We start from the raw sequence: 230,686 nt of genomic DNA, 5'->3' as shown, positions 1-230,686 counted from the left end.
TCAGGGACATTGATCGAATAGGTACCGTCGGCACCTGTTGTGGTGCCCTGGGTGGTCCCTTTCACAAGGATATTCGTGCCGGGAATGCCTGCACCTGCATTATCTTTTACAGTCCCCTTGATTTCCTTGGCCAGGTTCACAGCTGCCGCAGGCTGGGTCATCTGGCTGGTAGCCTTTTCCTGCTTGGTGCTGATCACGATGTTATTCTCAACCTGAGTATAACCCAGTCCGGTACCGTTCAAAATGGTTTCAAGCACCTCTTTTACCGGCTTTTTCTCGGCATGGATAGAAATCTTCCGTTTCTTATCGATGCGTTCGATGCTGGTGATAAACTTGAAATCACTCTTTTTCTCGATCGCAATAAAGGCACTTTGAAGTGTCACATCTTTCAGATCGAGCGAAATTTTTACTTCTTCGATGCCCTGAATGGATCGTGAGGCAGAAGCAAAGAGCGGTTGTACGAACATCAAACATGCCATCATCAAGGCCAAGCCTTGCCTGAGCGCTGTTCCTGTGTTCAGGTGGGTGTCTGGTAACTTTTTTCGCATACTGTTTTGAGTAGGTTGAGGTTAAATGGATTTGAGGGATTCAATTATTATTTCAACTTCATAATAATTCATAGTCAAAACACCTTACCCGCAGCGCGCGGCATACGGCTGCAAGGATTCTGTCAGGGATGCTCGAAAGTAGGATGGAACGGGGCGCCTAATGGCATGTGCCTCCTGTGATGGTAACAACGTCTCTGCCGATCACATAATCAAAAGAATTGGACATACTCAGCAATTTTAGCACATCATTCAATGATGCATTGGAATTGAAACTGGCCATTACCCGGCATTTGCCAATGTTGCTTTTAAATACAATCTTTTTCCCGAAGCGCTCCTGCAATGCCTGCATCACTTCGTCGTAAGTATTGTCCCTGAAAACAAGCTGGCCAAGGTGCCATGGTGCAATGTTTGCGACGCTAACGATATTAATATACGTTTCGTCTTTTTTTGTATTAATCACGAGTTCCTGCTCGGGGGTCAGTTGCGTAATCCGGACCGGTTCGCCTTCCTCGATTTCCTTGCTAACCTCTACTTTCCCGGTCGCAACCGACACCGACGCAGTCTCGTCCCCATTATAGGCCTTTACATCAAACGACGTCCCCAAAACACGGGTCGAAATCTTTTCACTCTTCACAATAAATGGTTTCTCGGGATTGGGTACCACTTCGAAAAACGCTTCTCCCTGCAGATAAACCTGCCTTTCGTCCCCGTCAAATGTTTTTGGGTATTCGAGTTTACTGTTTTTGTTGAGCCAAACCTGCGTCCCGTCGGACAGCTCGACGCTTACGATCTCTTTTGAGCCGCTTGTTTTGGTTTCCATGGCAACGCGGGTAGTATTATGCCCTTCATGCTGCCGGTTCACCCATAAATAACCCAGCCCCGTTGCCAGCAAAATCCCCGCGGCGGCCATCCACGAGCTGATCTTGAAATACCGTGGCCGCTCCCCGACTTCTTCTTCGAACAGGCTTTCCTGCTCCGCCATCTTCGCGTGCAGCTTCGAAAGTCCGCTGTCCAGGTTGAATGCCGGATCGCTTTCCGGTTCCTTTTCCTGCTTCCATGCCGCTTCTATCTGCCGGAATCGCAGCAGGTTATCGTATTCTTCAAGCCACCATTCCATAGCCAGTTTTTCTTCCGGGCTGCATTCGCCAGCCAGATACTTGGCGATAAGGGGCCATGGTGTGTGATCGGACATCAAATTCAGAGCTTTCTAACGTTAGGACAAAGAAAAAATGGGCATACCCCCATCCTTCCAGAATTTTTTTTAAATCTGATAAGTTTTTTGCAGAAGTTTTAGCTGCTTAATGGCCTTGCCCATTTGGTTTTCTACTGTTTTGGCGGAAAGGGAGAGGATTTCGGCGATTTCGTTGTAGGTGAAGCCCTCGAAGCGGTTGAGCTGGAAGATCGCCTTTCTTTTTTGCGGGAGATAATTAATGAGGTCGGTAATGCGTGTTTCGAGCTCGTGGTACATCAGTTCGTCGTCCGGGCCGGGCGTTTCTTCGATGATATCGTCGCTGAGCTCTTCCATAATGTGTTTTTCCTGCTTCATGTAATTGATGCAGGTATGCCGGGTGGCGGTAAAGAGATAGGAGCGGACGTTCTTTTCGACGGTCAGGCTATCACGTTTTTCCCAGATCCTGAAAAAGACATCGGCTACGATTTCTTCTGCGAGATCCTTGCGGTTGTTGAGGTAAGTGGCAAAACGGCATAACGAGTAATAGTACTTCCGGAAGAGGCAATCCAGCGCGCGGTTATCTCCTTGCTTGATCAGGGAAATAAGAAGCAAATCATCCTGGCCGTTCATCATAAACTGTGGCTAAATTGGGTATCAGGTAATTCCAAAACTTTATTCAATGACCTATCGGGGCGTCCGGAGTGATCGGCTATTATTACCTTATTTAGAATCTGTACAAATCAATTTTTGTGCCAGACATCAAAATAGTAATATTTTCTTTGGTGTATTTTAAATAATAACGAAGAATAGCATTAGGATTTCTAAAATTAAAAAAGTTGATAGAAAATAAGCGCCAATCGCTGAAAAATTTATTCAATATTGTTTTTTCAGCCACTGGCGCCCATTTTTGAAAGACGCGATATCGAAGAGGAAACTAGTTGAGGAACAGTTGCTTCACGCACACAGGTGTAGGCGCGCTGATCTCTTTCCCGGTATAAGTCAATTGGCCCGTGGCGGCGTCGCGCTTGAAGAACACGGCATTGTCATTGTCGCGGTTGGTCACGATCGCGAATTCGCCTTTCGCGTCGATGAGGAAATTACGCGGGTGCTTGCCATGCGTATCCGCGTGGCCGGCGACTGTCAGCTTGCCGGTTTTGGCATCCACGGCATAAATAGCGAGGCTTTCGTGGCCGCGGTTGGATGCATATAGGAACTTGCCGTCGGGTGAGAAATGGATATCGGCAGCGTAGCTTTTACCCGTAAAATCCGAAGGTAGCATGGTTACACGCTCAAACGGCACCAATGCGCCGCTCCCTTTCACGATCTTGAAAGAATTCACCACAGAGGCAAGTTCGCAGGCGGAATAGCCAAAGTTGCCGTTCGGGTGGATCGCAAAGTGGCGCGGGCCGTCTCCGGCTTTCACCTCCGCGTAAGGAACGGCGCCCGGGGTGAGTTTACCAGTCTTTGGATCAACGGCATACACCATGATCTTGTCGATGCCGAGGTCCGACGCATAAATATATTTGCCGTCCGCTGAAGGAATAATGGAGTGCATATGCGGCTTTTGATCGGGGCGGCCTTTGTCCTGAATGGTGTCGGCCAATGCGCCGATGCTGCCGTCCTGGTTCAGTTTGTACACGGCCAGGTCACCACTTCCATAGTTGGATAAATAAATGAAACGGCCCTTTGGATCAACACTGACGTGGCAGGGGCCGCGTCCTTGCGCGGGCTGGGTGTTCAACGCGGTAAGTTTGCCGGAAGTCTGGTCGATAGCGTAGGCCGAAACGGTGCTGTTACCCTCGTTGGCCGCATAAAGATATTTTTTGTTGGGGTGGAATTCGAGGAATGACGGACTGGTTTTGCTCGTCAGTACCTGCAATTCCTTGAAAGAGTAATTGCTGCGGTCGAATTCATACACATAAATGCCCTCGCCTTTCTGCGTATAGGTACCGAGGTACAGTATTTCCTTTTGGGGTTTCTGCGCAAAAGCTGTCATAGCCGACAATAAAAGGATGAATGAAAGAATGGTTCGTTTCATGATAAGTCTTTGAGAATTGTAACAGGTTGTTATTCAAATATTAACGTGCCGAATTTTTGAAATTCGTGGAAGCTGCCGCCGGTTTTCTGCCACGAATAATAGGCAGTTTCGCCATCATAGTCAATGCGGTAGAAGTTGCCGCGCCATTTTTCGCCCGGCTTGGGCGCTGTGTTGGCGATCGGGTTCATTAATGCGAACGGGATGAAGAATTCGGCTTTCCAGCCTTCCACGGCCGCCATGCTTTTCTTTTGTCCACCCTGTGCGCTGGTTTCGTGCTGCACGCGGTTGCGCTCGTTGTAATGCCAGGGTTTCCAGCCTTGTGCGCGGCCTTTGATGTTAGGGACGAGGATCGCGAGCTCGTAGTTCAGTGGGGAAACTTCATATTCCAGGTAAATAGGCACCGAGGTGTCGGGCCAGAGAAACACTTCCACCACATCCTCTTTGAATAATGCGCCGAAATCTTCCATAATGGTCGAGGTCAACTTCTGATCGGTGCAGTCGAAGAGGAAATACATGCCCTTGTCGGAGTAGAGGATTTTGACACGGGTGGGAAACTGCTTGCCGGGCGCAGGCTGATTGGGGCCTTTCTGGACGGTGAGGTTAAACCACTGCGCGGCGGACCAGTTAGAGGCGGTCCCTTCGCCATTTACTTTGAAGTCTGTCGTTTTCTTAACCGTCAGGGAAGAGTCGGGAACGGTGCTTGCAGCGTGTCCCCGGTACATGAGGCCGCACGCGAGCAGTCCCATGAGAACAATTTTTTTCAACATTCAATAAAAAGGGTTAGGATTGGGAAAACTGGTTCAGGTATGGTCAAGTGTGTTCATTTGCAGTCAGATGGGCCGACACTTATCCGGCGATGCAGGCATTCCGGCGCAGCAGGCGACGATTTTTTTTCTTGCTGGCAATTTCAAGAGGTTTTTACATTTTACCAAATCATTATTTTTGTAGTGTCAATTATTGATGAAATCTTTCGACAGGAAAGAAGATAGGGTAGCGGAATATTTTAATAATTTAGGTCGTACGTTTAAAAATTGAAACCATTTAACAGAACACTGTCATGATACGCGAAAGTGGAGAACTGGCCTTTGCTGACACCAGCGAGGCGATTTTAGAACCAGCTGTTTTCCCTGACTACCAAGGGAGCACAAAAAATACCCGTGTGGTAGCGCAAGATCCTTACGGAGATGATGACGACGAAGATGAGGACTTTGATGAGGATATCGACGATGAAAAAGTTATCGACGAGTATGATGAAGATATAGACGATCGCGAAGTAGTTATCGAGGACGGAGACGAGCTCCTCAGAAGACTGGACGACTTCGATGACGACGACGACGATTTCTGATAATCGTTTGAGAATTAAGACCTGCCCCTGGATCATTTCCAGGGGCTTTTTTATGCATGGGTTATGAGTATTGAAATGAAGGTTGTGCCTTATTCACCTAAATTGTTTAATTCCTCACCTTTTCTAAATCCATGCGTTCAACCGAATCCAATGTTACCCAAAGCATTACACAGGTAATCGCTGCTTCTTCATTAGGTACTTTAATTGAGTGGTATGACTTCTACATTTTCGGGAGCCTCGCGGTTATCATCGGCCAGCAGCTTTTTCCGAGCGACGCCGGAGCCTCGGCACTGATCAACACACTGGCGATCTTCGCCGCAGGATTTATTGTACGCCCCTTTGGCGCATTAGTGTTTGGTCGTCTGGGCGACTTAATTGGACGTAAATATACCTTCTTGCTGACGCTCGTACTCATGGGTGGTTCCACGTTCCTCATCGGCCTTATTCCTTCCTATTCGAGCATTGGCTATGCGGCACCTATTCTGGTGCTGATCCTCCGCCTTGTGCAGGGGCTCGCGCTCGGGGGTGAGTACGGGGGCGCGGCCACCTACGTAGCCGAGCACGCGCCCGTGGGCAGACGCGGCTTTTTTACGAGCTGGATCCAGACAACCGCGACATTGGGATTATTCCTTTCCCTGGGCGTGATTGTGCTCACGAAAAACATCCTGGGCGCTAAAAACTTCGCCGACTGGGGCTGGCGCATTCCCTTCCTGGTATCGATCCTGCTCGTGGTCGTGTCGATTTATATCCGGATGAAGATGCATGAGTCGCCTGTTTTCTCGAAACTCAAAGCCGAAGGAAAGGTCTCCGCTAACCCTTTGAAAGAAAGTTTTCAGAAGAAGGCAAATTTCAAGATGGTGCTGGTAGCATTGTTTGGCGCAACCATGGGACAGGGAGTTGTTTGGTATACCGGCCAATTTTATGCCCAGTCTTTTCTTGAAAATACCTGTAAGCTTGACTTCAACGAATCGCGGTACATCCTGCTCTGGGCCATCGTTTTCGCGACGCCGTTTTTTGTGATTTTCGGTTCATGGAGCGATAAGGTAGGGCGCAAATGGATCATGCTGACAGGGATGCTGCTTGGCGTGATTTGCTACCGCCCCATTTACCAATACTTCCTCGATACTACGAAGGTGAAGGAAATGCAGAAAACCATGCTCCTGAGCGAATCGGAGCCGGTTGTGGAGCGCGGACTGGTGCCGGGCAAAGCCGATTCACTCATTACGACCACCGTTACCAAAACGCTGACAAACGGCATGACTTTCAAAGAATCGAAAGTTGAAATTATCACGGAAGATGTGCTGGCGGAGGTCCCTGCTGTGCAAACGGTGATCAAGGATGTGACATTGTCGCAGAGCTCCTATATCATGGTCATCTTACTGGTGTTCTTCCAGGTGGTGCTTGTAACGATGGTTTACGGCCCCATTGCCGCATTTCTTGTGGAGCTCTTCCCGACGCAGATCCGGTACACGTCGATGTCGTTGCCTTACCACATCGGGAATGGTGTTTTTGGCGGATTGGTACCTTTTATCGCTACATTGATCGCCTCGTTCCAGGGATCCACGCCACTTTCCGGACTTTGGTACCCCATCGGTATCGCTGCATTGTCATTTATCATCGGGGCCGTTTACATCGACAACCGGCGCGGCGACAATGTAATGGATTGAGTATTTCGGAAACAGCATTTGACATTTAAATAATCAATAGAAAATGAGTGGTTTAAAGAAAATATTGGGTCTTCTCTGGATCGTATTGGGTCCGGTTATCATCATATTCCTTTTCATGCAGGCAGCCGACAAAATCGCTGCGGCAACCGAAGGCATTGCCCGCACGAACACGACACTGCAATGGGCGATCATTATCCTGATTTTCATTCCCATCTGCACCGGTCTGGTGATCTTCGGCTACTACGCCTGGAAGGGCGAGTACGATCATTTGCCGGAGAGTTCGGAGGAGTTGTGATTTTGAATGAGCCTATGAGGAATTTTGAATGATTGAATGACTGAATAATTTGTTTTGTTAGGTAAGTATAGATAATGCCTATATTGGAGGCCGGGTTTTGGCTACGTCCACTTTAAAATATTCACTCATTCAATCATTCAATCATTCAATCATTCATCATTCAGTCCTTCATCATGCAAACTGACATCTTCATTCTCTCCGCTTCCCGCACGCCAATTGGCAGTTTTGGTGGAACCCTTTCTTCGATTCATGCCGCAAAACTTGGTGCTACCGCGATTCAGGGCGCATTAGCGAAATCGGGTGTTGAGCCGGCTTCGGTTGATGAGGTGCTGATGGGCAATGTGGTTTCCGCTAATCTTGGCCAGGCGCCTGCGCGGCAGGCTGCTATTTACGCCGGGTTGCCCGTGTCGGTGATCTGCACGACTGTCAATAAGGTTTGTGCTTCCGGTATGAAAGCGACGGCGCTCGGCGCGCAGGCCATTCAGCTGGGTGATGCAGGCATTATAGTGGCCGGCGGAATGGAGAATATGTCCCAAATCCCTTATTATTTACCCAAAGGTCGGAATGGCTATGGTTATGGACATGGCGAGGTTATCGACGGGCTCCTGAAAGACGGGCTTACCGATGTATACGACCAGATGGGAATGGGGGTATGCGGGGATAAAACTGCTTTGAAATACAACATTTCACGGGAAGCGCAGGATGCGTTCGCGATCCGGTCCTACCAACGTTCGGCCGAGGCGACGGCCAATGGGTCATTTACTGGTGAGATCGTGCCGGTTGAAATCGTATCTGTTAAAGGCGAGGCAACGATCGTAAGTGAGGACGAAGAATACAAACGCGTCAAATTCGACAAGATCCCTACGCTAAAACCGGTGTTTTCCAAAGACGGGACTGTAACTGCCGCCAATGCTTCGACCATCAACGACGGCGGAGCGGCATTGGTACTGGCAGGCAGCGCTGCGGTGAATGCACAAAACCTCAAACCCATTGCCCGTATTGTCGCCTATGCCGACGCGGAGCAGGAGCCGGCCTGGTTCACGACCACTCCTGTATTGGCAACTGAAAAGGTCTTGAAAAAAGCGGGTTTGAAAATTTCGGATATCGACTACTTTGAAGTGAACGAGGCATTTGCCGTAGTGGCATTGGCCTACATCCAGGCGCTTGACCTCGATATAGAAAAGGTGAATGTCTTCGGAGGAGCAGTATCGCTTGGGCACCCGCTGGGAGCGTCCGGCGCGCGCATTATTACGACATTGCTTTCTGTTTTGGAAAAAAACAAGGGCAAATACGGACTAGCTGCCATTTGTAACGGTGGCGGTGGGGCTTCTGCTATGATCGTCGAAAGATTGTAACGATCAGCGGATCAGTACTTTGAGGCGATTGTAGAACCCGGTGCTTTTGAAAGTGAAGGTTTTGTGCAGAATGTAGTTGCTGATAAAGCTGAAACCCATCCCGATCACGTAGCAAACCATTTCGGTCACATTCACTTCTTTTTTAGCGAAAGAGAACTTCACTTTGTAAACCTCCATGCCGAGGTAGTCGACGAGGAACTTCGATGATCCGATGGTGAATGCCCAGGTAATGAAAAGTGAAACCATCGATACCATCAGGAATTTTACCATCTCGCGGCGTGTCTGGTTGCTGCGGCGTGCGTCGAATGCAAATAGTTTGGTGAGCGTGAAACCCCAGAAAAAACCGATGATGTAGGAAGGAACAATGGAATCGCTCCAAGAGATATTAAACCAGTCCTGAATGAGACTGCTGGAAACTAACTGGATCAATGCACCGGTACCCGCGACAAGAAAATAGGCAATGATATCTTTGGGATTGAAGATCTTGTTCTGCTTGATTTGGGTCACTGGTGTGTTAGTTTGTTTGGAACTGCGAACCTGAATGAGGCCCCAATATTAGAAAGAAAATGATCTGGAAACAAAACAGGGCCGTCGATTTTGAGTAAATGGGTGAGCAGGGGTTATGTGCCCATTTTATGCAGACGGTGGCGCCAGCCTTGAATTTATTCCCAAATTCTTTTACTTTGATCCCCGTCTCAGCGTCGGTCCGAGACATAACTTCTAACAGGATTATCAGTGAAAAAACTTTACATATGGTCTGTAATGGCAGTATTTGCCGCACTGGCCTTTTCCTGCTCAGCCGCATTGCAGCGCCGCTACGACCAGCGCCACGGCATTTCGTCTTCTTCATCCACATCTTCGACCGACCGTTCTTCGCGCGCCCCGGACGCTGGCAGGAATGCCGAAACCTCCGACGCGAATTACCGCAAGGATTATGATCGGGTAGCCGACAATGGCAGTAGCACAGGGGCTACCGCATCGCCGGCGGGTGGCAATGCGGATTACAACCAGCGGCTGCTCAATCAGTACGCCGACATGGACAAACTGGCGGAGGTGGTTTTGTATGAATTGGATAACCTCGAGAACAGGTACAACAACCTGCTTAACGAGTATAAAAATGCAAAATCGTCGTCACGGCAGGTAATGGCCATGGAGCTCGACAAGATCAGCGACGACCGGCTAATGCTTTACAAAGCTTACACCAGCATTTATCGCAACGGCAAATCCGACTGGGCGAATGTAAAACGGGACGTCGACAACACGCTTCGCGAGTACCGGAAGAAAAACTGATTACCAGCCAGCCCCTTTTGTATTGGTTTTGATGCGGCAAACGTAACCGTCGACGGTCATATACAGGGTAGAACCGTCGTTGCCCCAGGCACAATTGGAGGTTAGTTCGCCCATTTCGATGCGGCCGAGCAGCTTCCCGGCAGGACTGATAATGAGCATTCCGCCGGGGCCTGACGACCACAGATTGCCGTCTTTATCAATTTTGAGGCCGTCGGGCAGGCCGGCCATGCCGCGCTTACCCATGGGCGTAGCGTCGTAAATGAGTTTTCCCTTACCCGCATTACCGTTTGCATCGAGCGGATAGGCCATCCAGATCGACTTTTCGGGATCGGATTGCGCCACGTACAAGGTCTTGCCATCCGGGGAGAATGCCAGGCCGTTCGGGCGGCTGAGGTCGCTGACTTGCATCGTTACCTGGCCATCCTTATGAATGCGGTACACGCCGAACTGCGGTATTTCCCGGGTCGGGTCTTCGTGTTTCTTCATCAGGCCATAAGGCGGATCGGTGAAGTAGTAATCGCCGTTGCTATGCTGTACGATATCATTAGGGCTGTTGAAACGCTTGCCATCAAACTTGTCGGCTAATGTAATTTTCCCGCCGACATTCAATGGCATCGCGGAAATGCGGCGATCGCCGTGCTCGCAGGAAACGAGACGCCCTTTGTTGTCAATGATAAGGCCGTTACTGCCCGGCTCATCGCTGTAAATGCCCCGGCCGGTGTAACCCGAAGGTTCCAGAAATACCGAAAGCCCTTCTTTTTCGTCCCATTTATATACCTTATTCTTCGGTACATCCGAAAACAGCAGGTAACCGCCTTCTTTTACCCACACCGGCCCTTCCGACCAGTCGAATCCTGATGCCAGCACTTCAATTTTAGCGTCTTTGGATAGCAATTTTTCGAATGCAGGATCTTCATAGACAATCTTGCCCATGGTAGGGTAGGATTTTTGCGCCATAACAGTACAGGTCAGAAGGACGATCAGACAGGTGGAAATAATACCGGATTTCATAGGGAATGCGTTAGCAGTACCGACATCGATTTAGCATTAAAGAACCGGTATGGGGCTTACCTACTGCTCTGCGACGCGTTGTACGTTGCGCTCGGGCGCGAGTATGACGCTCGAATGCGGCGATAACCGGTTTGCAGTCAACCTGGTGATGTGCGATGGATCAGTGGAGAAAAGCACTTCGGTCAATAGCGATTTGTCTTCCGGTATTTGAAATGCTATTTCCGAATCTCCAAGATTATGCAGGATCATGAGCGGGCGGGTGGCGTGCGGGAGAAAATAGCCCAACAGCCGGTCATCGCCCAGTTGCACGGGTTGGATATGCGGGGCCAGGATCTGGTGCAGCGCCGGTTCGTTTTTACGCAGGGATATGAGGCTTCTATAATGATTGAAAACAGAAGCGGGATCGCCTGTCTGTTGCGAAAGAGGCGCCACTGTTTTCGGAGTGGTGAATTCCGGCGCGATCCAATTGGTCACTTGCGGATCGTCTGGATCGGTAGTCCAGAGGAAAGGCTCACGGATATGCGGATCGGGTTTCTGGCCTAGCATTCCTATTTCTTCGCCATAATATAGGTACGGTTGTCCCGGCAGCGTGAGCAAAATGCTGGCCGCGAGTTTGATCTTTTCAATATTTCCCTCAACAACGCTTCCGATCCGCTCCTGGTCGTGATTGGTGAGCATGATTGCGTTTACGAACAGCGGATTGAATTGTCGAAACAATTGGAAACTGGCCTGTAACTTGTCGATAATCTGCTCGTCCCGCCCAGCGACCAGCATACGCTGGAGCGCAAAGCTGAGATCGAAATGAAAAGTAGCATTCAGACTGCGGAAATAGGGGGCTACTTCCTCGGTATCGGCCCATACTTCGCCTACGGTAAATGCGCTTGGCTTGGCCTCCCCGACGATTTTGGAAAAAAAATCCCAAAAAGTAACGCTCTCCGCATTGTCCCAGGCAGGATAAATGTGGCGCGCGGCATCGAGGCGGAACCCGTCGACACCGACATCATTCAGCCAGAAGCGGACAATTTTGGCGATTTCTTCCCGCAATGCCTCCGAATGGAAGTTGAGATCAGGCATGCCTTTGTAAAACAGGCCATAATACTTTTCGTCGTCGCCGGGGTTTTCATGCCACGGGTATACGATCTGAGAATCATCCGAAGTTTCCCGTTCGGAAATACCCAGGTGGTCAATCTGCTCTTCGGTCATCCACCAGTAAAACTGCCGGTAGGGATTCTCCTTGCTTTTGCGCGCCTCCCTGAACCACGGATGTAGGGTGCTGGTGTGGTTGATGATCAGATCGAGGTAAATGGCAATGCCGCGCTCATGTGCGCCGGTGAGCAGGCGCCTGAAATCGTCCATCGTTCCATATTCGGGCTCGATGGCGTAATAATCGGTCACGTCGTATTTATGATAGCTCGGTGAAGGATGGATCGGTGTCAGCCAGATTGCCTCAATGCCCAGGTCGGCCAGGTAATCGAGTTTGGCGATAATGCCATTCAGGTCGCCGATACCGTCGCCATTAGAGTCGCAGAAAGAACGGACGAATATCTCATAACAAACTTTCGGGATACTGGCTGACTTGTCTGCGAACATAGCGGGGCATTATTGAAAATGCGGTTTCAACAACCGGTAAACAACCTGGACGGGAAGGCCCATGATCGTGTAGAACGACCCTTCGATTTTCTCTATCCCGACCATCCCGATCCATTCCTGAATACCGTAAGAGCCAGCCTTATCGAAGGGCTTGTACTGCTCAATATAGTGGTTGATTTCCCAATCTTCCAAGTCGCGGAAGTAAACTTCTGCCACATCGGACGTGGTTTCGATGGTATCGTCCGATAGCAAACTCACCGCCGTAACGACCTTATGGCTTCTGCCTGAGAGGATTTTGATCATTCGGAATGCTTCGGCGGCATCCGTGGGCTTGCCTAAAATGTGATGGTCGGCAATGACCACTGTATCTGCTGTCAATACCATTGAATCCGGGCGGATGCCACGGAACTGCTCGGCTTTTTCCCGTGAAATATAGCCGGCGACCTCTTCGGCGGGAAGGTCGGGGGGGTAACTTTCATCGGTTGGAAGCACTTCGACCGTGAATGCGAAGCCCGCGTCGTGGAGTAATTGTTTTCTTCTGGGTGAGTTGGAGGCGAGGATCAGCGATTTTTTTAAGTCGATCATGTCAGGTGGTTGTCACTGGGAGTCAGGTGGGGTCAGGTTTTGATAAGTATGGTCAGGTAGTATTAACTATTGTATGGATTTTTTGTATTGATAATCAGGCTGTTATATCTATTTTTTAAAAATCTGTAAAATATTTTTCCCATGACTGAACTATTCTCGCACTAATAGATGTTTCTACATTAAATGTACATACATCATTTGTTGCATTTAACGCGATTAGTTATGTCTATTGAAACTGATATTAAGCAGAAAAAATTTCGGAGCCCCTTCCAAAAGTTGGCATTAAACTTGATGTATACCACCAAGTGGCTCGAATATAAGCAGCTTGAATCTTTCAAAGAATACGACATTACACCGCAGCAATACAATGTGCTAAGGATTCTGAGGGGACAGCAGGGCAACCCGATCAAGGTGAGCGACATTACCGAGCGCATGCTCGACAAGAGTTCCAACACATCCAGGCTCGTTGACAAGCTGTTGGCGAAGAACCTGGCCAAGCGGACGTCCTGTGAAAGCGACCGCCGCGCTGTGGATGTGGTAATTACCGAAGAAGGACTCGAATTGCTGAAAGTGCTCGATCCGTTTATCGAAGATTGGGAAAACCGGTTCAATATTATTTCCGAAGAAGAGGCCGAGCAGATCAGTGCATTGCTCGACAAGCTGCGGGAAAACGAAAATCAAGCTTAAACACAATTAACACAAATCAATAAATCAATTTAATTTTTAATCAAAACTACAATGAAATCAGTTAAATTTTTTGTCGCATCTCTTGCAGTAGCATTGTTTGTATCTTCTTCTGTTTCAGCAGACAATGGTAAAAAAGCTACTAACCTGAAAGTGAATCCTGCTAAAAGCGAGCTGACCTGGTTGGGTAAAAAAGTTACCGGCGAGCACACAGGTAAAATTACCTTGAAAGAAGGAACGATCGTTTTGGATGGCGCTAAACTGACCGGCGGTAAATTCGTTGCCGACCTGAACAGCATCACTTGTACTGACCTTACCGACAAAGAATACAATGGCAAACTGATCGGTCACTTGAAATCAGATGATTTCTTTGGCGTTGAAAAATACCCAACTGCCACTTTCGTAGTGACAAAAGCTACTCCAAAAGCAACCGGCGTTTACGATGTGACTGGTGACCTTACTATCAAAGGCATTACCAAACCTGTTACTTTCCCTGTAACTGTGAAAACTACTGCTGCTGGTGCAGAAGCTACTGGTAAACTGGTTGTTGACCGTTCGAAATACGACATCAAATACAACTCGAAGTCATTCTTCGATAACCTGGGCGACAAAATGATCCACGACGATTTCTCTATCGACGTGAAACTGGTTGCTGCAAAATAATTACCCGCAGGCGGTTGCCTGGTATCAGCCGTCTGCATTTGTATGACCTGAATGTTAAAAGAACCTGTCTTTTTAGGCAGGTTTTTTTTGGTTATGGGTTGAAATCGCGGTATTTCGGGAAATCGTCCATGAAGTGGATCTGCCCGTTCACGGCCTGGAAGCAATAATGCGCCATGCCATTGGTAACTGCCAGGTATTGAGGTTGCAAGGTGAAATTATACCGGCTGATCTGCGCGAATGTGGCGTCGGTTACACCTACGAACGGCGCTTTACATTCCACCAGCAGGAACGGCAATGCATTGTTGGAAAGCACCATAATATCCGTGCGTTTGGAAAGCGTATTGTATTGTAAGCCAGTCTCTACCGCGAACAATGATTTGGGATAACCATAATGCGTAATAAGCAAATGAATGAAATGCTGGCGTACCCATTCCTCCGGTGTGAGGGTAACGAATTTCCTGCGGATAATGTCGAAAATATGCGGTTTCCCGTTAACCTGCTTAACTTTGTAAGCAAACCCGGGAAGGTTCAATGATTCCATAAACGAAGATAATGAACCCCGGGTTGCCTCGCCAACAAACCTGCTGAATTCATGACCACCAAAGAACAGATCGTCGAAAACTGGCTGCCGCGTTACACGGGCACGCCTGTGGAGGAGTTTGGAAACTACATTCTCCTGACCAACTTCGGAAACTATGTCACCATGTTCGCCGAGAAGTTCGGGGTGGAAGTACGGGGCCAGGGCCGCGCCATGCAAACCGCGACCGCGAAGGACATTACGATCATTAATTTCGGGATGGGTAGCCCCATGGCGGCAACTGTAATGGACTTGCTGTCTGCTATTAACCCAAAAGCTGTCCTGTTTTTAGGTAAATGCGGCGGGTTGAAGAAAACGCAGGTCGGAGATCTGATCCTCCCGATTGCCGCTATCCGCGGCGAAGGTACCAGCGACGACTATATGCCGCCGGAGATTCCCGCGTTACCGTCATTCCGCTTGCAAAGTACTGTTTCGGCCGCGATCAAAAAGCATAAACTCGACTACTGGACCGGCACCGTTTACACCACCAACCGCCGTATCTGGGAACACGACGCTAGTTTCAAGGAATACTTGCAGGCCGTCCGCGCGATGGCGATCGACATGGAAACCGCAACCATATTCATTGTGGGCTTCGCCAACTCCATTCCGCACGGTGCATTGCTGCTTGTTTCGGATAACCCGCTAGTGCCCGAAGGTGTGAAAACCGAGGAAAGCGATAAAAAGGTGACGGCGAGTTACGTAAAACAACATCTGGATATCGGTATCGAAGCATTGACGGAACTCGCACGTTCGGGCGAGTCCGTGAAGCATTTACGTTTCGAGAACTGACAACTGTCATCATCGCGGCGGGAACCTGTTGACGCCCGTTGGAGGTTTAATCTCCGGCGGCCCGCAGTTTTCCGCCGGTTATTTTTATGGAACATCAGACCTTATACGAGCGCATTGGCGGCGACGCCGCACTCCGGCAACTCACCGATAAATTTTACGACCAGGTTTTCGAGCATGAGCTCATCTCCCGGCTTTTCAAAACTGACAAAGACCTCATTAAAGAAAAACAGCGTCTCTTTTTGACTCAATTTCTGGGCGGTCCGCAGCTTTACTCGGAGGTTTATGGCCACCCGATGATGCGTGCCCGTCATATGCCCCACACCATTACCGAAGACGATGCCGTCGCCTGGCTGCAATGCATGGCCAGCGCTGTGGAGTCGCTCTCTTTACCCGAAGAGCTAAAAAACGAACTATTTGACCGCTTTCCGCGGACAGCGTTTTTTATGGTGAATACTTAGGAAAAGTCTATTCTACAATACGTTACCATTTTGATATTCTGACGTCTAAATGGTGTTCCGTTCCGCGGAACATTGTATTTTAGTAAACAGAATATCCATGAGGGTTTTCGTGAAAGGCACGCTACGAGAGTTTTGGGAGAAATATCCTGATTCAGAGGAACATCTTATGAATTGGTATGAGGTTGCAATGAGGGCTGACTGGCGATCGCCAGCGGAGGTAAAGCAAGTTTATTGTCATGCAAGCGTATTGAAGGATAGTCGCATGGTGTTTAATATTAAGGGTAACACTTATCGATTGGTTGTCAAATTCAACTTTGAAAAGCAACGCATTTTTATCCGGTTTATCGGAAGGCACCAAGAATATGATAAAATCGACGCAAATCTTATTTAACTATGTTGAAAGTCATTAAAACGAAAAAGGAGTTTGATGAGGCGTTGGAAAGATTTAACGACGTCTTTAATGCACCCATTGGTACACCGGAAAGTGATGAAGCAGACCTACTTGCTGATCTTATCGAAGCCTACGACAACGAACATTACCCGATAGAGATTCCCGAGAGAGTTGAGGCGGCTAAGATCGGGGCTGAAAAAGGCTGATTCATCGCCCCGCGTCATGCCAACCAAGAATTCCCTACCTTTGCGGCATGAATTTCAAAGAGCAATTGACACCATACCCTGTTCTGGAAAAAGTTGCCGGCGCCGCGAAGGAGCTGGGTGTGGAAGCATATATAATCGGTGGGTTCGTCAGGGACCTGATACTCAAACGGAGTAGCAAGGATATCGACATTGTTTCCATCGGCAGCGGTATTGCGCTGGCCGAAATGGTGGCTGGTAGGCTCGGGCCGGATGTTTTTGTAAGTGTTTTTAAAAACTTTGGCACTGCTCAGATCCGCCAGGGCGATCTGGAAATAGAATTTGTAGGTGCCCGGAAAGAATCCTACCGCTCCGAATCCCGTAAGCCGGCAGTCGAAGACGGCACACTGGCCGACGACCAGAACCGCCGCGATTTTACCATCAATGCGATGGGGATCAGCCTCAATGCCGGTACATTCGGCGAGTTGATCGACCCGTTCGAGGGGATGAGTGACCTTCGTAAAAAGATTATCCGTACCCCGCTCGATCCCGAGATCACATTTTCGGACGATCCTTTGCGCATGATGCGCGCGATCCGCTTTGCCAGCCAGCTCAACTTCGATATCGAGCCCGATACGTTCGATGCGATCGTCAAAATGAAAGACCGCATCAACATTGTATCGATGGAACGGATTTCTGATGAACTAAACAAGATCATTCTTTCCAAAACTCCTTCCTACGGTTTCAAACTCCTCTACCACGCCGGGCTACTGGCCATTATTTTTCCTGAATTGGTGGAGTTGCAGGGTGTGGAGCATATTGAAGGTAAGGGACATAAGGATAATTTTTATCATACGCTGCAGGTACTCGACAATGTCTGCCAGGTCTCCGACGACCTCTGGTTGCGCTGGGCAGCTATTCTGCACGATATTGCGAAGCCGGCTACCAAAAGATTTGACAAACGCAATGGCTGGTCGTTTCACAACCATGAAGAGGTAGGCGCCCGGATGGTACCGGTGATTTTCCGCCGCATGAAACTGCCGCTGAATGAAAAAATGCGTTTCGTGAAGAAGCTGGTCAGGCTGCATTTACGTCCTATCGTGCTTTCCAAAGAGGAGATTACCGATTCCGCCATGCGCCGCCTGCTTGTGGAAGCGGGAGAGGACATCGAGGCGCTGATGAACCTGTGCCGCGCGGATATTACTTCCAAAAATCCGGAAAAGGTGAGGCGTTTCATCAGCAATTTCGACCTGGTAGAACAAAAGCTCAAAGACCTGGAAGAACGCGACAAGCTTCGCAATTTCCAGCCCGTGATTACGGGTGAAATGATCATGGAGGCGTTCGGGTTGAAGCCTGCGCGTGAGGTGGGGATTATCAAAGAAGCGGTGCGCGAGGCAATCCTGGAAGGGATTGTACCTAATGAGTATGAACCTGCTTTCGCATTCATGATTGCGGAGGGCGAAAAAATGGGCCTCTCCCGCGTGTAAGGCACATTTTTTATACCAACCGCACCAATGCCAATGCATATTTGATATTTTTGCGAACTTTTAATCTCCTCATAGACACATTTCATGGAAAACGCTCAGTTTAAACGTTTTTTCGGCTCTTTGCTCACCATTTTAGGCATCGCGGTATTGCTGTTTGCATGCGTAGCGTTTTTGTCAGACAAACCCGTACTTGGCCTCACAGTCTCCAAATGGGAGTCGATTGTGCCGTTTTTGGTGGGAACGGTATTTCTCTTAACCGGTGTAAACCTGGTGAAAGGTTGAGCACCCCCGGGCTAAGCGCCCCTGGCTAGGCGCCCCCGGCTAAGCGCCCCTGGCTAGGCGCCCCCGGCTAGGCGTCCCTTACGAGTGCTGCACCAACCATGCATTCCAGGCATTGCTTTGGCGTGCAATAGTTGTTAAACCATTCGATCAATGCCTGCGAATCCGCCGCGGTTTTTACGCGCATACCCAGCGACGCCCACTCGCGGGTGATCCGGTTGTCTTCCGCGGGCATTTGCGAAAGCCAGTAAATAGCCTTGTCGAGTAGTTCCGGTTGCTGCCTATGCTTCGAATAGGCAACCAGGAGCGGCACCGCAGCATTGACGATCAGCAAATGGGCGGCGTCGGTACCCAGCACAGGAACCTGAGCCCTCGCTTTTTTTTCCAACATGTAATGCTCCTGCCAGTAGGCGGATTGCTCGACCCGGAATAGCTCCCGTATTTCATCGAAATGCTCCGAAACAATAAACCGGTTCAGAAGGCCACCGGTATTGCACAGTAACTTTGCGAACTGCGCCAGCCGGACGGTTGGGAATCCGGCGGGACGTAACCGTGCGTATTTCCACTCGTGTGCGTGCATTGTTTCATCCTGTAACTTGTATTTGGCGCTGAGAAAGCGGAATTCCTGTTGCAGCTGGCGCACGTATATTTCCTCCGAATTTTCAGAAATTAGCCCGGAGCACCCAAACAGCAGCGCTTCAACCTGAATGAGGCGGTCGGTATGCTTGCGAATGATTTTCCAGGGAACAACTTCGGTAAGTCGCTGAAACGGCGCATCATTCAATTTGAATCCGAAATGCCTGCCGAGCCACTGATAGGCTGTTTGTTCCCAGTCCTGCTGATTTGCTTCCAGCAGGCGCTGAATTTCCAGGGCTTTACGTTCCAGCCTTTCGAGCAATACCCTGTCCAGCATGGCATACTTGCGGATTTGTTCCACATCTCCAAACTGGCGATTGCAGGGAACAGTGTCTTTTTCATCCAGCAGGCAGCGGTACCTTTCGATAACGGAAGCTTTCACCAGGCCGTTTAGCGATAATGTCGGCACGGCTGTCCCGTCGCGCCGCATGGCCGGATGATCATTTTCCCAGACTACATGAAGGATCACGCAGTCGTAAGCACCGTTCTGTTCGTGTTCGTGGAGACGCCAGTCCGATGCTTTGACGTGTATTTCGATACTCCCAACCCAGAGTACGCCGTTGATGACGACACGGGCCTCAGAAAAATCAGGCCCTGCGTCGGTATTTCTTTGACCGGGTCGGATAATGGAGAGCGGCAAATGCTCGTCGGTTGCCAGCCCTTTCTTTTCGAAATACTGGAAGCGCCAGATAAAACTCAGTAAATCTTCATTCATACACACAGCGTATTTAAAAATTTGGCGATTAAGGCGCATATTTCTTTGCCTAAACCTGATTAGTTTCTGTTCTTTGTACGCTGTTTTTGTTACTTGGTTTCTGTTTGTAGAAGTAAAAAAGTTTTATGCTCCGCCGTCTGCAATTTATTGCGCTCAAAATCTTCCTTGCTTTTCTCGTGCTTTCAGTGGTTTGGGTGATTATTCTGAGGTTTTTGCCCATTTGGGTAACGCCTTACATGATCTCCCGGAAGATAGATGCTTTCAGAGCCGACGAGGATACGGAGATTTATCACGACTGGGAGCCGTATGAAAACATTTCCAAAGAAGTAGCCCTGGCCGTAGTGGCTTCCGAAGACCAGAATTTCCCTAACCACTGGGGCTTCGATTTCGATCAGATATATAATGCCATGACCGAGGACCGCAAACGTGCCCGCGGTGCCAGCACCATTTCCCAGCAAGTAGCAAAGAACGTATTCCTCTGGCACGGCCGGAGTTTTGTACGGAAGGGCCTTGAGGCCTATTTCACTGTGCTGATTGAAGTGCTGTGGAGTAAGGAACGTATTCTGGAAGTATATTTGAATGTGGCTGAAATGGGGAAAATGACTTTCGGTGTCGAAGCAGCTTCGCTACGCTACTATAACAAGTCAGCCAAACGGCTCACACGTTACGAAGCAGCGCGCATCGCGGCGGTGTTACCCAATCCGATCCGTTTTTCAATCCAAAATCCGTCTGCGTATGTGAACAAGCGTACCAACCAGATTGTCCGCCAGATGCGGTACCTGGGCGGACAGAAGTATCTGGCAGATCTTTAAATCACTATGGTTGAGCGCTCATGGCCGCTCGGCCTCTCTTGAGGAACGTGGCGAACTTTGCGGACGGCTCGATGGCGTAGCCGATGGCCGTGGTGTTTCCTGCCGGCTTGGTGTTGGTGTGGGCCGTGTAGCGGGTGTTTGCCGTGTCGGACGTTCAATGTTGGGTCGGGTGACCTCCGGCCGTGGTGACGGAGCAGGGCGGGTCACTTCCGGGCGCGGCGACGGCGTTGGGCGTGTTACCTCGGGGCGTGGCGTTGGGGTAGGCCTGGAGACATCAGGGGTACCTGGACGCGTCGGCCGCTCGATGTCCGGCCTTGTTACGCCCGGATTCGGCCGCGATGTACCAGGGCGTGTAACTTCGGGGCGGCCTGTACCTGGTCTGCCTGTACCTGGGCGGCCGCTATTGCCACTTCCCGGCCTTTCAACAGAAGGACGTGTAGTACCGCCGTTTCCTGGCCTGGTAGTGCCTGGGCGACCTGTCGATGGTCGGGTAATCACCGGGCGACCGGTTTTATCGAAGTTGGGAATCCTTTCCCGTGTTGTAGGTGCTTTGGGATATCTTTTTACAAACAACGCTGAACCCTGCCGGGCCGACGACGGCCGTGAGTAGGTAGCACGGTAATCACCTCGTGTGTAACGCGTATGCACGATCACCGAACGCGAACGGAAGTTGCCCCCGTAATAATGCGTATGCCAGGCAGGGTTCCGGTAGCTGGGCCAGCGTCGGAAATGCCCGTTGTAATAATAATGCCAATGGTAATGATAGCCATAGTAATAGTGCCAGTAACGAGGTCGCCACGGACGCCAGTAGGAGGGATAATAATGCCATCGCCATGGTGATCGCCAGATTACATACCTGGGTACAAAAATGAATTGAATGACCGGCCATGTCGATACATAAGTGACATTTGGCTGTGCTACTGCCTGCTGAACCTCCCGGTTTCCGGTGTAGCCGGGGTTAGGCGTTTCACTGACTGTCCCTGATTGGGAATTGGGTTCAATAATGTAATCCTTACCATACAAATCCTCATCGCCGACAAGCTGTATCCATACTTCGCCGTTGTCTTTCTTCTCGACATAAAACGCCGCCACATCCTGGTCCTCCGTTTCACTGACGGCAACTTTCAGACTGATCGTATGAAGATTGCCTTCAACCTGATCTTCCACACGGATATAATCGATCTGATCGTCACCGTTCAGGTCAAGGTTGTTGATCTCCGAATCTTCCTCATTGAGCTTTCGCTCAAAACCTTCCAGCGTTTCCGATTCCTGAAAAAGTTTTAAAACCGCATAGAGATTGAGATTATCACCCGGAAGATCGAGCTTTTCTTCTTCGGCCTGGGCGAAGGCCTGGTTACCTGTCCAAAGCATCCATGCGCTTAGGACGATCAGAACGAGATTTTTCATAGTGATGTTGGTTTTTGTCCGCCTTGTTTTATGGGTTCCGGGAGTGCATCAGATTTACTTCAACACCTTTACGGAGCGTATTGTGTATTTCGGCCACCTGGTCGGTGTGGAGGATCAGTCCGTTTTGAATGCTTGCCGAGATCTGCATTTGTTCGGGATTTAAATTTGAGACCAAACTAACAAAACTTGAATAGAAGCTATCCCTTTGATGTAAAGAGAATACTCATTTTCGGGGGACTACCGGTGCGCTTTTGGCAAGCCCTTTATTCTTTTCGTTCAAAAAACGGTAATTCCGGTGGTGTGCCAAAGCGCGGTCCAGCCGTTCGAACAGTTCTCTGTCTTTCAATGCAAACCAGTTGATTTTCAATAAATAAAGACTAACATACGATTTTGGATTCCCCGCAATAAAACTGTCTGTGGCATCCCACAACTTCTCACGCTCCCGTGCCTGCTCGCCAACCCAGTACCGTGCACTATCGGGCAGATTGTGTTTTTTCGCGCGGGCTTCGGCTAAAATGTATGCATTCAGGCGCTGGTCGGAAGGGTTTTGAACGAGCCTTTGGTACGCCTGCCATTCTTCGTTGCTTTTGGAATGACTAACTGCCGATTTGGCCAAATCGGCGGTATCGAGTCGTATTTCCGTTCCAGGGTCGAAGAAGAAGGTCAATGCACCTTTTTTCTGTGAGACCTGGAACTGATACAAGTCCGGCAATAAGTCCGGATCCATGGTCAGGTGCGTCGTATCAAATCCAAGCCTGATCGAATGTACCACGGCGGCAAAGCCTTTTTCGCGCGTCAGCAAAAGCGCCTTCCTGTCATTCCACGCTTTTGGAGCGACGATTTTGATTTTGACGTTTTGCGTCGACACGAACGCGAGGCTGGCTAATGCGCAAATGATCAGGCGGTTTGTAAGACTTATCACTGGATAGGTACTTGGGAAAGATGCCCTACAATTTAGTATTTATATTTGCACTACATGCACTATGATCAATATGAAATAACACGTGGCGATAATGCGCTGACTTTCGAGTTCGTAAGCCAGGGTATAAAAGGTGATATCGAAAAGCTTGTAGTATATTCCAGAATTGAGTTGTCACGTATGTTTAATCTTGGGTTCGGTGATAAAATTGGTTTGACGGGCGACTTTGACGACCAAGCGGTGACGAACAATGGTGATAGTTTGAAAGTTATGGCAACGGTGGCGGCTACACTTTATCTCTTCACGGATAGTTTTCCTGATGCAAGCGTATTTGTAAAAGGAAGTACTGAGTCCCGAACGAGGCTTTACAGAATAGCAATTACCAACAATCTGGACCTGATAAGCACTGATTTTGAGATTTATGGCTTAAAGAATTACGTTTGGGAAGCGTTTACAATTGGAATTGATTATGAAGCGTTTCTTGTTATTAGGAAAAACCGGAAGAAAAATGAAAAAAGAAGCTGATAGAGGTTTCAGACCCAGAATTGTGAAGGTCGACAAATCCCTGGATAAATATTCAGAAATGAATCTGTTCAAGAAGAAAGTGGACGAGGCTAACAGGATTTTGAGGATCGCTGGCCTTCCAAAATTTGACAAAGAATAACGGCAGCCAGCCATCGTTGACCGGAGTATTCTTCCAATCACCAAAAGCCGGCTGCCGAAGCTGAAAGCCGAAGTGTATTTATTTAATCTCCACCTTTACCAACACCGGCTGGTGATCCGACGGGTATCGCTGTTCTTTGGAGTCTGTCAGCACGCCGTATTTCAATACATCCACATTCTTGCTCACGAAAATGTAATCGATGCGCGTCTTCATTTCAGCGTCGAATTTGAAGCTGTTGAATGTGCCTTCCGGACCGTAAGGAGCTTGTTTGGTCACATCATGGGTGTCATTGAGCACGCCTGCGATGGTTTTGATCTGCTCGGTGTCCGGTGACGAATTGAAATCGCCGGTGAGGATTGCGGTGTTGTTTCCTGCGATTTCCTTGATCTTTTTCACCATCAAATGGCCCGATTGCCGGCGCGCTTCAACGCCCTGGTGATCGAAATGAACATTGAAGAAGTAGAATTTCTTTTTGGTATTCACATCTTCAAATTGTGCCCATGAGCAAATACGGTTACAGCATTTGGCATCCCAGCCAAGGCCCGGTTTGTCGGGTGTTTCGCTCAGCCAGAAATCACCTGATTTGAGCAGTTTGAAGCGGTCTTTTTTGTAGAAAATGGCCGAGTGCTCGCCACCCTCCTTGCCGTCGTCGCGGCCTTTGCCATAGTAGGCAAATTCCGGCAATTCGGCCACGTCTTTCAACTGGCCTACCAATGCTTCCTGCACGCCGAAAATGTCGAATTCATGGAAACGGATAAGGCCTTTCACATTTTCCTTGCGGTTGGGCCAGGCATTGACACCGTCGTTGGGGGTGTTGTAGCGGAGGTTGTACGAACCTACATTCATAGTTGCGGTTTTCTGCGCATACGACGCGCTGGCGAGCGAGACGAATGCCAGTAGGTAAAGGGCAATTTTTTTCATTGGGTATAGAGATGATTGATTAACTATAAAACAAAAGACCCCGAAGGGTCTCCTGTTGTCAAGCCAAAAATAGGCGATTAATGTTAACTCATGATGAAAATTCGGTTTTGCACCACGGTTACCAGCCCGGCGTTTGTTTGTAGGCGCCGTTGCTGCGCGAAATTTCATCCGGATTCATCGGCCATGCCATGTGCTTGCCCGGGTCGAAGCTGCGAGCCGGCCAGATCACCTGGATTTTGTAAGGGGATGCAGGATCGGTTTTGTTGTCGTGGATGCGGCCGTGGAGCGGCATATTGATTTTGTCATAATCGCCCCAGCGTTTCAGGTCGGCGAGGCGGTCGGTCCACTCGCAGGCGAGCTCTACGCGGCGCTCGTGTTTGAGGTCTGCCAAAGTCGGGGTGGCAATCGGCGCGAGGCCTACGCGGGCGCGGATCTCGTTCAACGGTGCCGCTGCCTCCGCATTTTTACCTTGCTTGATCAACGCTTCTGCTTTAAAGAGCAAAATCTCCGCATAGCGCATCAGGGGTAGGTTAAGACGCGTCGATGGGCCATCGCCGTTCTGGTTAATCATTGTGTTGCTGCCCGCGTTTTCGTTGCTGCCGTAGCTGTAAGGCTCCATGTATTTGCGGATCTGGAAACCCGAAAGGCTGTTGGTCGAGAAGTAGGAGCGCTCTTTGCCGAAATAGGTGAATTTATCTCCGAATTTCAGGATCGTCACTTCGCGGCGCGGGTCTTTGGCCTCATATTCCTCGTAAAGCTCTTCGGTAGGCTGGAAATAACCCCAGCCATTAAAAATACCCCAACCTTTGTTCTCCAATGCTACACCCGGGAAGATAGAACCACCCTGAACACCCGAGTTCACCGACCAGATGTATTCGCTCGTCCAGTTGTTCTCGATGGTAAATACAGCCTGGTAGTTGGCTGCCGCGCTCCCTTTGCCGGTAATGAGCGCCCGGGCACCTTCGTTTTTGATCTTATCGGCCAGATCGGGGATCAGCGTCCATTTGGAAGCATCGTATTGTGCCCAGTAAGCGTAGGTTTTTACCATGTAACCCCAGGCGGCAGCTTTGTGCGCACGTCCCTGATCGCCCGCACCGTAGGTCTGGAACAATGGGAGCAGGTCGGCCGCTTTTTGTAAATCGCTGATGATCTGCGCATAGTTGTCGGTTACCGAAGGGAGCTGAGGAGGAATGCGCTTGCCGAATTCCGCATTTTCAGGTCCGTCGAAAGGCACGCCGAGGTTCTTGTGTCCCCAGGAATAAGCCAGCCAGAAATGCGCGAACCCGCGGATGAAATAAGCCTCGCCTAATGCACGGTTTTTCACGGCATCGGAAACCCCGGTGGCCGTCGGAATGCCCTGGATCACCTGATTGGCCTTGTTCAGCATCCAGTACACATCGTTCCAGCAGTTGGCAATGGAGCCTTCGCGACCGGTAATGTTGAAGTTTTTGATGTTATCGCTTTCCGCACGCACGCGGCCGGTCACGATGTCGTCAGAGGCATTCTGCATCCAGAACAGGTTTCGGCCCCAGGTATTTTCGTAGCCCATCGGCGCATACATCGCGGCCACGGCCTTGTTCAGGTCTTCGTCGCTTTTCCAGAAGAATGCGGTAGTCGGGGAACCGTTGGGTTTGGTATCCACCCAACTTTCGGTACATGCGGATGCACTCACGGCCATGACAATGGCAAGACCCGCATTTTTAATGATATGTTTCATGAGTCAAAGTCTTTGTTTGGTCGAATCTCTTGCGATTAAAATTTCAGCTTCACACCGGCCGAGTACACCCGCGCAACGGGATATTGACCGCCGTCGAGACCTGGTGCAGTATAGCGGCCATCGATGAGCTGACTGCCGATCTCGGGGTCCATCCCCGAATATTTGGTGAATGTGAGCAGGTTATCGCCGCTCAGGTACACGCGCAGGCTAGGCTTGCCGGGCTTGCTTTTGAATGTATAGCCGATGATCAGGTTTTTCAGGCGCAGGTAGTTACCATTTTCAAGGTACCAGTCGGAGTTGGTCGAGAAGTTCTTGTTCGGATCGTTCGCCCGGATCTTCGGAATATCGGAACCTGTGTTGGTTTCCGACCATGCGTCCAGAATTTTATCCCAACGGTTGTAGCCTTGCTCAGCACCGTTCAATGTCGATTGCTTGAATGCGTTGAACAATTTCACGCCACCCACACCCTGGAAGAAAATGCTGAAATCAAAGTTTTTCCAGTTGGCATTACCAGTAATCCCATAAGTGATTTTCGGGAATGCGTTGCCCATGTACACACGGTCGGAGTCGTCGATCTTGCCGTCGCCGTTTTCGTCTACGAATTTCAGGTCACCCGCTTTTGCATTAGGCTGGATGCGATCGCCTTTCGGGCCTACGTAAGCGGCTGCGGCTTCGTCGGATTGGAAAATGCCCGCGTTTTTAATCAGCCAGTAAGAGTAATAAGGCTGTCCGACGGTAGAACGGAACGGTACCAGAATGCTTCTCCATGCGTCGCCATGCGTCCATACCGAGTTCGGGTTTTCATCGATGTAGTCGACGCGGTTTTTGAGTGTAGCAAAGTTACCACCGACCTCGTAGCTGAATTCGCCGACCTGGTCGCGCCAGTTGGCGGCAAATTCAAAACCGGTATTTCTAATCTTACCCTGATTGATGAAAGGTGCGCCGTAACCGTTTGTGTTAGTCCATTCGGTATCCTGCTGCTTGATCAGGTCGTAGGTTAGTTTGTTAAAATAGTCTGCGGTAATGGTCAGTTTTTCTTTCAACAAACTTATATCCAAACCGAAATCCGTTTGTTGTGAAGTCTCCCACGACAATTCAGGATTGAATCTTGCATTGACATACAAGCCATTGCTGATAGGCGCTCCGTTACCAACCTGGTAAGTGTTGTTAGGTGTGAGGTTAGGATACCCGTAGTACCTGCCGATGGAGCCAATGTTGCCGATGCGGCCCCAGCTCGCGCGGAGTTTCAGCAAATCGAGGCCTTTCACATTGAAGAATGGCTCGGAGCTGAGTTTCCAGGCACCTGTGAAGCCCGGGTAACCTTTGGCACGGTAACCTTCCGCAAGGCGTCCGGCGATATCGTAGCGATAGCTGGCAGTCACGAAGTAGCGATCGGCCCAGCTGTATGACAAACGTCCTACATACGATGCATTACGGTCTTTCCATTCGTCGTCGTTGGGTCGGTTCTGGTCAAAAATCGATGCGTTGACGAAGAATTGTGCCCAATCGGCTTCATTTTCGAAGCCTCTTGCCGCAATGCTGAAACTGCGGTTGCCGTTTTCCTGCGCGGTCATGGAAGCCATCGCTCCTACATTGTGGCGACCGAACACACGTGAGTAATTGGCTGTATTCTCCCAAATCCAGTGATAACCGCGGTTGGTAGAATAGGAGAGGGTGTTCTGGTTGTTGGGTTTACCCGGTTCTGTTCTTTTAGGTTCAAAATTTTTCCAGAGCGAGCTGTTCTGACGATAGCTGAAACGGGTAAGGAAGCTCAGGCCCGGAATAATATCGGAATAGCCGAGTTCTGTAACCGACTGCATATCGTTGCTCTTATTGTAAGGTCTGTTGCGAAGCAATGTACCTGCGGGGCTGATCGCATCACCGTGGATACCGAGGTATTGTGAGTCGCGCGGGCCTACACCACCGAATGTACCGTCTTCATAATAAGGTACGGCAGAGCGCGGCATGTAAATGGCCGAAAGCACGGTTCCGCTATAACCGCTGGTTGTTTCAGTACCACGGTTATCATTGTTATTGTAAAAAAGCTCCTGGCGGAGTTTGATCTTATCGGTGAACTTGTACATTGCATTGAAACGGACCGACAAATTCTGTGCGTAGGTGTTGATCAGTGTACCTTCGTCACGTTCGTAGCGGCCTTGCAAAAGGGTCGAAAACTTGTCGGTACCGGCATTGAAACTGATATTATGGCGCTGGATAAGCCCGGTGCGGAAGATCTCGTCGATCCAGTCGGTGCGGGTTACTTGTGCGTACGGGTTTTTGGTGGCGTCCCAGCCATCGAGCGGCGAGAGGCCGGCATTGGTATAAGCGAGGTTGGAGACTTTGGCTTCATCGGCCGCAGTAAGTGATTGCGGCAGTTTCCAGGCTTGTTTCATCCCCATAAAACCAGTGTATTCGATGCTGGGTTTTCCCTGCGCAGCCTGGCGTGTGGTGATGAGGATAACCCCCGCCGAACCGGAAAATGCACCGTAAATCGCCGCCGAAGCCGCATCTTTCAAAACGGTAATGGATTCGATGTCGGCCGGGTTGTAAGGTGCATTAGGTACACCATCGACTACGTACAGCACGCTTTCGCCTCCGCGCGAACCCGTTCCGCGAATGGTGATATTGGGCGTCTGGTTGGGGTGGCCACCGTTGCTGATCGCCGTTACACCAGCCACTTTACCCTGGATCATGCTACCCACATTGAGCACCGGCCGGTTTTTGATCTGTTCCATATCGGGTACCGTAGCAACCGAAGCCGACAAATCGGCTTTTTTAACCGTTCCGTAGCCGATTACCACCACTTCCTGCAACGACTTCGTATCCGAAAGCAGTGTTACATCCAGCTCCGACTGGTTTCCCACATTAACCTCCTGTGCGAGGTAGCCCACAAAGCTGAAAATAAGCTGGGCATCGCCGTTGGGGACTTCTATTTCAAATGTCCCGTTCACCTCGGTGGATGTACCGCGCTGGGTACCTTTCACCACGACGCTTACACCCGGTAGCGGCTCTTTCGTATCGGAAGCGATGACTTTCCCGCGGACAATCCGATCGACCGGGGCATCGTCTCCGGATATTTCGAGCAAACTCGTGTCGTTCGAGCCCGTGGTTTTGGTGGGCTTGCGGTTCAGGATAATGTAATCCCTGGAAACCGAATAGCGGATGTTGAGCGGCGAGAGCAGCTGGTCGAGGACGACCGACAGCCGTTGATTCTCGGCCGAAACGCTCACTTTCTGGTTGCGCACGAGTGAGGGCACATAGGAGAACCGTACGCCCGTCGATTTTTCCAGGTTGGTGAGCACCTGGCGCAGGTCCTGGCGCTCGGCTTTCAGGGTTACATTGCGTTGCAACAGCTCCTGCGCAAGCCCGTTACTGGCGAGCGACAGACTGCTGAACAGCAGGGTCAGTATGAATGGTATGCATGCAATTTTCATCACAGTCACCAGGTACGTTAGTGGTCGACTACTTTTTTTCATAAATTCGAATGGTTTTGATGAATTCTGGACAAAGCCCTCCCGTGCTCCGATTTTGGCGGAACTGTCCTTTTGTTGAAATGAACCGGGAGAATCAGGCCGGTAATGCTGCAATCATTGCCGGCTTTTTAGTGAATCTGGGTCAAAGTTTTGCCATAAGGTAGAAGGGTTGTTTTGGTTGAAAGGAAATTGGTTATTCGCAGCCCTGCCCCGTGATAACGACCTGTCCGTCGGTTACCTGGTAGCTCGCTTCGATCGTAGAGCAGATTATTCCTAACTTGTCAAAGAATGGCTCGTCGCGCAGCGCCACGCGCAGGTAGCAGTTTTCGAGCCTTGTGGAGTCGTATAAAATCGGTATCCCGTATGTTTCCTGCAATAATTTGAATGCCTCCCCAACCGGTTGATTATCAAATGTAAAATCCGGTTTTACGACCGGGCGCGCGATGGCCACCGGGTTTTCGGTAATGCTGCGTGCGAGGAGCGGTTGTTCGGGCGTAAATACCACCTGCTGATTGGGCGTGAGGAACATTTCCATACCCGGCTTATCCCCGTTCAGGTCTTTCGCGTGCATCACCGCCACTTTTCCCGTACGAACAATTACCTCCACACGTTCCGAAGAAGATTTGATGGTGAAGCTCGTTCCTACTACCCGCGTGACGAGGTCATTGGCATACACAAAAAACGGGTTAGCCTTGTCTTTTTTGACTTCGAAAAAGGCTTCTCCCGAGAGAAACACCTCTCTTTTATGGTTCTGGACAAAAACAGGTGCGTAACTGACGGCCGCATTGGGCATGAGCCGTATTTCACTACCATCCGGCAAGCTTACCTTCATCGGTGCTTTGCCTTTGTTGGTAATTTCTTTCAGCGGAACAGGGGAGGCCGAAACGTAACGTTTATACGTATAATGGCTCTTCGGGAATATCTTGTCACCGGAAACCAGCCAACCCAATCCCACGAGAACGAGCACCGCGGCGGCGGCATACCACCAGCGTAGCCGGACGACATTGGTTTTCCGGGAAGCCATCGTCTGTACGATCGAGTCGTTCAGGATCCGGTTCACTTCATGATCCAGCTCCTCATGCGTAAGGTCGCTCGGTTGTTTTTCCCAGGTAAGGATCAACTCGGCAGCCTGGTCCATCAGCGGCGCTTTTTCAGGATATTCCGAGCGGAGCTTGGCCCAGAAAAAATCGTTGCGCGGCTGGCCGTTTTTTACCCACCCCCTGAAATCGTCGTCAGTCAGAAAGTCTTCCAGGTTGTAGTGGTAAAATGGATGCATCGGCTTATTGGGAATGTGTTCTAAAAGTATAATCCGCCACGACCGTCAGGATCATGGAAGAATCATGAAAAATTTTAAAAATTTTTAGATCAATACCCCCGGACGAGGAAAAGCAGGAGGAGGCCGGCGAGCAAAAGCCATTTTTCACGGAACATTTTCAGGCTCTCGTACAGGAGGTTAGCCGTAGCCGGACGTGATATATTCAAGATTTCGGCAATGCGCTCGTTGGAAAGATCCTGGTAGAACTTCAAATGGATGATTTCCTGCTGCCGGGGTGTGAGCGACTGGATAATGTGCTGGATGCGTGAATGCTTCTCCGCTGCGAACTCGGTCAGGATAAGCTCGCTCTCGATGGAGTTGGCGGTTTCGTGAAAATCTTCCGGGGTGTGTTCCAACGCCATGAAAATTTCCGGACGGGCTTCGAGCCGGTTACTGTTCCTGAAAATGCGGTTGCGGAGGCTGGTAAGCAGGTAGGGCTTGATCTGGTCGGTCTTGCCGAGAGATTCCCTGCGTTCCCATAAGTAGAGGAAAAGATCGTGGACGAGGTCTTTCAGCACATCGCGGTCGCTTACGAAACGCCTTCCGTAATCGAACAACGGCCGGTAGTAATTGCGCAGGAGTTGTTCAAAGGCAAGCGGGTCGCCTTCCCTGAACTTCTGCCAAAGTACCGAATCCTGTTCCACGAAAAATGGGTTACGTTAAGAGCAAATGTACCATTTTTCTTTGTTGGCAAAAATCCGGTGCGCGCGGCGGCGATTATTTAATGTTGGGGTAATATTTTAAGTAACCGATCGACTAAAAAAATCAGGGCAGCAAACCGGTCGATCTGCTGCCCTGGGATGCATTACTTGTTTTTCTTCGGGACCAGAAACTTACCCACGAGTTCGCCGTCATCGCGGATCATTTTCAGGTCCAGTTGCTTACGCGTTGCGTGGAGTTTGATGAGCGTCCGTTTGCCTTCAAGCGGTCCGCCACCGATCACGATCGGCCAGTTATGGTCGGCGTCGGGCTCGTGCGTCATGTACCTGTGCGTGTGCCCGGAGATTTGCAGGTCGATTTTGGCCTTGTTCAAAACCGGTCCGAACAGCGCACGGCAATGCATGGTACCATGCCAGTCGCCCGAGTGGTAAGGCGAAATGTGGATCAATAGCACGCGGAAATCCGCCTTTTTGAATTCCGGCGATTCGATTTCCTTTTCCAGCCATTTCTTTTGCACCTCCCGGTAGCGGTCAAATGCCGACAAACCCCCGTACTCGACGCTGTCGTCGGTTTTGTCCTCGCCTGAATCCAGTACGATGAAATGTACCGGGCCTCGGGTGAACGAGAAATAGTACTTGTTGTCGGGATAGGCATAGTACTCGGGAATGTGCCGTGAGAAGCTGCCCCGGCATTCGTGGTTGCCCTGGGTGAGCAGGAACGGAAACTCGGTCGCAAAAATATCGACCGACGGTTTGATCAGGTGATCGACCATTTGTTGCTCCTCGGTAACCCAGTCGAAGCAATCGCCGTTGAAAACCACGAAATCGTAGTCTTTGGTATTGCCGGTGTAACCATGGCGGTACAGCAGTTGCGGGATGATCTGCGGGCGGTCGTGGATGTCGTTGAATACCACCATTTTGAACTCGTCCTCATTTTGCGCCCAGGTTTTGAATCCGTACAGCGGGCTGGCGATCGTTTCTCCAAATTCCACCTTCGAACCTTTGTAGCCCAGTACTTCAGTCGACACGATCTTGTACTTGTGCTCGGTTCCGGGCGTGAGGTTGGTTAATGTAATTTTATTAATGCGGTTGTTCGCCTCGATGAGCCCGTTGTTGTAGCCGAATTCGCGCTTGCTGGTGTAAGTACCCGCGCCGTACTCGACCCAACTGAAACAGTTCTTATGGGTGATCCACATGATTGTGACCTCGTTCGTACCCATATTCTGTAAATAGGGACCGGCCACGAAATGGTTCTTTTCTTCAAGCGAGGGTGTCGGGGAATCGTCGGCTGCGGCTTGCGAACCGGCAGCCGACGCTGCGGCCATCGGCAACAAGCTCAGCGCCCCGATGTGAGACATTTTTTCAAGAAACGACCTTCTGTCTGAAAGCATAAAGTTAAGGGTTAGGAACAGTCGATAATGGTTTACTCCCAGTTAGGGTTTTGCGTCAGGTTGGTGTTCAACAGGCGCTCCTGCTTGGGGATCGGGTAAAGGTAATCACGGTTTTCAATGAATTTCTTGGTGATATGACCGTTGATCACGATGTTACCGCCCTTGGCTCCGTTTTCCAATGACACGTCACTGCCCAGTTTCAGCAACTGCGCACCTTTGATGTCTGGCTTAGTACCCTCATAGATCACAACATCGATACTGCCGTTTTTATCGAGGTCATATTGGCCCGGGCCAGGGAAATACATCCCTTTGTATTGTTTGGTCAGAATCTGGCCTTCTTTCCAGCGGATAATGTCGTCCCAGCGGAAGAAATTCTCCATCACCAGCTCGACGCGGCGCTCGCGACGGATTTCGAGGATCACTCCCAGGTTTTTACCGGTGATTTGCGTGTATTGGGCGGCTTGGTAAGGGTCAGGGTTTGCATTGGCCTGTTCCAGATTGATGTTAGGCATGCCTACACGGTCGCGGGTGAGCTTGGTCGAAATATCGAGGTCGGCCTGGGTCAAGGTTCCTTTTTCGGCCTTCGCTTCTGCGTAGTTCAGCAAAACCTCGGCATAACGGAAGATCGGCATGTCGGTAATGTCTTTCGAAAAGGTATCCCACTTCGGTGCCGACACGAATTTGATCAGCTGGTAACCCGTGACAGTAGCCCCGAATTCCGGCACGAGCTGGGCATTTTCGCCGATGCGGGTATAGCCTGGGGTGCGGATCGTCTGTGCGAGGCGCGGGTCGCGGTTCTGAACTTCATCATAAAACTGCATGGTTTCGTACCCCTTCTTATCGGTGAAACGCGTGCCGTCGGCCATGAGGTAACTATTGACCAGTTTCTTTTCCAGGCCCGGACGACCGTATGAAGCGGTCATCGTGTAGTAGTTCAAGTTGTGGTAAACCTGCAACTCGTCGCTGAAATCGCGGGCGAGGATCACTTCGTCGGGGATTGCATTGTCGGACGAGAACAGCTTCATGTACGCAGTAGCCGGTGTGGCTTTGTAAATGGAATAACCGCTGTTTTTCATCAGGTCTTCCGAAGCGGAAATACAGGCGTCGAGGAATTTGTCGGCATTAGGCAGGTTAAATTCCGGGTGGTATTTGCGGAAAGTACCCTCATACAATCCGATGCGCGATTTCAATGCTAACGCGGTGTATTTGGTTATGGTAGTCACCTGGCGGCTGGCGTCGAGGTTGGCGATGGCGTAATCGATATCGGCCATGACCGAATCCATCACGAGCGTGCGCGGATCGCGGGCTTTGGTAAGCAACTCCTGATCTTCGAGCTCAATGGTCGTCGAGTACCAGGGCACGTCACCAAAACGTTTGACCATCCCGAAATAGAAATAGGCACGGAAGAAGCGGGCCAGACCATTGTATTTGGCGACGGCTTTCTTGTCGGGGCATTTGCCGGAATTTGCGAGAAAATAGTTGATATTCCGCAAATTCCCCCAGCTCCATCCGCCGCCGCTGGTAGGTACCACGCGGGTTCCCTGCAATTCGTCGCGCAAGCTGGTTTTGATGATGTTGTCTACGTCCTCATTGTACACATCCTCCGCGCTTGGTAATGCATTATAAAATGAGTTGGTGTAAAGCAAAAGGTCGTTTTCGGTATTGAAGAAAGTCTCCGGCGAGATCGCGTCCTGCGGGAGCTGATCCAGGTCACAAGCCACCAGGCCAAGTGAAATGGCGATAATGCTAAGTATTTTTTTCATCGGTATGGATGCCTTTTAGAATGTGAGGTTAAGACCGGCTGAAATGGTTTTCGACAATGGGTAGGTACGTCCATTGGTTCCGTCGCCGTCAAACTGCTCGGGGTCGATGTATTTCGAGCGGAGCGGGGTGTAGGTCAGCAGGTTTTCGCCACTGATGTAAATCCGGGCCCTGGGAATGCGGACCAGTTTGCTGATGCGTTCCGGTACCGTGTAGCCTATCACCACGTTTTTCAGGCGCAGGTAACCTACGTTCTGGATGTAGCGGTCGTTGGCAGAGTTCAGGTCGCCGCCGCCGTTCAGTGCGGTGTAGCCTCTCAGCACCGGGAAATAGGCATTCGGATTTTCCGGCGTCCAGATATCGTTTCCAAAGTCTTTCGGAATGAATGAATAATAAGGACGTGAATACGGGCCCCAGAATTTATCCGCGTTGGCACCGGGATACCAGTTCCTGCGAAGAATGCCCTGCGCCAATGCCGAAATATCGAAGCCATTCCAGGAAGCGCCGAGGTTGATACCGTATCGGAAGCGGACGCGGTTATTACCGATGATCTTCAAATCGCCGTGGTCGGCCAATGTATTCGCGCCGTTGTCGATTTTTCCGTCGCCATTCAGGTCGACGAATTTCAAATCGCCCGCGCGTAGCTTGCTCCAATCGCCCGGCGCGCTCAGGCGCTGCTTGTTCACGATGGTCTGATCAACTTTGTAGGCCTGCGCTTCTTCATCGCTCTTAAACATCCCGTCGATCGAATAGCCCCACATTTCGCCGATCGTCTGGCCTACGTACGGGCTCGAAAGTACTTTGTTCGGGTTGTCGTATTTGGTGATTTTGGATTTGGAATCTGAAACAATGAAGGACACGTTGTAACTAAGCGGCTTACCTGCCACTTTAAACATATCTGTCCAGGCGATCGAAAGTTCAAAACCTTTGGTTTGCAGGTCTCCCGCATTCTGGGTAGGGACCGTTGCCCCATATACCGAGGGAAGGACCTGCCCCGGAATCAGCATGTCGGTGGTTTTACGGATGTAGCCGTCGAATGAAAGATTCAGACGGTTTTTCAGCAATGTAGCGTCGAGACCGATGTTCGAAGTCGTGGCCGATTCCCAGGTCAACCCTGCCGAAATAGGCGAGGGGCTGCTCACATATTGCAGCTTCTGGCCGTTGGTGATCCAGGTCGACTGCGCCGTAGGCATCATCGGAACGTAAGGATAGAAGCTGGCCGAGCTCGGGTTGTTGTTGAAGTTCGGAGGCAGCTGGTTACCCAATGTACCATATGAAGCACGGATTTTAAGGTTGTTCACCACATTCCGTGCCGGTTCAAAGAAGTTCTCCTCACTCAAACGCCAGCCTGCCGACACCGAAGGGAAAAAACCATAACGCTTGCCTTCGCCGAAACGCGAGGTACCATCATAGCGGCCATTCACTTCAAGCAGATATTTGCCCTGGTAGTCGTAGTTTGCCCGGAAGAATGCGCCGAACAATTCATACTGGTAAGCGCCGCCACCCGAAAGTTGCTCGCCCGTTCCCAGATTCAGATCGTTAAGGCTTTCCGAAAGCAGGTTCTTCCGGGAGCCGGCCAAAACCTGGTGTTTTCGCGATTCGTAGTTGATACCTGCCGTCGCACTGAAAAAATGCTTGCCGAAAGTGTGGTTGTAGGAAGAGAATACGTTCACCACATTCTGCGGATCGAACCACAGGGTTTTCTTGAACTGGTCGGTATTGTAGTTCGGAACCGTTGTCAGAATACCCGGCTGGATCGAGTACGTTGCTACCGCCGAACGGTACCAGTCGTCGGCGATGTAGAACGAGTAGGAATGGTTCGCAGTGACGTTCCAGTTTTTGGCCAGGTCCATCTGAATTGTGTTGATAGTCGTCAGCTCGTGTACTTTCTGCTCCCCACCCGCTACGCCTTTCAAAAGGTTGGCAAACAAACCATCGCCAATGGAGTAGTTGTTTTTCAACGTGTTATAGGTAGGCGTGCCGTCCGGGTTACGCGGGGCGTAAATAGGCAACGCGTGCACGGTGATTGCCACGAAGTTGGCATTGGCACCGCCTTCCAGACCCGGGTATTTGTATTTGGAATCAAAATACTGGGTGTTGTTGCTCACTTTCAGCCAGGGGGTGAGCTGCGCGTTGATTTTGCTGCGCAATGTGTAGGAGGTAAACTTATCCGTGTTGATGCGCATGATACCGTCCTTTTCAAATACGGAGCCTGACAGGAAGTAGTCGATTTTGTCGGTGCCGCCCGAGAGGTTCAGGTTATGCTGGCGCGACGGCTGGCTCATGTTGAAAATCGTATTCCACCAGTCGTAGTTACCATAGTAATTATAAATGTCCTTTCCGTTTACATTTTTCACCACTACCCATGGACGTGCCGAATTTTCGGTCTTGTCGTAACGGCGGGCTTCGATTTCTTTATAATCTTCTTCCGAATAGCGGGTATAGCTGTTACCGGTTGCGCGAATGAAAGCTTCGTCATTGATTTTTACATAATCATAACCGTTGGTCATGAAATCGGTATTGATCGTCGGTTTCGACCAGCCGAAGTTGTTGCTGTATGAAACGGTGGTCTTGCCGTTTTTGGCAGTTTTGGTTGTAACCAAAATCACCCCGAAAGCACCGCGCGCGCCGTAAATGGCCGAGGCCGCAGCGTCTTTCAATACGGATACCGACTCCACGTCGCCGGGGTTAATGCGGTTGATATCACCCGGGATACCGTCGATAAGCACAAGCGGGGAGCCGCCGTTCACGGAAGTTTCCCCGCGGACGTTGAGCGAACCGCCTTTACCCGGCTGACCCGTGCTGAAAGTGATGTTCAGGTTGGGTACCATCCCTTGCAGGATCTGCGACATGTTGTTCAAAGGCCGGTTTTCGAGGTCTTTGGATTGTACCTGCGACACCGCGCCAGTCAGGTTTACGCGTTTCTGCGTACCGTAACCCACCACCACAAGCTCCGACAATGCCTTGTTGTCAGCCTGTAAAGTCAGGTTGATTTCGGTGCGGTTACCCACCACGATTTCCTGGGAAACATAGCCCACGAAGCTGAAAACCAATGCTGATTCCACATTCGGCACGGTGATTTCAAACTTTCCATTTCCGTCGGTGGTGGTACCTTGTGAGGTTCCCTTCACAACGATGCTTACGCCCGGTAGCGTACCCTGCCCGTCGGAGGAGCTGACCGTCCCGCGCACCTGGATTTCGGTAGGCAGTACATATTGATGCAGTTTTTCTTCCAATTCGGGGATCACCGATTCCTCCCGGCTCACGCGCGTCTTCGCAAGCACGATCTGGTTGTTGATCACCTTGTAATTGATCCCGCGAGGTGCCAGCAACTGGTCCAGGATCCTGGAAAGCTTCTGGTTTTTGACCTCGATGGTTACGTTTTCCTTCACTGAAACCCGGCTGCTGTATACAAAGCGGGTGTTGGCACGGGCCTGGATCTCATTCAGGGCCTGTTTTAGCGAAACATTGCGGAGTGTGAGCGTCATGTCCTTGCTCAGCACAGACTGGGCCGCAGTTTCCTTCGCATAGCTGCCGGCTGCGAGCGAGACGGCAAGAATCCATTGAAGCAGTCCAATGCGCATAATTTTTCGCCAGTCTACCGGCTTGTTACGTACTGTTTTTTGCATAATTTTGATTGTCTGATGGTTAGGCACTATTGGATAAAACATCCTTTTGAAACGGTGGTACGAAGAAAAAGGATGGCATTTCGGGCCGGGTAGTGGTGGTACACTTCCGGCCCTTTTTACGGTGGTACGGATGGGTTCATAGGTAAATGGGTGGTATTAAGGATTAGTCGCATGGTTCGCCGTTTATAGTGATGTTATTATCTGAAATGGTGTACGTTACTTCGAGCGAAGTGCACAGGATTTCAAGAATGTTGGAGAAAGTCTGCGACTCGAAATTGGCTGTCAGGCCGCACCGGGCCAGTCCCGGGTTCGCGAGTGCGATCGATACATTGAAGCGCTTTTCAAGCTGTTCGATTACCTTGTTCAATGGGGTTTCCTCGAATACAATGGTCAGTGGCTCGTAGATTTCCTTTTTCGCCTGTACGGGCAGGGTTTTTGAAATAAGCCGTTTGGAGTCCAGTTCGAACAATGCCTGCTGTTGTGGTTTGAGGATCACTTCCTGCTTGTCGAATGATTCGCCTTGCGCGGTTACCTGCACACTGCCCGTCACGACATCCACCTGGAATTTTTTCTGGTTTTTGACCGCCTTCACGTTGAAGCTCGTTCCGAGTACGCGAATGACCATATCGCCGCTTTTAATATTGAATGGGTGGGTTTTGTCTTTTTTTACGTCAAAAAAGCCTTCTCCCGAGAATATGACGAAGCGTTTGTCGTTGGCAAATCCTGTCCGGTATTCGATGACGGATTTGGGGTGCATCGTCACGACGCTGCCATCGGGGAGTTCGTGCCGGACGATTTGGTTACCCTTATTCTCGAATGTCGTCACGGGGAGCACGGTTGTATCTCTTACGCCTTTTACCGTAACCTCGGGGAGCTGGACGGTGCGCAGGTTGACGGCCAGGTAAACACCCAGTACAATCGCAATGGAGGCCGCGATGCCTGTCACGAGGCGCCATGGAACCGCGCGCCACAGAGAGGTTTGTGCAGGCTCGTCTTCTCCGATATTCAGTTCCCGCCGGATATTTCCGAAAGTCTCGTGCCGTATTTCGTCCTGTTCCGCGTCGGGCAAATGGTCGAGATAGCGCGGCTCGCCTTGCAGCGACGCATACCAGGCTTCTACGATTTCTTTTTCTGCATCGGAGCACGCACCGGACAGGTATTTTTCGAGTAATGCGGGCGGAATACCGTTTGGCTTCATGAGATCAGGGATGTTGTCATCCCGGAAGTCGCGCGCCAAAAGGGCAACCCTTAGTAGTTTTGGAAATTTTTTTAAAAAGAAGAAAAAAGGATCAGCGCACAGATCATATGCTCCTTCAAATGTTCTTTCAGAATGCGCAATGCCTTGGTAATGTGCTGCTCAACGGTTTTTTCAGAAATGTTAAGCTGTTCGCCGATCTGCTTGTTGGAAAAACCCTGGCGGCTGAGCGTGAAAACTTCGTGGCATTTGGGGGAAAGTAAATGCAGGCCTTCCTCGTAGCGGTTTTGCAGGTCGGAGGCAAGGGTAGGCTGGTCGGCGAACTCGGATACGTCGCTTCGGTGGATTTCCCATTGGCCGTAATGGTGCTGGCGGGTATATTCCTTCCGGTAAAAAGATATGATCAGGCGTTTGGCAATGGTAAACAGGAATGACCGGCCGCATTGCACCTGGTTTTGCCGGCGTTGCTGCCATAAGCTCACAAAAAGCTCCTGGACGATTTCCTGCGCGGTGAACCGGTCGTTGACCTTTGAGTAAGCGTAGTTGAACAAAGTTTTGAAGTAGCGGTCGTACAATTCCGCGAAGGCCAGCTCATCGTCCTGCTCACTGATCAGCGCAAGGATATTTTCATCGGAACAGGTTGCGTAAAAGTTGTTCATCATGAAGATAGCCTTTTAATAATCTGATTATTTTCGCTGAGAAGCGGTACAAAATTCGTACTTAAATTTGTGACTTAACTCTTTAAACAGATTAAGTATTCTCGTACTTTTTTTTACTTTCTTAACATAAACTTAACATTTTCCGGGTTGCCCCGTGAAATTATTTTGTAACTAGTAGTTGAGTTAGTGCCTTGAATGACAATACTTCTACGACGCCGCATTAGATGAATAACTATCCCCAGGCCTCCCGCATTCTTGTGGCCATCGACTGTATTATTTTTGGATTTGACGGAAAGGATATCAAGCTGCTCCTGATCAAAAGAAACTTTGAGCCTGAAAAAGGCAAATGGTCGCTGATGGGTGGTTTTTTGAATGCGGACGAAGACCTGGCCGACGGGGCGGTGCGCATTCTATACAATCTTACCGGTCTCAAGAACATTTACGTAGAGCAGCTTGAAACTTTCGGGAAAGCCGACCGCGACCCGGGTGAGCGTACGGTTTCCGTTGTATTTTTTGCCTTGATCAAGATTGACGACCATGATTCGGAGGCGGTAAAAAGCCACAATGCCTCCTGGATCACCCTGGATGCCCGTCCGAAACTGATATTCGACCACGAAAAAATGGTAACGAGGGCTATTGAGCACCTTAAATACAATGCGGCCCTGCACCCGATCGGCTTTGAACTGTTGCCCGAGCGTTTCACGATCCCGCAATTGCAGAAGCTTTACGAGGCCATCTATAATATTCCCATCGATCGCCGGAATTTCAGCCGCAAGCTGCTCTCTACCGGCCTGCTTATCGACACCGGCCAGAAGAACAATAATAGTGCTACGAAAAAAGCTACCCTTTACAAGCTGGACGCCGAGCGGTACAAGACGAAATTCCACTCATTCTGGAATTTTATGCCGGATTCGATGAAGAGCAATTAAGCGCGCGCTTGCGCGCTGGTGCAAATTCTCTTGATTTGTACATAATATTAGCAGGCCTCTGGCCGGTCGGTATGGCAACTTCTTTCTTGCGGTATTGACCGGCCGGAGGCCTGCGAATGGTAGGCACGAAGGTGGTTCTTCGCGCCTGACCTCTCAAATCGCGTAGCGATGTAATATTGGTAGGAAGTTGATGCAAGCATTTGACGGCGAGGTGGCGACAATATGTTGCTACCAATATTACATGCCTGGCGGCATTTATACTGAATCCGCTGGTGCAAATCTCTTGATTGATGCACATCATTTGCAGGCCTCTGGCCGGTTGGTACGGCAACTTCTTTCTTGCGGTATTGACCGGCCCGAGGCCTGCGAATAGTAGACACGAAGGCAGACCTTCGCGCCAGCTCGCTTCGCTCGCCTAAAATTTAAATTGTGTCAACATTACACTAAAAACAAATTTATTTATATTTGTTAGGTGATAAGTTAAAATAAATGCGTCAAATTGGTCTGAGAACATCCTAAACCGACATTTATGAAAGAGAATTACGTCATTGGTATCGATTTCGGTACCGACTCTGTGAGGGCATTGGTGGTGAATGCGGACACGGGTGAGCAGGTGGGAACCGCCGTGCAGGAGTATCCCCGGTGGAAGCAAGGCAAGTATTGCGATGCGGGCGTTTCGCAGTTCCGGCAGCATCCGCTCGATTATCTCGAAAGTCTGGAAAATGCTGTTCGCAGTGCGCTGGACCAGGCTCCGGCTGCCGTAAGGCAAAATGTGCGGGGAATCTCAGTGGACACGACTGGCTCCACACCGGTGGCGGTAGACAGGGCCGGCACGCCATTGGCGTTGCTACCCGAGTTTGCCGAGAACCCCAATGGCATGTTTATTCTCTGGAAAGATCACACAGCCAATGCGGAAGCCGAGGAGATCAACCGGCTGGCGCATAGTTATGATATTGATTTTACCAAATATGTAGGAGGGATTTATTCTTCCGAATGGTTTTGGGCTAAAATCCTGCGCACGTTGCGCGTAGACGAGGCTGTACGCGAAAGCGCATTCTCGTGGGTGGAGCATTGCGACTGGATTTCGGCCGAACTGACCGGCATTACCGACCCGCTCCTTTTGAAACGCTCCCGTTGCGCTGCCGGCCACAAGGCACTCTGGCACCAGGATTTCGACGGCCTTCCCTCCAATGCATTCTTCCGTGAGCTCGACCCGTTGCTGGATGGCCTCCGCGACCGGCTTTTCGCCGATACCGCTACTTCCGACCAGCCTATGGGTACCATCTCAAAAGCTTGGGCCACGAAACTGGACATTCCCGCGGATGTGGTTATAGGCGTGGGTGCATTCGACGCGCATATGGGCGCGGTAGGCGCGCTCATCGAGCCGTATTCATTGTGCAAGGTAATCGGTACTTCCACCTGCGATATGCTCGTGGCCCCGAATGATGAGGTGGGGCATTTGCTCATTAAAGGCATTTGCGGACAGGTGGATGGCTCCATTGTGCCTGGCATGCTGGGTATGGAGGCGGGGCAATCGGCTTTCGGGGATATTTATGCATGGTTTTCCAAACTGATCACCGAGCCGGTGAAGGCATTGCTGGGTGAAGAAGAAGCTGCACAGCTTTCGAAGAAACTGATCCCGCATTTAGCAGAGCAAGCAGCCAAACTTCCGGTAACGGAAAAGGACATTATCGCCATCGACTGGCTGAACGGTAGGCGCACACCCGATGCGAAACACACGCTCAAAGGCGGTCTGTTGGGCCTGAACCTGGCCAGCGACAATGCACGTATTTTCAAAGCGCTTGTGGAAGCTACTGCATATGGCTCCAAAGCCATTGTCGAACGCTTCCGAAGTGAAGGCGTGCCTATTCATCAGGTGATTGCGATTGGCGGAGTGGCGAAAAAATCGGCCTTCGTGATGCAAACCCTGGCTGATGTGCTCAATATGCCTATTAAAGTAGCGACTTCCGAACAGGCCTGCGCATTGGGCGCGGCGATGTTTGCGTCGGTGGCGGCCGGCGTGCATGACCATTTGCAGGAGGCGCAGGAGGCGATGAGTTCGGGCTTCGATGCCGTTTACCAGCCGCGGGAGGCACAGTCGGCGGTGTATCAGCAGCTGTATCAGAAGTACCTGCAAGCCGGAGCTTATATTGAAAATGAATTTTTACAAAAAGGATATTTACAACTCACCTGATGCTTGATTTAAAACAGTTTGAAATCTGGTTTATCACCGGAAGTCAGCATTTGTACGGCGAGGAAACACTCCGCCAGGTCGATGAGCATTCACAGATCATTGCCCGTTACCTCGACCAAGCCCCTCAAGTACCCGTGCGGGTGGTTTTCAAGCCAGTCGTCAAATCGCCGGAAGAAATCTACCACATTATTCAGGAAGCCAACAACGCGGCGAATTGCATTGGTATCGTAGCCTGGATGCATACTTTTTCTCCCGCCAAAATGTGGATCCGCGGGTTGCAGATCCTGCAAAAGCCATTACTGCATTTGCACACCCAATATAACCGGGATATCCCCTGGGCCGAGATTGATATGGATTTCATGAACCTGAACCAGTCGGCCCACGGCGACCGGGAATTCGGGTTTATGATGACGCGTATGCGGCTCAATCGCAAGGTGATCGTCGGGCATTGGCAGCAGGAGCACGTGGTGGAAGGTTTGGCACAATGGGCGAGGGTAGCGGCCGGTCGACACGATCTGAAAGGGGCAAAATTCGTTCGTTTCGGGGATAATATGCGCGGAGTGGCGGTGACGGATGGCGATAAAGTGGCTGCGGAAATGACTTTCGGGTTTTCCGTCAATACCTATGCCGTCGGTGACCTGGTAGCGGTGATCAACCAGGTGTCGGATGCCGAAATTACTGCATTGACCGGCGAATATGCCGATGTATACCAACTGGCACCAGGCCTGGAAAATGGCGGGCAGCGCCACCAGGCATTGCGAGACGCTGCGAAGATTGAGCTGGGTTTGAAATACTTCCTCAGAGACGGCAATTTCAAAGGTTATACCAATACTTTCGAAGACCTGCATGGCATGAAACAGCTGCCGGGCATCGGCTCGCAGCGTATGATGGCGGCAGGCTACGGTTACGCGGGTGAAGGCGACTGGAAGACGTCCGCGATGGTACGTGCATTGAAAGTAATGGCCAGCGGCCTGCCGGGCGGTAACTCGTTTATGGAGGATTATACTTATCATTTTAATCCATCCAATAACCTGGTACTCGGCTCACACATGCTGGAAATCTGCCCGAGCATTGCCCAAGGAAAGCCGTCGGTGGAAGTGCATGCATTGGGAATAGGAGGCAAGGAGGATCCTGTTCGGCTGGTGTTCAATGCGCCGGCGGGGCCTGCTTTGAATGTCTCACTCGTCGATATGGGTAACCGTTTCCGCCTGCTTGTGAACGAGGTGGAGGCTGTCGAAGCGACGGAACAACTACCGAAATTACCGGTCGCGCGCGTGCTTTGGAAACCGCAGCCGGATATGCAGACGGGTTGTGCGGCCTGGATTTATGCCGGTGGAGCGCATCACACCGCTTTCAGTCAAAATCTTACAACCGAGCATATCGAAACATTCGCCGAAATGGTGGGTGTGGAGCTGGTTGTGATTGATAAAAATACCACGCTGCGGCAGTTGAAAAACGAGTTGCGGTGGAGTGAAGCCTATTACAGATAATCCGAAATGTCGAAATATCAATATCTCAAAGAGCAGGTTTACGAGGCCAATATGGAAATCCCGCGGGAGGAACTGGCGATTGTGACCTTTGGTAATGTCAGCGGTATCGACCGCGCTGCGGGAGTGGTGGCGATCAAGCCCAGCGGCGTGCCATACCACCGTTTGAAAGTAGAAGACATTGTGATCGTGGACCTGGATAATGTGCTGGTGGAGGGGAATATGCGCCCGTCATCAGACACTAAAACGCACACTTTGCTTTATAAAAGCTTCCCGTCGATCGGGGGAGTGTGTCATACTCATTCTACCTATGCGGTAGCGTGGGCGCAGGCGATCCGACCCATCCCGAACCTCGGAACCACGCACGCCGACCACTTAACGTGTTCTATTCCGGTGACGGAAGTCATGTCCGATGAAATGATCCAGCGCGACTACGAGCTGGAAACCGGTAACCAGATCCTCGACCTTTTTGGCAAGGAAAAGCTAAGTTATGAAGAAGTGGAGATGGTGCTGGTCGCTTGCCACGGCCCATTTACCTGGGGAAAAGATCCGGCCAAGGCCATATACAATTCAATTGTGCTGGAAGAGATCGCGAAAATGGCTTACCTCACGTTGCAGATCAACCCGTCGGCAGCGGCGATCAAACAAAGCCTGTGCGACAAGCACTACTTCAGAAAACATGGCAAGGACGCCTATTACGGACAGGGGTGCTAACGAGGACCCGGCCTAGTTCTTCTTGGACGGGCGGCGGCTGGCGATGTTGCGCATTTGCTGCAATGCTTCCTGGCGGGTCATCGCTTTTTCGTTAGATTTGGCTTCTTCGATGGCGTCTTTGGAAAAACGGCCTTTCAGCAATTTGAAAATCGTGAAAATCATATTCTATAAGCTGGTAGGGGCAGGTAACCCATTATCTACCCAAACTTAACAAAGAACGCGCTATAAAAAAAGAGCTGCCGGTGTTCCCATTCACCGGCAGCCTCAGTCATAAAACGTTGAGTATAATGAGTGCTTGTTTGCTATTTAGGACAGTGCCTCTTTGCGTAATTTTTTTCCGGGATGAAATTCGTCCTGGATCCAGCGTACAAAATTGTGGGAGTTAGTTTTGTAAATCTCCATGGATAAGGGCTTGATGCCACTGAACTCAACCTCTTTAACGTACTGTGCGTGCAATTTCAAAATCTCGGCCAGGGTTTTGCTATCAGTTTTCATTAAACATTGTGTTAAAGTTTACACTGGTTGTCGGACAGTATGCAATAAGAACGTACCCAAGGCTTCGTAAAATCTTTTAATATTTGAAAAATCATATTGTTGATTCGAAACCTTATAGTGTAGCTTAGGAAATAGCATTCCTCCGACACATTGTTTCCAGCAATGGTCGTGCTGATTGTTACATTATAGGACAATTTGTGGAGGTGTGCTTGATTTTAGTAGTCAGTCTATTGATCTGACAATCAATAGGTAGAGTAGCGATTTGGTGTTTTGTTCTTCCAGAATGTGCACAGAAGGCCATTTAAGGTCACACGCGACAGCAACCGTGGATGCAGATGTTGGTTATCGTGTCCACTTAGTTTAGTGTACCAAAAAAATTATACTACAAAGATTTCAGATAGCCAGCTTTTTTTTAAGAAAAGGAATCTCCAGGGGTTTCGGCAGCAGGTCGATAATATGCTGGCTGGCTTTGGCTTTCTCGATGTCCCGGGTATCGATGGTTGACGAAAGCATGAAAATCCTGACTTTCTGCCGAAGCGCTTCCGGCAGCTGATCGAATTCGTCAATGAATTCGAAGCCGTTCATATCAGGCATCTGGAGATCGAGCAGAATAATCGTGTCCGGCAGGCTTTCGGCCTGACCAATGAGGTGTTTGAGAGCGTCGCGCGCCGAATTGAAGGTTTTGACTGAATTTGTAATCCCGCTTTTGATCAATAACTTTTCGTAGATGAACAGGTCGAATGCGCTGTCATCTATCAAAAAGAAGTTAAGCAGTGGCTCCATGTCGGGTTATTTGTTAATAGAAGGAATGTTGATTTCAAAAATACTACCCTGTCCGATTTTTGAAGTTACGCTGATTTCCCCTCCCAGTTTCGCGATCGCCTCGTGTACGATGTAAAGTCCTATCCCTGAGCCACTGTTGGTCGCACCTGCGCGATAGAACATTTTGAAAATTTTATCCTGATCCGATTCCTTGATACCGGTCCCGTTGTCCTCCACGATGATCTGCGCGTCGGAATCGGTGGATTTTACAGTAAGGTGAACAAACGGATTAGGCTTGTTCTTATCCTGGAACTTGATTGCGTTGTTGATGAGATTATTGAAAATGATCCGCAGCTTCATCACATCCGAATGGAATATGCCGTCTTGCTGAATATCCGTGGTCATTTTAAGGTTGCCGTATTCCGGCAGATATTGAATAGTGGCCTGCACCTCGGTAACCAGCTCTTCGAAGCTGATGTCGGTCACGACGGGTACGCCGCGTGCATTTTTGTAGTAATCGATAATGTTGATAATGAATGTATCCAGTTTCTTTACCGACTGCCGGATCAGTTCCAGGTATTCATTCTGCGATTTGACGTCCTCTTCCAGCAATGCCAAGTTCACAATGCCGAGTACCGACATCAGTGGTGCGCGCAGGTCGTGCGAGGCGCTGTACACAAACTTGTCGAGTTCCTCATTCGCCTTTTGCAATTCGATGTTCCGCTGTTTCAGGTCCTCGCGGGTTTTGTAAATATCGTATGCGTTGGAAATCGCATTCTCGACATACTTGTAATCCCAGGGTTTGTCGATAAACCTGAACACTTCCCCTTTGTTGATCGCGTCGATGGCCGCACCGATGTCGGTATGGCCGGTGATGAGGATACGTATCGGTTTAGGGAACTTCGTCCTGATCTTTTCAAAAAATTGTACACCCGTTAGTCCCGGCATGCGCTGGTCGGCCAGAATGATGCAGAAATCCTTTTCGTCCAGCATTTGCTCTGCTTCCACTACCGAGGAGGTAATCGTGATATCGTACTGCTTGCGGAACGAAGCCTTGAACGAATGCAGGTTGTGCTCCTCGTCGTCAATGTACAGAATGGTGATGGCTTTTTCGCTCATTGAAAATCAGGGATTGGGCGTACTTTTCTTTTAACAGGCAGTGTGATCAAAAATTCTGTTCCTTCTCCTACCTCGGTGTTTACTTGAATGTTACCGCTGTGAACTTCGATAATTTTAAAGACAATTGAAAGTCCCAAACCGGTCCCGTCGCCCACCTGTTTGGTGGTGAAGAACGGTTCAAAAATCTTGGCACGGACCTCCGGCGTCATACCCGGACCGTTGTCGCGCATCGAGATCGCCACCGTCTCAGGGTCTTTCAGCCATGATTTTACCCAGATGGTCGGCGTTTTTCCTTCCTGCTTTTCCTTTTGCAATGCGTAGATGGAGTTGGTCAGGATATTCATAAATACCTGATTGAGCTTGCCCGCGTAACACTCGATGCTCGGGATATTGCCCAGTTCCTTTACCAGCGTGATGGAATTACCCATCTGGTAGTTGAGAATAATGAGTGTGGACTCGATTCCCTCATTGATATTTACCAGGTTCAGATCGGTTTCATCCACACGCGAGAATATTTTCAAACCTTTTACGATCTCGACGGTCCGGTGGGCGCCGTCCTCCATGCCTTTCAGCAACGTGCCGAGCTCGGTTTTGAGGTAGTCCAGGTCGAGGTCCTCTTTGAGGCGTTCGATCTCCTTCACTTTCCCCTGAAGTCCTTCTATGGAATCGATCTCCCGTATGCCGTCATAAGAGTCGAGGATTTCCAGTACATCGTCGATGTCTCTTCGCAGCGGACGGATATTGGAGCTGACGAAGTTGATGGGGTTATTGATCTCGTGTGCGATGCCCGCGGTGAGCTGACCGAGCGATGCCATTTTTTCCGAGTCGATCAGCTGTGTCTGGGCGTCTTTCAGCTTGGTAAGCGTCAGGTTGAGCTCGGTATTGGCGAATTGCAACTCGGCGGTACGTTCGTTGACGCTCTTTTCGAGGAAGGCATTCTGTTCGAGGATGATTTTCTCATTTTCCATCGAAATCCGCAGCGCCTGTGCCTGGGATATTTCCTTCTCTTTTTTGAAAATGTTGATCTTATCCGCCAGTGCGAACGACAGCAATATCACCTCGATAGCCGTGCCGGCCTGCATCGTGTAGTTTGTGAAGCTGTTGTAAGGCAGGATGTTAAGGTTTCGCAGCGAATAAAGTACAATCCCGATCAGAAATATCGACCAGGCAACCAGGAAGAACTTCGCCGGGCGGTAGCCTTCCAGGGATAGCATCAGCGCTACCACCAGCGCGAAAAGTGCAGCCGAAGGCGCGAGCAGATCGATAATGCGGTAGCTGACCATATTCAGCCCCAGCAGGTTGAATAACACCGCTACCCCGTAGGTGACGATGATCGCGATGATGATCCGGTAATTGGTAGCTGACCGCTCGCGGATATGCAGGAAGTTCTGGAAGAACATCAATGCAAAGCTTCCGGCCAGCGCGGGGAACAGGATGATCGAATATTCGTTGAAGGCCGGAGTTTCGGGCCAGAGGAATTTGAATGTGTAACCCGTGATGGTCGTTTGCGTAAGTCCGATGAAAAGGATATACAGCACGTAATACAAATAGCTCTTTTCGCGGATTGAGAAATACACGAAGAAGTTGTAGAGCATCATCACGAAAAGCACGCCGATGTGAATACCGGATATGATTTCGTTGGTCAGTGCAAATTGGAAAAAGCCCATCTCGCTACGGACGATGAGCGGGACCACAATCTGCTCGCTGCCATGGATCCGCAGGTAATAGGTTTGGGCCGTTTGTCGTGGAATATCGAGTTTGAATACGATATTCTGGTGTTTGACATGCCGCTTGTCAAAGGCGTCGTTCCAGGAAATGGTTTCCTCCTTGGCTTTGCCGCGTTCGGTGGAATACAATGTTACCGATTCAATGCGAGGGTAGGCCAGTTCCAGAAACAGGTTATCCTCGGCACTGTTGTTTTTGATATGGAGGCGCACCCAGAAATTGGAGGCGCTGACGCCAAAATTGGGCGTGTCCTCGAAGCTGGGCGTAAATTTTCCGTGGGCTTTTACGTCGTCGATCGTCCATGTCGCGGAAGTGTCTTCCAGTATTTCCACCTGCCTCCCGATCGTCACATCGCTCCCCTTGAACACGACTTCCCCCGCATGAGCGTGTGCAAGCAAGCTCATGAACAACAGAAGGGTTCCAATAATCCTGCGGTAGAACTTTACATCCATTTATTGATATCGTAAACTATGGTTAGGTCCCCGCGACGACCGGTTTCAACGACGGTTTGCGTAGGGTTTGCTCTCAGACTGAATATTTTTTCACGTTCCTCGTCGGTCGCAAAGGGCAGGTTGATGAGGTCCCTGGCGATCAGCGACGTCGCGATCAATCCTTCTTTGGGATAGTAAAATGTCCCGTTGTTGCCCAGGTCCGTCAATACCTCGAACCCGATCCGCTGGCTGATAACCAGGGTGATGGGCGAGCATAGGCCCATCAGGTACTTAATTCCGACCTTCGATGCGATCGCCATGGCCGTTCTTCCCAGGTATACGCTGCCGATGCCATAACCGGCTACCTCCTTGGAGTTGAAAAGCCCGCAAAATTCCGCCACGTTATAGTCGCCGATCTTGTCGACATAACCGTAAATGCTTTTGTCGATCTTTGCGATCGCGTCTTCCATCGGCATTTTGAGGTTTTCCGAGCGAACTTGTACCCGGGTGCCTCCATAAATGTCCTTGCCATCTTCCGATTGCACGATGATCACATAAGTATTCGGGTCCTCCAACCAGGTATGGCTGGCCGATGTCACCTGCTTCACGCCGTAAGCTTCGAGTACCCTGCGGTGCCCTTCGACATATCTCAGGCTCGTTTCCACATCATCCGGTGCACGGTATGCTTTTATATGTGCTACCATGTACTGTTATGGGTTTACAATAAATAGTGTTTCGTTTAATGGCAATCGGTAACTTTTGATTCCGGGCTTTTCCGCTTTTGCAATCTTAAACAAGAAAACTTCCGCTACTTCCTCTCCAAACGGGACAAGTTCCATGAATCTCTTTCTTAATGTACGTAATCTCGCTGCCTCGGCTTCGTCAAGGCCTGCATTGTTGCCCTTGGTAATGCGGGGGAACAAATAAAACGGGGAAATTAATGGATGGATCGCAAATTGCAATTGTTCGGCCTGAAGCCAGAGGCGTTGCATGGCCATTCCGCCCAGGAAAAAGTCCTTGTAACTGTATTTGGGCATGGTGATCATGCCTAATGCGGAGGCTGTACTGACCGATCTGAGTGCCGCATCCACCAATGCGCCGCCTCCCTGCACACCTTTTAATGTCTGGGAAATTTCCCGGTCGCGGATGATCGAAAGCGCGGCTATCTGCGCATTGTTGAGCCCAAGCGTGCGCACATCGATCCCATCTCTGGACAATTCAGCTTCCGCAGGGGTCCATTTCATTTCGCGATGTACAAAATCGTAATGCCCTTCCGGGTTCAGCAGACGAACGCGGTCGCATTCGCCGATGATTTCCCCAATGGCCATGATATTCTGCTTGTCGGAAAAAAAATGGAATTCCGCCCCGGTGACGCTCTGGGCGGCATCCTTCAATTGTCGGACAACAGCTTCCGGGATTTCTATCGGAGTCGATGGGTTACGGTTCGTACAACGTTCGTAAATCGCGCCGACAGCCTCGGGAGCGTATACCGGCTCAGCGTCATGCGCGTCTTTGCGTTGAAAATCAATTGCTGCAATGAGTGGTGAGTCTTCACCCAGCGGAAAAGTTTCGGCTTTCACACCAAGGCCGGCCTCGTGGGCTTTCAGCAGTATATTCTCGTAAGAAGCTCCGAAGGAAATGTTGGAAGCGATCTGGTCGAAATCGCCGAAAGAAAACGAACGGAATCGGTCGTGGAAAAGGAATAGCCTTCCGTGGTGATAAAGCCATTTCCAGGGCTGGTCGTTTCCGGTAGAAGGCGCCTGGCAGGCCGCATTCACAATGTCGGCCAACACATTTTCGGGAATGCTTTCGGTCTGTTTCAGAGGTAACGAATCAGCTATACGAACGGCTTCCGTGAAGTCGAAAGGAGCATGCGGGTTATGCCTGAGAAATCCCTGAGGCTTCTCCGATTTATCGCCGACGAGTTCTTCCAGGTCAATGTAATACCTGCCCGATTCATGAAACTGGTTGAGCAGGATGCGCCGGCATACGTCGGTTACGACCCCACCTCCGAGCGTCACGGCACTGGCAAGCTGTGGCCAGGTACCGATGCTTTGCCCGATTTCGACGAGTGATACTTTGCCTCTTTTGGAGCCGTTGATTGCATTCACGATCCGGAGCACGAGCGGAAGCCTGTCTTCTTCGGAAATATGTTCGAATTTGTCCAATGGAAGCCCTTGCAAATAGCCGTGGAAGATCGGCCGCTCCGGCTCGGTGTCAAACCGCTCGACGTCGAGCATTCCGCGGTCGCTGGTTTCCATCACCACCGGAATGCCGAGCTGCGCCGCGCGGATCCGCGCACTTATTTTCAGCGCGATGTCGTCGCATTCGTCGACGAGGATATCGAGTTTGCCGCCATCGAGCAGAAAACCATCCAGGTTTTCCCTGGTAATACCGTCGGGGAAGCATTCGATGTCAAGGAAAGGGTCGATCTCGGCGATCTCGCGGGCGGTCACGATGCATTTGTTGACACCGATGTTGTGCAACCCTGTACGTATACGGTTGAGGTTACTAAGTTCAATTGTGTCGAAATCAGCCAGTTTCAGTTTGCCGCACGCACGTTCGGTGGCAATGCTCAGTGCGACGGAGTGGCCCACGGATAGCCCGATAATGCCTATTGACCGTTTGGAAAGGTGTAGCTGTTCGTCCGGTGTGATTTTATATTGGTTACGGCTGGTCCTGAGTTCGACGAATTCGGCTTCATCGACCAGGTGCAGGAGCCGTTCCGACCATGGATAGTAAACCCACACACCTTCGGTTTCGACATCTTTGCCTTCGGCCCATTCGCGGTACTTTTGCTCTGTTTCCGCGGCATTGAGCCGTTTTTTGGGATGCCTTATCCGAATGAGTTCTTGTTTCTGGGAAGCAAATAAATCCAGTATGGTTTTGTCGCGATAATCTTCAATGAAGGAGAGGAAACTTGTTTTATCTGCGTGGCGCTCTTTGGAGATGAAAACCGGTTTGTAGATATAGTTGATTTCTATGTTATGGTGCATTTTAGAATAATTGTGAAGCCTGTCCTTCAATGGGCCGTGGCCGGATTTAACAAATCACAAAATTGTGCCGATCTTCGTATTAAATTCACCGGACCGGCTATCGCATACCCTGAATCTCGTATATTCACGCATTTTTACTCGCTTCAATAATTACACAAATTGCTGAATTTATTTTTGTAAAACTAACCTCTGGTTCAATGGGGGGTAAAATATTTGGACGTTAGCCCGTAAAATTCCCTTATTAGCAGAAGCTTGCGCCTATGCATCGTGTAAAAATTTGTCGAAAGTGCTGTGGCTGTTGATGCGAATATAGAATTAATATTATAATATTATCAATTAGTTCGGGGTGGGAGAGCTTCGTGCCCCGTCAAGCACCAGGTATTCAGAATGGAAAAAGGAAAAATAAGCGTACTGTATGTAGATGATGAAATCAACAATCTCAACTCATTCAAGGCCGCTTTCAGAAGAGACTTCAACATTTTAATTGCGACTTCGGGAAGGGAAGGTCTCGAACTTTTGAAACACAACGTCGTGCACGTGATCATTACCGATCAGCGCATGCCGGAAATGACGGGTGTGGACTTTCTGATCGAAGTGTTAAAAGATTACTCCGACCCGGTGCGTATCCTGCTCACGGGCTATACCGACATTACCGCGGTGATCGACGCCGTGAATAAGGGGCACATCTACTACTACCTCAACAAGCCCTGGGACGAGCAGCAGCTCCGTATTATCATCAAGAATGCGTACGAGATTTTCCACCTTCGGGAAGAAAACAAGGAGCTGATCGAAAAGCTGATCGACGTCAATGGCCAGCTGGAATTCCTGCTCCGGCAAAACCTGCTGTCGTAGGCGCTAGCGCGGGTTATGTTTTTTCCTGACAAGGCTTTTGATTCCGGCCACCGATAGCCGGGACCCGCGGAACATGTATGTCAATACCGAAAATGCGGATGAGAACGCTACCGCCAGCAACAGTATCGCCGCAAAGAGAAGGTTGCCGATTGCTTTTAGAAAGATGATGATATCCATGCCTTCATATAGTGGGTGAATTCCAGTGCTTTGTAAAAACCGTACCAGAAGCATTGTAGACCTTTGTTAGCCGGCTGGTGCTGGTATCTTTTTTGTAAATGGCCTGTTTTTGAAATCAACAAACTAAACAGGTATCAATCATGAAAAAGAGCATAGCTGTTGGCATCATTTCCGGGATCGTCCTGTTCCTGTTCGTGATCTCGTGCGGGAAGCGCATGCAGGCGGGTAATGCGGAGAAAGAGGGTGTAGCCAAAAAGAACAAAACAGAGGGGTATTTCTACCACCAGGCAGAACAGGATACCAGCAAGGATTCGAGTACTATCAGAAAAAACATAAATAATTAAGTCAATCGCAGAAGGAGTGGACACATTTGAAGCGAAAACAGCGTATTTTCGTGTACGGATTGCCCGGATGGCGTAGGGACGGCCGGTATTCATAAACCGGCCGTTTTTGTGCTACCAGAACCCGTACCAGAATTTATTTACCCTAAAAATGTTGAAGCAACTTTACTGGACGTATGGTCTGGTTATACTGATCGGGATGATTGCAAGCTGCCGTTACCCGGCCTCGGATCCGGGACCGATAGACGGCGGGAATGATACGACGGTGCCTAACAAGCCCGATACCGTGATTGTCGACACGATCCCGGCCAAGAATCCCGGTTCTTCCCTTGCAAATACAGCCCGCTTTGGCGCAGATAAGATTTTTACCGACATCAACCTTAAGACAAGCGAAGGTGTTTTTGATACCGCGGCCGATTACCGTGGAAAAGCCACGGTATTGAACTACAAATTTGTCGCTCCTAATAACGATACTTTACAATACCGGCCTTTTGTGCTCATGGTCCACGAAGGCGCATTCATTTTCGGGGATTTGGACAACGAAATGGGGTTAGCCCGCGGGCTTGCACAACGCGGTTATGCCGCGGCGTCGATCAACTATCGCCTCGGGTTCACGGGGGCGAGCCAATCTTTCGCCTGCGGAAGCAATAGCCAGGAAGCGGTGCGTGCCGTGTACCGGGCGGTGCAGGACACCTATTCCGCGCTCCATTACTTCGTGGATCGTGCGGAGGAGTTCGGCATCGATACGCGGCAGATCATGCTGGCGGGCAGCAGCGCGGGTGCCATTACAGTCACTGCATTGGTATATATGAATGAGGCGGATTTCGAAGCGCTTGCGCCAGGTATTACCAAGGCATTAGGCCGTCTCGACCCCCTGGCGGAGGACAGTCCTTTCCGGGTGCGGGCATTGCTCACACAGATGGGTTACGGCATTTTCAGAAGCGAGTTTATCAACGCGTCGAATGCCATGCCGACGGTCTTTTTCCAGCGGATAGGGGATAATGTATTGCCGTATTATGGCGGAACTTTTCTTTCGTGCCCTACTTATCCGGGAATGGTAGGTGCGAAAGTTGCTTCGGACCAATTGAGGAAATTCAAAATACCGTTTGAGCTGAACTTCGAAAACCTGGAAGGGCATCATCTCAGCTACCCGGAAGAATATGTGGTGGGGCGGTATGCCGCTTTCATGAAGCGGCTTTGGTCACAGAACCCGCGGCAGATCACCAACAACGGCTATAAAACCGTGGAGGATACAAGGCTCCATTAACCTAGCTGCTGGCGTGCTCCTTCACGGGCAGCCTTTTGCCTTCGCGAAGCCAGCGGCTCAGGTAGGACGTCAGTTTTACTTCGATGTACTCGTACGAAAGGTGCGATGCGATGAGTGTGAGAGCCAGCGATAACAAGAACATGGCAGTTCCTTCGCCGTATACCGGGAACCCCAGCTTACGAAACAGAAAACCTAATCCCACAACGACGGGAACGTGCAGAAGGTAAATGGAGAACGACATATCTCCTAAACGGACCAGCCATGACGGGAACTTCGGAATGCGCTCCTGGTAATGAAAGACGAACGCCGCAAAAACCAGGGTAGAGCCCAGGCCCCATTCCAGCGGACCGAACCCGCCCAGGAAGCCTGAAAGAAATTGCCATACGGCCAGGCAGAGGGCGGTAGGCGCTACCATTTTGATAGAAAACAATGTGCGGAGCCGCTCATGCAGCGCATCGTGGTAATAGGCCAGGCCGAGAAAAACACCGCACACGAAGTTCCAGATGATCGGATTGGTGATCATATTGAGGTAAGGGGCTCCCAAATCCTGCATTTTATCCGCCTTTAAAGTGAAGGCTCCGTAGTAGGTCGGGATACCCACCAGCGTAACGGCGATCATCAGAAAGAACGCGTACCAACGGAGGCGCGAAAAAAACATCGAAACGGCTATTAACAGATAGAAATAGATCTCGTAGTTGAGGCTCCATCCTACATTGAGCGTGGCATAGCCGTAAAAAGGTGCGGGTGTATTGGATAAAGGAATGAAGAGCAGGCTTCGCAAAAGTTCGGACGGCCATTGGGGATTGGGCGCAATGCGGCTGTGGAGCAGACAATACCCCAGCGTAATAACGGCGTAAGCGGGCCAGATGCGGATGAGGCGCTTGGCGGTAAAGCGAAAAATGTTTCGCCCCGACGGCATAGTATTGCGGGTGATGTACACCATGATGAAACCGCTGATCACAAAAAAGAGGCTTACCCCTGCCGGGCCGGATCCTGCGACGAAATCAATTTCTTTCCGAAACGGTGCTTCGCCGGGGATGACGTCTTTTAAATGATAAATCGTGACGTACAATGCAGCAACGCCCCTCAAAACCTGAATGCTGTCTAATTTGGATTCACGAGTGACGCGGCCCGGGCCTTGTTCCTGTCCCATTCCGATGAGAATTGATGAGTTATTTGTTCGTTATTGAATACTTTGACACCGAAATTAGTCATACCGTGTCAGCGGGAAAGATAGTAAAAAGTGTTTTTCCTTCACAACATGTAAATATCGGTACTTCTGATACGGCACACTTTTTGGGTGAACAAAAAATGGGGAATAAAATAGCATTTTATGGCACAGGAGCTTACTGTCAGCAAGAAAATTACCATTGAAGCACCTGCGGCGAAGGTGTGGGAAGTATTGATCGCACCCAAGTATATCCGGCAGTGGGACGACCTGCCGAATGACTTCGAAGACTACTATCTCGAATACGGAAAAGTGATCGATTGGTCGGGAATGACGCGACTTACCGTGACGGTATACGAGCCCAACAAGCTGCTCGTTTTCTCGCTCTACGTGTCGAAATGGGAGCAACCGCCCTCGCATTACGACATTGGCTACCGTTACCGGCTGGCGGAGGAAGGGAATGGGACGCTCCTGGAACTGGAAATAGGTGATTTTTCGGTGTTGCCGGACGGGAAGGATTATTATGCGTCCTCGGAAGCGTTTGCGGGGACAGCCCTCGAAAAAATCAAAAATTTGTCGGAAAACCGGGTTTAACAGCGGGCACGATTATCTTTGTAATAACCGCTTTGAACCTATGGAACCCAATACCAAATTATACTACGACACCAACGAGGTTGCTGAAATGGTGGGCTGCGAGCCTTCCGCCCTGCGCTTCTGGGAAAAGAAATTCCCGCAGCTCAACCCCAAACGCGATTCGCGCAACCGCAGGCGTTATACCGAGCGCGACATCGAGATTATCCGCAAGATCATGCACCAGCGCGACAAGCAGGGGCGCACGATCAAGGGCACGCGCGAGCAGTTGCGCCGTAAGGAAGAAGCCCAGCTGCTGATCCAGCGCCTCTTGCGGGTAAGGAAATTTTTGACGGATATTCAGGAGGTACTTTAAATGCAACACCTGCTCTCAGCCATACTCGCGCTTGCCTGCGCTTCGCAAACTTTCGCCCAGCGGTTTCCCACTGCGCCGATCCGTAAGCACATTGAATACCTCGCTTCCGACGACCTCGAAGGGCGTGGGACGGCCAGCTTGGGGGAGGTACGTGCAGCCAACTATATTGCCTCGGCTTTCAGGGAAATCGGTTTGAGGCCCGCGGGGACAAAAGGGTATTTTCAGCCTTTTGAAGTTTCAATGGGCATCGATGGCGAGGCCCACGACCTGACCGGCCGGAATGTGGCGGGATTGCTGGACAACGGTGCTGCTAAAACCATCGTGATAGGGGCGCATTACGACCATTTGGGCAAAGGGTTTCAAGGCAGTTCACTCTCGCCCGACAGCAAGAATAAAATCCATAATGGGGCCGACGACAATGCTTCCGGAACAGCCGGCGTGCTGGAACTGGCCCGGTATTTCGCAGGGAACAATGTGAAAGAAAAGCATAACTATCTGTTTATCGCATTTTCAGGGGAGGAGTTGGGGCTTCTTGGCTCGAAGCATTATGTTGAAAAGCCGACACTTCCGCTGAATACTTTCTCGGCGATGATTAATATGGATATGATTGGCCGGCTCGATGCGCAGAAGGGCATTATTGTGTCGGGCTGGGGTACGAGCAAAGTTTGGGGCAAACTGATCCCGGACCTGGCCAAACGTCAGAACCTGAAATATACCGTGGATTCGTCGGGGGTAGGGGCGTCGGACCATACTTCCTTTTACTTGAAAAACATCCCGGTGGTACAGTTCTTTACCGGTGGCCACGGCGATTACCACAAAATATCGGACGATCCCGACAAAATCAATTACGAAGGCGAGGCCGGCATACTTACATTAATTTCGGAATTACTGGAAGGGCTGGACAAAGAAACTGCCGAACCGGAGTTCCTGACGGCCGGTAACCCGCATTCGGGAAACACCACCAGTAATTTCAAGGTGACACTCGGCGTCATGCCGGATTACAGCTATACCGGCAAAGGTTTGAAGATCGACGGTGTATCGAAGGCACGGCCGGCCGAAAAGGCGGGCATACTGGCCGGCGACATTATCACCAAGCTAGCCGGCGAGCCGATCGGCACGATTTACGACTACATGGAAATCCTCGGGAAACACGAAAAAGGGCAGACCGTGGAAGCGGAATTGTTGCGAGGGAGCGAGACGAAGGTTGTGAAGGTGACGTTTTGAATGAGTGAATGAGTGACGTTTTGAATGAGTGACGTTTTGAATGAGTGAATGAGTGAATTTTGAATGAGTGAATCTTGAATAGATCGTCATTGAGCCAGAACTTGGGAGTCAGGCATCAAATTTCTAAACCATTCACCCATTCACCCATTCACTCATTCACTCATTCAATCATTCAATATTGCCCCCCGCTTCCCCAGTTCAATCGCCTCCATCTGGCTGATCAGCCCTTCGTGCAGGTTGAAACGAAGCAGCGTGCGAAACTTGTGAAATCCTTCACGCCCCGCAGCTCCGGGGTTGATATACAGCATATTATTCAAAGACTTATCGCGGATCACCCGGAGGATATGGGAGTGGCCGCAGACGAAAATATCCGGGGTATTCGACTTCAACGTCGGCATTACCTGCGGGTTGTAACGCGGAGGCGCCCCGCCGATGTGTGTGATCCACACCCGGAAGCCTTCCACTTCAAAATGCAGGTTCTCGTACGTGAGCGCGCGCACCTGTGGGGTATCGATATTTCCAAAAACAATGCGGGTTGGCTTAAATGCCTGTAACTGGCTCACAATCTCCGTCGAGCCTATATCGCCTGCATGCCATATTTCGTCACAATTGGCAAAATGATCGAAAACGCGTTCATCCAGGTAGCCGTGTGTGTCCGATATTACTCCGATACTTTTCATTTCAACACTAAAACAATAACAACTAGAGGGCAAATATGGTCAATGAAATCCAGCTGGGGATAATTTAACAAAAAATTTATCGAATTAAAGTAACTTATATATACCAAAAAGAGTACTTTCACAGTTGTTATTCTTAATAAAAGTTAAATATTTCTCAATTCTTTATAAAATCAAGGAGTAACTATATTTTTAGTTGTAAACTTGACTTCCATTCCATATACTTGCAGAAAATGTAAAACCCCAGTTACAATCCCTACTCACATAACCACCAAAAACTAGCCTTGAAAAAAATCCTACTTCTGTTATGGTTATGCCTTCCCATGCTCGCTGCGCACGCGCAGACCGGAGGGCGATTTACGTTAAAAGGAACCGTCACCGACACTTCCGGGACGATATTACCTGAAGCAACGATCATGTTGCTGTTACCCAAAGACTCTTCGCTTGTCAACTTCGGAAGGACCGCCAAAGACGGCTCGTTCGAAATGAAGAACCTCAAACGCGCCACGTACATCTTCAAAGTATCCTATGTGGGATATGTACCTTATCAGGAAATAATAGATCCTAAGAATCAGGATGTTGTGGATATTGGCAAAGCGAAAATGAAAGTTTTGCAAAAAGAATTGTACGAGGTGGTGATCAAAACTGCCCGGGCCCCATTGAGCATCCGGGGCGATACGGTGGAGTTTGATGCCAAGGCATTTAAAGTGCCGCCAGGCTCTTCGGTGGAAGATCTCCTGCGCAAGCTTCCGGGCGTGCAGGTGGATGGCGACGGGAATATCCGAGCGCAAGGAGAAGAGATCAAACGTGTAACGGTAGACGGTAAGCGTTTTTTCGGCGACGATCCGAAGATGGCCACCAAGAACCTCCCCGCCGAGGCGATCAATAAAGTGCAGGTTTTTAATGGTAAAACGGAACAGGCTAAGGCTACCGGTGTGGACGATGGCAAGCGTGAAAAAACCATGAACCTGGAATTGAAGGACAGCCACAAAAAAGGCGGCTTCGGTAAGGCGGTTGCAGGTGTAGGAACCGATTCCCGGCTCGAAGGCAAGGTGAGCTACAACCGTTTCGATGAAAAGCAGCAGTTTGCCGTGCTCGGGTTTGGAAACAATACCAACCAGTCGGGTATCGCGCGGAACGATTACCAGGATTTCAAAGGGAGTCAGTCGTTCAACTGGGGCGACGACGGCGATTTCGGGTTCAGCAGCGGCCGCTACTACGGCGGCGACGATATTACGATCCAGCCAAACTGGGGCGGACAGGGTTCCGAGGGTTTTACCAAAAACTGGGCTGGCGGCGCCAACTATAACTTCGATACCAAGAAAACGAAGCTGAGTACCAGCTACTTTTATAACTCGACACGCGCGGTTACGGACGTGCAGACCAGCTCGGAAAACTTCCTGACAGACAACACTTCCTACCTGACGGCCGGTAAAAACAAAACGCTCGGATTTACCGGCAACCACCGCCCGGCATTCCGTTTCGAGCACAATATCGACTCGCTCAACACGCTTATCCTGATCAGCAACTCGCGGATTAACGGCGGGGACAATGAGTATTCGAGTGAAACGAAGTCTTACCGCAACGAAGGCATGCTGACCAACCGGTCGGACGTGAACAACCTGAGCGATTACAACTCGTTCGCGATGGCCAATTTGCTGCTGTACCGTCACAAATTCAAAAAGAAGGGACGGAATTTTGCGGCCAGCGTAGGTTATAATATCAATAACTCGGATGAAGACCGTCGCCAGAACTCGGTGAACCTGTTCTTGCAGGATTCTACCAAGAACAGCGTCATCAACCAGTTGCAGCAAACCGAAAGTACCCGCGGGAATTTCAAAGGCAGCTTGTCGTATGTGGAGCCTTTCGCCAAGAAGTTTTTCTGGGAAACCTTCTACAATTACAGCATGCGGAAGGACAAAGTCGACCGGAATGTTTTCGATGTAGAGGGGACGGATAATAAAGTAAACCCGTTTCTGACGCGCTATTACACCAACGACTTTACTTTTAATCGTCTGGGAACGAGCGTGCGCTATTCGCACAAGGGGCTTAACCTCGCATTGGGGATTGCAGGCGTGCAGTTCGACCTGAAGGGTAAATTCGCACTGGATGAGTCGCAGCAGAATATGACCCGCGTCGACCGGACATTCAAAAAACTGGTGCCGAACGTTTCATTGAATTACAGCCTCAAAAACAATAAGTACCTCTATGCGGAATATGGCCTGAACGTGCGCGAGCCGTCGATCACCGACCTGCAACCGATTGTGGATAACAGTAACCCGCTCTACATCGTGGAAGGTAACCCGGACCTGATCCCGCAGACGACGCACAACGTATATACTGGTTTTAACATGTTCAACCCGGCGAGCTTCACCAACTTGTATATCAATGCATTCTACAATTATAACGAGGATCAGATCGTGTATAACCGGACGATCAACGCCGACCTGGTAACAACCACCAAGCCGATGAACATCAGCGGAGGGAACAACTATGGTAGCTATATCGGGTTTGGGTTCCCGTTGAAGAAGACGAAAGCGACATTTGGTGTGAACACAGGTATTAATTTCAGTAATAACCTGACTTATATTAACAATGTCAAAAACGAGACAAAAACCGATGGGTATAACTTCGGTGCGCGACTGGATTTGACGCCGAGCGATGTATTTACGCTTTATACCAATGCAAACTGGAATATTAGCGATACAAAGTATTCGATCAACACCAGTCAGAACCAGAAGATCTTCAATGCGACCTATAATGCCGACATGAATATCAAGATGCCGAAGGAAATCTATTTCAACGGCCGCCTCAATTACCGGACTTATAAAAATGACCAGTTCGGTTTCAACCAGCAGGTGCCGATTTTGACCCTTTCAGTTTACAAATTGATCCTGAAAAACAAAAAAGGCGAAATCCGGTTCACTGCTAACGACGTATTCAAAAGAAACCTGGGTATCACTCAGAATGCGAACCAGAACTACTATTCTGAACGTCGTGTAGCCACATTGTCGCGGTATTTCATGCTGAGCTTTACCTATAACATGCGAGGCATGACGGCTTCCGTAAAACGCACAGGATTCTATTAATTAGTTATAAACCAAGTCATGAGAACAATCAGAATATGGATATTCATGATGGCGATTACCTCGGCGCCATTATTTGCACAGCAACTGGAAGGGGAGATTACCTACGAGAAAGTAATGCGGTGGACGGCTATTTATTCGCGGCTGACATTCCTGAGTAACGAAGAAAAAGGACGGATAGAACAGACGTGGGGAAAGGACGACGAAAGCAAATCGAAAATGACCTTGTATTTTAATGAAAAGCAGAGTTGTTATACTTACCCCAAGGTAGTCGAGAATGAACACGGCTGGTCGTGGTCGGAGCGGGATTACAAAATTTACCGGGACTTTGAAAAGGAGACGAAGACAGACGTCATCGGAATGCTGGGTAAAACTTACATTGTGGAAGATTCTTTGAGAAAGCCCACCTGGAAAGTGATGAACAAGATCAAGGAGATTGCGGGGCATATGTGCATGATGGCGGTGACGGAAGATACCCTGAAAGGCCAGAAGATCGCGGCCTGGTTTGCCAACGACCTTCCGGTATCGGGCGGGCCCGAGCTTTATTCAGGTTTGCCCGGTATGATTCTCGAACTGGATGTCAACGACGGGGATATGGTCGTAACGGCCATCGACATTAAAATGAAACCGGTTGCGGCAGAGGATATTAGTCTTCCGAAGAAGCTAAAAGGGCGGAAAATTAACGATAAGCAATACGGAGCGTTGGTTTCGGCCCACATTCAGGATAGTATCAAAGCACGCCGCGCACCATTCTGGGCGATGCCTTATTAGGTAAAATACTATATTACATTGCGAAAAAGGGAAAGTGTCGGTACGACATTGTTCCCTTTTTTTGTACTTTCGCGTTTTGAAAGCACCCCGGGCGGCGACTTTTAGTGTCTGTGGCTCGATTATTGATAGCGATCAGTGTAGTTACCAAATGTTTTACTTAACAGTGTTTATCTATTTTTAACAACCCTAGACGATTATGAAACAAACGCTTTTAGCCGTTGCTATGCTCTTTGTACTGGGCTCATGTGCCAGCAAGAAAAAATTGCTTTCCGCACAGAAGCAAGCCAATGAGATCCAAATCCAACTGGACAAAGCAAGAGCCGACCTGAATGATTGTGATAGCAGAACTGCTAGCTTGAATAATGATTTGAAGGCAAAAAATGACGAACTGACCAGCAAAAACGCGAAGATGAAAGAGCTGGAAGAACAGGTTGAATTCCTTAAAAAGAATAACAACAACCTTCTTGACCGTATGTCGGACCTTTCGGTAATCTCGAAAGAAGGTTCGGAAAGCATCAAGAAGTCACTCGCGATGATGGACCAGCAAGGTGCACAGATTCGCGACCTCAACAAGAGCATCCAGCACAAAGATTCTTTGAACATGGCGCTGGTATTAAACCTGAAACGTTCATTGGCTGATGTAAGTGACGAGGACGTTCAGATCGAAGTGAAAAAAGGTGTGGTTTACGTTTCACTGTCAGACAAAATGTTGTTCAAATCCGGAAGCTCGGTTATCAACTCCGCAGCTGACAACGTATTGAGCAAAGTGGCGAAAATCCTGAACGACTACAAAGAAATCGAAATCCTGATCGAAGGTCACACGGATAATGTGCCTATCTCAACTGATAAAGTGGCCGACAACTGGGATCTTTCAGTATTGCGCGCAACGGCTGTTGCACGTACGCTGCAAAAGAAATACGGTGTTGAGCCGGTTCGTATGATCGCTGGTGGCCGTGGAGAATATCTCCCCAAAGTGGCTAACGATTCAGCGCCAAACCGCAGCCTGAACCGTCGTACGGAGATCATCATTACACCGAAATTGGATCAGTTCTTCAACCTTTACACGCCTAATGCTGGTAAATAAGGTAAACTGATAAATTTTTGAGATGAGGGTCCGTCGGTAACATGACGGACCCTTTTTCTTTTTATTGCAGGAACAATTTTCATAATATACACCCATATGACAGGGACTGTACCTACCAGAGCAATCATTGAGACGGCGCACGCGCTCGTCAAACCTTACATCCATCACACTCCTGTTTTTACCTCAGAGTTCCTGAATGACCTGTCGGGGGCAGAATTGTATTTCAAATGCGAAAACCTGCAAAAGATCGGTGCGTTTAAAGCGAGGGGTGGGCTTAATGCCGTGCTTTCGCTATCGGCTGAACAGCTGGCAAATGGCGTTATTACGCATTCGTCGGGCAACCATGCGCAGGCCATCGCATTCTCCGCGCAAAAGGTAGGGGCAAGGTGCTACATCGTGATGCCCGAAAATTCGCCGAAGGTGAAAATAGCGGCAGTAGAAGGTTATGGGGCTACCATTACTTTTTGTAAAAACACACCGGAAGAGCGGCAAGGAACGGTCGATGAGATCGTCATGCGCACGGGTGCAACTTTTATACATCCCTTCAATAACTACGAAGTGATCGCGGGACAAGCCACCGCTGCCAAGGAGCTGATCGAGGATGCAGCTGTAACACTGGATGCCATTGTGGCGCCGGTGGGAGGGGGCGGCTTGCTGAGCGGTACCGCGCTGTCGGCCAAATATTTTTCCCCGCATACGAAGGTATACGCGGGCGAGCCGGAGGGGGCAGCGGACGCGGTGTTGTCTTTCAGAAGCGACAAGATCGAAAAGGCGCCATATGTAAATACCATCGCCGACGGCCTGCTCACGTACCTGGGCGACAAGACTTTCCCGATCATCAAAACGGAGGTGACGGACATTTTTACGGTTTCCGATGAGGAGATCGTTCAGACAATGCGCTATTTGTGGGAGCGGATGAAAATCGTGGTTGAGCCTTCCGGGGCGGTATCCACAGCCGCTGTTTTGAAGAACAAGGCCGTTTTTGAAGGGAAGAAGGTCGGGATCATCATCTCAGGTGGGAATGTCGATCTGGGGCGATTGCCGTTTTGAAGCAATTTGAAATGAATAAAATTATTGCCCCGATATGCGTATCCCGGGGTGGTGCCGTTATAGTAGGAAATTTAGGATGCGTGTTTATATTTGAAAATTGTTTACTCTTAAAATTGAAGTATGAAAAAGCTGATTTTTTGCTGTCTGGTAGTTCTGATGGGCGCTTGCAAGGATGACAAGAAAGACCCTGAGCCGGAAACGGATTATGCAACGAGCTTTGTAGGAGTTTATGAAACCACCACCGTGGAGGGAGGGATCACCAGCAATTATAAATGGGACATCACCACCGAAGCGAAAAACCAATTGAACATCAAATACACCAAAGCGACGAAGGTCACTGTGTCAGGTACGACCATCACGCTTACGCAGGACTATCCGCTGGTAGCGGTGAAAACCACCGCGCAGGACAATTTCGAGGTGAATGAGAAAGTAAATGTAGCCCAAAGTACTAATGAAGCCTTGAATGTAAGGCTCAGTGGCATAGCGAGCCGGATCGTGAACGGAAGCGGGGTTCAGCAGATCAACATCACCCTGAAATCGTCGGAAGCCAGCAGCGGTGCGCCGGACGAAGAAGTTTACCTGGAATTCAAGAAGAAATAAGCTTATTGCAAATGCAGCAAAAAGGCGGATGAGATCACTCACCCGCCTTTATTTTTTGAGAGGCATTTCGATTTGGTATTATAAGGATACTTCTTTGAAGTGCATTTGAAACCTGTCGAACAGGACAATCACCGGAAACGTAATGCCTACAATGAGGCAGGTGACGAAAAAGGCCATTAGCCAGACAATGAAGAGGGTTAATTTAGCTACAACGATCATACCGTAAACGATTTTTTTAAAAAAGATCGCTTTGTCCGGGCAATGGTTGTAACGCTGTACGGGTATTTTTCAAGCGGCAAATTACCGCCCGCAGATGCCGGTGAAGTCGCAGAATTTGCAGGTAGTCAGATCGTCAGTTTTGCGGAACGGGACGTCGGGATCGAGCATTACGTTGAGGATATCCGTCAATATCACTTCCGATTTTTCAATGAATTCCTGCGGTGCCAGTTGCTCGGTGATTTCCAGTGGATTGGCTATGAGATTTTTAGGGTCGCGGAATGAGTAAAAGCCCGATTTGACGGCGTGCTCGCCGAAATTATATGTCGTACCGCGCAGTTTCAGGCCATTTTCTTCCTTCATACGGCGGTACATCAGGTATTCGTAAATCCAGAGCTGGCGTACGTAACCCATTTTGCGGTCGGGATCGAAACGGATAACTTCCTCACGGCCTGCCGGATCGGCGAGTTTTTGTTTGCCCGTTAACTCCACGCTGCCGGTTTTGTAATCCATCACATACAATGTACCGTCTTCCGCCAATTCGATGCGGTCGATCTTCCCGCCCACGCGCACGGGTGTGTATGCACCTTGCAACACGAGCTGGATACGGGTGTGCAACGGCTGCTCGGCCGCGAGAATTTTCCTTCGCGGTTTTTGCGCCATATGATGGCGAAGGAAGGTTAATATCTGCTGCTCGCCGATCTGGTAGTAAATTCGGTTGAGGCCTAAATCGGTTACGTAGCCTTTGAAAAGCCGGTCGAACTCCTCGCGGAGCACGGTCGTGATCTGCTCTTCCGACGGGTCGTTGTCGAGCAGGAAGAACTCATGATCGAGACGTTCCAGCGATGCGTGCAGCCAGGTACCGATCTTGTCCATGCCGAGCTCTTCCTCCACTTCCTCTTTTTCCTTAACTCCGGCAATATGTTTGAGATAAAACTGCATGGAGCAGCGGATAAACTCGTTGAGGTGCGTCGGATAAATGCCCTTACCATCCAGATAGGCACGAATGGCGGCTATCAGCGCGTCGTCTTTATGCACTACTTCTTCCAGCTCCTGCTGCTGCCGTGCCTCGAAAACAACCGTTTTATTCTCAATGCGGATCAGTGGATTGTATTCGGCCAGTTCGTATTCGATTTGCCTGACGAACCGGCTTTTTTCGCCTCCGCCCGGAACGTCGTTTGTGCTGGTATATAGAATGTGTACTTCCGAAGCCCGTTGCAGCAACCGGTAGAAATGGTAGGACATCACCGCTTCCTGGTGCTGGTGCGTGGGTAATCCTACGGCCTGCGCCGCATCGAAGGGAATCAGCGAATTCTGCCGCTTCGCTTGCGGAATAATGCCTTCATTGACGGACAATATAATGATCCGCTTGAAGTCCAGCGCGCGGGTTTCGAGCATCCCCATGATTTGCAGGTTGCTGATTGGCTCGCCGCTGAAAGGGATGCGCGTTTGCCGGATGAGCTCAAACATGAACGATTTGAGCGTCCGCAATGTGATCAGCTCCGCCCGCTCTTCAATCGTCTGCTCGAATTGTTTAAGTAGTGTATAAAAAAGATAAAGATATTCGGTTTCCAGCGCGTTCTTGTAGTCCTTGTAAACTTCCCGTAACAGCTCGATCAGCTGGTAAAACGAGCGGATCACCTGTTGTGCATTGTTTTTTTGCCAATGCGTGAAGAGGATCTGGAACAATGGGTGCTGATCGCCCAGTGTGATCAGTTCCTCGGAGCTCAGAAATACCTGATTGCTTTCGGTGATCTCGCGGAGCGTCCGCTGGATGATGGTCTGCCCATCTTCGAGTGGTGTGAGCGCAACGTGCTCGTAATGCCGTATAAACGGGTGATTAAGGATTTTGTCAATGGATTTGTGCCCGAATTTCGGGATACGGACCATTTTTCCGCTCCTGGTCCGGAACTCCACCACATTCTGCTGCAATTCAAAAATGCCATCCACCAACGTGTAAAGCAGAGAATTCCGCATGGAAAGGCCCATGGTTACGTTCAGGTCGCGTACCTCCCGATCCAGCGAATACAGCATCGGAAGGAGCAGGTTTTCATCGGCGAGGACGATGGCGGTCGGGATGGGAGCGTCGTCCGGATCGAACCGCTTCATATGCTGGTAAAGCTCGCCCGCGACTTTCGTTTGCAAGGTCGCATTAGGCACATCGTAAATGGTAATGTGCTTTTCCGTTGAAAGCAGGTCGTCGCCGGTCCAGTTCCATTCTCCGAATTCCTTGCTACGCTGGTACTCGCGGAGGCTTTTGCCGGCTTCTACCACGGTATTCTCCGACATATAATAGCGGTCGGAATCCCAGAGCACCTCGGCCTTTTTAGCTTTGATCAAAGCCGTGACGATCGTTCGTTCCGACGTGGTTAATGCATTGAAACCCGCAAAATAAATCCGTTCGTCTTCCGGACGTGCTGTCGTGAGGCTGCCAATGTCCTCGGCCAGCTCGCGGTACGCCATGCCACGGTACGCCTTGCCTTTGGCGATCAATTTTTGCCTGAACGATTGGTATACCTTATTGATATTCTCAAAAAGGGAGAAATACTGTTTGGAGCCGCCTTCGCCTTGCAGCGCTTTGCCCTCCGGCAGGCTTTCCTGCCAGCGTGCGAGCGCGTGTGCCTCGGAGAGGTATTCAAAGAGAAAATCAGTTTTGACGAGGTATTGGTCAATTTTGTCGAGGTCGCTCAGCAATACCGAAGCCCAACCCATGAAGCGGTCGAACTGCACATCGGGGTCTATTTCCCGGAAAGTTTCGTACAAATCGAAGAGTAGGTGTACCGGGTCCTCGATTTCAAGGCTGCAAATGCTTTCCACAAAATCGTCGATCGCCATAATGCCGGGGCTCATTATCGCCTCGGTCGTTTCGCCTGCCAGTTCCTGCATGAGAAAAAATGCAGCCCGCCGCGTCGGTACCACTATTTGCACGTGGTCGAGCGAGGGATGGTTGGCCAGGATCCGTTTGGCGACGAGGTTCAGGAATGATGGCATCGGGAATGCGGATGTAAATGTCAGTGAATGCGGTCGCCGCGTGGTGAGAGCGATTGCATGATTTCGGCTTCGGCATGCAGAAGTTCTTTCCAGCGCGTCCTTACTTTCTCGGCAGGGATGTAAGTTTCGGCCAGTTCGAGAAATGTGCGGTAATGTCCCGCTTCGGAGATCATCAACTCACGATAGAACTTTTGCAGCGATTCGTCATCCAGGTTTTCCGAAAGCAGCTTGAAGCGCTCGCAGCTCCGGGCCTCGATCAATCCGCAAATAAGCAGCCGGTCGAGGAACATCTTGTTGGCATCTCCTTTGGTCACCAGTTGCATGAGCTGGTTCACGTATTCGTCTTTGCGTTGGCGGCCGAGCGGAATATTTCTTTTCTTTAATTCCTTCAAAACTCTTTGAAAATGACCCCATTCTTCGGCCACAATCGGCGTGAGGGTTTCAACCAATAAGGCTTTGTCAGGATAATGTACAATGAGCGAAATGCAGCTGGAAGCGGCCTTTTGCTCACAATAGGCGTGATCTATCAGAACATCGCCGATCTGCATGGAGGCAATGTCGGTCCAGCGGGGATCGGTCGGAAGTTCCAGTCCGAGTGTTGTGAGTGATGTAGCCATATTGGTCAAAAGTTTGTTCAGCTAGTCGAACATCGGCCAGTTGATCCCGAATGAAAATGACCTTGCCAGGCCCAGGTAATCGGGTGTCACATAATAACCCTTCGGGAAGAGGCCGAAGTTGCCGCCCTGGTTAAGATAAGACATTTTAAAGAATAACCTTACCCGTTTGATCCGCACATTGGCAAAACCGTCTACCACCGCATTTCCGGCAAGCCTCGTATTGTCTTGTAAATGAAATTGTTGTGTGATAGGCATATACGCGTCGGCCAGGTACGACGACCGGTAGCGTGCCGCGAGGCCGAGCTGGATGAAAAGCACTTTGGCATACACAAAATCGAAAGTGACTTCGCCGCTTGCGAAAACCGTAGGGATCCGCATTACGTCCTTGTTGTCGTTCAGGGTAAGGTAGCCCATTGTAGTGAAATTCCAGCGATTCAAATGAATGCCGGAATTGAAGCCCAGCCGCAGTAACCTGAAACCGGCATTGAGCTGCCGGGGCACAGCCGCTGTGTCGTAGTAAATGTAGTCGTTGATCTGGTGTATCTGCGCTTCGGGCACGAACTCGATTTTCTTCGTCTTCAACACGAGGGATGCGAAGATCGTCTGGACCTTGGTAGGGTCGAAGTTGTTCCGCCAGTCGAAATGGTTATTCAGGTAGCGTTGTACCAGCAGATCGGGCGCCGTTTGGATACTCTGGAACCCGGCTTTTCCCCAGCGGGTATTCAGCTCGCCTTTCAAGCGGTATTCCACATTTTTGGCGAGGTTCAGATCGGCTTCGGCCGTCAGGTATTGTACGGAATCTTTCAGGTAATAACCCAGCCACGCGCCGATAATATTGTCGAATTTAAGGCCCGTGCGGTAAGTCGCATAAGGGTCGCCCGTTTCGTTTTTCGATTGCGCCCCGCCGCGCATACCGTAAAATCGCTGCCGCACATAGGCCCGGTAGTTGAACCCTTCGTAAAAACCTTTGATCCCGACTTTGTTATCGAGGAGCTTGTAATAAATGTCCTGACGAGTTTGGGTAGAATCAAACCTGGTCGCCGGGTAGATCCCTTTTTCCAGTCCGCGCGCCAGTTGCAGGTCGGTATAATGGTCGATGGTACTCTGGAAATCGGCTTGTTGGAAAACCTGGAACCCATTGAGCAGCCGGTACTGCTGGTACACATGGAAAACATGGCGCCGCTCCCAGGAATTGGCATTGTCGCTGATTCTGGCAGCGCCATCGTAGGAATATTTGTCGACGACACCGGCCTCGTCGACATTCGGTATTACGCCGCCCTGTTCGGCTACCTTCATGTTCAAATGCCGGTAATGCGCCAGGATGAGGTACTTTTTGTTTTTGGAAAAGAAGCTGGTATGCGCCAGGAAAGTCCAGTTCCGGCCAAGCAATGCCGCGGAGGAGATGGAATTGGCAAAACCATATATTTTATTGGAGGTCAGACGCGTAGCCCGTATCCCGAAGTTGAACCGCGAATGCACGTTTTGGGTATAGGCAAATGTCCCCAACGAGGTCTTCTTCGGCCCCGACATGAAATCCAGTTCGGTATGCTGCGATTTGGTATCCACATAAGCGACATCTTCCTGTTTGATCGCGTACGCATCGTACACGCGCAGGCCCAGCTGCGTACCAATGTCCTCACGGGGCTGGAAAAACAGGTTGCGCGTAGCCGTAACATTATTACCCAGGTCGACCAGTTTGCCCCAGGCCTTGTCCATCGGCATCCAGCGGTGGAAGTTGGTTAAACCCGTATCCACGCGATACCGTACCGAATCGCGGTTGTTGAGAATATCATGCTCGTAAAAGTGCAGGGTTGAATGCGGGCCGTAGACGTTCTTGGTGCTATCGTCGAGAATGGCTTGTCCTCCGCCCCCGCGCGAACCACCACCTCCTCCGCCACCGCTCGGCATCCGGATATTGCCCGGAAGCTTCACCTGGCCGCTGGCTGTCGGGATGGTTAGGATGAAGCTGCATAAAACACACAGGAAGCTATATAAAACAATTCTCATAGAGGGAAACTCGTTCTGCCGTTTTTAAAACCGGTCGGTCTGTGATGTGACCCATTGTGCGAAAGCCTGTTCGTCGTTCCCGAAATCCACGGAAACCGGAACGTACGCGAAGCGTGCTGCGTAGCCTTTTGCGACAACCAACGGTTTTAATTTGACCATATCCTTTTCAGTCGTGACCACAAAAGTATCGTTTTTTAGGTTCTTAATAAGGTCTTCGACGTCACTTGGCGTGTAATTATGGTGATCCGGAAAAACCTTTTGGTCTGTAACGCTGAACCGGGTGGTCAAATATGCGGCGAATGGCTGCGGATTTGCGATTCCGGCCGCCATTTTAACATTCTTTAACTCAACGGGCAGGCTCTCGTACGAGATCGGGTGGTCGTAGCGTGTGCTGGCAAAGAAAATAGGGACATCGGTATGGGCGTAGCGGCGTATGTTTTCTTTAATAACTTCTTTTTCCGCAATCCCGAGTGTCGCCGGGCATTTGGTGACGACTACCGCATCGGCTCGCATTGCGCCGTGACGGCGTTCTCGCAACCGGCCGGCAGGGAAGGGGTGGTCTTTGTAAAAGGGCCGGTTGTAATCGTTGAGCAGTATATTGATGTCCCGTTGAATGGCGCGGTGCTGGAATGCGTCATCGAGCAGCAGCAACCTGATGTCCGGGTGCTTTTCATGTATTTTCAACGCGCCTTCCACCCGTTTTTCGCAAACGGCTATGACTGCTTCCCTGTCGAATTTGGTATAAAACTGAAATGGTTCGTCGCCGATCGTTGCCGCCGTGGACGTGGCGCCGGCTTCCAAAAAGCCCCGGGTATCGCGTCCGTAGCCACGGCTGAGTATCGCGAGCGGTATTTGTTTCGAGAGTAAACGCGTGAGGTATTCGATGACCGGTGTCTTGCCTGTTCCGCCGACAGTGAGATTGCCAACCACGATCACTTTTTGTAGTACTTTTTCGGAGTGCAGAATACCGCGATCGAACAGAAGGTTACGTACGTCTGTGACAGCACCATAGATCCACGAGAGGGGTAGCAACGCATTTTTTATCCAGGGCAGCTCTTTCATCCTGGTGCATAATTACGTAAATTTTGTCTAATATTGTGCCCCTTTTACAATCTGACACCGCAAAATCATGCCGTTAAAAATTGTGTATAAGCCACATACGCTTCATTTTCGCAAGGAAGCGGGCACCTCTCGCGGGGTACTTACACAAAAAACATCCTGGATCGTCATCGTTACCGACTCTGAAAAGCCCGGGGTTGCCGGTTATGGTGAATGCGGACCGTTACCCGGTTTGAGTGTTGACGATATTCCGGACTTCGAAGCGCAGCTTGCGGACGTTTGCGGCATTTTCAATGAGCTCGACCTGGATGTATTTCCGTTTAACCTGGGTATCATCCTGGAACAACTGATCCCCGAAAACCTGCCTTCTGTTCGTGCGGGTATCGAAATGGCGCTGCTGGATATCATGAACGGCGGGCAGCGGATGTTGTTCAAGAATGGTTTTTCAGGAAATGGAGATGGCATTCTGATGAACGGGCTGATCTGGATGGGCTCTTTCGAGCATATGCTCGCGCAGGTGGAGGAAAAGCTCTCGCAAGGCTTCACTACGCTCAAAATGAAAGTGGGTGCGATCGATTTCGAGCAGGAGTGCCGGATTCTGGAAGCCGTTCGGAAAAGATTTGATAAAGATGCTGTTACATTAAGGGTAGACGCCAATGGTGCATTTACCGCCGATAACGTAAACGAAAGGCTTGCCAGACTCGGTGCATTCGACCTGCATTCCATCGAACAGCCGGTAAAGGCAGGCCAGCACGAACTGATGGCCGATCTCTGTGCTTCGTCGCCGGTGCCGGTGGCTTTGGATGAAGAATTGATCGGCGTTCCCAATTACCGCGACAAGTTTGCATTGCTCAAAAAGCTGGCGCCGCCTTTTATTATTCTCAAACCTACATTGCTCGGCGGCTTTACGGCTACGAGCGAATGGATTGAAATTGCCAACCGGCTACATATCGGCTGGTGGATCACCTCGGCATTGGAATCCAACATCGGCCTCAATGCGATTGCTCAATACACGGCGTCATTCAACAACCCGCTGCCGCAGGGGTTGGGTACCGGCCAGCTTTATACCAATAACTTCGATTCCCCGCTGGCCGTCGAAAACGGCAATTTGTATTATCGGAAAGAGGTAGCCTGGGAATTACCAGGCCACGCCCTTGCGGAGCCAGCCTAAGGTTTCCGCTTCCGCAGTTCCCGGCTCCGGTATGAAATTGTATTCCCAGTTGGCCTGAGGCGGCAAGCTCATCAGGATCGATTCCGTGCGGCCATTGGTTTCCAGCCCGAACTTCGTACCACGGTCCCACACGAGGTTGAACTCCACGTAACGTCCGCGGCGCAGGTACTGCCATTGTTTTTGCTCTTCGGTAAATGGCTTGTCCGCATATTTCTGCATCAATGCCGTGTAAATGGGCGCGAAATTTTCACCTACTTCCTTAACAAATTCGAAAAGCTGCGTTTTGGAAAGCCCCTGACCATTCCCCGGTTCGTCGGGTTTGAGGTAATCGAAGAAAATGCCGCCTACGCCCCGCGTTTCGTTGCGGTGCTGGATGAAGAAATAGTCGTCGGCCCAGGTTTTGAATTTGGGATAAAAATCGGGATGATGCTTGTCGCAGGCTGCTTTCAAAGTATGGTGGAATGCCCGCGCATCTTCTTCTACCACATAATGCGGCGTGAGATCGATGCCGCCGCCGAACCAGCAGGTGCCGTTGTCGAGTTCGAAATAGCGCACGTTCATGTGTATGATGGGCACGTGCGGATTGCGCGGGTGCATGACGATGGATACGCCTGTGGCCGTGAACTGCGGGCTCGCGTCCTCGGCCAGGTTCATCTGCGCACGCAACCTGGGGTGAACCTCGCCTTTTACGCTCGAAAAATTGACACCCCCTTTTTCGATCACCGCGCCGTTCTGGATCAGACGCGTACGGCCGCCACCGCCGGAATGGTGTTGCCAAAGGTCCTCGTGAAATTGGGCGCCGCCGTCGGTTGTTGCGATGGCGGCGCAAATGCGGTCTTGTAAATCCTTGAAAAACGATTCTATATCTTCCACTTTCATAGTCGGTAGTCAATGCTGCGAGCGGCAAAAGTACGACAAATAGCGCTGCCCGGACATAAAAAAGCAGAGCGAGGCACCCTGCTTTTTGAATTCAATATACATCTATCTAGTCATCAATGCGGAGTAACATAGAAAGGCTAGAAGGAAGCCTGTCTTTTTATTACGTTGCCAGTTAAATTGACAGTTCGTTTTAGTTTTGACAACTCAGTTTGCTGTTTCCCCTATGTGGGTGCTATTTTTTGAACTGGTTTGGTCTATGCGTTTAAACCTCAAAAATCTGATCAGAACATAGCTATCACGGGAGCGCTCTTCAAAGGTTCTGTCAAATTCTTCATTAGTAGTTAATTCCAGTTGATATTTGTAGCCTTTACCTCTTAACCCCTTGCCGATGAGTTTATGCAAAGTGTATTCTGCAATGTCCGTGTTTTCGTAATGATTCAGCTTTGTGTTTGGCACATGTTTGCCATCAATCCATATTCCGAAGATGTGGGGCTTCTTCCAGTTCTCAAATATTTCCGGTGAAGGCGCTTTTTTAACTGGAGGGCCTTCTTTATACAGTAAAATGCCGGCATTGTTCGCAGCGAGCTGCTGTTCCTCGTTCATTCGGGAATATATTTCATATTCCTCTTTCATTGTCTGGTCATCCATTTCGGTAGAGGGCTGGCGCTGACCTCTTTTATTGATAAAATACCGGGTGTGTTTCTCCATGACGGTATAAAAGCGGTCCAAATCTTCTTTTGAAACACCCTCAGGCGTGAAGGTTTTGGCTTCGGTGGTATTATGAGAAGGCGCGGGTATTGCAGCCGTTTTCTGCGAATAGGTCTTGTCCGCCAGCGCCAATGCAAGTACTGGCAGCAGCAATGCAACCAATGCCTTTTTTAGAAACTGAATGCGCAGGTTAATCTTCGTAGTCATCATGGCTAATCGTTTTTTGGTGACAGGATAATTGAAGGAACTTGCAAGTGAGGCTGTGCGATGGGCGAGGAGGGTGTCCAGCAGAAGGAGTTGGTATTCCTTCACACCGGTGGGGCCAGCCAGCACGGAGGCGTCAGCCAGGTATTCGTGGTTCAGCCGGATGGCGCGGCGATAGAGCAGGAGGAACGGGTTGAACCAGCTCACTGCGATCAATAATTCCGTGAAAAGAATATCGAACGAATGCATTTGCTTCGAGTGAGCGAGCTCGTGTGCGAGAATTTCCTTTGGAATCTTTTGATTGTCAAATGCTTCCTGCGAGATGAAAATGAAATGGAAAAAGCTGTAAATAGGCGCATCGCCTGGCATCAGCACCAGTCGGGCTGTTTCAAAAGGGACAATTCGCCGCCCGGACCTGGCTCGGAGGATGGTCAGAACCTGAAAACCCATTCGCATTAGCAATGCGGCGGCGACGAGTCCATAGGCCAGCCAGGGCAGATAATCAGGGAAACGCTCGCCGGCTTCTACTTCTATTTGAGCGGGATTACCCGCAGAAACGAGGTCCGCGCATTTGGCGCAACCGAACCGGCAGTAAGCACTTCATTCACCGGCGCAGACGGCATTTCTATCGTCATCAGCGGCACGAGGAGTGAGAATACCATCGCTCCGAGCAGGTAAAACCGGTTGAAACGCAGCATTTTTTCCCTTTCCAGCATGAAATGGTATACCGCGAACAAAAATCCCGAGCAAATGACGTATTTGATGAGATAGCTAACCATTTTGCTTGCGTTTGATTTCTTCGTCGATAATGTTTCTTAACGCTTCCAGTTCACTGGTGGTCATGCTCGTGTCGCGGGCGAAAAACGAGCCGAACTGCGCTACCGAGTCGTTGAAGAAATTCTTGATCATTCCATTCACCTGTTTGGAGAAATACGCTGTCTTCTCAACCAGCGGATAATACTCGCGTGAGTTTCCATACAGTTTGTAGGCCACAAAACCCTTCTCCTGCATTCTTTTCAGCAGCGTCGCCACCGTTGTCGTCGCCGGTTTCGGGTCGGGAAAGCATTCGATGAGGTCTTTCATAAAAACCTTTTCTTTCTGCCATAGGTACTCCATCAGTTGTTCTTCGGTTTTGGTGAGTGACATGATAATCGCGCTTTGTTCTACAATCTGATATGTTATTCTACAAATGTAGAATTAAAATTGAAAAATAAAAACTTCCGATGCAACGATTCACTCTATTTTTGTAACTGATAGTTTTAAATATCAGCCATCCACCTATGATCCGTACCGTTTTACTGTTCCTTCTTTCCGTCAATTTGGTATTTGCCCAGGAGTTTACGTCCGTCGTCCGCGGGAGTGTGAAAGACGCCGATACCGGCCTGCCGCTGACGCAAGCGACCGTACAGCTCGACGATAAAAGCGGCATAACCGATGAAGCCGGGTTGTTCCGTTTTGAAGGCGTGAGCGTAGGTCGGCACGTTCTGACGGTGTCGTTTGTGGGCTACGAAACCCTCGTGATTCAGGAGATCCTGCTCGAATCGGGTAAGGAAAATGTGCAGGAAGTACGGCTAAGCGCTAACGGCCGGCAATTACAAGAGGCGACCGTATCGGGCAGCAGGCTGCCGGCATTCAACAGTGTGCAGGCCATTACTACGGAGCAAACCCTGCGCTATGCCGCCACCTATCTCGATCCCGCACGCGTAGCGACCTCCTTTGCAGGTGTAGCCGCAGCGAACGATCAGGCCAACGGTCTGGTGGTACGCGGCAACTCGCCGAGCAGCATGCAATGGCGGCTGGAAGGGGTGGAAATTGTGAATCCAAATCATTTGTCGAATGCAGGGACATTCAGCGACAGGCCGACTTCGACCGGTGGCGGGGTGAACATTTTGAGTACGCAACTCATGGGCACGTCCTATTTTATGAGCGGCCCTTTCCCTGCGCAATATGGCAATGCGATGGCGGCTATTTTGGACATGTCGTTACGAAAAGGGAATGATGAAAAAAAAGAATTTACAGCCCAGGCGGGATTGATCGGTTTGGATATTGCGGCGGAAGGCCCGTTGTCAAAAAGCAATAAAGGCTCCTATTTGATCAATTACAGGTATTCATTTACTGGCTTGCTTGGGGCAATGGGTGTCAATTTCGGTGGTGAGGATATCCGTTTCCAGGATCTGTCGTTCAACGTGGAGATTCCCACGAAAGGCAATGGGAGCTTTACGCTTTTCGGGCTGGGAGGCATCAGCAGCAATGATTTCGAAGCGGACAAGGATTCATTGCAATGGGAAGCCGATAAAGATGCGTACAATATTCGATATAAGAATAAGATGGGGGCATTGGGTACTACGCTTACCCAGCCCGTGGGGTCTCGAGGCACTTATCGGATGGCATTTGCGATTTCGGGACTCAATACTACCCGTGATGCCTCTCCCTTGTATCCGCGTTGGCGCTCGTATGGGGATATTGAAGGCAAAGATTACCTGTCAACCAGTAAGATATCATTCAATACTTCCTATGCCCACAAAATCAGCGGAAGAAGCAAAATTACGCTGGGTACATTTCTCTTGTTCCAAAAAGGAAAAATAGATCCGCAATGGCCCGATGGCGTGCTTCGGTCATGGGTGGTGCAGCCATATCTCAACTGGGCATGGAAGGTCGGTGAATCTGTCACCACTGAAATTGGGTTGCATGGAATGATCAGCAAGATCCGGTCGGACCTGGCCGATGTACACGTGAGCATAGAACCGCGTGTGGCCGTGCGTTGGCAGGCGTCGGTTACCTCGCGATGGAGCCTTTCCTATGGAATGCACAGCCAGTTGCAAAACGACGCATTGTACCTGACGGCTCATGGCATGACGAACCGGTTCCAAAATTTCCACCTTGCGCCATCCAAAGGGCATTATTTCACATTGGGTTACCAGCATGATCTCTCACCTGGAACGTCGATCAAACTGGAAGCTTACTGGCAGCAACAGTATAATGTTCCCGTGGCCGGCGATCAGGCGAGAAACTACTCGGCCGTCAACATCATAGAGAAAATTCCCGACCTGAAATTCCTTAATGATGAGAAGGCGCGCAATTATGGCATTGAAGCTACCTATCAGAAGTCGCTGACCAATGATTTTTATCTCCTTGCAACCGGTTCTTTATACAACGCTACCTATGTGGATATAGAGGGTGTTCGAAGACAAGCTCGCTTCAATGGTCGGCATACGCTGAGCCTCACCGGTGGAAAGGAAGTAAAGAGGGGCGATCAGAATATCTGGGGATTTAATGCCAAAATTCTATGGATTGGCGGTTTTCGGGAACGTCCTATTGATGAGGAATACTCCAAAATATTGAATTTCAGCATCGAAAGCAGCAATAGCTATTCAGTAAAACTCAGAGACTACTTTCGCCCCGATCTGCGAATTTACTGGAAGAAAAGTCATCGCAGATACAGCAGAACGTTGGCCCTGGACCTGCAAAATGTTTCGGGTACCCGGAACGAGGGCTATCATCGGTACGATGCGTTCCTGAAAAGGGTGGTAGTGCAAAAGCAACTGGGGCTGATCCCGGTACTGAGTTATCGGTGGGAGTTTTGAGTGGATGTGTGAATGATTGAATGAGTGAATATTTTTTGGGGGGTAGAGGTTTGGTTTTCAGGGTTTTGATTTGGGTTGGAAAGAAAATTTTAGCGGTGGGTGAACTTTCAGGGGGTTTAAACTGTAAACTTATCTGCAACGAAACTTTGGCTAAACCAAAGCTGCACTACCAAATGGGGGTGACCGGTTTTGACAGCGGGCTGAGGGCTTGTGTGTAAGCATGTCGGGAGTTGAGAGCACCTCCCGGAAATAATGTTCTCAAACAATAACTGGCGAATCTACTTACGCCATGGCTGCTTAATCCGGAGGATTAACCAAATGCCATCATCTCTCCACCTAACGTGCTGCCGGGTGGGTTCAGAGGTGTCGAACCGCAGCGCTGGTTGGTATATTGATGCGTAAAACCAACGAGACCCTAGTATCTAAGGCTATGACGCAGGTCCGCCGTGAACCTTGTCAGGCTCGAAAACCGAATCGCGGATAAGCATGTAGAAGGCGCAGGTTTTCCCTGTTCTGGACGAGGGTTCGACTCCCTCCGCTTCCACAGGATTTAAACGTCTGTAACTCATGGAGTTGCAGACGTTTTTTTGTTGCCCGAAAATGACTCGATGCCAATTAGGGATCAGCTCTTCCAGTGAAGGGGACAACAATAGCAATTGCCCCAGGTCATATTCCTTAAAAACAACAGATTTTTTATCTTGCCCATGTATTTCCAATGTGGTAATTAAAAATACAAAAAAGCCCTCGCTCTACAGAGTAGAAAGAGGGCTTTTGCTTTTGGGTCAGCCCCGGACAACCTCTCGTGCCGGGGAGGTTGTCCAAAGGCTTGTTCTGTTCAGGCTTTTCACTTAGCGATAACGAACTTGGTGCTATAACCCTGCCCGTTTTTATTGGTAATCAAAATTACATACGTTCCTGCCTGAATATGGCTTATATTAATTTCGCCTACCGAAGTTTTGCGAGATTGATAGACTGCTTTTCCATTCATGTCATAAATCTCAATATTTTGAATTTCATTCCAATTTGCATTGCCATCCATCTTTATTTTTATTGAGTTCGCAGCCGGATTGGGATACAGGGCAAGCAGCAAATCTTCGCCGAAATTCAGATTGGTAATTTTGCTGTAAGCAAATGTTCCGTCAAAATCAATCATTTTCAGACGGTAGAGGTTTTCTCCGTGCTCAGGTGCAGTATGTGTATATTCATAATCAGCGAGTTGTTTACTATCTCCTCTCGCGGTAACAGTCGCAATCAGATTCCATATTTTACCATTACTGCTATGTTCAATTTCAAATTTGTCGCTGTTTGCCTCTTCCACGGTGCGCCATTCTAAGCGAGCGGAGGCATTTTCTAATTTCCTGGCTGTAAAGCTGGCTAGTTTAACGGGGAAGGGCACACAGTCGGTGGGCGACACTACTATGCTAAGCGTAGCGGTGCTGGTGCATGAGCTACCCGTTGTGATAGCGTAGGTAATCGTTGCAGTGCCACTTGCACCGGCGACGGTGGTGAGTACCCCGGTACTGGGGTTGATGGTTGCCAGTGTCTCAGGAGAGACTGACCAAATTCCGCCAGAGGAACTATTGGTATAGGGATAAATGCCAATAGTTGGGGCGCTGCAAGGTTTTTCTGGCCCGACAATAGGCCCCACTACGGGAAGTGGAGAACCTAATACCCTTACTTCATCCGTGGCGGTGTAGCAACCTGTGCCAGCATCGTAGAAAGCCGCGTAGTACGTGCCTGCACTCACAGCCGTAGGGTCTGCCACAAGGTTAGAAGCGGAGGCTATGGGGCCCGTGTGCCAAGTAACTGTACCGGCATTGGTAGGAGTAAAATTACTATTCAGGTTAACCGTGGACTGATTACAGTCAATGTTTATACTGGAAGGAGTAATGCCGGGACCAGGAAGACCTATTGAAATTGCATCCAGAAAGTTACCAGCAGCATTTCCACCAACAGCAGAAACAGCGGTGAAACGCACCGAGAATTCATTACCAACATTATTGGGAAGTGTGAAGGTCACTGAGTAATACCCCCACTTCTGGTTGCCGTCGGTGAAATTACCTAGGTCAATATATTCGGTACCTGTCAGCGCAGGTTGGTTGACTGCCACTTGCGTTGGACTAGGTGTACCAATACCCACGTGTATGACATCGTTTCCACTACGTCCCCGGTGAGCAAAGTTCAGTGTAAAGGTGGTACCTCCGGACGAAATAAAATTCTGATAAGTTGTTGCATTTTGGTATGCATTCAATTCGATGAACTGTTTTCCATCATACGCTGGTACGCCGTTGAACCCGCTTCGCCACACTTCCTGCATGTTGTCCGTGGCAGTTGTTCGCCAGGGTGAAATTTTGGGATTGGTATTCTGGTTGTACAGCCCGTAGGAAGACGTAATCTGAGTATCCTCAAAGCTGGTATTGCTCAAATAGGTGCAGGAACAAGCGATTGTAGTGAATGTGGCTGTGGCGGTAGAGGAGCAGCCGTTGGTTGTACCTGTCACCGTATACGTTCCCGGCGTACTTACATTGATTGAGGCCGTGGTTTGGCCATTGTTCCATAAATAACTATCGGCGCCAGCAGCAGTTAACGTACCTGAACTCCCTACACAAGCCGTGTCCGAGGTAGCTGTCACGGTCGGGCCTGTGGGTATGGCCGCTATGGTAACTGGCTGGGCTTGCGATGTACAAATCGCTCCGGAGCCGTTGCGCGCAACCACACTATAGGTATCCGGATTCAGGCCGGAAAAAACCGGGCTGCTTTGAAAGTTGATCCCATCCAGACTATAACTGTAGTTGGCGCCGGTAGGAGAGGTGATTGTGAAAGAACCTGTGGGTGACGTACAAGTTGGATCTACTTGTGTAGTTACCGGTGTAGGTGGGGTAGCCGGGCCTGTTACGATTACCTGATCAGTAGCCGTGTAACAGCCGGTTCCCGAATCATAAAAAGCTGCAAAGTAGGTTCCGGCCTGCACGGCGGTAGGGTCAGAAATCTGATTTGCAGCCGAAGCCAAAGCATTTGTATGCCATGTTGGTGTTCCGCCGTTAGAGGCTGTAAAGATTGTGGTAAGGTCTACCGTTGTTTGAGGGCAAGAAATAGTTGTGCTGCTTGGTGTGATGTTTGGTCCCGGCAGGCCTATTGAAATTGCATCCAGAAAGTTGCCAGCAGCATTTCCACCAACGGCAGAAACAGCGGTGAAACGTACCGAGAATTCATTACCAACATTATTGGGAAGGGTGAAGGTCACTGAGTAATACCCCCACTTCTGGTTACCGTCGGTGAAATTACCTAAGTCAATATATTCGGTACCTGTCAGCGCTGGTTGGTTGACTGTTACTTGCGTTGGACTCGGCGTACCAATGCCCACGTGTATGACATCGTTTCCGTTACGTCCCCGGTGAGCAAAGTTCAGTGTAAAGGTGGTACCTCCGGACGAAATAAAATTCTGATAAGTTGTTGCATTTTGGTATGCATTCAATTCGATGAACTGGTTTCCATCATACGCTGGTACGCCACCGAACCCGCTTCGCCACACCTCCTGCATGTTGTCCGTGGCAGTTGTTCGCCAGGGTGAAATTTTGGGATCGGTATTCTGGTTATAGAGTCCGAAGGAAGACGTAATCTGAGTATCCTCAAAGCTGGTATTACTCAGGTAGGTGCATTGGCCCAAGGCTTTAAAATTGAAATAGTGAGCAGCTAAGCATACCCATATTAATAAGATTCGTGGAAGAGCACTGTGTGACCGTACTAAATGGTAGATTGAATTCATAACCCGTTGTTTTGGCTAGTAATAGATTCGTAATTTGCATTCATAGTTTCACAGAATCTCATCAGGGAAATGCTATGTCAACTCGTTATATGCTTGAAATTAGGAGAGAAAGCACTATTCATTTTACTGGGATTCAGTAAGTTAATCATAGTGCCGGGGCCTATTAACAAAATACAATCCCAAGGGGAAAATAGGCAAAGCTGTCTGTATCAATAATTGACGACAAGTCCAATTGGTTTTAAGGCGCTTGTCGAAATTGACATGGTAAGGTAAAGGTGTTCGTTTAGTAACATGAAGCATTTTTTTCTTAGCGTTCAAATGTCGGAAGAAGGCTAGGGCACTTCACACAATTCACAATGATTTGACAATAATGCCTGATTAAGGCTGTTTTCTCAGGGGAGGATCAGACAAAAGTATTAGGTGTAACTGGTAGATTTGCTTCGGAAAATTTAATAATCGATTAAAAAAAATCCCGTATTTCTTTTAATTAATTTGATCTATTATAGAATAATTACTACAATTGATTTTTCGCGATAGCGGAATACTTGGCCCGAAGGGCGATACGACTTCTGCCCAGGACCGGTTAAACTTTAACATCTTCATCGCTGGCCAAGTCTGAGCTGATCGCGAAAGGACAAAAACGGGTCTTGGCGCAGGCTGAATTATCTAAATTTACCGCTGGGAGAATTTAAACAATAACTGGTTAGATGAAACGGATTCTCATTGTGGACGACCATTCGTTGGTACGTTTCGGGCTCAAAGTAGCCATTGAAAAGTCTTTTTCCGAGTGCGAGGCCGACGAGGCATGGAATAGTGATTCGGCCATGGCGCTATTGAAAAAGAATCAGTATGACCTGGTTCTGCTCGACCTGGCTATGCCCGAAACGGATCCGGGCGATCTTCTTCACTGGATGAAAAACTTCCACCCCGAGACCCGCGTGCTGGTCGTCTCTATGAACGACGAAAGAGTTTTCGCCAAATGGTGCCTGCAATCGGGCGCACACGGCTACATCGAAAAGGACGCTTCGCCCGAAGAACTATTTACGGCTATCAACACGGTAGTGGCCGGCAGGAAGTATATGAGCGTCGATCTGACGGAGACGATCATCAACGAAACATTGACCGGTGGAACGTCCAACCCGTTCGATAGGCTTTCGCCGAGGGAGTACCAGGTGGCGATGTATCTGATCCGGGATTATTCGCTGGTGCAGATCAGCGAACAGCTTCAAGTGCAGTATTCGTCGGTGAGCACCATTCGCCGCAGGTTGTTGGAGAAATTGAATGTGAAGGAAAAAAAGGATCTCGTGCAGATGGCGCAACTTTATCATTTAACGTGATGCTTTTATTCTTGTAGAAATAATTTATAGGTTGTCGCTGTGATTGTGACGTGCATATACCCGGATGTTGTTGTCAAATTGATAGCTGTTACATCCAAAGAGCGCCATTGCGGGTACAAATCCACAATGCAGCAAACGGGACATTTGTAGAAGTTTTCAAATTACTTCACAAATACCCCCAGGAGATGAAAAGATATTTCTACACAGCGGCGGCATTCCTCTTTTTCAGCATGGCCGCAAGGGCTCAGGTACGGATAGGCGCGGCGGGCGCTGCCGACCCAAGTGCCTCTCTCGAAGTAACAGGCGGGCCCGCTAACAACAAAGGGCTTTTGTTGCCCAGGCTCTCTACCACCGAACGCAACGCCATTTCACTCCCGGCGACCGGTCTGACGATCTACAATACTACCGACAACCAGTTACAGGTGAACACGGGTACGCCGGCCGCGCCCGTCTGGACGCTGTCCACGAGCAACGACGCCTGGAAAACCACCGGTAATGCAGGAACTGATCCGGCCGCCAGCTTCCTTGGAACCACCGACGGCCAGCCGCTGGTGCTGAGAACCGCCAATGCGGAGCGACTGCGTGTTACCGAAAGCGGAACCGTTGGGATCGGAACGGCGACGCCCGCCGGGAAATTCAGCATCGTGGGCACATTTACCCCATACGCTGGTATGACCATTGAGAACACCGGCGTAGAAAATGCGACTACGATGACCGTGACGCCGGGTTTCGATATGTTGACGCCCGTCGCCAATATCACGACGTTCGACCTGCCGGGTACCGGCGCATTCACGTTCGGCGACAATGTGATTCCCGCTATCGGTATGCAACTGGGTTTGGCGGACAGAAGATGGGCGACTGTCCATGCCGACAACGCCAATATCGCCGGAATAGGCCGGATAGGCGGCAGCGTGCCGGAAAACACGATCACCAGCATTACCGGCCGGGATGCCACGGGGCAAATTGGTAACGTGGCCCTGGGGGCGGGACTCACTTTCGCCGACGGAACGCTTTCGGCAACTGCCACCGGCACGGGCGTAAATATCTACAACAGCGATGGCACGCTCACGGGTCCCAGAACGGTTACGCAAGGTGCTAATGCGCTCACTTTCAATGGGAGTGGAGGTATTAATTTCAATTCGGGCAATGTCGGGATCGGCACCTCTTTACCTTCCGGGCGGCTAACCGTCGCGGGCGAGTTCGGTGCGTACGCAGGCATAACGATTGAAAACACTGGTGTTACGAACGCCACGGCCATGACAGTTACACCGGGTTTCGATATGGCCGCGCCTGCGCTCAACATCGCCACTTTCGATTTGCCCGGTACCGGTGCATTTACTTTCGGCGACAATGTAATTCCGGCGATCGGGATGCAATTGGGGCTGGTCGACCGACGCTGGGCGGCGGTTTATGCCGCCAATGCCGATATTGCGGGGATCGCCCGCATCGAGGGCAGCGCGCCTGTGAATACCATCACCAGCATTACGGGGCGGGATGCCACCGGGCAGATTGGCAACATTGCGCTGGGCGCCGGGCTGAGCTTCCTGGACGGAACGCTGTCGGCTACCGCCACGCCTTCCGACCGCCGGCTGAAAAAGGATATCGTCAATATGAAACAGGGCGTCGAACAGCTGATGAAACTGCGACCGGTGACCTACCGCATGAAGGATGACGCCGCCGGGGCAACACGGTTCGGCTTTATCGCCCAGGAATTGGAAGAGGTCATGCCGGAAGTGGTCAACAAGCCTAAAACCGAAAAGCAGTTCTATTCCGTGAACTATGCCGAACTGGTACCGGTACTGACGAAAGCCATCCAGGAGCAACAATCCGAAATCGACAAGCTGAAAGCGGAGAATGCAGCCCTGAGGTCGGAAGTGGCACGAAACGGCGAACTGAACACCCGGATCGGCAAGATCGAGCAGTTGCTGCAAGCGACGGGCCATTCGGGCAAGACAGTGTCGAGCAAGTAAAGGCATACAATAGTGGTTCAACTTCAAATCAGCATTTGTATGAAAAGGTTTCTGATATTCATGGCGATTCCGGCGCTTGCCTGCGTGCGCACTTACGCACAAACAATCTATGGCGGTGCTGGTGCGCCAACGGAGGTTAACGGCGGGTATTTAAGCGACTACCAGCCTGGCACAACAGTATTGGCCGATGGATCGGTGGCGGTGATGAATGGTGCTGTGTACGAGCATGGCAATACCATTTTCCTGAACGACGGCAGCTGGAACAGCAGCGCGGGTGGTGTGGATTTGTTCACCGGAAGCGGCAACAGCACGATTGCCGGGAGCACAGCACCCAATTTTTTTCATCTGAGGTTAAATACCGGTCCTGCCTCGGTGATGGACATTACCAACGCCCAGGGCGCCGGTGTGGCAGGGGAGGTGCAGTTCAACAACGGCATCACCACCACTGTGCGAACTTCGCATGCCGCTGGTTCCCTGCGGTTTGCCGACAACGCCGTGTATACCGGCGGCAATACGGACACGCAGCATGTGAATGGTTATGTGACCAAAACGGGTGATGATGCATTTACTTTCCCGATCGGCAGCGGAACCGATTTACGTACGCTCGCTATCGGTGCCCCTGCGGCTGGAACGGGCATCAGCGCGGCGTGGTTTGCGGGAAGTCCCGCGTCGGTTACCGATCCGTCGGACGGCGCGACGCATCCGCTCACCGCGGTGGCCGCGCCGATCAAATCGGTCAGCCCGGTGGGGTTCTGGGATTGGATTAACGTCGCCGGAAGCGATGACGGCACGCAGATCACGGCTTCGATGCCCGATGTTACCGGCTTTTTCCCGGACGTGGCCGACGTTCGCCTCGTAGGATGGGACGGGGCGCAATGGATCGCCCTGAGCACAGGCGCCACGGCCACCGGTCTGACCGAAAACAGCACAGTCAGCGGATCGATACCGGCAGGAGTGAGCATTACCGCTCTTGCTTTGGGCAGTATCAACCAGCCCTTGCCGGTAATATTGGCCAGCTTCGAAGGCCGGGCTATGGAAAATAGCAGCTATTTGCAGTGGACTACTACCGAAGAAACCAATGCCTCCCATTTTGAAATACAGCGCAGCCGCGATGCTCGGACTTTCGAATCCGTGGGCACGGTTACCGCAAAAGGCGAAAGCAAAGCCCTCGTGCATTACGATTTCACAGACGGCAATCCCGGCCCTGGCTCACACTATTACAGACTTAAACAGGTCGATCTGGACAATACCTACTCGTTTTCAAGGACAATAGTCGTCCGATTTGAGGGCAGCGAGCGCATTACCCTTTATCCCAATCCGACGACCAACCTGCTGCGCATCGACTCCGATTCGCCCGTCAGTTCCGTCAAGGTTTTTAACAGCAAAGGGATTAATGTAATACCCGAAAAAGTTTTGCAAGACAGCTTTATGGGTTCCAATGTTCTGGAAATCAATTTAAGTGGGGTGCCGTCAGGCATTTATGTTGTGAAGGTCAATGATAAGAGTTTCAGGATTATGAAAAACTGAAAATTACTTCCGGATACCTCGGGGGCGCCATTGCAGGCGCCCCTTTTTTGTTGTGGGAAAATGCAGTGGTTGGTTTTTATCGGAAAAATTTATGCTTGCAGTAGAAATTATTCCGGGCTACTTTATAATTGCATTCAGATTACCACCTCCACGATCGCACACCCGGAATACCTCTTAGCCTAGTTGCCCGTATGCACCTTTACAGGACTGTCGTTTTCATCCTGAACCTGCTCATGCCGCTATGGTGTGTGTTGGGGCAGGATCTTGCCGATTTCAGCGTCACCAATTACAACAGCGACAACGGCCTGCCCCAGACGAGCGTCGGGAATGTCGTCATGGATAAAAACGGCTTTCTATGGCTTGCGACGCAGGGCGGACTGGTCCGTTTCGACGGGAAGCAGTTTGTGACCTATAACCGGCTGAATGTACCTTCGCTTAGTTCGAACCGTATTCTCAAAGTAGCGCTTCGTTCGGACAGTATCGTTTACTTCACAGATGAAAACGCGCACTTTTTCTCGTTTGACGAGGAAAACCGCGCGGTGAGGCTTCCATTTGAAGATTTCAACAAGGCCATTATCGTTCATTCGCAGCATTCGTATTTCGATATCATCAAAAATCTTGCTAAGGCTGATCGAAAGATGGTCGAATCGGTCATACCAAGTGCGTTGGCCGCTATTTCCTATATTCCTGTACGTAAAAATGAGGGCTACTTATGGATCCATCCCAAAGCGGTCTTCTATCTGTCGGCAGGAAAGGTCAAATTCGGGGTCAATCTTATGGACGATAAAAGTGACCGGCTGACTTCCAATTTCAGCGTTTTCGATGGCGGCCTCTATTGTATGAACGTCGAATCCCGCCTGTTCCGGATAGACCGCCGGGGGGCTCGGACGGAGGTTTTCCTTCAAGTATGGGATCACGGGCGCTGGCGCAGTGAGCCGACGACCGACATGTTCCTTCACCGTACGCAACGCGGCCTTGTGGCTTATCGCCAGGGGCGGTTTTACAAGCCTGTGCGTGTGGAAGGAAACCAGCTTTTTTGTACCCTGATACTGGATATGCCCGGTTTAGAAAATGTAAACTCCTATGAATATTTTCCAAAGCAGGACATTCACGTGGTCGGCACTTCTACAAAAGGGGTCTTTATTTTCAAACCCAAGCAATTTCGCGTAGCGACGATTTCCGGTACCGACAATATTTTTTACGGTCAGGCCCCGTATGGAAGAGATGCTGTTTTAACATCTTTGGGCATAACACCGAATGTGCGACCGGCCCCAAATGCCCCTTTTCCGTTGGTACGGCAAGGTTCGATCATTCAGGACCCGGACGGCCGGTACTGGGTTACTGGTAAAAATGAAGTGGTATTTTGCCTCGATTCCAATCTGAACATACAGCGACGTATCCGGGGGAAGGTGGAGGCGAGGGTGTTCCGGCGTTCGACTGATGGGCACCTTTGGTTCTCAACCTTCGATAGAAAGTTTGGACGGATATCGGGGGATTCGGTGGTATGGTCGAAGGTAGACTTCGAAACGCCACGGCCGAATTTTATCCCTGTCGGCAACCGGCAATTCTGGATCGCCGACGGGCGTAAACTGTTCCATTACAATGCTCTTTCGGGCCGGAAAACGATCGTTAAAAGCCTGGAAGGGAAAGAAGTACGGGAATTTTATTTTGATAAACGAAAAACACTCTGGCTCGGCACTTACGGCGACGGGTTCTATGCCATGCGGAATGGTAAACCCTTGCGAATGCCGCTCGACCGAAACGGTTTTCTGCTCTTTGTGCATTCATTTCGGGAAGATAACCGCGGTTTTATGTGGATGAGCACGAATCATGGTCTTTTTAAATGCAAAGTGCAGGATTTATATGATTTCATGGCGGGAAAATCGGAAAAGGTTTATTACTACTATTATGATAAGACCAGCGGTTTTAATACCAACGAGTTCAATGGAGGTTACCCTCCTGCGAACATTGTCTTGCGGAATGGCCAATTTTCCTTCCCTTCTATGGACGGCCTCGTTCAATTTCATCCCGACAGCATCCGCGATGTTTTGCCCGCTTCCGGCATTTTAATAGACCATCTTATCGTAGACGGGAAACGACAAAACCTTACCCGGTTAACAGAATTGGCACCTGCATTGGAACGCGTGGAGTTCAAGATTGTATCGCCTTACTTCGGAAATGCCGAAAACCAACTGCTCGAATACAACATTGAAGGGCTCGGCGAGCAATGGTACCCGGTGGACGCTGGCGGTCTGATCGTGCTCAACCGGCTTGTGCACGGGGATTATGCGCTTAGAGTGAGGAAACAGGGTGGTTTTGGTAAGGATAATGTGAAAATGCTGATCAGGAAATTTACGGTTCGGCCATTTTGGCACCAAACCTGGTATTTCAGGCTGCTGATGCTGACGCTCTCGTTCGCGGGCATATACGTGATCGTGCGCTTGCGCTATTTTTATTTATTAAAACTGAAAAATATGTTGGAAGCCCAGGTGAAAGAACGCACCCGGCAGCTCGAATACAGCAATAAGCTGAAAGAAAAAATCACTGCATTGCTCGCGCACGACTTGCAGTCGCCGCTGCACTTCCTCAATGTGCTTTCTGATCACTTGTCGACCGCGCTGGACAAAGAACAATTGAAGGACGTCAAGCGGGGAACTGATGAAATACGAAAGACGACCAGTAACATGTACGCCTTTGTGAAGGAAATTAACCTTTGGGCCAAGTCGCAACAGGAAGGTTTTTTTATCAATAAAAAGGCCGTTCGGCCCGACCTGCTGATTGAAGAGCTCGGTGAGTTTTTTAGCGAGATGCTCTCGATGAAAGGCAATGTGCTCGAATTTGAAAACCCCGGGCATTATGCGCTTTTTACCAACCGCGAGATACTGAAAGCCGTGCTGAGAAACCTCATCGATAATTCCAATAAACATACATTAAACGGAAAGATCGTCGTCAGTCTGCGAAGGAACGAAAACGACACCCTTTCGCTAACGGTTACGGACAACGGCATAGGCATGGCCCCCGCCGAGGTAAGCAGGATCAACAGATTAATCTCCAATGTGATGACAAGCGAAGGGATAGAGCAAAGTGGCCGGCTAGGCTACCAGATCATCGTCGATTTCGTTGCTCGGTTGCATTGCGGGCTGGAAGTCAGCAGTGAAAAAGGGCGGGGGACAACGGTGAGCATCGTTGGATTGATTGCCGCTGTAAATTTTAAGCCTGACAGCGCCTCGGGACACCAGGCATGAATGCATAGCAAGAGCTGGGATAGACTTTCTGAATCAATTGTTTCAGAATTTGGTTAACTTTGCAAAAAAAGAAGGGTATGGCAAGGACAGTAGCATTTGACCAGGATCAGGCAATCGAAAAGGCACTCGATGTTTTTTGGCGGAAGGGGTACAACGGGACTTCTATGCGTGATCTGACCGACGCCATGCAGATCAATTCAAGTAGCCTGTACAACACTTTGGGCGACAAGCATCAACTTTTCGTGCAGTGCATTAAACATTACACCAGAAAGAGAAGGATACTGCTGGAAGAACGTGCCAAGGTATTCGATTCGCCGCAGAAGGCGCTGGAAAGCTTTATCCATGACGTGGCGGATGTGGTCGTCAAGGATGCCCAGGGATGCTTTGCGATCAAGACTGCCTTCGAGGTTTCGCCCGACAACAAGGGTATACAGGCGCTACTGAAAGATGACAACGATTTCACCCATACCTTTCTATCCAAACTGATCCGCGAAGCAGTCGAACAGGGAGTTATGAAAAAGGATACTGATCCAGATTTACTCGCAGATTATATTATCAGTACCTACACGGGTTGGTATGAGCTCTATATCCTTCACAAAGACCCTGCAAAAATTAAGCAATTAGCGGCCTTTATGGTGTACCATTTGTTGCGATAAGCTATTTTTTTGCCCTTTTTTGAAACGATCACTTCAAAAAGGAAGCGAACCGCATGCGGTAAAACAGCAGCAGGAGATATCATAACTACGGACAATTAGCCAACATCTATAAATAATTCTGAAACAATCATTTCAAAATTCACATCCAATGCAGTACAAACAAGAAACCGGCTTGGTGCTGGAAGGCAAAATTGCCCTGGTAACGGGCGGAACAAAAGGGATCGGCAAGGCCATTGCCCAAAGATTGAAAGCTTCGGGCGCGACCGTTGTAGTGACTGCCAGGAGCAGCCCGGAGGAAACCAAAGAAGGGGAACACTTTATCGCAGCGGACCTGTCGGATGTAACAGGGGTAGATCGGCTTGTGGCGGCGGTCAAAAATCAATTTGGCGGGCTGGACATCCTGATTAACAACCTGGGCGCGAATACGGCCCCTGCCGGTGGTTTCAGTGCACTCAGCGATAAGGATTGGAATGATGTCCTTCAAGTGAACCTGCTTGCGGCAGTCCGGCTGGACCGGGCTTTCCTGCCGGGTATGATTGAGGTGGGCGCCGGGGTCATCATCCACGTCTCGTCTACCAGCGGGATGTTTCCGCTGTGGGATACAACGATGGCCTACAGTGCTGCCAAAGCAGCCCTGAACGCTTACAGCAAGTCTCTGGCCACCGAAGTCGCGCCGAAGGGCGTACGTGTGGTGACCGTCTCTCCCGGACTAAACAAAACCGGGGCAATGAGCAATTTCCTGGAAGGGCTGGCCAACTCGGCGGGTATCAGTACGGAAGAAATGACCCGAAACTTGCTGCAGCGTGTCGGCGGAGTGCCGCTGGGGAGGATGGCCGATCCGGCAGAAACAGCGGAAGTGGTTAATTTTCTCGTCAGCCCAGCGGCTTCTTACCTTACCGGGACGAATATCGCCGTCGACGGCGGCAACTTCCCGGTTGTTTAAATAGGTATAACCCGGCGAGTTGACGCTCGCCGGGTTATACCTATTTACCTGGCGACCAATCCCAGCGTCGGCCAGGGCCTGCTTTCTTATTTGACAGATCAGCAAATGTAACGCCTGCTATGACGCCTGAAAAGACCTCCTGAATTCAAGGGGTGAAAGGCTGGTTTTGATTTTAAAAAGTTTGCTGAACGACTGCGAATGTTCGAATCCCAAAGCGTAAGCCACTTCCCGCACGGTCAGGTTGGTGGTGGAAAGCGTTTCCTTGGCTTTTTCAATGAGCTTGTCGTGAATGTATTGCTGGGCGTTTTGCCCGATCTGCGACCGCAACATGTCGCTCAGGTAACTGGGCGACAAATTAACCTGTTCGGCAAGGTACCCGACGGAAGGTAGCCCTTGTTCGAGCGCCAGTTCACCGGAAAAGTAATCGTCCAGGACGTCTTCCAGTTTTTGCAACAGATCATTATTGACAGCCTTGCGGGTGATGAACTGCCGTTTGTAAAAACGGTTGGCATAGGTGAGCAGCAGTTCAATTTGCGAGATCACCACATCCTGGCTGAAATCGTCGATCCGACCGGACAGCTCCTTTTCGATCATATGAAAGAGCTCGAAGATCGTGCTTTTTTCCTCCTCGGAAAGATGCAGCGTTTCGCGCGTCGAGTAGGAGAAAAAACCATATTGCCTGATGTTTTTAGCAATGGGATAGCCCAGGAAAAAATCAGGGTGGATGAGCAGGGTGTACTCCGAACAGACGCTGAGGTCATTGTCATTGCTCCCGATCACCTGGCCTGGCGAGGCAAACAGCAACCCGCCTTCATCAAAATCGTAGTAGCTTTGCCCATATTTCAAATTCCCGCTCAGCCTGGGCTTGTAAGCGATTTTGTAAAAACTCAACACGTGAAAATGCGGAATGTTGCTTTCCTGTACCTGCGTGTAGGCGCCGTTGATCAGGCTCACCAGCGGGTGCTGCGGTTTGAGCAGGCCAAATGCGCGGTGTGCCTCGGCCAGCGACGCTATTCTTTTGGGGCTGATATCTTCTTTTTTCATGGGTCGCAATCGTTAATGCCGACCAACGGCGTATACCATCGGCCGGCATGGTTGCATTGTTAAGCGTTTTTGGTGTCGGCGAGTTCCTCAGGCAGGATTGCCTGGGCCGCATTGGACACTTCTTCCCACGCTTCCCACGTGGCCAGGCGCTCCGCGTAGGCCTGGCGTACCCACGGCAGGCATTGGTCGCCGAGGAAGAACCGCAAGGGCGGCTGGTCGGTATCCACGATCCGGAAAATCGCATTCGACGTGGCATTGGGATCACCTCTTTCGAGATTGCCCAAGTGTCCGAAAAATTCCTGCTTGTATGCGGCATAGAGATCCATACCTGGTGAAAATTTCAGTGATTCCTGGCTGCCAAACTCGGTGGCGTAGGCGCCAGGCTCGATGATGGTCACCTTGATCCCGAAGGCTTTTACTTCTTCCGCGAGACTTTCATGAATGGCCTCGAAAGCCCATTTGGAGGAAGCGTAATAGCCTATAACCGGCAGCGTCACGTGGCCCAGATTGCTCGATGTTCCCAGAATATGCCCGCCACCCTGTGCCCGGAGCAGGGGCAGCGCAGCCTGGATGACGGCCACAGGCCCGAGGATATTGGTTTCATAAAGTGCCCGGATTTCGTCCGCACCGGCCTCTTCAATGGTCCCAACCAGGGAGTAACCGGCATTGTTAAGGACAATATCGAGGCGGCCGAAATGGGCATGGGCCTCTTCAACGGCCGATTTGGCCTGGGCTGCATTGGTTACGTCGAGTTCGAGCGGCAATACGTTTTCACCGTATTTTTCCCTCAACCCGGCAATGCTTTCGAGTTTCCGGGCGGTAGCCGCCACCTTATCGCCCCGGCTCAGGGCTGCTTCGGCCCAAACGCGTCCAAACCCACGCGAAGCGCCGGTGATAAACCATACTTTGGGCGATTTATTACTTTGATGTGTCATAACAGTTAATGGATGTTGAATGATACCTCAAAGGTCATCATCAGCAAGCGGCGATATGTAGCCTGAACGCGGCGATGTGTAGCCGGAATGAGGAAGGTGCTTGCTAAACGACCGGAAGTTTAATTTTCAACAGCCTTCGCCTCTCGGCAAGTCATAGATCGCGTTGCCGGAAACAGATAAGTTGAAGAGTACCGTGGGAGATGGCCGCCTTTTGCTTCGGCACTGCAAGAATTCTCGGAACAACGGATAGCAAAATCAGCCCTGCCCACGAAGGCAAGGCTGAACCTGACTTTTAAATAGTGTCACGGATAAGCATTTCGCCGCAAACCGTTGAATAACAGATGCAGCCTTATTTTTGGTGAAGGCATAATTTGTTACCAGCCGGGTCCTGCAGCCAGGCAAACCGACCCCAGGGTGTAGGGTCAATTTGTCCCTCCTGAATTCCTTTTACTTTCAATAGACCGATTTCCTTTTCGATATCATCGGTCTCGAAGACGATCCCCTGGAATTTGGCGAGGGATATGGTAGTGACCTGACCAGGCAAGCCCATTTGCAGCCATGTTTCGCCATTGCCCATCGAAACTTCGGCATTTACCTCAAAGCCGAGTTTTAAGTAAACAATCCCACACAAATTTTGAGCATAGAGGAACTTTGCACGAAGGTATCCCTCGGCCGCAGGACATTTGAAAGAAGGTTTAAGAAATCTACGGGCAATTCAGTTGCAGAATATGTCCAGCGGGTCAAAGTGGAATTTGCAAAAAAGCGGCTTGAGTCCACGACAGATACCATCAACGAAATCATCTATAATGTCGGCTACAACAATATAGACGCGTTCCGGAAAGTCTTCAAAAAGTACACAGACCTGACACCCCTCGATTACCGAAGAAGGTACAGCGCAGGGCGTTATAGATCCTGATCGCTTTTGCCGGTCGCCGGGACAGGTAATGCTATCGAGAATAAAAGGGCCGGCCATCTTTCCGGCGGTAGAAAAACGTGTTGAGAATATTAAGTCAAAATACTCCAATGCCGCCCATTCACCTGTCCTGGCTTTATGGCCTATTTTACCTCTTGTCCAGTTTCAGATAAATGCATCACCGGTCCCGCCAGCCTTTTCCAGTTGCTTGGGGTATAGCCTGCCCTCGAAAATACGAGCGATGTAATCTTCTTTTTTTCATCCCGCTTGAACTCCAGCCACAGGAAATCTTTCTCAAAATAGAACTCATCAATTACAAATGGCATAACCTCATATTTCTTTCCCCCAATCCGTTGCCAGTAGACCTTTCCGTTCTCTTCGGTAATGTTCACTCTTTCCGCCCGATCACTTTCATAGACCCCGGCATACTTTCCGACATTTTTCCCATCCATGGTCATGCCACCATCAAACCGGTAGGGCTTGCCCAAAAGTTCTGAGGCCGCGATCCTGGCCAGCACCTGCGGGATCACCGCCGATTCGGAATTGATCAAAATCACGATATATATATCTTTTTCAGGAAGATAGAAAGTTTCGGAAATGAACCCAGGGACCGCTCCACCATGGCGCAGAACAGTGCTTCCCCTTAGGTCATCAACATACCAGCCAAATCCATACGGAGCGATAAGTCCATTATTCAACCGGATCGGCGTAAAGGCGAGTTCCAGCAGGTTCTTCGGTAAAAGTTTCCCCGAAACCAGCGCCCTGTTCCAACGCAGCATATCAGAAGCGGTGGTCAAAATCCCACCCGAAGCAAAGAACTCACTGATATCGTGTAGCGGATAATTGACAATACCCTTTCGAAGGATCCCGTAGCCCGAGGCGCGGCCCTTGACGATGGGCTCGTCAGAAGTGGCCACCAAAGAAGCGTTCATTCCAGCAGGAACAAAGATATTTTCCCGGATATACTCCGCATAAGTTTTCCCCGATAACTTTTCTATGATATGGCCCAGCACCTGGAAATTAGCATTGTTGTAGGCCCATTTGCTGCCAGGGGCAAAGGCTACATTCCTGGCCGCATAACGCTCGGTTTCTGCTTGCACGGTCTTTCCTTCAGGGATGTTCAGCGAATCCCGGTAGCCATTGCCATTCAGCCCCGAGGTATGTGAAAGCAGCTGGCGGATAGTTATTCCGGAAGCAGGGGCGACGCTCTTTACAAATTTACCCAGGGTATCGTCCAACGAGATCATCCGCTTTTCCACCAACTGCAAAATGGCCACTGCGGTAAACTGCTTGGTGTTGGAGGCGATATAATACACCGTGGCCGTGTCGCTGGGCACACCCAGTTCCATGTTTGCCATCCCAAAGGCCTTTTGGTAGATGATCTTGCCGCTCTTGGCAATAAGGATGTTCGCACCGGGCTCGCCGGCCTTGAACTGCACAGAAAACAGCCTGTCAATTCTGTAAAGCACCTCATCCTGGGCGAAAATCGGGCAGTACACTACCAGCAGCACTAAAAGTGCGCTCAAAAATCTTGTTGTCATGGATGGTGTATTAAGTTTTTGTTATAGGTCCTCTTTGTCAAAGACTATCCCTGTACCATGTACTTTGGTGGGGCCAAAGAACAGCCCATTATCGGGCCCTATGTTATATTTTTCCTTGAGTTTTCTATGCAGCGAGGCTTCCTGCTTCTTCCCGTTGGTTACCAGCTGCTCGTCGGTCAGGGCGAACCATTCGACCTGGGCGATCCCCGGAACTATTTTCTGCTCAACCAGGGCAGAAATTACCCCCAGCACCCTGGCCTTGTCGGCCGAGGCGTCTATTGGTGGAATCTTTGGGGTGGGCAACTGCGTTTCGATCTCGTTTTTTTTGTTCGCAGAGGGTTTAAAAGCAACCTTGAACACCTGTGTACCGATGGGGCCAATCGTTTTAACCTGCCGTTCTCCCGGTTCTGCGTCCATTCGTTTTATTTGGTGCCCCCGATAGCCATTGTCGTATTGGACAGATAGTCTCAAACGCTTCCTATCGATTACCGAATCGATTTGTGAAACGAGGGTTTCGTAATTTTTGACTTTGCTTACAACAACCGCTTGTCCGTTGACCTCCACGGCGGTGATTTTGCCCCCGGCCACCACGATATGGTAGCGGTTATCCTTCCCGTCCACCACCGTCATGTCACGGTTGGCCTTGTCGCGATTATCGCGATTGAACCGTATGCTCTTGACGCTGACAAGGGTATCCGAAGGCAAGGAATCTTTTTTCGCCTTTACGACCTGCTCAATCACTCTATGGAATTTCCTAGCCGTATCCGCTTTTTGCCCAAACTTCACTGTCCTCGGAGCAAGAGTCCTGGTGATTGCATCTTTGATGTATACGGTGCTTTTTTTGATTTCTTTGTCCATCTGCGGGATAAAGGTAAAAGCCGATAAAACCACGAAGCCAACCACCATCAGGATAAATTCCACAAAGCTCAGTCGCCTGTTCCGCTGGTCGACCATTCGCCTGAGGCGGTTCATCAATTGATTGGGGCGAAGGCTGAGCGCTATGGCCAGGCCCGCGGCGCGGTTTTGTTGCCCATAGAAGGACATGAGAGCTTCCAGGTAGCAGGTCTTCTGCTCCACGCGGGCAAGCACGATATCATCGCAGCAGGCTTCCCTTTCCTCGCGGATCAGCGCCGATAGCCATAGTGCCGCAGGATTGAAAAAGAAAAACACCTCCACAATCTTCTGTAAAATATTTACCAGATAGTCTCTTCTGTAGATATGCGCCAGCTCGTGCCAGAGGATGGTTTCAACTTGGCTAACCGGTAGCGAAACCAGCAGTCCGATCGGCAGCACGATCACGGGCTTGAAGTAGCCAAAGGTCACAGGTACCTTCACCAGTGCGGACTGGATCACGTTGATCTGCTGCTTGATGCCCATCTGTTCGCTGAAGGAATATACCTTAGCGATCCAGTCATTACCAACGTGCTGGACGTTGTAGGTCCTTATACGCTGTATATAAAGTAGTCCTATCGTCAGCCTAATACTCTTGATTACAAGAAAGAACATCCAGATGGCCAATATCCAGCTCGAATATTGGTTTAAAAATGCGGATGCCCTAGCATAGAAGGCAATCTCTGTCATAGCTGCGGCCGGGATGCCATTGAGGTTTACTGTCTGAATTTTGGGATGTACGGTCCGAATCAGTATTGGCCGGCCAAAATTTTCGAGTTCATAAACACCAGCAATAGCCACCGAAAAAACAAACAACATTAAAAGGGAGCAGAACAGGCGGTAGCGAAGAGCCGCACTCGAGCGGGTTGTTAAAGCCATTACAAGGCTGGCAAGCACTGAAACGATCAGTCCGATCCAGAGCGAATGCACAAGTGTCCAGCAAATTCCCTGGATCTGCTTATCGCTCAGCCAGTCAACAAGAAACCTGAGTGCCATAAGCTATGACCTTTATTGTTCACTTATTTTCTTGATCAGTGCCTGGTACTCGTCCATCTCCTTTTTAGAGAGCTTCTTGTTGCCCATCAATTGCATGAGCAGACTGCCCGCAGAGCCGCCGAATATGGTATCGATCACCCTGTCCAAAAGGGCGCCTTTTGTCCTTTCTTCTTCAACCGCCGCAAAGTACACGTGCTTGAACTGGCTTTCGTCCTTTTTAAGAAGCCCCTTTTCGACCATGATCTGCATCAGCTTCAGAGTGGACATATAGATCACCTTGCGCGTTGAGCGGTTGAGTTCATCATTCACAAAGCGCGCTGTCGAAGGGCCTGCTTTCCACAGAATCTGTAAGATTTCCAGTTCGGACTTAGTTGGGTCGCTTATCGGAGCCTTATCTTTTGCTTTCATGCATAAAAAAGTAAGAAATTGTTCTTACATAAAGCAAACATAAGAATCGTTTCTTACAATCAAAATAATTTGAATAATTATTTTGATAATGGGTTAAATACCATGGAGGCAAGATATGAGGGGGGCCTTAATATTAGTTGTCCCGTCCCGCGTTTAAGGGCAGTTATACCGTTGAGCCACTGCCGCAATTTGGCATGAATCCAAGGAGCGTCTGTCCAGAACAATGTGTAGTTTACGGATCGGGCATTGCGACTACTTCGAAAGGGTCTGGCTGCTGTTGAGCACAATAAAAGGCTAACGGTCTTGCCTGGCCCCAACTACCGGCTTCCTCGCTGGCAAAAATTTGGAAACAGTTTCATCCACTCAGGCAGACTTATCGCTACCATATGATTACCAAAGTGCCGCCGACAATCATCAGCGCACCTAAAATAGTTTTTAGGTCAACGGGTTCTTTTAAGATGAGAATAGACAGGCCGATGGCTATCGCGACGCTTAGTTTGTCGATCGGTACGACCTTGGAAACGTCTCCGGTTTGCAATGCTTTGAAATAAAAAATCCAGGATAGTCCGGTTGCAACTCCCGAAAGCGTTAGAAACAGCAGGTTGCTTCCATTGATTTCCCTTATCTGTTTCAATTGTCCGCCAAAGAGCACAATTCCCCATGCAATAACCAGGATGACGACCGTCCTTACCGCCGTAGCTACATCCCCGCTTATTCCTTTAACCCCGATTTTAGCGAGAATAGACGTAAATGCTGCAAAGAGCGCTGAGAGCAGCGCATAATACTTCCACATATCAATTTGGTTAAGGCCAGCTCGTTTAATGGTTGCGCCGCTTGTGGTTGTAATAGTATTTGATAGAATGACAATTCAATATACTGTTTTTACGCCTGTACTTTCTCGATAAGCAGCAACAATGTCCCTTCTTCAACTTGGTCGGGGAACCTATTTGAGCATTCACTGCTGACTGGGTCGATTGACTTCGGCGACCATCATGCCTCGTCGACACGCCGTGATAACGCGCGAAATCCCGGGAATTTCTAACACCTATTTTAGTATTCTTCCAAAAAAATTCAGTTTTGGTTCGGAGTTTTATGTCTATCAGCTATCGGTATAGCGATTCGACATTCAAATAATAACATCGCAATGAATTACGGCGTGTTAGCTGGGATCGTGGAAAGCCATATTATCCGTCTTTTTGAGCATCATTCCAACCCGGCCCTGGCATTTCATAACCTGACCCATACACGTACGGTTGTTTCACGTACTCGGGAGATCTCGGCTCATTACCAACTTCCGGAGCACGAGCTATTCATTGCAACCACCGCGGCCTGGTTTCATGATATCGGGTATTTGTTTGCAGGGCAGCAAGGTCACGAGCTCCTGGCGGCTGATTTGGTCCGGGTGTTTTTGATGGAGCATCACGTTTCTGGCAGGCTTATCGACCTCATCGGAGGCTGTATACTGGCTACACGACTGCCTCAATGTCCGGCAGGCTTGTTGGAGCAAATCGTTTGCGATGCTGATCTGTATCATTTTGGCACACGGGAATTATTCACCCGTGACAAGTTGATGCGGCAGAAAGTAGAAACGGTAAATGGCTGCGTGATCGGTGAAACAAAGTGGGTGGCGGGTACCATCCGATTGCTCGAATCGCACAGCTACCACACATCTTATTGCCAGAATACGCTTAACGAACAGAAGCAAATTAACCTGGATATCCTTAAAAATCGTCTTAAAACGCATTAGCAGCGGTATTTTGCCGTCTTTTTCCCATTTGTATTAATGTGAATAGAGTTGCGGGATACTGAAACGGGTATGGCTGTGCATGGCTGAATCAGGATACTGTGCGAATGCCACCCTATTCACGGCCAATAATGCAGCTCGATAAAAGGAAGATTAATTATCGCTGCCGGGGGCGCTGTGCAGAAAGTCGTTGCCCTGCTCTTTGCCTTTTTTGAATTCGAGCTTGCCAAATTTGTAGGTAAGGCTGATGCCGAAGGACCGGTAGGGGATCAACACGGTGTTGGTTGAAACGTAGTTGGCGGTCCGGATGGTAGTGACCTGGCTGATGTATTTGGTAAATGGATTGGTGGCAGTCAGCCCGATGCTGGCATTTCTGTGATAAAACTGCTTGCGGAAAGCGAAGTTGTAAGTCAGTTGCTGTGGCCGCTTACCCTGAATGGTATTGATCGCCGACGAGTAATTTCCAAAACCTTCCAGGATCAGGTCTTTGGGAAGCTGATAACTGGCGTTCAGGTTGAAACGCCAGTTAGTGCCGTTGCTCACATTGCCGTCGAGCAGGTTGTTGACCACGCGTTTCTGGGTAACCATCACGTTCCCCCGCACGTTGAGCTGGCTGGTAACGGGTACAGAACCCGAAAGGCTCACGCCGGAGTTGTATTCGACCCCGATATTCTGCCGATTGGTAACCGAAACATTCACATAAGTCGAATCGCCGATCAGATAGGTAGGATATAGGACCGTGTAGGGTTTGACGTCGTCGGTATTGATTCGTTCGATCAATGCGAGGTAGATGTTGCCGCCGTTTTTGAATGTTTTATTATATCCCAATTCAAAGTTATTACCGATCTCCGGTTTGAGCAGCGGGTTGCCCGTCGTAATATTATAAGGGTCGCTCAGGTTCATGAACGGGTTAATATCCCGGTACTCGGCCCTTTCGATTCGACGCGTGAATGCCAGTTTGAGTGACTGCTCATCCTTGAAATTGTGCGAGAAAATCAAAGACGGTACCAGGTTGTTGTACGACGGAATAGAGGTATTCGGGTAAGTGATTTTAACATCGGTATGCTCGAAGCGTGCGCCTGCTTTCACATTCAGGAAATGAAAAAGAGGAAATGTCGCTGACAGGTAGCCGGCGTAGATCTTCATATTGTAACCCAGCCGATAAGATTGGGCAGGATCGGGAACATAGGTATTTTGCGACGGGCGGAAAACCCGAATATCGGCCACACTGGTAATGTCCTGCAGCACTGTTTTGACACCGGTTTCAATCACGACACCTTTTTTAATAGGGTGAGCGTAATCGACGGAAATGTTCGTTTGCTTGTCATTGCCCGGCGTACTGCCGGTTGTTCCCGCGTAAGGGATCTGTTCGGACGCCAGGCTTTGTGCCTGGTTGTAGCTGTTGCGTGGCTTACCAAAGCTGGAACTGTACATCACATTCAGCTCCTGACCGTCCTTTTTGAGTTTTTTAATATAATTCAAACTCCAATCTACGGCATTGATACCGCCGCGGCTGCTGGAATTACGCAATATATCCGAGGTTGACGCCGGCATACCATTTTCGTTCAATGCCGACTGTGTGATATTCGTTATGCCGCTGCTCGCATTGCTGAAACTATTATACCCGACCGCCCCGATCAGGTTGTCCTTTTTCGACGGGCTCCAATCGAAGCCGATACCCGACCGGTAGCCACTTCTGTGAAAATCCTGGTAGCCGTTTTGAAGCAGGCGGGTCTGGTTGCCGGATGGGTCCGTGGAAATGCGGTCCTGCGTGCTCGGCGTACGCGAGCTGAGCTGTTTGTTGCCGCTGAAAAATGCATTCAATCCAAAATTATTTTTTCTGAAATTCAGATTCACCGAGCCATTCTCCAGTCTAGTACCGGCGGTCAGGTTTGCGCTTCCGTTGATGCCTTGCAAGCGGTTGTCTTTCAGTATGATATTGATAATGCCGCCCGTGCCTTGAGCGTCGTATTTCGCACCCGGACTAGTAATGGCCTCAATGCTTTTGATCTGGCTGGCGGGAATAGAGGCCAACGCGTCGGTGAGGCTGTTGCCAAAAACGCTCGACGGCTTGCCATTGATCAGGAAACGAACATTGGGATTACCTTGCAGCTCCACATTGCCGTCGATATCGACTGAGACCTGCGGCACTTTTTTGAGCACGTCCAGCGCAACGCCGGCTTGCGAGGTAATGTCGTTGGCGGCATTGTAAACGATCTTATCAATCTGATTTTCGACGATGGCTGCCTGCCCTGTAACCGTCGCTTCCGCTAGTGTTTTCACGGAAGGGGCCAAGGCGATCGTATTTAGGTTAACCCCTTTACCAGATACGACCACATTTTGGACTGACTTTTTTTCATAGCCAATAAAATCGATGCTGACCGTAAATGTGCCGGTAGTCAGGTTATTGATTTCAAAATAGCCCGACGAATCGGTGACTGCTCCGTCAACGACCCGATTGGTCAGTTGATCACTAACGCCTACGGAGGCGTACTCCACAGGTTTGCTGGTAGCAGCATCGGTGATTTTGCCGGTTATTTTAGCATTGGACCTGCTTTGGCCGGAAGCATTGATCCAGACAAAAAGTAAGAGGAGTGCGGAAGAAATAAGGGGTTTCATGAGGTACGTTTGATGTTGAAGCAAACGTAGAAGCCAATTTTGAAGAATTTTAGAGGAACCCCTTGGCCGAAACCGTTACCGGAAAATTTAATCTCAATTTAACGCAAACCGGTGCTGCCTACGGGATAGCTATGCAATGGTCGAAGCTGCAAACTGTTCAGGCACTGTGGCTCTTCACCATTCGATATACCTGTTCAATGAACTTCCGCTGATTGACGCCTGAGAGATTCGGATCTACCAAGGTTCTGGTTTCTTTGATAATTTCTGCCAGCGGTTTATTCTGCATATAGAGGGATACAACCTTATCTTTAATTGACGTAAGAAGGTGTTTATAGGCTAACAATTCTTTTTTAGAGCAGAGTGGGCCATGACCGGGAATAAACCGCGTGCGATCATCTGCCCGAGCAAGCAAGGTGTCAACAGCCTCGATCAGATCAAAAATATTGCCGCCGGAATCTGCATCGATGATTGGCAGGCCATACGTCACGAAAATGTCGCCGGTATGATAAATGTCGGCCTCTTTAAAATGAACCACGGCATCCCCATCAGTATGGGCATTCTTAAAATAGAGTAGTTCAATCGTTTCGTTCCCTTCATGAAACGAGAGTTTGTCTGTGAAAGTCACCGTTGGCAAAGCCTGTTTAGGATAGGGGAGTTGAACCTCATTTTCATGACTATGGATCACCCGGCCGACATACCGGTTGATCGCGAAAGTATGTTGACAGTGAAGGAAAGCCTCCGGCCGCTTGGCTTTTGTGATGTCTCCTGGATATTGAACGTACTCCGGGTCGCGGAGAAAAAACTCAATCGAGTCGCCAGTTTTTGGCGTATAGGCTTTTACCGGAATGGATTCGTTGGTAGAAAATATCAGGTGGACAATCCCGATGTTTTCAATGTACTCACGCAGGGCTGGGCTGGGTGGAAATCCTTTGAGGAGCATACGCTTTCATAGTCGTTCTGTTTACTAAATTTACTAGGTCCGTGGCACTTTTGTCAATGTGTTTACTGTGAGTATTTTGTGACTGGTACTAACGTTTGCCTAGACAGCACATACCCTTAAACCCATACCTTGACCGGAACTAAACGAGGTGAAGTATACGAAATCGGGCCTTGAAGATAAAATCCAACAAGTCGTTGGTTACATGAGCGATCGCCTCAGGGATCGGCTCTGATGTGCAGCGACAATGGCGACCACGATCGTTGGACAGCTGAACAGTACGTTGATTTTCGCTCCCATGATCATTCCGCCGCTTTATTTGTGGCTGGTCAAGAGAAAATATTTACGTGGATTCCGGATTCAATTCTTCATTTTCACGCGTAGCTTAATTGGATGGCAGAATGTATTTAGCCACGAGGTCGAAGGCCTGTTTTGCAGTTCTATTGCCGTAGTTTCCTTGCGTGAAGACGATAACCATCTTCAATTGCCGGATGATTAGAATGTATTGACCGCCATTTCCAGAAGCAAAAACGGTCCGAAAGCTCATGCCAGAAGTTGTCTTGATCACTTCATTGTACCATTGATAGCCGTAGTAAACTTCCTGCGGGAAGGCTGCTTTGGACCTGCTGCTTCTCACGAAAGAGCTTTCCGGTATAAGTATCTGTGCTTGTGTAGATTCTTGTATCCATCCGCGCGAGACGATCTGTTGTCCCTGCCATTTGCCCTGGTTGAGCACCAGTTGTCCGATTTTAAGCATGTCTTGTGGCCTTATGAAAAAAGATCCGGCAGTCATTCCATGTCCGGATGGGTCGACCGTCCACCGGTAATGGGTGATGCCCAGCTTTGAAAAAAGATGCGCCCGGGCAAATTGCATTACCGGCATGCCACTGGCTTTTTCAATGATCCCACTCAGGATCATAGTGGCGCATGATGTGTAAGCCCATTCGGCCCCAGGAGGGTTTTTCATGGGCAGGGCAAGTGAAAACTTTACCCAATCCTGCGCTTTTTCCATTTCCGATTCACAGTCATGCGTGCCGTTCCACTCTTCACAATCAAAGCCGCTGCGCATTTCAAGCAGGTCTCTGATGCGCATCTGACTTTTCAAACGGTCAGAAGCAAATACTGTGTCCTCCGGAAAGAAACTGGATACTTTCTGATCTACATTTTTAATCAAACCCTTGTCGATTGCGATGCCAATCAGCAGGCTAGTGATTGACTTAAAGGCGGAACGGGTATCGTGCAGTGAATCAGCATTGTAGTTGTTAAAGTATTGCTCATATACAGTTCTGCCATCTTGGAACACCAGAACGCTATGCATGTTCGGGTACAAGCCCGCTTCCAGGTCCCGGTCCATTTGCTGTAATCTATCCTGGCCGCTCGCGTGTGCAGCCACGGCGATCAAGAGCACATGGACAATCAACTTTTTGAGTATAAAGCTATGCATCAAACGTCTGCGAGTTTATTGGTTAAAACTTTTCCAAGCCGAGGGCCTTTACAAACCCTGATTTGAAATTTTCCCCCAGCGGGATTTCATTTTTTCCTATAAAGGCCTTATTGTTTTGAAAGCGGGTTACGATTCGGGTCACTTTTTGAAATGATACCTGTCCCTTAATACCATCAATTTGGAAAAATCACCCAATAGGTGAAAATTTTTCTGACGACGACCTTCATTCCGAAATCGGATATTATTACCACCGGACCTGTGGAACGACGTAGGATTTAAGCATTTTCCTCGGGTACGTATTCTAAAATGTCACCCGGCTGGCAATTTAAAGCTTTACAAATGGATTCTAGTGTGCTGAAACGAATTGCTTTTGCCTTTCCCGTTTTGATTAAGAATGACTCAGGAATTTTTAACAGTCTGATTTTCAGTACTATTTCAACAAAGAGGCGCCTCTTTGAGGTGCTTTCAGTGATCCCGCTGGGATTAGAAAAATCATTTGCTGGAATAGTATTTGCCCAAGGTTACCAGTGAGCGATCCGGCAACGGAGTATCAATATTGGGCATGGAGGGATATCCACTATTTATGGGAACCAGTGGCCTGGTTCTACCTTATAAGAACAGGCAGGCATACCCAGCAAAATTTGAGGGCTGGAGCAGGCTTAGCGTTTACGCGGCTTTTACGAATTCACTTGAAGTTAATTCTATCTTCTATAAGCTGCCCAGGGAATCGACTGTGGAACAATGGTGTGCATCGGTTCCTGATGATTTCCGTTTTACATTCAAATTATGGAAACAGATTACCCATAGCAAGGGGTTGCAGTTCGATCCGGCGGATGTAACGAAATTCTTTACCGTAATCGCCGGCGCAAAAGATAAGAAAGGGTGTATTCTCGTTCAATTTCCTGCATCGGTCAAACCTGTGCTGTTGAAGAAGGTGACATTGCTGCTGTCCTGTGTACAAGAAGCTAACCACCTGGGCTGGCCGATAGCCGTAGAATTCAGGAACACAGAGTGGTATAAGGAGCCTACCTATGACCTTCTCAATGAACATAGAGTCACGATGGTGGTCCATGACAAGGCCGGGAGCGCCTCACCACAGGCCGACCTGGAAGCAGGGCATATCTATTTACGCTTTCACGGTCCGGACGGGAATTATAAAGGGAGCTACGACCAGGGATTGCTCTATGAATACGCCGGTTATATTGCGAACTGGCTAAACGCCGGTAAAGCGGTATACGTTTATTTTAACAACACCATGGGAGAAGCGCTGGAAAATCTCAGAATGCTCCGGAAATTCATTCAGGAAGATTTTCTCCGTTAAACAGCCCCGCTTTAATGGCGATTTAGACCGACGGCCATTAACGGTTGTCTGGCTGCTTTCAAATTCGACATTAAGATTCACCAGATCGGCGGTCGGGGTTTTCTTTTTGAGCCTGGAAGCGCTGTTTTTCTTTCTGCATGTGGTCAGCAGCGTCAATGGAGTGTGATTTGTGAATGTCCTGATCCTTCTCAGACTCGTCCGATAACTTCTGATAAAATTTATGCAGCACATTGAGATCTTCTTCCGTCAAGTCTTCAATGTCCACCATCCGGTTACTGGCAAGGCGGCTGGCAGCGATCAACTCGTTTAGTTTAAGCTGGATAGCCTTTGACTCCTTGTTTTGTGACTTCTGGATGATGAACACCATCAGGAACGTGATAATTGTGGTGCCGGTATTGATCACCAGCTGCCAGGTTTCCGAGTAGCCGAACACGGGCCCTGTCGCGGCCCAAATCAAAACGATAGCAAACGCGGTGAGAAATGCGGGTGAGCTGCCGGTCCAGGCGGTAATTTGATTGGCCATGCGCTCAAATAGGTCGTTAAGCTTTTTCATATCGCGGGAAGTATTTTGCACGCATTCTGTGATAAATCCGTGCCGGAGGGTTCATTATATCTCAACTTAGAAACTATCTAAAAAAGGGAGGCATGTATGCCTGATATGCTACTAGCGGCGGGTTCTCATATCACAACAACTGAAACTGCTCCTTTCGTAGGCCTATGGGCCACCCCATTCTTATTACCGGGGATTTTATATCGAAAGCGATGAACGAGTGCCGATTGGATGGAAACGAACAGCAGGTGCATACCTTCAAAGGTGGCATACGCATTCTGGCATGTTCGATTGATAACAAAGCAAACTCGGAGGATTTAGAATGGCTTGTTATCAACCAGATTTAATTTTGTATATTTGTACTTATCAAATATATTGTCATTGTTGAAACGTTTCAACAATGACTTATTTGTAGAATATATTGGAGCCTTAATTGTCATTTTGCTGAAAATGTACAATTTGTTTTAAAGGCTTTTTAACCTATTTCCTAACCAGGGATTCGTGTTATGGAAAAGAAACCATCTTTGAGAAGCATCGCTCAGCAGGCGGGCGTATCAACCACATTGGTCTCCTATGTGCTCAATGGCAAAATGCAAAACAGGATAAAGCCTGAGGTAGCTGCCAGGGTACGCGAAATAGCAAAACGGTTGAATTATAGTCCCAATCAGATTGCCAGGAGCCTAAAGGCCAGCAAAACCTTTACAATCGGGTTAGTGGTGGCTGACATCTCCAACCCCTTTTCTTCGGAGATGGCCCGCATTATCGAAGATCAGGCCGATAAGGCTGGCTATACGGTGATTTACGGGAGTTGTGATGAGCGTGCGGAAAAGTTTCAAAAACTGATAGAGGTATTTCTGGACAGGCGTGTAGATGGGTTGATCGTGATCCCATGTGACGGAGTTTTACCCCAGATCCAATATCTGCAAAGCCGCGATATTCCCTTCGTGCTGGTGGACCGCTATTTCCCTGACCTGGCAAGCAGCTACGTGGCGCTGGACAACTATCAGGCTTCCTTTATGGGGACCAACCACCTTCTTGACCACGGCCACCGCAGGATCGGGATGATCACCCTGGACACGCAACTCTATCACATGCAGGAAAGAACACGCGGCTTTATCAGCGCTTTGTCGGACGTAGATTCCAGCCCTGAGCAGAGCATTGTCCGGTTGAGGGAAGGTTTTTCCGCTCAGGACATGGCAGATGCATTTGATATTCTGCTGAAAAGAGACCTGCCTGTGAGCGCCCTGTACCTGACGACCAACAAACTGGGCATGCATGCGCTGAAATATATTCATTCCAGGAAAATACAGGTGCCGCAAGAGCTGGCTGTGGTCAGCTTTGATGAGACGGAATTTCTGGATCTTTTCGCAACACCGGTAACCCAGATCATACAGCCTTTACAGGAGATGGGCAGCCAGGCCGTACGTATTTTGATGGAATCCATCGGCGGTAACAGCAGCTTCACCCAGCTGAATTTACAACCGCTTCTGGCCGTCAGGGGCTCTTCGATTGGCGGGGGGAAAAGACCTGATTTTGAAAGAGAGCTCGTAGGAAGAACGCTATAAATTTATGCATTGCATTCCCCTCGGGAATATTCATGTAATGATCTGCTCATAAACCTGTTTATTGCACTTGGAAAAATGTCACAAGGCTCTCCAATTGGAGGGCCTTTTTTATTGACATAAAGTGCTTCCTGCTGGCTGGTCCGCGACCCTGACAAAAAAACTGAGAAAAAGTTTGACAACCATTTGGTTGTTTTTATATAAGACAACCAAATGGTTGTCTTATGATAGAACGAAGAGATGTTTTCCAGGCTATTGCCGACCCTACCCGAAGGATGATTATCCATAAATTGTCACAGGGGCCCCTTAATATCACCCAGATAGGGGAAGATTTCGGCATCAGCAAACAGGCCATTGCCAAACACATCAAAATACTTAGTGAATGTGGTTTGATCCTGATGAGCCAGAAGGGCCGCCAGCAGGTTTGCGAAGCGCGTCTTGACCAACTTGACGAGGTTACGGACTGGGTAACGGAGTCGCGCAAACTTTGGAACAACCGTTTTGAGAAACTCGAGCAATTCCTGATCAACACCAAAAAACAATAGTTATGAACTCGGAAAGAAAGCAGCTTTTCATTACCCATCTTTTCGACGCGCCAGTCGAAACCGTTTTCCAGGCCTGGACCGACCCGGAGCAACTAAAGCACTGGTATGCGCCGGACGGGTGCACCATTGAATTCAGAACTATCGATGTCAGTCCGGGCGGAAGTTTCCATTCCTGCATACATGATCCGGTACATGGAGAGTGCTGGATCAAGGGGACTTACCTGGAAGTGACACCAAACCGAAGACTTGTTTTTACCATGATCATGTCGGATGAGGCCGGTAATTCAGTTCGCTCGGTTGCAGCCGGAAAAAGTCAGGACTGGCCCGCGCATCAGACGGCCACAGTGACTTTTGAGGAATTAGGCGCTCAGACTAAGGTCTCTATTTTCCAGACCGTATCAGAAGAAGAAGCCATGAAAACCGGAGCCTACCAGGGGTGGCTTAAAATGCTCGGCAGGCTTTCATCGCTGCTGGTTGAAATCTGATAGCAATTAGTGTACTATAAAATCGGGAAAATGAAAAAGACAGCTGCATATATTACCCTAATGCTTTTAACGGCTGGTTACGATAGCAGAGCAGGAGAAAGTATTAATCGTTCTGCAGACCGGAAGGACACCCTTACCTTTCAAAGTGGGTACTTGCCGATCAATGGCATTAGAATGTACTACCAGATTCACGGCAATGGAAAACCCATCGTGTTAATTCATGGGGGCGGTTCAACCATTGAAACCACATTCGGAAGGGTTATTCCTTTGCTTGCGCAGAACCGAAAGGTAATTGCCGTTGAGTTGCAAGCCCACGGAAGGACTACTGACAGGAGTGGGACGAGTCATTTGAACAAGATGCGGACGATGTCGCGGCAATTTTGAAGAAGTTGAATATCGGAAAGGCGGACTTTTTTGGTTTTAGTAATGGAGGGACTACTACGCTGCAAATTGCGATACGCCACCCTGAAATCGTTGGTAAACTGGTTTTAGGCTCTGCGCTGGCTAAGCGCAACGGCGTGCCGGTTGAATTCTGGGACTTTATGAGCAAGGCAACTTTGGATAACATGCCAAAGGAGTTAAAGGATGCTTATTTGACGGTCACTCCTGACACGGTAGGCCTGCGGACAATGCACGATAAAGATGCGAAAAGGGTCATTAATTTTAAAGACATCTCTGATGCGCAATTAAGATCGATCAAGGCGCCGGCGCTGATCATCATTGCGGACAAAGACGTGATTAAACCCGCACATGCCCTTGAAATGCAGAGCCAAATTCAAGATTCGCAGCTGGCTGTTATTCCGGGTTTGCATGGGGAGTATATCGGCGAGGTTACCACTTTAAGACCGGATTCTTTGAGCCAAGCGGACTTTGTGGTCCCGATGATCGAGCGATTCCTGAATAGTGTGAATTAATAAGGTTCAAGGCTGATGCGGGTAACGATGGGGTTTGCTAAAAAGATTTCTCTATTTGAAGGCGACACTTTTACTGTAAAATATCAACCAAAGGTGCTGACGGTGCAAGCTCCGCCCGCCGGCTGATACGGGCAGCCCCTGATATTGAGCTCGGTCATCGGCGTTTTTTAACAGTTTCTTCCAATTTGGCACCTAAACATTTTGATCACGCTCGCTTGGAGAAATAGCTAGGTTTTCTGAAGCTGCTTGAGCCGGCTCTGATAAGCCTGCAGGTAATTCCGTTTTGTTGTCTGGTCCAGGAAAGATGCAAAGGTTAACCGCTCCACTTGTTCGGCCCCGCTGAGCATACGCGAGACTATCCCGTTAAATATTTTCGAATTAATTCCTGCTATCTGAGCCAGTAAGATAAATTGCTGCATCACATTACCTTGAGCTTGTTTTTGGGGTAAAAGGCCGTCGTCCAGTGCAAAATCTTTATCGCTGATATGTATACGGCTGTTGAGCAAATCATAGGCTGGACTCAAACGATAATCTCCCTGATCTGTTTCGAGTAAGGAGAAGTTTTTGAAATGTGCATCACCGTTAGAGAATAAGTAGTTGAACATTAATGTGCGGAGCAATTTTGGTGATTCGACTGTGTAAGCAGGAACATACTTTCGCATCAGCTCAAAAATCTCCAGATAATTTCCTAGATATTTATAATGTTCTCCATGGGTTTGGGGCGTGCGTCCCGCCAGTGATGCAAAATCATCCTGCGCACGTTTTCTGCCGTCGGAGTGTCTATCAAATCGTTTCGTGATATAGGCCTGCGGCCCGTCCGCAAAAAAGATCAACGCGTTCTCCGCTGTTTCTATGCCATAAACCTGCCTGGCGATCTGCATGGTCAGATGCTCGTTGGCCGGGACCTGGTCCGGCCTGCGGCCTGCGCCCGGTATCGGCTTTAAAATATAAGTACCTTGTTCGCCTTCTTCGATCAATCGTAGCTTATTCTTATCAAGGACTACCGAAAATTTTTCCTGGACACCCGAAATTGAGATCCGATTGCGGTTTTGTTCAAAAAGTTCATTGGTATCCTGATTGGTCGCCGGCGAATCATAACTCAGAATGTGGTTTACGCGCTTACCATCGAAGACCCGTCTCAGGCAATTCTTGCTATAAGTGTCATAGCCCGGAGCCAATGTGCCTGGGCAAAATTGAATATCTGGTAAGCTCATTGCTTTTCGATTTTAATAATTGTCACAGCGCCAATCGTGTCGCTTTTTGCAGTCGTGAGCAGCAAGCCAAAATAATCGTTTCGATCTATCCGATTTAGGTGACAGACCAATTGTTTATTCGAACCTTCCGGCAACATGTTATAGAAAAAAGGAAATAAGTATTCAGATCGATAGGCCTCAATCGTTTTTGGTAAAGTCAGACTGATGCCAGGTTTCGAGTTGTCCTCTACCCATTCTTTGTGGTACTGAAATTCAAATTTGCCGTTGTCATCCTGTGATAGAATACCAGCTTCTTCTCCTCTAAAAAGAACTTTTGCAGCTCTCATGGATTAGTTGTTTTTTTTACGCTCAGGGTGATTTCAAGGCCTAGGACATCACACAATTTTTTCAGTGTTGATAAAGTAGGATTGCCTTTGCCAGACTCGAATTTTTTTAAAGCGCCCAGCGCTACACCAGATAGATCGGATAGTGCTTTTTGCGTAACTTGTAATGATTCGCGCCTTGCTTTGATCACCTCAATGATAGATACGAAGTACATTATGATGTTCTTTTTGATGTAAATATAATATTTTCGATCCTAAATACCTACGAAAAGTATATTATAGTGTACTTTTTGTGATATAACTTAATTAGGATTGGAGAATTACATCAAAAAGTATATTAAACTGTACCATATTGAGATCAAAGCGCAAATTTTCAAGCTAACGGAAAAAAGTGCATGATAAAAATTGCAAAAAGCGGGCACCTGGCGCCAATGGTTAACAGAGCATCCGCCCGAACCTATTTTTTACATCCGGTAAATCTCGTATCAGATCAATGCAGATTCATTGACGATGATTTATACATATCTATCAACGGACCCCTTTAAAGGAAGCCCGGTTTATTCGCAGAAGATCATTGTCGGAAAGCGGTCAGTTAATTAAACTCTCGGAGCGCTGTGAGGAAAATACCAAGAGGAGCAAGTGCAAATAGGCGGAGATCCTGTCAGCGATTTCCCACTTACCCCGGTATTTGCTTTTTGACCTCGTTCGGGGTTTTTCCAAAGACTTTCCGGAATTCCTTGCTGAAATACTTGCTGTCGTCAAATCCAATGAATGTGGCCACTTCGGCGACATTGTAAACACCTGATTCGAGCAGCTTTTTTGCCTCACTGAGCCGGATGGTTTTAACAAACTCATTCACGGTCATTCCTGTGAGCGTCCGCAATTTCCGGTAAAGTACCGAAACACTCATCCCAACCTCGCTTGCGAGCTCGTTTACGCCAAAATCGGGGTTCGATATGTTTTCGGTAACCATTTCCCTGAGCCTGGCGATAAATGCCTCGTTTACATCCCGGGCAATGCTGCTTCCGTTCCGCTGATCGACTAAAACCGATTGCTGATATCGCTCTTTCAGATCGTCTCTGACGCGAATAAGATTGTTGACTTTCAATTCAAGAATCCGCGGGTCAAACGGCTTCGTCAGGTAATCGTCCGCGCCCGATTCCAGCCCTTCAACGATTTGGTCACTTTGGGTCCGGGCTGTTAGCAATATGACCGGAATGTGCGCGGTAGCAATGTTGTTTTTGAGTTGGTTGCACACCTCGATTCCATTCATTTCCGGCATCATCACATCGGACAGAACGATGTCAGGAAGATGTTCGCCGGCTAATTCCAAGCCGCGCAAGCCATTGTCCGCTTCCAATATTTTGAAATCCTCTTCAAAAAGGCTGCGGATAAACACGCGTAGCTGATCGTTATCTTCGATGATCAGAATCGTATTGATGTGCTTTGCGTTTCGGACAGGAGCGGAGGCTGGAATAATAAACTTTTCGGCCAGTATACCACCCACATATTCGTTTTGATTGGCCGCCAGTTGGTCGGCGGTAAAATGGCGGTTTCCCTGCAACAGGGTGATCGTCAAAGTTGTGCCGGCGGATAATGCCTTGTTGGTTGGGCTGCCGTTGAATTGCCGGCTTTCCGCGGTGAGATAGCCGCGGTGCTGCTCCACCAGGCTTTTGGACAATGCCAGGCCTATCCCGTAACCGGGCTTTTCAGAGTCCGCTTGGTAATAATAGGTAAAGAGCTTTTGTAAATGTGCTTCGGAGATACCCTTACCATTATCTTCAATCGTAATTTTGACTTCATTGGAAACCTTTACAACCCTTACGACTACCCTGCCACCTTCGGGGGTAAACTTATAGGCATTACTGAGCAGGTTGTAAAATACCTTTTGTATTTGGGCGATATCGAACCACAAAAGGACCTGTGTTTCAGGAAACAGCTGCAAGGTCTCTATTCCTTTCTCCATTGCAACGTGCTCGAATGCTGCGACCACACTTTTAATGACGCTCACCACGTCGTGTTCGCGCACCTGTAAGCGCACACTGCCACTCTGGATTTTTCGAAAATCCAGTAACTCGTTCACCAAAAGCATCAGCCGGTCCGAGCTGGCTCGTGCGTAATCCAGGTAGTTTTCATTGTTCTTGCCTTCCGTCGCCTGTTGATGTGCCTTTTCCAATGGTCCGCTGATCAGCGAAAGGTGCGTCCTGATCTCGTGAGACACATTGGTAAAAAAATCGAGTTTCATCTGGTTCAATGCATTTTCCCGTCTGAACGAGCTGCGGATCCAGAAAAACCGTATGACGGCATACACAATTGCGGCGGTTAGCAACAGATAGAACAGGTAGGCATACCAGGTTCTCCACCACGGGGGCAGGATGTTGATTTTTACCTGTAAAGGATCTTCTGACCACATGCCGTCGCCGTTGGCCGCTTTTACCTGAAAAGTATAGCTGCCTGCCGGCAAGTTTGTGTACGTCGCCGAAGGCGCTTTAACATAGTTCCAATCGCGGTCGATCCCGTCTATTTTGTAGGCATATTTATTGACATCCGATTTGATGTAATCCAACAGTGCGAAATCGAATGTGAAAATGCTCTGATCGTGCCTGAACGTGATCTCTTTGATTGTGGTAACAGGTTCGGGGAGCAACCCGGTACTGTCGCCCGTTCTCACAGTTTTGTTATACAATTTCAGGGAAGTGAGAATGATCGGAGCAGTACGCTTTAGAGCGGAAATAGTGGTTGGGTCAAACTTAAATGCGCCTTTGTCGGTGGCAAAATAGAGATTGCCGTTCTTGTCGGCCCAGCCGCTGGCTTGAATCAGCGTTCCTTTTGAAGGCAGACCATCCAGTGAGCTGTAAGATTGAAGGGTCCTTTCTTTGGGATGATACCTGTAAAGCAGCGAAGAAGCATTGATCCAAAGATAGCCCCGATTGTCGGGAACGACATCCAAAGCTGCTTCCCGCGGGATATCTGTATTCAGCTCGAACTGATTTTTTTCGGGATTATAGCTTAGCAGTTGCGTGTGACACGCGGCCCATATCTTTCCCCACCGGTCTTCATTAATACTCCAGGCCATGACCAGCTCTGTCTGTGAATGAATTTTCTCGATCGTTGGCTTAGGCAATCTTGCCGTGTGTGGCTTTATGCGGTAGAGCCCGGCTTTTCCTCCGATCCAGATATTACGCCGGGAATCTTCAAAAATGGTGGCAGCGTAGCTAACGGTCGGATCTTTGGTAAACGTGCCGGTCGTTTTGTCAAACAACAGTAGCCCGTAAGCCCCTCCGACCCAGAAATGCCCGTAACTGTCTTCGGTGATTTTGTAGGTCCGTCCCGAGATTGACTCTCCCTGGAACGATAAGGGATAATGGCGATACGATCCGCGACGGAGGTCGTAACTGGTCAGAACGGTCTTGCCGCCCGCCCAGAGTACGTCGTTTTGATCAACATAAAATGAGTAGTAATCAGCCTCGGCAGCCAATTTAAGTGGAAATGTTTCGGGTTTTTTGCCGTTGGAGTCGAAAAGCAGCAGCTTGTCCAAAGCGTCTGAAATGCTCCACATCCGATTTGTCGGGCTCCTTCCCATTCCCACGTTGACGAAAGATGCGGCACGGGGGTCCTCAGGGCCAAATGGCCAGCGTTTAAACCGGGGAGAGTTAAAATGAAAATAACTGATGCCGCCATAGTAAGAGCCGAGCCAGAGCCCGCCCTGGTTATCAAGGTATACTGAAAGCAGCGAGTTGTCTGATAAACTGTGGGGATCGCCGGGCTGGTTTACATACCAATCCGCTTCTTCTGTGGACGGATTGAAATGGGCCAGGCCCAGGGAGGTTGCCAATAGGAGTTTTCCCCTGCGGTCGGATATTATTTTCCGGATTATGGGATAATTGCCGGTGGGACTTTTCAATTTTTGGATTTTGCTGAAACTTTCTGTCGCGGTATCAAATCTGATTAATCCCCCGCTGGCATTGCCCAGCCACACAGCTCCATTGTCAAGGGTAAAAACGGAAAGAAACTCATTGAGTGAGGTTTCGTCTTTTGTTTCCGGCATTTTGTAGAGCTTGGGCTTGCCCCCATTAGTCGGCATTTTTATCAGGCCGTCGGCAGTTGCCAGCCAGAGATTTCCTGCTTTGTCTTCGGCAATGTATTTTATTTTGAGGGCCTTGCCTTTGAATTCGTTTTGCAGATGACGGGATACTATGGGGGTACCGCTACGTGCATCGACCCGGGAGAGCCCTTCCTGGGTTCCGACCCAGATTTGCCGCTTGCTGTCTTCAATAACACAATTTACATAATCATTGGATAGCGTGTTAACCCGGGCCGGATCATGTTTGAAATGCCTGATATCGACATTCCTGGGGTTGTAAAAGGTCAATCCGGAGGCCGTTGCTACCCAAATATGTCCCTGGGAATCACAAATAGCGTCGCGAAGGTCGGCGAAAAGCGGATTCCCTTTAATGTCGCGTCGATAAGATTTCAATATCCTGGTGTCATAACTGACCAGCCCATTCATCGTGCCAAACCACATCAGGCCATCGTGGCCCTGTGCGATCGCAAAAACCCCGGCTATGGGATCCGTCTCATCTTCCGTAATATTTTTGAATGATTGTGCCGCGACTTTGGTAAAGCAGGTGTAAATGCACAGTAAGCCAATCAGGATACATTTGTAGCTAGTCATCAATAAGCGCTCAATAGGATAATAGACAGAGGACGCAATGCAAATTACGGTCTGTTAATCTATTTGAGCAAGTATAAGAGTCAATCCGACTTCTCTATTTACCCGATTCGCAGCCCGCGGGGGACATTTTCGAGGACATCAACCAGCTCAATGACATTGGTGACGTTCGTTTTTTTGAAGATGTTGGACTTGATCGTGCTTACCGTCGATATTTTTCGGTCCATCTCCTTGGCGATTAGCGACGGGCTCAATCCTGTTACCAGTAAATTGGCAACTTTCATCTCCGTCGGGGTGAGATTCGGGTTTTTCCTGCGGCGTGGCCGTGGTGTGGAGATCATCAGGTCGAATGCTATTTGCATATTGACGTGAATCCGGTTTGCGGCCAATGAAGAGAAGCATTCTTCCAGTTCACTTTCGCTAAAATCGTCGGAAAGATATCCATTAATTTTTTCGCGGAAGAACTCAATGATATTGTAAATCGATTGCCGATAATCATACAGAATAATCTTGCAGGATTTTTGTATTGACCTTGCTTTTCTGATGTTGCTCAAAATGGTTTTGTCGGAAATGTTTCCGATCCTGATCATGAAGTAAACATTGTTATTGTCGATAGGATCCAGTTGTAATTCATGGAACAGGTTCCGCTCTAAAAACTTGCATCCCGGTAATAGCGATTGCATGTTGGCTTTTATACCGGCCCTGTACATCGCGCGTTCATCGACTATTACTACCAGGGTGTCTCCTTTTTCGTATGGGTGGGTCATATTATGAGATGTTTGGATTGTCTAAATATTGCTTCTCCTGATTTTATTTCAATTGATGTAAATTGTTGTTTTATTTTCACACTCATGGGTGATTTAATTGTCTTTTTGGTGTGATTTTTTTCGAAATCGGGAAAATTTGTTTTTAATAATCACCCCCAAGGTTCCGTAAGTGGGCCGCCGAGCTTGTTTGCCGATAATCTGATTCATGCAGTAGGGTAGAAAATCTTGCCGATTTGGTGAGATTTTTATGTTTATGGCTGATTTTGAGAGTCAATCCATTGGTAGCAAATGTGTAGCCAGCTATGTTTGTGAGCATCCGTCGGGGAATGCGGGTACCCTTTTTATTAAAACTTATAGCGCTTGGAAAGTGTAATGGACTCACAAGACAGAAAACAAGTTCTGATTATTTACGGCAGTGCAGACTTATATGGTTTTGGAAGCGAAGGGTTGACGAAAAGCTTCCGCGTAGTAAAAAGTAATATCGGAGAGGATGGACTTTCCCTGGTCAGGCAATTAAAACCTGATTTAATAATATGCGACATTTCCACATCGTCACCTAATGGACTTGCATTTTGTAACCAGTTAAAGTCCGACGCTACTACGAGCCATATATATGTCATTTTACTAGGGCCCGAAGGGTATCAGATCGAAGGATTGCGTGCGGGTGCCGAAGATTATATTTCCCTTCCATATGACAATTACGCACTTGGATTAAAAATAGAAAACCTGGTCCGGCTTCGCCAGGCAGTACGTGGAAAAGTTGTACAGGAAATGTCCATTCATCCCGAATCGATAGGAGAGAATAACCGGCTTTTAAATAAACTGGAACAGCTGGTATTGGAAAATATAGGTAATTCTGATTTCGGTGTTCATGAAATGGCATTTCAAATCGGGCTTAGTGTTTCCGTTCTTTATAGAAAGCTTCGGTTATTATCGGGTGGTACGGTAAATGAATTTGTTAAAAACATTCGGATGAAACGAGCAAAGGAGTTATTGGAAACGGGAATATACCCGGTAAATGAGGTAGCCGCCGCCATAGGTTACGAGGATAGTAAGTATTTTAGTAAAGAATTTCGAAAATTTTTCAATAAAACTCCGGCGGAGGTAAAACGAATGTCTAACTAAATTAATAGAATGCACTCCTTGCATCAAAATATCAAAACTGACTTGTTTTCTACATAAGTATATACACACTAAATAGTGCCGGTGTATTGGCAAACGTTGAGTAATAGATCAGCCTCCCGGAGTTTCCGGGAGGCTTGATTTTTTATGTCTGGAAAAATATTCGCCTGCAACTTTTGACAAAAAAATGCTCCTAATTAGCCAAAATAGTCCCCCATCTTAATCGAATTAAGTTGGGACATTTGTCGTAGAAATATTTTTCAATACGCCTCCCGGACTAGAAGTAATTCTTTCAAGATACTACCCTCGGATCATGCTGCGCTATGCCACACTATTCCTTTAATATTTTCTGATACAACGGTCTACTATCAGGACTGTATGTAAATGCCGTGAGGCTGATTTTCAACTCTTAACGTATTGATTATGAATAAATAAAAACGAGAAAGCGTGTACAACTTTTTATGAACAAATGAATACTATTTTATGAAACGAAATGTACAAATTGCCGCCGTTGCGCTTGCTTCTGCAATGCTCGCCTGCTTTGGCGCGCGGGCACAAACGCCCGGAGGGGTCGCGCCAGCCGCCTGGTACAAGGCCGATGGGGTAGGGTCAGTATTTTCCGATGCGGGTACCACTGCCGCATCCAATAATTCAACGGTCCAGCAATGGAACGAGGTGCAGGGATCGGGCAGGAACCTGATCCAGGCAACTGCCAGCGCCCGGCCGGTATTCTCCAACAGCTCCGCGCTGGCCAATTTTAACCCCACCGTTACGTTCGACGGCAGTAACGACTTCCTGGAATTCACCGCAGGCACAGGCGTGAATGTGATCGATCGCGCCAATGGGTCAATCTATGCTGCAGGTCGTGTGAATACATTGAAGCAGAGTGGCTTCGCGGGTTTTCATGCATCGATGGATTACCCGGGGTTACACATTTTTGGCAGTAATAATAAATTGCTCTTCTTTACAGGAGGGCCTGGTTATCAGGGATTAAGTGCCTCTCCTTTGGCGGCCGGCATGTTCTTTAGCGCTGGTTCGGGCTGGCAGAATGGCGCCGGTACGAATGCATCGTACGCAGCCGCGACGGTCTCCCTGAACGGTATGCGCACAGCCTATTCGGGAAGTGAGCTTTACAATGCTAACCTGAGCACCGGCGCGCGGGATTTCCGCATCGGCGCCGACAACAATTATGGCGCATTCAGCGGTCAGTTGAATGAGGTTTTGGTATTCGAAGACCAGCTGACTGCGGATCAAATGGACCGTGTTGAAACTTACCTGGCCATCAAGTATGGAACAACCTATGCCAACGGAACACGCGACTACAAAAATTCGGCGGGTAACGTGGTGTGGAGCGCTTCAACGAACACCGGCTCGCAAAGCAACATCGCGGGGATCGGCCGTGACGACAATGGCGCCCTCCACCAGAAGCAATCCTGGAGCACGAATGCGGGACGTCAGGTGCTGATCGGCACGGGCACCCTTGCCGGTAGTAATGCGGGCAATGCAACTGGCCTTGCGAACGGGCAATTCCTGATCTGGGGAGACAACGGCCTGGCCAAGTCACCCAATGTGGTGATTGCGGGTATCAACGGGATTAGCCACAGGTTCGCCTCGATCTGGAAGGTACAGAACACCGGTAATGTAGGGACTGTACGCGTTGCCTGGGAGAAGAATCTGCAAAACCTTAGTTTGATCCAGAGCACGGACAATGTCATCAACGCATCGGATGTGGTGACCAGCATGTCTGCCAATGAAACGACGATCAACGGCGTGGTATACAACTATGCTGATGTGACCTTGGCCGATGGCCAGTATTTCACTTTTGCTGCCAAGGTTGCTTCACCGGGCGGCGTTTTTACGGATCTGAGAGTTTGGTTGAAATCCGATAGCGGCTTTACACCGGGTGAATGGCAAGACCAATCCGGAAACGCAAACAGCTATACGCAAACTAACGCCAGCCGTCAGCCATTTACGGCAACGGCGTCCTACAACTTTAACCCGATTATCGATTTTGGGACAACCGGGGCAGATGCCCGGTTTATGGTTGTTCCGGCGGGTAAGCCTTACTCGGCTAACGGTACCAACAGTTCGGTTTTTACGGTAAACCTCGACCGCAGTGTGGGAGGATACGCGGATATTCTCGGATTCGGCGCGACAACTACAACTGCGAACCTTATCAATGCGAATTTACCCGTATTTACCCGATTGGGGGTCAATGCGCTAATGTATCCCTACGCGGATGCGTCCCCGGCTTTACCAGCTGTGGAGGCTAACAGGTTGTATTTGAATGACGTATCTTATACGGTAGGAACTGCGGGCATTAAATATGGGCAGAACGGTACAACGGGTTCCAATACGCAGACGTTTGCGGCAGGATATGCCCGACATGCCGACGGAAGTATCCTGGGCTCGCAACCGGAGGTTAGAAACGGGTTGATAGGTGAGGTGATTGCCTATGAAAGAGATTTGACGGAAGCGGAAAAGCAGCGTGTCAGAACTTACACGGCCATCAAGTACGGCATTACCTTGCCGCACAACTATATCGCCAGCGATGGAACTACTATTCTTTGGAACCAGACGACCAATACAGGTTATAATAAAAACATAGCGGGTATTGCCAGCGACGAGGGAAGTGCATTGGTTCAAAAGCAGTCGCAAAGTATTAACACTGGCAGCCAGGTTGTAATCGGTACAACGGGTTTGGCGGGAAGTAATGCATCAAATAGCAATGCGCTGGCTACGGGTCAGTCGCTTATTTGGGGAGATAATGGTCTGACAAAATCGTTATCGGTGTCGCATAACGTCACTGTGGCGGGGAATCAAATCAATTTAAGATTTGGTGCAGTATGGAAAGTACAGAATACCGGTTCGGTAGGAACAGTTCGTGTTGCCTGGCCAACCGGGGTTGTCAACTTGCATTTAATCCAGAGTACTGACAACGTGATCGACGGATCGGATTCGCACACGGCTATGACCGGTACGGTTAACATTAATGACGTTACCTACAACTATGCGGATGTAACACTTGGTGATGGTTCTTATTTCACTTTTGGTGGCTATATCGCAGGTCCGGGTGGTGTAGGTCAGGACCTGGCTTTGTGGTACCGAGCCGATAGCGGGGTAGAGACTGACGGTGAGAATAAAGTTACAGGCTGGAACAACTCAACTGCTAATGAAGTGAAGTTGACCAGTAGCGGTGCAAGCGGCTATATTCCTTACAATGACCAGGTAACTAAAGCCTGGAACTTCAATCCTACATTGTCGTTCGACGGGTCTAATAATTATCTGAGAAACACGACAACCGACTATCTGAACGCTGCGGGTTCTGTGCATTATATTACCGTGGCAAGATTGAACGCTTCCGCCGCAGGTTTCAACAGTATTTTCGCAGTGAGCGGCAATGATGATGGATTTTTCCTGTATCCGCAAAGCGGTTTGATTTACCCTATGCCAGCTATCGGAAATGGATTTAATGCAGCGGCCGCTGGCCCGGGAACTCCAAATCGCTTTGGTATCTACTCTGCGATTTTGCCTAAAACAGGTACGCCGGCCAATCAACGCGGATTTTACAATGGTCGTGAAAAGATTTATGCTTCACCCTATCCATTAACCGGAGGTTGGTACTCACTCCCGACCAAGGGTGCGTATATCGGCGCGGACGGAGCAACAGCCGATAATCCGAACGGAGATATTGCGGAAGTAATCGTGTATCATGAACCCACCGGCGGAGACATGAGCAATGCTAATCTGTCAAAGATTCATAGCTACCTGGCCATTAAGTACGGCGTCACGCTGGATCAGACTACGCCACAGGACTATGTGAGTTCGAGCAATAGCGTAGTACGCAGTGCTGCTGCCAATGCAGGCTACCAAAACAACATCGCCGGTATCGCCCGCGATGATCAGGGTGGATTGTATCAGAAACAATCGAAGAGTATTAATCCTGGTGCACAGGTTATTGTCGGGACGACGGGCATTGCCAACACGAACGCGGCCAATACAGAGCCCCTGGTTAACGGGCAGTTTTTGATCTGGGGTGACAATGGTTTGGCAAAAGCTCCTGGTGTTTCATTGGGAACGATCGCCGGTTTACCATACAACCGTTTTGCGGCGATCTGGAAAGTACAAAATACAGCCTCGGTAGGAACGGTACGTGTGGCATGGGTAAAAGGATATGCGAACCTGAAACTGGTCCAAAGCTCAGACGCAACGATCGATTTGTCTGATGTAATAACTGATATGTCAAATACTCTGAAGATTGGGGAGACGGAATACGCATACGCCGACGTGTCACTCGCTGATGGAAGCTATTTTACCTTTGCAGCATTCGTACAAGGCCCGGGCGGTGTTACAACTAACCTTAGCCACTGGTACCGTGCGGATTATTACCTGGAATCGGATGGAGATGGACAAGATGCTGTTGCCTGGGCTGATTTTAATGGTGGAGTGGTTTCTACGCAATTGGGAGAGGCGAATCTGCCTAAGTCGAAGGTAGGCGCAGCTAACTACTTCAACTTTAACCCGGGGGTTAATTTTACGGCTGCCGATCAGACGTTGGGAAATATCACATTGCCTACTGTCTCGGCGCAACAGTACGATGTTTTTACGTTGACCAAGGAGGGATTGGCCCCAGGAGGCAATGGAAGGGTATTTAGTACATTGGTAAATGGTTCGAACCTTTCTGGTAATATTGCCTACTGGGATGGTATAGGTATCCTGGCGGATAATCGGATCGAACGTGTGAATACGGCTTATAACTTCCGTTATCTTGCCAATCCCGGCAACATTAACTGGGCGTCCAACAGCCCTAGCATCATGTATAATACCTTCACCAACACCACCGTGTCGAAGGGGTTAAACGGAGCAGCAAATGGTACTACCGCAACCCATACTGCCATCGGGTCGCTTACCGGAGGACATGCGATAGGGTCAACCCAGTTTTCAAGCAATGGTAGTGACAATGCCGGATTTACAGGTAGCATCGGTGAATTGATCGTGTATGGCGCCGGTAACGTGTCTGCAACTGATCGTAACAAGATCGACAGTTATCTGGCTATCAAATACGGTGTAACACTCGCCGCAGGCACCAACTACACCACGTCGACGGATGCTGTTGTTTGGGATGCTACCGCCAACGCGGCTTATCACAACAACGTAGCAGGTATCGGTAACGACTTTCGTTCGGCGTTGCATCAAAAGCAGAGCCGTAGCCAGATTACCAACAATTCCAACAATCAGGTAACGATAGGCCTGGGTGGCATTGCCGCAACGAACGATGCCAATACCAGTCAGTTGACTGACGGCCAGTTCCTCATCTGGGGCGACAACGGCAATACGCAGGCAATGACCAACACGGCCAGCACGTACACCGCATTCGTTTATTCGGGCAGCATCAACAATGCCCGCCACATGAACCGTATCTGGAAAGTGCAGAATACCAATGTAGCCGGCGAAACGCTTATCCGTTTCCCGCAGGCATCCGTTGGTACAACTACGCTGACTAACGACGCCTGTGCAGGGTATGTGATCCTGTTCGCATCCGATGCCGCATTCTCCTCTAACGTAACGGCTGTTCCGTTGACGGTGAACGGCACCGATTACGAGGCTACCCACAGCTTCCCGAATGGCGCGAGCTATTTCACGTTTGGTAAAGTCACTCCTATCACAACCGGCACCGTATACCTGCCGGCTGTTGTGGAAGAATCGAACCAGTATAACGATAACTGCGGTACCGGCGAGTGGACGTACTTCCGCAACACGTCGGATGCTACCAGGAAATTCTTCGCAGCCTCGAATCTGCAATCCACGGTGTTGAACAACCTGACGGCGAAAGTGACACCTGAGGGGGTAACCTACGACGATGGTTCAATCACAACCAAACTGATGCCGCGTATCACCACTGCTACCGATGCTTCTGCAACGGCATTTACAGGAGGAAAAGTGCGGATTTATTATAGCCAGTCGGAATTGACTGATACGCAGGTACCGGGCGCGAAAGTGAGCGGATGGTTTAAATATGAAGGAACTGCCGAAGAGGTGATCGCGAATGTTTATACCTACGGAAAACTCGACGGCTCCAAAACGGTCGCGCTTACACCTGATGCCACCGGCGTGGAAGATGGCGTGAACTATGTCGAGTTCCATAACCTGACTTCGCTCTCATCGTTTGTCTACCTGTCTACAACCGGGGAATCCGCGCTGCCTGTTACCATGGCGTATTTCAATGCGGCCAAAGAAGGAAACACCGCTAACCTGACCTGGGCGACGACCGAGGAGATGAACAATACCGGATTTGAAATCCAGAGAAGTGCGGATGCGCGCAAATGGCAGGCCATCGGTTTTGTAGAAAACCAGACAGCCGACGGCAACAGCAAAAACCTGTTGACATACGGCTTTGCAGATGCTACGCCATTGGCCGGTACCAACTATTATCGTCTGAAACAGATCGATACGGATGGATCCTATGCATACAGCTCTATTGCGGCGGTCCGGTTTGAGTCGGATAAGAATGCGCTGTCCGTATATCCTAACCCGGCAACGGAAGGCAGATTGTCGCTGACGCTGCCGCAATCCGGTCCGTACAAGCTTTCAGTGTACAACGTTACGGGTATGGAAGTGCTGAGTGCAGCACAGTCCGGAAACCTGCTGGACATCAGAAACCTTCGTGCGGGCGTGTACGTGCTACGTGTTACGTATGCGAACGGGGAAGTTCACAGCAAGACGTTTGTGGTGAAATAACCGGGCCTCCGGCAATAAATGAAACGGGATCCGAATTTCGGATCCCGTTTTTCTTGGCGTATAAACTATTGCCCTCCCAGTGTTATGAAATCGGAAAATATCAGAAAGCTTTACCTGATCCCGCCTGGGAGCGCGCAGTTTTCTAACGCCACCCCAGCCCGGGCGCTACATGCTCCAGAATAGACGACAATACATGCACGTTGTAATCAACACCCAGCGTATTAGGTATCGTTAAAAGAATCGTATCGGCTTCCTGAATAGCTTCGTCCTGAGCTAATTCCCGGATGAGCTGGTCTGGTTCCGCTGCGTAGCTTCTACCGAAAATGGCGCGTTTGTCCTGTTCGATCATCCCGATTTTGTCAGTCCGGTTGCTCTCCTGTCCGAAGAAATAGCGGTCCTGGTCGGTTACCAATGCGAAAATAGACCGGCTCACCGAAACCCTTGGTTCACGCTGGTGCCCTGCTTTTTTCCATGCCTCTTTGTACAGTCTGATCTGTTCCGCTTGCTGCACATGAAAAGGCTTGCCGCTTTCATCGTATTTCAGCGTTGAGCTTTGAAGGTGCATGCCGTTTTCGGCCGCCCATACTGCCGTTGCATTGGAAGCGGCGCCCCACCAGATCCGTTCCCGCAGGCCTTCGGAATGAGGCTCTAACCGCAGCAGACCCGGAGGGTTTGGAAACATCGGATAGGGGTTGGGTTGTGCAAATCCTTTGCCTTCCAGTTGATCCAGAAATTCCAATGCCTTGCGGCGTCCCATATCAGCGTCGGTTTCGCCTTCGGCCGGTTCATATCCGAAATAGCGCCACCCGTCGATTACCTGTTCCGGCGACCCTCTGCTGATGCCCAATTGTAATCGCCCTTCGGAAATTAGATCCGCAGCGCCGGCATCTTCGATCATATACAACGGATTCTCGTAACGCATGTCAATGACACCCGTCCCGATCTCTATTTTGCTTGTTTTGGCACCGATGGCCGATAGCAATGGAAAGGGCGATGCCAGCTGGGCTGCAAAATGATGTACCCGAAAATAAGCGCCGTCCAAACCGATTTCTTCGGCAGCGACCGCCAAATCAATGGATTGAAGCAAGGTGTCACTCGCAGTCCGGGACCTGTAAGCAGGATGGTCAGACCAATGCCCAAACGATAAAAATCCTATTTTCTTCATAGTACGACTTTGTTGATCAAACGCCCGGCCGCGTTTCAGGTAGCCGGATATCCTGGCTTCAAAACTAGCAAATTTTGGATAGGTACCTCCATGAGCGACATGATCATCTTTGAAACTGACGACAGTCATGACCGCTCCGGCATCAAATGGCCACCTTTACAGCTACATTCCACCTGAAACAAAAAGCATTATGCTACCTCAAACCATGAAAGCCGCGGTTGTCCGCGAATTCGGTAAACCGCTCAGCATCGAAGACGTCGTCGTGCGCCGCCCTGGGGCCAACCAGGTATTAGTTAAAGTCGTTGCCAGCGGTGTTTGCCACACCGACCTCCATGCTACCGACGGAGATTGGCCGGTGAAGCCTAAACTACCACTCATTCCGGGACACGAGGGTATTGGCTTGGTGGCGGCGGTTGGACCGGAGGTAACCGGCATCCTGGAAGGTGATATTGTGGGCGTTCCCTGGCTGTACAGCGCGTGCGGTTGCTGCGAATATTGTATTACCGGCTGGGAAACGCTTTGTGACGCCCAGCAGAACGGTGGTTACAGCGTCGACGGGAGCTACGCTGAATATGTGTTGGCCGACGCGCGCTACGTGGCGCATTTGCCGGCGGGTACGGATATGATCGGCATGGCGCCTATCCTGTGTGCGGGTGTGACAGTCTATAAAGGTTTAAAGGAAACCGATACCAGGGCGGGAGAATGGGTAGCAATTTCGGGTATTGGCGGACTCGGCCATCTGGCCGTACAATATGCCAAAGCGATGGGTATGCACGTGGCGGCCATCGATGTGAGCGACGACAAGCTGGAACTGGCATCGCGCCTCGGGGCGGACCTCACGGTCAATGCCGCTCAGGAGGATCCGGGCGCTTTTCTGAAAAAAGAAACCGGGGGCATGCACGGTGTGCTCATCACGGCCGTGTCACCTGTGGCTTTTCAACAAGGGATTGCGGCACTTCGCAAAAAAGGTACCATGGCCCTGACCGGCCTGCCACCGGGCAGTTTCGATCTGCCTATTTTTCAAACTGTCCTTAACCGGCATACGATTCGCGGCTCTATTGTCGGAACGCGTAAGGATATGCAGGAGGCGGTGGGCTTCGCTCTGGACGGTAAGGTGAAAGCAACGGTCCACACCGCGCATCTGGACGATATTAACAGCATTTTTGACGATATGAAGGCCGGTCGTATTGAAGGACGTGTTGTAATGACCATGTAACAGCTTGCATTTCCACATTAAAACTTACTACCATGACCTACCAGGCAGAACAGGAAAAAATCACGTTTGTGTTACCCTTGTATTTTGTGAAAGCCGAAGTAACATTTATCAGGCAATCTGCGGACGACGGTTTGACGATCCCGCTCACGCCCGGCGACGGCCCGCGGGTAAGTATTTCAACACGCCGGTTTGCAAAGGGCTTCTGGCTCGCGCAGCTCAACTGGTCTGTCGGACGAGAACGGTTTTGCAGCGAGGGATGGTTTGAGATCGCCTGAGCTTATCCGGGGGACCCGGATTTTCGGAGAATCCGCGCAAGTTGTTTGGAAATTTCAAAAACTAAAACGGACACTAACCCGCACCCGGCGCTGAATAGCATTTTTGGGGAATCAATCGCCGAAAGCCGGAAGAGTTCCGCGACCGAAGGAATCCGGAAAATCAGAACGGTCAGTACGATGGTCATGGCCAGCGCATAGAATACAAGCTTATTGCGCTGTTGAAACAAGCTAACAAGGGCGCCTCGCGAGCGATTGGTAACGGTGAGAGCTATGTTGGCCGAAATCATCCCGATGAAAATCATTGCGCGGGTTGCGTTTTCCGACTGGCCGGATTTTACGCCGACGAAGTATACCAGCACCAGGAAGGCAGCTATTGTGGCTCCCTGTAACAAACTGCCTGTCAGTTCCCGTAAACCAAACAGTCGGGCTGTTACAGGACGGGGCTTTTCTTTTAAAAGACCTTTGCGTGCCGGTTCGTTTTCGTACACCACCGAGCAGGTAGGCCCCATGATCAGCTCAAAAAATATGATATGAACCGGGTCGAAGATAACGGGGTAGACCCAATTCAGCGCCAGAGGCAGGAACACGAGCAGGATCAGCGGTGTATGGATCGCGACGATGTACCGGATCGCATTCCGCAGATTAACGTAAATCCGCCGGCCACTTTCGATAGCGGTGACCATTCCGCCCAGATCGTCGTTGAGCAGGATCAGCGCCGAGGCCTGCCGGGCTATTTCTGTACCTTTCCGCCCCATGGCAATGCCGATGTCCGCTGCTTTCAAAGCCGGCCCGTCGTTCACGCCGTCGCCGGTCATGGCGACGATCTCGCCGCGCGCCTTTAATGCACGGATGACGCGAAGCTTGGCCTGGGGAAACATTCTGGCAAATATGGTTGCCTTCCCGACTTCTTTCAACAGGCCCTCATCGTCCAGCGCCATGATTTGTTCGCCGGTAGTAACGCTGTCGGCGTGGCGCAAACCGATTTGCCGGGCAATGTAGGCGGTTGTTACGGGGTTATCTCCCGTCAGGATTTTAACCTGTACTCCGGCTTGGTAAAACGCATCGAGGACTTGGGCCATTCCGGCTTTGGGAGGGTCATAAAACGCTACCAGACCAAGCGTTTGAAACGGCAGACTGAGTTGATTCTCCGGAAAGTCGGTGCCTTGAAAGTCGGATTTGCCGACGGCCAATACCCGAAAGCCGTTTGAAGTAAAACGATCGATGGCGCTTAGCAAGGCAGCCCGGTCTTCAGGGGAAAGCGGGGAGGCATTAATCAATGCTTCCGGCGCTCCCTTTACCGCAATAATGTGTTGGTCGTCTTTGTTTTGCCAAATATGGGTCATCATCGGAGGTTTCCCTTCCAGCGGGTAACCCAGGAGCATGGTGAGTCCGTTGTATGCCGACAGCCGGTTGGAAGACTTTGCTTCGAATACCCGATGTAATTCGGCTTCCATAGGGTCAAACGGATTGATTTCGCTGGCCAGCGCGGCGTGATAAAGAAGCTGAACGGCGTTGGGCGGGAGCGAGGAGAAGTCGGTGATAAGCTCCCTTCCGTCGAGCACGAACATGCCGGATAATGACATCGTATTCTCCGTCAGCGTGCCGGTTTTATCGGTACAGATAACCGTCGCGCTGCCCAAGGCCTCAACCGTCTCCATTCGTTTCACAACAATGCCCTGCTTCATGAGCCGATAGGCTCCAAGGGCCATAAAAGTGGCCAATGCAACCGGTATTTCTTCGGGGAGGATACTCATAGCCAATGTCAATGCGCCTAAAAGGCTCCCCGGCAGATCGCCGGAGCGGATAAAGCGTATGGCCCATACGGCAATAAAAATCACCCCGCCGACCATAGCCATATCCCTCACCAGCCGTCCGATCTGTATTTGCAGAGCCGATTTGGCAGGCTGGATGGAAGCGATGCTGCTGCCGATTTCAGCAAGCCTGGTTCCGTTGCCAACGGCCGTGATGCGACAAATGGCCTGGCCCGAAGTTACCTGGGTGCCGGCAAATAGTTTTTCACTGGGATCGTTCGCAAGCTTGTAAACCGGCATGGATTCGCCGGTCAGGATAGATTCGTTGACAGAAAAGTCATCGGCTGACAGGATAATCCCGTCGGCGGGAACCAGGTAGCCTTCCACCAATTCAACGACGTCACCTGTTACTAATGCTTCACTTTTAAGCGATGTCCACGACTGGTCCCGCAAGACGCGATAGGCCGGGCTGGTGAAATTTTCAAGACTGATTAGTGCCCGGCGGGTCCTGCCTTCCTGAACGATCGAAATGGCGGCGACCAACGCGATTGCCACGAGCATGATGACCGCTTCCTGGGTCGAACCCATTAAAAAATAGATGGCGGCAGCCGCAACCAGCAACAATAACATCGGCTCGGCGGCCAGAGCCTTTAATGTGGATAATGGTCCGGATAATTTTTGTTTTTCCAGCAGGTTGGGCCCATGCTGCTGGCGGGAGGCTTCGGCTTGTGAGGAGGAAAGGCCTATATAAAGAGGTTGGTCATGCATGGTCTCCCGGGTTTTCATATATGCCCGGAAAGCTTATACGTTCGGAGGGCTTTACGGGTGTGGTTCATTACATTTTCTGTCACGCCTCCCAGCATGAGATTGTGGTCGCTTAGTACTAGTTGGTCATGGGAGATAAACTGCAAGTTATGGGTATGCCATAGGGGTAAAGATGATGAATAGTGGCTCAAAGACTGATTCTGGTCATGTATTCCGGATCGGATGCCTTTATGCAAATGTCACTTTGTAGACGTAAAATAGATCTATTCTGTGAATAATAACGATTGCGAATTAAATAAAAGTTAGTAGTTTGCCTACTGGTTGTAGAATTTTATCTACTATCGACCAAAATTCTACTGATATGTCAAGTGCGGGAGGATGGTTGGGTATTGGTATTAGTTATACGAAATACCCGGTTGGAGGTAAGTTTTACGCCAATTTTGGGCTTTGGGCCTGGATCCGTAAACTCACAAAACCTTGTTGCTTATGCAGAAAATGTTGCAAATGATTAAGGCTAACAGAAGCAATCCTGTGCTAGCCAAAAAGCTTTTTTTGACGATCATTTTTCTCAATGTTATTAGTTTTTGGTCCAAAGTAAATGCCCAGCAGCGCTATCTCGGGCTCAGTTTGGTAAATGAAGGCAACTGGAGTAGTTTGAGTCTCATCGAACAGGCGCATGCCGTGGGTTGCAATGCGGTTTTTCTGAGCATGCAATGGGGGATGGTCGACGGGTACATTTCCCGGGTATTGAAGCAGCAATATGGACAGGATTACAATGTGTGGAAGATGTACGACGACCAGATCGCGAAGGCGCGGTCGCTCGGAATGAAGATCGGGATCAACATCGCCGTCAGTACGGGAGACAACGTCACCCACAGCTATTCGGACCGGTATGGCATCAATACAGGGGATGGCTGGCTCAAAGAAGAGCGGATCCTGAATGTCGGGTATGACGGATCGGAGGCTGTTTTTCAGAAGTATGGAGGAAAGATCAACGGTGTCGACGTGCAATTCGTGATGACCTCCCTGGCGGCACAGTCCACACGTGACCGGATTGTCGACTTTACCAACAAAGTAATACAACGTTATGGGCACCTTCAGGATACGGGCGAGCTGCTTTATGTCAACCTGATTTATTCCCGCAACGGAGAGGGAGAATTTGAATTGGGAACAGACAAATACCATTACGAGCAGCCAACGAATCTTCGCGATAATGCCAGCCTCTCGGATTACTCGCAGCCGATGGTAAGAGGTTACAGGGCCTGGCTTACCGCCAAGTATGAAAAGATCCAGGCGCTTAATTTCATATGGGGAACGAACTATCGGTCTTTCAATGAAGTGTCTCCCAAAAGACCGTCACCCACCACGTTCACCCAGCCCGACGGCACAGACTGGTACTTGTACCGGACACAGGTATTGAAGGAGGTTAATACCATCTTCAAAAACACGGTTAAAGGCATCGACAGCCGGATTAAAGTCATATCGCATCACGGTTCTGTGTTCGATAAATTGTCGTTGGGAAGGACCACCTTTTCATTTCACGAGATTGCCGCCGAAATGGACGGGATCAAGATCAATGACGACTACCTTTACGATCACCGCTTCGCTATTGATCTGCTGCGCTCAAATCTTCCCGGAAAGCTGTATATCAACGAGGCCGGGTTCAATGCGAGCCTGGGTATTGCCAACTTCATTGCTTACGCCACCGAGAGCTATTCCCATGGCGCGCAGATGGTGAGCTGTATGTTTTTTGAAAACCTGTTGAGTTCCGGCGGTGGGCCAGCCGTCCGGGAACTGGCCGACACGTGGGTCAATCAGCCCGTTACGACCCCGGCGCCCACCAATCAGGATAGTTTTACCTTATCCAATATCATTCAACAGAATGGATGCGTAACCAACCGTGATAGCTATTCCGGAGATTGTGATGCCTACAAGACCTGGATGAACGCGCGAAATGCTGCTAATGGACAGCCTGTCAATATATTGATTAACAATGACCTGACGGTAGATTGCGACCTCTCTATTACAGGCTCGCCGAGCGTCAGCAACCCACGGGTAGGAACTAACATCAACCTGTCGTCTGCCTGTGGGGGAGACTGTTCCGGGCTCAGTTATAAATGGGAATTGAACGGGACTCAGATCGGTACCACAGCCAATCTGACCGATGTAAGAGTTTCGTCGGTCCCGGGAACGTACATCTATTCGGTGACTGCCGGTCAGGGAGGTTGTGCGAAAACAAGCGAGGTAGTGGTAACTGTCACCGATGTGTTGCCGGTTACACTGATCGCCTTTAAAGCAGCCGTGAAAGAGAGCCAGGTATTGCTCAACTGGTCGACCGCCGAGGAAACCAATTCCAGCCACTTTGAAATACAACGCAGTGCCAGCGGCGACAACTGGCAGGTCGTTGGAAACGTTCAGGCGGCGAACGAGAGCCGGGAGCGAATGGACTACGAGGCCGTTGACAATAGGCCGCTGATCGGGGGCAATCTATACCGGCTGAAAATGGTAGACCATGACAGTACGTTTTCATATAGTAAAATTGCCCGCGTAGTTTTTGACAGTCCCGAATTATTTTCATTTTATCCCAACCCGGCTGCCGATCGCCTGCAGCTCACCGAAGCGGCCCTGAAAAACGCTGCGTCTGTGGAATTGCTGGATCAAACCGGAAAAACGGTACTGAAAACCTCCAAGCTGGGTTCGGCTATCAGCATCGGTCATTTGCCAGCGGGAATGTATGTTCTGCAAATCATCGGACGGGACGACATTGTCACAAGCAGGAAAGTCGCGATAGGCCGGTAGGGTTTTGAGCGATAATATTTGCCCCGGTAGCTCTCACCGGTGCTATCGGGGCAAAATACAATCCGGTGTTGATTTTTCTTTATTAATGCTAGCTTTGTGGCTTGCATTGATGGTTTTTAGATGGAACGAATTACGCCACTCTTGTCCGGCAGGCTGCTGAATGATAGCGTCCTGCACCAAACACCGTTTGAGAAATCCCTGCGAAGAAGGTTGCTTAAGGTAGGGTCAGTCCTGGAATTGATTGAGAAGGAAAATGAATATACACCAGCTTCGGCGCTATCTTCTGCCGACGAGCTACGTCGGCTTATTGACACCTATGACAAGTTGGACAGTGAGCTGGCCCGGGAAATCACACAGTATATAGATGTATCCCTTGTGCGTAAGCGCCTCTTCAAAGGTGAGGAAATGAGCATCAAGCACGTGGCGCATGTGATCAAGACGATGGTAGCCAAAGGCAGGATGGTGAAGGACGCCTATTCGAAAGAGGTAAAAGAGATTTATGCGGCGATTTCCGTACAAAACCCCTTAGCACCTCCGTATGATTTGGCAAGACCCTATTTTGAAAAGGACCTGGACACGTTCAATTTATCTTACCAGGTATTGCTGGACAATTTCAAACTTCTGGCTGCCAAGGTGGGGACTTCGGATGCAATGGCCGGAGCATCGCCGTATTCCGCCGCCACGCTGCAGGCACTCGTGGCGCAGGCCGACGGCCTTACCCGCGAGATCGCCGTCATCATCCAGAAAATATTCGTCGTTTACGAGGAACGTCTGCTGGTTTTCGAGCAAATAAAAGAAAGCTGTAATGCGATCTGCAAACGGTCGCGATTCGTCCTGGGTTCTCATCATGTTGTGTATAAGGATCTTATCGCGTTGAAGCACGCGATCATGTAGAACAGGACTTAACAATAACTTAATATTAACGACATATCGGAATAATGTTGCCGCCATAGTTTTGTGTCAAAATATTAGACACTGATTATGAGACATTTGGTTACAGCGATTTCCCTCCTTATTTTAACAACAGGCGCTTGTTTGGCGCAATTAGGCTCTATAAAGGGCTCAATCAAAGACGGCAAGAACAACGAAGCGATCATCGGAGCAACCGTTCAGCTGATTGGAACGGCAACCCCGTTCGGCTCGGTGACCGACGTTGAAGGTAACTTCGAAATTCAGAAAGTACCTGCCGGTGCCTACAAAGTACAGATCAGCTATGTATCGTACGCGACGAAAGAAATAGACAACGTCCGGGTCGAAGCAGATAAATCGACGCTGATCACCACGGCGCTCGTTGAGGACAACAAAACTTTGCAGGAAGTGGTCGTGAAAGGACAGCGTCAGACCAACACCGAAGTGTCGGTGATCACGGAAATCAAGCAGGTACAACAGATTGCCGTGGGTATTTCCGCACAGCAAATTCAGCGTACACAAGACCGTGACGCTTCCGCGGTGATCCGCCGCGTGCCCGGTATCTCCATTTTTGACGACCGTTTTATTGTAGTGCGCGGTTTGAACGAGCGTTATAACACGGTGTTGCTCAATGATATTATCACTCCTTCTACTGAGGTAGACACTAAATCCTTTTCCTTTGATTTGATTCCTTCTTCGGCGATCGACCGGATGCTGGTTTTCAAATCGGCCTCGGCCGACCTCCCCGGCGATGTTAGTGGCGGAGCTATTAAAATCTATACCAAGACCATCCCGGATGGTAACAGCCTTTCAGTGAATTTCTCGACAGGTTACCGTGCAGGAACCACATTCAGCTCTGCAACCAGCCATAAGGGTGGCGCATTGGAATTCCTTGGTATCGAGAATGGCACACGTACTTTGCCTGATAATTTCCCGAACAGAAAAGGGGTTATCCTGAATGCGAAGTCTCCGACCATTATCCAGAAATTTCAGAACCTGCCGGACTACTATGCTCCGAAGCAGATCAACGTATCGCCGGACTGGAGAGCAGGGATCAATTTCAGCCGCCGTTTCTACATCAGAGATATGGAGGTTACCAACACTTCTTATATCAACTATTCCTTCTCACGTATAAACAACACCGTTACTCAGAACCGTTTCAATTTCCCAGGCCAGAAAATAGAGGTTTTCAACGATCAGTTTTTGCAGGAAAATGCACGTTTGGGGATCATGTCGAACTGGGCATTTATCCTTAACCCGAAAAACAAAATCGAATTCCGTAACCTGTTCAACCAGATGGGTAACAAGGAAACGGTTGTCCGCGGCGGTGGAAACCTTGAAAACAACCTGGATTACAACAACGGCGCATTCCGTTACGAAGCCAGAAGCATCTACTCAGGCCAGCTGAGCGGTACACACGAACTGACTGCGAAATCGAAACTCCGCTGGATCGCCGGTGCAGGTTATACCTACCGCAACGAGCCTGATTTCAGAAGATTTACATCGACCCGTGAGACAGGTACTAACCATCCATTCCAGATCAACCTGCAACAATTTGAATCCCCAACCTTGCAGCAGGCAGCGCGTTTCTACTCCCGTCTGGGTGAGATCGTAGGTACCGGAACCGTTTCTTACGAGCAACTGATCGGCGCGAAAAAGGACGAAGCGGAACAGCAGGCGAAACTGAACGTAGGTACTTATGTTGAATACAAAGACCGTAAATACTCTGCCCGCTGGTTTGGTATCGTCAACCCGAACCGCGTAGGTGACGAGATCCTGACACAGACCCCGGAGCAATTCTTCCAGAATTCGAACCTGGCTTCCGATAAAGTTTACTACACCGAAGGAACCAACTTCGACGATAAATATGCCGCTCAAAACCTTCTCGCAGCAGGTTATGCATCGTTCTACTGGCCGATTACCGAGCATTTGAATGCCACCGTGGGCTTCCGTGGCGAATACAACCGCCAGCAATTGCAGGGGTATGAGCGTGGAGGCGGTATCCAGGTGAATGTGGACCGTCCGGTTTTCACTCCGCTGCCTTCTGTTAACCTGACTTACAAGTTCAACGACCAGCATGCGGTGAGAGCTGCTTACAGCACGACTGTCAACAGACCTGAGTTCCGCGAGCTTTCTCCAAGTACCTACTACGACTTCAACTTCGACGTGTCGCGTAAAGGGAACCCGAACCTGGTGAATGCGACGATCCAGAACTACGACTTGCGTTACGAGTTCTATCCAAGCAAAAGCGAGCTGATCACCCTGTCGTTGTTCAACAAGACCTTCAAAGATCCTATCGAAGCGGCGATCTTCTACAATGGTAGCACCGTAGCTTTCACAGTAGCCAATGCCAAAACAGCTTATGCAAGAGGGGTTGAACTGGAAGTTCGCAAAGCATTGTCGAACCCCGATAACGCGACTTTCCTGAGCAAAATGCTCGTGACATTGAATGCATCGCTTATTACCAGTAACGTAAAAACGAACGTAACGACCGGAAGCTCCGACCGTTACCTGCAAGGACAATCACCTTACCTGATCAACGCCGGTTTGTTCTACAACGACGACGAGCGTGGCTTGCAGATCAACGCACTGTACAATGTGATCGGAAAGCGGATTTACATTATCGGCGACAATCAGATCAGCGCGAATATCTTCGAGATGTCGCGTAATGTGATTGACCTGAACATCATCAAATCGATCGGTAAGCGCCTCGAAATCCGTGCAAGCATCCAGGATCTGCTGAACCAGCCATTCCGCTTGTACCAGGATACCAACCATGATAACAAAATCGATACCAAGACAGACGGTTTGTATCAGAAATACCGCAGGGGAACTTACTCGATGATTGGCTTGCGCTACACACTTTGATCATAAAAATTAAAAACAAATCAATTAAACATCCTGTTAAATGAAAAAGTTAGCAACTTGGTTATTGGCCATGCTGGTGTTATCCGCATCGTTCGTAGTTGTGTCGTGTAAAACTGATGATGATGGTGAAGATCCGGGACCAACGGATCCGGTGGGCGAAACAATTACCGTAAAAGGAACAATTTCGGCTTCGACAACCTGGAAAGCTGCAAATAAATATATTCTTGAAGGTTTCGTGTATGTTGACAACGGTGCAATCCTGACTATCGAGCCGGGAACAATTATCAAAGGAGACAAACTGACAAAAGGTACGCTGATCGTTAAGCCAGGTGCGAAAATCATGGCAGAAGGTAATGCTACCAAACCTATCGTGTTTACTTCTTCCGCAGCCAAAGGCGCACGTAATTACGGCGACTGGGGTGGTATCATCCTCCTTGGGAAAGCACCGGTGAACAAGACTCCGGCAACGATCGAAGGAGAGAACGTATCGACTTTCGGTGGAACGGACGCTGCTGACAACTCAGGTACTTTGAAATATGTACGTATCGAGTTCGCTGGTATCGCTTTCGAAACGGATAAAGAAATCAACGGTCTTACTTTTGGTGGCGTAGGCTCAGGAACTACTATCGACTACGTACAGGTTTCATACAGCGGTGACGATGCTTACGAGTGGTTCGGTGGAAATGTAAATGCAAAACACCTGATCTCTTACCGTACGCTGGACGACGATTTCGATACAGACTGGGGTTTCAGCGGAAACGTACAATATGCAATGGCGCTGAGAGACCCGGCTGTGGCTGACCAGTGCTCATGCTCGGATTCCAATGGTTTCGAATCGGACAACGATGCTTCCGGATCAGGTGCGTCTCCAAAAACAAGTGCTAAATTCAGCAACGTAAGTATCTTCATCGGCCCGGGAACCCCGAATGCAAAATATCGTTCAGCGTTCCGTATCCGCAGAAACTCCGCTGTAAGCATTTACAACTCGGTAGTTTCAGCTGGTTATCCTAAGGGTGGTCTTGAACTGGAAGGTGACTCTACACAAGCTAATTTCAAAGCAGGCCGTTCGGATTACCGCGGACTGGTTCTGACCGGAATGACCAAAGCGATCGTGTCAGGTGATACTACTATGCTGAAAGACGCAGCGCGTAAAAACATGTTCGGCGCAGATCTCGCTACATTGAAACTGGATGCGGCATACAATACGCTTGGCGCAGGTTTGAAAGTACTTCCTCAGGCAGGTTCACCATTGCTGACAGGCGGTGTGACATTGCCGGCAGGCTTTGAAGCCAACGCTTACATCGGAGCCTTCGGTACCACAGACTGGACAACCGGCTGGACCAACTTCGATCCACAAAATACAGAGTACTAAGATCTTATATAATTGGTGTCAGAATTTCAAAAAAGCCGGGGGCGTTGCTCCCGGCCTTTTTTGTTGGTCGATGTGTAGCCTAGTCCAGCCCCGGCGTGATCGTCCAGGTATTATCCGCATTCAGCGTCGCATTCATTGAAAAAATACCATAAGGAAATTCAATCTTCACGGCATTGATTTCGGACGGATTCAGTACCTGGCCTTGTTTGACGTCGGCGAACGTTACCCAATAGTCGAAGCGCGGAGAAAACCGGAAATACATGTTAGGCTGTGCCTGTACGGCGAAGGCTACCGCGCCCGACAAGCCGATCCCGACACTGGCCTGGTTAATGGCAGTCGTGTTGTCGGACATGATGCTCAGGGAACCCTGCGGATAGGCATTTTTCCTATTGGTAAATTTGTAGTTGCCGTTCTCCTTGGTGAGTGTTATGTCGTTGTTTTCGGCCAAACTCGTAGGAGAATTTTCCCCGGCGTAAAAAACAACTCCCGGTTTTAAAGGGCCGGTCTTGCCCCAGAAAAAGTAAAGATCCATATTCCATGATATGGCCAGTTGCGAATGCGGGCCGGCATTTTCCACGCGCCACGCCAGCGGAAAAACATCCGGGTTCGGGCTGTTATGATTTTGCTGGAAAACGCAAAAGCTTCCTGATGAATCGGAATTGTTTACAAAGTTGATTGTGAAGGTTGGCATAAGTGATTGAGAGGTTTAAGGTTAATTCCGTTTCATAAAGTAACCTGCTTGTCAATCTACTTCTACATTTTATTAAGCGGACAAATGGAAGGCAGTGTACGGCAAAGTCGGTTTTTTAAAGACCGGTATATTTATCCATTAAGCGGTTAACTAATTTGTCGTCAGTGGTTTGCGGTTTTTGATGGGTGATGGACACTGCGTCTTCCCAGCAAGCTACCCGGCGACGATACACATAAATCCGGCTCAAAGTTGTTTCTTTGTGGCAAAGAACTCTCCGGGTAAATCATCCTATTTTATCGTTTCTGGCGAGTAATAAAAATCGCACGCATGAATCAAATTGACGTTTGTATTAATTACTACGGAAAGCCGTACCACACTGCCGTTACCTTGCTGACACTTTGGAAACATTCTTCCAAACACATTCATAAGATTTATCTGGTCATTGAGAAAATACAGCCGTATTACCAATACGATGCTATTCCATTGTTAAAATACTATCTCAAAGACCTGCCCATCGAATACGTATATCCCCAGTACTTCTATTATTCCGGCAACCCCGACGAATCCTGGCTTTCCGATCCCGAAAAGCGCTATGGTCTCAAATACCAATATGCGCTCGAAAAGTCCGACAAGGAGTTTTTATTCCTCTCGCATAATGATTGTCTTTACGAAGATGATTTGTTGGGGAAAATGCTATTGAAAGCCAAAAATGAAAGTGGCACGGGGACGGTTGCGGGGATAGGTATGGTAGGCCAATGCTGGAATTGCCCTGCATTTTCTGCCAGGCTTTGTGATGGTAGCCGGTTCGAAACTTTTGTGCCTACCAAAGAGGAATTGAAAGAATTGGTGGACACTTATAGTCCGCCACGCGCGCATATACATTACAAGCTGATCGACAGGGAAATTATACACCCCCTGCCCGAATGCCGCCTGAACGAATACGCCTGCCTGGTCAACGTGCCGGTCTATCGGGAAAACGTAATGCCAACAGGGGACGTTTTGCCTTTTGGCGGAAGCTGGCATGGTACCGACTGGGGCGCAATATGGTTCCATTCGCTGTTCAACCGGGGTTATAAGTTCATTAATTTCCCATTCGAGCCACACATGCAGCACGCCCCGTTCTCTAACAACGGAAGCGGGCACCGTGCGGATACCGAATTTGATTTGTATAAAAACTCTGAGGACGGAGCGAAAGCCTATTTATTGTCGAACAGCCTGATTCCGAAGGATATTCCTTTTGCGCTAAAATTGGAGCGGCAAGTCATCAAAACCAAACATCAGATCAGAAACACATTGATTAAGGTGAAGGTGAAATTGGTAGGTTAATATGGCTATTGACGGGTATTGATCACCAGCACCCCGTTACCACCCCGCGCCCCGAATGCGGCGGCGCTGCCATACCGGATCGCAGTGATCGATTTAATGTCGCGGACTGTGAGAGAATTGAGAATGGGAAGGACGGCATCGGCTCCGCTGTAGAACACCCGGTCGAGCAGGAGCGCGACGGTATTGTCAAAGCTGGTGCTCGCGCTGAGGTTCGCGTTGTTCTCGATGAAATGGACCTTGTGCGTATTGGACGCCGGGTCGAAAGTTACGCGCAGACCGGGAATCTTCTTCAACAGATCAAAAATGGAGCCGGAATTGTCGCTTTCGCTGATCGGCAGAACATAATCCAGCCTGGCCAGGCCATCGCCCTGGTTGTCCGTAGTTTGTATCAACCCTTCTTTGTCCAAAAGCGTCTGCTGGGCTTCAATGGCCGGCAGTTTTAAATCAGTATTTATAGTTTCTTTTACCTGCCCCGCGCTTTGAATAAGTACGACGGGTGTTTGAGGCACTTCATCCATGGGCACCGGATAGTCGATGGGAAGCATATCCGCGAAACCTTCCCGCGCCCAGGTGTCGTGAATGGTGATCCCGTTCGACGATACCAGCCATCCGTTTTCCGTAAATGTGCATGAAAAATTAGGCAGGACGAGTTGCGAATACTTGAACGGGTAATCGGAAAACACCGATGCGCTGTTGTAAAGCTTTCGTTGAAAAACAAGCAGCGGATATTTCGAATGCAGTGTATAATATCCTTTGTTTGGGTCAAAAGAACAGATGGAATCGGCTGTAACGGGCGTGAAATTGCCACTGGCCACTTCGCGTTCGAGCGGAATTTTCGTGAGGTAAAACTCCCGTGTCGTTTTCATCGAAAATAGCTCCATACCGTCCGCTTCGAGGTTCTTTCTGGAAAGCGAGACCAGGAAATTGCGGAAGGAGTCCTTAAATGCGATTTCCCTGTTACCGAGTTGTTTCTTCTGTTTGCTAGGATCATCGGCGAGCCACGATTCAAAGAACTTGTACCCGGCAAGGAACGTCTTCTTGCCATTCGATTCAAACTTGCTCATGTGGAAACGGATCCGGTAGCCCAGTGCCGCATTCTCGATCACCACCGGTTCGCTGCTCGTTGCCGTTACACGCCCGGTAGCTTCGTCCAGTCCAAGCGTGATGGATTCCGGGCTGACGATTTTGCATTGCCTCGCAAACGGCGAATCGCCCAACAGCCCGTTTATAAAAACCCTCCATTTCCGGCGCCAGTGCTTGTCGCGTTTCCCGATGATGACAACTTCGCGGATCACATTGTTCAGATCGAGCTTGAACACCACATTCGCAGTGCGCCCTGGCGTCGCCTGTAACTGTTTTGCTTCCGGCTTGTAACCCACAAAGGAGGCAACCAGCTCTGCTTTTTTATACCGCACGGGTACAGTGAGGTGAAAATGGCCGGCTTTGTCGGTGGAAGTACCTATGGAAGTATTGTTGATATAAACAGCGACGGATGGCAAGGGCCTGGCATTTTCGTCATAAACCGTACCCGCGATTTGCCAGGTCTGTTCCTGCGAATGGCACGGATCGCACAGGCAGAGCACAAGGAGGCAAAGGCAGGCCCATCGGAAGCCGAGGCCCAACGATGCACGGGAAATTCGGTGAAATCCGCGATCAGGCATAGTCCGCTGTTTGAGGGTAAAACGATTTGGATGTAAAATAGTAAACTTGCGTTACAACTGATAGCGGTTGGCCGATGCATTATGCGTGGTTTCCGTTTTACCGAAATGCCTCGTAATTTCAACCTCCGAAACAATCAGGAAAGAGGCAATGGATTTAGGTAATGTGTTGAAACAGATTGAGTTTATTAAGGAAATTGACAAACTCAAGTACATTCAAAGGAAAACGAAGCTTTTAAACAGCGACAGGAACGAAAATGACGCTGAGCACAGCTGGCACCTGGCGGTGATGGCCGTTGTGCTGGCCGGGCATTCCAATGTGCCTGTCGATGTACTCAAAGTGGTGAAGATGGTATTGATCCACGACATTGTAGAGATCGACGCGGGAGATACCTTCATTTATGATACCCAAAAAAGCCACACCAATACGGATAACGAACGGCTCGCGGCGAACCGGATTTTCGGGATGCTTCCGGCAGAACAGGCCAGCGAACTGATCGCTGTCTGGGAAGAGTTCGAGGCGGGGGAGACCAGCGAAGCCAAATTTGCCCGGGCCATGGACCGCCTGGAACCGCTCCTTCAAAATAGCTCCAACAACGGCGGTACCTGGCGCGAGTTCGGGGTGAAATACGAGAAGGTATATGAGAAAAAGAAGGTGATCAGGGAAGGTTCCGAGGCGTTGTGGGCATACGCGGAAGGTGTGATCAATGAAAGCGTGGAGAAAGGGATCCTGGCAAAATAACCAATCGATAGCCGCAGGGCACCACGGCGGCGACGCGTTTGGTCTACGTTTTCAACGGTTGGTCTACAATATTTTTCCTGGCGCAGGTATTTGATTTCCTTTGCTTAACATCAAATATCTCGCTATGAAAACGCTTAGAAACTTGCTCATTATCACCGTTCTGGTGACGATACTGGCCTGCTTCACCCGCGACCGCGGGTTCGTGCCGTTTAAGCCCGTGTACACCTGGAAAGAAATCCTCCCGGCCGGAAATGGCTCACACCAGTATGAATGGAAGACGGGGACATTTCCGATGGGGCTCGTACCGCACGTTGCATTTAATGGTGATCTGTGGATGGTCGGCCAGAAAGCGTCGTGGTCGTCGGCGGACGGTGTTATCTGGACCCGCCACGGGAAGAACGACTGGGGGGAACGCATCTACTTGTCGGGTGTTTACTTCGCCGGCAAGCTCTGGCAGACGGGTGGAATGCGCTATCAGGAAAGAGCGCTGACCAACGAGCTATGGAGCTCCGGTGACGGTTCCGCATGGCAAAAGGCCCATGCCGCCTGGGAACCAAGGAAAGGCCAGGCATTGGTTGTTTTCAAGAATAAATTATGGATTTTCGGAGGTACTTCGAAGATATCGAGGGACTTCGAATCTCTTGAAATGAAAAACGACGTATGGTCGTCGCCGGACGGCGTAACCTGGACGCGGGAAGTAGCACAGGCACCGTGGTCGCCCCGTGATAGGCCGCAAGTGGTGGTCATGCGCGACACGTTGTATATGGTAGGCGCTCAGGGAATGGCCGACGTCTGGCGTTCGGCAGACGGTAAAAGCTGGACGCAACTCACTGCGGAAGCCGGCTGGAAAAAGCGTTACGATATGGGTGTGCAGGTCTTCGACGGCAGGCTCTGGGTGTTCGGAGGTCGCGACCTCAATCCCGATCTCTACAAGGGTGCATTAAACGACGTATGGTTTTCTACGAATGGTACAGACTGGTTCCGTCACGCCGAACACGCCCCATGGAGCGTCCGCAGTGGCGGCCATAGCGCCGTGTTCCATGACCAATTGTGGATTTTCAGCGGGAAACACACCGGAGAGAATCCGGCCTGGAAAGGGGATGTTTGGGTGTTGCAAAAGAAATAGGGAAGTAAGCTTGTTGTCCTGTGGTGATATTGGAAAAATTAAATTAAAAACTTTAATCACAATATATGACTAAGAATTAGGGTATTCCGGCTTTTAACTTCAGAATGGTGCGTAAAGACTGGAAAACCATGAAGTTACGAGCGAAGAAGGTTGCTTTTTTGAAGTGGGGAAAGTGGGCAGCTGCGGCCTGTGCAGGCATGCTCGTTCTGGCGCGGTGCGGTGTGAAAAAACCGGAGGAAGTAGCACTAGCATTGAAGGATGTGCCCGCTCAACTGGATTTTAATTACGACGTCAAACCGATCCTTTCCGACAAATGCTTCGCCTGCCACGGGCCGGATGCTAAAAAACAAAAGGGCGGATTACGGCTGGATACCGAGGAAGGGGCCTACAAAGCGCTGAAAAATGCAAAAAGCGGCGTCCTGAACCGGCGCCATGCGATCGTTCCCGGTGACGTGGCGGCCAGCGAAGTCTACAACCGGCTTATATCGCAGGATCCGGAAGTGAAAATGCCGCCGCCCGCTTCCAATCTTACATTATCCGCAAAAGAAATAGCGGTACTCACGCGCTGGATTGAGGAAGGGGCCGAATACAAGCCGCATTGGTCGTTTATCAAACCTGAGAAGCCTGAAATCCCGCAACCGAAGCGCCCCGAATGGGTTCGCACACCCATCGATCAATTTATTCTGGCAAGACTGGAAAAGGAAAAGCTGTCGCCTTCACCGGAAGCCAGCCGGGAAGACCTGATCCGCCGGGCAAGTTTCGATCTCACCGGCTTGCCGCCAACACTCGCGGAAATCGATGCATTCGTAGCCGACAAGTCGCCTGACGCGTACGCGAAACTGATCGACCGTCTGTTGCAATCGCCCGCTTACGGAGAGCGGATGGCCAGCGAATGGATGGACGTATCGCGGTACGCCGATAGCGACGGATACCTCGACGATAAACACCGCGACTTCTCGCCCTGGCGTGACTGGGTGATCAGCGCATTTAATCGAAATATTCCCTACAACAGATTTGTCACCATGCAGCTGGCGGGGGATCTTTTGCCTGATAAAACCAAGGAGACCATTCTGGCTACGGCATTCAACCGCCTGCATAAGAAAAGTTCGGAGGCGGGGATTGTTTTTGAAGAATACCGGGTGGAATACAATGCCGATCGCGTGCAGACGCTGGGGCAAGGGATCCTGGGCCTTTCCGTGCAATGTGCACGCTGTCACGATCACAAGTACGATCCGATCAGTCAGGAGGCCTATTACAAAATGTTCGGCCTTTTCAACAGTACCAACGAAACCGGTAGCCCCGTTTACGGCCCGGACCAGACGCCCGGTCCTGCATTGCTGCTGACAAGCAAAGAAAACGAAGAAATGCTGCGTTTTTTCGACCGGAAAATCACCGGACTTTCCAACCAGCTTGCTCATGTTAACAACGATTCGGAGGAAGACCTGCGAAAGTGGCAACATACAGGAGTGTTATCCGAAAAGCTGCTGGACCAAAGGGTTCGCGAGGGGATGGTAGCCTATTATCCCTTCGAAAAAACCGTGAAGACTGCCGATGGCAAGACGGTGATGCCCAACGCGCTCAATGCCAGACAGCTGGCGCAATGCAACGAAATCATGCTGAAACCCGGCGTAAAGGGTAATGCCTATTTTGTGTCGGATTACAATTCCATCAAGCTGGGCAATAACATCGGCTGGCACGAACGGACCGAGCCGTTCTCGGTGGAACTGTGGATCAACCCGAATACGGTTTATCCCGACGCGGGCATTTTTTACCATTGCGAAGACTTGCGGTTGGGGTACAAAGGCTATTCGTTGCGGTTGGCCAATAACAGGTTACAGTTTATCATCGCACATTCTTACCCGCAAAACGCGATTCAGGTCAGCACCGTCGCGCCGGTACCTGTGAAGAAATGGACGAAAGTTACCGTTACCTACGACGGTTCCAGCAAGGCATCCGGGGCGAAGATTTATGTGAATGGGGAAGCCGCCGGAACTGCCATTGACTTTGATAACCTGTACAAAGGAATTTTGTATGAAAAAGATATTCATACTTATGGCTTTCAGGGATTCATGGTCGGGCAGCGTAACCTGCTCATTCCTTTCAAAGATGGCGGGATCGATGAGTTGAAAATCTATGACAAGTCGCTTACTGCCCTGGAAGTTTTATACAACCATAACCCCCAAAAGGCTGCTGAAATGCTGAAAACGCAGGTGTCGGGCGAGCAGAAGGCGATGGTAAAGGAGTTTTTCAATGCGTATTTCAATGCAAAAGCACAAATGCTGCGCGACAGCCTGAAAGCCCGTATGGAGGAGCAGAACAAGCTGGTCAACAGCATTCCCGAATTGATGGTGATGGGCGACCTGCCCAAACCGCGGCCGACTTACCTGCTCACACGCGGTGCGTACAACGCGCCCGGCAAGCAGGTTACCCCCGCTGCGCTGGATGCCGTCATGCCGTTCGAGGGAAAATTCCCACCAAACCGACTGGGCCTCGCGCGCTGGCTTTTCGATCGAAACAATCCGCTCACCGCAAGGGTTTTTGTGAACCGTATCTGGCAAATGCATTTCGGAAACGGCATTGTACGCTCCTCGGCCGATTTCGGGAATCAGGGTAATCTGCCGTCGCATCCCGAACTCCTCGACTGGCTGGCCGTCGATTTTATGGATTCCGGGTGGAATATCAAAAGGCTGCACAAGCTCATCATGCTTTCGGCGACCTACCGGCAGGTGTCCAAAGCCACACCGCAATTGCTGGAAAAAGACCCGGACAATGCATTGCTGGCAAGAGGCGCCCGGTTCCGGTTTACTGCCGAAATGATACGGGACAACTCGCTTGCGATCAGCGGGCTGCTGGTCAGCAGGATTGGCGGTAAAAGTGTTTATCCTTATCAACCCGCCGGCCTCTGGGACGAGCTGAGCGATAAGGTATGGCGTTACAAATACCAGCAGGAACCCGGCGAGGGCCTGTACCGCCGGAGCCTCTATACCATCTGGAAGCGGACTTCTCCGCCGCCCTCCATGCTGATTTTCGATGCGCCCGAACGTGGTGAATGTGTCGCAAAACGTCGATCTACGAGCACCCCTTTGCAGGCATTGGTGCTGCTCAACGACCCGCAATATGTGGAGGCCGCCAGGGCATTGGCCGAGAAAGTTTTGCATACGTGTAAAACAGGTGGTCAGGAAGCAACAAGCCTTGCTTTCCGGCTGATAACCGGTAGGAGGCCCGACAAGGCAGAGCAGCAGATACTCACGGAATTCTATGCGGACGAATTGAAACGTTTTCGCGCAAAGCCCACGCAGGCGCTCGAATACCTCCGCACGGGCGAACGCAAGTGGGACACGACACTGCCACCCGAGGAAATAGCCGCATTGGCTACCGTCTCGAATTCGATTATGAACACCGACGAGGGGCATACCCGCAAATGACATGGTTATGGAAGACTTGAAAAAGGTATTGACGCAACTCAACCGCCGGGATTTTCTCACGAAAGCGGGCCTCGGCTTCGGTTCCATTGCGCTTTCGAGCATTTTACAGGCGGGGACCTTACCCGGCGCGCGCAGGGAGGAGGCGGAAGGCGCCGAATCGGCCATCGCGCCGTTTGTCCGCGGGCCGCATTTCGCTCCGAAAGCGAAGCGGATCATTTATTTGTTCCAAAGCGGCGGGCCATCGCAGCTGGAAACATTTGACTACAAGCCGGCATTGGCCAAATGGCATGGTCAGGAAATCCCCGATTCGATTAAATCGACACAACGGAACTCGGGAATGGTAGCCGGGCAGTCGACCTTCCCGCTGGTCAAATCGATTTATGATTTCAGGCAATACGGGCAGTCGGGTGCGTGGGTGAGCGAGCTGTTGCCTTACACGGCGGGCATTGTGGATGATTTATGTATTGTCAAATCGGTGTTTACAGAGGCGATCAACCACGAACCGGCGGTGATGTTTGTACAAACCGGTTCGCAGCAAAGCGGTCGTCCGTCGATGGGTTCGTGGCTGAGCTATGGACTGGGTTCTGATAACCAGAACCTTCCCCATTTTATGGTATTGATTTCCAAGGGTGTCAGTGGCGACCAGCCATTGAGCACGGCTGCCTGGGCGAATGGTTTCCTGGCGTCGCATCACCAGGGTGTGCAGTTGCGGGCGGGGAAGAACCCGGTGCTTTATTTGCAGAACCCGTACGGCGTGCATAAGGAGGACCGGCGGCGCGCATTGGACCGCATTAAGGAGCTGAATGAGCACCAGTTCACGCTTTGGGGCGACCCTGAAATTCAGTCGAAGATCAGCCAATACGAAATGGCCTACAAAATGCAGACGTCCGTGCCCGAGGCTGTGGATACCTCCGGTGAGCCGGACTATATCTACAAAATGTACGGCGAAGATGCCCGGAAGCCCGGGACGTTCGCTGCAAACTGCCTGCTGGCACGGCGCATGGCTGAGCGCGATGTGAAGTTTATCCAGCTCTATCACATGGGTTGGGACCAGCATGGCGATTTACCCAAAAACATTGCGAAACAGGCCAGGGATGTAGACCAGGCGTCGGCTGCATTGGTGAAAGACCTCAAACAGCGCGGGTTGCTGGAAGACACACTGGTGGTCTGGGGTGGGGAATTCGGTCGTACGAGTTTTTCGCAGGGCAAACTCACCGCCGATAACTACGGCCGCGACCATCATCCGGGCTGCTTTTCGATGTGGATGACAGGCGGCGGTATTAAAACCGGGCAGGTGTATGGCGAAACCGACGAATTCAGTTATAATGTCGTGAAAGACGGCGTGCATGTGCATGATTTCCAGGCTACCTTGCTGCACCTCTTCGGCCTCGATCACGAGAAGCTGATATTCAAACACCAGGGGAGGCGGTACCGGCTTACCGACGTGCATGGCAAGGTCGTCAAGGGCCTGATCGCATGACGGGTGCAGCTGGTTTGAGTAAAATGCGTCGCTGGAATCGCGTAGCGATGAAATGTTGGTAGCAATCGATTCGAATGGTGTATTTCGGAAAATGCCGTCAGGCATGCAACAACAGCGCGTCGTTGTTGCATGCCTGACGGCATTTGTTCCCCGATCAATGACAATCCCTGACAATCATGCCTGACCACACCTGACAATACCTAACCACGATCTAGCTCCGGTAAACCAGATTCCCGCGATGCACGAGGGCCTTCACGGGCGAAATGCGTGCAACAGCCTCGGCCGAGCAACTGGCTTCTACCAGTACCACGCTCGCTTCGTCGCCGGCCTTGGGCCATTGCTGTTTGCCCTGATCGTCAAGCGGCAGAATCCCGCAGGTCGCCAGTTTGAGACAGCGCGACAGGTCCCGTTCCGTCGACTGGCCGTAAAGCTGCGCCATCAGGTTCGATTTCTGCAACACGCTTCCCGATCCAAATGTATTCCAGTGGTCCACAATGCTGTCGTTGCCGGTCATGACAGTCACGCCATAGCGGTAAAGGGTCGGAATGGGCATGATGGTACTTCCAAACGGAATGGTGGAAACTACGCCTACGCGTGCGTGCGCGAGTTTTTCGGACACTTCTTCCAGCTTGGGTTTTTCAAGCCGGGCGAGCACGAAGCAATGGCTGAGGAATGTCTTGTCAGCCAGCGCCGGGTTTTCAATGACTTTTTGGGTCAGATATTCAACGGTTTTCAAACCGGGCTCACCGCCTTCATGCAGGTGAATATCGATGCCCTTGCCATGATCGAGCGCAAGCTGGACAATGAAGTCAATCTGTTTCTCCACGCTTCCGTCGATGGCATTCGGGTCGAGGCCGCCGATGAAGTCGATGTCCATCGCGGCGGCTTCTTTCATCCATTGTTCGGACTGCGAATAGAAAACCCCGTGCTGCGGAAATGCGACGAGTTCTGCCCCGAAAGTATCTTTTTTATTTTCAATCGCTTTTTGCAGGTTTTTCAACGAATCCAGCTTCGAAGTCGGTTCGATGTTGACGTGGCTTCGCGCAAAATTCGTCCCCTTCGATTGCAGCAGTTCGATGATCTTTTCGGCGCGGTAGGTGGATGTTTTCAGTAGTTCGGGCAAAGTTTTTTGCTCGAAAGCGATCATGTCCTTCACCGAACGGTTTTTCGCCGACCGTGCTTTCCAGGGGCCGCCGTAGTAAGTTTTATCCAAATGAATATGCATATCCCTGAACGCCGGCAGCATAAGCTGCCCTTTGGCATCGGTAGCATTGGCTTTGGGATCGTTGGGCAGCACGGCTTTGATCTTTCCGCCTTCTATCTCGACGCGGAAAAGTCCGGTTTCGGTGGCGACCACCTCGTCGTCCTCATAAACGAAACCCGTTTCCAGGCGCACGTTTTTGAGCGCCCATTTCTTCGCAGGTTTGCCGCCCGTTTCGGTCGGTTGCGTTGCGCCGGAAGCGAATGCCCCCGCTTTTTTGACGAGCATTTCGCCTGCGAGCAACAGACCGGAACTTTGAATGAACGTTTTGCGGGAAATGGATTCCATATGCCTGGGATTAAGGTTTACGCAAAGTTAACCCCGGCGGCGCGTTCAAGCGATGCGCTATTTATGCCAAAACTTGTAGGATTTATAACGAATTGCGGAAGGCACGCGGCGACAGGCCTGTCTGCGCTTTGAAGAAGTTGGAGAAATGAGGAAGGTCGCTGAACCCCAGCTCAAATGCGATCTCCTTGGCCGATTGCCCCGAAACCAGCAGCAGACGTTTCGCCTCCAGGCCCACACGGTTATGGATCAGGAATGTGGCTGGTACATGCAAGTGCCTTTTACAGAGAATGTTGAGGTAGTTGGGGGAAATACTGAGCTGATCGGCGTAGAATGCGACGGTTTTGTGGGTCTTGAAATGCGCATCTACCAGCGCGTGGTACTTGAAAAGGATCGGGTTGGCGCGGTAGGTGCCGATATCCTCGTAAATACGCTCGGCTTCGCGGCTCACCAGTTGCAAAGCCACCCGGCTGCGAAGTTGTACCATATCCCAGTCTACCAATGCGGTGCCCAGTTCGCCTTCCAGGGCTTCCAGCTCGTAGCACAATGCCTGGAAAACCGCGTGCGGCAGATCGATCACCGGGTGGTTCCGGTAGGATATAAACGACAGCCGCAGAAAGTTGGAGGAAGTCTCGAAAGCACGCCGCCCGACCATCAGCTGAAACCCGGAAGTGGCTTCATCCAAATCCCAGTGATGCACCTGGCCGGGAAACAGCAAATGCACCTGTCCGCTCGCGACAGGGTAATCGACGAAGTCGATGGAATGCGTGCCACCGCCCTGCTTCACCACAAAAAGCATGAAGAAATCGTGCTTGTGCGGCTTCTCGATCCGGCTTTTACCATCCACCTCATGGCGCAAAAGCTTGTAACCCGACTCCGCAGAAGAGTCGAAAGCATCGATGCCAAGAGTCGGAAACGCCGGTTTAGTATTCATAGGTTGAAATTACAAAAAATGCCGCAAGGGGGTTCCCGGTTCTTATTGTAAGGTCAAAGGAGGGTTTTTGCAGGTGATAAGGGTAGGGAACTATATGAGGGGAGGAGGCAGTACAGGCTCTATCTGCATTTGTCGCGATCTCAACCGCCCCCGGCATTTCCTCGGTTGTGGTACATTCCCGGATATTTCAGGATTTGTACCCGGGCGAAACATTTGCGTAATTATATTTGTATATTAAATCTATAAAAATAATAGATTAATATTCACAAACGACAAAAGGCAGGCTGTATGAAGACCTATCAACTCAAACTCACATACCCCGAAACGTTAAGTGTGCATCACATCACATCGCTGGTGGAATCGGTAAAAGGCGTAAGGATACAACGATTGAATATCATCGGGCGCGGGCGCGAGTTTGTGGGTGTACTGGTGGTAGAGGCGGCGGGACTGCTGCATTACGATTCGTTGGTGGAGCGGCTGCGTTCGCGTCAGGAAGTGTCGCTCGATGAACCGGAAGTAGTCGCGCTTTAACGACTTCTCCCCGTTACAGATCATTAGAAGGGCTTGGTTATTAGCTTATTGAATCCGGAAATGATTTGTGTCGAACCGGTAACAATGACAACCACCAGGCATATGTTTAAAGCATTCAGAATCTGCATTATTCTCAACGTATTATTGCCGCTGACGGCTATTAGCGGTCAGCGGTCGGTGGTCGGCGGTCCAAAAAGCCCCAACATCGTCATCATCATGGCCGACGACCTTGATAGCCGGCAATTGAGCTGCTATGGCGGTCAGAACCTCAAAACCACACACATTGATGCCCTGGCGAAAGAAGGATTGAAATTCCATAACCTGTTTACCTCGGAGGCGATGTGCGTACCTACGCGGGCGTCCCTGTTTACGGGACTCTACCCGGTGCGGCACGGGTCGTTCCAGAACCACAAGCCGGTGTACGATCACCTGAAAAGCGTGGGACATTACCTGGCTGATCTCGGCTACCGCGTGGGATTGACGGGGAAGGACCATGTCACAAAACCCAAAAGCGTGTTCCCGTTCGATATCGTGGACGGGTTTGAACCGAATTGCGTAGCACCAACCGACGAATACCGCCTCGACGACATTAAGAAATACATCACCGGCAGCGACAAGCCCTATTGCCTTTTTGTAATGAGTATTAATCCCCACGCTCCCTGGACGGTAGGGGATACCACCGAATTCGACGCCGCGAAGCTCAAACTGCCCGCCAACTGGGTGGACACGCCTGTTACCCGGAGGCAATTTGTGAAATATCTCGCCGAGGTACGCCGGCTGGACGACCAGGTGGGGGACATCCGGGCGCTGCTGAAAGAGACCGGGCAGGACAAGAACACCATTCTGATTTTCCTCGGCGAGCAGGGTGCACAGTTCCCGGGTGCGAAGTGGAACCTCTACGATACCGGCCAGCGTAGTTCGATGCTTGTCAAATGGCCCGGGAAAGTAAAGCCTTCGACAGAGACCCATGCATTGATCCAATATGAAGATATCACCCCGACGCTGATCGACATTGCTGGTGGAAAGCCTGCTGCCGGTCTTGATGGCCGCAGCTTTTTGCCCGTCATTTCAGGCAGGAACAAGGAGGCGCGAAACTACGCCTACGGCATTCATAACAACATTCCGGAAGGCGATCCTTATCCGATCCGCAGTATTCGCGATCACCGCTACAAGTTGATTCTCAACCTTGCACCCGACAAACCGTATTACAACCGATTCATGATGGACCGTAATCGGAAAGACCGTAATACCGTATGGTTTTCATGGGTGGATGACAAGGCTGATCCGAATGCCGGAAAGATTACCGAACGTTTCCAGCACCGGCCTGCCGTAGAATTTTATGATACGGAAAAAGACCCATTTGAATCGAAAAACCTGGCTGCCGACCCGCTATATGCACAACGCATCGCCACCCTGCGCACGGAACTGGAAGCCTGGATGAAGCAACAAGGCGACGAAGGCGCTTCCATCGATAGGGTGTACTCCAAAAAGCAGGAAGTGAAATGAGGCGGACAATCATAATAATACTGTTATTAATGGCCATCGGCGGTCGGTGGTCGGCGGTCCATGGTCAAAAAACTCCCGGCCGTCAAACTCCTAACATCCTCGTCATCATGACGGACGATCAGGGGTACGGCGATTTCGGTTTTACCGGAAACCCGCACGTTAAGACGCCGAATATCGATCGGCTAGCCACCCGCTCCACGCGGCTGACGAACTATCATAATTCTCCCGTATGCGCCCCCACACGTGCGAGCCTGCTCACAGGACGCTACCACCAGCGCACAGGCGTACATGATACCTATAACGGTGGGGCGATCATGGCTGCGGAAGAAGTGACATTGGCTGAGATACTTTCCAAAAACGGTTACCGGACCGGTATTGTCGGGAAATGGCACCTGGGCGATAACTATCCGTTCCGGCCGTCGGACCAGGGTTTTCAGTACAGCCTTATTCACGGCGGCGGCGGGGTAGGGCAGCCGGGCGATTTTTTCGAAAACTTTATCCGCACCGACAGCAGCTATTTCAATACCACATTGTACGAAAACGACAGGAAGGTACAGCGGCAGGGCTATTGCACGGACGTTTTTACCGATCAGGCCCTGGAATTTCTGAACGAAAAGAAGTCGGCGCCTTTCTTCCTCTACGTTTCCTACAATGCGCCGCATACACCGCTGCAATTGCCGAAAAAGTACGAGGATATGTATAAGGACCTCCGTTTCGACACGGAAACCGACCGGGAGGAAGGCAAAGCCTGGGCCAAGATGACCGATAAGGACAAGGCCGACGCCCGGAAAGTGTACGGGATGGCTACCAATATCGACGATAACGTAGGCCGCATTCTGGCGGAGCTCAGGAACCGTGGCTTGGAAGAAAACACCATTGTCATATTCCTCACCGACAACGGCAACCAGCAATTGCGTTTCAATGCCGGTTTCCGCGGGTTGAAAGGAACTGCCTGGGAAGGTGGTACGCGTGTGCCGCTCCTGATTTCGGGCGCAGGGCTTTTTGAACCGGATAAGGAAGTGAATGCATTGCTGGCGCATATCGACCTAGTGCCTACTTTGCTCGATGCTGCCCGGATTCCATTACCCACCAATGTGAGGTACGACGGCCGTTCCGCACTGAAAACGATTCAGGGGAAGGCAGCGCCTGGTCCCCGCACTTTCTATAACGCCTGGAACCGTGGCTGGCCGGAGCCCTACCGCAATGCGGCTTTTTATGAAAACAACTACAAACTCGTGGCATTCAATGCCGAAGGGGACGATCTGAATACGTTCGGCCTGTTCGACCTTGATAAGGACCCGTTTGAACAACATAACCTTGTGGCGTCAGAGCCTGCACTGGCGAAGCGACTTAAAAAAGGCCTTGATAGCGTCTTTAATGACATTTCAAATAGTCCCAACCTCACAGAGCAACGCATTATCGTAGGCTCCATCCACGAGCCGCTCTCGATCCTCACCCGTCAGGACCTGAGCGGCACCAACATGGGCGCCTGGTTGGCCGACAAAGCCACCGGCTACTGGCATATTACCATTGCCCGGGATGGCTATTACAACCTCCGGCCGATCCACACCGCAACCATCCAGTCGGGCACGCGTAGCCTTGTTCGTCTTGGGCACATCCAGCGCAGCGCCCTCGCCAAGGGTGACAGAAATGCCGTAACTATCCCGAAGGTGTGGTTGAAAAAGGGCGATTATCTGGTAGAATCATGGTTTGAGGGCCAAGGCGGGGTGACGGGGCCGTATTACCTGGAAATGAGCCGCGCCGTTGAGAAATAGCCAACGCGGCCTCGACGGCCCCCCTGTTTATTTGTACAAAAGAAGTAAAGCACATAAATCCAAAGTCGACGTCAAAAACACACAAGCCCCATGCTAAAACAACTCCTGTTTGCCGCAGCGCTTTTACACGCTGCCAACTGGCAAGCCTACGCCCAGAAAAAGAAGGCCCCGCAGCAACAGCCTCCCAACATTGTCCTCATCGTTTCCGACGACCACAGTGCGCCGTTTCTGAGCAGCTACGGCTATCCGCAGATCAAAACCCCGAATATTGACCGGCTCGCGCAGGAAGGTGTCCGCTTTACGCGTGCCTATACGACCGCGCCGCAATGCGTGCTCTCGCGGGCGGCGATCATGACCGGGCGCAACACGCTCGATGTGCAGATGACCCGCTTTTCGGCTCCGCTCGATGCCTCGGTAACGGCTTATCCCGAACTGCTGCGCAAAGGCGGCTATTATACCGGCATCCTTGGCAGGAATTTCCACCTCGACGGTAACCGGCGCGTGCCCGAAACGGTGGCTGTATTGGAAAAATATGGCCTGGAAACCTTCAAAAACCGGGTCGATTACCTGAATGGGACCGGTAACCGCGACAGTATTTACCAGCAATACACAGAGTTCCTGGACAAAGCCCCCAAAAACAAGCCATTTTTCGTGCAAGTCGGGTACAGTGATCCGCACCGGATTTTCAATGCCAAAAACTTCGAACCCGATCCGCAATCGCTCACATTGCCCGGACATTGGCCGGATACCAAAGGAGTACGGGCCGATTTCGCTTCCTATCTCGGTGAAATCCAGCGTCTCGACAGCGACGTAGGCCGTGTGCTGGATGATCTGAAAAAGCGCGGACTGGAAGAAAATACGCTTGTGGTCTTTATCGGCGATAATGGCGGTGCATTGCTGCGCGGCAAGGGTACCTTATATGATCTGGGCATTCACGTGCCGCTGATCATCCGTCATCCGAAGCTGGTCAAAGCCGGCCAGGTAAGCGACGTGCTCGTATCCGGCATTGATATTGCGCCGACGTTTCTGACCGTAGCAGGAGTAGCTATTCCCAAAGAAATCACTGGTAAAAGCCTCACGCCCGCCTTCACCGATCCGCAGCAGGGGGGCCACGAGTACATTTTCGCTGTTCGCGGTGCGCATGGGCAGGGTTTGCCTACCAATTCTTCCAATTTCGATTTGGGGAGGACTATTTTTAACAAAAAGTACAAGCTGATTTACAACGCGATCTGGCAGATTCCCTACCACCCGGTCGATTTTGCGGGACAACCTTTCTGGCTGGATTTGAAACAGCAGCACGCGGAGGGGAAACTGGAAGAGAAATACGACAAACTCCTTTTCGCCGACCGTCGCAAAATGTTTGAAATCTATGATTTGCAGGCCGATCCGGACGAAACCAATAACCTGTCGGGCAAAGCGGAAGTAGCGTCGATCGAACACGATCTGAAAACACGCTTGCAGGAATGGATGATTTTGAACCGGGATTATCTGCCGCTGCCTATTGCACCGGAGAATTAAAGTCTCTTAGTCGGGTTGTATCAGGAAGCTCCGATGGAGCCTTTGCATGACAGGGGCCAATGGGTTCTATAAACAGGACGCCGCTCTGCGGCTGGGTCCTGTTACATTGAAGATTCAATGTCCTGACAGCCCCGGAGGGGCAACCTGTTTATAGAAACCCAAACGGTGCCATGTGTGAGCTCCGTAGGAGCTTCCTGCCTTCAAAAAAATAAAGGAAGAAATATAGGGCAGAACTCGTCGGTTACCCGATGAAAGGCAATGGGCGTCACGCGATCCGCTTCGCATTGGATGCCCCGACCCATTCGCAAACTTCGCATTCGGGGCAGGGTGTGAGCCTGGTAATGTTTTTGCCCTCGCGTACGCCGCCGCATTTGGCGCAAGCGATATATTCGCAGTTTTCTTTACCGTTCAGCCTGTTTTGGAGTTCGTCGGGGAAAATAGGGAGGCCGTATTTCACTTCCTCATCGGCGAAGAAAAGTACGCTGAATTCGCCGGAAGTTTCGATCAACACCGTGCGGACCTGGCCGAGGTGCTCGATGTTGCGCAGCCGGAGTTCAGCGAAGAACTCGTCCTGCGAAAGCCCCGATTCGCGGAAAGCGTCCATAAGGAGCTTGCCGTCACGGATCACGTACAACGGCTTGCCTTCGAGTAGTTTTTCGATTTTTACAAAACGGTCGGAGAGGCGGGTAACGGTGATGTACAGCGTGATTACGACGAGAAATACGACGAACGCAGGTAGAATGCCCACATCATCATAAAACATGGGATCGCCTGCTGCGGAGCCTAACCCGATAATCAGTACCAGTTCAAAAATAGAAAGCTGCTTGATTCCCCGCCTGCCGGAAGCGCGCAATGCGATTAAGATAATTAAAAACATGATGACCGTCCGGAGCACAACTTCCAGCAGGAAGCCGAACGGGTGGTCGTGCATGAGGATTTTTCTCCAATCGGCAAATTCGAACATGGCAAATGGATGGTTTCCCTACCCACGTGCAAAATACGTGCCGCGCCGCGTAGGCCGAGCCGCGTAGGTCGAGCCGCGGAGGCCTACATTCCGGCCGCCAACACCCAAACCAGCACATTCACCACATACCCGAACTTCGCCCGCAATACCCTAAGGCATTTGCTGATGTGAAACTCCACCGTCTTCTCCGACAGTTCGAGCATTTGGGCGATTTCCTTGTTAGGAACGCCGCTGCGGCTCATTTCGAATACCTGCTTGCTTTTCTCAGGCAGGTTCGAGAGCTCGCGCGTGTAGATTTCCTGTACTTCCTTCAACGATAACCATTCCTGCACCAGGTTGGCCGACTGCGACGATAAAGTTTCCACATCGATGTCGTTCAGCGATACCGTATGCTGCGTGAGCTGCTTTCGCAAATGCGAGATAATGCGGTTTTTAAGCGCGGAAAAAAGGTAGAGATTGAATGCTTTTTCAATGGTAATGCCCGTCCGTTGCAGCCATAAATGTACAAACAGGTCCTGTACAAGATCTTCCGACACCTCACTGTTGCCGGTCTTTCGCAATGCGAGCGCGTAAAGCCGGGATGAATACCTGCGGTGGAGCTCCGCAAAGGCCAGCGAATCGTCCGAAACCCTTGTTAGTTGCCATAATCCGAGGTCGTCGTTATCGCGGTAATCCTTACTCATGAGGTGCATGCTTCAACTTCGACCAAAAGTAATAAGGATTCAAATAGTATTTGTCATAAAATTTCTTCAAAAGTCACTAGGGATGGAGGCGTGCCGCGCGTCCTGTTTATAGGGAACTGAAATAGCCGTCATTACAAACGCATTATGAATAAAAATAAGCATTCGTCGGGCGACGCCTCGCCAGGCGACAACATTTCGCCGGAGCTTTTGAAACGCTATGTCGAAGGGCAATGCACGCCGGAGGAAGCATTTCTGGTCGACGAATGGTACGCCTCGTTATCGGAAGGGCCCGGCAGCCCGGCGGCGTTCGATCAACCCCGGCATTTGGGCAAAGTGCAGAATGAGATTCAGAGATTGTCGGGCGGAGATGCATCGGCCAGCGAGGTACAGACTGTGTCCTTGCAGCGCCCGGCGCACCGGAGCTCCGTATTCCAAAGATTGCTGCGGTATGCGGTAGCGGCGATGGTCCTCCTCGCGGTGGGCGTTGGCGGTTATCATTTTTTATCTCAGAACAAATCCGTTTTCAAAGCCGGCGGCAACACCATTGCGGTCGTGAACAAGACCCGTCAGGTACGCAAGCATACATTCCCCGACGGCTCCGAAGCCTGGCTGAACCCCGGTACCCGCATTACTTATGCCAAAGAAGATTTCAAGCAGGATTCCCGCGAAGTTTCCCTCGAAGGCGAGGCATTTTTTGAGGTAACCCATGACGCGTCGCGGCCATTCTTCGTCCACGGCGAGTCGGTGCAGGTGAAAGTGCTGGGCACGAGCTTCAATGTGCGTGCGCTTAAAGGCGAGGCGGAATATGCGGTTTCCGTCGTAACAGGTAAGGTTTCGGTAACGGCCGACAAGGGCGCGGAGGTAATGCTCCTGCCGCATCAGCAAGCGGTTTTCAAAGTAGCTTCCGGCGAGCTGGTAAGCGAAGCGGTGCCCGAAGTGGCCGAAAAAGCGCCGTTATGGCAGCCAGTTTCATTGACTTTCAGTGATGCGAAGCTGGGGGAAGTAGTGAAAAAGCTGGAAGAGAAGTTCGACGTGAAGATCCGCCTGCAAAATCCCAATCTTGAAAACTGCCGGGTGAAGGCGACATTCGACCAGAACCGGCTTTCGGAAATACTTGAAATGACCATGCAGATCGTGGACGCGAGCTATGTGATGCAAAATGACGAGATCGTGATCCGCGGAGAGGGATGTGCCGCTTCGGAGTAGGAAGAATCCCATTCAATACCAATCAAAACAGACACCTAACAGCCGCCCTATGACAAAATTCAACCAACCGAAATAATACCCGCTTCAAAAGAAAATCAGGAGTGATGGAAGCACCCCTGATCCTGAACGAAGACCTTGATGGAACATCACTGGCCGGTGATGCAAGGCTTCCTATTGTTCATATTAACCATTTCAAACTTATGTATTTTTTCCTAAAAAGCAAGACGGCATACCATATTATGCGGTTATCCATTTTACAGCTTTTCCTGATCGGAATAATCGCGGCGGGCGGTTACGCGAGGGATATCAATGCGCAGGACCTGCTGGCCAAAAACGTGAGTATCCAGGCGGACAATATCTCCCTCGGCACCGCCCTGGATCGCTTGGAGAACCTGGCCGGCGTGCGTTTCGCATACAGCCGCAGCATCATACCCGTGCGCACGAGGGTGAGCCTGAATGCCAGCAACGAGAAGCTTTCGGCCGTGCTCGACCGACTTTTCCTCCCATTGCAGATCGAATACCAGCCGGGCGACGGGCAGATTATCCTCAAACGCAGCCGCAAAGTGTCGTTTTTGCAGGAAACGCCGGTGCCCGGTGCCGTACAGACCGGTACGGCCAGCGTGGCAGATATCCGGCTCACCGGTACCGTCATCGACGACAAGGGCGACAAGCTGCCGGGCGTGAGCGTAGTGCTGAAAGGTACGCAGCGAGGTACGGTTACGGACGAGCAAGGTGCCTATGCACTCGATATTCCGGATGACCAAAATGCGGCGGGGCCTTCCGTGCTGATATTTTCCTTCGTGGGATATTTGTCCAAAGAAGTAGTGGTAGGCGCGCAAACGGTCGTGGATGTGACTTTGGCCGTGGATTCGAAATCGCTGGAAGAGGTGGTAGTAGTGGGATACGGTACGCAATCTAAAAAGAATATAACCGGATCGGTGGCAACGGTGCAGGGCTCTGAAATTACCCGCAGTCCTCAGGCGAATATCTCCAACTCGTTTGCAGGCCGTTTGGCCGGTCTGGTCGCCAACAACCGCTCCGGCGAGCCTGGTTCGGATGGATCGAGCATATTGATCCGCGGCCGGGCTACTACCGGCAACAGCAGTCCGCTCATTGTGATCGACGGGATCGCCAATGCAATCGGAGGACTGGACCGCCTCAACCCGAATGATATCGAAAGCATTTCTGTGCTCAAAGATGCTTCCGCAGCCATTTATGGTGCACAGGCAGCGAACGGGGTTATTTTGATTACAACCAAAAAAGGCCTCGCAGGGAAGCCGCGCTTCGATTATTCCTTCAATCAGGGCTTTGTGCAGCCCACGCGCCTGCCCAAATTCGTGGATGCGCCTACGTATGCGGGGATCCTGAATACGATCGACTACTACCGTAACCCGTCGGGCGGGATGAACCAGCGGTACAGCGATGCCGAAATCCAGAAATTCCGTGACGGGTCTGACCCGATTAATTACCCCAATACCAACTGGGTGAAGGAATTGATGAAGCCGGTTGCGCGCCAGAACCAGCATAACCTCTCCGTTTCCGGCGGGACTGAGAAGATCAACTATTTCGTGTCGGCAGGGACGTTGTACCAGGATGGCCTTTACCGCGATGGCGTGAACAAATACCGCCAGTATAGCGTCCGGTCGAATGTGAATGTGAATGTGAATGATAAACTGAGCTTCGGGATCCAGCTGGCAACGCGGCGCGAGAACCGCAGCTATATCGCAGGTTTCGGCGCGAGCAACGTGTTTGAGTTTTTGTACAGAACTTATCCCACACTGCCTGCACGTTATCCCGACGGCAAACTCGGCGCAGGGGTAGAGCAAGGCAAGAACCCGATCGCCATGGCTACTTTGGCAGGTACCAACAACAGCCCTACCACCGTTTCGAACGGTATTTTGAGAGCCAGCTACCAGTTGCCTATCAGTGGTTTGTCGGTTGACGGCTTCTTCTCCGCCGACCAGAGTTTTGCATTTACCAAGGAAATGAAAACCAACTGGATCGTTTATCAATACAACAAAACTACCCGGCAGTACAGCACCGTGTTGGGCGGGCCCGCGAAGGCGCAGATGTACGAGAGCCAGACGAACAGGGCTTTGCTGACAGGTAATATCAAATTGAATTACGTGAAGAATTTCGGCGACCACGCATTGTCGTCGTTCATCGCTTACGAGCAGAGCCGCGAGACACAGGAGTTTTTCAGCGCGTCGCGTAACAACTTCATCACCACACAGCTGCCCGACCTGAGCCAGGGTGGTGCACAGCCGGTTGATTTCGGCAACAGCGGAAGCAGCTACCGCACATCGCGCCGGAATGTGTTCGGGCGGGTGAACTACAATTATCTGGGGCGTTACCTGGCTGAAATACAGTTGCGTTACGATGGGTCATCGGTGTTTCCGAAGGGCAACCGTTATGGGTTCTTCCCGGGTATTTCATTGGGCTGGCGGGTGTCGCAGGAACCCTGGTTTCAGACGGGTAATGCCATCAATGACCTTAAAATCAGGGCTTCGTACGGTGAGCTGGGTAACGACCGCGTGAACCCCAACCAGTTCCGCGACAATTTCCAGGTGCGCAATGGTGCATTCTCGACCGGCAGTAATGCCGGCAACGTGCCGCTCATTCAGTATTCATTGCTCGCCAATCCGAATATTACCTGGGAAGTCGCGAAGAAATACAATGTGGGCCTCAATTCCACCCTCTTCAAAAAGCTGACGTTCGATCTCGATCTGTTTTTCGAGAACCGTACCAATATCCTCGCCAGCCGCAATGTGAGCATTCCTGCGTTGACGGGTATCAGTAGCTCGCAAATCCCGAAAGAGAACATTGCCGAGGTGCATAACCGCGGTTTGGAAACGCAGATCCAGTATGCGGGCAGCCACAACAATTTCAGTTATAACATCGGCGGTAACTTTGCATTTGCTAAAAGTGAGGTGATTTTTATCGACGAGGCCCCCAACACGCTCGATTACCAGCGTGCCACCGGTATGCCGCTTGGCTCGGACCTGGGTAATCCCAATGCAGACCTCATGTACCGCGCCATCGGTGTGTTCAAAACGCAGCAGGAGCTGGACGCTTATCCGCATGTTTCGGGAGCGGGAATGGGCGATCTTAAATATGAGGATTACAATGGCGACGGCAAGATCGACGCCGCCGACCGCATCCGTTCGCAGTACAGCAATGTACCGCAGATCACTTACGGTGTGAACCTGGGTGGAGGTTGGAAAAACCTCACTTTGAATGTCCTGTTGCAAGGCCAGGCGCGCGTGGCGCAATATGTGGTGGTGGAAGCGGGCGAGTTCAGCAGCGTGATGCAGTCGCGTGCTGAGGATGCGTGGAGCCCTTCCAACCCGAACGGCAACTCGCCACGCATCGATTCGCGTACGGGTACGGGCGTGAATGGTAGCTATAAAAACACGTTCTGGTTCCAGAATACCGCTTTCCTCCGTCTGAAAAACGTGGAGCTGGCTTACAATGTGCCACAAAAGATTATTTCAAGAATCGGGTTGGGCGGCTTGCGGATCTACACCAACGGATTTAACCTGCTCACATTCACCAAAGTGAAGGATTTCGATCCGGAAGGGGACAATGGCAATGCTTTCTTCTATCCGCAGCAGAAAATCTACAATGTGGGCGTGAACGTGACATTCTAAACTGATAAAGACATGAGATTGAATAAACTGATACTAAGCTTGCTCACCGGCGCGACGGCCTGCCTTACTGCCTGCGACGACGCGTTTCTGGATACCAAACCGACCGATATTATCTCCGACCAGGCTATCTGGGCCGACTCCGCGCTGGCCGATGCGTATGTAGTAGGCCGTTATGTGGGTGTGCAGCTCTCGACCGAAGGGGATAAGCCGGGTTTCGGGCGCGGGTTCGAGGATGCCTGGATGAGCTCCGTGACCGACGAGTCGATCTGTAATTTTGATAACGATACTTATTTCGTGCAGCAGGGCAATGCCGCTCCCGACCGCACGGGTTGGATTTCCAACACCTGGACGCGCAGCTACCGCAGCATCCGTGAGTGCAACTATGGCCTCGCCAACCTCGATAAAGTGCCCATGAGCGAATCGGGCAAGAAACGTCTGAAGGCGGAACTGCGCTTCATCCGCGCCTATCGCTACCACGATTTGATCCGCAACTTTGGAGGCATTCCTGTCATAGGCGACAAGGTTTATACTTTGGAAGACCGCGATTACACCGAACTCTACCAGCGCAAAAGCATCGGGGAGAGTCTTACCTATGCCATCACCGAGCTGGATGCTGCTGCTGCCGGCCTGGCTGGTTCGGCGGTTACCCCCGGCCGCGGTTCCGAGAATGCGGCATTGGCATTGAAAGCGCGGCTGTTACTTTATGCGGCAAGCCCGTTGTACAACAATGACCAAAACGACGTTGCCAAATGGCAGAAAGCGGCAGACGCAGCCAAGGTGGTGATGGACAAGAATGCATTCTCGCTGTACAATGACTACCGTAGGCTTTTTATCACCAACAATACTTCGGAAGACATTTTCATCCGCCTTTATTCGCCTACCAACGAGCACACCAACCTCGAACTCGTAAATGGCCCGAATGGCTACGGCGGTTGGGCAGGCAACACGCCTTTGCAGAACCTGGTGGATGATTATGAAATGATGGACGGCACGAAAATCACCGATCCGAAATCGGGCTACAATCCGAAAGAGCCTTACAAGAACCGCGACCCACGCCTGACGATGAGTATTTTGTACAACGGCGCGGCCTACCGCGAGCGCAACGTGGAGACGTTTGTGCCGGGCGGGCAGGACAGCAAGGACGGTAATGAAAACTGGAACACCACTAAGACGGGTTATTATGTTTACAAATTCATCAATGACCAGAGCCCGATCCGTAATGCCAACCAGACGGCCACTCAGCCCTGGAAATACATCCGCTACGGCGAGATCCTGCTGAACTACGCCGAGGCGCGTAACGAAGCCACAGGCCCGGACGCAACGGTTTACGCCGCGATCAACCAGATCCGCAAACGTGCGGGAATGCCCGATCTGCCGGCCGGCCTCACACAAGCGGCTATGCGCGAACGCATCCGTAACGAGCGTCGCGTGGAGCTGGCATTCGAGGAGCACCGGTTCTTCGACGTCCGACGCTGGAAAATCGCCAACCTGACGGAAAACGTGCCGGCTTACGGCGTGCGGCCCGAGAAGAAGACCGACGGCTCCATTGAATATGTGAAGATCATCGCATTGGAAGGGCGCAAGTTCCAGGACAAAAACTACTGGCAGCCGATCCCGCAAAGCGAGATACAGGCGTCGGGCGGGGCATTGAAGCAGAATGCCGGGTATTAAGCTCTCTTTTTGAAAAACATTAACCTGAAAATCATTCAGTATGAGAAAATTATTTTCAATGCTGAACGGAATGGCCTTACGCCACCCGTTCGGCAGCGGTGCATCGCTTTGTCGCACAACAATGCTCTTGGGGGCGCTGATGCTCGTACAGGTGAATGCTTTCGCGCAAAGCTTTGAAGCGGAAAGCGGCGTCCTTTCCAATGGTGCCGATATCCAGAGCTGCGGAAGCTGCTCGGGTGGAAGCCAGGTAGGTAACCTCGGCAATGGGGCCGTGGTGATCCCGGTGAATGTGGCCGCGGCTGGTACTTACAACCTTACCGTCACTTACAGCACCGGCGACCCGCGTACGATCAACGTCACGCCGAATGGCGGTACGGCTATTGCTGTTTCCTGCCCGGCGTCGGGCGGGTGGTCTACGCCTGCGGCCATTACCGTCAGCATTGTTTTGAATGCGGGCAGCAACAGCATCCGTCTCGACAACCCGAACAACTACGGCCCGAATATCGACAAGATCGCATTCTCGCCGATGAACACCCCCAATATCCGGAGCATTGCGTTCGGTAGCAACAACCGGATCGATTACGATCTGGCCAACGGGTATTATTCGGTATATTTTAATAATGTGAAAGTAATTGGCGAAGCTACTTCCAGTGCAAACTCGGACCAGGTGCACCAGAGTACCGGTTTCACAGGGCGTACTTACTCCTCGACGCCCGTAACCGATGCATTCGGGAGCGGTACCAGGCACGTGATCACCATGACCAAAAGCGGGGCGATTGGTATGCAGCAGGTGTTTTATACCTATCCCGGCAAAGAGCATTTCTTTACCGAACTGGTATTGACCGGCAATGGCTCGAATTGCTATAAAATGACGCCGCTGGTTTCCAATTATGTGGATATTCAATCGAACACCGACCGCCGTGCATTGTTTGTACCGTTCGATAATGACGCCTGGGTGCGCTACGATGCGAAAGAGGTGCGTTATGCCAATTTTTTCAGCTCGGAAGCAGGCGCGATCTATGATAATGCCAACCGGAAAGGCCTCGTGATAGGATCGGTGGAGCATTCGGTCTGGAAAACGGGCGTTAACCTCGTAGGCGAGGGCAGGAGCACGACCAACTATGTGGCGGTCGTGGCTGGCTGGACGCAGGAAAGTGTGACGCGCGACAAACGCGGCCACGGATGGGTATCGGTAGGGCAAACCGCCTGCCGCTCGCCGCGCATTATGGTGAGCTACGGGGCCGACTGGCGTGCGGGCTTCGATACCTTCGGCCAGGCGAATGCATTGGCCGAGCCGCGCTATATTTTCAACTGGACCGCAGGTACCCCTTTCGGTTGGAACAGCTGGGGTGCGATTCAGTCGTCGATTAATTTGCCGAAGGCGAAGTCGGTGGTGGATTTCTTTTCTACGGGCGTCCCTAACTTCCGGAACAGTGATAGTACCCTTTATATTGACCTCGATTCTTACTGGGACAATATGTCGGGCGGCGGGTTGAATGGTAATTTCAATGAACTGACCGAATTTGCCAATTACTGTAAAAGCAAAGGCTTCAAACCGGGTATTTACTGGGCACCGTTTGTTGACTGGGGCAAGTTTGCGCGGCAAATGGAAGGGAGCACCTATAACTATCAGGACGCCTGGACGAAGGTGAATGGCAACCCTATCGAACTGGATGGTGCCTACGCATTAGACCCGACGCATCCGGGTACCAAGGCGCGTTTGCAAATGGTGATCGGCAAGTTCATTGCCTGTGGTTTTGAAATGATTAAAATCGATTTCCTCGGTCATGCATCGCTGGAAGCCGACAGCTATTATGACAATACCATTCACACAGGCATGGAAGCTTACCGCAAGGGAATGGAGTACCTGACCGACCAGCTCGACGGTAAAATGCTCGTCTACGCAGCGATTTCGCCTAATCTCGCCACCGGGCGTTACGCACACATGCGCAGGATCGCATGTGACGCGTACAAGGACATCAATGAAACGGCCTACACATTGAACAGCACCACCTATGGCTGGTGGCAGAAGCACATTTATAATTACCTCGACGCCGATCACCTGGTGTTCGGCACGCAAACCGACGGCGAAAACCGCGCCCGTCTGGCGTCCGGCATTGTGACCGGTCCCCTCATTACCGGCGATGATTTTTCGACCTCGGGTGCATGGACGACCAAAGCACAGGCGCTTCTGCAAAACGAAGACCTGCTCAATCTGGCCGCCAGCGGTACCGTATTCGCGCCTGTGGAGGGCAACACGGGTAATCAGGCGAACGAGCTGTTTGTGAAAAATGCCGGTAGCAAATCATACCTCGCCATTTTCAACTACGGCGGCTCGCCCAAGACGTTCAATGTCGATTTGCAAAGGGCGGGTATGAGCGGATCCGATAACTATTCGACTCGTGAGCTATTCAGTGGCGCCCAGAACGCCCGCCAAACGGCCACACAGGTGCAGGGCACCTTTTCTATCACAATACCTGCCGCAGATGCCGCTATTGTGGAGTTCAGTAATACCACATTGCCTGTTACACTCATCGGTTTCACAGCCGAAAAGTCGAATACCGGGACATTGCTGCAATGGAAAACTTCCGAAGAGACCAATAACAAGGAATTCGTGATCGAACGCAGCACCGACGGTAAGACTTTCAAGGCGATCGGTAAAGTGGCCGGTGCCGGCGATTCTTCGAAAGAGCAGTCTTATGCCTACCACGACCTCGCGCCGGTAATGGGTGCTGTTAACTATTATCGGTTGAAACAGGTCGATTTCGACGGCCGGAGCGAGCGGTCGGCGATCCGGATGGTGAATTACCGGGATGCGGATGATACCAAATCCCGCATTAACATTTACCCCAATCCGGGTGCAGACGAACTGAATATCAAACTGGGTGAATCGCTGGAAGGAAAAGTGATGGTGCGGCTCGTGGACATGAACGGCAAATGCATCCTTTCGCGAAGCTACACCAATCCGGCGGAAGTGATTTCGGTGCCGGGTATCAGGCCGCTGCGGGCTGGGATGTATGTGGTGGAGGTAGAGTCGGCCGGCGGGGTGGTACAGAACACCAAATTCACTAAAAATTAATTGGCATACTTTGTTGTCAGCCTTAGCGGACCGGGCCGCTAAGGCTGACATACTAATTAACAGACCTGTTTAGTTTCTATTTCCGCAGGAAGAACCGACTGGTAGCTTCGGTGCCGTCCTTGCGGGTTACTTTCAGCAAGTAGGTACCGCCGGGGATATTTTTCATATTCAGCTCGCCATCGGCAGTCATAGCCACTTCCTGGTGCAGGCGTCCCGATAGGTCGGTGAGCATCACGCGGGTAATGCCCGCGGGGTTGCTCACGTACACGGGCCCGCTGGCCGGGTTTGGAAATACCCATTGCGTTGTCCCCTGCCATTCGACGAGCCGGATACGGCTGTACGCGTGCGTTCCGTCCACGTCGATCATGTTGAGGCGGTAGAAGTTCTTCCCGCCAGACGGGCGCATGTCGGTAAAGTTGTAATCTTTGCGTACCACACTTTCCCCCATGGCTTTTACGGCCCCTATCACTGTCCAGGCCCTGCCATCGACGCTGCGCTCGATTTCAAAGCGGTCGCTGTTGGTTTCTTCGGTAGTAGCCCAGGTCAGTAATGCGGTCTGCCCCTCCGGCTTCGCATCGAATGCGGCCAATGTGACGGGCAAGGGTGTGACGCGCGAGGCGAATGTATAGGCCGTGTAGGTGTTGGGAGCCAGTCCGCTGATGGTCGTGATGGATCCTGCTGTGAGGCTGCTGGCCCCGCCGAGGATCGAAGTTGCATCCACTTTGGAGGCTATCGGTACCCATTGGAAGCCATTCCACCCCGCGATCGTCAACTTGTCGAGCTGTGCGGTTGTGAGGGTGGAAATGTTGCTGCCGGCATCCCAGGTAAGTGTAATGGGGGTACTGTTCGTACCGTTGATATCCCAATACTCGATCGTGCTGACGGCCTGCAATGTAGCCTCAAAGGTGGCCGAGGGGAAAGGGCCGCCGGCCGGAAGCACGGGATAGTTACCGCCTCCGAGATTGTCGGTTATGGCCGAGGTTGGATCGGAATGGTAGTAGGCGCCGTCGGTGGCATCGCCGGCTGCCGCAAACGGGCCGTAGAAGCCATTGTCGCCTACGGGGAATACGAACTGTGAAGTTCCGTATTTGCGCACGTAGCCATCCACATGTGCGGCGTCCGACGCGCCGGTATGAGAGGCAGTTGCTGCAAAATTAAGGACGCCGTTGGGGTCGGTGCGCACTGTACCGATAATGCCGGGTAATGCGCCGCTGCCGCCGTTCACAAAGTCGTGTGTTCCGAAGAAGGTCATCTGGGCCCCGCCGAAAATGTAGGTGTTGCCCGAACTGCCCTGCTGGGCCTGCACCGTCCCCGACAGGGCGAGTAGGGCGAGGAATGCGCCACGATGCATCCAGGATCCTGAGTAAGTTGCTCTATTCATGATACGGGCTCGGGTTACTTACCAATGGCTGCACGGGAGGCGTTGTCATTCGATGCGCTTTTCAGCAGGCTGCGCAGGGACGCTACTTCCTCCTGTGAAAGGGCCTTTTCCGAAAGTTCTGCGGTAAGCGAGGCATTTTTTGCTTTGAGCTCGGCTACTTGCGCCTGCAACTGCTCGATGAGCGCCTGCTGCTCCTGAACCGCCCTCACGATCAGCGGAGTTACTTTTCCATAATCCACAAGCCATGGCTCTGTTTTGGGGTCTTTGCCGCCCACGGTCACCGCGTTGGGGAATACTTTGTAAAGATCCTGTGCGAGGAAGCCGGTAAGGCGGTTTTTCTGCTCGTCGATTTTGTAGTTGTAATCGGCCACGCGGATCTTCATCAGGTCGGCCAGGCCGTATCGGGTTTTGCCGATGTTTTCTTTGAGGCGCATGTCCGATGTGGTGTTGTACTGCACGGAATTCACGTTGTTGGCCGGGCTGCTGATGGAGCCGATGGTATTCCCCGAACGGTTGAATATCTGCCAGTTCAATGCATCGCCGCCGCCGATCACCTTTGTGAGGTAAAGGTTGGCACCTACCGAGGAGCGCTGTACAGCCAGTGTTCCCGCAGGATTGAGCTCTACGCCGTCTTCATTGGAAGTTCCGAGGATCATGGAGCCCGTAAGTGCTCCGGCGGGTGTCACCCGGGTAATGCCCGCCACCTGCAAGCGTGAGTTGGGGGCGGTAACGCCCGTGCCAATCCCCACGAGGCCGGCCTGGGTAACGGCCATACGTACCGTGCTGTGGTCCTGCACTGTAAATGCCAGGTCGTTGAGCGCATTGTCGCTCCGCATGGCAATACGCATCGGGTAAGTGTCGGAAAGGGTATTTGTAAAATCGATATAGCCGTTGGTCACGCCTGCGTTGGCACTGGGATTGCGATAAAGTTTGAGCCCGCCGTCGGGGGTAATGCGGGTGTGTTTAAGGCCGTCGAGGTTGCGGGATTCGACAAAGCCGTTGCGGTATATCCAGGCGACTTTGTTACCTCCTGCGTCGTTGGTAGTGCCTCGAAGGTACCAGGCCGTACGGTTTGGAGCAACGTAGCTAACCCAGCTGCCGCCTTTACAAATGTATTGCTGGCCGAAGGTAGGGCTGGTTTCCAGCGTATCCGTATACAGCTCGCCGTCGGTACAGCTTCCGGTTGGCTGGCCTCCGCCAAAAGTGTAGGTATAGTCCGTTTCACTGGCGGTAGCCACCCATTTGGTGCCGTCGTTGTAGTAAAAACCGGGAACTACATCGTTGGCCGTAGCTGTATTGAAGACGGTCATACCGGCCACGTGTGCATTCAGAGGGGCTGGGTTGGTAGTTTGTGTAAGTGGGAGACGGGGCAATAGCAATCCTTTGCTTGTACTCTCTACTTCAAGCATGGAATTGGCATTGATAGTAGTCGGGTTGTCGCCGATCTTTACCTGGGCAAACAACGGCGAAGCCAAAAGACTCAGTCCGAACACCGCCGCTGCGATGCATACTTTCTGGATTTGTAATAGTTTGATTTTCATAAGGTGAGATGATTTAGATAGAAAAGTTGATCAAGGAGGCCTTCACCGGTGAAGCGCAGGCAATCGAAATATTTCTAGACCGAAAGGTCAGGACTCGCGGACGGATTTGTTGTACCTGATGAAGATGGCTGAAATAGAAAAAATTCTACAAAATGAAGGAGGTAGTTTTTTCTATATGGAACGGCTGGCGATATTGTATGACAAATGAATATCCGGCTTGATGTAGTACTTCTATTATCATAAGTAGTAATTGTCAGTAAAACATATATTTTAGTAATTTGACGGCCCCAATAGCCCTCGACCCACAATTGAATTAAACTATGAGAATCCTCCTGATCGCGTTGATTTCTCTCATACTGAATAGTTTTCCCGTCTTCGCGCAGCAGGGTCGGTATATTGTTTCACAGTACAATACCGATAACGGCCTTCCTCAAAACAGCGTCAAAAACATTGTTTTCGACGAATGGGGGTATTGTTGGATCGCAACGGAAATGGGAATGGTACGTTACGACGGGCAACGTTTCGTTACATACGGTACCACCGAGTTGCCTGGGGCGAAATCCGCCCGGGTGGAAGGGCTCGCCAGTGATGCGCGCGGCACGCTGTTTGCACGCTTGTACGGAGGACAGGTTGTCAAAGTAGCGGTTTCAGGCAAACATGTGGCACCTGCACCTGTTCTCCTTCCGGAATTTTCGGTGCACGTAGGGCAGCAGGGAATAGCGGTCGACGATAAGGAAATGTGCCGTAAGCTGGCACACTTTTACGATAATCTCGGGACGAAACTATTCCTTTTTTCAACCAGTATTTCCAACAATGAAGTCTACCTCCAGAATGAAGAAAGCCTGCTCTATTTATCGCCTGCTCTGAAAGCACCGTCGAAAATAAGGGATTACACCGGCCGGCAACCGCAGTATGCCCTGGTTGCCGGGCAATTCCTGGCGTGTATTTTAACAGGAAACCAGGTTGAGGCGTGGAAAAACGGTCGTCCGTTATCAGGATACACATCCATTAACGGGCCGCTGGCTTCGAACCCCCGCTTCCTGGCCGGCGATTTTAACACGTTTCCCTCTCCGGACGGATTTTACGCTTACGCGGGCGAGATTCTTTACAAGGTAGTGCTTCGGAATGGTCGTCTCGACTCGCAAGTCGAGCTGGAAGGTATTCGGGTCCCTTTTTTGCATTGCGTCCATTTTGCAGCTGAACAAGGGGCATATTATCTCGGGTCCACCACGGACGGGTTGTTTGTCATTCAGAGAAAGCAATTTGACAGTCCTCCATTTTCAACAGCTGTCCTCGATCAGAGCCTTTACGCGCAGGCCCGGGCGGGTGATGACAAGCTGATTGTAAAAAATATGTTGATTTCAATCGATCGGGAACCCAGGCAATTGTCTATTGACCCGGGCATTGCTTCCTGGTTTTTTGCTCCGGGTAACGGGCAATTGTATTACGAACAGAATTACAAACTCCGCAAGCTGGACATCGCGAGCGACCGGAGTATGGTTGTCGCATCGGAACATTCGATTATTCATATGAGCAAAGCCGCCGAAGGGCAATATTTTTTTGCTTCGGCCAGAGGGTTCGGCAAACTCGTGAATGATCAGGCAGTCGGGTTTAAGGCGTTTCCGGAAAAGACCAATATTTTGTTTGCCCAACAAATACGGCCGTCCTATTTCCTGGTTTGCACGGAAAAAGGGCTGAAATGGTACGATTATGAACGTAACCGTATCGATAAGTCGGTGCTGGAAGCGATGCCTATCCGGACGGTACACGCGGAAGCGGCCAACAAGCTGTGGATTTCGACCTACGGAAAGGGATTCTATCTCATGCTGAATAAAAAGCTTTACCGGATGCCCGCCGGCCCGAGGCAATCGCTTACGACAGTTCATTCGTTCATTGAAGACGGTCGCGGCTATTTCTGGCTGCCCAGCAATAACGGACTTTTTAAAGTCAGGAAAAATGAATTGCAGGCCTACGCGGAAAGGCGGGTGGACAAGGTCAATTTTTTCCGCTTCGACCGTACCGATGGCCTTCCCACCAACGAGTTCAACGGTGGTTGCGACCCGTCTTACCTTTGGTTGAAAGACAGCCTTTTGTCACTCCCTTCCATGAAAGGGCTGGTTTGGTTTTATCCCCATCAAATCAAACTCTATTATCCCAATGGAGGTATTTTTGCCGATAGCCTGACTGTAAAAGGCCGGTCGATCCCGTTCAACACGAAGGGCATTACCCTTTCTCCTGACTTCAAACGGCTTTCCATTCATGTGTCATCTCCGTATTTCGGCAATCAGGAGAACCTCGACCTTGAATACCAGGTTGCCGGGCTGGATCTCGACTGGCACAAAGTAGAAAAGAATGGCGAGGTCATGATCGCAAGCCTTCCGCCGGGGGATTACAAGCTGCTGGTCAGGCGGAACGGTGCGCATTTTCCCGACAGCAGGGCGCAGTTTGTTTTGCCGGTGGAAGTACAGCCCTGGTTCTATAATACGTGGTGGTTTTACCTGCTCTGTATTTGCGTATCGGTCGGGATTGGTTACCTGCTTTTTAAACGACGGCTCACTAAGCTGCAAAAGGAAGCCCAGGAGCTGGAAAATGTGATTTCCGCCCGCACGCGTGAGCTGAAAAGCGCGGTCGACGACCTGGCTAAGTCTGAATTGGCATTATTGGAAAGCAACCGTTTCAAAGATCATGTGATTACGATGGTGTTACATGATATGCGGTCGCCGCTCCGGTTCATTTCGCTCATCAGCGGTAATCTTTTGAAAAATCATAAGCATCTCACGCCTTCCGACCTTGACGCGTACCTGGGCGACCTGCATATGGGTACCCAAAACCTGCTGGGCTTTACCGAGCAGTTTTTTATGTGGATCAGTACGCAGCAACAGGGGTTCAAGATCAGCAAGAACCAGTTCCCGCTGAATGCGTTGTTCGAAGAGATCGCATCACTTTACAAGGAGTTGTTTAAAGTCAATCATAACCGGCTCACCATCGTGCGCACCGATCTGGATTGTGTTTCGGATTACCAGATCCTTTCGGTCATTATCCGTAACCTGATCGATAATGCGAATAAAAACACGACCGACGGGGAAATTACCCTGTCATGCCGGGAGGAGAACGGGCAGCTGCTGATCGCGATCAGCGATACAGGCCAGGGATTAAACAGTGAACAGATCGCCCTGTTTATGAGCCGTGACCGGCAAACAGGCAATCGCGGCACGGGCAGCCTGCTGATCCACACCATGCTCGACTACATTCATGGCAGCATTTCGATCGCCAGCGAACCCGGGAAAGGGAGTACTTTCATGATTCGCCTTCAAAATCTGAACCAATTTGATACACCTGGGCAAGGTGGTTCAGTTCCAGCAAGTTCTTGATTTCCAGCTTGTCGAAAACGCGGCACCGGAAACTGCTGGCCGTGGAGGCGCTGATGGATAACGCATTGGCGACTTCCAGGGCGCCGTAACCTTTCAGCAGGAGGAGCGCTACCTCAAATTCCCGTTTCGAAAGCTTGTCGAAAGGTGTATTGGCCACATTGCCGATCAATGCATTCGAAAAAATCTCACTCTGGGATCTTGAAATGTACCTGCGGCCCTGGCTTACCACCTGGATCGCCTCCGCGAGGACCTGGTCCGGCTCGGTTTTGTTTACGTACCCGAGCGCCCCTTCGCGGAAGAAACGGGCGGCAAAAACTTTGTCGGGCTTCATGGTTACGACCAGGATTTTAAGCTTTGGGCGGATGCGTAAAATATCGGGGACCAGCGCGAGCTCGTTGGTCTCGGGCATATTCAGGTCGGTAATGAGCATATCGAATTCCTGACCGGCGATTTTCTCGGTTACTTCCCGGCCTGTTTCGGCAAATTCCACGATCACATTGAATCCCAGAACTTCCTTGACGACCATCTGAAGTCCTTTCCGGACAAGCTGGTGGTCGTCGGCTATAAGAATGGAGAGCGGCATATTGGCAACGGGTCCTTTCAGGGTTACGGTTTGATCGTACTGACTGAAATTAACGCATTTCAACCGGAATTACAAAATGGCTGCGGTACATTAATTTGATAAAACCGAGGCTAATTCGACGATGTTGATGACATTTTTTTTCAACATGACCGTCCGCTTGATGGTACTCACCGTGCTGTGCCGGACTTTCAGTGCCGTCGCTATTTCCGAAGTTTTCATGCCGCTGACCAACAGGCTTGCTACCTGCTGCTCGCGGGGAGAGAGTTTGTTGGGTTTTCGTTGCAGGTTGTATTTGAGGAAGTTGCGTATCTGCGCCTGATTGACGGGGTCGAACAGGAATTCATAACCGAACTTTTGCAGGGTATTTTCGCAGATATATTTCCGTGAGGCCAGTACCTCGCGAAGGCATTTTTCTGTTTCCCGGTCGGGGCAACCTTTGGAAATGCATGCACTCGCCCCCGACAGTACCAGCGACAATGCTTTTTTGTAAAGATTGTCGTTGTACATGATCACCCACGGGATGGTGCTATGCTTCTGTATGATCTTCGTATCAATTCCTGTCTTTTCATTCACCCCCGCCACTATCAGGTCGATTTTGTGGCTTGCCAGATATTTCGAAACGCCGCTAACCGTGTTGGTTTCGAAAAATGTAAACTCGTTTCCGAGATTTTTAAAAAACTCTTTGAGCCCCCTCAGGATGATCGGGTGGGAGTCGTATAAAATTACGTGGAGCATGGTGATCTGCGTGTCTGCGAAAAGCGTACCGGTAACCCGGTACTTGGTATACGTTAGTCCAGAGTCTGAATGGCTTGCACCAGATTGGTGACCGAAAGCTTGCGGAATGCGCGGGCCTTCAGAGTGCTTACAGTGCTGTGCTGAATCTGAAGCCGGTCGGCGATCTCGCCGGTTTTGAGGCCGGTTTTTAGCAATGACGCTACTTCCGACTCACGACTGGTGAGCTGGCGTACGCGCGGGCGGTACGCTCCGGTACCATTCCGGATCGCCCTGAACCGCCAGTACTCCGTGTTCACATGCGCCTGGGTGGTTGCGCACACGTAGCGCCGTTGCTGGAGTACGGCTGAAATCCCTTCCCTCAATGCCGTGTCGGTACATTTCTTCGACATGCACGCGCCGCCGCCCAGGGCCATCAGGTCCATCGCGTTTTCGGCGCCTTCTTCGGTGTAAAGAACTGCGGTTTTAGAAAGAATAGGGGAGATAACCTCATTGTTGAGGCTGTCGACGTCATTAACGCTCAGCACCACGAGGTCGAAGCGTTGCGAAGTGATCAGTTTGTAGAGCTGGCGTTCGCGGGTGGCTTCGGTCACTTTCATGCGCAGCTCCATGGTATCCAGCAGAAGCCGGATTCCTTTACGTGAAATCGGGTGTAAATCGAATACTAATACTTTCAGGGTGCTATCAGGTTTCATTGTCACGGGGCGGTCTGTTTTTCACAGTGCAAAGATTCACCAACCGCATATGTTTTGCAGTGGCTTTCCGCCGACCCGTTTGTAGCTTTGGAGCCACAGCCGAATTTAGCCTACCTGCGCGCCCGCATTCCGGAACCGATACAGGAACGGTGCCTTGTTGGCAGCGCCGGTGAACTTCTTTTCCAGCCGTTCGAGCACATTCAGGTCCAGAATCTTTTTCTGAAAATTGTTGCGGGCAAAGGCTCGGTCGAAAATCGACTCGTAAAGTTCCTGAACCTCGCGCATCGTGAAAGTCTCGGGCAGCAGATTGAAAGCGATCAGCTTCTGGTCGAGGTTCAGCTGCAAAGTTTCCAACGCGCATTTGACCATTTCGTGGTGGTCCATGATCATCGGCGGCAAATCCCGGACCGGGTACCAGTCGATGGATTCGTCCAGATCGGTTTTCCGGGGCACTACCTTTCTGATATCCACCAGCGCATAATATCCGATCGAGACAAACCGACGGGTTATCCAGTCGAACTCCTTGTGATTGAACGGCTTGTCGCCCAGTTTGTCTTCATTCAGTTCGATCAGTCGTTCCAGGAAGCGGATATTCGATCGTGGTGCGTCGCCGAACACCCTGAACTGTTCCAGGTAAATGTCTTTAATGCCCGTGCGGCCTTCCAGGATCCGGCGCGCGGCTTGGTCAATTCCCTCGTTTTGGTAAATAAAACCGCTCGGCAGCGCCCAGAAATCGCCCCGGAAGTTCAGTTTGGGGACTAAAACGTTGAGTTGCGAATCCTGATACCCGAAAATGACGCAGTCGATTGAAAGCTGCTGGATGTAGTCCTGTTCGCTGGGTGAATGTATGTCCTTCATGTGATAATGGCTGTGGAATAGTCGCTATGAGACAGTCGTCCCGATTTTAGCCCGGCAATATCGCCTATACGGCCCTACTGCCCAAAACTGCCGGCGGAAACTTTCGTAAACCGTCTGATTCAATACGGTTGCAGGCGTCGGGAAGGCTATTTATTGCATTGTTGATATAAATAATGGTATAAAATTTATTGTCTTAAAGATAGACAATAGTGCTTTTTACTGTACATTTGATGGTCACTAATTCAAACGACCTAACCAGATGAAGAAAAAATTACAGGGAGCGCTGTTTTGCTGTGCATGGCTCCTCGTCGGTCACGTAATGGCACAGGCCCCCAAAATGCAGGTGCTGGTTTTCAGCAAGACGGCGGCGTTCAGGCATCAGTCGATCGAGGCCGGGAAAAAAGCGCTGGCAAAAATGGCGACCGAAAAAGGCTTTGGTGCAAGTTTTACGGAGGATGCCGCACAGTTCAAGGAAAGTAATCTGAAAAAATACAATGCGGTGATCTTTCTGAACACCACCGGGGATATTCTCGATGCGGAGCAGCAAAGCGCGTTCGAACGGTATATTCAGGCGGGAGGCGGCTATGTGGGTATCCACGCGGCCAGCGACACGGAGTATGAATGGCCCTGGTACGGCGCACTGGCCGGCGCTTGGTTTCTCGACCACCCGATGCCCAACAATGTGCAGAAAGGGAAGTTTATCGTGACCCAGAAAAACCATTGGGCGACGCAGGGAATGCCCGATGAATTTGAGCGGAGCGATGAATTTTACAGTTTCAAAAATATCTCCCCGAAAATCAACGTCGTCCTGAAAATCGACGAGAAAAGCTATACCGGTGGTAAAAACCCGGATTTTCACCCGATGAGCTGGTACCAGGAGTTCGACGGCGGCCGGTCGTTTTACACGGCTATGGGGCATACCGACGAAACTTTCGAAGAGCCGCTCTTCCTGAACCACCTGTGGGCGGGGATTCGCTACACCACCGGTGGCGACACGCCTAAACCGGTCGATTTCTCCAAAGCGCGGCCTGAGGAAAATCGTTTTTCCAAAGTGATACTGGCCGAAAAGTTGGACGAGCCGATGGAATTGAGCGTGCTGGGTGACGGGCGTATCCTGTTTATTCAGCGCAAAGGCGAAGTGTTGCTCTACAATATCAAATCCAAAGAACTGAAAACCATTGCCAAGCTGCCGGTAAGCACGAAATATGTGAGCAAGGAAGGGAAGGAATCGATGGGAGAGGACGGATTGCTGGGCTTGAACAAGGACCCGAATTTTGCTCAAAACCATTGGATTTACCTTTACTATTCCGATCCGAACGAATCGAAGAACGTACTCGCACGTTTTAAGCTGAAAGGTGACGAGCTGGACCTGGCTTCGCGTAAAATAATGCTCGACGTGCCCACCCAGCGCGAAGAATGCTGCCACACCGCCGGTTCCATTGCCTGGGACAAGGACGGGAACCTCTACCTTTCGACCGGCGACAACACCAACCCGCATGGCTCCAACGGTTACAGCCCGAGCGACGAACGGGCAGGTCGCGAGGCATGGGATGCGCAGAAATCGTCGGCCAATACCAACGACTTGCGTGGGAAGATCATCCGTATCAAGCCGCAACCGGACGGAACATATACCATTCCGGACGGCAACCTATTTCCGAAAGGTACCGCCCAAACGCGCCCTGAAATTTACACTATGGGTCACCGTAACCCGTTCCGTATTTCGGTGGATCAGCACACCGGATACGTTTACTGGGGAGAGGTAGGCCCTGATGCTGCGAAGCCTGACGCCAACCGCGGTCCCGCAGGGCACGACGAGGTAGGGCAGGCGCGAAAGCCGGGCAATTTCGGCTGGCCGCATTTTGTGGGCGATAACAAGGCTTACAACAAGTATGATTTTACGGCTAATCAGTCGGGGGAGAAGTGGGATGTAGCCGCCCCGACCAACAATTCTCCGAGCAATACCGGTTTGAAAGTGCTGCCGCCGGCGCAGAAGGCATTTATCTGGTATCCTTATGACGCTTCGCCCGAGTTCCCGCTCGTGGGCGCGGGCGGACGTAATGCAATGGCCGGCCCGGTATTCTATTCGGACGATTTCAAGAATGCATCCGGAGCTTTTCCTGCCTATTACAACGGAAAACTGCTGGCCTATGAATGGATGCGCGGCTGGATAATGGCCGTGTCGATGGATAAGGAAGGTAACTATGCATCGATGGAGCGCTTCATGCCAAGCTACAAGTTCTCGAACCCGATGGATATGGAATTTGCACAAAACGGGGATCTGTACATGCTCGAATACGGCTCGGGCTGGTTCTCCGCCAACGACGATGCGCGTCTGATCCGCATTGAATACAATGGCGGTAACCGCAAACCGAAGATCGAAATGGCTGCCAACAAACAGGGCGGTTCGGCACCGTTGGCATTGAAGCTTACAGCGGCCGGTACCGAAGATGCCGACGGGGATGCATTGGCCTATTCATGGAAAATCACTTCCAAAAATGGTTTTACCAAAATCATCAATACCCAGGATGCACAGCTGACGCTCGCCAAAACGGGCCTTTACAAAGCGGCGTTGACCGTGAACGATGGTAAAGGAGGCATTTCGACGCAGTCGCTCGATGTGACCGTCGGGAATGAGGCACCTGTACTGAGCCTGGATATGCCAGGGGCTAACAAGTCGTTTTTCGTGCCGGGCAAACCGTTCCAGTACGACGTGAAAGTGAAAGATAAGGAAGACGGGGCACTCGGAAGCGGTATTGACGCCGACCGCGTGGCCGTTACCATCGATTACCTCCCCGAAGGTTTCGACAAAGTGGCGATTGCCCGGGGACACCGCTCGGCCGACGCAGCTGCGCAGTTTGCAACCGGCAAAAAACTGATCGAAGCGAGCGATTGCAAGGCTTGTCATGCTATCAGCAAGAAATCGATAGGCCCAGCCTATACCGAAGTAGCCCGCAAATACAAAGGCAATGGCTCTGCCGTGGAAACCCTTACCAAAAAGGTAATCAACGGTGGTGGCGGCGTTTGGGGTGAAACGGCTATGGCCGCACACCCGCAGCTTTCCGCGACAGATGCTTCGGAAATGGTTAAATACATCCTGGGCCTTTCAGGAGATGCCGCAGCGAATGCCGCCTTGCCGGTGAAAGGCAGCTACACTGCCGCATTGCCTAACGGCGACAAGGGTAAGGGTGTGTTCGTGGTGCGCGCCGCATACGAGGATAAGGGCGCGAAAGGCCTGCCTGCGCTACGTTCCGAGCAGACGTTCGTCCTGCGTAACTCGAACATGGATGTGCATGGTTTCGATGTGTATGATAATGTCAATAAAATGTCTTACGGTGGTAATAACCTTGCTATTCCTGCGAAAACAGGAGCTTATATGGGTTTGAAGCAGGTCGATCTGAACGGCGTTTCGGCTTTCCGCGTGATGGCCATGGCACCGAAACCGCAATTGAATGCATCGGGTGGGAAGGTAGAACTACGGCTCGACAGCCCTACGGGCAAGATAATAGGGGAGTCGGCGTTCCTCGAACCTTCCGACAAGCTGGATTTCAAGCCGTCGACCCTGGATATTCCGGTGAAGCTTCCGGCGGCGGACGGCAAGCCGCACGATGTGTATATGATTTTTGTAAACCCTTCTAAATCTTCCGGCAGTCTGATGGTTGTAATGAGTGCACACGCAGTGCTGGCGTCGGCGGCGCAGTAGCGACGTAATCTTGTATTGATTTTGTGCGGCGGTCCGGATTTCCGGACCGCCTTTATTTTGGATGCAGTTATTCCGTTTTAAGCGATTTGACAGGATCCGTCAATGCCGCTTTGACACTCTGAAAGCTGACCGTCAGCAATGCAATGCCGGTAGCAATAAGACCAGCCAGCAGGAATATGTGCCAGGAAAGGTCGGTGTGATAAGCAAAGTCGTTCAACCAACGGTTCATCACATACCACGCCGGTGGTGTGGCCAGCACGATGGCAAGTAACACCAGTTTGATAAAATCCCTCGATAAAAGCGTCACTACACTGGCGACGTTCGCGCCGAGTACTTTTCTGATACCGATTTCCTTGGTGCGTTGCTCCGCAGTGAAAGCGGCCAATCCCAGCAGCCCCAGGCAGGAGATTACAATAGCCATGATCCCGAAATAGCGGATGAGCGTACTCACGATCAGTTCGGAACGATACATTTTCTCGAAAGATTCGTCGAGGAAATGATAGGTAAAGGGATAGTTGGGGTTGAATGCGTGCGTTACTTGTTCGATATGCGCCAGTGCCCGGGGTGTCTGGCCCGCCTTGATCCGGATCATCATATGTTCGGTATTAAGCCCTTTGTAATGGACCAGGATCAGCGGTTTGATCGCGCTATGGAAAGAAGAGATGTGAAAATCTTTCATAACCCCTACGATAGTACCCTTGCCCATCCAGAATTTTACCTGTTTTCCCACGGGGTCCTGCATTTTCATCATACGGGCTGCCGCTTCGTTGATGATGTAATTGGTGGTGTCGGCGGCGAACTCTTTGGAGAAATCACGGCCTGCGGCCATACCTATATTCATGGTTTTGGTAAAATCGTAGCCGACAAATGTTGCATACACCGTGTTGTCGGTGCCCGGGTCGCGGCCGGTCCAATCCAGGTCGCCCGAATTGCCGTAGATATTCGTGGGTATCTCCCCAACTGTGGTAGCTGCCGAGACCGCCGGAGATGCGAGGATTTCCTGGCGGAATGGTTCCAGCCGGTTGCCCAGCTCACCTTCCAGCGGGAGGTATACGACATTCTCCTTGTCGAGGCCCAGCCGTTTGTTCTGAATGTAGTCCATCTGATTGCCTATCACCAGTGTACCGACGATCAGGAAAATGGAGAGGCCGAACTGGAAAACCACCAGGCCTTTCCGCAAATGGAGGCTGCTGTTTGAAAAGGTCATTTTGCCTTTCAGTATGCGGACGGGCTGCATGGCCGAAAGGTAGAGCGCAGGGTAGCTGCCCGCTACGATTCCGGTGATGACAGTCAGTCCGATAATGGAGGCCCACAACAAAGGATCGTTCCAATGCAGTTCGATGTTTTTCAGGACGATTTCGTTGAATACCGGCAGTACGAGCACCGCCAGCAATGTCGCCAATATCGAAGCCAGCATACTCACGATCAGCGATTCGCCCAGGAATTGCATCACAAGGAACTTCTTTTCGGCCCCCACCACCTTGCGCACGCCTACCTCACGTGCGCGGTTGAGCGAGCGGGCGGTGGCGAGGTTCATAAAGTTCACGCAGGCGATCAGCAGAATGAAGATCGCCACGACCGAAAAGATTTTTACATATTCGATCCGGCCGCCGGATGGTTTCAGATTGGCATATTCGGTGTACAGGTAAGTATCGGCCATTTTTTGCAGCAGCGGAAAGGACGTCAGTTGAGGCGGTGCCGCTTTTTTGATGACCTGCCGCATCACCTTTTCGACCTTCGCCGCATCCGCCCCGGGAGCCAGCAATGCATAGGTTTTGAAGCTGGAATTGCCCCACCATTTCATCCAGTCGGCTTCCTGGGCCTTGAAGTTGACAATCCAGTTGAAGCGGACGGTGGAGTTATACGGAATGTCTTCAAACACAGCGCTGACGATCATGTTCGAAGCATTGTTCAGTTTCAGCGTTTTACCAACCGCGCTGCTTTTTCCGAAATATTTCTCGGCCATTTTGCGGGAGATGGCAATGGAGGTAGGCTGTTCAATCGCCTTGCTGGCGGAACCTTCGATGAATGGTGTCTGAAATACTCTGAAAAAGCCGCTGGTCGCGTAGATACCGGTTTCCTTCGTGGATTTTTCCCCGACCTGTACCAGGAGTTCGCGCTCAAAAGTAATTTTGGTGATGGCCTTGACTTCGCTGACGTTCTTTTCCAGCGCTTCCTGCCATGGCCCGGGGGTAACGTCGCCCACGCCGGTCTGGCCGCGTTCGTTGTACGCCGAGCGGACGTAATAGATATCCGAGAGCCCTGGATAAAAGCGGTTGAAAGACAGTTCATCTTTGACCCACAGCCAGATCAGCAGGCTGCAAGCCATACCCACGGCAAGGCCGAAGATGTTGATGAAGGAAAACAGCTTGTTTTTGAGCAGGCTGCGAATGGCGATGTTGAAATAGTTTTGAAGCATGGCAGGCCGGGTTAAGACAATTAAGGCTCGAACCGACATTTCCTAAAAAGACGTTCCATGGTTGGGTGATGCGTGTATTCGATTGTAAGTCAATATTTTAATTTAAATCTCAATGCGGTGCGATGTCCGATTCCGAACAGGGGCAGGAAGGCGGCGGACAATGTCGTCGCGAGCTTGTGTTTCAAAAAATAAAGTAAATACCTTAGTTACCTATTCTTTTTGACGCACATCACAAACACTTATGAACCAGAAAACCGCCCTGCTGCTGACGTTCATCGTCCTCAAATTCCTGCTGCAATATTTCCTCATCAGTCCCGGCTACGACCTCCACCGCGACGAGTACCTGCACCTCGACCAGGCCAATCACCTTGCCTGGGGCTTCATGTCGGTGCCGCCGGTTACTTCGTGGGTCGCATGGATAATCCGTGCCCTGGGTAATGGCGAATGGGTCGTGCGGTTCTTCCCTGCGTTGTTCGGGGCGTTGACGCTCCTGGTTGTATGGAAGACCGTGGAGCGGCTTGGGGGGAGTTTGTTTGCCTGCATACTGGCCGGTTCGTGCGTATTGTTTTCGGTTTTGCTGAGGCTGAACCAGCTTTTTCAACCCAACTCGGTCGATGTACTTTGCTGGACATTACTCTATTTCTTGCTGATCAGTTATATCCGCACCCGGAAACGGCGCTGGCTGTACGGCTTCGCGGTGGTGTTAGCGATTGGTTTTTTGAACAAATACAATATCATATTTGCCATCGTGGGGTTGCTGCCTGCCATTTTACTGACGCCTCAACGCGCCCTGTTGCTGAACAAGCATGTTTACGGAGCATTGCTGCTCGCGTTGCTGTTGATCTCGCCCAACCTTATCTGGCAGTACCAGAACAACTTCCCCGTATTTCACCACATGAAATTGCTGGCCGAAACGCAGCTCGTCAACGTGAACCGTGCCGATTTCCTGAAAGAGCAGCTTCTCTATTTCATGGGCGCGCTGTTTGTGATCGTGGCCGGGCTCTACGCGCTGCTTGCTTACCGGTCGTTTGCGCCATACCGTTTGTTCTTTTTTGCGATCCTAATTACGCTCGCCGTTTTTACTTACCTGAGGGCCAAGGGCTATTATGCCATCGGTATTTACCCTGTTTACATTGCATTCGGGGCTGTCTACATTGCTGAGAAAGTCAATGCAGCCTGGTTGCGGGCTGTATTCGTGCTGATCCCGGTTGTGCTTTTTATTCCGTTGTTCAACGCAGCGTTCCCAAACAAAACGCCGGAACAGATCATCGCCAATCCGGAACCCTATCGAAAACTGGGGATGCTTCGCTGGGAGGATGGGAAGGATCACCAGTTGCCGCAGGATTTTGCCGATATGCTCGGCTGGCGCGAGCTGGCCGCAAAAGTCGATGCAGCCTATGCATCTATGCCCGACCGCGCTGTCACGCTCGTGCTTTGCGACAATTATGGTCAGGCCGGGGCCATTAATTATTATACCAAACTGGGCGTCAGGGCGGTAACTTTCAATGCCGATTATGTCAACTGGTTTGATCTCAGCAAAAAATACAAGCACCTGATCCGCGTCAAAAACTGGCATGAGCGGGCAGCGGAAATGGAAGAAACCGGGCCGCTGTTTGCCACCGGTTTCGCAGCGGATTCCGTGACGAATCGTTACGCGAGGGAGTGGGGCACGACGGTTTTCGTTTTTCGCGACGCGCGGATTGATATTAATGGGAAAATAGCCGAGGAAATAGCCGAAGAAAGGTGGTGAGGATGGGGACACCGCATATGTGATTTCAGAACAGCTCTATCAATCTTCAAAAAGCTTCCCGGCACTCGGGAAGCTTTTTTATTTCCGGCAGGTCATTTGTTTTTAGCGGATACATCTATGAAAAAGACTACACTATCTTACGGCCCGTGGCGGTACTTGCCTGCCTATTTGATGGGCAACAGCACGGCACCCGTGCCGGAAGAAAAGGCGAGTGATTTGGGACATGGGAATGCATTGGAACTCGCTACCATTTACCCTAACCCCGTTTCCGACCGGTTGAACATCAATTTCAAAGACAACGAGCAGGTACAGAATTTAAAAATCCTCACAGCTGCCGGAGCAGTAACATATCGATCGAATGGGTTTCAGCCATTCGTGGATGTGAGCAAATTCTCCGAAGGCACTTATTTCCTCATCATCACAAAAACGGACGGTTCCCATACCAGCCGTCAAATACTGATACGCAGGTAAATGCACAAGAGCTCATAAATTAGGTTTAAATGTAATGCAAAAGGCGTTCGCGAGTGGTTCGTGAACGCCTTTTAGTTATTCCCAATAATCTTCGCCCGGTGCGCCAAACCCCAGTAATGCAGTTCTTCCAACACCTTCTCGAGCGACGCTCCGTGCTCGGTGATGGAGTATTCCACGGTCGGCGGGAAAGTATCGAAGACCCGCCGGCTGATCAGCTGGTTCATTTCCAGGGCTTTCAGTTCCTTGGATAAAATCTTGTCGGTAATGCCGGTAACTTCGGCGGAGAGTTGCTTAAACCGCTTCGGCCCGGACGATAGCGCGAAAAGGATCAGCAGCTTCCATCGCCCTTCCAGCGCTTCGAGCGCATCGCGGATCGATAATGCGGTTTTGGGGCAGCCGTTTCCTGTCAGCATTTGTGGTTTTGTATGAATGTCGGTTTCCATTACTACCCATTCGGATAGTACTATCCAATCGGGAAAGTACTATCGAACGGAAAGCGAAGATAAATACTTTTGCTTCCTCTCAAAACATCATCTTATGTCAATCAGGAAATTATCGAAATGGCAGCATATCGCATTGTGGCTGATGCAGGTACTGTTAGCCGCGACACTCGTTTGGGCTGCGGGTATGAAACTGTTTCAACCCGCAGAAGCACTTTTGGCCATGTGGCCGTGGACGGGCCAGGTATCGCCTGTGCTGGTCAAGTTGACGGGCATGGCCGATTTACTGGCCGGCATTGGGCTGGTTTTGCCGTCGTTGACCAATATCCGTCCTGCATTAACCTTTGTTGCCGCGGTCGGGGTTGTGCTACTGATGGTTTGTGCGATGGTGTTCCACCTTTCGAGGGGTGAATCGCCCGTGTTCAACATTGTTTTCGGCATGTTTGCCGCATGGGTAGCATGGGGGAGGCGACCCGCTGCCGCCTCCCTTTGTTGACTAGTTAACCGACAGCGAGAGCGGACCGAATTCTTCAAAATGGATATTCGATTGTTCGATGCCGCGGTCGACGAGGTAGCGGTAATGCTGGCGAATGAACGGGCCGGGGCCGCAGATATAGTATTTGGCTTCGGGATGCAGCACTTCGGCTGGAAGCTGGTCGAGGGATACCCAGCCGAGGTATTCATTCTCGGCCAGCTGATCGGCGGAGTCGTAGAAGAAATGCTTTTCAACATTGGCTACCGCTTCCGAAATAAAGCGTAAGTCGGCTTTGAATGCGTGTACCTGCTCGTTGCGGCACCCGTGTACCCACGTAATGGGTGCGGTGGTGTCGGTGCGCACGAGGGTTTCGAGCATCGACATTAACGGGGTCTGTCCCACGCCACCGCTGATGAATACCTGTGGTTTGCCGTCCTCGGCCTGTAAAATGAAATTGCCGGACGGGGCGGAAAGGTCGACGACGTCGCCCGGTTCGATGAAATCGTGAAGGCGGTTGCTGATCATGCCGTCGGGGTGCTGGCTGCCGGCTTCACGCTTCACCGAAATGCGGTAGTATTCGCCATTTGGTGCGCTCGAAAGGCTGTATTGCCGCGGCTGTTGCAGGTTGATTTCGGGCAGAAACAAGCGGAGGCTGATGTATTGGCCGGGTTTGAAATCGGCCACCGCACCGCCGTCGACGGGGTAGAGGTAAAACGAAGTGATCTCTTCCGACTCTTTCACTTTTTGACGCACCGCAAACGGCCGCCAGCCCGACCAGCCGCCCGGCAGGCTCACTTTTTCGTCGTACAGCTTTTGTTCGTGCCCGCTCATGAGCGTCGCAAGCTGGTTATAGGCGACGGTCCACGCGTTGAGCAGCTCGGGCGTGGCGGCCTCGCCGAGTACTTCGGCGATGGAGGCGATGAGGTGCCGGCCCACAATCGCGTAATGCTCCGGGCGGATGTGCAGGCTGGCATGCTTGTGCCCGATGGTGTCGACGACCGGCAATAATACCGACGGGTCCTCAATATGCTCTGCGTAAGCCAATACGGCCATGGCGAGGGCGGTTTGCTGGCGTTTGTTTTGCTGGTTACCCATATTGAAGACGTGTTTCAGCTCCGGATTATGGGTAAACATCCGGTTGTAAAAGTGGGTGGTAAGCAGCACGCCGTGTTCTTTCAGGACTGGTACAGTGGCTTTTACGAGGTCTTTTTGTAGTGGGGACATGAATTTGAAGTTTTAAATAAAAGACTTTTTTGTCCTTTATTTGGGTAAAAAAATATTACTTGTTCAGGGTAAGCTGCCCGGAGAGGAGCCCTTCATTGAATTTACCGATAGAGGTGTTTTGCAGCATGAGCACGATCTGGCTTCTGATCTTTTTGAAATCGTTGTGTAGCGGACACGGGTTTGCCTCCGAACAATAGCTGAGGCCCATTCCGCAGCCGGTGAAAATACTGTCGCCTTCAATGGTTTTTATAATGTCGGCCAGGGGGCGTTGCAAACCTCCGAAATCTACATAAAACCCGCCGTTAGGGCCTTTCGAGGACAGTACGAGCCCGTCTTTACTCAGCTTTTGCAGGATCTTAGCCAGGAATGGTTCAGGCGAGTTGATATGCACGGCAATTTCCCGGATGCCGACCTTCTGGCCTTCCTCCGATTTTTGTGCAATGTAAAACACTGCCCGCATCGCATACTCGCACGTTTTTGAAAATATTCCCATTGGTTGATTCAGGCGCATTACTGCTTACCTGGTGCAAAGGTAATAGCTGTGTGTTTAATAAGGGAGTTTTTTGTCTTTTATTATTTGTAAAAAATAAAGTCGGTTGAATGCGCTTGAAGGCCGTTTTTGGATAAATCTGAAAATTTTTCAAAAATATTTTCCGGATGCTGTCCAGATCCGGAAACCCGGTTGTCATTAGGTTTTTTAACTCAAAAAATTCTCAAAAATGGAAACCAGACTTAATTTCTTTCAAAAAGGACAAAATGCAGTGAAGCCGCTTTTCAACCTCAACGGCTATATCAAAAAATCAACGCTCGGACATCAGCTGGTGGAGCTGATCGACTTCCGCATATCTCAGATCAACGGCTGTGCGTACTGCCTTGACATGCATTCCAAAGAGCTGCGTGCGATGGGTGAGACCGAGCAGCGCCTGTACGGACTGAGCGCGTGGCGTGAGGCTCCTTACTACACCGACCGCGAGCGCGCCGCATTTGCGTGGGCAGAAGCCGTGAATGCCCTGCATGTGACCGACGAGGTGTACCAACAAGTTTCCGAGCAGTTTACCGAAGAGGAGATCGTGGACCTGACGATGGTTGTTTCGGCGATCAGAAGCTGGAACAGCATTAACATCGCATTCCCGGCAGGCGTTGGTACGTACCGCGTAGGTCAGTTCGGTTGATTTTGCGCAAAACTGATTAGCTTTCGCATTCAAACACATCTTATAAACGGTAAGGCATTATGGACGAATTCTTATTGGTATTCCGGCGCGATTTCAAGAGCAGGGAAAATCAGCCATCCCCGGAACAATTACAAGAGCATTTCCAGAAATGGCATGCCTGGTATGATAAAATGACCGCCGAAGATCGGATCGTACTCCGGCGGCGGTGGGATGGGGAAGGCCTTGTAGTGAACGCCCAGAAAACCGTGCTGAACGGCCCGTATGCCGAGATCAAGGAAACGATCGGCGGGGCAGTGATTATCCGCGCGGCGAGTTACGAAGAGGCTGCGGAAATCGCGCAGGAAGTTCCTATCCTGGAATTCGGCGGCAATGTGGAGATCCGCAAAGCGCTCTGATTGCGGTAACTGATCCTTTTTGATAGTTTTGCGGGTCCGCACCTTGACAGTCGGACCCGTAAAACTATATGGAGGAAAAAGAGCTACTGCCCCATCTTTTCAGGACCGAATACCGCAAGCTGGTTGCGGTGCTTTGTTACCTCTTCGGGATCGAGCATGTCGAAATTGCCGAGGATATTGCCAGTGATACATTTTTGGCGGCTGCCGAAACATGGGCCATCAAGGGTGTGCCCGAAAACCCGGCTGCCTGGCTGTACACCGTAGCCAAAAACCGGACGAAGAACCATTTAAAGCGTCATGCGCTGTTTGAGCAGAAAGTGGCGGCGGAGGTCCGCTATTCGTCGGACAAGGAGGCGGAAATAGAGATCGATATGTCGCCCGGGAACATTACCGACAGCCAGTTGGCCATGATTTTCGCGGTTTGCAACCCGCTCATCCCGGCCGATTCGCAGGTGGCGCTCGCGCTGAACCTGCTTTGCGGCTTTGGCGTGCAGGAGATCGCCGACGCTTTTCTGCTGAACAAGGAGGTCGTGTACAAGCGCATCCAGCGCGCGAAGGAGAAATTGAAAGAAGGGCAGATCCGCATCGCGCAGCCAAGCGCGGGGGAGATCACCGACCGGCTGGAAACCGTGCTGACGACCATTTATCTGCTCTATTCCGAAGGCTACTATTCCATTTCCCAGAATACCACAGTACGCAAGGAACTGTGTGCGGAGGCCATGCGGCTCAATTTTCTTTTAATGGAAAGCGAGCTGACCGACCGCGCCGAGGTGAGCGCATTGTTGTCGCTGATGTGCTTCCACTCGTCGCGGTTCGAAGCGCGTACGAACGGGAACGGCGAAATGGTACTTTATGAAGATCAGGACGAGTCGCTGTGGAACCGCGAGCTCATCGAACGCGGGACCTATTACCTGAGCCGCGCTTCCACCGGCGAGAAGCTTAGCCGCTACCATCTCGAAGCCGGCATCGCCTATTGGCATACTCATAAAGAAGACTCGTCCGAAAAGTGGGCGCATATTCTTGACCTTTACGACCATCTGTTAGCGATCGAATATTCACCCGTCGCCGCATTGAACCGCATTTACGCCTTTGCGAAGGTACATGGGAAGGAATCCGGGATTGCCGAAGCGAAGCATTTGGGCCTGACAGGCAATCATTTCTACTATTCGTTGCTCGGGAATCTCTACACCGGCATTGACAACGCCCGGGCTGTGGCGCACTACGAAACGGCGATCAAGCTCGCGCATTCGGAATCGGACAAAGCAATCCTGTTCAGGAATATCGCACGTTTGCAGGATAATGTGGGTTGATATTCTATATTAGCCCCATCTAATCTTGCAGACATGTCAAAGCTATTTTCACCTGTTACTATTAAAAGTGTCCAGTTCAAAAACCGGATCGTTGTCTCTCCCATGTGCCAGTATTCGTCCGTCGATGGTTTCGCCAACGACTGGCACCTCGTTCACCTTGGTAGTCGTGCCGTGGGCGGGGCGGGGCTGATCATCACAGAAGCCACCGGCGTGTCGCCCGAAGGACGTATTTCCTCCGAAGACCTGGGCATCTGGAAGGACGAGCATATTGAAAAATTATCCCAAATCACCGCATTCATCAGCGCGCAGGGGTGCGTGCCGGGCGTGCAGCTCGCCCACGCGGGCAGGAAGGCCAGCACCGCCGTGCCCTGGAAAGGCCGCGCCGAAGTGCCTCAGAGCCAGGGAGGCTGGCAAACCGTAGCGCCATCGGCTATTCCGTTTTCGGATACCTACCCCAAACCTGTCGCACTGGATCTGGCCGGTATCGATAAAGTTGTTTCGGACTTTACCGCAGCTGCCCAACGCGCATTGCAAGCCGGTTTCAAAGTGATCGAAATCCATGCCGCGCACGGCTACCTGGTGCATCAGTTTCTCTCGCCGCTCAGCAATCACCGCACCGACGAATATGGCGGCAGTTTCGAAAACCGCATTCGCCTACTACTTCGGATTATCGAAGGCGTCCGCACCGTCTGGCCGGCCGACCTCCCGCTATTTACCCGCATTTCCGCCACCGATTGGGCCGAAGGCGGCTGGAATGCCGATGAATCCGTGCGGCTCGCGCAGGTGCTCAAAGAAAAAGGCATTGACCTGATCGACGTATCGTCGGGCGGTCTGGCTGCGCACCAGCAAATTCCGGTCGGCCCGGCATACCAGTTACCATTTGCCTCGCGCATCAAACGCGAAACCGGCATTCTGACCGGCACCGTCGGGATGATCACCAATTCTATCCAGGCTGAAACCATCCTCGTGAATGGCGACGCCGACATGATCATCATGGCCAGGGAGATTCTGCGGAACCCGTACTTTCCGTTGGAAGCTGCGCGGGATTTGAAGGAGGCCGTTGCCTGGCCGGTGCAATATGAGCGGGGAAAATGGTGAAAGGTACCTTTGCCGCGTTGATCACTTTCCGGCCACTACCTCACGCATAAGCCAGCTTGCTCAGGGCCGGCGAATTATCGATGATGGGCTTCATCCGAAAATCGGCGGCAATTTCAATGTAAGACATTACGCGAATATCTTCGTGACCCGGATGAAATTCCCGAAAATCGTTGATCAACATGTCTTCGGAGAAAAGTGTTTTTGCTTCAAAACTGTACGAGTTGGTTAAAATTACCCCATCTTTTTTCGCAGACATGGTAAGCATATATTTGGGCATATGGCTGTTGTTTATGAGTGATTTATCTAAAAATATGCGCAAGCAACTGGCAGGGGCATTCCCCTGCTGGTTACTTGTGCAAAAACCTTGCCTTGTAAATGAGTTTTACTGAATAGCAGACTTTCTATTTGACGTAAACGCCGTCTTCATTCAATATCCTTGATACGAACGTTGGAAGGCCGGAACAAGGAGTAGTGGGCCGATGGGTCTTCCCAAGGTTAACGAGACATGTAAGAAAATGGGATTGGCACGCCTGTGCGTTTTCAGGGCGATTGAAAAGAAGAATTTAGCATCATAAGAAAAAATTGATAGCAGGAATGATGCTGATGGTTACATCGTGTTATAGCAACCAAATTCATTATGATCGGGAGGGCAGATAGTAAGAACTTGTAACGGGCGCAACATTTCCAACCTTTACATTGAATCTGAAAAGGGGCCATCGTGGGAGTTTCGTATCGGAGTCGGAATGGAGGGTACGAATGTCTTTAGTTTAGAAGCACCAAACCGATCTTATACACTAACGAAGGGTGAGAGTGAGCTGCCGGGGGATAGTTTTCGACTATTGCCCAAACACCGGTATGTAATTACAAATCACACATATGGTGACGCCACCGATTCGGATATCACCGTTATTACGGATGATAGTGGACGGATTGTTCAGGCGAGCCCTGAGGTTTGTAAATAGAAGAGGCAGCCGACTAACCGCTAACAGGGATGAACGACAAAGTGTAGATAGAAACACTATGAAAAGGCAATTACTGCCAAGCTTCTTAATCGAAGAATAGTAGAAGTGATGTTTGGCGACGGAAGAAGTTTTTTAACGCTGCAATTGAGATGGATTGGTATAATTGCTTGATGGGGTTTCTACTGATTATCGGTGGTGTTTTAATGATAGCAGACAGGGTGACACGGAAGGATTTTCAAATGACGTTTGGAAATGGTCAATGGATATCGGCAGGGATAATCTTAGTTCTTTTGGGATGTGCGATGGTAATTAAATGCATTGGACAGTAGAGTAAAAAAGACCAGTCGCAAGATTAATAGAATGGTGCACTATCTAAAAATTATCGGAGGGGTCATTTTGGTGACGATGGGTGTTTACTGGTTGTTGAAGAAAGTTCAAGATGCCGATTGTAGCGACACGCCTATAAGTACTCCCAAACTTGTTTTTTCAGCTATACTTAGCATAGTGCTTGGGCTGATGCTAATTTGGGAGACATTCTCGGAGTGAATGGCCGGGAAGAAGCTGATTATCAGAATTTAGAATCAAAAATGAAAGACCTTAAAAACGAAAAAACACTAGCCGCGAAAGAAGCGGTGAAATACCTCTCGAACGGCCAGATCGTCGGCCTTGGCTCCGGCAGCTCGGCTTACATTGCCATTGCCGAAATCGGTGAATTGGTGAAAAATGGATTGGACATTAAAGGCGTGCCTACTTCGGAAAAAACGCGCGAACTGGCCGAATCACTAAATATCCCATTGCTGAAAATCGAGGAAGTGGAATTCATCGACATTACGATCGATGGTGCGGACGAGTTTACCACCGATTTGCAGCTCATTAAAGGCGGCGGGAGTTTTCTGTTAAAGGAGAAAGTAGTGGCTTCGCTGTCGAAGCAGGAAATTATTATTACCGATTCTACGAAGAAAGTGGATTTTCTGGGCAAGTTTACCGTGCCTATCGAGGTGATACCTTATGCGCAGAACTATGTTTTGGCACAAATACAAAAACTGAATGGTACCGGTAAAATCCGTTTAGTTGAAGAGAAACCATTGGTTACCGAGCAAGGTAATGTGCTGATTGACGGCGATTTCGGGCTGATTCAAGATCCTGCTTTACTGGCAGAGCAACTGACCCAAATAGTAGGCGTGGTAGAACATGGGTTGTTTATCAATATTGCTTCGATGGTGATCATGGGCGTTGACGATCGTACGGAAACATTTACCAGGGCCTGAACATCATTGGTATAAAATACAAAAGCCGTCGGATCCAGTCTGACGGCTTTTTGTGCTTAACTACACTTAACAAAGACGCTAATTGATAGTGTATGTAGGTCTGATTGGAATCTATTTCCAGCCGCCGCCGAGGCTGCGGTAGAGGTCTACGCGTGCTACGAGCGACTGGCTGCGGATAAATGCAAGGTTGAGTTCGGCCTGCAATGCATTGCCTTGCGCGGTGATCACTTCCAGGTAGTTCGCCATGTCGCTTTGGTAAAGCAGCTGGGCATTGGAAATGGCCTGGGTCAGGATATCAACCTGATTGCTGGCAATGGCTTCCTGCTCTTTCAGTTTCTGGGTCTGAACAAGCGAGTTCGAAACTTCACCCACGGCATTCAGCACCGACTGGCGGAATTCGAGTACCGACTGTTCGCGCTCGATTTTGGCTACTTCCAGATTGGTTTTCAGCTGTCTGCGGGCAAATATCGGCCGGGCAATGGTACCAGCCGCAATGCCGAACAATGAACCTGGAATGTTAAACCAGTTGCTCGATTTGAACGATTCGATACCCCCGCTCGCGGATATGATGAGCGACGGGTACATGCTCGCCTGCGCCACACCCAGATGCGCGTTCGCTACGAGCACCGACATCTCTGCCGCGCGTACATCGGGACGGCGGCTTACGAGCGCTGCCGGCACGCCGGTAGCGAGGCTGTCGTTCGCTTTGAAATCGGCCAGTTTTACCTTCCGTTCGATCGCATTCGGCATTTGGCCCGTCAGGACCTGCAATGCATTTTCCTGAATGGTAATGTCCTGTTCGAGCTGCGGAATGAGCAGCCTGATTGCCTCTCGCTGCGCTTCCGATTGCTGAACGGAAAGCGACGTTACTTCTCCGGCATCTTTCAGCAGGGTGGTCAGTTTCAGGGTATTGTTGCTCAGTTCGAGGTTGTGTTTGGCCACTTCAAGCTGTTTATCGAGCATCAGCAGGTTGAAAAAACCTCTTGCAATATCGGCTACCAGGCGCGTTTGCACGGCTTTGGTCGCTTCATAAGTTTGCAGGTACTGGCCCATGGTAGCCTGCTGCTGGCGGCGGATTTTGCCCCAGATGTCGGCCTCCCACGACAGATCTACCGCAGTAATGTAGTTCTCGATATGTTTCGCACCGAGAAAACTGCTGGCGCTGATCCCGTTCAAACTATTGCTTGAAGGACGGTTATAGGTGCCGGCAAGGCGCAGGTCGAGGCGCGGAAGTTGCAGCATTTTGGCCTGTTTTACTTGCTGTTGCGCAATGTCAATGCGTTTCAGCGCGATTTGCAGGTCGTAATTGTAACTAATGCCGCGTTCGATGAGCCGTTGCAGCGTCGTATCGGGGAAGAATTCCTTCCAGCCCATGTCCGCAATGCTGGCGGTGTCGCCATAAGGTACACTGCGGTATTCGGTGGGCAGGGCCAGTTCGGGGCGCTGGTAGTCCTTGCTCACCTTGCAAGAGGCGAGCAGGGTTACCAACGTGATCAGAACGGGTATTTGCGTTAATCTGAATGTATTTTTCATGATGTTAATCTTAAATAAAATAGTCATCGCATTTCGGTGTCGAAGCAGGCGCCACTATTGTACTTCTGCCTCGACGAGTTCCGGCTTAGCCGGTTTTTTGACGACTTTTTCCTGCAAATACTGGAAGATCACGTACAGTACCGGGATCACGAACACCCCGAAGATGACGCCCGTGAGCATTCCGCCTACGGCACCGGTACCGATCGAACGGTTACCAAGCGCTGAACCACCGGTGGCGCGCATCAGCGGCAGCAGGCCGACGATGAATGCGAACGAGGTCATCAGGATCGGGCGCAGACGTAGCCGCGAAGCTTCCAGTGCCGACTCGACAATGCTCATACCTGCCTCGCGTCGCTGAACGGCGTACTCGATGATCAGGATCGCGTTTTTCGCGAGGAGCCCCACGAGCATGATCAGTCCGACCTGCACGTAGATATTGTTTTCAATGCCCATCCAGTTGATAAACAGCATCGACCCGAATACTCCGAGCGGGATCGTCAGGATCACGGCCAGCGGGAGGATGTAGCTTTCATATTGCGCTGCGAGCAGGAAGTATACGAACACCAAACTCAATACGAAGATCAGGATGATTTGCGATCCCGAGTTGATCTCTTCACGCGTCATACCGGTCCATTCGGTTTTGTAGTTGTTCGGCAGCACCTTCTCGGCAGTTTCCTGTACGGCGCGGATGGCGTCACCGGTACTGTAACCCGGTTTCGGCGTGCCGTTGATCATAACGGCATTGTACAGGTTGTTGCGGGTCACGGTTTCAGGTCCGAACACGCGTTTCAAAGTCACCAGCTGGTTGGCCGGTACCATTTCGCCTTCGGTGTTTTTAACATAAATACCATCGAGCGAAGAAGGATTCTTGCGGTACAGCGGATCGGCCTGGGCCATCACGCGGTAATATTTACCAAACCGGTTGAAATCCGACACGAAACTCGAACCGTAGTAGATTTGCAGCGTTTGCAGTAAGTCGTTCACCGGTACATTCAGCTGTTTGGCCTTCGCATTATCTACTTCCAGCTGGAATTGCGGGTTACCTGTTGCAAATGTGGTGAATGCGTAAGCGATCTCAGGACGCTGCATCAGCGCGCCGATGAATGCATTGGTAGTCGTGCTAAGTTTTTCCAATGAGCCGTTTCCACGGTCTTGCAGCATAAACTCGAAACCACTGACGTTACCGAAACCATCCACGGTAGGGAAGGTGAAGAAGAATGCATTCGCGTCGTTCACCGAACGTACCTGCTGCGACATCATGCCGACGATCTGGTTGAAATCCTGCACTTCACCGCGTTGTTCTTTCGGTTTCATGCGGATAAACCCTACCCCGTAAGGCGACGCGTTGGAGTTTGAAATGATGTTCATACCCTCCACAATGTAGCGCTGATCGGCGATAGGCGACTTTTTCACAATGCTATCCACCTGCGCCATCGCCCGCGACGTACGGTCGAGCGAGCTGCCCGGAGGCGTATTGAGCGCATACAGGAGGAAGCCCTGGTCTTCGGTAGGAATAAAGCCGGTCGGTGTGGTTTTAGTCAGCCAGAAGGTTGTTCCCGAGATGACGATCAATCCAATAATGGTTACCCATTTCTGGCGGATCAGGAATTGAAGGCTTTTCACATAACGGCCGGTCATCGACTCGAAACCTGCATTGAATGCGGCAAAGAAGCGCGCACCAAAACCTTTACGCTTGCCGCCGTGACCTTCTTCCGCATGCGGGTTTTTCAGGAAGAGCGCGGTAAGTGCCGGGCTGAGCGTCAAGGCGTTCAACGCGGAAATCAAAATGGCTATGGCTAATGTAAATGCAAACTGCCGGTAGAATACCCCCGCAGGACCTTGCATAAATCCGACGGGTACGAATACCGCGGCCATCACGAGGGTGATTGAAATGATCGCGCCGGAGATCTCATTCATGGATTCGATGGTAGCCGGCTTGGCTCCAAGGTTCGTTCGCTCCATCTTCGAGTGCACCGCCTCGACGACCACAATGGCGTCATCCACCACAATACCGATCGCGAGTACCAATGCAAACAGCGTCAGGAAGTTGATCGTGAACCCGAACAGCTGCATGAAGAAGAACGTACCGATGATCGCTACCGGAACGGCAATCGCCGGGATCAATGTCGAGCGGAAATCCTGCAAGAAGATGAACACGACGATAAACACGAGGATGAATGCTTCGAAAAGCGTCGAACGTACCTGATTGATCGACTCGTCGAGGAAGTCCTTCGAGTTGTACATGATGGTCGTTTTCAGACCTTTGGGCAATGTTTTGGAAAAATCCTCCACCAGTTTTTCAGCCTGGATCAAAATGTCGTTCGCGTTGGTACCGGCGGTCTGGAACACAGCCACACCGGACGACGCATTGCCATTCAGTTTACCATTGGAAGAGTAGGTGTAAGAACCGAATTCAACCCGTGCTACGTCTTTGAGACGGATTACCGAACCATCGCTGTTTGCTTTGATGATAATGTCCTCGTATTCTTTGTTTTGCGTGAGTTTTCCTTTGTATTTCAAAACATACTCGAAAACTTCTTTGGACGCTTCACCCAAACGGCCCGGGGCCGCTTCAAGGCTCTGCTCGCGAATAGCGCCTGTTACTTCCTGAGGCGAGAGTCCGTAAGCTGCGAGACGGTCCGGTTTAAGCCAGATACGCATCGAATAGTCGCGCGTACCGAACGGCTGCGCCTGACCGACCCCAGGTATACGTTGCAACTGGGGCACCAGGTTAATCTTAATGTAGTTCAAAAGGAACGTCTCGTCGTAAGTACTGTCCTCGCTCGAAAGCGCTACGAACATGATGATCGAGTTCTGTTGCTTTTGTGTGGAGATACCGGCTTGTACCACTTCCTGCGGAATCTGACTCACCGCTTTGGAAACACGGTTTTGCACGTTTACCGCAGCGATATCCGGGTCGGTACCCTGCTTGAAGTAGACGTTCAGGGCCATGGTACCGTCGTTGTTGGACGACGAGGTCATGTATGTCATGTTTTCAACCCCGTTCACGGCTTCTTCGATGGGTGTTGCCACTGCGCGGGCAACTACTTCGGCGTTCGCTCCGGGATATACGGCGGTCACCTGGACCGTCGGCGGCGCGATGTCGGGGAATTTGGTGATCGGCAGCGTCGTGAGCGATATGATCCCCAGGAGCAATATCAGGATGGATATTACCGTCGAAAGGACGGGCCTTTCTATAAATTTCTGAAACATATTATTGGAATTTGTCCCCGTTCACGGGGCTCATGATCGAGTGTTTTGGCAAAGCGGGAGCGGTCCATCGCATTACCGAATGCGATGGTGCTCTGCTAATTGGTGTGGAATTCGTAAACCTTTTACACCCGGCTGGTTAGATCGGATTGGCGTGCAGCAGACTGTCCATCGACATTTTCTGCGGCGCAATGGCCATGCCGTCGCGCAACCTGTCAAGTCCTGAGTATACGATCTTCTCTCCCGGTTTCAAACCTTTGGAAATCAGGTAGTAACGTCCGCTACGATCAGCGACTGTCACAGGGCGGCCTTCCACCTTGTTGCTGTCGAGCACGGTGTAAACCAACACCTTGTCCTGCAACTCGAATGTAGCCTCCTGCGGGATCAGCACCGATTTCGCCAATTGACGCGGGATGCGAATCCTGCCCGTGTTACCCGAGCGAAGCAGTCCGTTGCCATTCGGGAAGGTAGCGCGGAAGTTGATAGCGCCCATGGTTTTGTCAAACTGTCCTTCAACAACTTCTACTTTTCCTTTTTGAGGATAAATGCTGTTGTCGGCCAGTACGAGTTCAACCGCCGGAATATGCTTGATCTTCTGCTCAATGGTGTTTCCTTCAAATTCCTGCTTGAAGTCAAGGAAATCCAGCTCGCTCATCGAGAAGTATACGTGGATGTCTTTGGTTTCCGAGAGGACTGTCAATGCCTCCACGTTGTTCTTGCCTACGAGACTACCGGTTTTGAAAGGTATAATCCCGATATAACCATCGGCCGGGGCCGTTACCGAAGTATAGCCGACGTTGATCTTCGCTGCGTCCACGGCTGCCTGTGCCTGGGCTACATTAGCTTTGGCTGCGTCGTAAGCCGCTTTTGCAGTTTTCAACTGAACATCGGAGACAACCTTGTTGGCTACCAGCGGCGTCAGTTTCTCGACGTTGATCGATGCGCTTTCCAATGCGGCCTTCGCCGATTGCAGGCTGGCTTTCGCGGTATTGAGTTGCTCGGTATAAGGACGGGCGTCGATATGGAAGAGAACCTGTCCCTTGCGTACGTATGCGCCCTCGTCTACGGAGATGCGGTCGAGGTAACCATCCACTTGCGGGCGGATCTCGATATCGCGGCTGCCCTGGATGGAAGCGGTGAATTCGCGGTGCGCGGTCACTTCGTGATCGCTAACGGTGATAACTGGCAGCGCCTGTGCGGGCGGCGCCGAAGCGGGTGCGTTTGCGGTGGATGATCCACAGCTATATATGGCTGCGGAACCTGCGGCTAGTAACAGGAATGCGGCTAGCCCTTTTGCTGTTTTTAGTTGAACGGTTTTCATGGATGTGGACTTTTTTGCGGTGATAATCAGTTATTTGTGAATAGGTAGTGAAGTTATTATAACTAACGGTGTTAACCAAATTGGAAAAAAATTATAGGTTCTTGATGAAAGCGTTAACAGAGTCGTCCATTACTTTTTTGTTCATTTGAGAGTCGTCGATATCCGAGCAGCGCATCATTACGATCGAAATCAGACCATGCAGTACTGACCAGAACGCATAAATTTTGAAGCAAGTTTCATCTTCTGAAGATTTATTATCTTTTACGATTCCCTCAATTGCCTCGGCAATATGTTCACGGAAGCTGTTGAACTCCGGCTTCGCCTTGCCCGGGCTTGAACAGGGCATTCCCAAACCGTACATGAGCTGATAGTATTCGGGATTTTTGAAAGCAAAGTTCCAGTAAGTTTCGGCGTGGGCCCTTAGCCGTTCCTCCGGATCCGCGTATTTGCGCTTGTCTTTTTCCAGTAATCTATCGAGTAACCGGAAACCGTCCATAGAAAGTTCAAATAGGATCGCTTCTTTATTTTCGAAGTGATCGTAGATCACCGGTACGCTGTATTCGATGGCATCGGCTATCTTCCTGATGGACAGGGACTGCCAGCCTTCTTCTTTGACCAATTGCATGGCTACCGCCAGGATATTGGTCCGCATATTTTCTTTCTGCCGTATTTTTCGTTCGAGGATTCCCATGGTAATGCAAGATTTACCTAACGATGTTAGCAAAGGTAAGGCGGCTTTTTCACAATATCAACCACCAACCAGTTACTTGGAGGAAACCTCTGCTACGGATATTTCCACGACTAAAATCGTGCCCGGAGTGCAAATGTGTCAGCGAGTTACCGCCTGGGCAAGAGGCATTTCAGTGGTGCCGAACAGCCTTTCTTCCATCTTGCGGTCGTGCCCGTAAACATCCTTGCGGAACTGCAAATTGCCGTGCTGATCCACCCAGGAGGTAAAATAGCCTATGAAAACAGGGACTTCGTTTTTGCCGCGGAGGCGCACGTATTGCTCTTTTCCCGCATTCATGGCCGCGGTAATTTTTTCGGCAGTCCAGGTACTGTCGCGGCGCAGGAGCCATTCCGCGAGTTTTTTTGGTTCGGCCAACCGGATGCAGCCGTGGCTGAATGCCCGCTGGCTTTCTTTAAACAAACTTTTGCTCGGCGTGTCGTGGAAATAAATGCTATAACTGTTTGGAAATAAGAATTTTACCAGTCCAAGCGAGTTGGATTTGCCCGGTTTCTGCCGCACCGATCCGCCATTCCATTCCATATTGTGACGTGCCAGATAGTTCGGATTTTTCCTAATTCCAGGCAAAACTTCCTTTTTCAAAATGCTCGTTGGTACGTTCCAATAGGGGCTGAACACTATCTGATTTAAAGTACCTGAAAAAATGACAGTACTATTGGCCTCGGAACCCACCACGACGACCATATCGAATGACAATTTGCCATCTTCATATGCGTGCAAAGTAAATTCAGGAATGTTGACGAGAATGTAATCGGTAGGAGGAGCGGCCGGCATCCAGCGAATGCGCTCCATGTTGATGAGCATCTGGCGGATGCGGCTGGCTACGGGTACGTTTAGCTCTTTGAAGAATGCGGGGCCGGTAATACCCGTTTGTTTTTGGCCGACACGCTGCTGAAAATGCCTAACGGCGTTAGTAAGCGTCGTGTCGAAAACGGGAGTGCTGTCGGGGTCGGGCAGGTCGCCGAGCAAATGCAACCGGGTTTTCAGCGCTACGAGTAACGAGTCGCGGTCGCCCTCGCGGAATTTTCGGGTGGTGGCCACGGTATCCGGTTCTCCGTTCTTCGTCAATGCATAATATTGCAATACTTTCTGTTTCAATAGATTGTAATGCCGGTTGACAGGTTCGTAGGAGGCGACGTTCTGTCCCTTGTTTTTCAAAAGGGAATCGAGGAAAACCTCGGGGTTCAGCTTCCGGCGGGGGATAAACCAGTTGAGTTCCTGCGTATTGATTTGATGGTCGCCGGAATAGGCGAGGTCGGTGTAGCGGAAAAACTGCTCGGTCAGCGCAGGCTCGGCATTCATTACCAGCGCATTATCCGGACTGATCTTTTTCAGTTGCGAGAGTGAATCGATGGTCTTGTCAAGCGAAGGGTTATACAATGTGCTGTCACCCGAGTAGTGAATATAATCGTTCCGTAAACTTTGGAAAATCGGGACAAACTCGGCTACGCCATCGGGGAAAAACCATGCATACTGGTAGTTCCGGTGGTTGTAAAAGCTGCGCAGCTTGGCATTCAGGCTATCGCCAAGCGAATGGCTGGTGATGTAGGAAGCGAGGGCCGTCGTATCGATAAAGAGCTCGGTGAAAGAGTTTTCGACCGTAATGGTCGTGTCGCGGACGGCGATCTCGGTTTTCTTTTCGGATGTCTGGCGGCAAGCGGCCCCGGCCACTGCCAGGATAAGGAACAATGCGATTTTCTTCATATGCATAACAAGGTCGCGGATCGCACCAATATAGCGCCTTTGCCGTTAGAAATCCCATTCGAACCGAAGGATTATAAAATTTGGCAGCCTCTCTTCCTACCTGTTAGCTTCGGGGCAGAGATTTGGTTTTTTGTTGTTGATTTCTACCCGGACGCCAGGGTGCTGATACCTGGCTCCGGGTTTTTTGTTTTCAAACGCCTGGTGGTGGATTGGGTGAAGGCGTTAGCGACATCACGCTCCCCGGCGTTACGGCAAATGCATCTTTAAATGCCTTGGTGAATTTGCTGATGTTGTTGTAGCCGAGCATGTACCCTACCTCGGAGACATTCATTTGTCGCGCCATGAGCAATTCCCGCGCTTTGTGCATCCGCACGTTTTTGTAAAACTGGTAATAGCTGTGGCCAAACATCTGCCGGAAGAGTGTTTTGAACTTCGAAGGCGACATCAGCGCGCGCTGCGCGGCTACATGCACGGGCGGGCAGGGGCTTTGGTAATCGTTGAGCAATGAATGTCTGATCTCGTTCATTTTAATCACGTCGGCCGGGTGAATGGTGGCAGGGCGGTGTGTGCGGGCCTTTCTTTCTTCCATTCGTTGCAGCACGTGAAAGCAAAGTTCCAGGCAGCGGGCATGAATAAGCAGATTGTTCGTCCTGCCTCCATGCATTTGCTGATCCATTTCCTTCAACAGGTTCAGCGAATAGGTGTCGAGACATTCGACGTGGTACATCGGCTTGTCGGCATTTACGAATGAAAGCAGCATCGGGCGTTGCGATTCGGGTTGTCGGGAAATAAAATCGTGGATCCTTCCATAACTCATCACGATGAAAATGAGGTGATACTGTATGTCGGGTTCGAAAGAATAGGAGGCAGTAAGTTGCGGTGAGCTGAAATAAATACCGTTTTCGGTTCCGTAACCCAGGTTGAACAGGGTTTCTCCTGTGGTTGTGGCCAGAAATTGCTCGCTCAGGTTGGATGCCAACACGTAGTAACCCGGGTCATGGGTGATTTTGCGTTTGAACACCACGGGCTTGCGGAACATTACGCTTACCCGCCTCACGCGCAGCCCATGATCGATGTTGACCCGGTAAAAATCACCTTTCCCGATCTCGTTGTCGAATCTCAGCGAATCCTCGTCGAAAGTCGCACGGAGCTGTGGACCGACCTGGGCAAACCATTGATCGTCATTTTTGTAGGTGATCGTAAGCGGCCTGGAAGCGGGCATAGGAAGTGTGAATTATGAAATACGGCTTAATCCAACACCTAAATATATTATAAAAGTAAAAACCCGGAACACCTTGCGGCGTCCGGGCCTTACTTAGCCGCTGATGAAATGTATTTTATTGCAATTTGCCCATCAGGTCGTTGATCGCTGCCGTGAGGCCGGCTTCGGCTTTGATAGTGTTTTCGGGTAGTACCCCTTTGATCCCGCTACGCCATACCAGCCTGTCATTTTTGGTGTCGATCACGTCCAGGATCAGGGTGCCTTCCTGGTATTTGCCGATTTCAATTTCCTCGCTTTTCCAAGAGTAGCGGCGCTGGCCCATGTACCTCGGCAGGCCGTCGGTACGGAAGTCGGTTTGCCGGGTCTGTGACTTTTCCTGGACTTTCACCGAGAGGTTAACCATCAGTTCTGGCTTATCGCTTTTTACAAGCCCCTTGTCCTTCATATGGCTGGCTATCGTTTTGGTAGCGAGCGCCTTGCTCTCGGCAAACAGTGGTGCGAGCGTGTCAGCGCCTTCCGGGAATGTGTATTGCAGGTTGAAAGTCTGGTAGTCGCGGACCGAGAAGCCCGCTTCTTTGGAAGTTTTCAATTGCTTGTACCCTGTACTGCACGCAGCAAAAAATATCGACATGGCAAGTACTGCCCATTTCATGTTCGTTTTCATGTTTTCGATGTTTAGTGATAGGTGGATGTGGATGCGCGTTGCGCAGCTCACTGTTTTGAACAATGCAAAATTAGCGCCCCGGGTCGGGAGGATGTTAGCCCGGAAAGGCATTGGAATATCCCGAAAGGACATATCGTACAGGAGGGATTAGATTTTTATTATAATCGCATCAGGCCTGTACACAAGCGCCGGATTCGCATTTATTTTGCCATCATATTCTGAAACACCAATTCGACAAACTCATGACGCTCCTCAGTTTTGCACTTCGGATCAAGGAAGTCAGGGATTTACAAAATTCCTATGCTGCCACGCGCGATATCGACGTTCTCGCTCGTCTGAAAGATATGGAGAGAGAGCTGGACAGGTTGATTCACAGTATTATCACAACCCCACGTAACCCCCTCTAACGTCTTTTGCCGGTGGCGTGAACACATAACGCTTGACGTCGCCGGCGTTCCTTTCCCGCTTGATGGGTAATATCGGTCAACTGGTCACTTTTTAGAGAGCAACCAACCTGATCCGACCCATGACCCAATCCAGACGTGATTTTCTCGGTACTGCTTCGGCCCTTGCCGCCGGGGCTGGTATATCGGCCATTATTCCTTCCACGGCTTCGGCTTTCTCAGCAGTCTCGCCGGCGGACAAAATCCGCATTGGAGCGATTGGCATTAATGGAATGGGCTGGGCCGATCTGAATGCAATCCTTAAAAACCCGGGGACGGAATGCGTGGCATTGTGCGATGTCGATAAAAATGTGCTCGACAAGCGTGCCGCAGAACTGGCCAAAGGTGGCGCAAAAGTCAAAACTTATGGCGATTACCGGCAGTTGCTGGCCGACAAGGATGTCGACGCGGTGGTGATCGGTACGCCCGACCACTGGCATTGTCTCATGATGGTCGAGGCTTGTCAGGCCGGGAAGGATATTTATGTTGAAAAACCCATCGGGAACTCCATTGCCGAATGCCGGGCGATGGTCGCGGCTCAGCAGCGCCACAACCGTGTGGTGCAGGTAGGGCAATGGCAGCGCAGCCAGAAGCATTTCCGCGACGCCATCGATTTTGTGCATTCGGGCAAGCTTGGGAAAATAAGACTGGTGAAAGTATGGGGCTATTTCGCCTGGGTAAATCCGATCAGTAAATTGCCGGACGGCAACCCGCCAGCCGGTGTGGATTACAAAAGCTGGCTCGGTCCGGCTCAGAACAGGCCGTTCAACCCCAACCGTTTTCATTTCAATTTCCGGTGGTTCTGGGACTACGCGGGCGGGTTGATGACCGACTGGGGCGTGCATTTGCTCGACTATGCATTATTGGGGATGAAATCTGCTACCCCCAACAGCATTATGGCTGCCGGAGGCAAATTTGCCAATCAGGATTCCGGCGCCGAAACGCCCGATACCCTCACGACCGTGTTCGAATTCGACGATTTTAACATCCAGTGGGAGCACGCCATGGGGATCGACGGCGGCCCGTACGCACGCGGGCACGGCATCGCTTTTATCGGCAACAACGGAACACTGGTACTGAACCGCGACGGCTGGGAGGTAATTCCCGAAGGTAAGCGTATGGAAGCCGTGGCATTCCAGAAATCAGTAGACAATGGTCTCGACCTGCACGCGAAGAATTTCATTGAGGTCGTCAAATCCAGAAAAATGACCGATCTGAACGCACCTATCCAGGTGGGGGCAGACATCGCCGTGTTCTCGCAAATGGGTAATATCGCTTACCGCACAGGAAAGAAGATTTATTGGGACAAAGAAAAAGGAAAGTTTACGGATGATGAAGCCAATAAGCTGATCGCCAAGGAATACCACAATGGTTACAAAATGCCCTCTGTTTCATAAATTTTACTGGTGAATATGAAAAGAACCTGTTTCTGGTTGATTTTTCTTCAAATAGCCTTCACCTATGTGGGTATCGCGCAGCAGGTGCGCAAGGCCTCAGGCACGAAGCGTTACCTGTATGTGGCGACACCGGGCATCAGGGATTACCTCGGTTACGGTGGGCACGGGTTGCTGGTTTTTGATATGGACAACAATCACCGCTTCGTGAAACGGATTGCTACCCGCGGGCTGCACCCGAACGGCAAGCCCTCTAACGTAAAAGGCGTAGCGGTCAGCCTTCCGCTGAACAGTATTTTCGTGAGCACGATCGAAGGATTGCAACGCATAGATCTTACGACGGAAAAGGTAGTTTGGGAGAAGACATTTGAAGGCGGCTGCGACCGGATGGCGATTTCTCCGGACGGCCGCACCATGTACCTGCCGTCGCTGGAAAAGGGTTTCTGGAATGTCGTCAGCTGCGAAACGGGCGATATTATTAAAAAGATCAATGTGCACAAAAGGGCGCATAATACGATCTACGGTGCTTCCGGAAATGCGGTGTATATGGGCGACATCGCAAGCCCGTGGCTGCATATAGCCGATCCTAAAACACATGAACTAACCCGGAAAGTAGGTTCGTTCGCCAATTACGTGCGGCCATTTACCGTTACCGCCGATGAATCGCTGGCTTACATCACGGTCGACAGCCTGCTGGGTTTCGAGGTGGGCGACATTCGAAAGGGGACAAAAATTGCGCATATCGAAGTGGAAGGATGGGAACGAGGCCCCGTACGCAGGCATGGTAACCCGAGCCACGGCATCGGCCTCACGCCCGATGAAACAGAAATATGGCTTTGCGACGGCCACAATATGCGGATGCATGTTTTCAGCGCAAAGCCACCCTACCAGCAACGGACCACCATCCCCGTTCAGGACATGCCGGGCTGGGTCACATTCAGTATGGACGGCCGGTACGCTTACCCATCGAGCGGGGAGGTGATCGATGTGAAAACCCGCAAAATCGTCGGCATATTGACAGACGAGTTTCACAACAATGTGGCCAGTGAGAAGATGGTGGAGATCCAGTTTGCAGGGGACAAGCCGGTACGCGCAGGCGATCAGTTTGGCATTGGCCGTGCGGGTAAATAACGGGATGAAGTAGCCAGCCGCGGTCGCGGTGCGTTGATTTTACAAAATGGTAATACGCAGGCCGGAACTTGCTTTCCTTCAAAGGTATTTCTAACTTATTCAGGGTGATCGCGCGGTATCCTGCGGTCGCCCGGCTTTATGAATGAGAGACAAAAACGGCTCAGGGAGCGGCGGCTGATCAAGCTTTCGATCATTACCGGTTCGGCTTTTACGATCTGGGCCATTATCGTCGGTATAGCCGGTGATTCCAAATCCATTATTTTCGACGCCCTTTTTTCGATGGTCGGGATCAGCCTGTCGGGGGTGTCGTTGCTGGTAAACAACTTCGTCCGCAAACCCGACGATGACGACCTCCCTTTCGGACGGGCGCAATTTGAGCCGTTTTCGATGACATTGCAATCGGCCGTGATCATCTTCCTCTGTTTATATTCGCTCGCAACGTCGGTGATGGACATTATCGGTGGCGGAAAGTTCGTCGAGCTCGATATTGCATTGCCCTACCTGATAGCCTCCATCATCGGGTGTTTTTTACTCTGGTTGTATTTCAGGCGAAAAGCGCTGCAAATCCGCTCGGAATATGTGCGCATCGAGGCCACCGAATGGCAGCTCGATGCGCTGCTGAGTACGGGTGTATTGGTGGTACTGTCGTTGGGGTACTTTCTGCGCGGAACCTCGATGGCCTTCCTGATACCTTACCTCGATCCGGGGATGGTGATCATCATTTCCATTCTTTTCCTACGTATTCCGGTCAGTACTTTTTGGAAGAACATCCGGGAATTGCTCCAATTTGCGCCCGATGACGAGGTGGAGGAAAAAATTCACCAGGAGGCCGAAGCGATCTCCAAGCACTACGGCTTTATCGATGAATACGTACGCGTCGCCAAAACCGGGAGCAGTTACACCATCGAAATCGATTTTTTGCTGCCCGAAGAACTTGCGCATACGCAGGTGAAAGAGCTCGATGCGATCAGGCAGGAGTTGTACGACCACATTCGGGGAGACTATAAAATGTGGCTCACCATTTCATTTACCACCGAGCGTAAATGGATGATCTGAGCGGCCCTTCTGCCGCAACTGCATTTGCTTGGGCGTAATGCCGAACTTCCTTTTAAATGCCTGAATGAAATTGCTGCCGGTAGAATATCCCACGACTTCCGCCACCTCATCGACCGTCAACCCGGTGTCGAGCAGCAATTGGCGGGCATGGAGCATTCTTTTTTCGTGGATCAGGCCGTATACCGTGGTATTGTATTTCAATTTGAAACCTTCACGAATCTGGTGTTCCGACAGCCGCGTGTTTTGGGCAACACTTTCCAATGAATGCGGCGTCAGAAAATGGGTACTGAGGTATTCGTAAATTTCGGCGAGCTCCTGCCCGGCCCCGGCAGGTAAGCTGAGCGCATGGTGCTCCTGCCTGTACTGCTGCAATTGCAGGGCGAGTAATTCGAGGATTTTGCCGTTCAGGTACATTTCCGAAAGGTCGTCGGCCACCGGCGCATGCAATATGCGGTGCAGGACCGAATGCATTTCACCACTTACCGGTGCCGCTCTGTCGAAAAGCGCCAGCGGCTGCCCGTTTTCCAGCGCATTTTCCAGCTGTTTAACCGGATTGCCGTTTTGTTGCAGGAATTGGAGCAAATACTCCTTTTTCAGAATTAATGCAAGGTATTCAAAGCCTTTTTGACGGTTGTAGAAGATGTCCGAATCGAAATTTTCGGAATAATAAATATTGTACTCGGCCGGCCGCAAGGGGTGTTCGCCCGGAATATCCCGGAAATGTGCATTGGAATGGCCCGTCACCTGGAAATGCAAGCTGATATGCGGGTCGCTTTTCATGCCGCGGATTTGCATATCCTGCAAAAAATCGGCCTGGAAACGGATAATCCCGAAATTGCGTGCATAGATATTCTTCACACGATGGTTCACGAAAGGTATCCGCGGCGCGTCATGTTCGAAGGTATCCACCGAGGACTGCGAAAGGAACTTTCTGCCCGCGATTTCCCTGTATGATTCATTATCAATGATATAGGCCATGCACAAATTTCAATGTTTTTATTGGCTATCCCAATATTTTTCGAAACCCGGGGCACCTACCTTTGCCGGAAAACAGATTTGAAACAACAATGAGTATTCTGGTAACGGGTAGTGCGGGACATTTGGGTGAGGCGCTTATGCGCACGCTCAGGAGTCGGGGAATGGCAGCCACAGGCATTGATATTAAACATTCAGCTTATACCGACCTGGTCGGCGATATTGCCGACAGGGATTTTGTGAAAACAGCGATGCGGGGTATCCGCACTGTTATGCACACGGCAACTTTGCATAAGCCGCACGTGGCGACACACAGCAAGCAGGATTTTGTGGATACCAATATTACCGGCACGCTTAACCTGCTCGAAGAGGCCGTGCTGCAAGGTGTTTCGGCATTTTTGTTTACGAGTACCACCAGCACATTCGGTGCGGCGATGAACCCGGCAAAAGGAGAACCCGCGGCATGGATTACCGAGGAAGTGGTCCCCCGCCCGAAAAACATTTACAGCGTTACCAAGCTGGCCGCGGAAAACCTGTGCGAGCTTTTCCATCGCAAAAGCGGGTTGCCGGTGCTGATCCTGCGTACATCGCGTTTTTTCCCGGAAGACGACGATAATGCCGAAATCCGCAAACGTTACGACACGCCCAACGTGCAGGCGCTGGAATTACTCTATCGCCGCGTCGATGTTGCCGATGCCGTATCGGCGCATCTGTTAGCCATGGAAAAAGCCGGAACGATCGGTTTCGGCAAATACATTATTTCGGCGACCACGCCGTTCACGCCTTCGCACCTGGCACGGTTGCACACCGATGCGCCCGGGGTCGTCTGCTCGCTGTATCCTGAATGCGAAGCGCTTTTTGATACCCGGGGCTGGAAGTTATTTCCGGAAATCGATCGCGTGTATGTGAATGAGCGTGCGCGGCAGGAGCTGGGATGGAAGCCGGAGTACGATTTTGCCCACGTGCTGCAAAGTTTGCGTAACGGTGCCGATTTCCGGAGCGATCTGGCGCGGGAAGTCGGCAGCAAGGGATATCATGAAGAGGAATTTGAAGAAGGGCCGTTCCCTGTTGAATCATAAGAGGAAATTGTCGTTGTTGTTACATTCCTACGGAATTTTGTAATGTCGGGCCAAAACGTCTGGCTACCAATATTATGTGTCTGACGGCACTATTGTGGAATATATAATCGCGTTAGCGATGAAATATTGGTAGGGAACAGCTCGAATATACACTGGATAATGCCGTAGGGCATGTAACAACAACAGTGAAGATGGCGTGAAGCTCCTGCTTCAAGCACGTTATGTGCAGGCCTCCGGCCGGTCAGTAATGCAAAAGATGACCATTGCATTATCGACCGGCCGGAGGCCTGTGAATAACCCGTACGAAGCAAGAGCTTCGCGCCACTTTTACATATTCAAAGCGCCACGCCCGGATGCGGTCAGGAACGCTTCTTTCAGCGCTTCCGCGTACGTCGGGTGCGCGTAGGAGATCGTCGACGAGGCCAGATCCGTAATTTCATATTCCATGATCGTGACCGCCTGGGCGATCAGGTCAGCGGCGCGGGCACCGATGATGTGCACGCCGAGAACCTCTCCGTATTTCGGATCCGAGAGGACTTTGGCGAAACCGGACGTGTCGCCGGCCGCGCGGCCGCGTCCGCTCGCAGAGAACGGGAATTTACCTTTGTTATAAGGAATGCCCTGCTCTTTGAGCTGCTCTTCCGTAAGTCCCACACTCGCCACTTCCGGCCAGCTGTAAACGACGCCCGGAATGCGGTCGTAGTTGATTTGGTGCGGATGACCGTGAATGCCTTCTACCGCTGCGATTGCTTCATCTTCCGCTTTATGAGCAAGCATCGGGCCTTTGATGACGTCGCCGATGGCGTACACATTCGGGACGGCCGTCTGGAACGTTGCATTGGTCACGATCCGGCCGCGGTCGTCTTTCTGGATAGCGGTGTTTTCTAGGCCCAACCCGTCGGTGTAAGGCTTCCTGCCTACGGCGACCATGCAATAATCGGTCGTGATTTCCTGCTGTTTCTGGTCTGCGCCGGTGTATTTGACCGTCACTTTTTTGCCGTCGCTCACTGCCGAATCGACACGCTGGCTGAGGAGTATGTCGATGCCCGATTTGGTGAGGATCTTTTTCAGTTCGGTCGTCAGCTCCTTGTCCATGGTAGGGACGAGGTTGGCAGCGTATTCGATGATGGTCACTTTGGTGCCGAGCCGTGCATATACCGACGCCATTTCCACGCCAATTACCCCGCCGCCGATCACCGACATGGTGGCCGGGATTTCGTTCAGCGACAGTGCCTCGGTAGAAGAAATAATGCGTTTTTTATCGATTGCCGCATTGGGCAGCGAAATCGGCTTCGAACCCGTTGCGATGATCGTGTATTTGCTTTGATACTCCTGCTCCGAACCGTCGGCGCTTTTCACAGCAATGCGCTCGTTAGAGAGAAACCGCGCGGTACCATAAATGACGGCGATCTTGTTTTTCTTCATGAGAAAATTAATACCCGCCACATTCTGTGATACCACCTCGCTTTTGCGCCCGAAGAACTGCTTCACATCCAGCGAAAGCCCTTTAACCATGATGCCGAAATTCGCAAAGCGTGTTTCGGCATCATGGTAATGTTCGGAGCTGTCGAGCAATGCCTTGGCAGGAATGCAGCCTACATTGGTGCAGGTGCCGCCAAGGTTGTTGTACTTTTCGATAATGGCTGTTTTATAGCCCAGTTGAGAGGCCCGAATGGCCGCGGTGTACCCGCCCGGCCCGGAGCCGATGACGATCAGATCATAGTCCTGGTTGATCATGGGAAAATTATACTTGGCAGTAATGAGTGATGATATTTCAATTGCTGCCCAATGTAATGCAACCGCTGGTGATTTTCAATCCATCGCCGTACAAATCTCCACCAGAAATCCGTTCAGATCGCGGACATATGATACCACTTGCCCCCAGGGTTTGGTTTTGGGTTTCGAAACCAGCGTAGCGCCCGCGTCCAGCGCTTTTTGAAATGCCTCCTCCACATTTTCGACGGTAAAGCCGATCTCGAAGGCAAATGGCCTGGCAGCGGGATCGCTCTCCGTGAATCCTTCGGGAATGTTGGTTTTGGCCAGTTCCGTCTGGGCGAACGAGAGCGTCGTGTCACCCGTGAGGAGCTCTCCATAATCGTTGCCGGGGGCGATGAATTTTCTCTGGAAACCAAATGCATTTTCGTAGAATGCAATGGTAGCTGGTACGTCCCTGACGTACAGGATGGTGTATGCGAAATTGGCCATTGTTAACGGTGGTTTAGAGATGATCGATCGGCTCATGTCCGAGCACGTTGCCCGACTGGTCAACGGATATGAAAGGATTGTTCGAAATTTCCCAGATATTCCCCTCCGGGTCGGCAAACAGGAAGTAGCTGCCGCCAAAAGCCGGTTCGGTTATGCCCTGGACAATTTCCACCCCTTTACCCGATAGCTCGCTACAAATGCTTTCAACCTCCGCGCGGGAATTGACCATCAAAGCCATGTTAAATGGGCGAAAACCACTTCCTTCCGGATCTCGATTATTGAATTTTGCGAGATTTTTCCGGCCAAACAGGCCCAGCAAAATGCCGTTCAATTTGAAAAAAACAATCTCCCGATTGGTTGCTTCAATTTTCCAACCCAAGGTGTGGTTATAGAAATCGCGGAGGGCCGGAAGATTGTCGGCGGCGAGCATAAGTACGCTGAGTCGTTGTTCCATTGGAAGTTTGTTGAATGATGCAACAAAACTAATAGCCGTCCAGGGAAGGCTGTTTGGAAAAAAGCGACAAAATCAAATCAGGGAAGGGGCTATGCCGGCATATTTGCGGATTTCGTTGCTGAGATGCGCGTGGTCGTAGTAACCTGCTTCCAGGGCGATATCGAGCAGGGATTGCATTTTACCTTTTTTGATGAGCTGCAATGCGTGCCGGAAACGCATAATGTTGAGGAATTCCTTGGGGCTGAGGCCCACGTGCTGTTTAAACGTCCGCTGCAATTGCCGGATCGACATACAGCCATTTTGTGCCAGCGTCGACACGTCAATCAAGCCGTTTTTTGCTTCAATTTCCCTGATAACCGACATGATCCGGAGGTCACCGGTTTGTAATTTCCGGAGAAAGAATTGGTCGAGGTAGGATTTTGGGTCGGTTTTCCGTCTGCGAAGGTCCGGAGCGAGTGCAGGATCGAATTCAGCGGTTTGATCCGTAAATACATGCATGGATTCATACTGATAAAATGCAGCAAACCCAGCCGGTCTGAAACGCACGCCGATGAGGAGCGACCCGGGCGAAACGACAGTTTCAATGGCGTGAGACATCGCCCCTACGAGGTAGCTTCTTTCATTTTTCATGGAAAAACCGTCCGCATCGGGCAACTCGTCATCGCCGAGGTTCATGATGATATCGACGCAGCCATCCGGCAGGATCGTTTGGGTAGTCATAGGCCTGTCATCGCCTGTTACTTTCCAGTAGGCATCGATGTACGGCGCGAGCGCCGGATGAGGACGGTATTCCGTGTAGGCCATATTATGGGTTACTCGCCGCAATCACCGGCAGCACAAACTGCCATGCCGGATTCGTAGGCTCCTGATGTTCCTTTCTGACAATTTCGTCAAATTTTCTCAGCATTTCCGGGTGTTTGGCAGCGACGTCGGTAGTCTCGCTGCGGTCCGTCCGGAGATTGAAAAGCTGCCACGGGTTGCCCGGGTTTTTGCGCAGGTCGGTTTTGACGGCCTTCCAGTCGCCCATGCGGATGGCGATCTGGCCGCCTTTTTCGGGGTATTCAAAATAGAGGTAAGGATGCTTTTGCTGCCGGTTGGTCTGTCCTAACAGCTCGGGCAAAAAGGAGATGCCGTCGGTAGGAGGCGTGGGCTGGCCTGTTAGTTCGGCCAATGTGGCTAAAAGGTCGAACTGGGCGGAGATGTGGTCGCTTACCCGTCCCGGCTTGATCTTTCCGGGCCAACGCGCGATGAACGGCTCGCGGACACCGCCCTCGTAAACATCCATTTTCAGGCCGCGTAACCCGGCCACGCTGTTAAAGAATTGCGGATTTACACCACCGTTGAAAGTGGCGCCATTATCGCTGCTGAACATGACAATCGTGTTTTCGTCCAGGCCCAGGGCTTTCAGTTTGTCCAGAATAATACCGACCTGATCGTCCAGGAAGGTTACCATCGCTGCGTAGGTCGATAGCGGATACTTCGTAGAGGCATAACCCTTTTCGCCGTAATAGGGCTTTTCATCAAACTGCCCTACGTATTTCCGAATATACGCCTCCGGTGCTTGCAGCGACACGTGCGGGATCGTGTAAGGCATATACAGGAAAAATGGTCCGCTTTTGCTCCGTTCGATAAATGCCAGTGCCTTTTCGGTCATTTTTACGGGCGCATATTCCTTGCCTTTGAAAGAATCGAAATCGGCGTCGGTCGCAGTGGCGGGGTCCAGCTTGCGGTGAACATCCTGCCAGGGCTGCGCCAGGGTGTCCCAGCGATCATTTTCCCACAAATGGGAGGGATACAGGTTATGCGCCTGTTTTTGATCGAGGTAGCCGTAGTAGTAATCGAAACCTTGCCGGCTGGGTGTGCCTTCGGTGTTATTCATGCCCATGCCCCATTTGCCGGTGAGAGCGGTCGCATAGCCTTTTTGTTTCAGGAGTTCGGCCACGGTGAATTCGGAAGCGGGGAGCGGCATTTGTCCGCGTTCTTCATCGTCGCGGAATGTGCCGAGTTCGTGGTTTCCGCGTATCGCCGAATGCCCCGCATGCTTGCCCGTCATGAGCATTGCCCGCGCAGGAGCACACACGGGCGTACCTGTGTAATGCTGCGTGAAGCGGATGCCCTCTTTAGCTAGCCGGTCGAGGTTGGGCGTCTTGATCTTTTGCTGGCCGTAGCAGCCGAGTTCTCCGTAACCGAGGTCGTCGGCATAGATGTAAATAATGTTAGGGAGGGTGTTCTTCGACGGCTTGGCTTTTTGGGCCGTCGCAGCGTAGGTAACCGACAATGTCAGCAAGAAAAGGTTCAGCAGTTTCATTCAGGTATGGTTTGGATTTAGAGGCCGGGAATTTAACCAAAATTTAACCACACGGACCGGGAGTGATTCGAAAATATACCTTGCTATATTTGTCGCCGTATTTAATGCTAAACCCATATGTCTGAAAAAGCCAATCCCGGAAAGAATAAGAAACCGGGCATATTCAGCTTACTGGCTCCATACAAGGGGTTAATCATCCTGCTCCTCCTGTTTGCATTGCTGAGCAACGGCGTGAACCTGTGGCTCCCCAAGCTGGTAGCCGACGGGATCGATGATTACACCCGCCAGCGTTTCGACCTCGACGCCATTCTGATGGAGTTTACCGGTGCGGTGGTTTTCATATTTGTGTTTGCATACCTGCAAAGCATTATCCAGACTTATGCCTCCGAAAAAGTTGCCCGCGACCTGCGGACGAAACTGGCAGACAAAATCTCGAAACAAAGTCACGCATTTATCGAAGAAACTACCGCGGCGAAGTTGCTAACCAATCTTACCGCCGATATTGATTCGATCAAAATGTTTGTGTCACAGGCTATTGTGGCCATTGTTTCGTCATTATTCCTCATTATTGGCGCGAGCGTATTGCTGCTTAGCATTAACTGGAAACTCGGCTTGACGGTACTCGCTATCATTCCCATTATCGGGGGGATGTTTGCCATTACTTTGAAGAAAGTCCGCACATTGTTTGTACAAAGCCGGGAAGTCATCGACTGGCTCAACAAGATCATCAACGAGAGCATCCTTGGTTCTGCGCTGATCCGGGTGGTGAACTCCCAGCAGCTTGAATACGTCAAATTCCTGGAAGCGAATACCAAAGCGAAGGGCTTCGGGCTGGCCATTCTGAGCCTTTTTGCCGGGCTTATACCTGTTGTCCAGTTTACGGCAAACCTTTCCATGCTCACGATCCTCGTGCTCGGCGGGCATTTTGTGATCGAGGGCGATATGACTTTGGGAAGTTTCGCGGCATTCAACAGCTATTTGGGGATACTGATTTTCCCCATCCTGGTCATTGGCTTTATGAGCAATGTGATCGCGCAGGCCACCGCTTCCTATGATCGGATTTCCACAGTCCTGAACATGGCCGACCCGGTGCCGGGCGGCAGTTCGACGGAGACGCTGCGCGGGGATATCAGCCTGGAACAGGTAACGGTTCGCTACGGCGAGAAGCCGGCGTTGAAGGACGTCACTTTTTCGGTCAATGCAGGTTCGCGCATTGCGGTAATCGGTCCGACGGCCGCCGGGAAAACGCAGTTGCTCTATTTGCTGACCGGCCTCATCAAGCCGCAGGAGGGGCGTGTTGCTTTCGACGGGCATCCGATCGATTACTACGACAGCGAGTCGTTTCACCGTCAGGTAGGCTTTGTTTTTCAGGACAGCATCATTTTTAATATGAGCATCCGCGAAAACATCGCATTCAGTACCACCGTTACGGACGAATCCCTGCAGAAGGCGATCGATACCGCCGAACTGACTTCATTCATACAAACCTTGCCCGACGGGCTAGATACCATCGTGTCGGAGCGCGGCGCGAGCCTTTCCGGCGGGCAGAAGCAGCGCATTATGCTTGCGCGGGCATTGGCCATGAACCCGAAAGTGCTCCTGCTCGACGATTTTACGGCACGGGTGGACAATACGACCGAAAAGAAGATCCTGGCGAACGTGGAGCGGAATTATCCGGGTATCACGTTGATTTCCGTGACACAGAAAATCGCAGCCATCGAGCATTACGACCAGATTGTGGTGTTGATGGAGGGCGAACTGATCGGCTGCGGCACGCACGACGAGCTGATGCTGACGAGCCCCGAGTATGTGCAGATTTTCAATTCGCAACAAAGCACGAGCAACTATGAACTACGATCTTAACAAACTTTCGGAGAAGCAACAGAAAACCTCCACGCTGAAGGCGCTCAGGAAGTTGCTGAAATTGATCGCACATGAGCGGGGCAACCTGGCGCTGGCGCTCGGAGCGATTACGCTGAATACGGCCGTGAACCTGGGCGGCCCGTACCTGATCGGCCACGCGATCGACCGGTACGTGGTGACGAAGCAGTTTCATGGGCTGCTGGTCTTCGGGGGGATTTTGCTGGCGATGTACCTGCTCGGCCTCGCGACGGCCTACACGCAGACTAAACTCATGGGCGGAGTGGGGCAGCGCCTGTTGTTTACGCTTAGAAATGCCATTTTCAATAAGTTACAACAGCTGCCGGTTGCATTCTTCAACCAAAACAAGGCAGGCGACCTGATTTCACGCGTCAATAACGACACCGACAAGTTGAACCAGTTCTTTTCACAATCGCTGATGCAGTTTGTGGGAAGTATTTTTACGATGCTCGGTGCCGGTATTTTCTTGTTGGTGATTAATGTAAAACTTGGCTCCGCGGCCCTGGCGCCGGCCGTGCTGATCCTGATTTTTACTGTCGTGCTGTCGCCCTGGGTGAAGGCTGCCAATGCCAAAAACCTCAAAAATACCGGTGCGCTGAGTGCCGAGATCCAGGAAAGTCTGAACAACTTCAAAGTCGTGATCGCATTCAACCGGCGCGACTATTTCCGGCAGCGTTTTCAACTGGCCAACCTCGAAAACTACCGCACGGCTATTCGTGCGGGCCTGGCCAACAATATTTTTCTGCCTACCTATTCCTTCTTTTCCAATATCGCCCAGCTCGTGGTGCTCACGTACGGCATTCATCTGATCAGCATTGGGGAATTCAGCGTCGGGTTATTGGTGAGTTACCTGGCTTATGCGGTCAATTTTTATAACCCGTTGCGGCAATTGGCCGCGTTGTGGACCAGTTTTCAGGTAGCTATGGCAGGCTGGGACCGCATTTCACAAATACTAGCATTGGAAACCGACCTGATACCTGCGGCCGAAAAGCCGCGAGAAGCGAACGGTGCATTGCTGGAATTCCGCGACGTACGTTTTGGTTATGACAGCCGCGAAATTCTGCATCAGGTCAATTTTAAGCTGGAACGGGGCAAAACCTACGCGTTGATCGGTCCGACCGGCGGAGGAAAAACCACCACGGCTTCGCTCATTGCGCGCCTGTACGACCCGCGCGAAGGGACGGTGTTGCTCGACGGTCGCGATATCCGTAGCTATTCGCCCGAAGAAAGGAGCCGTAAAATCGGCTTCATTTTGCAGGAACCATTCCTTTTCTCCGGCACAATCCGCGAAAATATTCTTTATGGTAACGACCAGTTGAAAGAGTATTCCAATGATAAGCTGGAACAGGTGATCCGCAGTGCCAATCTGGGGGAAATACTCGCGTTGTTTGAAGACGGGCTGGAAACGAAGGTTTCGGCAACGGCCGACAGCACCAGCCTGGGACAAAAGCAGCTCATCGCTTTCATGCGTGCCGTGCTGCGCAGCCCCGAGCTCCTGATCCTCGACGAAGCCACCGCCAACATCGACACCGTCACCGAAAAACTCCTCGGCGACATTCTGAAACAGCTTCCCGAATCGACCACGCAAGTGATCATCGCCCACCGCCTCAACACGATCGAAAACGCCGACGAGATCTTCTTCGTCAACTCCGGCGAAGTAAACCGCGCCGGCTCGCTGGACCACGCTATGGGAATGTTGTTGAAGGGGAACAGGGCTAGTTAGGCGGTGACGGGCGTGTCCTCCAACAACACCCACATCGCCTCCCTGCAAATCTTTTCCGCGTCGATCATCGGCAGGAAACTTTCATGCGAGCAGAAAGAGAAATCCATCCTGCCGGCAAAGGTACTTACGACGAGGGTGTTCGGGTTACGCCATGGGAATCCTACGGAGGGACTGTGGATAGCGCGCACATGGAAGTTATTGTAACTCACCGGAATGTCCAGCACACCCATATTGGAGATCGTAATGTCGTGGCTGCCTTTGGTGGAACGCATATGCCGGAGTAATGCGCCGGTAGAATTGTGGAAATACTCGGTAATGAACATCATTTCGGCTGCATTCACTTTTTCGGCTTTCTCAACCAGCGCTTGCTTCATGCTCCTGGCTTCGGCCCAAAAGTCGTTCTGTGCATCTTTTTGAGTCAACGAAAGCTCCACTATCGGGGCAAATGCAAACAGATGATCCCGGCCGATAGCGGGTAGGTAACGTCGGATGTCCACGGGGCTGATAACCTTGTTCCGGGAAGCTTTCCCTTTCACCGACTGGTGTGCGAGTAACGAAGCCGTGCACAATGCCGCCTGGATCGTCGTTTTTTCCGCCTTGCATTTTCTGACCAGCGCGCTGGTTGTTTCCTTGTCAAGGGTATGCGTGAGGAAATAGTAATTTCCCTCGTGTGGCGCAGGTTTTGGGTTCAAAATGGTAAAAAGGCCTTTCGCCAGTGCCGAAAAAAGCTTTCCTTTCCAGTGGATCATCCGGCTGTCGCTGATCGACGCGGGCACAAGGGAATCGACCGATTGAAAGCCTTCATAAGGTTCCAGGTCCATTTCAGGATTGTCGAGCAGGAGCAGAAGCTCACGCATGAGCGTTACGAAGCCCGAGCCGTCGCAGACGCAATGCGGGCATACCAGCAGCAGATCGGAGACGGTTTCCGATCGCAGCCATATCAGCCGTGCAGCCGGGTCTTTCGTGAGGTCAAACGGCCTTTCCCATTCGGAAAGACTTATTTCCTCCCATTGAATGTCGGATGTCCGTTCGATTATATCAACGGGGATAGAGGGAATATTCGGATTGGTAACAAATGTTGGGACATTTGTCTCGTTTCTGCTGACATTCGAGCGAAGCAACGGATGCCGGTTTTGAATTTTTGCAAGCGCGCTGTTGAGTTGCGGTTCGGAAAAATGTCCTTCAACAGTTGCAGTAAAAACGCAATTCACGGGTGCGAGCCCGTCGGCGTACATAATACGCTCTCCGACAATCATTTGTCTGTTCATTTCAAATCCGGGATATTAAGGGGTTTAGGTTCTAATAGGTGCTTTCTAAGCAGTTTCATCGCCGTACCGATGATGAATTCGGCGTCCTGGCGGGCAATGTATTTTTCTTCGGAGTGAAATGCGAAATCCATGCGTCCGCGGAATGTCGATACCGATACTTTCGAGGGGTTGCCCATCGGGAACCTCGAAAGCGGGCAGTGCACTTCGGCGACACTGAGTGCCCCGTAAGTTTCATTCAGCGGAATGCGGCCGATGTTGGCGAATGCGAAATCGTGGCCGCCTTTTCCGGCTTTGGCATATTTAATGCTACGCGGATAAAGCGGTACAAGGTATTCGCTGAAAAGCAGTAGCCGGGCCGCGTCGGTCTTCTCGAGTTGTTTATGCAGGCGCGCTTTCAACGCGTTGGCCTGTTCGCGGAATCCGCTTTTGTTCTTAGGCGTTTCGAGGCCTACCATCGACGGGAACGGGAACAGGTGATCTTTTTCAATTTCAGGTAAAAACCGGCGCATATCGACGGATGCGAACATTCTGCCGCTTGTACGCACATTGCCGGCCTGCTCGAATGCACGCATAAACACGAGGATCAGTGCGGTATTGAGGTGAATGCCTTTTTCTTTGCAAACCGAAAGCAAAGTGGCCGTCTCTTCACTGCTGAGCTTCCAGCGGATAGTGTAAAAACGGTCTTTTACCACTTCTTTCATGCCTGATACGGCCAGAAGGAAGATCCGCGTAATGCCGGCGATAGTCCTGCCCGCAAGCCTGTTGAAGAGATTCTGCCTGACGGCCGCCGGTACCAAAGTTTCGGGTGAAAACGCCGGGTAGGGGCGCAGCTCGGTTGCCGGGTCGCTGAGGCATTCAAGCAGTTCGCGCATGATGGTCATGGCTGAGGTAGCGTCGCCTATGCAATGGTGGCAGACTACCAGCAGCTCCGAAACCTGTTCGGAACGTACCCAGGCAACCCGCGCCAGCGGGAGATCGGTTTGGTTAAATGGTGTGTCCCATTCCGCCTCTGCTTCGTCGACCCAGGTTTCTTCGGAAAGCCTGTCGACAATCCGCAGCGGAATGGGTAATATAGAGCCGGACGTCACATACCATGGAATACCTTTGGCATCGGTTTCCATAGTAACGTTCAGGAAAGGATGTTTTTGCTGGATTTTCCGCAATGCGCCGAGCAACTCAGCTTCCTCGATCTCCCCCGCTAATTTTACCGGAAATACCACATTCACAGGCGTGTCTGCGCCTGCATACATGGAAGCTTCCAGAAAACCCAACCTTCTTTTCATAAGCGCACAGAATCTGGCATGGCTACGGTTTCAAAAAGGATTTCCATGGCTTTTTCTCTGATTTGCAAGGCAATAGCCCTGGGCATAAATTCCTGGTTTGAAACAAACGAGAAATCCATCCGGCCATTAAATGTGGTCGTTATGATGGTATTGGGGTTCGCAAACGGACCGATTACCGTCGGGCTGTAAATGGTTTCGACTGTGAAATTCCGGTATTGCGTGGGAATATCGAGCTTACCCATGTTGGAAAACATAAAGTCGTTGCCCACTTTGGCATAAGTCAGAAACCGGCGCAGCTTGTGAACCGAGCCGTGCGACGCTTCCATGATCATCGTAAATTCATAAGGGTTCAGCTTCGCCATCTGTTTGGAAACATGGGTTTGAAGGGCTTTGGCTTTTTCCCAGAAACTTGCTCCAATGGATTGCTGAAGGCTGATATTCAAAGCTAATCCGTAGGAAAAAAGCATGTCGCGCTTCACCTCGGGCATGTAGCGGCGGATATCCACCGGGCAGGTAGCCTTACCATGTGCTCCGGTGCCATTTACGGCTTTAAAAGCTTCCATCAGTGCGAGTCCGATGGCGGTATTGACTGTCACCCCTTCTTTTTTGCAATGGGCAAATAGCGCTTTCGACTGTTCGACACCCAGCTTCCAGTTGATCAGATAGTCGCTCGAACGCGGGGCAGGTTTCTTTTTTTTGGAAATAAACCATGAACCCAAAGACAACCCGACACTAACCAACGCAGCCGAAAGCTTCGCCTTGAAGCGGTTCCGGCCATTGTTCAGTATTTCGGCGGGGACCAGCTCGCGAATGCTTTGAAAGGCGGGAGCCTTCCCGATTTCGGCCCGTGGGTCATCCAGCAGCACCAACAGGTCGGAGAGCAGCGCCACGCCCGAGCCGCCATCGCACATGCAATGGTGAAATGCCATGATGAGGTCCGAGACGCCGGCCGAGCGTATCCAGGTGATGCGGAGCAATGGGCCATGGGCTATGTCAAACGAGGTTCCGAGTTCGTATACGGTCTCGCGGTTCCAATCCTCGTCGCCAATTCGTTCCACGATTCTGAGGAGGATAGGCGAGGGAGCGGGTGGTGTGTGAAAATACGGTCGTCCAAGGGCGTCGGTGCCGATGGCGGTTCGTAACATGGCGTACTTTTCCTGCAAGCGGGCGAGCGCGCCGGTGAGCTGCCGTTGATCGATCGCGCCGTCGATTTTAAGCGCATATACCCCGTGGAATGGCTCGGTACCGTCACCCAAAAGCACCCGTTCAAGGAAAAGCAGGTTTCGTTTCATTGGTCAGGCGTTTTCGGTAACACGGTTGGCGATCGCAAAATCTTCGAGCAGTGAAACAGCCTTGGCATTACCGCCCGCAGCATTGAACGTATCACGGATATGTTGCGCCGCGGTGCGGTATTGCGGATTTTCGAGCAGTTCCCGCATCGCGTTTTTTACATCGGCCACACGCAACCTCTTATATCTGACTTTAATTCCGCAGCCCGCATTTTCGATCAATGCGGCGGTGTGGAAATGGTCGTAAGCAATGGGGGTAATGAGCATCGGCAGGCCGCTCATGAACGTGTCGTTCACGGTATTGAACCCACCATGACAGATCACCGCGTCCATTTTGGGGATGATATCGGCCTGAGGCACAAAACCCTGCACAATAAAGTTCTCCGGCCATTCGTCGATAACCGAGGGGTCGGTAGCCGCCACGATCGTAATGGGCTCGTTACCGAAAGCCTCGATCAGTTTCAGAAAAAACTCCTTGCGGATATCGACCAGTAAAGTGCCCAGGGATACGAATACCTTGGGTGTAACAGCTTTTTCGAGCCGCTCCCAGTCGAACGGGGTGTCGTTGGGCCGTCCTTTCACCGGACCTACAAATTTCATGTGCGGATCCGGCTCCGGAAATCCCGCGAATTCTTTGGAGGTGAACACAATATTCATTTCGTGCGAATGGATCACAAACTCGTCGGTATAAATGCCGAGCTCGCGTTGCAAGCCTTTGATCAGGTTCTGCTGCCATTCGAAAATCTTGGGAGCGGAGTTGGCGGTGTCGCCCATGACATCCGGTGGCACGGGGGTGGTCGTCACGCAGGGGATGCCCTTGAGATGTGCTACCAATGCCCCGGCGAAGGTAATGCAGTCGTTCACGATCACGTCGGGCTGGAAGTCGTCGGCCACGCGCGATACGCCCGGGACCATGATCCGCGCGAACGGAATATAAGTTTCTTCCAAAGCGAGTTTCATCACTTCGGGGCCGGACAGGGAAGGACCGTCGTCCTGACGTTTCAGGATGCGCACGATCTCGTCCTGGTAAGGCGCAAGTTGCGCTTCGGGAAGAATGTACTGTCCGCCTTCGGGAATGTGCTTGTCGGCAAGGGGGATCAGGCCCGTCCATGCTACGTCATGTCCGTTGGCGATGAGGCTTGCGCCTACGCTGAGTGTGGGACTGATATGTCCGAAAAAAGGGGGTACTACAAAGAGGAATCTAGCCATTATGCAAGACTTTAAGGGGTATCTGATCAAGCCACTGTGCTGCGGTTCGGGTGCCGCCAGCCTGCTCGAAGGAGCCCTGGATACGTTGAGCCGCGAGCCGGTAACCCGGTTCGTTTAATATATCGTTGACCGCATTTTTGAGGTGCGGCGCTTTAAAGCGGTTGAAATTGAGCCTTACCCCGCATCCGTTCGCTACCACGCGCCCGGCTACGTGCGACTGGTCGTACGCGATGGGGATCACCACCAGCGGTAACCCGTTGGATAATGCCTCCGAAACGGTATTATGGCCCGCATGACATACCACGCCGTCGAGATGCGGCAGCAGTTCAAGCTGCGGTATGCGTTGTTGTACCAAAAAATTGGAGGGCCACGACTCGAACAGCGTTTCATCCGACACCACTACGACAAATATTTCTTCGCCGCCAAACGCTTCGATCACTTTGGCAAAAAAGTCCTTTTTGAACTGGTGATCGAATGTGGTACCGATGGAAATCAGGATTTTAGGAGCGGTTTGCGCCTTCAATTTCTCCCAGTCGAAATCAATCCCGGCAATGCGGTTGCTGATTACGGGGCCGGGAAAGCGGTAGTAATCCGGCAGCTCCATCTCTCCGAAAAATTCCCTTGAAGTGAAAACGAGCGTCAGTAGCTCCGAGGTCGCCAGCGATTTGTCGCCTTCGATGCCGAGTTCCTGTTGCAGCCCCAGGATCTGTTTGACCTCCCATTCGTGGATTTTGGGCAAATCTTCCATCATTTTCACAGCTGCCGGAGCTGTTACTGACGTGGCGTAGGGAATATCGAGCAAATGCGCCGCCATTCCGCCGGCAAATACCTGGTGGTCGTTGATCACGACGTCGGGTTGCCAGCTTTGCAGGAGCTGCATGATGCCGTCGAACATGTAGCGGTTGAGCGGTACGAGCACTTCTTCGTACAGGAATTTGATGCTCTCGATGCCGTACACGTTCTTTTTGGTGATAATATCGAGGTATTCGGCGTTAGCCTGCTTTTCGGAATCGTCCTGATTGTAGCGAATGGTAAGCAACTGGCCGCCAACAGGCAGTTTTGCCTGCAATTGCTCGTCCAGACTGATCCAGGCTACCTCATGACCTAGCGCCAGGAGTTCCGCGCCTACTGAGAGGGTCGGGTTGATGTGGCCGGTCAGCGGCGGGACGATAAAGGCGTATTTTGGCATTTTGCGGTTTTAGTATCGGTCGTTTGGGTGGTTCAGCGCCGTGGGCATTTTACTGGTGTTGTGCCGGGCATTTTACTGTTTGGTGCCGGGACATCTTCCTGATTTAGTGCCGGGCATTTTACTGGATTTGTACCGGAGCATTTATCCGGGTTAGCGCCGGAGCGTTATTGCTTTTTAGCACCGTCCCCGGACTAAAGTCCGGGGTCATGGATTACGCCCTCTTTTGTTCATTATCGTACCTATTACCGTTGGCTTCAGCCAACGGGTAAAGAAGCCGGTTCGAGAAATTTTTCCAGTTCCTTTCCTACTACCTCCGGTTGCTGGACGGGCACGTTGTGATCGCCCGGAGCAAGCACGAGCGTGGCGTTCGGGATTCTCGAAGCCAGCGTGCGGCCGGAAGGTACGCAATTGGATTCTTCCCCATAAATCAATAGCGTCTCGTGCTGGATTGTCGCTACCGAAGGATCATTGAAAAAGTTCTTTTCCCCCTCCATATCCGACCGGATGGAAGTTTCATTGAACAGAAACTCATACATCCGGTGGTTCTTTTCCAACTGCCTTTTGCCAGCCAGCAAGCGAGTGGTATCGGCGAAATTTTCGATGTAGTGGATCAGGAATTCCTTGCTGTACGTGTCGATGATCGCAAGGACCTCCTGTTCGCTGGGGTCCGGCCCCTCGATAATTGCCAGCTTGCCGACGCGCTCCGGGAAACGGGTCGCCATTTTCAATGCCACCAGTCCGCCGTAGCTGTAACCCGCCAGATGTGCCTTGTCGATGCCGAGCGTGTCCATCAGGTCGCGGAGGTCGTTGGTCATCGAGGTAAGGTCGTAGCCGGTTTGCACTTTTTCGCTCATGCCATGGCCCTTCATATCGAACAGCACCACGCGGAAATGCTTTGCGAGCATGGGCGCGATATTGAAATAATACACGGCGAGGTTACTGAACATCCCGTGGACCATGATGATCGTTTCCTGGCCTTCCGGGTTCAGTTCCTGCACGTGCATGCGGACATTGGGCAGGTTGATTACTGGCATTCCTGAATGTAATTGATGATGTTTTCGAGTTTCAGCTGGATGATCTCGTCCAGGTCCATGTTCGACAGCCAGCCGGTGAAATCGATGTTCGGGCCAAAATGATTTTTGACTTTTTCCGAGAATGCGACGATTTCGATGCTGTCCATTTCAAGGTCTTTGGTAAATGAGCTGGCGGGCGTAATATCCATTTCCTCCACGAACTCCTCGCCGATCACCTCGGTGATGAATTGGTTCAGGGTTTCAAAAATCTCCTCTTTGCTCAGCTTGTTTTCCTGTATCAGTTGGTCCATCCGATGATGTAATTAAAATGTTTGATAGTATTGATCCATGTATTCTGAATGCGCAATGCACCCTCCTTAATCTCCTCAATTTGATAGGCTCTCGGGTTACCCATCAGCCCTTTTCCGAGCATTTTGCCGAATGCTTCCTTGGCTACCCAGCAGCGCGTCATCCACTCTTCCTGATCGCGCCCTTCGAGCAAAGCCAGTTCGGCTGCGGTGAAAACGATTTCCGTAAAACCTGCGCTTCTGGGCTGTATCTCCTCAATATCGATCCCTACGGGACCCTTTTCGCTGGCAATGGCTACGGCTTCAAGGTTCTTATGCGCCAGTGAAATGTGGACGCCGGCGGTCATCGTACCTTCGAGGAAAGGTTTCCCCACCTCGTCGGACCGTATTTCAAATTCGATCGGGAAGTAAGCCTCCTTGCGTGCGCGCAGCAGGAGCATGCGCGCGGCATCTTTGGCAGCCACCCGGCTGATCATCCATTCCTTCTTTTTATTAGGCATCAGGCTCCGCTGGTGCCGTTTTTCCGGCTGGTTGAAATACCTTTTTAAAATGAAATCCCATGAAACAACGCGTTGGTAGGCATTGCGGAAAAGGAATACCCCGGGTGCCACTTCGTCGGACAGCACGTTCTGCAACGGGGCCATCGATACGTTCCAGAGCTTGTCGTCGATTTCCAGGCGGCGGTTCTGCCAGCCACGGATGATCGACCAAACTTTCCCGTCGCGTTTGAGGATGAAATCGGCGGTGGCGAACTCGTCTGTGAGTTCGGTCAGGCGGCAGGTGCATTCGAAAATGCCGGCCTGGTCTTCCATTTCGCCGTAAAATTCGACCTCATTGATTTTCACCGGGAATGCAATGCGGTCTTTGGTCAATGTGAGTTGCAGCCAGAGGCCAAAGAGCTGGCCTGCATTATCCAGCAAAGAACCTTTGCCGGCATCACCGGAAATGAGGCCGGTAATCCCGTTTTTAGCCACACTTTTCACCTCCCGGATTCCCTGGTAGGCGGGTCCGTGGAACATATTCTCGCGGTAAATCTGCTCGGGGGTAATAGTGATGCCAAGCGGTTCACCAATGTCGTAGCCATTCGTTTCAGGCGTGCCTTTCGTTTCGGAAAGCTGCACTTCGGCGTTGGCATATTTGTCCAGGTCAAGGTACACGCGGGACGGGCTTTTCCACTCACCGGTAACTGTTTCGCGAAACGGCTCCACCACATTCATCCATTGAAATACCTTGATCGCCATGATCTTCTGCACACGCAGCTCGGGTGCCTGCTCGCGGGCGATGTCGCCGAAGACTTCGAAAATCATGGTCATCGGGATCACGGGGTCCATATCCTCCACACAATGCCAGTTGGGCTTTTGTTTCAGGAGCGAATGGTCGATGAGCCACGGACTGTTTTGCAAAGAAATGTCGAGCTGTTTTTTGAATGGGTGCCGTTGCTTAGGCAAGCTCTGTGAAGGTTGCCTGAGGGCCTCAGACTGGTTCACTGTCCGGTCTGCGGGTGCCGCATGCCGCGTAACAGGCAACGCTGCCGGCCGGTTGCGGAACAGGTCAGCCAATTCCGCCCGCACCTGGGCGATTTCGTCCATGTTCGCGGACAATGCCTTCATCACCGGATGCGCCACATCGTCCAGTGCGAGCTCTTTTTTCGGCTGGGTGAATGTGATTTTCTTCAATGAATCCAGCTGCGTCACAAACGGCGAGCCAAGTTGCAGCTTCATGGGTTTGCGTGGCGCTGTTTGCTGTGTTTCGATGCCCATGAATGCGAGGTCGATATTTTGGCCTTCTGCAAACAATGCGGCCATCACGCGCTGAATCTGCTGCAAGCCGCCGCGGATAGGGACATTCGAAGCGATCGCGCTGTATGGCTTGCCTTTCAAGGTATCGTCCACAAAGCCTACCAGCCCGCCCGAGCCAACCTGCACGAACATGCGCACATCGCGGGCATACAGCTTATCGATCAGTTCGCGGAAGCGCACCGGTTTTACCAAATGCTCTACGCTTAGAGAGCGGATTTCATCGAATGATTCGGGGTAAATGTCCAGCGTGGTAGCCGACCATAGCGGAATGGTGGTCGGCTGAAATTCCATGGTCTCGAGGCCGTCCAGTATCCGGTCCAGCTTATCCTTCACGAAGGGTGAGTGGAAGCCGGACTGGAACGGTAGCTGCTGATGGAAGATTTGATGCGTGCGCAAAATGGCCGAGAAATCTTCGACCGCCTCGATCGTACCGCAGAGGATCACCTGCTGCGGACAGTTGTCGATGGAGAGGTAAATATCCCGTTTGCCTTCCAGCCATGGTTTCAGTTGATCATATCCACAGCCTACCGCCAGGAACTTGGTGTTTTTGACTTCAAATAGTTCCGGGTTCAGTCGGGTAAGCAGTTGCAGTACAGATGTTTCCGAAGCCAATCCGGAAGACCGCCCCGCGAGCCATTCGCCGAGGCTGTGGCCTGCATTCATATCGGGTATTATCCCCAGTTTCTTGATGGCGGAGTCGAGAATCCTGCTCTTTTCGAGCAGTTTCATAGCGGTATTGAAAACCGTTTGTTCGTCGCTGGCTTCGCTGGCTTCGAAGCGGGGGAGATTAAAGAAATCCGCCACGCTGTCGATTTCGCCTCCCGCGAGCCCATCGAGGCCCGGGAAGAGGAATGCGGTTTTGC

The 230,686-nt window shown here is 50.7% G+C and carries 182 protein-coding genes, 1 other RNA gene and 1 pseudogene (2 of these 184 running past the window's edge); 85 read left to right on the top strand and 99 right to left on the bottom strand.

All coding sequences use genetic code 11. The features are described 5' to 3' along the window. The 5 genes from J7619_RS04400 to J7619_RS04380 form a co-directional block, all read right to left on the bottom strand. Window positions 1-548: the 5' portion of a SusC/RagA family TonB-linked outer membrane protein gene (locus tag J7619_RS04400; RefSeq protein WP_291194602.1), read on the bottom strand. It extends 2,836 nt beyond the left edge of the window; only the first 548 of its 3,384 coding nucleotides appear in the window; the start codon lies at window positions 546-548; its stop codon lies off the left edge, out of view. A gap of 157 nt (window positions 549-705) precedes the next feature. Further along, window positions 706-1,740 (bottom strand): FecR family protein, encoded by a 1,035-nt coding sequence (locus tag J7619_RS04395; protein WP_291194599.1) that lies wholly within the window; start codon window positions 1,738-1,740, stop codon window positions 706-708. A gap of 69 nt (window positions 1,741-1,809) precedes the next feature. After that, window positions 1,810-2,352 (bottom strand): RNA polymerase sigma factor, encoded by a 543-nt coding sequence (locus tag J7619_RS04390; RefSeq protein ID WP_291194596.1) that lies wholly within the window; start codon window positions 2,350-2,352, stop codon window positions 1,810-1,812. A 301-nt stretch (window positions 2,353-2,653) separates the two neighbouring features. Next, window positions 2,654-3,757, bottom strand: a complete 1,104-nt coding sequence (locus J7619_RS04385) for a lactonase family protein (protein ID WP_291194593.1) — start codon at window positions 3,755-3,757, stop codon at window positions 2,654-2,656. 29 nt (window positions 3,758-3,786) lie between these two features. Further along, the gene (locus J7619_RS04380) at window positions 3,787-4,524 is read right to left on the bottom strand and encodes a carbohydrate-binding family 9-like protein (protein WP_291194590.1); all 738 of its coding nucleotides are present in this window, start codon (window positions 4,522-4,524) and stop codon (window positions 3,787-3,789) included. Between the two features lie 392 nt (window positions 4,525-4,916). Between J7619_RS04380 and J7619_RS04375 the strand changes: the two genes are divergently transcribed. The 4 genes from J7619_RS04375 (at window position 4,917) to J7619_RS04360 (ending at window position 8,419) form a co-directional block, all read left to right on the top strand. Continuing rightward, the gene (locus J7619_RS04375) at window positions 4,917-5,102 is read left to right on the top strand and encodes a hypothetical protein (protein WP_291194587.1); all 186 of its coding nucleotides are present in this window, start codon (window positions 4,917-4,919) and stop codon (window positions 5,100-5,102) included. A 131-nt stretch (window positions 5,103-5,233) separates the two neighbouring features. Next, window positions 5,234-6,769 carry an MFS transporter gene (locus tag J7619_RS04370; RefSeq protein ID WP_291194584.1) on the top strand — a complete coding sequence of 512 codons (1,536 nt, stop codon included), beginning with the start codon at window positions 5,234-5,236 and terminating at the stop codon, window positions 6,767-6,769. A 43-nt stretch (window positions 6,770-6,812) separates the two neighbouring features. Beyond that, the gene (locus tag J7619_RS04365; RefSeq protein ID WP_291194581.1) at window positions 6,813-7,064 is read left to right on the top strand and encodes a DUF6814 family protein; all 252 of its coding nucleotides are present in this window, start codon (window positions 6,813-6,815) and stop codon (window positions 7,062-7,064) included. 173 nt (window positions 7,065-7,237) lie between these two features. Further along, a complete protein-coding gene (locus J7619_RS04360; RefSeq protein WP_291194578.1) occupies window positions 7,238-8,419 on the top strand; it encodes an acetyl-CoA C-acyltransferase in 1,182 nt (393 codons plus the stop codon). 3 nt (window positions 8,420-8,422) lie between these two features. On the opposite strand, the gene J7619_RS04355 is transcribed toward J7619_RS04360, so the two are convergent. After that, window positions 8,423-8,926 (bottom strand): GtrA family protein, encoded by a 504-nt coding sequence (locus tag J7619_RS04355; protein WP_291194575.1) that lies wholly within the window; start codon window positions 8,924-8,926, stop codon window positions 8,423-8,425. A 228-nt stretch (window positions 8,927-9,154) separates the two neighbouring features. Here J7619_RS04355 and J7619_RS04350 point away from each other — a divergent pair, with 228 nt between their 5' ends. Next, on the top strand, window positions 9,155-9,709 hold the full coding sequence (locus J7619_RS04350) for a hypothetical protein (protein ID WP_291194572.1): 555 nt from the start codon (window positions 9,155-9,157) through the stop codon (window positions 9,707-9,709). On the opposite strand, the gene J7619_RS04345 is transcribed toward J7619_RS04350, so the two are convergent. The 3 genes from J7619_RS04345 to J7619_RS04335 all read right to left on the bottom strand — a co-directional run bounded on the left by J7619_RS04345 (window position 9,710) and on the right by J7619_RS04335 (window position 12,895). Further along, window positions 9,710-10,666 (bottom strand): SMP-30/gluconolactonase/LRE family protein, encoded by a 957-nt coding sequence (locus tag J7619_RS04345; protein ID WP_291196478.1) that lies wholly within the window; start codon window positions 10,664-10,666, stop codon window positions 9,710-9,712. A gap of 114 nt (window positions 10,667-10,780) precedes the next feature. Continuing rightward, entirely contained in the window at window positions 10,781-12,310 is a 1,530-nt protein-coding gene (locus J7619_RS04340) for an alpha-amylase family glycosyl hydrolase (protein ID WP_291194569.1), read from the bottom strand. 9 nt (window positions 12,311-12,319) lie between these two features. Then, window positions 12,320-12,895 carry a Maf family nucleotide pyrophosphatase gene (locus J7619_RS04335; RefSeq protein ID WP_291194566.1) on the bottom strand — a complete coding sequence of 192 codons (576 nt, stop codon included), beginning with the start codon at window positions 12,893-12,895 and terminating at the stop codon, window positions 12,320-12,322. A gap of 222 nt (window positions 12,896-13,117) precedes the next feature. On the opposite strand from J7619_RS04335, the gene J7619_RS04330 reads away from it, so the two are divergent. Continuing rightward, complete coding sequence (locus J7619_RS04330) at window positions 13,118-13,582, top strand: MarR family winged helix-turn-helix transcriptional regulator (RefSeq protein WP_291194563.1); 465 nt, start codon at window positions 13,118-13,120, stop codon at window positions 13,580-13,582. 51 nt (window positions 13,583-13,633) lie between these two features. Next, complete coding sequence (locus J7619_RS04325) at window positions 13,634-14,242, top strand: YceI family protein (protein WP_291194560.1); 609 nt, start codon at window positions 13,634-13,636, stop codon at window positions 14,240-14,242. 91 nt (window positions 14,243-14,333) lie between these two features. On the opposite strand, the gene J7619_RS04320 is transcribed toward J7619_RS04325, so the two are convergent. Beyond that, window positions 14,334-14,783 carry a type I restriction enzyme HsdR N-terminal domain-containing protein gene (locus J7619_RS04320; protein WP_291194557.1) on the bottom strand — a complete coding sequence of 150 codons (450 nt, stop codon included), beginning with the start codon at window positions 14,781-14,783 and terminating at the stop codon, window positions 14,334-14,336. Window positions 14,784-14,834: 51 nt separating this feature from the next. Between J7619_RS04320 and J7619_RS04315 the strand changes: the two genes are divergently transcribed. The 6 genes from J7619_RS04315 (at window position 14,835) to J7619_RS04290 (ending at window position 18,408) form a co-directional block, all read left to right on the top strand. Next, entirely contained in the window at window positions 14,835-15,608 is a 774-nt protein-coding gene (locus J7619_RS04315; protein ID WP_291194554.1) for an AMP nucleosidase, read from the top strand. An 86-nt stretch (window positions 15,609-15,694) separates the two neighbouring features. Then, window positions 15,695-16,066, top strand: a complete 372-nt coding sequence (locus J7619_RS04310; protein ID WP_291194550.1) for a globin — start codon at window positions 15,695-15,697, stop codon at window positions 16,064-16,066. A 49-nt stretch (window positions 16,067-16,115) separates the two neighbouring features. Then, window positions 16,116-16,457 (top strand): type II toxin-antitoxin system HigB family toxin, encoded by a 342-nt coding sequence (locus tag J7619_RS04305; protein ID WP_310589799.1) that lies wholly within the window; start codon window positions 16,116-16,118, stop codon window positions 16,455-16,457. A 2-nt stretch (window positions 16,458-16,459) separates the two neighbouring features. Beyond that, window positions 16,460-16,663 carry a transcriptional regulator gene (locus J7619_RS04300; protein ID WP_291194544.1) on the top strand — a complete coding sequence of 68 codons (204 nt, stop codon included), beginning with the start codon at window positions 16,460-16,462 and terminating at the stop codon, window positions 16,661-16,663. Window positions 16,664-16,710: 47 nt separating this feature from the next. Beyond that, a complete protein-coding gene (locus J7619_RS04295) occupies window positions 16,711-18,126 on the top strand; it encodes a CCA tRNA nucleotidyltransferase (RefSeq protein WP_291194541.1) in 1,416 nt (471 codons plus the stop codon). A gap of 84 nt (window positions 18,127-18,210) precedes the next feature. Beyond that, entirely contained in the window at window positions 18,211-18,408 is a 198-nt protein-coding gene (locus J7619_RS04290) for a hypothetical protein (protein WP_015811882.1), read from the top strand. 67 nt (window positions 18,409-18,475) lie between these two features. On the opposite strand, the gene J7619_RS04285 is transcribed toward J7619_RS04290, so the two are convergent. Beyond that, the gene (locus J7619_RS04285; protein ID WP_291194537.1) at window positions 18,476-19,756 is read right to left on the bottom strand and encodes a DUF2851 family protein; all 1,281 of its coding nucleotides are present in this window, start codon (window positions 19,754-19,756) and stop codon (window positions 18,476-18,478) included. Between the two features lie 125 nt (window positions 19,757-19,881). On the opposite strand from J7619_RS04285, the gene mtgA reads away from it, so the two are divergent. Then, entirely contained in the window at window positions 19,882-20,568 is a 687-nt protein-coding gene (gene mtgA, locus J7619_RS04280) for a monofunctional biosynthetic peptidoglycan transglycosylase (protein ID WP_291194534.1), read from the top strand. An 18-nt stretch (window positions 20,569-20,586) separates the two neighbouring features. Here mtgA and J7619_RS04275 read toward each other — a convergent pair whose 3' ends face one another. After that, window positions 20,587-21,975 (bottom strand): hypothetical protein, encoded by a 1,389-nt coding sequence (locus tag J7619_RS04275; protein ID WP_291194532.1) that lies wholly within the window; start codon window positions 21,973-21,975, stop codon window positions 20,587-20,589. A 223-nt stretch (window positions 21,976-22,198) separates the two neighbouring features. Continuing rightward, the gene (locus J7619_RS04270; protein ID WP_291194528.1) at window positions 22,199-22,897 is read right to left on the bottom strand and encodes a hypothetical protein; all 699 of its coding nucleotides are present in this window, start codon (window positions 22,895-22,897) and stop codon (window positions 22,199-22,201) included. A gap of 54 nt (window positions 22,898-22,951) precedes the next feature. Between J7619_RS04270 and J7619_RS04265 the strand changes: the two genes are divergently transcribed. Together J7619_RS04265 and J7619_RS04260 are read left to right on the top strand one after the other, a co-directional pair. After that, a complete protein-coding gene (locus J7619_RS04265) occupies window positions 22,952-23,419 on the top strand; it encodes a DUF6934 family protein (RefSeq protein ID WP_291194525.1) in 468 nt (155 codons plus the stop codon). Further along, window positions 23,403-23,558 carry a hypothetical protein gene (locus tag J7619_RS04260; protein WP_291194522.1) on the top strand — a complete coding sequence of 52 codons (156 nt, stop codon included), beginning with the start codon at window positions 23,403-23,405 and terminating at the stop codon, window positions 23,556-23,558. The genes J7619_RS04265 and J7619_RS04260 overlap by 17 nt, the downstream gene beginning before the upstream one ends. A 78-nt stretch (window positions 23,559-23,636) precedes the next feature. On the opposite strand, the gene J7619_RS04255 is transcribed toward J7619_RS04260, so the two are convergent. The 10 genes from J7619_RS04255 to J7619_RS04210 all read right to left on the bottom strand — a co-directional run bounded on the left by J7619_RS04255 (window position 23,637) and on the right by J7619_RS04210 (window position 40,281). After that, window positions 23,637-24,479 carry an endonuclease/exonuclease/phosphatase family protein gene (locus tag J7619_RS04255; RefSeq protein WP_291194519.1) on the bottom strand — a complete coding sequence of 281 codons (843 nt, stop codon included), beginning with the start codon at window positions 24,477-24,479 and terminating at the stop codon, window positions 23,637-23,639. A gap of 118 nt (window positions 24,480-24,597) precedes the next feature. Then, the gene (locus J7619_RS04250) at window positions 24,598-26,196 is read right to left on the bottom strand and encodes a RagB/SusD family nutrient uptake outer membrane protein (protein WP_291194517.1); all 1,599 of its coding nucleotides are present in this window, start codon (window positions 26,194-26,196) and stop codon (window positions 24,598-24,600) included. A 35-nt stretch (window positions 26,197-26,231) separates the two neighbouring features. Then, window positions 26,232-29,672, bottom strand: a complete 3,441-nt coding sequence (locus J7619_RS04245) for a TonB-dependent receptor (RefSeq protein ID WP_291194514.1) — start codon at window positions 29,670-29,672, stop codon at window positions 26,232-26,234. 190 nt (window positions 29,673-29,862) lie between these two features. After that, the gene (locus J7619_RS04240; protein ID WP_291194511.1) at window positions 29,863-30,945 is read right to left on the bottom strand and encodes a FecR family protein; all 1,083 of its coding nucleotides are present in this window, start codon (window positions 30,943-30,945) and stop codon (window positions 29,863-29,865) included. An 89-nt stretch (window positions 30,946-31,034) separates the two neighbouring features. After that, window positions 31,035-31,628: an RNA polymerase sigma factor gene (locus tag J7619_RS04235; RefSeq protein WP_291194508.1), complete on the bottom strand. Its 594-nt coding sequence runs from the start codon at window positions 31,626-31,628 to the stop codon at window positions 31,035-31,037. 161 nt (window positions 31,629-31,789) lie between these two features. After that, window positions 31,790-33,034 (bottom strand): metallophosphoesterase family protein, encoded by a 1,245-nt coding sequence (locus J7619_RS04230; RefSeq protein WP_291194505.1) that lies wholly within the window; start codon window positions 33,032-33,034, stop codon window positions 31,790-31,792. A 32-nt stretch (window positions 33,035-33,066) separates the two neighbouring features. After that, window positions 33,067-34,797 carry a RagB/SusD family nutrient uptake outer membrane protein gene (locus J7619_RS04225; protein ID WP_291194502.1) on the bottom strand — a complete coding sequence of 577 codons (1,731 nt, stop codon included), beginning with the start codon at window positions 34,795-34,797 and terminating at the stop codon, window positions 33,067-33,069. A 15-nt stretch (window positions 34,798-34,812) separates the two neighbouring features. Beyond that, the gene (locus tag J7619_RS04220; protein WP_291194499.1) at window positions 34,813-38,424 is read right to left on the bottom strand and encodes a TonB-dependent receptor; all 3,612 of its coding nucleotides are present in this window, start codon (window positions 38,422-38,424) and stop codon (window positions 34,813-34,815) included. A 163-nt stretch (window positions 38,425-38,587) separates the two neighbouring features. Beyond that, window positions 38,588-39,622 (bottom strand): FecR family protein, encoded by a 1,035-nt coding sequence (locus J7619_RS04215; protein WP_291194496.1) that lies wholly within the window; start codon window positions 39,620-39,622, stop codon window positions 38,588-38,590. A gap of 71 nt (window positions 39,623-39,693) precedes the next feature. Then, complete coding sequence (locus J7619_RS04210; protein WP_291194494.1) at window positions 39,694-40,281, bottom strand: RNA polymerase sigma factor; 588 nt, start codon at window positions 40,279-40,281, stop codon at window positions 39,694-39,696. A gap of 221 nt (window positions 40,282-40,502) precedes the next feature. Here J7619_RS04210 and J7619_RS04205 point away from each other — a divergent pair, with 221 nt between their 5' ends. The 4 genes from J7619_RS04205 (at window position 40,503) to J7619_RS04190 (ending at window position 45,602) form a co-directional block, all read left to right on the top strand. Further along, window positions 40,503-41,207, top strand: coding sequence for an NrtR DNA-binding winged helix domain-containing protein (locus J7619_RS04205; RefSeq protein WP_291194492.1), 705 nt, complete (start codon window positions 40,503-40,505; stop codon window positions 41,205-41,207). A gap of 529 nt (window positions 41,208-41,736) precedes the next feature. Then, window positions 41,737-43,401: a ribulokinase gene (locus tag J7619_RS04200; RefSeq protein WP_291194489.1), complete on the top strand. Its 1,665-nt coding sequence runs from the start codon at window positions 41,737-41,739 to the stop codon at window positions 43,399-43,401. Further along, window positions 43,401-44,891: an L-arabinose isomerase gene (gene araA / locus J7619_RS04195; RefSeq protein WP_291194486.1), complete on the top strand. Its 1,491-nt coding sequence runs from the start codon at window positions 43,401-43,403 to the stop codon at window positions 44,889-44,891. The genes J7619_RS04200 and araA overlap by 1 nt, the downstream gene beginning before the upstream one ends. Before the next feature lie 6 nt (window positions 44,892-44,897). Next, window positions 44,898-45,602: an L-ribulose-5-phosphate 4-epimerase gene (locus J7619_RS04190; protein WP_291194483.1), complete on the top strand. Its 705-nt coding sequence runs from the start codon at window positions 44,898-44,900 to the stop codon at window positions 45,600-45,602. A 12-nt stretch (window positions 45,603-45,614) separates the two neighbouring features. On the opposite strand, the gene J7619_RS04185 is transcribed toward J7619_RS04190, so the two are convergent. The 7 genes from J7619_RS04185 to J7619_RS04155 form a co-directional block, all read right to left on the bottom strand. After that, the gene (locus J7619_RS04185; protein WP_291194480.1) at window positions 45,615-45,764 is read right to left on the bottom strand and encodes a hypothetical protein; all 150 of its coding nucleotides are present in this window, start codon (window positions 45,762-45,764) and stop codon (window positions 45,615-45,617) included. Between the two features lie 144 nt (window positions 45,765-45,908). After that, window positions 45,909-46,097, bottom strand: a complete 189-nt coding sequence (locus J7619_RS04180) for a hypothetical protein (RefSeq protein ID WP_019940877.1) — start codon at window positions 46,095-46,097, stop codon at window positions 45,909-45,911. A 393-nt stretch (window positions 46,098-46,490) separates the two neighbouring features. After that, a complete protein-coding gene (locus tag J7619_RS04175; protein WP_291194475.1) occupies window positions 46,491-46,880 on the bottom strand; it encodes a response regulator in 390 nt (129 codons plus the stop codon). A 6-nt stretch (window positions 46,881-46,886) separates the two neighbouring features. Further along, complete coding sequence (locus J7619_RS04170) at window positions 46,887-47,978, bottom strand: hybrid sensor histidine kinase/response regulator (RefSeq protein WP_291194471.1); 1,092 nt, start codon at window positions 47,976-47,978, stop codon at window positions 46,887-46,889. Next, window positions 47,975-50,107 (bottom strand): 7TM diverse intracellular signaling domain-containing protein, encoded by a 2,133-nt coding sequence (locus J7619_RS04165; RefSeq protein ID WP_291194468.1) that lies wholly within the window; start codon window positions 50,105-50,107, stop codon window positions 47,975-47,977. Before J7619_RS04165 ends, J7619_RS04170 begins: the two co-directional genes overlap by 4 nt. 38 nt (window positions 50,108-50,145) lie before the next feature. Then, entirely contained in the window at window positions 50,146-50,838 is a 693-nt protein-coding gene (locus J7619_RS04160) for a hypothetical protein (protein WP_291194465.1), read from the bottom strand. Between the two features lie 6 nt (window positions 50,839-50,844). Further along, window positions 50,845-53,130 carry an Rv1355c family protein gene (locus tag J7619_RS04155; RefSeq protein ID WP_291194463.1) on the bottom strand — a complete coding sequence of 762 codons (2,286 nt, stop codon included), beginning with the start codon at window positions 53,128-53,130 and terminating at the stop codon, window positions 50,845-50,847. Between the two features lie 387 nt (window positions 53,131-53,517). Here J7619_RS04155 and J7619_RS04150 point away from each other — a divergent pair, with 387 nt between their 5' ends. Continuing rightward, window positions 53,518-53,982 carry a response regulator gene (locus J7619_RS04150; protein ID WP_019940883.1) on the top strand — a complete coding sequence of 155 codons (465 nt, stop codon included), beginning with the start codon at window positions 53,518-53,520 and terminating at the stop codon, window positions 53,980-53,982. A gap of 3 nt (window positions 53,983-53,985) precedes the next feature. Here J7619_RS04150 and J7619_RS04145 read toward each other — a convergent pair whose 3' ends face one another. Beyond that, entirely contained in the window at window positions 53,986-54,159 is a 174-nt protein-coding gene (locus J7619_RS04145; protein WP_291194458.1) for a hypothetical protein, read from the bottom strand. Window positions 54,160-54,299: 140 nt separating this feature from the next. On the opposite strand from J7619_RS04145, the gene J7619_RS04140 reads away from it, so the two are divergent. Beyond that, window positions 54,300-54,503: a hypothetical protein gene (locus J7619_RS04140; RefSeq protein ID WP_291194455.1), complete on the top strand. Its 204-nt coding sequence runs from the start codon at window positions 54,300-54,302 to the stop codon at window positions 54,501-54,503. Between the two features lie 148 nt (window positions 54,504-54,651). Further along, window positions 54,652-55,767 carry an alpha/beta hydrolase gene (locus tag J7619_RS04135; protein WP_291194452.1) on the top strand — a complete coding sequence of 372 codons (1,116 nt, stop codon included), beginning with the start codon at window positions 54,652-54,654 and terminating at the stop codon, window positions 55,765-55,767. Window position 55,768: 1 nt separating this feature from the next. On the opposite strand, the gene J7619_RS04130 is transcribed toward J7619_RS04135, so the two are convergent. Further along, window positions 55,769-56,920 (bottom strand): acyltransferase, encoded by a 1,152-nt coding sequence (locus tag J7619_RS04130; protein ID WP_291194449.1) that lies wholly within the window; start codon window positions 56,918-56,920, stop codon window positions 55,769-55,771. A gap of 180 nt (window positions 56,921-57,100) precedes the next feature. Here J7619_RS04130 and J7619_RS04125 point away from each other — a divergent pair, with 180 nt between their 5' ends. The 3 genes from J7619_RS04125 to J7619_RS04115 are packed head-to-tail and all read left to right on the top strand — an operon-like array spanning window position 57,101 to window position 59,105. Beyond that, window positions 57,101-57,529 (top strand): SRPBCC domain-containing protein, encoded by a 429-nt coding sequence (locus J7619_RS04125; RefSeq protein WP_291194447.1) that lies wholly within the window; start codon window positions 57,101-57,103, stop codon window positions 57,527-57,529. A gap of 40 nt (window positions 57,530-57,569) precedes the next feature. Further along, window positions 57,570-57,881, top strand: a complete 312-nt coding sequence (locus J7619_RS04120) for a MerR family transcriptional regulator (RefSeq protein WP_291194444.1) — start codon at window positions 57,570-57,572, stop codon at window positions 57,879-57,881. Next, the gene (locus tag J7619_RS04115) at window positions 57,882-59,105 is read left to right on the top strand and encodes a M20/M25/M40 family metallo-hydrolase (protein ID WP_291194441.1); all 1,224 of its coding nucleotides are present in this window, start codon (window positions 57,882-57,884) and stop codon (window positions 59,103-59,105) included. Window positions 59,106-59,269: 164 nt separating this feature from the next. Here the strand turns inward: J7619_RS04115 and J7619_RS04110 are convergent, their stop codons facing one another. Further along, entirely contained in the window at window positions 59,270-59,785 is a 516-nt protein-coding gene (locus J7619_RS04110; RefSeq protein WP_291194438.1) for a metallophosphoesterase, read from the bottom strand. A gap of 281 nt (window positions 59,786-60,066) precedes the next feature. Here J7619_RS04110 and J7619_RS04105 point away from each other — a divergent pair, with 281 nt between their 5' ends. From J7619_RS04105 to J7619_RS04085, 5 genes are all read left to right on the top strand, one after another. Beyond that, window positions 60,067-62,871: an outer membrane beta-barrel family protein gene (locus J7619_RS04105; RefSeq protein ID WP_310589797.1), complete on the top strand. Its 2,805-nt coding sequence runs from the start codon at window positions 60,067-60,069 to the stop codon at window positions 62,869-62,871. A gap of 18 nt (window positions 62,872-62,889) precedes the next feature. Further along, a complete protein-coding gene (locus J7619_RS04100; RefSeq protein ID WP_291194435.1) occupies window positions 62,890-63,639 on the top strand; it encodes a GLPGLI family protein in 750 nt (249 codons plus the stop codon). A 196-nt stretch (window positions 63,640-63,835) separates the two neighbouring features. Continuing rightward, complete coding sequence (locus J7619_RS04095; RefSeq protein ID WP_291194431.1) at window positions 63,836-64,723, top strand: OmpA family protein; 888 nt, start codon at window positions 63,836-63,838, stop codon at window positions 64,721-64,723. Window positions 64,724-64,819: 96 nt separating this feature from the next. Beyond that, window positions 64,820-65,773 carry a threonine/serine dehydratase gene (locus J7619_RS04090; RefSeq protein ID WP_291194428.1) on the top strand — a complete coding sequence of 318 codons (954 nt, stop codon included), beginning with the start codon at window positions 64,820-64,822 and terminating at the stop codon, window positions 65,771-65,773. A 120-nt stretch (window positions 65,774-65,893) separates the two neighbouring features. Next, window positions 65,894-66,373: a hypothetical protein gene (locus J7619_RS04085; RefSeq protein ID WP_291194425.1), complete on the top strand. Its 480-nt coding sequence runs from the start codon at window positions 65,894-65,896 to the stop codon at window positions 66,371-66,373. Between the two features lie 300 nt (window positions 66,374-66,673). Here the strand turns inward: J7619_RS04085 and J7619_RS04080 are convergent, their stop codons facing one another. From J7619_RS04080 to lpxK, 4 genes are read right to left on the bottom strand one after another with little or no spacing between them, the layout of a single operon-like run. Beyond that, on the bottom strand, window positions 66,674-69,580 hold the full coding sequence (locus J7619_RS04080) for a PD-(D/E)XK nuclease family protein (protein WP_291194422.1): 2,907 nt from the start codon (window positions 69,578-69,580) through the stop codon (window positions 66,674-66,676). A 20-nt stretch (window positions 69,581-69,600) separates the two neighbouring features. After that, window positions 69,601-70,197, bottom strand: a complete 597-nt coding sequence (locus tag J7619_RS04075) for a tRNA-(ms[2]io[6]A)-hydroxylase (RefSeq protein ID WP_291194419.1) — start codon at window positions 70,195-70,197, stop codon at window positions 69,601-69,603. A gap of 21 nt (window positions 70,198-70,218) precedes the next feature. Next, window positions 70,219-72,204: a putative porin gene (locus J7619_RS04070; RefSeq protein WP_291194416.1), complete on the bottom strand. Its 1,986-nt coding sequence runs from the start codon at window positions 72,202-72,204 to the stop codon at window positions 70,219-70,221. Window positions 72,205-72,228: 24 nt separating this feature from the next. After that, window positions 72,229-73,266 (bottom strand): tetraacyldisaccharide 4'-kinase, encoded by a 1,038-nt coding sequence (gene lpxK / locus J7619_RS04065; protein ID WP_291194413.1) that lies wholly within the window; start codon window positions 73,264-73,266, stop codon window positions 72,229-72,231. Between the two features lie 67 nt (window positions 73,267-73,333). Here lpxK and J7619_RS04060 point away from each other — a divergent pair, with 67 nt between their 5' ends. Further along, complete coding sequence (locus tag J7619_RS04060; RefSeq protein ID WP_291194410.1) at window positions 73,334-74,434, top strand: o-succinylbenzoate synthase; 1,101 nt, start codon at window positions 73,334-73,336, stop codon at window positions 74,432-74,434. Here J7619_RS04060 and hemF read toward each other — a convergent pair. From hemF to J7619_RS04040, 4 genes are all read right to left on the bottom strand, one after another. Next, a complete protein-coding gene (gene hemF, locus J7619_RS04055; protein WP_291194407.1) occupies window positions 74,402-75,313 on the bottom strand; it encodes an oxygen-dependent coproporphyrinogen oxidase in 912 nt (303 codons plus the stop codon). The two genes, J7619_RS04060 and hemF, sit on opposite strands and share 33 nt — an antisense overlap. 204 nt (window positions 75,314-75,517) lie before the next feature. After that, window positions 75,518-76,675, bottom strand: a complete 1,158-nt coding sequence (locus J7619_RS04050) for a M56 family metallopeptidase (RefSeq protein WP_291194404.1) — start codon at window positions 76,673-76,675, stop codon at window positions 75,518-75,520. A gap of 80 nt (window positions 76,676-76,755) precedes the next feature. Then, window positions 76,756-77,004, bottom strand: a complete 249-nt coding sequence (locus tag J7619_RS04045; RefSeq protein ID WP_291194401.1) for a hypothetical protein — start codon at window positions 77,002-77,004, stop codon at window positions 76,756-76,758. Continuing rightward, window positions 76,997-77,371: a BlaI/MecI/CopY family transcriptional regulator gene (locus tag J7619_RS04040; protein ID WP_291194397.1), complete on the bottom strand. Its 375-nt coding sequence runs from the start codon at window positions 77,369-77,371 to the stop codon at window positions 76,997-76,999. Before J7619_RS04040 ends, J7619_RS04045 begins: the two co-directional genes overlap by 8 nt. Window positions 77,372-77,505: 134 nt before the next feature. Between J7619_RS04040 and J7619_RS04035 the strand changes: the two genes are divergently transcribed. After that, complete coding sequence (locus J7619_RS04035; protein ID WP_291194394.1) at window positions 77,506-79,809, top strand: carboxypeptidase regulatory-like domain-containing protein; 2,304 nt, start codon at window positions 77,506-77,508, stop codon at window positions 79,807-79,809. A gap of 175 nt (window positions 79,810-79,984) precedes the next feature. After that, window positions 79,985-80,356, top strand: a transfer-messenger RNA (tmRNA) gene (gene ssrA, locus J7619_RS04030). Window positions 80,357-80,653: 297 nt separating this feature from the next. Here the strand turns inward: ssrA and J7619_RS04025 are convergent. Beyond that, on the bottom strand, window positions 80,654-83,575 hold the full coding sequence (locus J7619_RS04025) for a T9SS type A sorting domain-containing protein (RefSeq protein WP_291194391.1): 2,922 nt from the start codon (window positions 83,573-83,575) through the stop codon (window positions 80,654-80,656). 707 nt (window positions 83,576-84,282) lie between these two features. Here J7619_RS04025 and J7619_RS04020 point away from each other — a divergent pair. The 6 genes from J7619_RS04020 to J7619_RS03995 all read left to right on the top strand — a co-directional run bounded on the left by J7619_RS04020 (window position 84,283) and on the right by J7619_RS03995 (window position 93,253). Then, on the top strand, window positions 84,283-84,912 hold the full coding sequence (locus tag J7619_RS04020; protein WP_291194388.1) for a response regulator transcription factor: 630 nt from the start codon (window positions 84,283-84,285) through the stop codon (window positions 84,910-84,912). A 185-nt stretch (window positions 84,913-85,097) separates the two neighbouring features. Beyond that, the gene (locus J7619_RS04015) at window positions 85,098-86,882 is read left to right on the top strand and encodes a tail fiber domain-containing protein (protein ID WP_291194385.1); all 1,785 of its coding nucleotides are present in this window, start codon (window positions 85,098-85,100) and stop codon (window positions 86,880-86,882) included. 39 nt (window positions 86,883-86,921) lie between these two features. Continuing rightward, window positions 86,922-88,409 carry a T9SS type A sorting domain-containing protein gene (locus J7619_RS04010; RefSeq protein WP_291194381.1) on the top strand — a complete coding sequence of 496 codons (1,488 nt, stop codon included), beginning with the start codon at window positions 86,922-86,924 and terminating at the stop codon, window positions 88,407-88,409. A 191-nt stretch (window positions 88,410-88,600) separates the two neighbouring features. Then, complete coding sequence (locus tag J7619_RS04005; RefSeq protein ID WP_291194378.1) at window positions 88,601-91,654, top strand: ATP-binding protein; 3,054 nt, start codon at window positions 88,601-88,603, stop codon at window positions 91,652-91,654. Window positions 91,655-91,731: 77 nt separating this feature from the next. Further along, window positions 91,732-92,310 carry a TetR/AcrR family transcriptional regulator gene (locus tag J7619_RS04000; RefSeq protein ID WP_291194375.1) on the top strand — a complete coding sequence of 193 codons (579 nt, stop codon included), beginning with the start codon at window positions 91,732-91,734 and terminating at the stop codon, window positions 92,308-92,310. A gap of 148 nt (window positions 92,311-92,458) precedes the next feature. Continuing rightward, entirely contained in the window at window positions 92,459-93,253 is a 795-nt protein-coding gene (locus tag J7619_RS03995) for an SDR family oxidoreductase (protein WP_291194373.1), read from the top strand. 117 nt (window positions 93,254-93,370) lie between these two features. Here the strand turns inward: J7619_RS03995 and J7619_RS03990 are convergent, their stop codons facing one another. From J7619_RS03990 to J7619_RS03980, 3 genes are all read right to left on the bottom strand, one after another. Next, window positions 93,371-94,297, bottom strand: a complete 927-nt coding sequence (locus J7619_RS03990) for an AraC family transcriptional regulator (RefSeq protein ID WP_291194370.1) — start codon at window positions 94,295-94,297, stop codon at window positions 93,371-93,373. A 59-nt stretch (window positions 94,298-94,356) separates the two neighbouring features. Continuing rightward, entirely contained in the window at window positions 94,357-95,232 is an 876-nt protein-coding gene (locus tag J7619_RS03985) for an SDR family NAD(P)-dependent oxidoreductase (protein ID WP_291194366.1), read from the bottom strand. Between the two features lie 349 nt (window positions 95,233-95,581). Further along, entirely contained in the window at window positions 95,582-95,863 is a 282-nt protein-coding gene (locus J7619_RS03980) for a VOC family protein (protein WP_291194363.1), read from the bottom strand. A gap of 3 nt (window positions 95,864-95,866) precedes the next feature. Here J7619_RS03980 and J7619_RS03975 point away from each other — a divergent pair, with 3 nt between their 5' ends. Continuing rightward, entirely contained in the window at window positions 95,867-96,148 is a 282-nt protein-coding gene (locus tag J7619_RS03975) for a helix-turn-helix domain-containing protein (RefSeq protein ID WP_291194360.1), read from the top strand. Between the two features lie 140 nt (window positions 96,149-96,288). Here the strand turns inward: J7619_RS03975 and J7619_RS03970 are convergent, their stop codons facing one another. From J7619_RS03970 to J7619_RS03955, 4 genes are all read right to left on the bottom strand, one after another. After that, a complete protein-coding gene (locus J7619_RS03970) occupies window positions 96,289-97,686 on the bottom strand; it encodes a serine hydrolase (RefSeq protein WP_291194357.1) in 1,398 nt (465 codons plus the stop codon). Between the two features lie 21 nt (window positions 97,687-97,707). Continuing rightward, on the bottom strand, window positions 97,708-99,573 hold the full coding sequence (locus J7619_RS03965; protein WP_291194353.1) for a M56 family metallopeptidase: 1,866 nt from the start codon (window positions 99,571-99,573) through the stop codon (window positions 97,708-97,710). Window positions 99,574-99,585: 12 nt separating this feature from the next. Then, complete coding sequence (locus tag J7619_RS03960) at window positions 99,586-99,981, bottom strand: BlaI/MecI/CopY family transcriptional regulator (protein ID WP_291194350.1); 396 nt, start codon at window positions 99,979-99,981, stop codon at window positions 99,586-99,588. 379 nt (window positions 99,982-100,360) lie between these two features. Continuing rightward, on the bottom strand, window positions 100,361-100,774 hold the full coding sequence (locus J7619_RS03955) for an EamA family transporter (RefSeq protein ID WP_291194348.1): 414 nt from the start codon (window positions 100,772-100,774) through the stop codon (window positions 100,361-100,363). Between the two features lie 351 nt (window positions 100,775-101,125). On the opposite strand from J7619_RS03955, the gene J7619_RS03950 reads away from it, so the two are divergent. Then, a complete protein-coding gene (locus J7619_RS03950) occupies window positions 101,126-101,728 on the top strand; it encodes a hypothetical protein (protein WP_291194345.1) in 603 nt (200 codons plus the stop codon). A gap of 150 nt (window positions 101,729-101,878) precedes the next feature. Here the strand turns inward: J7619_RS03950 and J7619_RS03945 are convergent, their stop codons facing one another. The 4 genes and pseudogenes from J7619_RS03945 to J7619_RS32215 form a co-directional block, all read right to left on the bottom strand. Beyond that, window positions 101,879-104,344 carry a TonB-dependent receptor domain-containing protein gene (locus J7619_RS03945; RefSeq protein WP_291194342.1) on the bottom strand — a complete coding sequence of 822 codons (2,466 nt, stop codon included), beginning with the start codon at window positions 104,342-104,344 and terminating at the stop codon, window positions 101,879-101,881. Window positions 104,345-104,501: 157 nt separating this feature from the next. Continuing rightward, a complete protein-coding gene (locus J7619_RS03940) occupies window positions 104,502-105,284 on the bottom strand; it encodes a hypothetical protein (protein WP_291194339.1) in 783 nt (260 codons plus the stop codon). A gap of 382 nt (window positions 105,285-105,666) precedes the next feature. Further along, window positions 105,667-106,725 carry a serine hydrolase gene (locus J7619_RS03935; protein WP_291196472.1) on the bottom strand — a complete coding sequence of 353 codons (1,059 nt, stop codon included), beginning with the start codon at window positions 106,723-106,725 and terminating at the stop codon, window positions 105,667-105,669. Window positions 106,726-107,000: 275 nt separating this feature from the next. Beyond that, window positions 107,001-107,114, bottom strand: a pseudogene (locus tag J7619_RS32215) (helix-turn-helix domain-containing protein); the annotation flags it as partial. Between the two features lie 194 nt (window positions 107,115-107,308). On the opposite strand from J7619_RS32215, the gene J7619_RS03925 reads away from it, so the two are divergent. Then, window positions 107,309-108,046 (top strand): DUF72 domain-containing protein, encoded by a 738-nt coding sequence (locus J7619_RS03925; RefSeq protein WP_291194335.1) that lies wholly within the window; start codon window positions 107,309-107,311, stop codon window positions 108,044-108,046. 70 nt (window positions 108,047-108,116) lie between these two features. On the opposite strand, the gene J7619_RS03920 is transcribed toward J7619_RS03925, so the two are convergent. Continuing rightward, window positions 108,117-108,599 carry a low affinity iron permease family protein gene (locus J7619_RS03920; protein ID WP_291194332.1) on the bottom strand — a complete coding sequence of 161 codons (483 nt, stop codon included), beginning with the start codon at window positions 108,597-108,599 and terminating at the stop codon, window positions 108,117-108,119. Window positions 108,600-109,102: 503 nt separating this feature from the next. Here J7619_RS03920 and J7619_RS03915 point away from each other — a divergent pair. The 5 genes from J7619_RS03915 (at window position 109,103) to J7619_RS03895 (ending at window position 112,102) form a co-directional block, all read left to right on the top strand. Further along, window positions 109,103-110,161, top strand: coding sequence for a LacI family DNA-binding transcriptional regulator (locus J7619_RS03915; RefSeq protein ID WP_291194329.1), 1,059 nt, complete (start codon window positions 109,103-109,105; stop codon window positions 110,159-110,161). A 221-nt stretch (window positions 110,162-110,382) separates the two neighbouring features. Next, window positions 110,383-110,703 carry a helix-turn-helix transcriptional regulator gene (locus J7619_RS03910; RefSeq protein WP_291194326.1) on the top strand — a complete coding sequence of 107 codons (321 nt, stop codon included), beginning with the start codon at window positions 110,383-110,385 and terminating at the stop codon, window positions 110,701-110,703. A 2-nt stretch (window positions 110,704-110,705) separates the two neighbouring features. Then, window positions 110,706-111,188, top strand: a complete 483-nt coding sequence (locus J7619_RS03905) for an SRPBCC domain-containing protein (protein WP_291194323.1) — start codon at window positions 110,706-110,708, stop codon at window positions 111,186-111,188. Window positions 111,189-111,218: 30 nt separating this feature from the next. Then, window positions 111,219-111,572 (top strand): alpha/beta fold hydrolase, encoded by a 354-nt coding sequence (locus J7619_RS03900; protein WP_291194320.1) that lies wholly within the window; start codon window positions 111,219-111,221, stop codon window positions 111,570-111,572. Then, window positions 111,569-112,102: an alpha/beta fold hydrolase gene (locus J7619_RS03895; RefSeq protein WP_291194317.1), complete on the top strand. Its 534-nt coding sequence runs from the start codon at window positions 111,569-111,571 to the stop codon at window positions 112,100-112,102. The genes J7619_RS03900 and J7619_RS03895 overlap by 4 nt, the downstream gene beginning before the upstream one ends. 227 nt (window positions 112,103-112,329) lie before the next feature. On the opposite strand, the gene J7619_RS03890 is transcribed toward J7619_RS03895, so the two are convergent. The 5 genes from J7619_RS03890 to J7619_RS03870 form a co-directional block, all read right to left on the bottom strand. After that, complete coding sequence (locus J7619_RS03890) at window positions 112,330-113,316, bottom strand: HipA domain-containing protein (protein ID WP_291194314.1); 987 nt, start codon at window positions 113,314-113,316, stop codon at window positions 112,330-112,332. Next, entirely contained in the window at window positions 113,313-113,642 is a 330-nt protein-coding gene (locus tag J7619_RS03885) for a HipA N-terminal domain-containing protein (RefSeq protein WP_291194311.1), read from the bottom strand. Before J7619_RS03885 ends, J7619_RS03890 begins: the two co-directional genes overlap by 4 nt. Further along, a complete protein-coding gene (locus tag J7619_RS03880) occupies window positions 113,639-113,854 on the bottom strand; it encodes a helix-turn-helix domain-containing protein (RefSeq protein WP_291194308.1) in 216 nt (71 codons plus the stop codon). The genes J7619_RS03885 and J7619_RS03880 overlap by 4 nt, the downstream gene beginning before the upstream one ends. A gap of 461 nt (window positions 113,855-114,315) precedes the next feature. Then, the gene (locus J7619_RS03875; protein WP_291194305.1) at window positions 114,316-118,314 is read right to left on the bottom strand and encodes a hybrid sensor histidine kinase/response regulator transcription factor; all 3,999 of its coding nucleotides are present in this window, start codon (window positions 118,312-118,314) and stop codon (window positions 114,316-114,318) included. 98 nt (window positions 118,315-118,412) lie between these two features. Then, on the bottom strand, window positions 118,413-119,078 hold the full coding sequence (locus J7619_RS03870; protein WP_291194302.1) for a LuxR C-terminal-related transcriptional regulator: 666 nt from the start codon (window positions 119,076-119,078) through the stop codon (window positions 118,413-118,415). A gap of 360 nt (window positions 119,079-119,438) precedes the next feature. Here J7619_RS03870 and J7619_RS03865 point away from each other — a divergent pair, with 360 nt between their 5' ends. Continuing rightward, window positions 119,439-120,203: a DNA-binding response regulator gene (locus tag J7619_RS03865; protein WP_291194299.1), complete on the top strand. Its 765-nt coding sequence runs from the start codon at window positions 119,439-119,441 to the stop codon at window positions 120,201-120,203. Between the two features lie 480 nt (window positions 120,204-120,683). Then, window positions 120,684-126,938, top strand: a complete 6,255-nt coding sequence (locus J7619_RS03860) for a T9SS type A sorting domain-containing protein (protein WP_291194295.1) — start codon at window positions 120,684-120,686, stop codon at window positions 126,936-126,938. Between the two features lie 142 nt (window positions 126,939-127,080). On the opposite strand, the gene J7619_RS03855 is transcribed toward J7619_RS03860, so the two are convergent. Continuing rightward, entirely contained in the window at window positions 127,081-128,103 is a 1,023-nt protein-coding gene (locus J7619_RS03855) for an LLM class flavin-dependent oxidoreductase (protein WP_291194292.1), read from the bottom strand. 127 nt (window positions 128,104-128,230) lie between these two features. Between J7619_RS03855 and adhP the strand changes: the two genes are divergently transcribed. Further along, entirely contained in the window at window positions 128,231-129,319 is a 1,089-nt protein-coding gene (adhP, locus tag J7619_RS03850; RefSeq protein WP_291194289.1) for an alcohol dehydrogenase AdhP, read from the top strand. A gap of 32 nt (window positions 129,320-129,351) precedes the next feature. After that, window positions 129,352-129,594, top strand: a complete 243-nt coding sequence (locus tag J7619_RS03845) for a hypothetical protein (protein WP_291194286.1) — start codon at window positions 129,352-129,354, stop codon at window positions 129,592-129,594. Between the two features lie 2 nt (window positions 129,595-129,596). Here J7619_RS03845 and J7619_RS03840 read toward each other — a convergent pair whose 3' ends face one another. After that, the gene (locus J7619_RS03840) at window positions 129,597-132,113 is read right to left on the bottom strand and encodes a cation-translocating P-type ATPase (protein ID WP_291194283.1); all 2,517 of its coding nucleotides are present in this window, start codon (window positions 132,111-132,113) and stop codon (window positions 129,597-129,599) included. A gap of 483 nt (window positions 132,114-132,596) precedes the next feature. Between J7619_RS03840 and J7619_RS03835 the strand changes: the two genes are divergently transcribed. From J7619_RS03835 to J7619_RS03820, 4 genes are all read left to right on the top strand, one after another. Then, the gene (locus J7619_RS03835) at window positions 132,597-134,909 is read left to right on the top strand and encodes a T9SS type A sorting domain-containing protein (RefSeq protein WP_291194280.1); all 2,313 of its coding nucleotides are present in this window, start codon (window positions 132,597-132,599) and stop codon (window positions 134,907-134,909) included. Window positions 134,910-135,029: 120 nt separating this feature from the next. Continuing rightward, window positions 135,030-135,803 (top strand): hypothetical protein, encoded by a 774-nt coding sequence (locus tag J7619_RS03830; protein WP_291194277.1) that lies wholly within the window; start codon window positions 135,030-135,032, stop codon window positions 135,801-135,803. A 141-nt stretch (window positions 135,804-135,944) separates the two neighbouring features. Further along, window positions 135,945-138,686, top strand: coding sequence for a TonB-dependent receptor (locus J7619_RS03825; RefSeq protein ID WP_291194274.1), 2,742 nt, complete (start codon window positions 135,945-135,947; stop codon window positions 138,684-138,686). Between the two features lie 40 nt (window positions 138,687-138,726). Continuing rightward, window positions 138,727-140,058 (top strand): T9SS C-terminal target domain-containing protein, encoded by a 1,332-nt coding sequence (locus J7619_RS03820; RefSeq protein ID WP_291194272.1) that lies wholly within the window; start codon window positions 138,727-138,729, stop codon window positions 140,056-140,058. Window positions 140,059-140,137: 79 nt separating this feature from the next. On the opposite strand, the gene J7619_RS03815 is transcribed toward J7619_RS03820, so the two are convergent. Next, window positions 140,138-140,749: a hypothetical protein gene (locus J7619_RS03815; protein ID WP_291194269.1), complete on the bottom strand. Its 612-nt coding sequence runs from the start codon at window positions 140,747-140,749 to the stop codon at window positions 140,138-140,140. 327 nt (window positions 140,750-141,076) lie between these two features. On the opposite strand from J7619_RS03815, the gene J7619_RS03810 reads away from it, so the two are divergent. Next, window positions 141,077-142,075, top strand: a complete 999-nt coding sequence (locus J7619_RS03810; protein WP_291194266.1) for a hypothetical protein — start codon at window positions 141,077-141,079, stop codon at window positions 142,073-142,075. A gap of 5 nt (window positions 142,076-142,080) precedes the next feature. Here the strand turns inward: J7619_RS03810 and J7619_RS03805 are convergent, their stop codons facing one another. Beyond that, a complete protein-coding gene (locus tag J7619_RS03805; protein ID WP_291194263.1) occupies window positions 142,081-143,736 on the bottom strand; it encodes a TonB-dependent receptor in 1,656 nt (551 codons plus the stop codon). 148 nt (window positions 143,737-143,884) lie between these two features. Here J7619_RS03805 and J7619_RS03800 point away from each other — a divergent pair, with 148 nt between their 5' ends. From J7619_RS03800 to J7619_RS03785, 4 genes are all read left to right on the top strand, one after another. After that, complete coding sequence (locus tag J7619_RS03800; protein WP_291194261.1) at window positions 143,885-144,475, top strand: HD family hydrolase; 591 nt, start codon at window positions 143,885-143,887, stop codon at window positions 144,473-144,475. Window positions 144,476-144,599: 124 nt separating this feature from the next. After that, window positions 144,600-145,601, top strand: a complete 1,002-nt coding sequence (locus J7619_RS03795) for a hypothetical protein (protein ID WP_291194258.1) — start codon at window positions 144,600-144,602, stop codon at window positions 145,599-145,601. A gap of 128 nt (window positions 145,602-145,729) precedes the next feature. Beyond that, window positions 145,730-149,026: a DUF1553 domain-containing protein gene (locus J7619_RS03790; protein WP_291194255.1), complete on the top strand. Its 3,297-nt coding sequence runs from the start codon at window positions 145,730-145,732 to the stop codon at window positions 149,024-149,026. A 7-nt stretch (window positions 149,027-149,033) separates the two neighbouring features. After that, window positions 149,034-150,506 (top strand): DUF1501 domain-containing protein, encoded by a 1,473-nt coding sequence (locus tag J7619_RS03785; protein ID WP_291194252.1) that lies wholly within the window; start codon window positions 149,034-149,036, stop codon window positions 150,504-150,506. A 211-nt stretch (window positions 150,507-150,717) separates the two neighbouring features. Here J7619_RS03785 and J7619_RS03780 read toward each other — a convergent pair whose 3' ends face one another. Together J7619_RS03780 and J7619_RS03775 are read right to left on the bottom strand one after the other, a co-directional pair. Further along, complete coding sequence (locus J7619_RS03780; protein WP_291194249.1) at window positions 150,718-152,055, bottom strand: amidohydrolase family protein; 1,338 nt, start codon at window positions 152,053-152,055, stop codon at window positions 150,718-150,720. 82 nt (window positions 152,056-152,137) lie between these two features. Continuing rightward, window positions 152,138-152,986, bottom strand: a complete 849-nt coding sequence (locus J7619_RS03775; RefSeq protein ID WP_291194246.1) for a helix-turn-helix domain-containing protein — start codon at window positions 152,984-152,986, stop codon at window positions 152,138-152,140. A 288-nt stretch (window positions 152,987-153,274) separates the two neighbouring features. On the opposite strand from J7619_RS03775, the gene J7619_RS03770 reads away from it, so the two are divergent. The 4 genes from J7619_RS03770 (at window position 153,275) to J7619_RS03755 (ending at window position 158,316) form a co-directional block, all read left to right on the top strand. Then, window positions 153,275-153,517: a hypothetical protein gene (locus J7619_RS03770; protein ID WP_291194244.1), complete on the top strand. Its 243-nt coding sequence runs from the start codon at window positions 153,275-153,277 to the stop codon at window positions 153,515-153,517. A 102-nt stretch (window positions 153,518-153,619) separates the two neighbouring features. Further along, window positions 153,620-155,023, top strand: a complete 1,404-nt coding sequence (locus J7619_RS03765) for a sulfatase (protein WP_291194241.1) — start codon at window positions 153,620-153,622, stop codon at window positions 155,021-155,023. Further along, window positions 155,020-156,798: an arylsulfatase gene (locus J7619_RS03760; protein ID WP_310589796.1), complete on the top strand. Its 1,779-nt coding sequence runs from the start codon at window positions 155,020-155,022 to the stop codon at window positions 156,796-156,798. Before J7619_RS03765 ends, J7619_RS03760 begins: the two co-directional genes overlap by 4 nt. A 90-nt stretch (window positions 156,799-156,888) precedes the next feature. After that, a complete protein-coding gene (locus J7619_RS03755; RefSeq protein WP_291194235.1) occupies window positions 156,889-158,316 on the top strand; it encodes a sulfatase in 1,428 nt (475 codons plus the stop codon). 265 nt (window positions 158,317-158,581) lie between these two features. On the opposite strand, the gene J7619_RS03750 is transcribed toward J7619_RS03755, so the two are convergent. Together J7619_RS03750 and J7619_RS03745 are read right to left on the bottom strand one after the other, a co-directional pair. After that, window positions 158,582-159,280, bottom strand: coding sequence for a DUF421 domain-containing protein (locus J7619_RS03750; protein WP_291194232.1), 699 nt, complete (start codon window positions 159,278-159,280; stop codon window positions 158,582-158,584). Between the two features lie 83 nt (window positions 159,281-159,363). Beyond that, window positions 159,364-159,963 carry an RNA polymerase sigma-70 factor gene (locus J7619_RS03745; RefSeq protein WP_291194230.1) on the bottom strand — a complete coding sequence of 200 codons (600 nt, stop codon included), beginning with the start codon at window positions 159,961-159,963 and terminating at the stop codon, window positions 159,364-159,366. Window positions 159,964-160,107: 144 nt separating this feature from the next. Here J7619_RS03745 and J7619_RS03740 point away from each other — a divergent pair, with 144 nt between their 5' ends. The 4 genes from J7619_RS03740 (at window position 160,108) to J7619_RS03725 (ending at window position 169,569) form a co-directional block, all read left to right on the top strand. After that, complete coding sequence (locus J7619_RS03740) at window positions 160,108-161,169, top strand: FecR family protein (protein WP_291194227.1); 1,062 nt, start codon at window positions 160,108-160,110, stop codon at window positions 161,167-161,169. Between the two features lie 104 nt (window positions 161,170-161,273). Next, window positions 161,274-164,819 carry a TonB-dependent receptor gene (locus J7619_RS03735; protein ID WP_291194224.1) on the top strand — a complete coding sequence of 1,182 codons (3,546 nt, stop codon included), beginning with the start codon at window positions 161,274-161,276 and terminating at the stop codon, window positions 164,817-164,819. A gap of 12 nt (window positions 164,820-164,831) precedes the next feature. Then, window positions 164,832-166,490: a RagB/SusD family nutrient uptake outer membrane protein gene (locus J7619_RS03730; protein ID WP_291194222.1), complete on the top strand. Its 1,659-nt coding sequence runs from the start codon at window positions 164,832-164,834 to the stop codon at window positions 166,488-166,490. Between the two features lie 40 nt (window positions 166,491-166,530). After that, window positions 166,531-169,569 carry a T9SS type A sorting domain-containing protein gene (locus J7619_RS03725; protein WP_291194219.1) on the top strand — a complete coding sequence of 1,013 codons (3,039 nt, stop codon included), beginning with the start codon at window positions 166,531-166,533 and terminating at the stop codon, window positions 169,567-169,569. A gap of 76 nt (window positions 169,570-169,645) precedes the next feature. On the opposite strand, the gene J7619_RS03720 is transcribed toward J7619_RS03725, so the two are convergent. Both J7619_RS03720 and J7619_RS03715 read right to left on the bottom strand, forming a co-directional pair. Further along, window positions 169,646-170,950, bottom strand: coding sequence for a T9SS type A sorting domain-containing protein (locus J7619_RS03720; protein WP_291194216.1), 1,305 nt, complete (start codon window positions 170,948-170,950; stop codon window positions 169,646-169,648). Between the two features lie 14 nt (window positions 170,951-170,964). Beyond that, on the bottom strand, window positions 170,965-172,491 hold the full coding sequence (locus tag J7619_RS03715; RefSeq protein ID WP_291194213.1) for a tail fiber domain-containing protein: 1,527 nt from the start codon (window positions 172,489-172,491) through the stop codon (window positions 170,965-170,967). Window positions 172,492-172,811: 320 nt separating this feature from the next. On the opposite strand from J7619_RS03715, the gene J7619_RS03710 reads away from it, so the two are divergent. After that, on the top strand, window positions 172,812-175,862 hold the full coding sequence (locus tag J7619_RS03710; protein WP_291194210.1) for a sensor histidine kinase: 3,051 nt from the start codon (window positions 172,812-172,814) through the stop codon (window positions 175,860-175,862). Here J7619_RS03710 and J7619_RS03705 read toward each other — a convergent pair. The 4 genes from J7619_RS03705 to J7619_RS03690 all read right to left on the bottom strand — a co-directional run bounded on the left by J7619_RS03705 (window position 175,789) and on the right by J7619_RS03690 (window position 178,721). Continuing rightward, complete coding sequence (locus tag J7619_RS03705; RefSeq protein WP_291194207.1) at window positions 175,789-176,508, bottom strand: response regulator transcription factor; 720 nt, start codon at window positions 176,506-176,508, stop codon at window positions 175,789-175,791. The genes J7619_RS03710 and J7619_RS03705 overlap by 74 nt on opposite strands. Window positions 176,509-176,535: 27 nt before the next feature. Then, window positions 176,536-177,180: a response regulator transcription factor gene (locus J7619_RS03700; protein ID WP_291194204.1), complete on the bottom strand. Its 645-nt coding sequence runs from the start codon at window positions 177,178-177,180 to the stop codon at window positions 176,536-176,538. 53 nt (window positions 177,181-177,233) lie between these two features. Continuing rightward, window positions 177,234-177,872: a LuxR family transcriptional regulator gene (locus J7619_RS03695; RefSeq protein WP_291194201.1), complete on the bottom strand. Its 639-nt coding sequence runs from the start codon at window positions 177,870-177,872 to the stop codon at window positions 177,234-177,236. 105 nt (window positions 177,873-177,977) lie between these two features. After that, entirely contained in the window at window positions 177,978-178,721 is a 744-nt protein-coding gene (locus J7619_RS03690; RefSeq protein ID WP_291196466.1) for an NrtR DNA-binding winged helix domain-containing protein, read from the bottom strand. Window positions 178,722-178,989: 268 nt separating this feature from the next. On the opposite strand from J7619_RS03690, the gene J7619_RS03685 reads away from it, so the two are divergent. Further along, complete coding sequence (locus J7619_RS03685) at window positions 178,990-182,430, top strand: ThuA domain-containing protein (RefSeq protein WP_291194198.1); 3,441 nt, start codon at window positions 178,990-178,992, stop codon at window positions 182,428-182,430. Window positions 182,431-182,497: 67 nt separating this feature from the next. On the opposite strand, the gene J7619_RS03680 is transcribed toward J7619_RS03685, so the two are convergent. Next, entirely contained in the window at window positions 182,498-184,849 is a 2,352-nt protein-coding gene (locus J7619_RS03680; RefSeq protein WP_291194195.1) for an ABC transporter permease, read from the bottom strand. A gap of 241 nt (window positions 184,850-185,090) precedes the next feature. On the opposite strand from J7619_RS03680, the gene J7619_RS03675 reads away from it, so the two are divergent. Further along, entirely contained in the window at window positions 185,091-186,599 is a 1,509-nt protein-coding gene (locus tag J7619_RS03675) for a glycosyltransferase family 39 protein (RefSeq protein ID WP_291194192.1), read from the top strand. 117 nt (window positions 186,600-186,716) lie between these two features. Beyond that, entirely contained in the window at window positions 186,717-187,070 is a 354-nt protein-coding gene (locus J7619_RS03670; RefSeq protein WP_291194189.1) for a T9SS type A sorting domain-containing protein, read from the top strand. A 71-nt stretch (window positions 187,071-187,141) separates the two neighbouring features. On the opposite strand, the gene J7619_RS03665 is transcribed toward J7619_RS03670, so the two are convergent. Continuing rightward, a complete protein-coding gene (locus tag J7619_RS03665) occupies window positions 187,142-187,483 on the bottom strand; it encodes a helix-turn-helix domain-containing protein (protein WP_291196463.1) in 342 nt (113 codons plus the stop codon). Window positions 187,484-187,607: 124 nt separating this feature from the next. Between J7619_RS03665 and J7619_RS03660 the strand changes: the two genes are divergently transcribed. Beyond that, window positions 187,608-188,006 (top strand): DoxX family protein, encoded by a 399-nt coding sequence (locus J7619_RS03660; RefSeq protein WP_291194186.1) that lies wholly within the window; start codon window positions 187,608-187,610, stop codon window positions 188,004-188,006. On the opposite strand, the gene hmpA is transcribed toward J7619_RS03660, so the two are convergent. Then, a complete protein-coding gene (gene hmpA, locus J7619_RS03655) occupies window positions 188,007-189,209 on the bottom strand; it encodes an NO-inducible flavohemoprotein (RefSeq protein ID WP_291194183.1) in 1,203 nt (400 codons plus the stop codon). Between the two features lie 55 nt (window positions 189,210-189,264). After that, window positions 189,265-189,702 carry an Rrf2 family transcriptional regulator gene (locus J7619_RS03650; RefSeq protein WP_291194179.1) on the bottom strand — a complete coding sequence of 146 codons (438 nt, stop codon included), beginning with the start codon at window positions 189,700-189,702 and terminating at the stop codon, window positions 189,265-189,267. A 226-nt stretch (window positions 189,703-189,928) separates the two neighbouring features. On the opposite strand from J7619_RS03650, the gene J7619_RS03645 reads away from it, so the two are divergent. The 4 genes from J7619_RS03645 (at window position 189,929) to namA (ending at window position 193,184) form a co-directional block, all read left to right on the top strand. Then, window positions 189,929-190,381 (top strand): carboxymuconolactone decarboxylase family protein, encoded by a 453-nt coding sequence (locus J7619_RS03645; RefSeq protein WP_291194176.1) that lies wholly within the window; start codon window positions 189,929-189,931, stop codon window positions 190,379-190,381. A 59-nt stretch (window positions 190,382-190,440) separates the two neighbouring features. Further along, window positions 190,441-190,776, top strand: coding sequence for a YciI family protein (locus J7619_RS03640; RefSeq protein ID WP_291194173.1), 336 nt, complete (start codon window positions 190,441-190,443; stop codon window positions 190,774-190,776). Between the two features lie 68 nt (window positions 190,777-190,844). Then, a complete protein-coding gene (locus J7619_RS03635; RefSeq protein ID WP_291194170.1) occupies window positions 190,845-192,086 on the top strand; it encodes an RNA polymerase sigma factor in 1,242 nt (413 codons plus the stop codon). Window positions 192,087-192,119: 33 nt separating this feature from the next. Next, the gene (gene namA / locus J7619_RS03630) at window positions 192,120-193,184 is read left to right on the top strand and encodes an NADPH dehydrogenase NamA (protein ID WP_291194167.1); all 1,065 of its coding nucleotides are present in this window, start codon (window positions 192,120-192,122) and stop codon (window positions 193,182-193,184) included. A 40-nt stretch (window positions 193,185-193,224) separates the two neighbouring features. On the opposite strand, the gene J7619_RS03625 is transcribed toward namA, so the two are convergent. Next, a complete protein-coding gene (locus tag J7619_RS03625; RefSeq protein ID WP_291194164.1) occupies window positions 193,225-193,461 on the bottom strand; it encodes a hypothetical protein in 237 nt (78 codons plus the stop codon). A gap of 1,272 nt (window positions 193,462-194,733) precedes the next feature. Between J7619_RS03625 and rpiA the strand changes: the two genes are divergently transcribed. Next, entirely contained in the window at window positions 194,734-195,414 is a 681-nt protein-coding gene (gene rpiA / locus J7619_RS03620; RefSeq protein WP_291194161.1) for a ribose-5-phosphate isomerase RpiA, read from the top strand. Between the two features lie 111 nt (window positions 195,415-195,525). On the opposite strand, the gene J7619_RS03615 is transcribed toward rpiA, so the two are convergent. The 7 genes from J7619_RS03615 to J7619_RS03585 form a co-directional block, all read right to left on the bottom strand. Then, the gene (locus J7619_RS03615) at window positions 195,526-196,947 is read right to left on the bottom strand and encodes an efflux transporter outer membrane subunit (protein ID WP_291194156.1); all 1,422 of its coding nucleotides are present in this window, start codon (window positions 196,945-196,947) and stop codon (window positions 195,526-195,528) included. A gap of 54 nt (window positions 196,948-197,001) precedes the next feature. Continuing rightward, window positions 197,002-200,160: an efflux RND transporter permease subunit gene (locus J7619_RS03610; RefSeq protein WP_291194153.1), complete on the bottom strand. Its 3,159-nt coding sequence runs from the start codon at window positions 200,158-200,160 to the stop codon at window positions 197,002-197,004. Between the two features lie 136 nt (window positions 200,161-200,296). Continuing rightward, on the bottom strand, window positions 200,297-201,478 hold the full coding sequence (locus J7619_RS03605; RefSeq protein ID WP_291194151.1) for an efflux RND transporter periplasmic adaptor subunit: 1,182 nt from the start codon (window positions 201,476-201,478) through the stop codon (window positions 200,297-200,299). A gap of 91 nt (window positions 201,479-201,569) precedes the next feature. Next, window positions 201,570-202,169, bottom strand: coding sequence for a TetR/AcrR family transcriptional regulator (locus J7619_RS03600; protein WP_291194148.1), 600 nt, complete (start codon window positions 202,167-202,169; stop codon window positions 201,570-201,572). 138 nt (window positions 202,170-202,307) lie between these two features. Next, on the bottom strand, window positions 202,308-203,930 hold the full coding sequence (locus J7619_RS03595) for a murein L,D-transpeptidase (protein ID WP_291194146.1): 1,623 nt from the start codon (window positions 203,928-203,930) through the stop codon (window positions 202,308-202,310). 190 nt (window positions 203,931-204,120) lie between these two features. Next, entirely contained in the window at window positions 204,121-205,152 is a 1,032-nt protein-coding gene (locus J7619_RS03590; protein ID WP_291194143.1) for a helix-turn-helix transcriptional regulator, read from the bottom strand. A gap of 115 nt (window positions 205,153-205,267) precedes the next feature. Then, the gene (locus J7619_RS03585) at window positions 205,268-205,816 is read right to left on the bottom strand and encodes a DUF4136 domain-containing protein (RefSeq protein ID WP_291194140.1); all 549 of its coding nucleotides are present in this window, start codon (window positions 205,814-205,816) and stop codon (window positions 205,268-205,270) included. Between the two features lie 526 nt (window positions 205,817-206,342). Between J7619_RS03585 and J7619_RS03580 the strand changes: the two genes are divergently transcribed. The 3 genes from J7619_RS03580 to J7619_RS03570 all read left to right on the top strand — a co-directional run bounded on the left by J7619_RS03580 (window position 206,343) and on the right by J7619_RS03570 (window position 209,840). Next, a complete protein-coding gene (locus J7619_RS03580) occupies window positions 206,343-207,656 on the top strand; it encodes a Gfo/Idh/MocA family oxidoreductase (protein WP_291194137.1) in 1,314 nt (437 codons plus the stop codon). A gap of 15 nt (window positions 207,657-207,671) precedes the next feature. Next, window positions 207,672-208,784 (top strand): YncE family protein, encoded by a 1,113-nt coding sequence (locus tag J7619_RS03575; protein ID WP_291194133.1) that lies wholly within the window; start codon window positions 207,672-207,674, stop codon window positions 208,782-208,784. A 138-nt stretch (window positions 208,785-208,922) separates the two neighbouring features. Beyond that, window positions 208,923-209,840 carry a cation diffusion facilitator family transporter gene (locus tag J7619_RS03570; protein ID WP_291194130.1) on the top strand — a complete coding sequence of 306 codons (918 nt, stop codon included), beginning with the start codon at window positions 208,923-208,925 and terminating at the stop codon, window positions 209,838-209,840. Here J7619_RS03570 and J7619_RS03565 read toward each other — a convergent pair. Next, complete coding sequence (locus J7619_RS03565) at window positions 209,808-210,818, bottom strand: AraC family transcriptional regulator (protein WP_291194127.1); 1,011 nt, start codon at window positions 210,816-210,818, stop codon at window positions 209,808-209,810. The genes J7619_RS03570 and J7619_RS03565 overlap by 33 nt on opposite strands. Before the next feature lie 89 nt (window positions 210,819-210,907). Between J7619_RS03565 and J7619_RS03560 the strand changes: the two genes are divergently transcribed. After that, the gene (locus J7619_RS03560) at window positions 210,908-211,894 is read left to right on the top strand and encodes an NAD(P)-dependent oxidoreductase (RefSeq protein ID WP_291194125.1); all 987 of its coding nucleotides are present in this window, start codon (window positions 210,908-210,910) and stop codon (window positions 211,892-211,894) included. Between the two features lie 327 nt (window positions 211,895-212,221). Here J7619_RS03560 and lpdA read toward each other — a convergent pair whose 3' ends face one another. The 5 genes from lpdA to J7619_RS03535 form a co-directional block, all read right to left on the bottom strand. Then, window positions 212,222-213,631: a dihydrolipoyl dehydrogenase gene (gene lpdA, locus J7619_RS03555; RefSeq protein WP_291194122.1), complete on the bottom strand. Its 1,410-nt coding sequence runs from the start codon at window positions 213,629-213,631 to the stop codon at window positions 212,222-212,224. Window positions 213,632-213,706: 75 nt separating this feature from the next. Further along, a complete protein-coding gene (locus tag J7619_RS03550) occupies window positions 213,707-214,099 on the bottom strand; it encodes a VOC family protein (protein WP_291194119.1) in 393 nt (130 codons plus the stop codon). A gap of 13 nt (window positions 214,100-214,112) precedes the next feature. Beyond that, window positions 214,113-214,553, bottom strand: coding sequence for a VOC family protein (locus tag J7619_RS03545; RefSeq protein ID WP_291194116.1), 441 nt, complete (start codon window positions 214,551-214,553; stop codon window positions 214,113-214,115). Between the two features lie 72 nt (window positions 214,554-214,625). Continuing rightward, window positions 214,626-215,357 (bottom strand): helix-turn-helix transcriptional regulator, encoded by a 732-nt coding sequence (locus tag J7619_RS03540; protein ID WP_291194113.1) that lies wholly within the window; start codon window positions 215,355-215,357, stop codon window positions 214,626-214,628. Window position 215,358: 1 nt separating this feature from the next. Continuing rightward, a complete protein-coding gene (locus J7619_RS03535; RefSeq protein ID WP_291194110.1) occupies window positions 215,359-216,861 on the bottom strand; it encodes an arylsulfatase in 1,503 nt (500 codons plus the stop codon). A 117-nt stretch (window positions 216,862-216,978) separates the two neighbouring features. On the opposite strand from J7619_RS03535, the gene J7619_RS03530 reads away from it, so the two are divergent. Then, window positions 216,979-218,724 carry an ABC transporter ATP-binding protein gene (locus tag J7619_RS03530; RefSeq protein WP_291194108.1) on the top strand — a complete coding sequence of 582 codons (1,746 nt, stop codon included), beginning with the start codon at window positions 216,979-216,981 and terminating at the stop codon, window positions 218,722-218,724. Beyond that, the gene (locus J7619_RS03525) at window positions 218,708-220,465 is read left to right on the top strand and encodes an ABC transporter ATP-binding protein (RefSeq protein ID WP_291194105.1); all 1,758 of its coding nucleotides are present in this window, start codon (window positions 218,708-218,710) and stop codon (window positions 220,463-220,465) included. Before J7619_RS03530 ends, J7619_RS03525 begins: the two co-directional genes overlap by 17 nt. On the opposite strand, the gene J7619_RS03520 is transcribed toward J7619_RS03525, so the two are convergent. From J7619_RS03520 to J7619_RS03485, 8 genes are all read right to left on the bottom strand, one after another. Beyond that, the gene (locus J7619_RS03520) at window positions 220,462-221,733 is read right to left on the bottom strand and encodes a condensation domain-containing protein (RefSeq protein WP_291194102.1); all 1,272 of its coding nucleotides are present in this window, start codon (window positions 221,731-221,733) and stop codon (window positions 220,462-220,464) included. The genes J7619_RS03525 and J7619_RS03520 overlap by 4 nt on opposite strands. Beyond that, window positions 221,730-223,016: a condensation domain-containing protein gene (locus J7619_RS03515; RefSeq protein ID WP_291194099.1), complete on the bottom strand. Its 1,287-nt coding sequence runs from the start codon at window positions 223,014-223,016 to the stop codon at window positions 221,730-221,732. Before J7619_RS03515 ends, J7619_RS03520 begins: the two co-directional genes overlap by 4 nt. Beyond that, the gene (locus J7619_RS03510; RefSeq protein ID WP_291194096.1) at window positions 223,013-224,308 is read right to left on the bottom strand and encodes a condensation domain-containing protein; all 1,296 of its coding nucleotides are present in this window, start codon (window positions 224,306-224,308) and stop codon (window positions 223,013-223,015) included. Before J7619_RS03510 ends, J7619_RS03515 begins: the two co-directional genes overlap by 4 nt. A gap of 3 nt (window positions 224,309-224,311) precedes the next feature. After that, entirely contained in the window at window positions 224,312-225,514 is a 1,203-nt protein-coding gene (locus J7619_RS03505) for a glycosyltransferase (protein ID WP_291194093.1), read from the bottom strand. Continuing rightward, window positions 225,507-226,703, bottom strand: a complete 1,197-nt coding sequence (locus J7619_RS03500) for a glycosyltransferase (protein ID WP_291194090.1) — start codon at window positions 226,701-226,703, stop codon at window positions 225,507-225,509. Before J7619_RS03500 ends, J7619_RS03505 begins: the two co-directional genes overlap by 8 nt. A 254-nt stretch (window positions 226,704-226,957) precedes the next feature. Continuing rightward, the gene (locus tag J7619_RS03495) at window positions 226,958-227,737 is read right to left on the bottom strand and encodes an alpha/beta fold hydrolase (protein WP_291194087.1); all 780 of its coding nucleotides are present in this window, start codon (window positions 227,735-227,737) and stop codon (window positions 226,958-226,960) included. Then, a complete protein-coding gene (locus J7619_RS03490; protein ID WP_291194085.1) occupies window positions 227,728-228,027 on the bottom strand; it encodes a phosphopantetheine-binding protein in 300 nt (99 codons plus the stop codon). The genes J7619_RS03495 and J7619_RS03490 overlap by 10 nt, the downstream gene beginning before the upstream one ends. Next, window positions 228,015-230,686, bottom strand: the 3' portion of a protein-coding gene (locus J7619_RS03485; RefSeq protein WP_291194082.1) for a beta-ketoacyl synthase N-terminal-like domain-containing protein. The gene runs 1,687 nt beyond the window's last position; the window shows 2,672 of its 4,359 coding nt (coding positions 1,688-4,359); the start codon falls outside the window, past its right edge; it ends in the stop codon at window positions 228,015-228,017. Before J7619_RS03485 ends, J7619_RS03490 begins: the two co-directional genes overlap by 13 nt.

The sequence above is a fragment of the Dyadobacter sp. genome, from assembly GCF_017744695.1.
In the GTDB taxonomy this organism is placed as follows: Bacteria; Bacteroidota; Bacteroidia; order Cytophagales; family Spirosomataceae; genus Dyadobacter.
This window is presented reverse-complemented; position numbering and strand designations above follow the sequence as displayed.

Excerpts from the sequence above, each read along its gene's own strand:
- J7619_RS04395 (WP_291194599.1), bottom strand. The coding sequence starts at position 1,740 with ATGTCCGATCACACACCATGGCCCCTTATCGCCAAGTATCTGGCTGGC.
- J7619_RS04390 (WP_291194596.1), bottom strand. The coding sequence starts at position 2,352 with ATGATGAACGGCCAGGATGATTTGCTTCTTATTTCCCTGATCAAGCAA.
- J7619_RS04385 (WP_291194593.1), bottom strand. The coding sequence starts at position 3,757 with ATGAAACGAACCATTCTTTCATTCATCCTTTTATTGTCGGCTATGACA.
- J7619_RS04380 (WP_291194590.1), bottom strand. The coding sequence starts at position 4,524 with ATGTTGAAAAAAATTGTTCTCATGGGACTGCTCGCGTGCGGCCTCATG.
- J7619_RS04370 (WP_291194584.1), top strand. The coding sequence starts at position 5,234 with ATGCGTTCAACCGAATCCAATGTTACCCAAAGCATTACACAGGTAATC.
- J7619_RS04365 (WP_291194581.1), top strand. The coding sequence starts at position 6,813 with ATGAGTGGTTTAAAGAAAATATTGGGTCTTCTCTGGATCGTATTGGGT.
- J7619_RS04360 (WP_291194578.1), top strand. The coding sequence starts at position 7,238 with ATGCAAACTGACATCTTCATTCTCTCCGCTTCCCGCACGCCAATTGGC.
- J7619_RS04345 (WP_291196478.1), bottom strand. The coding sequence starts at position 10,666 with ATGGCGCAAAAATCCTACCCTACCATGGGCAAGATTGTCTATGAAGAT.
- J7619_RS04340 (WP_291194569.1), bottom strand. The coding sequence starts at position 12,310 with ATGTTCGCAGACAAGTCAGCCAGTATCCCGAAAGTTTGTTATGAGATA.
- J7619_RS04335 (WP_291194566.1), bottom strand. The coding sequence starts at position 12,895 with ATGATCGACTTAAAAAAATCGCTGATCCTCGCCTCCAACTCACCCAGA.
- J7619_RS04330 (WP_291194563.1), top strand. The coding sequence starts at position 13,118 with ATGTCTATTGAAACTGATATTAAGCAGAAAAAATTTCGGAGCCCCTTC.
- J7619_RS04325 (WP_291194560.1), top strand. The coding sequence starts at position 13,634 with ATGAAATCAGTTAAATTTTTTGTCGCATCTCTTGCAGTAGCATTGTTT.
- J7619_RS04320 (WP_291194557.1), bottom strand. The coding sequence starts at position 14,783 with ATGGAATCATTGAACCTTCCCGGGTTTGCTTACAAAGTTAAGCAGGTT.
- J7619_RS04315 (WP_291194554.1), top strand. The coding sequence starts at position 14,835 with ATGACCACCAAAGAACAGATCGTCGAAAACTGGCTGCCGCGTTACACG.
- J7619_RS04310 (WP_291194550.1), top strand. The coding sequence starts at position 15,695 with ATGGAACATCAGACCTTATACGAGCGCATTGGCGGCGACGCCGCACTC.
- J7619_RS04305 (WP_310589799.1), top strand. The coding sequence starts at position 16,116 with ATGGTGTTCCGTTCCGCGGAACATTGTATTTTAGTAAACAGAATATCC.
- J7619_RS04300 (WP_291194544.1), top strand. The coding sequence starts at position 16,460 with ATGTTGAAAGTCATTAAAACGAAAAAGGAGTTTGATGAGGCGTTGGAA.
- J7619_RS04295 (WP_291194541.1), top strand. The coding sequence starts at position 16,711 with ATGAATTTCAAAGAGCAATTGACACCATACCCTGTTCTGGAAAAAGTT.
- J7619_RS04290 (WP_015811882.1), top strand. The coding sequence starts at position 18,211 with ATGGAAAACGCTCAGTTTAAACGTTTTTTCGGCTCTTTGCTCACCATT.
- J7619_RS04285 (WP_291194537.1), bottom strand. The coding sequence starts at position 19,756 with ATGAATGAAGATTTACTGAGTTTTATCTGGCGCTTCCAGTATTTCGAA.
- mtgA (WP_291194534.1), top strand. The coding sequence starts at position 19,882 with ATGCTCCGCCGTCTGCAATTTATTGCGCTCAAAATCTTCCTTGCTTTT.
- J7619_RS04275 (WP_291194532.1), bottom strand. The coding sequence starts at position 21,975 with ATGAAAAATCTCGTTCTGATCGTCCTAAGCGCATGGATGCTTTGGACA.
- J7619_RS04265 (WP_291194525.1), top strand. The coding sequence starts at position 22,952 with ATGCACTATGATCAATATGAAATAACACGTGGCGATAATGCGCTGACT.
- J7619_RS04260 (WP_291194522.1), top strand. The coding sequence starts at position 23,403 with ATGAAAAAAGAAGCTGATAGAGGTTTCAGACCCAGAATTGTGAAGGTC.
- J7619_RS04255 (WP_291194519.1), bottom strand. The coding sequence starts at position 24,479 with ATGAAAAAAATTGCCCTTTACCTACTGGCATTCGTCTCGCTCGCCAGC.
- J7619_RS04250 (WP_291194517.1), bottom strand. The coding sequence starts at position 26,196 with ATGAAACATATCATTAAAAATGCGGGTCTTGCCATTGTCATGGCCGTG.
- J7619_RS04245 (WP_291194514.1), bottom strand. The coding sequence starts at position 29,672 with ATGAAAAAAAGTAGTCGACCACTAACGTACCTGGTGACTGTGATGAAA.
- J7619_RS04240 (WP_291194511.1), bottom strand. The coding sequence starts at position 30,945 with ATGCATCCATTTTACCACTACAACCTGGAAGACTTTCTGACTGACGAC.
- J7619_RS04230 (WP_291194505.1), bottom strand. The coding sequence starts at position 33,034 with ATGCTTTCAGACAGAAGGTCGTTTCTTGAAAAAATGTCTCACATCGGG.
- J7619_RS04225 (WP_291194502.1), bottom strand. The coding sequence starts at position 34,797 with ATGAAAAAAATACTTAGCATTATCGCCATTTCACTTGGCCTGGTGGCT.
- J7619_RS04220 (WP_291194499.1), bottom strand. The coding sequence starts at position 38,424 with ATGCAAAAAACAGTACGTAACAAGCCGGTAGACTGGCGAAAAATTATG.
- J7619_RS04215 (WP_291194496.1), bottom strand. The coding sequence starts at position 39,622 with ATGAAGCCAAACGGTATTCCGCCCGCATTACTCGAAAAATACCTGTCC.
- J7619_RS04210 (WP_291194494.1), bottom strand. The coding sequence starts at position 40,281 with ATGATGAACAACTTTTACGCAACCTGTTCCGATGAAAATATCCTTGCG.
- J7619_RS04205 (WP_291194492.1), top strand. The coding sequence starts at position 40,503 with ATGAATAACTATCCCCAGGCCTCCCGCATTCTTGTGGCCATCGACTGT.
- J7619_RS04200 (WP_291194489.1), top strand. The coding sequence starts at position 41,737 with ATGAAAGAGAATTACGTCATTGGTATCGATTTCGGTACCGACTCTGTG.
- araA (WP_291194486.1), top strand. The coding sequence starts at position 43,401 with ATGCTTGATTTAAAACAGTTTGAAATCTGGTTTATCACCGGAAGTCAG.
- J7619_RS04190 (WP_291194483.1), top strand. The coding sequence starts at position 44,898 with ATGTCGAAATATCAATATCTCAAAGAGCAGGTTTACGAGGCCAATATG.
- J7619_RS04185 (WP_291194480.1), bottom strand. The coding sequence starts at position 45,764 with ATGATTTTCACGATTTTCAAATTGCTGAAAGGCCGTTTTTCCAAAGAC.
- J7619_RS04180 (WP_019940877.1), bottom strand. The coding sequence starts at position 46,097 with ATGAAAACTGATAGCAAAACCCTGGCCGAGATTTTGAAATTGCACGCA.
- J7619_RS04175 (WP_291194475.1), bottom strand. The coding sequence starts at position 46,880 with ATGGAGCCACTGCTTAACTTCTTTTTGATAGATGACAGCGCATTCGAC.
- J7619_RS04170 (WP_291194471.1), bottom strand. The coding sequence starts at position 47,978 with ATGAGCGAAAAAGCCATCACCATTCTGTACATTGACGACGAGGAGCAC.
- J7619_RS04165 (WP_291194468.1), bottom strand. The coding sequence starts at position 50,107 with ATGAGCTTGCTTGCACACGCTCATGCGGGGGAAGTCGTGTTCAAGGGG.
- J7619_RS04160 (WP_291194465.1), bottom strand. The coding sequence starts at position 50,838 with ATGGTAGCACATATAAAAGCATACCGTGCACCGGATGATGTGGAAACG.
- J7619_RS04155 (WP_291194463.1), bottom strand. The coding sequence starts at position 53,130 with ATGCACCATAACATAGAAATCAACTATATCTACAAACCGGTTTTCATC.
- J7619_RS04150 (WP_019940883.1), top strand. The coding sequence starts at position 53,518 with ATGGAAAAAGGAAAAATAAGCGTACTGTATGTAGATGATGAAATCAAC.
- J7619_RS04145 (WP_291194458.1), bottom strand. The coding sequence starts at position 54,159 with ATGGATATCATCATCTTTCTAAAAGCAATCGGCAACCTTCTCTTTGCG.
- J7619_RS04140 (WP_291194455.1), top strand. The coding sequence starts at position 54,300 with ATGAAAAAGAGCATAGCTGTTGGCATCATTTCCGGGATCGTCCTGTTC.
- J7619_RS04135 (WP_291194452.1), top strand. The coding sequence starts at position 54,652 with ATGTTGAAGCAACTTTACTGGACGTATGGTCTGGTTATACTGATCGGG.
- J7619_RS04130 (WP_291194449.1), bottom strand. The coding sequence starts at position 56,920 with ATGGGACAGGAACAAGGCCCGGGCCGCGTCACTCGTGAATCCAAATTA.
- J7619_RS04125 (WP_291194447.1), top strand. The coding sequence starts at position 57,101 with ATGGCACAGGAGCTTACTGTCAGCAAGAAAATTACCATTGAAGCACCT.
- J7619_RS04120 (WP_291194444.1), top strand. The coding sequence starts at position 57,570 with ATGGAACCCAATACCAAATTATACTACGACACCAACGAGGTTGCTGAA.
- J7619_RS04115 (WP_291194441.1), top strand. The coding sequence starts at position 57,882 with ATGCAACACCTGCTCTCAGCCATACTCGCGCTTGCCTGCGCTTCGCAA.
- J7619_RS04110 (WP_291194438.1), bottom strand. The coding sequence starts at position 59,785 with ATGAAAAGTATCGGAGTAATATCGGACACACACGGCTACCTGGATGAA.
- J7619_RS04100 (WP_291194435.1), top strand. The coding sequence starts at position 62,890 with ATGAGAACAATCAGAATATGGATATTCATGATGGCGATTACCTCGGCG.
- J7619_RS04095 (WP_291194431.1), top strand. The coding sequence starts at position 63,836 with ATGAAACAAACGCTTTTAGCCGTTGCTATGCTCTTTGTACTGGGCTCA.
- J7619_RS04090 (WP_291194428.1), top strand. The coding sequence starts at position 64,820 with ATGACAGGGACTGTACCTACCAGAGCAATCATTGAGACGGCGCACGCG.
- J7619_RS04085 (WP_291194425.1), top strand. The coding sequence starts at position 65,894 with ATGAAAAAGCTGATTTTTTGCTGTCTGGTAGTTCTGATGGGCGCTTGC.
- J7619_RS04080 (WP_291194422.1), bottom strand. The coding sequence starts at position 69,580 with ATGCCATCATTCCTGAACCTCGTCGCCAAACGGATCCTGGCCAACCAT.
- J7619_RS04075 (WP_291194419.1), bottom strand. The coding sequence starts at position 70,197 with ATGGCTACATCACTCACAACACTCGGACTGGAACTTCCGACCGATCCC.
- J7619_RS04070 (WP_291194416.1), bottom strand. The coding sequence starts at position 72,204 with ATGAGAATTGTTTTATATAGCTTCCTGTGTGTTTTATGCAGCTTCATC.
- lpxK (WP_291194413.1), bottom strand. The coding sequence starts at position 73,266 with ATGAAAGAGCTGCCCTGGATAAAAAATGCGTTGCTACCCCTCTCGTGG.
- J7619_RS04060 (WP_291194410.1), top strand. The coding sequence starts at position 73,334 with ATGCCGTTAAAAATTGTGTATAAGCCACATACGCTTCATTTTCGCAAG.
- hemF (WP_291194407.1), bottom strand. The coding sequence starts at position 75,313 with ATGAAAGTGGAAGATATAGAATCGTTTTTCAAGGATTTACAAGACCGC.
- J7619_RS04050 (WP_291194404.1), bottom strand. The coding sequence starts at position 76,675 with ATGGGTTTTCAGGTTCTGACCATCCTCCGAGCCAGGTCCGGGCGGCGA.
- J7619_RS04045 (WP_291194401.1), bottom strand. The coding sequence starts at position 77,004 with ATGGTTAGCTATCTCATCAAATACGTCATTTGCTCGGGATTTTTGTTC.
- J7619_RS04040 (WP_291194397.1), bottom strand. The coding sequence starts at position 77,371 with ATGTCACTCACCAAAACCGAAGAACAACTGATGGAGTACCTATGGCAG.
- J7619_RS04035 (WP_291194394.1), top strand. The coding sequence starts at position 77,506 with ATGATCCGTACCGTTTTACTGTTCCTTCTTTCCGTCAATTTGGTATTT.
- J7619_RS04025 (WP_291194391.1), bottom strand. The coding sequence starts at position 83,575 with ATGAATTCAATCTACCATTTAGTACGGTCACACAGTGCTCTTCCACGA.
- J7619_RS04020 (WP_291194388.1), top strand. The coding sequence starts at position 84,283 with ATGAAACGGATTCTCATTGTGGACGACCATTCGTTGGTACGTTTCGGG.
- J7619_RS04015 (WP_291194385.1), top strand. The coding sequence starts at position 85,098 with ATGAAAAGATATTTCTACACAGCGGCGGCATTCCTCTTTTTCAGCATG.
- J7619_RS04010 (WP_291194381.1), top strand. The coding sequence starts at position 86,922 with ATGAAAAGGTTTCTGATATTCATGGCGATTCCGGCGCTTGCCTGCGTG.
- J7619_RS04005 (WP_291194378.1), top strand. The coding sequence starts at position 88,601 with ATGCACCTTTACAGGACTGTCGTTTTCATCCTGAACCTGCTCATGCCG.
- J7619_RS04000 (WP_291194375.1), top strand. The coding sequence starts at position 91,732 with ATGGCAAGGACAGTAGCATTTGACCAGGATCAGGCAATCGAAAAGGCA.
- J7619_RS03995 (WP_291194373.1), top strand. The coding sequence starts at position 92,459 with ATGCAGTACAAACAAGAAACCGGCTTGGTGCTGGAAGGCAAAATTGCC.
- J7619_RS03990 (WP_291194370.1), bottom strand. The coding sequence starts at position 94,297 with ATGAAAAAAGAAGATATCAGCCCCAAAAGAATAGCGTCGCTGGCCGAG.
- J7619_RS03985 (WP_291194366.1), bottom strand. The coding sequence starts at position 95,232 with ATGACACATCAAAGTAATAAATCGCCCAAAGTATGGTTTATCACCGGC.
- J7619_RS03970 (WP_291194357.1), bottom strand. The coding sequence starts at position 97,686 with ATGACAACAAGATTTTTGAGCGCACTTTTAGTGCTGCTGGTAGTGTAC.
- J7619_RS03965 (WP_291194353.1), bottom strand. The coding sequence starts at position 99,573 with ATGGCACTCAGGTTTCTTGTTGACTGGCTGAGCGATAAGCAGATCCAG.
- J7619_RS03960 (WP_291194350.1), bottom strand. The coding sequence starts at position 99,981 with ATGAAAGCAAAAGATAAGGCTCCGATAAGCGACCCAACTAAGTCCGAA.
- J7619_RS03955 (WP_291194348.1), bottom strand. The coding sequence starts at position 100,774 with ATGTGGAAGTATTATGCGCTGCTCTCAGCGCTCTTTGCAGCATTTACG.
- J7619_RS03950 (WP_291194345.1), top strand. The coding sequence starts at position 101,126 with ATGAATTACGGCGTGTTAGCTGGGATCGTGGAAAGCCATATTATCCGT.
- J7619_RS03945 (WP_291194342.1), bottom strand. The coding sequence starts at position 104,344 with ATGAAACCCCTTATTTCTTCCGCACTCCTCTTACTTTTTGTCTGGATC.
- J7619_RS03940 (WP_291194339.1), bottom strand. The coding sequence starts at position 105,284 with ATGCTCCTCAAAGGATTTCCACCCAGCCCAGCCCTGCGTGAGTACATT.
- J7619_RS03935 (WP_291196472.1), bottom strand. The coding sequence starts at position 106,725 with ATGCATAGCTTTATACTCAAAAAGTTGATTGTCCATGTGCTCTTGATC.
- J7619_RS03925 (WP_291194335.1), top strand. The coding sequence starts at position 107,309 with ATGGGAACCAGTGGCCTGGTTCTACCTTATAAGAACAGGCAGGCATAC.
- J7619_RS03920 (WP_291194332.1), bottom strand. The coding sequence starts at position 108,599 with ATGAAAAAGCTTAACGACCTATTTGAGCGCATGGCCAATCAAATTACC.
- J7619_RS03915 (WP_291194329.1), top strand. The coding sequence starts at position 109,103 with ATGGAAAAGAAACCATCTTTGAGAAGCATCGCTCAGCAGGCGGGCGTA.
- J7619_RS03910 (WP_291194326.1), top strand. The coding sequence starts at position 110,383 with ATGATAGAACGAAGAGATGTTTTCCAGGCTATTGCCGACCCTACCCGA.
- J7619_RS03905 (WP_291194323.1), top strand. The coding sequence starts at position 110,706 with ATGAACTCGGAAAGAAAGCAGCTTTTCATTACCCATCTTTTCGACGCG.
- J7619_RS03900 (WP_291194320.1), top strand. The coding sequence starts at position 111,219 with ATGAAAAAGACAGCTGCATATATTACCCTAATGCTTTTAACGGCTGGT.
- J7619_RS03890 (WP_291194314.1), bottom strand. The coding sequence starts at position 113,316 with ATGAGCTTACCAGATATTCAATTTTGCCCAGGCACATTGGCTCCGGGC.
- J7619_RS03885 (WP_291194311.1), bottom strand. The coding sequence starts at position 113,642 with ATGAGAGCTGCAAAAGTTCTTTTTAGAGGAGAAGAAGCTGGTATTCTA.
- J7619_RS03880 (WP_291194308.1), bottom strand. The coding sequence starts at position 113,854 with ATGTACTTCGTATCTATCATTGAGGTGATCAAAGCAAGGCGCGAATCA.
- J7619_RS03875 (WP_291194305.1), bottom strand. The coding sequence starts at position 118,314 with ATGACTAGCTACAAATGTATCCTGATTGGCTTACTGTGCATTTACACC.
- J7619_RS03870 (WP_291194302.1), bottom strand. The coding sequence starts at position 119,078 with ATGACCCACCCATACGAAAAAGGAGACACCCTGGTAGTAATAGTCGAT.
- J7619_RS03860 (WP_291194295.1), top strand. The coding sequence starts at position 120,684 with ATGAAACGAAATGTACAAATTGCCGCCGTTGCGCTTGCTTCTGCAATG.
- J7619_RS03855 (WP_291194292.1), bottom strand. The coding sequence starts at position 128,103 with ATGAAGAAAATAGGATTTTTATCGTTTGGGCATTGGTCTGACCATCCT.
- adhP (WP_291194289.1), top strand. The coding sequence starts at position 128,231 with ATGACCGCTCCGGCATCAAATGGCCACCTTTACAGCTACATTCCACCT.
- J7619_RS03845 (WP_291194286.1), top strand. The coding sequence starts at position 129,352 with ATGACCTACCAGGCAGAACAGGAAAAAATCACGTTTGTGTTACCCTTG.
- J7619_RS03840 (WP_291194283.1), bottom strand. The coding sequence starts at position 132,113 with ATGCATGACCAACCTCTTTATATAGGCCTTTCCTCCTCACAAGCCGAA.
- J7619_RS03835 (WP_291194280.1), top strand. The coding sequence starts at position 132,597 with ATGCAGAAAATGTTGCAAATGATTAAGGCTAACAGAAGCAATCCTGTG.
- J7619_RS03830 (WP_291194277.1), top strand. The coding sequence starts at position 135,030 with ATGGAACGAATTACGCCACTCTTGTCCGGCAGGCTGCTGAATGATAGC.
- J7619_RS03820 (WP_291194272.1), top strand. The coding sequence starts at position 138,727 with ATGAAAAAGTTAGCAACTTGGTTATTGGCCATGCTGGTGTTATCCGCA.
- J7619_RS03815 (WP_291194269.1), bottom strand. The coding sequence starts at position 140,749 with ATGCCAACCTTCACAATCAACTTTGTAAACAATTCCGATTCATCAGGA.
- J7619_RS03810 (WP_291194266.1), top strand. The coding sequence starts at position 141,077 with ATGAATCAAATTGACGTTTGTATTAATTACTACGGAAAGCCGTACCAC.
- J7619_RS03805 (WP_291194263.1), bottom strand. The coding sequence starts at position 143,736 with ATGCCTGATCGCGGATTTCACCGAATTTCCCGTGCATCGTTGGGCCTC.
- J7619_RS03800 (WP_291194261.1), top strand. The coding sequence starts at position 143,885 with ATGGATTTAGGTAATGTGTTGAAACAGATTGAGTTTATTAAGGAAATT.
- J7619_RS03795 (WP_291194258.1), top strand. The coding sequence starts at position 144,600 with ATGAAAACGCTTAGAAACTTGCTCATTATCACCGTTCTGGTGACGATA.
- J7619_RS03790 (WP_291194255.1), top strand. The coding sequence starts at position 145,730 with ATGAAGTTACGAGCGAAGAAGGTTGCTTTTTTGAAGTGGGGAAAGTGG.
- J7619_RS03785 (WP_291194252.1), top strand. The coding sequence starts at position 149,034 with ATGGAAGACTTGAAAAAGGTATTGACGCAACTCAACCGCCGGGATTTT.
- J7619_RS03780 (WP_291194249.1), bottom strand. The coding sequence starts at position 152,055 with ATGGAATCCATTTCCCGCAAAACGTTCATTCAAAGTTCCGGTCTGTTG.
- J7619_RS03775 (WP_291194246.1), bottom strand. The coding sequence starts at position 152,986 with ATGAATACTAAACCGGCGTTTCCGACTCTTGGCATCGATGCTTTCGAC.
- J7619_RS03770 (WP_291194244.1), top strand. The coding sequence starts at position 153,275 with ATGAAGACCTATCAACTCAAACTCACATACCCCGAAACGTTAAGTGTG.
- J7619_RS03765 (WP_291194241.1), top strand. The coding sequence starts at position 153,620 with ATGTTTAAAGCATTCAGAATCTGCATTATTCTCAACGTATTATTGCCG.
- J7619_RS03760 (WP_310589796.1), top strand. The coding sequence starts at position 155,020 with ATGAGGCGGACAATCATAATAATACTGTTATTAATGGCCATCGGCGGT.
- J7619_RS03755 (WP_291194235.1), top strand. The coding sequence starts at position 156,889 with ATGCTAAAACAACTCCTGTTTGCCGCAGCGCTTTTACACGCTGCCAAC.
- J7619_RS03750 (WP_291194232.1), bottom strand. The coding sequence starts at position 159,280 with ATGTTCGAATTTGCCGATTGGAGAAAAATCCTCATGCACGACCACCCG.
- J7619_RS03745 (WP_291194230.1), bottom strand. The coding sequence starts at position 159,963 with ATGAGTAAGGATTACCGCGATAACGACGACCTCGGATTATGGCAACTA.
- J7619_RS03740 (WP_291194227.1), top strand. The coding sequence starts at position 160,108 with ATGAATAAAAATAAGCATTCGTCGGGCGACGCCTCGCCAGGCGACAAC.
- J7619_RS03735 (WP_291194224.1), top strand. The coding sequence starts at position 161,274 with ATGGAAGCACCCCTGATCCTGAACGAAGACCTTGATGGAACATCACTG.
- J7619_RS03730 (WP_291194222.1), top strand. The coding sequence starts at position 164,832 with ATGAGATTGAATAAACTGATACTAAGCTTGCTCACCGGCGCGACGGCC.
- J7619_RS03725 (WP_291194219.1), top strand. The coding sequence starts at position 166,531 with ATGAGAAAATTATTTTCAATGCTGAACGGAATGGCCTTACGCCACCCG.
- J7619_RS03720 (WP_291194216.1), bottom strand. The coding sequence starts at position 170,950 with ATGAATAGAGCAACTTACTCAGGATCCTGGATGCATCGTGGCGCATTC.
- J7619_RS03715 (WP_291194213.1), bottom strand. The coding sequence starts at position 172,491 with ATGAAAATCAAACTATTACAAATCCAGAAAGTATGCATCGCAGCGGCG.
- J7619_RS03710 (WP_291194210.1), top strand. The coding sequence starts at position 172,812 with ATGAGAATCCTCCTGATCGCGTTGATTTCTCTCATACTGAATAGTTTT.
- J7619_RS03700 (WP_291194204.1), bottom strand. The coding sequence starts at position 177,180 with ATGCTCCACGTAATTTTATACGACTCCCACCCGATCATCCTGAGGGGG.
- J7619_RS03695 (WP_291194201.1), bottom strand. The coding sequence starts at position 177,872 with ATGAAACCTGATAGCACCCTGAAAGTATTAGTATTCGATTTACACCCG.
- J7619_RS03685 (WP_291194198.1), top strand. The coding sequence starts at position 178,990 with ATGAAGAAAAAATTACAGGGAGCGCTGTTTTGCTGTGCATGGCTCCTC.
- J7619_RS03680 (WP_291194195.1), bottom strand. The coding sequence starts at position 184,849 with ATGCTTCAAAACTATTTCAACATCGCCATTCGCAGCCTGCTCAAAAAC.
- J7619_RS03675 (WP_291194192.1), top strand. The coding sequence starts at position 185,091 with ATGAACCAGAAAACCGCCCTGCTGCTGACGTTCATCGTCCTCAAATTC.
- J7619_RS03670 (WP_291194189.1), top strand. The coding sequence starts at position 186,717 with ATGAAAAAGACTACACTATCTTACGGCCCGTGGCGGTACTTGCCTGCC.
- J7619_RS03665 (WP_291196463.1), bottom strand. The coding sequence starts at position 187,483 with ATGCTGACAGGAAACGGCTGCCCCAAAACCGCATTATCGATCCGCGAT.
- J7619_RS03660 (WP_291194186.1), top strand. The coding sequence starts at position 187,608 with ATGTCAATCAGGAAATTATCGAAATGGCAGCATATCGCATTGTGGCTG.
- hmpA (WP_291194183.1), bottom strand. The coding sequence starts at position 189,209 with ATGTCCCCACTACAAAAAGACCTCGTAAAAGCCACTGTACCAGTCCTG.
- J7619_RS03650 (WP_291194179.1), bottom strand. The coding sequence starts at position 189,702 with ATGGGAATATTTTCAAAAACGTGCGAGTATGCGATGCGGGCAGTGTTT.
- J7619_RS03645 (WP_291194176.1), top strand. The coding sequence starts at position 189,929 with ATGGAAACCAGACTTAATTTCTTTCAAAAAGGACAAAATGCAGTGAAG.
- J7619_RS03640 (WP_291194173.1), top strand. The coding sequence starts at position 190,441 with ATGGACGAATTCTTATTGGTATTCCGGCGCGATTTCAAGAGCAGGGAA.
- J7619_RS03635 (WP_291194170.1), top strand. The coding sequence starts at position 190,845 with ATGGAGGAAAAAGAGCTACTGCCCCATCTTTTCAGGACCGAATACCGC.
- namA (WP_291194167.1), top strand. The coding sequence starts at position 192,120 with ATGTCAAAGCTATTTTCACCTGTTACTATTAAAAGTGTCCAGTTCAAA.
- J7619_RS03625 (WP_291194164.1), bottom strand. The coding sequence starts at position 193,461 with ATGCCCAAATATATGCTTACCATGTCTGCGAAAAAAGATGGGGTAATT.
- rpiA (WP_291194161.1), top strand. The coding sequence starts at position 194,734 with ATGAAAGACCTTAAAAACGAAAAAACACTAGCCGCGAAAGAAGCGGTG.
- J7619_RS03615 (WP_291194156.1), bottom strand. The coding sequence starts at position 196,947 with ATGAAAAATACATTCAGATTAACGCAAATACCCGTTCTGATCACGTTG.
- J7619_RS03610 (WP_291194153.1), bottom strand. The coding sequence starts at position 200,160 with ATGTTTCAGAAATTTATAGAAAGGCCCGTCCTTTCGACGGTAATATCC.
- J7619_RS03605 (WP_291194151.1), bottom strand. The coding sequence starts at position 201,478 with ATGAAAACCGTTCAACTAAAAACAGCAAAAGGGCTAGCCGCATTCCTG.
- J7619_RS03600 (WP_291194148.1), bottom strand. The coding sequence starts at position 202,169 with ATGGGAATCCTCGAACGAAAAATACGGCAGAAAGAAAATATGCGGACC.
- J7619_RS03595 (WP_291194146.1), bottom strand. The coding sequence starts at position 203,930 with ATGAAGAAAATCGCATTGTTCCTTATCCTGGCAGTGGCCGGGGCCGCT.
- J7619_RS03590 (WP_291194143.1), bottom strand. The coding sequence starts at position 205,152 with ATGCCCGCTTCCAGGCCGCTTACGATCACCTACAAAAATGACGATCAA.
- J7619_RS03585 (WP_291194140.1), bottom strand. The coding sequence starts at position 205,816 with ATGAAAACGAACATGAAATGGGCAGTACTTGCCATGTCGATATTTTTT.
- J7619_RS03580 (WP_291194137.1), top strand. The coding sequence starts at position 206,343 with ATGACCCAATCCAGACGTGATTTTCTCGGTACTGCTTCGGCCCTTGCC.
- J7619_RS03575 (WP_291194133.1), top strand. The coding sequence starts at position 207,672 with ATGAAAAGAACCTGTTTCTGGTTGATTTTTCTTCAAATAGCCTTCACC.
- J7619_RS03570 (WP_291194130.1), top strand. The coding sequence starts at position 208,923 with ATGAATGAGAGACAAAAACGGCTCAGGGAGCGGCGGCTGATCAAGCTT.
- J7619_RS03565 (WP_291194127.1), bottom strand. The coding sequence starts at position 210,818 with ATGGCCTATATCATTGATAATGAATCATACAGGGAAATCGCGGGCAGA.
- J7619_RS03560 (WP_291194125.1), top strand. The coding sequence starts at position 210,908 with ATGAGTATTCTGGTAACGGGTAGTGCGGGACATTTGGGTGAGGCGCTT.
- lpdA (WP_291194122.1), bottom strand. The coding sequence starts at position 213,631 with ATGATCAACCAGGACTATGATCTGATCGTCATCGGCTCCGGGCCGGGC.
- J7619_RS03550 (WP_291194119.1), bottom strand. The coding sequence starts at position 214,099 with ATGGCCAATTTCGCATACACCATCCTGTACGTCAGGGACGTACCAGCT.
- J7619_RS03545 (WP_291194116.1), bottom strand. The coding sequence starts at position 214,553 with ATGGAACAACGACTCAGCGTACTTATGCTCGCCGCCGACAATCTTCCG.
- J7619_RS03540 (WP_291194113.1), bottom strand. The coding sequence starts at position 215,357 with ATGGCCTACACGGAATACCGTCCTCATCCGGCGCTCGCGCCGTACATC.
- J7619_RS03535 (WP_291194110.1), bottom strand. The coding sequence starts at position 216,861 with ATGAAACTGCTGAACCTTTTCTTGCTGACATTGTCGGTTACCTACGCT.
- J7619_RS03530 (WP_291194108.1), top strand. The coding sequence starts at position 216,979 with ATGTCTGAAAAAGCCAATCCCGGAAAGAATAAGAAACCGGGCATATTC.
- J7619_RS03525 (WP_291194105.1), top strand. The coding sequence starts at position 218,708 with ATGAACTACGATCTTAACAAACTTTCGGAGAAGCAACAGAAAACCTCC.
- J7619_RS03520 (WP_291194102.1), bottom strand. The coding sequence starts at position 221,733 with ATGAACAGACAAATGATTGTCGGAGAGCGTATTATGTACGCCGACGGG.
- J7619_RS03515 (WP_291194099.1), bottom strand. The coding sequence starts at position 223,016 with ATGAAAAGAAGGTTGGGTTTTCTGGAAGCTTCCATGTATGCAGGCGCA.
- J7619_RS03510 (WP_291194096.1), bottom strand. The coding sequence starts at position 224,308 with ATGAAACGAAACCTGCTTTTCCTTGAACGGGTGCTTTTGGGTGACGGT.
- J7619_RS03505 (WP_291194093.1), bottom strand. The coding sequence starts at position 225,514 with ATGGCTAGATTCCTCTTTGTAGTACCCCCTTTTTTCGGACATATCAGT.
- J7619_RS03500 (WP_291194090.1), bottom strand. The coding sequence starts at position 226,703 with ATGCCAAAATACGCCTTTATCGTCCCGCCGCTGACCGGCCACATCAAC.
- J7619_RS03495 (WP_291194087.1), bottom strand. The coding sequence starts at position 227,737 with ATGCCAGTAATCAACCTGCCCAATGTCCGCATGCACGTGCAGGAACTG.
- J7619_RS03490 (WP_291194085.1), bottom strand. The coding sequence starts at position 228,027 with ATGGACCAACTGATACAGGAAAACAAGCTGAGCAAAGAGGAGATTTTT.